The 229,507-nt window shown below is 74.0% G+C and carries 204 protein-coding genes, 1 tRNA gene, 1 other RNA gene, 3 pseudogenes and 1 riboswitch (1 of these 210 cut by a window edge); of the genes and pseudogenes, 107 read left to right on the top strand and 102 right to left on the bottom strand.

Translation table 11 applies throughout. The features are described from left to right. The 6 genes from ABTW87_RS05780 to ABTW87_RS05755 all read left to right on the top strand — a co-directional run. Positions 1-127, top strand: the final stretch of a protein-coding gene (locus ABTW87_RS05780; protein WP_350648861.1) for a glycine betaine ABC transporter substrate-binding protein. Its footprint begins 782 nt before the window's first position; only the last 127 of its 909 coding nucleotides appear in the window; its start codon lies beyond the left edge, outside the window; the stop codon is at positions 125-127. Between the two features lie 120 nt (positions 128-247). Further along, positions 248-742, top strand: a complete 495-nt coding sequence (locus ABTW87_RS05775; RefSeq protein ID WP_350648859.1) for a glutathione peroxidase — start codon at positions 248-250, stop codon at positions 740-742. 368 nt (positions 743-1,110) lie between these two features. Continuing rightward, entirely contained in the window at positions 1,111-1,980 is an 870-nt protein-coding gene (locus tag ABTW87_RS05770; RefSeq protein ID WP_350648857.1) for a DUF4397 domain-containing protein, read from the top strand. Beyond that, on the top strand, positions 1,977-2,660 hold the full coding sequence (locus tag ABTW87_RS05765) for a class F sortase (protein ID WP_350648855.1): 684 nt from the start codon (positions 1,977-1,979) through the stop codon (positions 2,658-2,660). Before ABTW87_RS05770 ends, ABTW87_RS05765 begins: the two co-directional genes overlap by 4 nt. 32 nt (positions 2,661-2,692) lie before the next feature. Beyond that, complete coding sequence (locus ABTW87_RS05760) at positions 2,693-3,742, top strand: exo-beta-N-acetylmuramidase NamZ family protein (RefSeq protein ID WP_350648992.1); 1,050 nt, start codon at positions 2,693-2,695, stop codon at positions 3,740-3,742. Between the two features lie 136 nt (positions 3,743-3,878). After that, entirely contained in the window at positions 3,879-4,529 is a 651-nt protein-coding gene (locus ABTW87_RS05755; protein WP_350648853.1) for a flavoprotein, read from the top strand. Between the two features lie 33 nt (positions 4,530-4,562). On the opposite strand, the gene proC is transcribed toward ABTW87_RS05755, so the two are convergent. The 3 genes from proC to ABTW87_RS05740 all read right to left on the bottom strand — a co-directional run bounded on the left by proC (position 4,563) and on the right by ABTW87_RS05740 (position 7,155). After that, complete coding sequence (gene proC / locus ABTW87_RS05750; RefSeq protein WP_350648851.1) at positions 4,563-5,381, bottom strand: pyrroline-5-carboxylate reductase; 819 nt, start codon at positions 5,379-5,381, stop codon at positions 4,563-4,565. Positions 5,382-5,452: 71 nt separating this feature from the next. Beyond that, positions 5,453-6,481, bottom strand: a complete 1,029-nt coding sequence (locus tag ABTW87_RS05745; RefSeq protein ID WP_350648849.1) for a 6-phosphofructokinase — start codon at positions 6,479-6,481, stop codon at positions 5,453-5,455. Between the two features lie 149 nt (positions 6,482-6,630). Continuing rightward, positions 6,631-7,155, bottom strand: coding sequence for a polyadenylate-specific 3'-exoribonuclease AS (locus ABTW87_RS05740; RefSeq protein WP_350648847.1), 525 nt, complete (start codon positions 7,153-7,155; stop codon positions 6,631-6,633). A gap of 261 nt (positions 7,156-7,416) precedes the next feature. On the opposite strand from ABTW87_RS05740, the gene ABTW87_RS05735 reads away from it, so the two are divergent. Then, positions 7,417-8,109, top strand: a complete 693-nt coding sequence (locus tag ABTW87_RS05735) for a Crp/Fnr family transcriptional regulator (RefSeq protein WP_130327962.1) — start codon at positions 7,417-7,419, stop codon at positions 8,107-8,109. A 12-nt stretch (positions 8,110-8,121) separates the two neighbouring features. Here the strand turns inward: ABTW87_RS05735 and ABTW87_RS05730 are convergent, their stop codons facing one another. The 3 genes from ABTW87_RS05730 to ABTW87_RS05720 all read right to left on the bottom strand — a co-directional run bounded on the left by ABTW87_RS05730 (position 8,122) and on the right by ABTW87_RS05720 (position 16,996). Further along, entirely contained in the window at positions 8,122-8,832 is a 711-nt protein-coding gene (locus tag ABTW87_RS05730) for a lysophospholipid acyltransferase family protein (protein ID WP_350648845.1), read from the bottom strand. A 138-nt stretch (positions 8,833-8,970) separates the two neighbouring features. Continuing rightward, positions 8,971-9,432, bottom strand: a complete 462-nt coding sequence (locus ABTW87_RS05725; protein ID WP_350648843.1) for a hypothetical protein — start codon at positions 9,430-9,432, stop codon at positions 8,971-8,973. Between the two features lie 28 nt (positions 9,433-9,460). Further along, entirely contained in the window at positions 9,461-16,996 is a 7,536-nt protein-coding gene (locus ABTW87_RS05720; protein WP_350648842.1) for a LamG-like jellyroll fold domain-containing protein, read from the bottom strand. Between the two features lie 451 nt (positions 16,997-17,447). On the opposite strand from ABTW87_RS05720, the gene ABTW87_RS05715 reads away from it, so the two are divergent. The 3 genes from ABTW87_RS05715 (at position 17,448) to ABTW87_RS05705 (ending at position 21,435) form a co-directional block, all read left to right on the top strand. Next, complete coding sequence (locus ABTW87_RS05715) at positions 17,448-18,812, top strand: serine hydrolase domain-containing protein (protein ID WP_350648840.1); 1,365 nt, start codon at positions 17,448-17,450, stop codon at positions 18,810-18,812. A gap of 194 nt (positions 18,813-19,006) precedes the next feature. Continuing rightward, positions 19,007-19,819 carry a DUF308 domain-containing protein gene (locus ABTW87_RS05710; RefSeq protein ID WP_350648838.1) on the top strand — a complete coding sequence of 271 codons (813 nt, stop codon included), beginning with the start codon at positions 19,007-19,009 and terminating at the stop codon, positions 19,817-19,819. Positions 19,820-20,016: 197 nt separating this feature from the next. Next, complete coding sequence (locus ABTW87_RS05705; protein ID WP_350648836.1) at positions 20,017-21,435, top strand: alpha,alpha-trehalose-phosphate synthase (UDP-forming); 1,419 nt, start codon at positions 20,017-20,019, stop codon at positions 21,433-21,435. An 8-nt stretch (positions 21,436-21,443) separates the two neighbouring features. Here the strand turns inward: ABTW87_RS05705 and ABTW87_RS05700 are convergent, their stop codons facing one another. The 6 genes from ABTW87_RS05700 to ABTW87_RS05675 form a co-directional block, all read right to left on the bottom strand. After that, positions 21,444-22,259: an alpha/beta hydrolase gene (locus tag ABTW87_RS05700; RefSeq protein ID WP_350648835.1), complete on the bottom strand. Its 816-nt coding sequence runs from the start codon at positions 22,257-22,259 to the stop codon at positions 21,444-21,446. Continuing rightward, positions 22,256-23,662 (bottom strand): flavin-containing monooxygenase, encoded by a 1,407-nt coding sequence (locus tag ABTW87_RS05695; RefSeq protein WP_350648833.1) that lies wholly within the window; start codon positions 23,660-23,662, stop codon positions 22,256-22,258. Before ABTW87_RS05695 ends, ABTW87_RS05700 begins: the two co-directional genes overlap by 4 nt. Positions 23,663-23,753: 91 nt before the next feature. Then, the gene (locus ABTW87_RS05690) at positions 23,754-24,464 is read right to left on the bottom strand and encodes an endonuclease/exonuclease/phosphatase family protein (RefSeq protein ID WP_350648831.1); all 711 of its coding nucleotides are present in this window, start codon (positions 24,462-24,464) and stop codon (positions 23,754-23,756) included. A gap of 1 nt (position 24,465) precedes the next feature. Then, complete coding sequence (locus tag ABTW87_RS05685) at positions 24,466-25,413, bottom strand: ROK family glucokinase (protein WP_350648829.1); 948 nt, start codon at positions 25,411-25,413, stop codon at positions 24,466-24,468. Positions 25,414-25,545: 132 nt separating this feature from the next. Further along, positions 25,546-26,274 (bottom strand): hypothetical protein, encoded by a 729-nt coding sequence (locus ABTW87_RS05680; protein WP_350648827.1) that lies wholly within the window; start codon positions 26,272-26,274, stop codon positions 25,546-25,548. A 28-nt stretch (positions 26,275-26,302) separates the two neighbouring features. Next, on the bottom strand, positions 26,303-26,758 hold the full coding sequence (locus ABTW87_RS05675) for an SRPBCC family protein (RefSeq protein WP_350648825.1): 456 nt from the start codon (positions 26,756-26,758) through the stop codon (positions 26,303-26,305). A gap of 127 nt (positions 26,759-26,885) precedes the next feature. On the opposite strand from ABTW87_RS05675, the gene ABTW87_RS05670 reads away from it, so the two are divergent. The 5 genes from ABTW87_RS05670 (at position 26,886) to ABTW87_RS05650 (ending at position 33,812) form a co-directional block, all read left to right on the top strand. Then, complete coding sequence (locus tag ABTW87_RS05670; protein ID WP_350648824.1) at positions 26,886-28,685, top strand: AMP-dependent synthetase/ligase; 1,800 nt, start codon at positions 26,886-26,888, stop codon at positions 28,683-28,685. Between the two features lie 14 nt (positions 28,686-28,699). Continuing rightward, complete coding sequence (locus ABTW87_RS05665) at positions 28,700-30,391, top strand: sensor histidine kinase (RefSeq protein WP_350648822.1); 1,692 nt, start codon at positions 28,700-28,702, stop codon at positions 30,389-30,391. A 7-nt stretch (positions 30,392-30,398) separates the two neighbouring features. Continuing rightward, the gene (locus ABTW87_RS05660; protein WP_012014490.1) at positions 30,399-31,064 is read left to right on the top strand and encodes a response regulator transcription factor; all 666 of its coding nucleotides are present in this window, start codon (positions 30,399-30,401) and stop codon (positions 31,062-31,064) included. Between the two features lie 152 nt (positions 31,065-31,216). Further along, on the top strand, positions 31,217-32,026 hold the full coding sequence (locus tag ABTW87_RS05655; RefSeq protein ID WP_350648820.1) for an SAM-dependent methyltransferase: 810 nt from the start codon (positions 31,217-31,219) through the stop codon (positions 32,024-32,026). A 133-nt stretch (positions 32,027-32,159) separates the two neighbouring features. Further along, positions 32,160-33,812, top strand: a complete 1,653-nt coding sequence (locus ABTW87_RS05650; RefSeq protein WP_350648990.1) for a putative bifunctional diguanylate cyclase/phosphodiesterase — start codon at positions 32,160-32,162, stop codon at positions 33,810-33,812. A 109-nt stretch (positions 33,813-33,921) separates the two neighbouring features. Here ABTW87_RS05650 and ABTW87_RS05645 read toward each other — a convergent pair whose 3' ends face one another. From ABTW87_RS05645 to ABTW87_RS05630, 4 genes are all read right to left on the bottom strand, one after another. Then, complete coding sequence (locus tag ABTW87_RS05645; protein ID WP_350648988.1) at positions 33,922-35,046, bottom strand: glycosyltransferase family 4 protein; 1,125 nt, start codon at positions 35,044-35,046, stop codon at positions 33,922-33,924. 1 nt (position 35,047) lies between these two features. Beyond that, on the bottom strand, positions 35,048-36,307 hold the full coding sequence (locus ABTW87_RS05640) for a M48 family metallopeptidase (RefSeq protein ID WP_350648818.1): 1,260 nt from the start codon (positions 36,305-36,307) through the stop codon (positions 35,048-35,050). 323 nt (positions 36,308-36,630) lie between these two features. Next, positions 36,631-36,858: a hypothetical protein gene (locus ABTW87_RS05635; protein WP_350648816.1), complete on the bottom strand. Its 228-nt coding sequence runs from the start codon at positions 36,856-36,858 to the stop codon at positions 36,631-36,633. Positions 36,859-37,193: 335 nt separating this feature from the next. Further along, the gene (locus tag ABTW87_RS05630) at positions 37,194-38,705 is read right to left on the bottom strand and encodes an NYN domain-containing protein (RefSeq protein ID WP_350648814.1); all 1,512 of its coding nucleotides are present in this window, start codon (positions 38,703-38,705) and stop codon (positions 37,194-37,196) included. Between the two features lie 129 nt (positions 38,706-38,834). Between ABTW87_RS05630 and ABTW87_RS05625 the strand changes: the two genes are divergently transcribed. The 5 genes from ABTW87_RS05625 (at position 38,835) to ABTW87_RS05605 (ending at position 44,276) form a co-directional block, all read left to right on the top strand. Beyond that, positions 38,835-40,592: a DEDD exonuclease domain-containing protein gene (locus tag ABTW87_RS05625; protein ID WP_350648812.1), complete on the top strand. Its 1,758-nt coding sequence runs from the start codon at positions 38,835-38,837 to the stop codon at positions 40,590-40,592. 118 nt (positions 40,593-40,710) lie between these two features. Further along, positions 40,711-42,498, top strand: coding sequence for a RelA/SpoT family protein (locus tag ABTW87_RS05620; RefSeq protein WP_350648986.1), 1,788 nt, complete (start codon positions 40,711-40,713; stop codon positions 42,496-42,498). 53 nt (positions 42,499-42,551) lie between these two features. Continuing rightward, positions 42,552-43,094, top strand: coding sequence for an NUDIX hydrolase (locus ABTW87_RS05615; protein ID WP_350648810.1), 543 nt, complete (start codon positions 42,552-42,554; stop codon positions 43,092-43,094). Continuing rightward, positions 43,091-43,957 (top strand): nucleotidyltransferase family protein, encoded by an 867-nt coding sequence (locus ABTW87_RS05610; protein ID WP_350648808.1) that lies wholly within the window; start codon positions 43,091-43,093, stop codon positions 43,955-43,957. Before ABTW87_RS05615 ends, ABTW87_RS05610 begins: the two co-directional genes overlap by 4 nt. A 31-nt stretch (positions 43,958-43,988) precedes the next feature. Further along, entirely contained in the window at positions 43,989-44,276 is a 288-nt protein-coding gene (locus ABTW87_RS05605) for an Lrp/AsnC family transcriptional regulator (RefSeq protein ID WP_350648806.1), read from the top strand. 71 nt (positions 44,277-44,347) lie between these two features. On the opposite strand, the gene ABTW87_RS05600 is transcribed toward ABTW87_RS05605, so the two are convergent. The 5 genes from ABTW87_RS05600 to ctaE form a co-directional block, all read right to left on the bottom strand. Next, the gene (locus tag ABTW87_RS05600; RefSeq protein WP_350648805.1) at positions 44,348-45,022 is read right to left on the bottom strand and encodes a DUF4142 domain-containing protein; all 675 of its coding nucleotides are present in this window, start codon (positions 45,020-45,022) and stop codon (positions 44,348-44,350) included. Between the two features lie 132 nt (positions 45,023-45,154). After that, positions 45,155-46,777, bottom strand: coding sequence for a cytochrome bc1 complex cytochrome b subunit (gene qcrB / locus ABTW87_RS05595; protein ID WP_350648803.1), 1,623 nt, complete (start codon positions 46,775-46,777; stop codon positions 45,155-45,157). Then, positions 46,774-47,868, bottom strand: coding sequence for a cytochrome bc1 complex Rieske iron-sulfur subunit (gene qcrA, locus ABTW87_RS05590; RefSeq protein WP_350648801.1), 1,095 nt, complete (start codon positions 47,866-47,868; stop codon positions 46,774-46,776). The genes qcrB and qcrA overlap by 4 nt, the downstream gene beginning before the upstream one ends. Positions 47,869-47,935: 67 nt before the next feature. After that, positions 47,936-48,772: a cytochrome bc1 complex diheme cytochrome c subunit gene (qcrC, locus tag ABTW87_RS05585; RefSeq protein ID WP_350648799.1), complete on the bottom strand. Its 837-nt coding sequence runs from the start codon at positions 48,770-48,772 to the stop codon at positions 47,936-47,938. Between the two features lie 73 nt (positions 48,773-48,845). Then, complete coding sequence (ctaE, locus tag ABTW87_RS05580) at positions 48,846-49,445, bottom strand: aa3-type cytochrome oxidase subunit III (RefSeq protein ID WP_350648798.1); 600 nt, start codon at positions 49,443-49,445, stop codon at positions 48,846-48,848. A gap of 108 nt (positions 49,446-49,553) precedes the next feature. On the opposite strand from ctaE, the gene ABTW87_RS05575 reads away from it, so the two are divergent. From ABTW87_RS05575 to ABTW87_RS05560, 4 genes are all read left to right on the top strand, one after another. Continuing rightward, positions 49,554-50,498, top strand: coding sequence for a cytochrome c oxidase assembly protein (locus tag ABTW87_RS05575; protein ID WP_350648796.1), 945 nt, complete (start codon positions 49,554-49,556; stop codon positions 50,496-50,498). A gap of 94 nt (positions 50,499-50,592) precedes the next feature. Next, positions 50,593-50,988, top strand: a complete 396-nt coding sequence (locus ABTW87_RS05570) for a response regulator (RefSeq protein ID WP_350648794.1) — start codon at positions 50,593-50,595, stop codon at positions 50,986-50,988. Between the two features lie 82 nt (positions 50,989-51,070). Then, complete coding sequence (trpD, locus tag ABTW87_RS05565) at positions 51,071-52,129, top strand: anthranilate phosphoribosyltransferase (RefSeq protein ID WP_350648792.1); 1,059 nt, start codon at positions 51,071-51,073, stop codon at positions 52,127-52,129. A 135-nt stretch (positions 52,130-52,264) separates the two neighbouring features. Further along, positions 52,265-52,471, top strand: coding sequence for a hypothetical protein (locus ABTW87_RS05560; RefSeq protein ID WP_350648790.1), 207 nt, complete (start codon positions 52,265-52,267; stop codon positions 52,469-52,471). A gap of 95 nt (positions 52,472-52,566) precedes the next feature. Here ABTW87_RS05560 and ABTW87_RS05555 read toward each other — a convergent pair whose 3' ends face one another. Next, on the bottom strand, positions 52,567-52,992 hold the full coding sequence (locus tag ABTW87_RS05555) for a cytochrome c oxidase subunit 4 (protein ID WP_350648788.1): 426 nt from the start codon (positions 52,990-52,992) through the stop codon (positions 52,567-52,569). 10 nt (positions 52,993-53,002) lie between these two features. Further along, positions 53,003-53,974, bottom strand: a complete 972-nt coding sequence (gene ctaC, locus ABTW87_RS05550) for an aa3-type cytochrome oxidase subunit II (RefSeq protein ID WP_350648786.1) — start codon at positions 53,972-53,974, stop codon at positions 53,003-53,005. 371 nt (positions 53,975-54,345) lie between these two features. On the opposite strand from ctaC, the gene ABTW87_RS05545 reads away from it, so the two are divergent. Next, positions 54,346-55,497, top strand: coding sequence for a cysteine desulfurase family protein (locus ABTW87_RS05545; protein WP_350648784.1), 1,152 nt, complete (start codon positions 54,346-54,348; stop codon positions 55,495-55,497). Further along, positions 55,494-55,727, top strand: coding sequence for a sulfurtransferase TusA family protein (locus tag ABTW87_RS05540; RefSeq protein WP_350648783.1), 234 nt, complete (start codon positions 55,494-55,496; stop codon positions 55,725-55,727). The genes ABTW87_RS05545 and ABTW87_RS05540 overlap by 4 nt, the downstream gene beginning before the upstream one ends. A gap of 27 nt (positions 55,728-55,754) precedes the next feature. Here the strand turns inward: ABTW87_RS05540 and ABTW87_RS05535 are convergent, their stop codons facing one another. From ABTW87_RS05535 to ABTW87_RS05525, 3 genes are all read right to left on the bottom strand, one after another. Beyond that, positions 55,755-56,732 (bottom strand): carbohydrate kinase family protein, encoded by a 978-nt coding sequence (locus ABTW87_RS05535; RefSeq protein WP_350648782.1) that lies wholly within the window; start codon positions 56,730-56,732, stop codon positions 55,755-55,757. Positions 56,733-56,895: 163 nt separating this feature from the next. Then, a complete protein-coding gene (erpA, locus tag ABTW87_RS05530) occupies positions 56,896-57,264 on the bottom strand; it encodes an iron-sulfur cluster insertion protein ErpA (RefSeq protein WP_350648780.1) in 369 nt (122 codons plus the stop codon). Positions 57,265-57,418: 154 nt separating this feature from the next. Beyond that, positions 57,419-58,555 carry a glycerate kinase family protein gene (locus tag ABTW87_RS05525; protein WP_350648779.1) on the bottom strand — a complete coding sequence of 379 codons (1,137 nt, stop codon included), beginning with the start codon at positions 58,553-58,555 and terminating at the stop codon, positions 57,419-57,421. 68 nt (positions 58,556-58,623) lie between these two features. Between ABTW87_RS05525 and nadA the strand changes: the two genes are divergently transcribed. The 3 genes from nadA to ABTW87_RS05510 all read left to right on the top strand — a co-directional run bounded on the left by nadA (position 58,624) and on the right by ABTW87_RS05510 (position 62,029). Continuing rightward, on the top strand, positions 58,624-59,799 hold the full coding sequence (nadA, locus tag ABTW87_RS05520; RefSeq protein ID WP_350648778.1) for a quinolinate synthase NadA: 1,176 nt from the start codon (positions 58,624-58,626) through the stop codon (positions 59,797-59,799). A 207-nt stretch (positions 59,800-60,006) separates the two neighbouring features. Next, entirely contained in the window at positions 60,007-61,362 is a 1,356-nt protein-coding gene (murA, locus tag ABTW87_RS05515; RefSeq protein ID WP_350648776.1) for a UDP-N-acetylglucosamine 1-carboxyvinyltransferase, read from the top strand. Between the two features lie 73 nt (positions 61,363-61,435). After that, positions 61,436-62,029 carry a DUF3043 domain-containing protein gene (locus ABTW87_RS05510; RefSeq protein ID WP_350648774.1) on the top strand — a complete coding sequence of 198 codons (594 nt, stop codon included), beginning with the start codon at positions 61,436-61,438 and terminating at the stop codon, positions 62,027-62,029. A gap of 56 nt (positions 62,030-62,085) precedes the next feature. On the opposite strand, the gene ABTW87_RS05505 is transcribed toward ABTW87_RS05510, so the two are convergent. Both ABTW87_RS05505 and ABTW87_RS05500 read right to left on the bottom strand, forming a co-directional pair. Then, positions 62,086-62,394 (bottom strand): AzlD domain-containing protein, encoded by a 309-nt coding sequence (locus ABTW87_RS05505; RefSeq protein ID WP_350648772.1) that lies wholly within the window; start codon positions 62,392-62,394, stop codon positions 62,086-62,088. Beyond that, a complete protein-coding gene (locus ABTW87_RS05500) occupies positions 62,388-63,170 on the bottom strand; it encodes an AzlC family ABC transporter permease (RefSeq protein WP_350648770.1) in 783 nt (260 codons plus the stop codon). Before ABTW87_RS05500 ends, ABTW87_RS05505 begins: the two co-directional genes overlap by 7 nt. A 67-nt stretch (positions 63,171-63,237) precedes the next feature. Here ABTW87_RS05500 and ABTW87_RS05495 point away from each other — a divergent pair, with 67 nt between their 5' ends. Beyond that, positions 63,238-63,798 carry a helix-turn-helix domain-containing protein gene (locus ABTW87_RS05495; protein WP_350648768.1) on the top strand — a complete coding sequence of 187 codons (561 nt, stop codon included), beginning with the start codon at positions 63,238-63,240 and terminating at the stop codon, positions 63,796-63,798. Here the strand turns inward: ABTW87_RS05495 and ABTW87_RS05490 are convergent. The 3 genes from ABTW87_RS05490 to ABTW87_RS05480 are packed head-to-tail and all read right to left on the bottom strand — an operon-like array spanning position 63,744 to position 66,416. Beyond that, positions 63,744-64,757 (bottom strand): ABC transporter ATP-binding protein, encoded by a 1,014-nt coding sequence (locus tag ABTW87_RS05490; protein ID WP_350648766.1) that lies wholly within the window; start codon positions 64,755-64,757, stop codon positions 63,744-63,746. The genes ABTW87_RS05495 and ABTW87_RS05490 overlap by 55 nt on opposite strands. Further along, positions 64,754-65,572: an ABC transporter permease gene (locus ABTW87_RS05485; protein ID WP_350648764.1), complete on the bottom strand. Its 819-nt coding sequence runs from the start codon at positions 65,570-65,572 to the stop codon at positions 64,754-64,756. Before ABTW87_RS05485 ends, ABTW87_RS05490 begins: the two co-directional genes overlap by 4 nt. After that, positions 65,565-66,416 (bottom strand): ABC transporter permease, encoded by an 852-nt coding sequence (locus ABTW87_RS05480; protein ID WP_502891529.1) that lies wholly within the window; start codon positions 66,414-66,416, stop codon positions 65,565-65,567. The genes ABTW87_RS05485 and ABTW87_RS05480 overlap by 8 nt, the downstream gene beginning before the upstream one ends. 231 nt (positions 66,417-66,647) lie before the next feature. Here ABTW87_RS05480 and ABTW87_RS05475 point away from each other — a divergent pair, with 231 nt between their 5' ends. Further along, the gene (locus tag ABTW87_RS05475) at positions 66,648-71,372 is read left to right on the top strand and encodes a WG repeat-containing protein (protein ID WP_350648760.1); all 4,725 of its coding nucleotides are present in this window, start codon (positions 66,648-66,650) and stop codon (positions 71,370-71,372) included. Between the two features lie 58 nt (positions 71,373-71,430). Here ABTW87_RS05475 and ABTW87_RS05470 read toward each other — a convergent pair whose 3' ends face one another. Next, on the bottom strand, positions 71,431-71,910 hold the full coding sequence (locus ABTW87_RS05470) for a quercetin 2,3-dioxygenase (RefSeq protein ID WP_350648759.1): 480 nt from the start codon (positions 71,908-71,910) through the stop codon (positions 71,431-71,433). Between the two features lie 105 nt (positions 71,911-72,015). Here ABTW87_RS05470 and ABTW87_RS05465 point away from each other — a divergent pair, with 105 nt between their 5' ends. Together ABTW87_RS05465 and ABTW87_RS05460 are read left to right on the top strand one after the other, a co-directional pair. Continuing rightward, positions 72,016-72,687 (top strand): TetR/AcrR family transcriptional regulator, encoded by a 672-nt coding sequence (locus ABTW87_RS05465; protein WP_350648758.1) that lies wholly within the window; start codon positions 72,016-72,018, stop codon positions 72,685-72,687. 30 nt (positions 72,688-72,717) lie between these two features. Beyond that, a complete protein-coding gene (locus tag ABTW87_RS05460) occupies positions 72,718-73,716 on the top strand; it encodes an aldo/keto reductase family protein (RefSeq protein ID WP_350648756.1) in 999 nt (332 codons plus the stop codon). 60 nt (positions 73,717-73,776) lie between these two features. On the opposite strand, the gene ABTW87_RS05455 is transcribed toward ABTW87_RS05460, so the two are convergent. After that, positions 73,777-74,574, bottom strand: coding sequence for a site-2 protease family protein (locus ABTW87_RS05455; protein WP_350648754.1), 798 nt, complete (start codon positions 74,572-74,574; stop codon positions 73,777-73,779). Continuing rightward, positions 74,574-74,774 carry a hypothetical protein gene (locus tag ABTW87_RS05450; protein ID WP_130328051.1) on the bottom strand — a complete coding sequence of 67 codons (201 nt, stop codon included), beginning with the start codon at positions 74,772-74,774 and terminating at the stop codon, positions 74,574-74,576. Before ABTW87_RS05450 ends, ABTW87_RS05455 begins: the two co-directional genes overlap by 1 nt. A gap of 146 nt (positions 74,775-74,920) precedes the next feature. On the opposite strand from ABTW87_RS05450, the gene ABTW87_RS05445 reads away from it, so the two are divergent. From ABTW87_RS05445 to ABTW87_RS05435, 3 genes are all read left to right on the top strand, one after another. Next, positions 74,921-76,813: a bifunctional adenosylcobinamide kinase/adenosylcobinamide-phosphate guanylyltransferase gene (locus tag ABTW87_RS05445; protein WP_350648752.1), complete on the top strand. Its 1,893-nt coding sequence runs from the start codon at positions 74,921-74,923 to the stop codon at positions 76,811-76,813. Next, entirely contained in the window at positions 76,803-77,576 is a 774-nt protein-coding gene (locus ABTW87_RS05440) for an adenosylcobinamide-GDP ribazoletransferase (RefSeq protein WP_350648750.1), read from the top strand. The genes ABTW87_RS05445 and ABTW87_RS05440 overlap by 11 nt, the downstream gene beginning before the upstream one ends. Before the next feature lie 66 nt (positions 77,577-77,642). Next, on the top strand, positions 77,643-78,938 hold the full coding sequence (locus tag ABTW87_RS05435; RefSeq protein WP_350648749.1) for a DUF2314 domain-containing protein: 1,296 nt from the start codon (positions 77,643-77,645) through the stop codon (positions 78,936-78,938). 9 nt (positions 78,939-78,947) lie between these two features. Here the strand turns inward: ABTW87_RS05435 and gcvT are convergent, their stop codons facing one another. Beyond that, a complete protein-coding gene (gene gcvT, locus ABTW87_RS05430) occupies positions 78,948-80,078 on the bottom strand; it encodes a glycine cleavage system aminomethyltransferase GcvT (protein WP_350648747.1) in 1,131 nt (376 codons plus the stop codon). Between the two features lie 160 nt (positions 80,079-80,238). Between gcvT and ABTW87_RS05425 the strand changes: the two genes are divergently transcribed. Further along, entirely contained in the window at positions 80,239-81,813 is a 1,575-nt protein-coding gene (locus ABTW87_RS05425; protein ID WP_350648745.1) for a leucyl aminopeptidase, read from the top strand. Positions 81,814-81,914: 101 nt separating this feature from the next. Here the strand turns inward: ABTW87_RS05425 and ABTW87_RS05420 are convergent, their stop codons facing one another. After that, on the bottom strand, positions 81,915-82,244 hold the full coding sequence (locus ABTW87_RS05420) for a hypothetical protein (protein WP_350648743.1): 330 nt from the start codon (positions 82,242-82,244) through the stop codon (positions 81,915-81,917). A 179-nt stretch (positions 82,245-82,423) separates the two neighbouring features. Here ABTW87_RS05420 and lpdA point away from each other — a divergent pair, with 179 nt between their 5' ends. Next, positions 82,424-83,812, top strand: coding sequence for a dihydrolipoyl dehydrogenase (gene lpdA, locus ABTW87_RS05415; protein ID WP_350648741.1), 1,389 nt, complete (start codon positions 82,424-82,426; stop codon positions 83,810-83,812). Positions 83,813-83,879: 67 nt separating this feature from the next. Beyond that, on the top strand, positions 83,880-85,721 hold the full coding sequence (sucB, locus tag ABTW87_RS05410; RefSeq protein ID WP_350648740.1) for a 2-oxoglutarate dehydrogenase, E2 component, dihydrolipoamide succinyltransferase: 1,842 nt from the start codon (positions 83,880-83,882) through the stop codon (positions 85,719-85,721). 62 nt (positions 85,722-85,783) lie between these two features. On the opposite strand, the gene ABTW87_RS05405 is transcribed toward sucB, so the two are convergent. Next, positions 85,784-86,731, bottom strand: coding sequence for an SDR family NAD(P)-dependent oxidoreductase (locus ABTW87_RS05405; protein ID WP_350648738.1), 948 nt, complete (start codon positions 86,729-86,731; stop codon positions 85,784-85,786). Positions 86,732-86,939: 208 nt separating this feature from the next. Here ABTW87_RS05405 and ABTW87_RS05400 point away from each other — a divergent pair, with 208 nt between their 5' ends. Continuing rightward, a complete protein-coding gene (locus tag ABTW87_RS05400; protein ID WP_350648736.1) occupies positions 86,940-87,512 on the top strand; it encodes a TetR/AcrR family transcriptional regulator in 573 nt (190 codons plus the stop codon). Between the two features lie 45 nt (positions 87,513-87,557). After that, positions 87,558-88,889: a low temperature requirement protein A gene (locus ABTW87_RS05395; RefSeq protein WP_350648734.1), complete on the top strand. Its 1,332-nt coding sequence runs from the start codon at positions 87,558-87,560 to the stop codon at positions 88,887-88,889. A 117-nt stretch (positions 88,890-89,006) separates the two neighbouring features. Here the strand turns inward: ABTW87_RS05395 and ABTW87_RS05390 are convergent, their stop codons facing one another. Further along, entirely contained in the window at positions 89,007-89,366 is a 360-nt protein-coding gene (locus ABTW87_RS05390; protein WP_350648732.1) for a MerR family transcriptional regulator, read from the bottom strand. Between the two features lie 54 nt (positions 89,367-89,420). Here ABTW87_RS05390 and ABTW87_RS05385 point away from each other — a divergent pair, with 54 nt between their 5' ends. Beyond that, positions 89,421-90,428: an aldo/keto reductase gene (locus ABTW87_RS05385; RefSeq protein ID WP_350648730.1), complete on the top strand. Its 1,008-nt coding sequence runs from the start codon at positions 89,421-89,423 to the stop codon at positions 90,426-90,428. A gap of 46 nt (positions 90,429-90,474) precedes the next feature. Further along, positions 90,475-91,374, top strand: coding sequence for a TIGR01777 family oxidoreductase (locus ABTW87_RS05380; RefSeq protein WP_350648729.1), 900 nt, complete (start codon positions 90,475-90,477; stop codon positions 91,372-91,374). A 59-nt stretch (positions 91,375-91,433) separates the two neighbouring features. Here the strand turns inward: ABTW87_RS05380 and ABTW87_RS05375 are convergent, their stop codons facing one another. Continuing rightward, positions 91,434-92,651: an extracellular catalytic domain type 1 short-chain-length polyhydroxyalkanoate depolymerase gene (locus ABTW87_RS05375; RefSeq protein WP_350648727.1), complete on the bottom strand. Its 1,218-nt coding sequence runs from the start codon at positions 92,649-92,651 to the stop codon at positions 91,434-91,436. Positions 92,652-92,882: 231 nt separating this feature from the next. On the opposite strand from ABTW87_RS05375, the gene ABTW87_RS05370 reads away from it, so the two are divergent. From ABTW87_RS05370 to ABTW87_RS05350, 5 genes are all read left to right on the top strand, one after another. Next, a complete protein-coding gene (locus tag ABTW87_RS05370; RefSeq protein ID WP_350648725.1) occupies positions 92,883-94,718 on the top strand; it encodes a DUF6311 domain-containing protein in 1,836 nt (611 codons plus the stop codon). 80 nt (positions 94,719-94,798) lie between these two features. Beyond that, positions 94,799-95,440 carry a lipoyl(octanoyl) transferase LipB gene (gene lipB / locus ABTW87_RS05365; RefSeq protein ID WP_350648723.1) on the top strand — a complete coding sequence of 214 codons (642 nt, stop codon included), beginning with the start codon at positions 94,799-94,801 and terminating at the stop codon, positions 95,438-95,440. Between the two features lie 27 nt (positions 95,441-95,467). Further along, complete coding sequence (locus ABTW87_RS05360) at positions 95,468-95,860, top strand: VOC family protein (protein WP_350648721.1); 393 nt, start codon at positions 95,468-95,470, stop codon at positions 95,858-95,860. A gap of 79 nt (positions 95,861-95,939) precedes the next feature. Continuing rightward, positions 95,940-96,650 carry an SRPBCC family protein gene (locus tag ABTW87_RS05355; RefSeq protein ID WP_350648720.1) on the top strand — a complete coding sequence of 237 codons (711 nt, stop codon included), beginning with the start codon at positions 95,940-95,942 and terminating at the stop codon, positions 96,648-96,650. After that, a complete protein-coding gene (locus tag ABTW87_RS05350; protein ID WP_350648718.1) occupies positions 96,647-97,321 on the top strand; it encodes a DUF4166 domain-containing protein in 675 nt (224 codons plus the stop codon). Before ABTW87_RS05355 ends, ABTW87_RS05350 begins: the two co-directional genes overlap by 4 nt. A gap of 71 nt (positions 97,322-97,392) precedes the next feature. Here ABTW87_RS05350 and aspS read toward each other — a convergent pair whose 3' ends face one another. Further along, a complete protein-coding gene (aspS, locus tag ABTW87_RS05345; RefSeq protein WP_350648716.1) occupies positions 97,393-98,679 on the bottom strand; it encodes an aspartate--tRNA(Asn) ligase in 1,287 nt (428 codons plus the stop codon). A gap of 401 nt (positions 98,680-99,080) precedes the next feature. On the opposite strand from aspS, the gene lipA reads away from it, so the two are divergent. Both lipA and ABTW87_RS05335 read left to right on the top strand, forming a co-directional pair. Next, positions 99,081-100,121 (top strand): lipoyl synthase, encoded by a 1,041-nt coding sequence (gene lipA, locus ABTW87_RS05340; RefSeq protein ID WP_350648714.1) that lies wholly within the window; start codon positions 99,081-99,083, stop codon positions 100,119-100,121. Between the two features lie 66 nt (positions 100,122-100,187). Beyond that, a complete protein-coding gene (locus ABTW87_RS05335) occupies positions 100,188-101,816 on the top strand; it encodes a hypothetical protein (protein WP_350648712.1) in 1,629 nt (542 codons plus the stop codon). 96 nt (positions 101,817-101,912) lie between these two features. Here ABTW87_RS05335 and ABTW87_RS05330 read toward each other — a convergent pair whose 3' ends face one another. Further along, positions 101,913-104,951 carry a helix-turn-helix transcriptional regulator gene (locus tag ABTW87_RS05330; protein ID WP_350648710.1) on the bottom strand — a complete coding sequence of 1,013 codons (3,039 nt, stop codon included), beginning with the start codon at positions 104,949-104,951 and terminating at the stop codon, positions 101,913-101,915. A gap of 215 nt (positions 104,952-105,166) precedes the next feature. Beyond that, complete coding sequence (locus ABTW87_RS05325; RefSeq protein WP_350648709.1) at positions 105,167-105,337, bottom strand: hypothetical protein; 171 nt, start codon at positions 105,335-105,337, stop codon at positions 105,167-105,169. Positions 105,338-105,532: 195 nt separating this feature from the next. Between ABTW87_RS05325 and ABTW87_RS05320 the strand changes: the two genes are divergently transcribed. Further along, a complete protein-coding gene (locus tag ABTW87_RS05320) occupies positions 105,533-106,222 on the top strand; it encodes a DUF4191 domain-containing protein (RefSeq protein ID WP_350648708.1) in 690 nt (229 codons plus the stop codon). Between the two features lie 77 nt (positions 106,223-106,299). Here ABTW87_RS05320 and ABTW87_RS05315 read toward each other — a convergent pair whose 3' ends face one another. Then, a complete protein-coding gene (locus ABTW87_RS05315; RefSeq protein ID WP_350648984.1) occupies positions 106,300-106,638 on the bottom strand; it encodes an RDD family protein in 339 nt (112 codons plus the stop codon). Positions 106,639-106,965: 327 nt separating this feature from the next. Between ABTW87_RS05315 and glnA (ABTW87_RS05310) the strand changes: the two genes are divergently transcribed. The 3 genes from glnA (ABTW87_RS05310) to ABTW87_RS05300 all read left to right on the top strand — a co-directional run bounded on the left by glnA (ABTW87_RS05310) (position 106,966) and on the right by ABTW87_RS05300 (position 109,817). Then, the gene (gene glnA / locus ABTW87_RS05310) at positions 106,966-108,390 is read left to right on the top strand and encodes a type I glutamate--ammonia ligase (RefSeq protein WP_350648706.1); all 1,425 of its coding nucleotides are present in this window, start codon (positions 106,966-106,968) and stop codon (positions 108,388-108,390) included. A 99-nt stretch (positions 108,391-108,489) separates the two neighbouring features. Next, a complete protein-coding gene (locus ABTW87_RS05305) occupies positions 108,490-108,849 on the top strand; it encodes a PadR family transcriptional regulator (protein WP_350648705.1) in 360 nt (119 codons plus the stop codon). Further along, entirely contained in the window at positions 108,846-109,817 is a 972-nt protein-coding gene (locus tag ABTW87_RS05300; RefSeq protein ID WP_350648703.1) for a hypothetical protein, read from the top strand. The genes ABTW87_RS05305 and ABTW87_RS05300 overlap by 4 nt, the downstream gene beginning before the upstream one ends. A 150-nt stretch (positions 109,818-109,967) precedes the next feature. On the opposite strand, the gene ABTW87_RS05295 is transcribed toward ABTW87_RS05300, so the two are convergent. The 4 genes from ABTW87_RS05295 to mptB (ABTW87_RS05280) all read right to left on the bottom strand — a co-directional run bounded on the left by ABTW87_RS05295 (position 109,968) and on the right by mptB (ABTW87_RS05280) (position 113,763). Next, the gene (locus tag ABTW87_RS05295) at positions 109,968-110,426 is read right to left on the bottom strand and encodes an SRPBCC family protein (RefSeq protein WP_350648701.1); all 459 of its coding nucleotides are present in this window, start codon (positions 110,424-110,426) and stop codon (positions 109,968-109,970) included. A gap of 14 nt (positions 110,427-110,440) precedes the next feature. Further along, on the bottom strand, positions 110,441-110,794 hold the full coding sequence (locus ABTW87_RS05290) for an ArsR/SmtB family transcription factor (RefSeq protein WP_350648699.1): 354 nt from the start codon (positions 110,792-110,794) through the stop codon (positions 110,441-110,443). A 78-nt stretch (positions 110,795-110,872) separates the two neighbouring features. Next, positions 110,873-112,348, bottom strand: coding sequence for a polyprenol phosphomannose-dependent alpha 1,6 mannosyltransferase MptB (gene mptB / locus ABTW87_RS05285; protein WP_350648698.1), 1,476 nt, complete (start codon positions 112,346-112,348; stop codon positions 110,873-110,875). Beyond that, positions 112,345-113,763, bottom strand: coding sequence for a polyprenol phosphomannose-dependent alpha 1,6 mannosyltransferase MptB (mptB, locus tag ABTW87_RS05280; RefSeq protein ID WP_502891528.1), 1,419 nt, complete (start codon positions 113,761-113,763; stop codon positions 112,345-112,347). The genes mptB (ABTW87_RS05285) and mptB (ABTW87_RS05280) overlap by 4 nt, the downstream gene beginning before the upstream one ends. A 45-nt stretch (positions 113,764-113,808) precedes the next feature. Here mptB (ABTW87_RS05280) and ABTW87_RS30195 point away from each other — a divergent pair. Next, positions 113,809-114,441: pseudogene (locus tag ABTW87_RS30195) on the top strand (hypothetical protein); the annotation flags it as partial. Between the two features lie 18 nt (positions 114,442-114,459). Continuing rightward, positions 114,460-115,665: pseudogene (locus ABTW87_RS30190) on the top strand (hypothetical protein); the annotation flags it as partial. 63 nt (positions 115,666-115,728) lie between these two features. On the opposite strand, the gene ABTW87_RS05270 reads toward ABTW87_RS30190, so the two are convergent. Then, positions 115,729-118,791 carry a bifunctional [glutamine synthetase] adenylyltransferase/[glutamine synthetase]-adenylyl-L-tyrosine phosphorylase gene (locus tag ABTW87_RS05270; protein WP_350648694.1) on the bottom strand — a complete coding sequence of 1,021 codons (3,063 nt, stop codon included), beginning with the start codon at positions 118,789-118,791 and terminating at the stop codon, positions 115,729-115,731. Further along, positions 118,788-119,555 (bottom strand): type 1 glutamine amidotransferase, encoded by a 768-nt coding sequence (locus ABTW87_RS05265; RefSeq protein WP_350648693.1) that lies wholly within the window; start codon positions 119,553-119,555, stop codon positions 118,788-118,790. Before ABTW87_RS05265 ends, ABTW87_RS05270 begins: the two co-directional genes overlap by 4 nt. Positions 119,556-119,608: 53 nt before the next feature. On the opposite strand from ABTW87_RS05265, the gene ABTW87_RS05260 reads away from it, so the two are divergent. Then, positions 119,609-120,538, top strand: a complete 930-nt coding sequence (locus ABTW87_RS05260) for a S66 peptidase family protein (protein WP_350648691.1) — start codon at positions 119,609-119,611, stop codon at positions 120,536-120,538. Positions 120,539-120,758: 220 nt separating this feature from the next. Then, entirely contained in the window at positions 120,759-121,211 is a 453-nt protein-coding gene (locus ABTW87_RS05255; protein WP_350648689.1) for a hypothetical protein, read from the top strand. Between the two features lie 191 nt (positions 121,212-121,402). Here the strand turns inward: ABTW87_RS05255 and ABTW87_RS05250 are convergent, their stop codons facing one another. From ABTW87_RS05250 to glnA (ABTW87_RS05240), 3 genes are all read right to left on the bottom strand, one after another. Beyond that, complete coding sequence (locus ABTW87_RS05250) at positions 121,403-124,084, bottom strand: alpha-amylase family glycosyl hydrolase (protein ID WP_350648687.1); 2,682 nt, start codon at positions 124,082-124,084, stop codon at positions 121,403-121,405. 239 nt (positions 124,085-124,323) lie between these two features. Further along, positions 124,324-124,749, bottom strand: coding sequence for a DUF350 domain-containing protein (locus ABTW87_RS05245; protein WP_350648686.1), 426 nt, complete (start codon positions 124,747-124,749; stop codon positions 124,324-124,326). Positions 124,750-124,840: 91 nt separating this feature from the next. After that, a complete protein-coding gene (gene glnA, locus ABTW87_RS05240) occupies positions 124,841-126,190 on the bottom strand; it encodes a type I glutamate--ammonia ligase (protein ID WP_350648684.1) in 1,350 nt (449 codons plus the stop codon). Positions 126,191-126,401: 211 nt separating this feature from the next. Here glnA (ABTW87_RS05240) and ABTW87_RS05235 point away from each other — a divergent pair, with 211 nt between their 5' ends. From ABTW87_RS05235 to ABTW87_RS05215, 5 genes are all read left to right on the top strand, one after another. Next, a complete protein-coding gene (locus tag ABTW87_RS05235; RefSeq protein WP_350648682.1) occupies positions 126,402-128,162 on the top strand; it encodes an NAD+ synthase in 1,761 nt (586 codons plus the stop codon). A gap of 158 nt (positions 128,163-128,320) precedes the next feature. Continuing rightward, positions 128,321-129,166, top strand: coding sequence for a 3-methyl-2-oxobutanoate hydroxymethyltransferase (panB, locus tag ABTW87_RS05230; protein WP_350648681.1), 846 nt, complete (start codon positions 128,321-128,323; stop codon positions 129,164-129,166). Positions 129,167-129,340: 174 nt separating this feature from the next. Next, a complete protein-coding gene (locus tag ABTW87_RS05225; protein WP_350648680.1) occupies positions 129,341-129,853 on the top strand; it encodes a hypothetical protein in 513 nt (170 codons plus the stop codon). A gap of 185 nt (positions 129,854-130,038) precedes the next feature. After that, positions 130,039-131,544 (top strand): HNH endonuclease signature motif containing protein, encoded by a 1,506-nt coding sequence (locus ABTW87_RS05220; RefSeq protein WP_350648679.1) that lies wholly within the window; start codon positions 130,039-130,041, stop codon positions 131,542-131,544. A gap of 330 nt (positions 131,545-131,874) precedes the next feature. Beyond that, on the top strand, positions 131,875-132,549 hold the full coding sequence (locus tag ABTW87_RS05215) for a class I SAM-dependent methyltransferase (protein ID WP_350648678.1): 675 nt from the start codon (positions 131,875-131,877) through the stop codon (positions 132,547-132,549). An 89-nt stretch (positions 132,550-132,638) separates the two neighbouring features. On the opposite strand, the gene npdG is transcribed toward ABTW87_RS05215, so the two are convergent. From npdG to ABTW87_RS05195, 4 genes are all read right to left on the bottom strand, one after another. Next, the gene (gene npdG, locus ABTW87_RS05210; RefSeq protein WP_350648676.1) at positions 132,639-133,337 is read right to left on the bottom strand and encodes an NADPH-dependent F420 reductase; all 699 of its coding nucleotides are present in this window, start codon (positions 133,335-133,337) and stop codon (positions 132,639-132,641) included. 173 nt (positions 133,338-133,510) lie between these two features. Then, on the bottom strand, positions 133,511-134,941 hold the full coding sequence (locus ABTW87_RS05205; protein WP_350648674.1) for an RNB domain-containing ribonuclease: 1,431 nt from the start codon (positions 134,939-134,941) through the stop codon (positions 133,511-133,513). Between the two features lie 75 nt (positions 134,942-135,016). Next, positions 135,017-135,814 carry a histone gene (locus ABTW87_RS05200; protein ID WP_350648673.1) on the bottom strand — a complete coding sequence of 266 codons (798 nt, stop codon included), beginning with the start codon at positions 135,812-135,814 and terminating at the stop codon, positions 135,017-135,019. A gap of 74 nt (positions 135,815-135,888) precedes the next feature. Then, on the bottom strand, positions 135,889-136,092 hold the full coding sequence (locus ABTW87_RS05195) for a hypothetical protein (protein WP_350648672.1): 204 nt from the start codon (positions 136,090-136,092) through the stop codon (positions 135,889-135,891). A gap of 236 nt (positions 136,093-136,328) precedes the next feature. Between ABTW87_RS05195 and ABTW87_RS05190 the strand changes: the two genes are divergently transcribed. Beyond that, positions 136,329-137,117 carry a nucleotidyltransferase domain-containing protein gene (locus ABTW87_RS05190; protein ID WP_350648671.1) on the top strand — a complete coding sequence of 263 codons (789 nt, stop codon included), beginning with the start codon at positions 136,329-136,331 and terminating at the stop codon, positions 137,115-137,117. Between the two features lie 48 nt (positions 137,118-137,165). On the opposite strand, the gene ABTW87_RS05185 is transcribed toward ABTW87_RS05190, so the two are convergent. From ABTW87_RS05185 to rnpB, 8 genes are all read right to left on the bottom strand, one after another. Next, positions 137,166-137,864, bottom strand: a complete 699-nt coding sequence (locus ABTW87_RS05185) for a hypothetical protein (protein WP_350648670.1) — start codon at positions 137,862-137,864, stop codon at positions 137,166-137,168. Beyond that, entirely contained in the window at positions 137,861-138,187 is a 327-nt protein-coding gene (locus ABTW87_RS05180) for a PadR family transcriptional regulator (protein ID WP_502891527.1), read from the bottom strand. Before ABTW87_RS05180 ends, ABTW87_RS05185 begins: the two co-directional genes overlap by 4 nt. Positions 138,188-138,252: 65 nt before the next feature. Further along, positions 138,253-139,119: an AraC family transcriptional regulator gene (locus ABTW87_RS05175; RefSeq protein WP_350648668.1), complete on the bottom strand. Its 867-nt coding sequence runs from the start codon at positions 139,117-139,119 to the stop codon at positions 138,253-138,255. Positions 139,120-139,263: 144 nt separating this feature from the next. Beyond that, complete coding sequence (locus tag ABTW87_RS05170) at positions 139,264-140,493, bottom strand: PP2C family protein-serine/threonine phosphatase (protein ID WP_350648667.1); 1,230 nt, start codon at positions 140,491-140,493, stop codon at positions 139,264-139,266. Between the two features lie 225 nt (positions 140,494-140,718). Then, complete coding sequence (locus ABTW87_RS05165; protein ID WP_350648666.1) at positions 140,719-141,204, bottom strand: GNAT family N-acetyltransferase; 486 nt, start codon at positions 141,202-141,204, stop codon at positions 140,719-140,721. A gap of 64 nt (positions 141,205-141,268) precedes the next feature. After that, the gene (locus tag ABTW87_RS05160; protein WP_350648665.1) at positions 141,269-141,703 is read right to left on the bottom strand and encodes a RidA family protein; all 435 of its coding nucleotides are present in this window, start codon (positions 141,701-141,703) and stop codon (positions 141,269-141,271) included. Beyond that, positions 141,700-142,281: a helix-turn-helix domain-containing protein gene (locus ABTW87_RS05155; RefSeq protein ID WP_350648663.1), complete on the bottom strand. Its 582-nt coding sequence runs from the start codon at positions 142,279-142,281 to the stop codon at positions 141,700-141,702. Before ABTW87_RS05155 ends, ABTW87_RS05160 begins: the two co-directional genes overlap by 4 nt. Positions 142,282-142,343: 62 nt before the next feature. Then, an RNA gene (gene rnpB / locus ABTW87_RS05150) (RNase P RNA component class A) lies at positions 142,344-142,757 on the bottom strand. Positions 142,758-142,969: 212 nt separating this feature from the next. On the opposite strand from rnpB, the gene ABTW87_RS05145 reads away from it, so the two are divergent. Then, the gene (locus tag ABTW87_RS05145) at positions 142,970-143,731 is read left to right on the top strand and encodes a sulfite exporter TauE/SafE family protein (protein ID WP_350648661.1); all 762 of its coding nucleotides are present in this window, start codon (positions 142,970-142,972) and stop codon (positions 143,729-143,731) included. 76 nt (positions 143,732-143,807) lie between these two features. Here ABTW87_RS05145 and mctP read toward each other — a convergent pair whose 3' ends face one another. Next, a complete protein-coding gene (gene mctP / locus ABTW87_RS05140; protein ID WP_350648659.1) occupies positions 143,808-145,457 on the bottom strand; it encodes a monocarboxylate uptake permease MctP in 1,650 nt (549 codons plus the stop codon). Beyond that, complete coding sequence (locus tag ABTW87_RS05135) at positions 145,457-145,699, bottom strand: DUF3311 domain-containing protein (RefSeq protein WP_350648657.1); 243 nt, start codon at positions 145,697-145,699, stop codon at positions 145,457-145,459. The genes mctP and ABTW87_RS05135 overlap by 1 nt, the downstream gene beginning before the upstream one ends. A 183-nt stretch (positions 145,700-145,882) precedes the next feature. On the opposite strand from ABTW87_RS05135, the gene ABTW87_RS05130 reads away from it, so the two are divergent. Further along, positions 145,883-146,740, top strand: a complete 858-nt coding sequence (locus ABTW87_RS05130; RefSeq protein ID WP_350648655.1) for an alpha/beta fold hydrolase — start codon at positions 145,883-145,885, stop codon at positions 146,738-146,740. 1 nt (position 146,741) lies between these two features. Here ABTW87_RS05130 and ABTW87_RS05125 read toward each other — a convergent pair whose 3' ends face one another. The 5 genes and pseudogenes from ABTW87_RS05125 to ABTW87_RS05105 all read right to left on the bottom strand — a co-directional run bounded on the left by ABTW87_RS05125 (position 146,742) and on the right by ABTW87_RS05105 (position 151,593). Then, entirely contained in the window at positions 146,742-147,947 is a 1,206-nt protein-coding gene (locus tag ABTW87_RS05125) for a bifunctional RNase H/acid phosphatase (protein ID WP_350648654.1), read from the bottom strand. Positions 147,948-147,949: 2 nt separating this feature from the next. Next, positions 147,950-148,687, bottom strand: coding sequence for a zinc ribbon domain-containing protein (locus tag ABTW87_RS05120; RefSeq protein WP_350648652.1), 738 nt, complete (start codon positions 148,685-148,687; stop codon positions 147,950-147,952). After that, positions 148,677-149,513: a Nif3-like dinuclear metal center hexameric protein gene (locus ABTW87_RS05115; RefSeq protein ID WP_350648981.1), complete on the bottom strand. Its 837-nt coding sequence runs from the start codon at positions 149,511-149,513 to the stop codon at positions 148,677-148,679. The genes ABTW87_RS05120 and ABTW87_RS05115 overlap by 11 nt, the downstream gene beginning before the upstream one ends. A gap of 258 nt (positions 149,514-149,771) precedes the next feature. After that, positions 149,772-150,347, bottom strand: a pseudogene (locus tag ABTW87_RS05110) (flavoprotein); the annotation flags it as partial. 16 nt (positions 150,348-150,363) lie between these two features. Beyond that, positions 150,364-151,593 (bottom strand): helix-turn-helix domain-containing protein, encoded by a 1,230-nt coding sequence (locus ABTW87_RS05105; protein ID WP_350648651.1) that lies wholly within the window; start codon positions 151,591-151,593, stop codon positions 150,364-150,366. A gap of 237 nt (positions 151,594-151,830) precedes the next feature. On the opposite strand from ABTW87_RS05105, the gene ABTW87_RS05100 reads away from it, so the two are divergent. Beyond that, positions 151,831-152,511, top strand: a complete 681-nt coding sequence (locus ABTW87_RS05100; RefSeq protein WP_350648649.1) for a bifunctional DNA primase/polymerase — start codon at positions 151,831-151,833, stop codon at positions 152,509-152,511. A 235-nt stretch (positions 152,512-152,746) separates the two neighbouring features. Here the strand turns inward: ABTW87_RS05100 and ABTW87_RS05095 are convergent, their stop codons facing one another. Genes ABTW87_RS05095 through ABTW87_RS05075 form a run of 5 tightly spaced genes read right to left on the bottom strand, consistent with a single transcriptional unit; the run spans position 152,747 to position 158,933 of the window. Next, complete coding sequence (locus ABTW87_RS05095; RefSeq protein WP_350648980.1) at positions 152,747-153,466, bottom strand: FAD:protein FMN transferase; 720 nt, start codon at positions 153,464-153,466, stop codon at positions 152,747-152,749. Positions 153,467-153,524: 58 nt separating this feature from the next. Further along, positions 153,525-154,106, bottom strand: a complete 582-nt coding sequence (locus tag ABTW87_RS05090) for an FMN-binding protein (protein WP_350648648.1) — start codon at positions 154,104-154,106, stop codon at positions 153,525-153,527. A gap of 11 nt (positions 154,107-154,117) precedes the next feature. Then, complete coding sequence (locus ABTW87_RS05085; RefSeq protein WP_350648646.1) at positions 154,118-155,539, bottom strand: ferredoxin reductase family protein; 1,422 nt, start codon at positions 155,537-155,539, stop codon at positions 154,118-154,120. Beyond that, positions 155,536-156,903 (bottom strand): DUF1501 domain-containing protein, encoded by a 1,368-nt coding sequence (locus tag ABTW87_RS05080; protein ID WP_350648644.1) that lies wholly within the window; start codon positions 156,901-156,903, stop codon positions 155,536-155,538. The genes ABTW87_RS05085 and ABTW87_RS05080 overlap by 4 nt, the downstream gene beginning before the upstream one ends. Before the next feature lie 20 nt (positions 156,904-156,923). Next, positions 156,924-158,933: a DUF1800 domain-containing protein gene (locus ABTW87_RS05075; protein WP_350648642.1), complete on the bottom strand. Its 2,010-nt coding sequence runs from the start codon at positions 158,931-158,933 to the stop codon at positions 156,924-156,926. Positions 158,934-159,383: 450 nt separating this feature from the next. On the opposite strand from ABTW87_RS05075, the gene ABTW87_RS05070 reads away from it, so the two are divergent. Beyond that, a complete protein-coding gene (locus tag ABTW87_RS05070) occupies positions 159,384-159,641 on the top strand; it encodes a DUF3040 domain-containing protein (protein WP_350648640.1) in 258 nt (85 codons plus the stop codon). A 33-nt stretch (positions 159,642-159,674) separates the two neighbouring features. Here the strand turns inward: ABTW87_RS05070 and ABTW87_RS05065 are convergent, their stop codons facing one another. Continuing rightward, positions 159,675-160,607, bottom strand: coding sequence for an SWIM zinc finger family protein (locus ABTW87_RS05065; RefSeq protein ID WP_350648639.1), 933 nt, complete (start codon positions 160,605-160,607; stop codon positions 159,675-159,677). Then, a complete protein-coding gene (locus tag ABTW87_RS05060; protein ID WP_350648637.1) occupies positions 160,604-163,765 on the bottom strand; it encodes an SNF2-related protein in 3,162 nt (1,053 codons plus the stop codon). The genes ABTW87_RS05065 and ABTW87_RS05060 overlap by 4 nt, the downstream gene beginning before the upstream one ends. Before the next feature lie 90 nt (positions 163,766-163,855). Between ABTW87_RS05060 and ABTW87_RS05055 the strand changes: the two genes are divergently transcribed. Beyond that, the gene (locus tag ABTW87_RS05055) at positions 163,856-164,725 is read left to right on the top strand and encodes a carbohydrate kinase family protein (protein WP_350648635.1); all 870 of its coding nucleotides are present in this window, start codon (positions 163,856-163,858) and stop codon (positions 164,723-164,725) included. Between the two features lie 66 nt (positions 164,726-164,791). Beyond that, positions 164,792-164,998, top strand: coding sequence for a DUF8847 domain-containing protein (locus tag ABTW87_RS05050; protein ID WP_350648633.1), 207 nt, complete (start codon positions 164,792-164,794; stop codon positions 164,996-164,998). 6 nt (positions 164,999-165,004) lie between these two features. Here the strand turns inward: ABTW87_RS05050 and ABTW87_RS05045 are convergent, their stop codons facing one another. Together ABTW87_RS05045 and ABTW87_RS05040 are read right to left on the bottom strand one after the other, a co-directional pair. Continuing rightward, positions 165,005-166,153, bottom strand: a complete 1,149-nt coding sequence (locus ABTW87_RS05045; protein WP_350648632.1) for a polysaccharide pyruvyl transferase family protein — start codon at positions 166,151-166,153, stop codon at positions 165,005-165,007. 73 nt (positions 166,154-166,226) lie between these two features. After that, entirely contained in the window at positions 166,227-166,808 is a 582-nt protein-coding gene (locus ABTW87_RS05040) for a TetR/AcrR family transcriptional regulator (RefSeq protein WP_350648630.1), read from the bottom strand. A 77-nt stretch (positions 166,809-166,885) separates the two neighbouring features. On the opposite strand from ABTW87_RS05040, the gene ABTW87_RS05035 reads away from it, so the two are divergent. Continuing rightward, the gene (locus ABTW87_RS05035) at positions 166,886-167,473 is read left to right on the top strand and encodes a dihydrofolate reductase family protein (RefSeq protein WP_350648628.1); all 588 of its coding nucleotides are present in this window, start codon (positions 166,886-166,888) and stop codon (positions 167,471-167,473) included. 41 nt (positions 167,474-167,514) lie between these two features. Continuing rightward, positions 167,515-168,450: a phosphotransferase gene (locus tag ABTW87_RS05030; RefSeq protein ID WP_350648626.1), complete on the top strand. Its 936-nt coding sequence runs from the start codon at positions 167,515-167,517 to the stop codon at positions 168,448-168,450. Between the two features lie 10 nt (positions 168,451-168,460). Here ABTW87_RS05030 and ABTW87_RS05025 read toward each other — a convergent pair whose 3' ends face one another. The 3 genes from ABTW87_RS05025 to ABTW87_RS05015 all read right to left on the bottom strand — a co-directional run bounded on the left by ABTW87_RS05025 (position 168,461) and on the right by ABTW87_RS05015 (position 171,187). Further along, positions 168,461-169,258: an alpha/beta fold hydrolase gene (locus ABTW87_RS05025; protein ID WP_350648625.1), complete on the bottom strand. Its 798-nt coding sequence runs from the start codon at positions 169,256-169,258 to the stop codon at positions 168,461-168,463. 168 nt (positions 169,259-169,426) lie between these two features. Further along, complete coding sequence (locus ABTW87_RS05020) at positions 169,427-170,080, bottom strand: alpha/beta hydrolase (RefSeq protein ID WP_350648623.1); 654 nt, start codon at positions 170,078-170,080, stop codon at positions 169,427-169,429. A 51-nt stretch (positions 170,081-170,131) separates the two neighbouring features. After that, the gene (locus ABTW87_RS05015; protein ID WP_350648622.1) at positions 170,132-171,187 is read right to left on the bottom strand and encodes a saccharopine dehydrogenase family protein; all 1,056 of its coding nucleotides are present in this window, start codon (positions 171,185-171,187) and stop codon (positions 170,132-170,134) included. A gap of 104 nt (positions 171,188-171,291) precedes the next feature. On the opposite strand from ABTW87_RS05015, the gene ABTW87_RS05010 reads away from it, so the two are divergent. Together ABTW87_RS05010 and ABTW87_RS05005 are read left to right on the top strand one after the other, a co-directional pair. Then, complete coding sequence (locus ABTW87_RS05010) at positions 171,292-172,248, top strand: helix-turn-helix domain-containing protein (protein ID WP_350648621.1); 957 nt, start codon at positions 171,292-171,294, stop codon at positions 172,246-172,248. Between the two features lie 41 nt (positions 172,249-172,289). Beyond that, positions 172,290-172,952: a TOPRIM nucleotidyl transferase/hydrolase domain-containing protein gene (locus ABTW87_RS05005; protein ID WP_350648619.1), complete on the top strand. Its 663-nt coding sequence runs from the start codon at positions 172,290-172,292 to the stop codon at positions 172,950-172,952. A 52-nt stretch (positions 172,953-173,004) separates the two neighbouring features. On the opposite strand, the gene ABTW87_RS05000 is transcribed toward ABTW87_RS05005, so the two are convergent. Continuing rightward, complete coding sequence (locus ABTW87_RS05000) at positions 173,005-173,619, bottom strand: DUF2625 family protein (protein ID WP_350648618.1); 615 nt, start codon at positions 173,617-173,619, stop codon at positions 173,005-173,007. 242 nt (positions 173,620-173,861) lie between these two features. Between ABTW87_RS05000 and ABTW87_RS30185 the strand changes: the two genes are divergently transcribed. The 3 genes from ABTW87_RS30185 (at position 173,862) to ABTW87_RS04990 (ending at position 176,122) form a co-directional block, all read left to right on the top strand. Next, positions 173,862-174,167, top strand: coding sequence for a DUF7710 domain-containing protein (locus ABTW87_RS30185; protein ID WP_502891526.1), 306 nt, complete (start codon positions 173,862-173,864; stop codon positions 174,165-174,167). 72 nt (positions 174,168-174,239) lie between these two features. After that, entirely contained in the window at positions 174,240-174,875 is a 636-nt protein-coding gene (locus ABTW87_RS04995) for a hypothetical protein (protein WP_350648616.1), read from the top strand. A gap of 500 nt (positions 174,876-175,375) precedes the next feature. Then, on the top strand, positions 175,376-176,122 hold the full coding sequence (locus ABTW87_RS04990; RefSeq protein WP_350648614.1) for a hypothetical protein: 747 nt from the start codon (positions 175,376-175,378) through the stop codon (positions 176,120-176,122). A 227-nt stretch (positions 176,123-176,349) separates the two neighbouring features. Here ABTW87_RS04990 and ABTW87_RS04985 read toward each other — a convergent pair. From ABTW87_RS04985 to ABTW87_RS04960, 6 genes are all read right to left on the bottom strand, one after another. Beyond that, a tRNA-Val gene (locus ABTW87_RS04985) sits at positions 176,350-176,424 on the bottom strand. Positions 176,425-176,511: 87 nt separating this feature from the next. Next, positions 176,512-176,979, bottom strand: a complete 468-nt coding sequence (locus tag ABTW87_RS04980; RefSeq protein WP_350648612.1) for a peroxiredoxin — start codon at positions 176,977-176,979, stop codon at positions 176,512-176,514. A gap of 56 nt (positions 176,980-177,035) precedes the next feature. Beyond that, positions 177,036-177,473 (bottom strand): DUF3052 domain-containing protein, encoded by a 438-nt coding sequence (locus ABTW87_RS04975; protein WP_350648610.1) that lies wholly within the window; start codon positions 177,471-177,473, stop codon positions 177,036-177,038. 110 nt (positions 177,474-177,583) lie between these two features. Further along, positions 177,584-180,142: a transketolase C-terminal domain-containing protein gene (locus ABTW87_RS04970; protein ID WP_350648608.1), complete on the bottom strand. Its 2,559-nt coding sequence runs from the start codon at positions 180,140-180,142 to the stop codon at positions 177,584-177,586. A gap of 49 nt (positions 180,143-180,191) precedes the next feature. After that, complete coding sequence (locus tag ABTW87_RS04965; protein WP_350648606.1) at positions 180,192-180,674, bottom strand: MarR family winged helix-turn-helix transcriptional regulator; 483 nt, start codon at positions 180,672-180,674, stop codon at positions 180,192-180,194. Positions 180,675-180,722: 48 nt separating this feature from the next. Next, positions 180,723-182,153 (bottom strand): MFS transporter, encoded by a 1,431-nt coding sequence (locus ABTW87_RS04960; RefSeq protein ID WP_350648604.1) that lies wholly within the window; start codon positions 182,151-182,153, stop codon positions 180,723-180,725. 87 nt (positions 182,154-182,240) lie between these two features. Between ABTW87_RS04960 and ABTW87_RS04955 the strand changes: the two genes are divergently transcribed. Further along, positions 182,241-183,026: an AraC family transcriptional regulator gene (locus ABTW87_RS04955; protein WP_350648602.1), complete on the top strand. Its 786-nt coding sequence runs from the start codon at positions 182,241-182,243 to the stop codon at positions 183,024-183,026. A 65-nt stretch (positions 183,027-183,091) separates the two neighbouring features. Here the strand turns inward: ABTW87_RS04955 and ABTW87_RS04950 are convergent, their stop codons facing one another. Beyond that, positions 183,092-183,496, bottom strand: coding sequence for a YjbQ family protein (locus tag ABTW87_RS04950; protein ID WP_350648601.1), 405 nt, complete (start codon positions 183,494-183,496; stop codon positions 183,092-183,094). 211 nt (positions 183,497-183,707) lie between these two features. Here ABTW87_RS04950 and aceE point away from each other — a divergent pair, with 211 nt between their 5' ends. From aceE to ABTW87_RS04935, 3 genes are all read left to right on the top strand, one after another. Further along, positions 183,708-186,446, top strand: a complete 2,739-nt coding sequence (gene aceE / locus ABTW87_RS04945) for a pyruvate dehydrogenase (acetyl-transferring), homodimeric type (RefSeq protein WP_350648599.1) — start codon at positions 183,708-183,710, stop codon at positions 186,444-186,446. Positions 186,447-186,714: 268 nt separating this feature from the next. Then, positions 186,715-188,004 (top strand): choice-of-anchor B family protein, encoded by a 1,290-nt coding sequence (locus ABTW87_RS04940; RefSeq protein ID WP_350648597.1) that lies wholly within the window; start codon positions 186,715-186,717, stop codon positions 188,002-188,004. Beyond that, positions 188,001-188,921: a DUF8832 domain-containing protein gene (locus ABTW87_RS04935; protein WP_350648595.1), complete on the top strand. Its 921-nt coding sequence runs from the start codon at positions 188,001-188,003 to the stop codon at positions 188,919-188,921. Before ABTW87_RS04940 ends, ABTW87_RS04935 begins: the two co-directional genes overlap by 4 nt. Positions 188,922-189,033: 112 nt before the next feature. Here the strand turns inward: ABTW87_RS04935 and ABTW87_RS04930 are convergent, their stop codons facing one another. Continuing rightward, positions 189,034-189,480: an SRPBCC family protein gene (locus tag ABTW87_RS04930; protein WP_350648593.1), complete on the bottom strand. Its 447-nt coding sequence runs from the start codon at positions 189,478-189,480 to the stop codon at positions 189,034-189,036. Between the two features lie 185 nt (positions 189,481-189,665). Between ABTW87_RS04930 and ABTW87_RS04925 the strand changes: the two genes are divergently transcribed. Genes ABTW87_RS04925 through gltX form a run of 3 tightly spaced genes read left to right on the top strand, consistent with a single transcriptional unit; the run spans position 189,666 to position 193,783 of the window. Further along, entirely contained in the window at positions 189,666-191,000 is a 1,335-nt protein-coding gene (locus ABTW87_RS04925; RefSeq protein WP_350648592.1) for a GH1 family beta-glucosidase, read from the top strand. Between the two features lie 52 nt (positions 191,001-191,052). Then, a complete protein-coding gene (locus ABTW87_RS04920; protein ID WP_350648590.1) occupies positions 191,053-192,324 on the top strand; it encodes an MFS transporter in 1,272 nt (423 codons plus the stop codon). A 49-nt stretch (positions 192,325-192,373) separates the two neighbouring features. Next, positions 192,374-193,783 (top strand): glutamate--tRNA ligase, encoded by a 1,410-nt coding sequence (gene gltX / locus ABTW87_RS04915; protein WP_350648589.1) that lies wholly within the window; start codon positions 192,374-192,376, stop codon positions 193,781-193,783. 41 nt (positions 193,784-193,824) lie between these two features. Here gltX and ABTW87_RS04910 read toward each other — a convergent pair whose 3' ends face one another. Next, a complete protein-coding gene (locus ABTW87_RS04910; protein ID WP_350648588.1) occupies positions 193,825-194,442 on the bottom strand; it encodes a copper resistance CopC family protein in 618 nt (205 codons plus the stop codon). Between the two features lie 228 nt (positions 194,443-194,670). Here ABTW87_RS04910 and ABTW87_RS04905 point away from each other — a divergent pair, with 228 nt between their 5' ends. Next, complete coding sequence (locus ABTW87_RS04905) at positions 194,671-195,321, top strand: hypothetical protein (RefSeq protein ID WP_350648586.1); 651 nt, start codon at positions 194,671-194,673, stop codon at positions 195,319-195,321. Between the two features lie 163 nt (positions 195,322-195,484). Here the strand turns inward: ABTW87_RS04905 and ABTW87_RS04900 are convergent, their stop codons facing one another. Both ABTW87_RS04900 and ABTW87_RS04895 read right to left on the bottom strand, forming a co-directional pair. Beyond that, positions 195,485-195,817, bottom strand: a complete 333-nt coding sequence (locus tag ABTW87_RS04900; RefSeq protein ID WP_350648585.1) for a hypothetical protein — start codon at positions 195,815-195,817, stop codon at positions 195,485-195,487. A gap of 98 nt (positions 195,818-195,915) precedes the next feature. Further along, complete coding sequence (locus ABTW87_RS04895; protein ID WP_350648978.1) at positions 195,916-196,455, bottom strand: hypothetical protein; 540 nt, start codon at positions 196,453-196,455, stop codon at positions 195,916-195,918. Between the two features lie 192 nt (positions 196,456-196,647). Here ABTW87_RS04895 and ABTW87_RS04890 point away from each other — a divergent pair, with 192 nt between their 5' ends. The 8 genes from ABTW87_RS04890 to ABTW87_RS04855 all read left to right on the top strand — a co-directional run bounded on the left by ABTW87_RS04890 (position 196,648) and on the right by ABTW87_RS04855 (position 205,263). Next, complete coding sequence (locus tag ABTW87_RS04890) at positions 196,648-197,853, top strand: sensor histidine kinase (protein WP_350648583.1); 1,206 nt, start codon at positions 196,648-196,650, stop codon at positions 197,851-197,853. Next, positions 197,850-198,524, top strand: a complete 675-nt coding sequence (locus tag ABTW87_RS04885) for a response regulator (protein WP_350648581.1) — start codon at positions 197,850-197,852, stop codon at positions 198,522-198,524. The genes ABTW87_RS04890 and ABTW87_RS04885 overlap by 4 nt, the downstream gene beginning before the upstream one ends. Before the next feature lie 133 nt (positions 198,525-198,657). Further along, positions 198,658-200,040: a PucR family transcriptional regulator gene (locus ABTW87_RS04880; protein WP_502891532.1), complete on the top strand. Its 1,383-nt coding sequence runs from the start codon at positions 198,658-198,660 to the stop codon at positions 200,038-200,040. A gap of 78 nt (positions 200,041-200,118) precedes the next feature. Further along, complete coding sequence (locus ABTW87_RS04875) at positions 200,119-201,288, top strand: acyltransferase domain-containing protein (protein WP_350648577.1); 1,170 nt, start codon at positions 200,119-200,121, stop codon at positions 201,286-201,288. Between the two features lie 40 nt (positions 201,289-201,328). Further along, entirely contained in the window at positions 201,329-202,273 is a 945-nt protein-coding gene (locus ABTW87_RS04870; RefSeq protein ID WP_350648575.1) for a beta-ketoacyl-ACP synthase III, read from the top strand. Between the two features lie 74 nt (positions 202,274-202,347). After that, complete coding sequence (locus ABTW87_RS04865) at positions 202,348-202,587, top strand: acyl carrier protein (RefSeq protein ID WP_007072348.1); 240 nt, start codon at positions 202,348-202,350, stop codon at positions 202,585-202,587. Position 202,588: 1 nt separating this feature from the next. Then, positions 202,589-203,815, top strand: coding sequence for a beta-ketoacyl-ACP synthase II (gene fabF, locus ABTW87_RS04860; RefSeq protein WP_350648570.1), 1,227 nt, complete (start codon positions 202,589-202,591; stop codon positions 203,813-203,815). 23 nt (positions 203,816-203,838) lie between these two features. Beyond that, on the top strand, positions 203,839-205,263 hold the full coding sequence (locus tag ABTW87_RS04855) for an acyl-CoA carboxylase subunit beta (RefSeq protein WP_350648568.1): 1,425 nt from the start codon (positions 203,839-203,841) through the stop codon (positions 205,261-205,263). A gap of 158 nt (positions 205,264-205,421) precedes the next feature. Here the strand turns inward: ABTW87_RS04855 and ABTW87_RS04850 are convergent, their stop codons facing one another. Continuing rightward, positions 205,422-207,152 (bottom strand): glycoside hydrolase family 3 N-terminal domain-containing protein, encoded by a 1,731-nt coding sequence (locus ABTW87_RS04850; protein ID WP_350648566.1) that lies wholly within the window; start codon positions 207,150-207,152, stop codon positions 205,422-205,424. Between the two features lie 98 nt (positions 207,153-207,250). Next, on the bottom strand, positions 207,251-207,742 hold the full coding sequence (locus tag ABTW87_RS04845; protein WP_350648564.1) for a DUF3145 domain-containing protein: 492 nt from the start codon (positions 207,740-207,742) through the stop codon (positions 207,251-207,253). 310 nt (positions 207,743-208,052) lie between these two features. On the opposite strand from ABTW87_RS04845, the gene ABTW87_RS04840 reads away from it, so the two are divergent. Next, positions 208,053-208,382, top strand: a complete 330-nt coding sequence (locus tag ABTW87_RS04840) for a hypothetical protein (protein ID WP_350648563.1) — start codon at positions 208,053-208,055, stop codon at positions 208,380-208,382. A gap of 279 nt (positions 208,383-208,661) precedes the next feature. On the opposite strand, the gene ABTW87_RS04835 is transcribed toward ABTW87_RS04840, so the two are convergent. After that, entirely contained in the window at positions 208,662-209,285 is a 624-nt protein-coding gene (locus tag ABTW87_RS04835; protein ID WP_350648561.1) for a carbonic anhydrase, read from the bottom strand. A 149-nt stretch (positions 209,286-209,434) separates the two neighbouring features. Between ABTW87_RS04835 and ABTW87_RS04830 the strand changes: the two genes are divergently transcribed. The 4 genes from ABTW87_RS04830 (at position 209,435) to ABTW87_RS04815 (ending at position 214,949) form a co-directional block, all read left to right on the top strand. Then, positions 209,435-210,361, top strand: coding sequence for an alpha/beta fold hydrolase (locus tag ABTW87_RS04830; RefSeq protein WP_350648560.1), 927 nt, complete (start codon positions 209,435-209,437; stop codon positions 210,359-210,361). A 117-nt stretch (positions 210,362-210,478) separates the two neighbouring features. Beyond that, positions 210,479-212,596, top strand: a complete 2,118-nt coding sequence (locus tag ABTW87_RS04825; protein ID WP_350648559.1) for a HelD family protein — start codon at positions 210,479-210,481, stop codon at positions 212,594-212,596. A gap of 87 nt (positions 212,597-212,683) precedes the next feature. Then, a complete protein-coding gene (locus ABTW87_RS04820) occupies positions 212,684-213,601 on the top strand; it encodes a cation diffusion facilitator family transporter (protein ID WP_350648558.1) in 918 nt (305 codons plus the stop codon). A gap of 154 nt (positions 213,602-213,755) precedes the next feature. Further along, positions 213,756-213,886: riboswitch (cyclic di-AMP (ydaO/yuaA leader) on the top strand. A 16-nt stretch (positions 213,887-213,902) separates the two neighbouring features. After that, positions 213,903-214,949: a coiled-coil domain-containing protein gene (locus ABTW87_RS04815; RefSeq protein ID WP_350648976.1), complete on the top strand. Its 1,047-nt coding sequence runs from the start codon at positions 213,903-213,905 to the stop codon at positions 214,947-214,949. A gap of 59 nt (positions 214,950-215,008) precedes the next feature. Here ABTW87_RS04815 and ABTW87_RS04810 read toward each other — a convergent pair whose 3' ends face one another. Next, the gene (locus tag ABTW87_RS04810; protein WP_350648556.1) at positions 215,009-215,452 is read right to left on the bottom strand and encodes an SRPBCC family protein; all 444 of its coding nucleotides are present in this window, start codon (positions 215,450-215,452) and stop codon (positions 215,009-215,011) included. Between the two features lie 160 nt (positions 215,453-215,612). On the opposite strand from ABTW87_RS04810, the gene ABTW87_RS04805 reads away from it, so the two are divergent. Beyond that, positions 215,613-216,593 (top strand): 1-phosphofructokinase family hexose kinase, encoded by a 981-nt coding sequence (locus ABTW87_RS04805; RefSeq protein WP_350648554.1) that lies wholly within the window; start codon positions 215,613-215,615, stop codon positions 216,591-216,593. After that, on the top strand, positions 216,590-217,414 hold the full coding sequence (gene surE, locus ABTW87_RS04800) for a 5'/3'-nucleotidase SurE (RefSeq protein ID WP_350648552.1): 825 nt from the start codon (positions 216,590-216,592) through the stop codon (positions 217,412-217,414). The genes ABTW87_RS04805 and surE overlap by 4 nt, the downstream gene beginning before the upstream one ends. 50 nt (positions 217,415-217,464) lie before the next feature. Here the strand turns inward: surE and ABTW87_RS04795 are convergent, their stop codons facing one another. After that, positions 217,465-217,827 carry an STAS domain-containing protein gene (locus ABTW87_RS04795; protein ID WP_350648550.1) on the bottom strand — a complete coding sequence of 121 codons (363 nt, stop codon included), beginning with the start codon at positions 217,825-217,827 and terminating at the stop codon, positions 217,465-217,467. 482 nt (positions 217,828-218,309) lie between these two features. On the opposite strand from ABTW87_RS04795, the gene ABTW87_RS04790 reads away from it, so the two are divergent. Continuing rightward, positions 218,310-218,456, top strand: a complete 147-nt coding sequence (locus tag ABTW87_RS04790; RefSeq protein ID WP_350648548.1) for a hypothetical protein — start codon at positions 218,310-218,312, stop codon at positions 218,454-218,456. Between the two features lie 112 nt (positions 218,457-218,568). Continuing rightward, positions 218,569-218,976, top strand: coding sequence for a hypothetical protein (locus tag ABTW87_RS04785; RefSeq protein ID WP_350648546.1), 408 nt, complete (start codon positions 218,569-218,571; stop codon positions 218,974-218,976). A gap of 160 nt (positions 218,977-219,136) precedes the next feature. Here ABTW87_RS04785 and ABTW87_RS04780 read toward each other — a convergent pair whose 3' ends face one another. Continuing rightward, entirely contained in the window at positions 219,137-221,857 is a 2,721-nt protein-coding gene (locus ABTW87_RS04780) for a cellulose binding domain-containing protein (RefSeq protein ID WP_350648545.1), read from the bottom strand. Positions 221,858-222,125: 268 nt separating this feature from the next. Here ABTW87_RS04780 and ABTW87_RS04775 point away from each other — a divergent pair, with 268 nt between their 5' ends. Next, positions 222,126-222,812: a BON domain-containing protein gene (locus tag ABTW87_RS04775; protein WP_350648543.1), complete on the top strand. Its 687-nt coding sequence runs from the start codon at positions 222,126-222,128 to the stop codon at positions 222,810-222,812. A gap of 147 nt (positions 222,813-222,959) precedes the next feature. Next, positions 222,960-223,508 (top strand): DsbA family protein, encoded by a 549-nt coding sequence (locus tag ABTW87_RS04770; protein WP_350648541.1) that lies wholly within the window; start codon positions 222,960-222,962, stop codon positions 223,506-223,508. A 69-nt stretch (positions 223,509-223,577) separates the two neighbouring features. Here ABTW87_RS04770 and ABTW87_RS04765 read toward each other — a convergent pair whose 3' ends face one another. Next, on the bottom strand, positions 223,578-226,430 hold the full coding sequence (locus ABTW87_RS04765; protein WP_350648540.1) for a winged helix-turn-helix domain-containing protein: 2,853 nt from the start codon (positions 226,428-226,430) through the stop codon (positions 223,578-223,580). Between the two features lie 169 nt (positions 226,431-226,599). Between ABTW87_RS04765 and ABTW87_RS04760 the strand changes: the two genes are divergently transcribed. From ABTW87_RS04760 to ABTW87_RS04750, 3 genes are read left to right on the top strand one after another with little or no spacing between them, the layout of a single operon-like run. Beyond that, positions 226,600-227,025: a hypothetical protein gene (locus tag ABTW87_RS04760; protein ID WP_350648538.1), complete on the top strand. Its 426-nt coding sequence runs from the start codon at positions 226,600-226,602 to the stop codon at positions 227,023-227,025. Beyond that, complete coding sequence (locus tag ABTW87_RS04755; RefSeq protein ID WP_350648536.1) at positions 227,022-228,194, top strand: alcohol dehydrogenase catalytic domain-containing protein; 1,173 nt, start codon at positions 227,022-227,024, stop codon at positions 228,192-228,194. The genes ABTW87_RS04760 and ABTW87_RS04755 overlap by 4 nt, the downstream gene beginning before the upstream one ends. Positions 228,195-228,219: 25 nt before the next feature. Continuing rightward, on the top strand, positions 228,220-229,389 hold the full coding sequence (locus tag ABTW87_RS04750; RefSeq protein ID WP_350648534.1) for a saccharopine dehydrogenase family protein: 1,170 nt from the start codon (positions 228,220-228,222) through the stop codon (positions 229,387-229,389). Positions 229,390-229,507 lie beyond the last annotated feature (118 nt).

Raw genomic sequence — 229,507 nt, 5'->3', positions numbered from 1 at the left:
CGACGAGCAGCTCGGATCGCTCGAGGACCTGATGTTCAACGTCCACAAGGACGACGAGGAGAAGGCCGTCGAGGAGTGGTTGAAGGCGAACCCCGACTTCGCCACGTCGCTGGGTGGCGCGGCCTGATCCGGCGCTGAGTTGTCAGCCGCCGGGGTGGGGCCGGCTCGTCCCCACCCCGGCGGCTGATCCGTCTCCGCCGATACGCACGCCGAGGCCGGCGGCCCCGGCTCGCGTAAGGTCGGACCCATGACCGTCTTCGACACCCCGATCGGCGCCCTCACCGGCGGCTCCGCCGACCTCGCCGGCTACCGTGGCCGGGCCCTGCTGGTGGTCAACGTCGCGTCGCGGTGCGGCCTCACCCCTCAGTACGCGGGACTCCAGGCGCTGCACGACGAGTACGCCGGCCGTGGCCTGGTGGTGCTCGGCGTGCCGTGCAACCAGTTCGCCGGTCAGGAGCCCGGCAGCGCGGCCGAGATCAGCGATTTCTGCCAGGTGAACTACGGGGTGACCTTCCCGCTCACCGAGAAGGTGGACGTGAACGGTCCACACCGGCACCCGCTCTACGCCGCCCTGGTCGACACTCCGGACGCCGACGGCCACACCGGTGACGTGCGGTGGAACTTCGAGAAGTTCCTGGTGTCGCCCGACGGCGCGGTGGCGGCCCGGTTCGCGCCCACCGTGGAGCCCGACTCGCCGGAACTGCGGGCCGCGATCGAGAAGGTCCTGCCGCCGGCGCCCTGACCCGGCGGAACCGCACCGCCCGCCCGGCAGCTCCCGCACCACGCCGCTGCATCGCTGTCAAGCCGCCCCGTCCACGCGACGGGCCGAACCGAGATCTTGGACAGTTACCGTTCGGCGCTGACGGTAACTGTCCAAGATCTGCGTGAGCGGCACACGCGAGCCGCGTCCGGCAGCACGGTCGACCAGTCACCGGAGTCCGCGGGCGTGCGCCGGCTAGATCGTTCCGGAGCCAGGAGCGCCGAATCGTTCCGGAATTAGGAGCGCCGACAGGCAGGTTCGGGACTGTCCCCGAGGGCGTGTCGCACGTTGCGCGAAAGTCCCGTTGACGGGACTCTGGAGGGGCACCCGTCCCGCGTACCGGAGGTGACATGCACCCGCTCCGCACGGCGTCCCGCCGGCTGCTGGTCCCTGCCGGCGCACTCCTGCTCGCCGCCGGATCCGCCGTCGCGGCCGCCGTCGCGGCCGCCACCGCGGTCGCTGGTCCGGCCCACGCGGCCCCGGTCGGCTACGTCCGGCTCGCGCACCTCTCCCCCGACACCCCGGCCGTCGACGTCTACCTCGCCGCACCGGGGCGCGGGGAGCCACAGATCTTCCCGGGTGTCGGCTACGGGGTGGTCTCGGCGTACCTGCCGCTGCCCGCCGGCCGCTACGCCGTGGCGATGCGGGAGGCGGGCGTCCCGGCCGACGAGCCGCCGGTGCTCACCACGGAGGTGGCGGTGAGCGGCGGCGCCGCGTACACGGTCGCCGGGGTGGGCCGGCACGCGGATCTGGGCCTGCGGGTGCTCACCGACGACCTGAGCGCCCCCGCGCCGGGGCACGCCAAGGTACGGGTCGTGCAGGCGTCGGTCCGCGCACCCGTCCTCGACGTCGCCGCCGCCGGCGGCCCACCCGTCGCCACCGGCGTCCGGTTCGCCACCACCACCGACTACCAGCAGGTCGAGCCGGGTCGCCTGCGTCTGCGGCTGAGCAGCACCGGCGGCCAGACCACCGACGCCGAGGTCACGTTGGCCGCGGGGGCGGTCTACTCCCTGCTCGTGCTCGACGCCGAGCGCGGCGGCCTCACCACCGAGCTGCGGCAGGACGCGGCGGGCGGGGCCGTGGTCGTGCCGTCGGGCGGTGTGGACACCGGTGCCGGTGGCCGGGCCGGGCCGCCCGCGTACCCCATGGTCGTCGGCGGGCTCGCGGTGGCCGCGCTGGCCGCGGGCCTGGTGCTGCTGCGGCGCCGCGGTTGCGGGTGACCGGCCGGGCCGGTCCCGCGATCCGGCGCCACCGCAACCGCCGCGCGGCGGGCGCCGCGCTCGTCGCGGTGGCCGCGGCGCTCGGCGTGGCCGCCGGAACCGGGGCCGGGCCGGCCGCCCCCGCGACACCCGCCGCGGCCGAGGTCGGGCCGGCCGCGCCCGCGACGCCGCTTGCGATACGGCGGCCGGACTGCGCCACCCACTGCTCGCCGGCCACCGCCGGGCCCGCGCGGGCGGCCGCCCCGACCCGGGTACGCGTGCCGCGGATCGCGGTCGACGCGCGGCTGGAGACGCTGGGGGTGGACGCGGCGGGCGCCCTGGTCCCGCCGGCCGACTTCGCGGCGGCCGGCTGGTACGCGGGGGGTCCGGCACCCGGCGACCCCGGGCCGGCGGTGATCGCCGGGCACCTGGACTCCCGGGACGGGCCGGCAGTCTTCGCCCGGCTCGCCGAGTTGCGCCCGGGCGACCGGGTGCTGGTGTCGCGCGGCGACCGGGTGGTGCCGTTCCGGGTCAACGGCACGCTGCGGGCGGCGAAGCGCCGATTCCCCACCGCCGCCGTGTACGGCCCGACGCCCGGGCCGGAGCTGCGGCTGGTGACCTGCGGCGGCGACTTCGACCGGCGCACCGGCCACTACCGGGACAACGTCGTGGTCTTCGCCGTCGCCGAGCCGGCCGTGTAGCTAACCTTCCTTGACTCGCCATTTGCCCGTAGCTGAGTTTCATCGCAACCGACGGGCCCGAGCACGGTTTCCGCGGCTCGGCGCAGGCCGGCGGCAGCGAGGGCACCGGCGTCGACGCGCGCACCGGCGTCACCGTCTACGACGCGTACGGCGCGTCGCAGGCAAAGTGGGAGAGCATGTACGCGGCGGCCGCCGTGGACACCGTCGTCTTCGACATCCAGGACGTGGGCGCCCGCTTCTACACCTACATCTGGACGATGTACACCTCGATGCTCGCCGCCGCCCGAGCCGGCAAACGGTACGTGGTGCTGGACCGTCCTAACCCGATCGGCGGGCGGGCGTACGGGCCGATGATGACGCCCGCCTACACCTCCGGAGTGGGGCTCAAGGAGATCGTCCAGCAGCACGGGATGACCGTGGGCGAGCTGGCCCGGTTCTTCAACGCGGAGTTCCTGCCCGCCGAGGCCGGTCGGTCGGTCGACCTGCACGTGGTGAAGTGCCGCCACTGGAAGCGCGACCGGCTCGCCGCCGACACCGACCTGCCCTGGGTGCTGCCCAGCCCGAACATGCCCACACCGGACATCGCGCTGGTCTATCCCGGCACCGGCCTGTTCGAGGGCGTCGCGTCGATCACCGAGGGACGAGGCACCTGCCGGCCGTTCGAGCTGATCGGCGGCCTGGCCGAGGACTTCGACCACCACTGGTGCGACCGGCTCAACGCCCGCGAGCTGCCGGGCGTCGAGTTCCGCGAGGCGTACTTCACGCCGACCTCGGCCGGCCAGAAGCCGGCCCTGCTCAACAAGCTCTGCGCCGGCGTCGAGGTGAAGGTGGTCGACCGGGCGGCGTACGACCCGATCCGGACGGCGGTGGCGATGCTGGTGGAGGCCCGGAAGTACCCGGCCTTCGCCTGGCGGCAGGACTCGTGGGACGCGGCGCGACCGTACTGGGTGGACAAGCTGACCGGCTCGCCGCGACTGCGCACCATGGTGGACGCCGGCGCCGAGGTGGACGACGTGGTCGGCGCGTGGGCCGGTGAACTGGCCGAGTTCGAGCGGCGCCGGGCGCCGTACCTGCTCTACTGACCCCTCGATCAGGCGCGGACGCGAACCGATCCAACCGGATAACTGGATTCCGGCTCGCGTCCGCGTCCGGCTCGCTACTCTCGGCTGCGGGACCCACACGGACAACCGCGGTGCACGTCATGCCGATAGGAGCGCCATGCCCGCCACGTCACGACCCCCCGTCCTCCACCTCGTCGTCTGCGGCGCCGACCAGGTCGCCGACCTCGAACCGTTCGTCACCGCCTGCCAGCAGCTGGGCTGGGCGGTCCACCCGATCGCCGCCCCGGACGCTGTCGACGCGATCGACCCGGACGCCCTCGCCGAGCTCACCGGCCACCCGGTCCACACCGACGACTACGCGCCGGGACCACTGCCGCCGGCCGAGGCGTACGCGGTCGCGCCGGCCGGCTTCGACCTGGTCAACCGGTGGGCGTGCGGCTTCAACGAGAACCTGGCCCTGCGGCTGCTCAACGAGGCGACCTCGATCGGCCTGCCGGTCGTCGTCGTGCCGGTCCCCGAACCGGCGCTCGCCCGGCACCCCGCGTTCCTGGCGAACCTGGAGCGCATGCGGCACTGGGGTGTCGTGGTGACCGGGCCCGTCGAGGGCGACGACCCGGCGCCGTGGCACGCCGCCGTACGGGTCGTCACCGAGTGGACCCGTTTCGCCCGGGTGCCGGCGCTGCCGGCCGCGCCGCCGCTCACGTCGCCGGCGCAGCCACCGGAGTTGCCGACGCAGCCGCTCGGCGTGCCGGTACGGCCGCTCGGCGAGCAGCGCGACGCGGACGAGCTGGCGCTGCAGTCGCGCTGACCGGGGTGTGGTGGATCGACTCCCGGCGGCGGTTCAGTCGGCCTGGGCGGCCAGTTCGCGGGCCCGGTCCCGGGCCGCCTCCAGGGCGGCCAGCAGCGCCGCGCGTACGCCGTGCTTCTCCAGCTCACGGACCGCCGAGATGGTGGTGCCGGCCGGCGAGGTGACCGCCTCACGCAGCTTGACCGGGTGCTCGCCCGAGTCGCGCAGCATCACCGCCGACCCGATCGCGGTCTGCACGATCAGCTCGTGCGCCACCTGCCGGGGCAGGCCGAGCAGGATGCCGGCGTCGACCATCGCCTCGACAAGCAGGTAGAAGTACGCCGGGCCGGAGCCGGACAGCGCGGTCACCGCGTCCTGCTGCGACTCGGGGACCCGCAGCGTCGCCCCGAGGGGCTTGAACATCTCCTCCGCGAGGGCCAGGTGCGCACCGGTGGCGTGCGCCCCGGCGGAGATCGCGGTCATCGCCTCGTCGACAAGCGCCGGGGTGTTGGTCATGACACGCACCACCGGGGTGCCCTCGGGCAGCCGGCGGCTGAAGAAAGTGGTCGGCAGGCCCGCGCAGAGCGAGATGACGAGCTTGTCGGCGGGCACCTTGGGGCCGATCTCGTCCAGCAGCGCCCCGGCGTCCTGCGGCTTGACCGAGATCGCCAGCACCTCGGCCTCGTTCACGGCGGTCAGGTTGTCGACCACCCGTACGCCGTAGCGGGCGGACAGCTCCTCGGCCCGGGCGGGCCGGCGGGCGGTGGCCAGCAGCCGGTCGACCGGCCATCCCGAGCGCAGCAGCCCGGAGAGCATCAGCTCACCGATCTTGCCGGCCCCGATGACCGCGACCGTGTGCACCGAACCCGCCATCGGGCCGTACCCCCTCGCTGTGAGCCGGTGCGCGGCGGACCCGGCGGCCCGCCGCGCACCGGAGAGAACGATCAGCTACCGAAGAAGACCTCGGCCTCGGCGTACCGCTCCAGCGGGACGGTCTTCAGCTCGCGGGTGGCCTCGGCCAGCGGGACCCGGACGATGTCCGTGCTCTGCATCGCGACCATCTTGCCCCAGTCGCCCTCGTGGGCCGCGTCGATCGCCTGCAGGCCGAGCCGGGTGGCGAGCACCCGGTCGAACGCGGTCGGGGTGCCACCGCGCTGGATGTGGCCGAGGACGACGGTGCGGGCCTCCTTGCCGGTCCGGGCCTCCAGCTGCTCGGCCAGCCACTGGCCGATGCCGCCGAGCCGGACGTGGCCGAACGCGTCCAGCTCCTGGTTGTGCAGGACCATCTGGCCCTCGATCGGGTGGGCGCCCTCGGCGACGACGACGATCGGGGCGTACTGGTGCTGGAAGCGCTTCTCGACGTAGCCGGCGACCTGTTCGACGTCGAACTGCCGCTCCGGCAGCAGGATCACGTTGGCGCCGCCGGCCAGGCCCGCGTGCAGGGCGATCCAGCCGGCGTGCCGGCCCATCACCTCGACCACCAGGGTGCGGTGGTGGCTCTCGGCCGTGGTGTGCAGCCGGTCGATGGCCTCCATCGCGATGTTGACCGCGGTGTCGAACCCGAAGGTGTAGTCGGTGGCGCCGAGGTCGTTGTCGATGGTCTTCGGCACGCCGATGACGTTGACGCCCAGCTCGTGCAGCTTGGTCGCCACGCCGAGGGTGTCCTCGCCGCCGATCGCGATGAGCGCGTCGACGCCCTGCGCGGTGAGGTTCTCCTTGATCCGCTCGACGCCGTTCTCGATCTTGAACGGGTTGGTCCGGGAGGAGCCCAGGATGGTGCCGCCGCGCGGCAGGATGCCCCGCACCTCCGCGATGCCCAGGGGCCGGGACAGGCCCTCCAGCGGGCCCTTCCAGCCGTCCCGGAAGCCCACGAACTCGTGCCCGTAGTTGGTGACGCCCTTACGGACCACCGCTCGGATGACCGCGTTGAGACCTGGGCAGTCGCCGCCGCCGGTGAGCACGCCGATACGCATGATCTGCTCATCCTCCTGGAGCAAGTGGGTGAAGCCCGGTAAGCCCCAGGATATGTGTCAGATCAGACCATCGGCGCCGTTGCCGGCCCGGGGCGGGCCGTCAGTGCGCACTGTAGCCCGCTGAGGTGCACGCCGGCACCGCGCCCCGGCTACCGCCCAGTAGCCGGCCGCGGGCCCGCCGGGCCGGTCATGGCCCGCCACCGCGCGAGGTTGTGCCGCGCGTCCACCAGGGCATCGTGCCGGGCCGCGTCGGCGTCCGGCAGCGGCGGGCGGCCGCGGTCGTCCCAGAGCTGGCGCAGTTCCTTGGTGAACCGGGGGATCTCCCGGGGCAGCGCCGGCATCGCCCCCCACAGCTGTGCCAGGGCGACGTGGTCGTACGCGGCGTACCAGGCCCACAGCTCAAGCTGCTCGCCGGGCCGGTCACGTACCGGTTCGAGCAGGAACTCCAGCAGCTCGTCGCGGATCCGCTCGCGGGACCGCCAGGCCCGGTCGGCGGGCGAGGGCAGCTTGTCGAGCACGTTGCGGCGCACCCAGGGCACGGCGCGGGAGTCGTCGAACTCGGTGGAGACGGCGTAGAACTCCCGGCCGTACTCGTCGACGACACCGATCGACACGAGGTCGACCACGCGCCCGTCCTCGATGAACTCGCAGTCGTAGAAGTAGCGGTAGACCATCGCCGCCATCCTCGCGTACCCGGCCGCGCCCCGGGCGGGCGGGTGCCCCTGACCTGGGCGTCGCCGCGTACGCGCAGGTCAGCGCGGGTCTCGAGCGCGCCTCTAACGTCACGCAGATGAATTGAGGGGTGTACAGCAAGCGACCGGACCGTCATGATCTGATGTGTACCGCTACCGGAGGTGTCGGAGCGCCTGGGCGGGGGGCCCGTCAGGTTCACCCGGTGAGCGAGTTGAGGTCCTTGACCGGGGAGGGGTTGGGCCGTGGAGGTGCGCCTGCCGGAGCCAGGTGACGCGCTCACGGGTGTCGAGATGTTCGCCGGTCTCGAGCCCGAGGTGCGGCAGCGGGTGATCGCCGCCGCGGTTCCCCGCACGTACCGGAAGGGCCAGCTGCTCTTCGTGGAGAACGACCCCGGCGAGTCGCTGATCGTGCTGCGCCGCGGCGCGGTGGCCGTCTTCCGCACCGCGCCGACCGGCGAACGCGCCGTGCTGTCGGTGATCCGGCCGCCGGACGTGCTGGGTGAGGTCTCGCTGCTGGACGCCTCCACCCGGTCCGCGTCCGCCGAGGCCATCGAGGACTGTTCGGCGCTCGCGCTGTCCCGGGGCGCGTTCATGGAGCTGGTGCACTCCAACCCGCGCATCCTGGACGCGGTGATGCGCTCGCTCGGCGGCCTGATCCGCCGGCTCACCGAGCAGAACGCCGATCACGTCTTCCTCGACCTGCCCGGTCGGGTGGCCAAGACGCTGGTGCGGCTGGCCGGCGAGAGCCAGGCCCCGATGATCACCATCGAGCTCAACCAGAGCCAGCTCGCCGAGATGGCCGGCGGCTCCCGGCAGAGCGTCAACCAGGCGATCGGCTCGTTCGCCAGCCGGGGCTGGCTGCGCACCGAGGGCCGCCGGATCGTGGTCACCGACGTGGCGTCGCTACGCCGCCGCGCCGGCATGAGCGACCGCTGACCGCGCTCCGCGTCAGGCCGCGACCGGCTCGCGCTGGGCCGGGGCGGGCGGCGGCGGGGTCTTGGCCTTCTGGGCGTAGATGTCGACGTACTCCCGGCCGGACAGCTCCATCAGCTCGTACATGATCTCGTCGGTGACCGCGCGCTCGACGAACCGGTCCCCGGACAGGCCCGCGTAGCGGGAGAAGTCCAGCGCCGGGCCGAAGCGGATCCGGACGCGCTGCACCTTCGGGATGATCTTGCCAGGCGGCTGGATCTCGTCGAGGTTGAGCATCACCACCGGCACGACCGGGGCGCCGCTCTCCAGTGCGAGCCGGGCCACCCCGGTCTTGCCCCGGTACAGCCGCCCGTCCGGGGAGCGGGTGCCCTCCGGATAGATGCCGGCGACTCCGCCGGCCCGCAGCACCTTGAGCTGGGTGTCCAGCGCCGCCCGGGCCGCCCGGCCGCCGGACCGGTCCACCGGGATGGTGCCGGTGCCGACGAAGAACATCTTCGTCAGCCAGCCCTTGATCCCCTTGCCGGTGAAGTACTCCGCCTTGGCGACGAAGGTGACCTTCCGCGGCACGATCAGCGGCGTGAAGATCGAGTCGGAGAAGGAGAGGTGGTTGCTGGCGAGGATCACCGGGCCGGTCGCCGGCACGTGATGCAGGCCCTCCACCTGCGGGCGGAAGATCAGTTTCAGCAGCGGCCCGAGGATGACGTACTTCAGCAGCCAGTACAGCACCGGCGTCCTCTCCCGTGTGTTCCCGCGGCAGCGCCGCCCGGGAGCGCTGCCATCCTCGACGAGCGTACGGAGCATCGACCGTCCGCCACAACGGACGGCGATCAGCTTCCCGTCACACCGGGTCCGGACCGCGGCTCCTCACCACCACAGCGCGCTCGCCGCCGTCAACAGGGCGGCGATCAGGTACTCCGGCGTCTGAGCGAGCATCGCCACCCGCCACAGCCGGCTCTTCCGATCCGACCAGCGCTCCGGCGCGTACCGGACCACCAGCATCTTCGCGAAATGCACGAATGCCATGAACAATGGGAAGAAGATCAGCCAGCCGGCGATCTCGAAGGCAAGGTCGGCCGCACGATCGTCGGCGACCAGGGAGACGAGAACCGCGACCGCCATCGTGACGACGAACACCACCCCGCAGAAGATGAACCAGGCGGACCCCCGCGTCACGTGCCGTAGCCCGAGATCATCCCGGTCATCCCCGGGCAGGCCCGCGAACTCGATCACCTCGGCTCGCCGCTCCTGCGGTGTCTCGCCGTCGGCGTCGAGGAACCTGGCGATGGGACCCGCAAGCCACCTCGTGATCACCATCGCCAGGTCCATTCGCTACCTCCGTCGTCGGTTCGTGCCGCTAGTAGAGCCGCGACCAGCGGGAAGCACGGGAGTTGCGGCACGGGTTGTAACTGCCACACCGGTTGTACGCCCACGAGGCCGTCAGCGCGTACTTGCGATCGATGTTGCCCCAGCGGTTCATCTTGCGGTAGTGCCGCTTGGCGGCGGAGCGCTTGGCGTGCACGCGGTTGAGGTATCTCCGCTTCTCGATCCGGGCGCCCCGGTAACCCTTGTACTTGGGAATCTTCCTGCTCATCCGGCCGGCTTTGTAGGCCGTCATTCCCCAACGGGCCCCGCGAGCGACACCGCCCACGCCGGGAATCGCGGTGAGCAGGTCGGCGCCGGCCGCTCCCCAACGGCCCTTCTTGATGTTCGCTCGGGCCGAACGGAGCGAGTAGGCCACCGCGATGCCGCCGGCGATCAGGTTGACCGGCGGCGGCGTGAAGGCCGCCACGGTAGCGGCCACCAGCCCCGGGTTCTTCTTCACGAAGTTCCACGCACCGCGCGCGGCCCGCTTCACCCGGCCCCAGAACTTCCCGTCCAGGTCGACACAGTTGACCGGGTCGCCGGAACAGTAGTCGTAGGCCGTCGCGTTACCGCCGTCGACCGGGTCGACCTGCAGGAACCGGCCGAGCGACGGGCTGTAGAGCCGGACCCCCATCAGCAGGAGACCACCCAGCGCCTCGCCCGACCGCTGCTTGCCGCCCAGCCAGCCGTACCGGTTGGTCGCCTGTCCCTCGGCCGGCACGCCGAACTCGTCGTAGTCGTACAGCTCCGGCTCGGTGAGTCCCGGGTCGACGGTGGCGGCCACGTCACCGTGCAGGTTGGCCAGCTGCAGCTGGACCTGGCCGTCCGTGGCGGTGGCCACGAGGTCTCCGTCCGGCCCCGACACGTTGCGGGTGAGCACACCCTGCGCGACGTCCTCGACGACCCAGCTCGGCTTGTCCGAGTCGTCGCCGTAGTGGTTGAGCTTGCCGGCGGAGGAGCCCCACACCCCGTCGACGAGCGTCTCCGTGGTGGAGCCGCGGAACCGGTGGAGCGGGTCGAGCGTCCAGGTCCGCCGCGCGTCTCCCCGGGTCTGCTGCCGCACCAGGTCGTTGACGTAGTAGGTGTTCGTGAGTCCGCCGGGCATTCCGGTGGTACGGCCGAAGGCGTCGTACGTGTAACCCGGGTCCGTCAACCGGTCCGCGGTGTCGTGGGTGTGCAGTTCCTCCGTGTCCAGGGTGGACTCGGCACACTCCCCGTCCACGCCGGGCGTGAACGTCGACCGCCGGGTCCGGTTCGTGCGGTCGTCATAGCCGTAGGTCCGGGTCACGCACCCGGCCGTGATGGCGCTGTCGTGCCGGCTCCGGACCAGGCGCCCGAGTCGGTCGTACGAGTAGAGCTTGCTGCCGCCGGTGTAGCTGTGCTGGACCCGCTGGCCGGCCACGTTCTCCACGACCGACTCGGAGTAGACGACCGCCCCGTCGGAGTCCCGGGTGTAGACCCGCTCGACCGGCTCGTGGTTCGCGTTGAGCCGGTCGGTCCGGGTCAGGCCGCCGGGGTAACCGAGCTGCACCAACTGCTCGTCCGGCGAGTACCGCGCGGTGAACGTCCCGGCGACGCTGTCGGAGACGCTTGTCACCAGACCACGGGGCTCCACCGTCCGGTCGTAGGCGAAGGTGACGGAACCGGTCGGGTCGGTGACCTTGACGCGGTTGTCGAAGCGGTCGTACTCGGTGTTCGTCACGCCGCCGTCGGCGTCGGTGTACCGCACCAGTCGGCCGAGCAGGTCCTGCTCGCGAGTGATCGTCGCGGTGCCCGAGGTGGTCACGGCCGGTTCACCGGTGGCCGGGTCGTAGGTGATGGTGACCGCCGGCATCGCGACCCCGTCGTCGCCGGTGATCGAGGTGGTCACCTCCCGGTCGGCGGCATCGTGGGTGGTGACGGTGGTCCGGGTCCGGCCACCGGCCGTCTCGACGACCTCCTCGGCGCTGCCGTAGCGGTTGTATCTGGTCACCCGACGCACCGGTAGCTGCGTCGTCATCCGGGCGGGGTCGTGCCCGGTGACCGCCCCGACGGTCCGGCTGACACACGCCTGACCCGCCCACTCCGGCCGGTTGCCGCAGGCGGCGTCCTGCGGGTTCGCGCCCGCCGTGTAGTAGATGTGCTCCCGCGCCCGGGCGTCCGAGCCGGACGAGCCGATCCCCCAGGACTTGAGTGCCTTACCGGTCGCGTCGTACACGCCCCGTGCGGTCAGGTTGGCGCCACCCGCGTCGGCGACCATGGTGGTGAACTTGCCGATGGTCCAGCCGGAGACACCGCCGTTGTGGGCGTCGTAGGAGAACGTCGTGGTGCGCACGTCGGCGTCCGGGTACCCGATCAGCTGTACGCCCGTGCGCTCCTTGGTGATCAGGTGGTACGCGGCGCCGTCGGGCTTGCCCTCGTCGTACGTGTTGAGTGTGCGGGCCCGCCCGATCACCGTCGCTCCCGCCGGAACGGCTTCCAACGGCCCGCTCCCGTCCGGATCGGGCACCGGATTCTCCAGCACCAGGCTCATCGTCGGGCTGAGCGTCTCCAGCAGGTCGAGGCCGTCCGAGCTGTAGGTGTTGACGGTGGACAGGGCGAGCGCGCGGGTCGCCGTGTCCGAGCCCGCCAGGCCCAGCTCGGCCAGGTGGTCGGCGGCGTCGGGCAGAGTGCCCAGCGCCAGCGCCCGCTCGGTGGCCTCCAGCTGCCGGATCACGTTGCCGAACCGGTCGTACTCCTTGGTGTCGATGTAGCCGCCCGGGGTGGCCGTGTTGACCTCCTTGCCCCCGGCGGAGAGGTAGTGGACGGTGGCGTACCGGTAGCCGTTGGTGCCCGGCAGGCCTGGAGTGGCGCTGCTCCGGCCGGGGTCGTCCTCCGGCCCGAACACGGCCGTGGCGTCGGTGGGCAGGTCGACCTGCCCCCAGGTGGAGATGGCGGCGGAGTCGAGATTGTACGGGCCGCCAGCGGCCTGGGTCAGCGGCACGTTGTAGACGACGGTGGTCGCGGTTTCCCCGTCGAGGGCCGTCTTCGAGCCCTGCTGGAGGGCGGCCCGACGCACCTTGAGCAGCCGGCCGGCGTTCTCGTCGCCGGCCAGGTCGGCAACCTGCGCGTCGGTAAGCGCCCGGCCGTAGATGCGGACGTCGTCGATGCCGCCGTGCCAGATGTTGCTGGCGGCTCCGGCCCACTTGGCCCGGCCGACCACGTACCCGCCGGTGGCGTTCCAGCCGCCCACCGCCGCGGTCGTGGTCTGGAGGACGCCGTCGACGTAGAGCTTCATCCGGCCGCTGGCGGTGTCGTAGACGCCGGTCAGGTGGGTCCACTTGCCGAGTACCGGGGCGGTGTTCGAGGTGGCCCGGATCGGAGTGGCGCTGTCGCTGTCCGAGCTGACCCGGGAGAACGCCCACCGGTCGTCCGCGGCGACGTAGTTGAGGAAGAAGCCGCTGGTCCGCGAGCCGTCCTTGGACACGGCGGTGCGGTTGACGGTCTTGTCGGTCAACCGCACCCAGGCGGAAACGGTGTAGGAAGCGGTGTTGGACAGGGCGGCGCCGGCGACGCTGATCTGCTGGCCGGTGCCGCCGGTGAAGGCGGCGGCCCGGTCGGCCGGGTTGTCCGGGTCGTTGCCCTGGGCCCAGTAGACCCCCGAGGCCATCGTGCCGTTCCGGCCACTGCCCGAGGAGTCGGCGGCGCTGGTGCCGGAGCCGGCGTCCAGGTCCCAGCGCAGGGCGGCGGAGTCGACGTCCGGATTGCCGTAGTCGACGTGCCAGGGCAGCTCACCGGGTGGGGTGACCTTGGTGACCCGGCCGCCGGCGTACTCGTAGCCCGTCTTCAGCGCCGGGCTGATCCGCGGGTCCCACACCTCCCGCAGCTGGCCCAGGTCGTCGTAGGCGTACCGGGCGATGTGGGTGGCCGTCATCGCGGACGTGTCCGGGTCCCAGGCCCACAACTTCACGCCGGAGATCCGGTCCGGGTAGTCACCGAAGACGGTCTGGCTCAACCCGGGGGTGCTCGCCGTGGCGTACTCGTACTCGAGCACCTCGCAGCCACGGGCCGGGGTCGTGGCCGCGCAGTCACCGATGCCCGGCTCGACCGGGTTGATCACCTTCTTCAGGAGCAGGCGGTTGCCGGTGGTGTCGTAGACGTAGCGGGAGGTCGTGCTCGACTCGGCCGTCCACGACGACGTGGCGGCCCAGACGCCACCGTGCTGGGTGAACTCGGTGACCGTGCCATCCGCTTCGGTCAGCCGGTACGCGGTGCTGCCGACCTTGCTCAGCACCAGGCCCTCCGACCCGGGCTCCGGGGTGAAGGTGGTCCCGTCCGGGTTCCTGGCGAAGGTGATCCAGCCGCCACCGATGGTGTTGACCCGGGCCAGCGAAGGCTCGGGCAGCGTGACCGTGGTGTAGTCGACGTCCGCCGCGCCGCCGGTGGCGCCACCGGTCCAGGCCGGACCGAACGGTGCGACGATCTCGGTGACCGAGAGGTTGTCCCAGTAGACCTTGCGACCGGAGCCGCCCTGCATGCCGTTGTACAGCCGGAAGAACGCCTCGGTGGCGCCGGCCGGCACGGTCATGTCGACGGAGAGCTCCTGCCAGCCGTCGGTGTAGCCGGCCATCTGGGAGGCGACCTCGGTGTAGGTGGTGCCGACCTTGTGGAAGCCGACGATGCGCAGGCCGCGCGCGGTGTACGCGGGCACCAGCCCGGTGGCGGCCGGCACGTAGATCCAGCCGGTCATCCGGTAGGTCTTGCCCGGTGCCATGCCCAGGCGCAGTCCACCGTTGTCACCGCCGACCGCGACGTAGGTGTCGTTGCTTGTGGTGGTGACCGGGGTGATCTCCAGCGAGTCGGCGGGCGTGGTCTCGCCCTGGCCCCGGGCGGTGGAGCGCAGCGCGGACGACGTGGACGGCACGGTGAAGCCGGTCAGGTCGGTCGAGACCTGCTGCTGGTTGGGGGTGAGCCGCTGGGCCATCGGCTGGTAGCCGTCGGCCGGGCCGCGGGACGAGGCCGACCGGGCGACCGACATGCCCAGCTCGTCGGCGTCGCTCGCGGAGAGCGCGTAGTCACCGGTCAGGAGGTTGACCGAGCCGGGGCCGACCTCGTCGCCGGCGGCACCGTCACCGTTGGAGTCGACGCTGACCCGCACCCACGGGATGGTGTAGGCGGGGGTGGTCCCGCTCGCCGTGTACAGGTGGGCCCGCACTTCCACCACGCCGCCGATCAGGCCGAGCGTGTCGGTGGCGTTCCAGATCGCGTACCCGCCCAACGACGACAGCGCGACCGGGCTGGCGGCGGTGGCGGTGATCGGCGCGCCGGTGGCGGAGGTCAGGTTCGCCGACGGCACCGGCAGGGTCGCCCCGCCCGGGCCGCGCCGGTACTCGAAGTACGTGCGGGTGTAGCCGGCGACCGGGGTGGTGATGCGCAGCTTGGTGCGCTTGACGATGGTGGCGCCGGGCAGCGGCTCGGCCAGGGCGGCGTTGCCGGCGTCGAAGACGTACAGGTTCGGGTTGGACAGGTTGCCCGCGGAGTCCTTCGCCTGCACGGTCAGCGTGCGGTGACCGTCGCGCGGCGCGAGGGTCACCGACTTGGTGCCGGTCGCGGCGACGGTGGTCGCCGCGCTGTCGTAGTCGAACTTGTAGACGAACGCGGCGAGGTCGGTGGTGTCGCCGGCCGGGGTGAAGGTGAACGTGTCCGGCTGGCTGGCGCCGCCGTGCGGCTGCCCGTCGTTGAGGTAGATCGTGGCCGACACGAACGGCACGCCGGGTTTCTGAGTGTCGACGGTCAGGGGCGTCCACGCCGTCCAGGAGCCGTAGTTCCACGGATCCTTGGCCCGGACCTGCCACTCGTACTGGGTGCCGTTGGCCAGGTCGACCGGCACCTGCCAGGAGGCGGTGGAGCCGTTGGTCCAGGCCGGGCTGCCGGAGCGCAGGCCGGACGAGCTGACCACCGCCTGGGTGGCCTTGTTACGCACCACGAACTCGGCCTGCAGCGTCTGTCCGGCGTTGGCGTCGGCGAGCTTCGCCGACAGCGTCGGCCGCAGCGACGAGGTCCGCGCCCCCGAGCCGCACGACGTGTAACACGGCGCGACGGCCAGCGCGGTCGGCGCTGACGGGGCGCTGTTGTACGTGATGCTCACCAGCGGCGGACGGCCGCCCTCGGCGGAGTCGAACCGCTTCCAGCCGGCCGTGGAGGTCTCCGAGGTGGCCCGCAGCATCACGCTGGCGCTGCTCGCGCTGGTGTCCGCAGCGTGCTGGAGCGCGCCACCGACCTCGATGTAGACGTAGCCGTCACCGCAGGACGAGTTGTAGCCGCGGGTCTCGGTCGAGGTGCCGACCTTCGCCCGGGCGGTGGGCTGGTTCGTCCAGCGCACCGAGGAGTCGACGTAGTCGGTGCGCCACGCCTCCCAGGACGCCGCCGTGCACGACCACGAGTGGTAGTTCCACAACCGAAGCTTCGCCGTGATGATCCGGCTGCCGGCGAACCCGGTGGTGTTGAACCGCAGGTACGACCGCGCGTAGAAGGTGCCGCCGTCGTTGGAGTAGCCCAGCTTCAGGTCCGCCGAACCCGACTGGTCACTGGAGTAGCTGTTCTGCACGAACGCGTCGAACGACGGCGACAACGACGTCGGCGGATCGATGGTCACCGGGAACGTCAGGTCCGGCCGGGCCAGGAAGTTCGCGTCCGGGGTCAGCTCCATGACCGTCCGGTCACCGGTGGTCGTCGTCTTCAGGCCGACCGGGGCGTGGTTGACGTGCTCTCCGGAGAGCGGGGACACCTTCGCGTCCCACATCAGCGGCGTCTGCGCCCGCCCCACCTGGCGGCCACGGGCGTTCTTGAGGACCAGGCCACCCATGCCGTCGCCGGCCACGGTGAGCTTGCCGGTCCGCAGCGGCAGGCTCAGCTTCCGCACCTGCGCCAGGCCCGCGCGGTTCTTGACGACGACGTGCTGCTCGTAGCCGGTGGCGTGGGCGTGGAAGACCAGGTCGACGCCGGGCCGGACGTCGGGGTAGGTGACCGTCCGGCCGTTGAGCACCGGCTCCGGCAGCGGGCCGGGCCAGGCGAGCACGGCGCGCTCGGCGCCGCTGCCGATCGAGGCGACCTCGTGCTCACCGGCGCCCGGCGCGGCCCCGGCGAAGGTCAGCCCGCGCGGATGCGCCTTCGGGACGACGACGCCGTCGGCCCGGCGGTGCAGCGTCAGGTCGACGGGCACCCAGGTGTTGTCCTGGCGTACCCGGACCGGGGCGAGCGCCTGCTCCTCGGTAAGCGTGCCGTCCGGGTTGGCGAAGACCTGGATGGTCTCGGAACGCCGGTTCGCCACCTCCACCCGGTCGCCGCAGAGCCGGGCCGCCACCGCCGCGGACACCTCGTCCGGGCGGTCGGCCGGGCAAGTGGGCTTCTGCTGCGCCGCTGGCTTCGGCGCCGCCACGGCGGGCCGCTCCACCCGCCTCGGCACGTCCGACATGGTCGCCACCAGGACGACCGCCAGCAGCAGCGCGAGCCGTCCGGCCCAGCGCGCGAAGACCCCGCGCGCCAGCGCCACGAACACACCAGTACCCAACGGTTCTTCCATCGAAGCCCCCGTGTCGCAATGGAAAAAGTCCGCGCAGCATAGAAAGGCCGATCGCTGCTGATCAATCCCTTGACAGGCGGGCACCGCGCACATACAAGCAGCGATCATTTCCGGACAGGTTGATCGAAAGGCTTCAGATCTCTCCAGTCACGCCAACCCGACTTGTCCGATCGGCGATCGTCACTCACCGCTGCGTCGGCACCGACTCGGTCGCGGTCGCGTGGCGAAGCGCTGCGGCGCCACCTCGCGTCCACGGCGAAGCGGCCGGACCAACGCCCTCCGGGCGATGACCTTCGGTGATCACGACCCACCAGGGCGGCCCTGGGCATCCCGGCACGCCCCATCGGAGGAATGTGCTGCAGATCACATCACCTGTCGATGCCGCGGGACGGGTCGGGTGGTTGGACTCGATCCAACCGCTGCTGTCATGATGCGGCCCATGTCGATGTCCCGCCGTACCGCGCTCGGCGCCGGTCTCGCCGCCGCCGCCACCCTCGCCGGCTGCCGCGAGGCGGTCCGCTCCGCAAATGCCGGCGCGACCGCCGCGAGCGCGAGCCCGAGCGCCAGCGCGAGTGCGTCGGCCGCGCCGAGCCGGTCGGCGGCGCGCGTCGCGGTCCCGGACGCCACCGGGACGACCGGGCCGGTGGTACGCGAGGGCGCGCTCGCGGGCGGCCGGCTGCGGGTGGCGCTGCACCGCCACCTCGCGCCGACGAGCGTCAACCCGAAGCACCCCGGGTACGCGGGCGCGGTGGCGCTCTGCCAGGTGGGCGGCGCGACCGTGGCGAAGGCGGTGGTGGGCAAGGCGTTGCGGTACGACGCCGGCCCGGTGCTGCTGCCCGAGTCGAAGCAGGTGGGGATGCGGTACGACTCGATCTTCGACCTGGCGTCGATCACCAAGGTCTACACGGCGATCCTGGTACTGCAGCAGGTCGACAAGGGTCGGATCGACCTGTCCGCACCGGTGGTGGACTACCTGCCCGGCTTCACCGGCGCCGGCAAGGACCGGGTCACCGTGGCCATGCTGCTGGCGCACACGAGCGGCCTGCCGGTCGGGGCGAAGGTCGCCGGGCTGCCCGACGACGCGGCCCGCCGGGCGGCGGTCCTGGCCACCCCACTGATCAGCGGCGCGGCGCCGGGCGCGGTGTTCCGCTACTCCAGCGTCGGGCTGATGGTGCTGGCGTTCCTGGTCGAGGAGGTCACCGGCCAGCGGTTCGACCAGGCGCTCAACACCGGGCTGACCGGACCGCTCGGCCTGAAGGACACCGGCTTCAAGCCGAAGACCTGGCTCAGCGCCGCCGACCAGGCGGCCCGGCTGGTGGCCACCGACGCCCGCTCGTCGCGGGGACTGTTGCGCGGCGTGGTGCACGACGACGTCGCCAACCACATGGGCGGGATCGCCGGGCACGCCGGTGTCTTCAGCACCGCGGCCGAGGTGGCCGTGATCGGTCAGTTGCTGCTCGGCGGCGGGGCGTACCGGGGCACCCGGATCCTCTCCGAGGAGATCACCCGGCAGATGCTCAGCAACGTCAACGCCGGGCTTCCCGCGGTCGACCCCGAGCGGCCGAACCGCACCTCGGCGCACGGCCTGGGCGTCGTGCTCGACCAGCCGTGGTTCATGGGGAAGCTGAGCGGGCCGCGCACCTTCGGGCACACCGGCTTCACCGGCACCTCCCTGGTGGTCGACCCCGACCGCCGGATGGTCCTGGTCCTGCTGACCAACCGCGCCCACCCCAACTGGAGCTGGGCGAACCCGGACCCGGTCCGGGTCGAGGTGGCGGACATCGTCGCGCCGATCCGGCCCTGACCGCGCGGTCCGCGCACAAACGGACAATCATCCCCACCCGTCACCAGCACCACGGGCACTGACGGCGCAAGACGCGACACAACGCACTCCCGGAACCGGCCCTCGACGTGTCACGATTCAAGGCACGGCGGGCGCAGTGACGCCGAGGGGGCTCGCGAGGTCGCGCCACGGGCGCGCGATGAGGAGGTTGTCCGGTGTCAGCGGGTGGGGCCCGCCGGGGACGGCGGGACAACGGGCTCGACGCGAGCGAGTACGCGGTCGCCGGCGACGTGGATCCCCGGGTCGGCGAGCATCTGCTCGACGTGCTCGCGGCCGGCGGCATCGCCGCCTACCTGCAACCCTCCGCCGACCTCAACCCGGTCACCCGCACCACGACGGTCCCGTCCCGCCCGGTCGACCGCCTGTACGTGGACCGGTCGCACCTGCGGACCGCCCGGGACTACCTCACCCAGCTCGCCGACGAGGGCGCCGCCGACCGGACGCGCGACGACGAGCCGGACATCGAGGCCGAGTGGGCGCGCATCGTCGCCGGGTTCCACACCACCGCCGGTGGCGGCGACAGTCCGTGGCCCGCCGCCGAGGACGTGGACGACGACCGGCCCGGCCGGGCCGCCACCGACGGCCCGACCGCCACCGACGTTCGACGGCTGCCGTACGCGGCGGACATCTCCGGTGTCACCGTCGGTCGCGGCCGGGAGGACGAGCCGTCGCTGCTCGACGGGTTGGACACCTTCGGCGCGGACCTGCCCGACGACGAGGACGAGGAGCGGTACACGCCGCCACCGCCGCCGCCACTGCCCCGGATCTCCAAGTACGCCGCGGTCGGCACGCTGGCCATCGTGGTCGGCTTCGTGCTGTTCCTGTTTCCGTCGCTGTTCCCGGCCGACCCGGGGATCGTGACCCTGCTCGGCTTCACCGGCATCCTGGCCGGTTTCGTCACGCTGGTCTGGCGGCTGCGCCCCGGCGACCGCGACGAGCACGACCCGGACGACGGCGCGGTCGTCTGACCGGCGGCGTCCGGAGACGCTCGTCGATCGCTACGCCCGCATCCCGGGACGCCCGCTCCCCCGGCCGGTGGCGTAACAGTGGTGTAACTTACGGTCAGTAGGAATACCGCTGTCCGTCATGTCCCCCTCCGCTGACTGCCGGCCGTTCCTTCCCCCTCTCCCCGGCGGTCGCTCCCCGGCAGATCGGAACGCCCGAGATGCGACAGAGCTCCCTGGTGGTGGTCGCCAACCGCCTCCCCATCGACGACAGTGCGGCACCGGACGGCGCCTGCGAGTGGCGCCGCAGCCCAGGCGGCCTGGTGAGCGCCCTGCACCCGCTGCTGCGGCGCACGCCGGCGACCTGGGTGGGCTGGGCCGGCGGCACCGGACCGGCACCGAGGCTGCCCGACATCGACGGCGTGCGCATGCACACCGTGCCGCTCACCGCCGACGACCTGCGCGATCACTACGAGGGCTTCGCCAACGCCACCCTGTGGCCGCTCTACCACGACGCGGTCGAGCAGCCGGAACACCACCGGCGCTGGTGGGAGGCGTACCAGCGGGTCAACCAGCGGTTCGCGGAGGCGACCGCCGAGGTGGCCGAACCCGGAGCGGTGGTGTGGGTGCAGGACTACCACCTGCAGCTCGTGCCGGGCCTGCTCCGGTCCCTGCGCCCGGACCTGCGGATCGGCTTCTTCCTGCACGTGGCGTTCCCGCCGCCCGAGCTGTTCATGCAGTTGCCCCGCCGGGCCGAGCTGCTGCGGGGCATGCTCGGCGCCGACCTGGTCGGCTTCCAGCGGGCCCAGGCCGCGCACAACTTCGCCCAGCTCGCCGTGAAGGTGCTCGGCCTGCCGGCCACCGACCGCCGGATCGCCGTCGACGACCGGGTGGTCCGCATCGGCGCGTTCCCGGTCTCCATCGACACCGCCGAGATGGCCGCCCTGGCCGCCCGGCCGGACGTCGCCGACCGGGCCGGCCGGCTCCGCCGCGACCTCGGCAGCCCCGAGCACGTCATCCTCAGCGTCGACCGGATGGACTACACCAAGGGCATCGAGCAGCGGCTGAAGGCCTACAGCGAGCTGATCGCCGACGGGCACGTGAAGGTGCGCGACACCGTGCTCGTGCAGGTGGCGGTGCCGAGCCGGGAGCGGGTCGGGCAGTACCAGATCCTCCGCGAGCGGGTCGAGCGCGAGGTCGGCCGGATCAACGGCGAGTTCGGCCGGGTCGGTGAGCCCGCCATCCACTATCTGACCCAGCCGTTCGACCGCGCCGAACTGGCGGCGCTGTACCGGGTCGCCGACGTGATGGCGGTGACCCCCCTGCGGGACGGCATGAACCTGGTGGCCAAGGAGTACGTCGCCGCCCGGGTCGACGACACCGGGGCGCTGCTGCTCAGCGAGTTCGCCGGCGCCGCGGCCGAGCTACCCCAGGCGTACCTGGTCAATCCGCACGACCTGGAGGGGCTCAAGCAGGGACTGCTCGCGGCGCTGCGGGCCCGGCCGGACGACATCCGCGAGCGGATGCGGGCCATGCGCGAGCACCTGCGCCAGCACGACATCCACGCCTGGGCCCGTTCCTACCTGTCCGCCCTCGACGAGGACGGCTCGCTGCTCAGCCGGCTCGGCACAGCGGACTGAGCCGCGGCTCAGCGCTGTCCCGGGTCCTTCTCCAGCCAGTCCAGGATCGCGTCCACGGGCTCCTGCCACCGGGCGTCCAGCATCAGGTCGTGTCCCATGCCGGGGAACAGCAGCGGCGCCGAGCCGTACCGCCGGGCGGCCCGGGTGAGCGCCGACGCCGGCACGACGCGGTCGTCCGGGCTGCCCAGCACCAGCACCGGCGGGTCACCCACCGCCGGCTCGGGTTCCCGGCCGAGCAGCAGCTGCCACTGCGCACGCCGGCCGGCCCGCCCCAGCCGCGACAGGTGCCGCCGAACGTCGTCCACCGGCAGCTCACGGCTGAACAGCTGCGCGCGGCTCAACCGGAGCCGGCCGCCCACGAGCGCCGGCAGCGTCCCCAGCGGGTTGCGGCGCAGCGCGACAGCCGCCGTGGCCCAGCCGCCGAACACCGGCGCCACCAGCACGGCGGCGCGGGCCGGATAGCGCGCCAGGGCGTGCGCCACCACAAGCGCCCCGGCACCGTGCCCCACCAGCACCGCCTGGCGCGGCAGGCTCGACGCCACCTGGACCACGTCATGGGCGTACGCGCGCAGCGTCGCGTCCGGCGCCGGCTCGCTGCCGGCGTGACCGCGCAGGCTCAGCGCGTACGCGGGGAAGCCGCGCGCGGCCGCGTGGCCCAACCAGTGCTCCGCGAACGCCCACGCGCCGTGCCCGAAGCCGGGCACGAACAGCAGCGGGGGGCGGCCCTCCTCGACCTGTGGGGCGGCGCCGAGCACCTCCCGCCGGACCGGGCGGACCGGTCGGGCCCACTCCCATCCCCGCATGATCCGCACCTGCTGTGTCACTTCTGCTCCAGGTCGTGGAGGGCGCGCTGCACCGCGCGCAGGTAGTCGGCGTGGCCGACCTCGAACCAGTGCCGGCTGCTGTCCTTGACCGGCCCCGAGTAGCGCTCCCCGGCCCGGGCGGTCACCGTCGCGGCGAAGGCCGCCGCCCGGTCCGGTCGGGTCACCCGCAGCCGCAGCAGCCGGGCGAAGAGCACCGCCTGCCAGTGCGACAACGCGAAGATGCCGGAGTCGGGCTGCACCAGGCCGGCCACGGCCAGGGTCGGACGGTTCGGCACGAACGCGTTGAGCCACAGCACCGGCCGCCCGGTCGCGCCGTCGTCGCCGAGGATCTTCGGGTCGAGGAACTCGAACCGTGGCAGGTAGCCGGTGGCGAACACCACCAGCTCCGGGTCGACGTGCCGCCCGTCGGTCAGCTCGACGGCGGAGCGGTGGAAGCGCGCGACCTCCGGCACCGGGGTGATCCGGCCGTGGCCCACGTAGTACACGAGCTGGCTGTTGGCGATCGGGTGCGTCTCGTACACCCGGTGGTCGGGCTTGGGCAGCCCGAAGCGGGTCAGGTCGCCGACGGTCAGCCGCAGCGTGAGGTGGTAGAGCCACTGCCGCACCCGCCGTGGCACCCGCAGCGCCAGCAGCGCGTCGTTGACCTGGTCGGCGGGGCGGCCGAGCACGTACTTCGGCGCGTACCAGTAGCCCCGGCGGGTGGAGTGCCAGCACCGCGACGCCTGCTGCGCGGCCTCCACGGCGATGTCACAGCCGGTGTTTCCGCCGCCGACGACAAGCACCCGCTTGCCGCGCAGCTGCGCCGGGTCCTTGTACGACGAGGCGTGCATGATCTCGCCCCGGTACTCGGCGAGGCCCTGGTAGCCGGGCAGCTTCGGCGACCAGTTGTGGCCGTTGGCGACGACGACGGCCGCGTACCGGGAGGTGCGTTCCGGACCGTAGCCGCCGGTGCTGCGGGTGGTCACGTCCCAGCGTTCGCCCTCGACCGGCTCGACCCGCACCACCTCGGTGCCGAACCAGATGTGCCGGCGCAGGTCGAAGTGATCGGCGTACCGCTCGAAGTAGGACAGCAGCTGGCCGTGGTGCGGGTAGTCCGGCCAGTGGTCCGGCATCGGGAAGTCGGGGAACTGGGTGAACGGGCGCGACGAGATCAGGTGCGTGCTCGCGTACACCGGGCTGCGGTCGTGCCGCCAGTTCCAGGCGCCGCCGACGCCGGTCTCCCGCTCGTAGCAGTCGACGCCGAAGCCGTGCTCGGTGAGGTTCTTGATCGCGGTCAGACCGCTCGCGCCCGCCCCGATGACGCAGACCGTGTCACCCCGGTCGGAGACCGGGCGGCCGTCGCGGGTCAGGGCGGGGTTGCTCGACTCCGGGTCGGGCCGGCCGTGGTCGGTGGAGGTGGACACCGAGTTCTCCTTTTGTGCGGCACGGGTGCCGGGTCGCGCAGCATCCTGCCCACATCGGATGGCCGATGTCCAGACCCGGGGCGCCGGGCGTTCAGTCGGCGGCGGGCAGCAGCAGGTCGACCAGGACCGGGAAGTGGTCGCTGGCCCGCCGGGTCTGCGGTGTGTCCACCACGTCGTAGTCGACCACGGTGATCCGCGGGTCGACGAACAGGGCGTCGATGCGGCGGCGGGGGCTCGCGCAGGAGAAGGTGAGCCGGTCGGCGCGGTCCATCGCCACCGCCGCGTCGGTGCGGCCGGCCGCGACGGCCGCCCACGCCGGCCCGTCCGGCCCTTCGTTCAGGTCCGCTCCGGCGATGACCGGGGCGGGTGCCCCGGCCAGCCCGCGGGCGAACAGCTCGGCCTGCGCCGGCCGCTCCGCCGGATCGGTGGACAGGTGCGAGCCGGCGACGGTGAACCGGGCACCGCGCTCCACCAGGCAGTCGGCGTACGCGGCGCCGCGCAGGTGCCGGCCCGGCGTGAGCGGAAACCGCTGGCAGCGGGTGGCGGTCACCCGGACGCGCAGGCTGGTCAGCAACAGGTTGCCCAGGGCGGGCAGCCCGCCGGCCGCGACGACGAGGCCGAACGACTCGGCGAGCGCCGCGGACTTCTGCCGCCACCGGAACCGGCGCGGCCCCTCCTGCACGATCACCACGTCCGGCGCCGCCGCGCGGACCACGGCGGCGAGGGCGGCGGTGTCGTCGCGCTGGCTGTGGATGTTGTACGAGACGACGCGCAGTGGCACGCCGTCACCCCGCGCCGGCACCTCAGATCCGGCGGGCGAGGTCGGCGGCGCCGATGACGCCGGCGGTGTTCCCCAGCTCGGCGGGGCGGATCTCGGCCACCGGCAGCCGGCCGCGCTGGGCGAGCGCGTCGGTGAAGGAGCGGCGGGTGGGACCCATCAGCAGGTCACCGGCGTCGACGACACCACCGCCCACGACCAGCACCTGCGGGTCGAGGATCTGCGCCATGTCGGCGAGGCTGGTGCCCAGCCAGCGGCCGACCTGGGCGAACGCCTCGGCGGAGACGGTGTCGCCGCCCTGCGCGGCGGCGGTGACCATGCGGCCGGTGATCGCCTCCGCGTCACCGCCGGCCAGGTCGAGCAGCCCGGTGGCGCGGTGCGGCTCCTGGCGGGCGGCGGCCCGGGCGAACCGCACCAGGGCACTGCCGCTGGCGTACTGCTCGATGCAGCCCAGCCGGCCGCAACCGCACAGGTGGCCGTCGGGCACGGTCATCATGTGGCCCAGCTCGGCGGCGACCCCGTTCGCGCCGCGCAGCAGTCGGCCGCCGAGGACGATGCCGCCGCCGACCCCGGTTCCGATGGTGAACATGACCATCGAGTCGTCGGCGTCCCGGGCCGCGCCGTAGCGGAACTCGGCCCAGGCCGCCACGTTGGCGTCGTTCTCCACGATCACCGGCAGGCCGGTGGCCGCGCTCACGTACTCGCGCAGCGGTTCGTCGCGCCAGGCCAGGTTCGGAGCGAAGAGCACGGTGGAGCGACCCGCGTCGATCCAGCCCGCCGCGCCGATGCCGACCGCCTCGATCGAACGCCCGGCGGCCAGCTCCTGCACCACCTCGATGATGACGTCCCGGGTCTTTCCGACGTCCTCCGCGGGAGTGTCCCGTCGGGTCTGCACGAGCACCGTGCCGGTGTCGTCCACGACGCCGGCGGCCACCTTCGTGCCACCGACGTCCACTCCGATGGTCAGCGTCACCGCTGCCACTCCCCTCTGTCGTGCTGCCCCGGCCCACGGCGCCGCCGCTCCGGTCACCCGCCGCCGCGACCCCGATCGGACCCGTCCCGGCGGCACTCCGCCGGGCGTGTCGGCCCGCTCACGCGTATCCGATCATGGCGCCCGGTCCGGGCGCGACGCCGGTCGCGCCGTCGTCGGCCCCCGGCCGTCCTCGCCGGTGGTGCCGGGCGCCCGGGCGGCGGGCACCACGGCCTGCCCGGCCGACGTCGGTACGCTCTCGTGCCCGGCGGCGTCGGCGGGCGGTGCGGCGGCCGGACGGGACCCGTCCTCCGCACGGGTGGCGGCGGACCAGACGTCCCCGTCGGGCGCCGACGGAGAATCATGCCCGCTCCGGGTGGCCTCGCGCCACACGTGGTCCCCGGCGCCGGAGGCCGGGCCGGCGGACCGCGTCCGGTCGGGGGCCGTCGGGGCGGGCTCCGCCGGCCCGGAGGCGGGCTCCGCGGACTCCGCCGGGTGGGCGACCCGCTCGGCCGGCTCGGCCGGTGCGAACGCGCGCAGCAGGCTGGCGACGCCGGCGGCCAGGTCACCCGCCCCGGTGGCGAGACGCTCGGCGAACTCCGGACTCGGGTCGCGCAGGGCGACGATCGCGCGACAGACCGGACAGACGCAGCATTCGGCCGTACCGGTGGCGATACCGCCCCCGGACGCGCCGGCCGACGCGCCACGGCCGGCGCTGTGACCGAGGACACCCGACACGATCCCACCCAGCGGTCCCCACGGGCCGCCGGCACCGCCGGCCGCGGCCAGCCGCGCGGTGGCCAGCAGCGTGGCGACCAGCAGTTCCGCCTCTTCCCGGGCCGAACCCGGATCCGTTGCCCCCATGGTCGGCTCCTCTACCGCGGCGGCCGCGTCAATGCGCCGCACCGGGTGCTTCTACCCGGCGCTTGAGCTGCTTCAACGCGGTATCCATGATCATTTTCTCGGCCTTGCGACGGAACATGCCCAGCATCCCGACCGACAGCTCGACCTCCAGCGTGTAGGTCACCGTGGTCGTGCCGTCCCCGTTGCCCACCAGGTCGTACGAGCCGCGCTGCGTCCGCTGCATCTTCGAGGGCGCCACCAGGTGCCACTCGATGCGGGTGAGGTCCTCGGCGTACTCGTAGGCCAGCACGTACTCGTCGGCCAGCACGCCCGCGTCGATGGTGAACCGCACCTGACTGGCGTAGCCGTCCTCGTACTCCTCGACGACCTCGACCCGCCGGACCGCCTCGGTCCACTCGGGGTAGCTGGGGAAGTCGCAGATGACCGCCGCCACCCGTTCCGGTGGCGCGCCGATGATGATCGACTGGGTGGAGGAGTCCGCCATGTGGGGAGGCTACCCGGCGGTGTGACGAACCTGCCTGCGCCACCCACCCGGTCGGCCGGGTAGGTTTCGACAGAGCCGACCCGAGGTGGCGGCCGACCCCCGGCCAGTGTGAGCACGAGGAGTGCAGGTGCGCGAGTTCTCCGTCCCGCCGATCGTCACCGTCGGCGACTCGGCAAACCTCACCGACCCGGTCTGGGACAACGCCGACGTCGCCCCGGACGCCGTGCAGTTCGTCCGCTCCGGGCCCGACGGCGCCCGGATCGAGGTGACCTGCCAGCAGTTCCGCGACGAGGTGGTGGCGGTGGCCCGGGGCCTGGTCGCCGCCGGTGTGCAGCCGGGCGCCCGGGTCGCCCTGATGAGCCGTACGCGCTACGAGTGGACGCTGCTCGACTACGCGATCTGGGCCGCCGGCGCGGTCACCGTGCCGATCTACGAGACGTCAAGCGCCGAGCAGGCCGCCTGGATCCTGTCCGACTCGGGGGCGGTCGCCGCGCTTGTGGAGACCAACGCGCACGCCACGCTGGTGGCCGGCGTCCGGGACGGGCTGCCCGAGCTGGCGAACGTGTGGCAGATCGACGTCGGCGCGGTGGACGAGCTGATCTCCGCGGGCGCGTCGGTCGACCCGACCGAGATCGAGCGGCGCCGGGCGGGGGTGCGGTCGGGTGATCTCGCCACGATCATCTACACCAGTGGCACCACCGGACGCCCCAAGGGCTGCATGCTGACCCACCGCAACATGTACGCCGACATCGCCAACGCGGTGCCGGTGCTGCCGAACCTGTTCCGCGAGGGCGCCTCCACCCTGCTGTTCCTGCCGCTCGCGCACGCCTTCGCCCGGCTGATCCAGATCGGCGTCGTGCAGACACGCGCCACGATGGCGCACTGCTCCGACACGAAGAACCTGGTCGCCGAGCTGCAGGCGGTCCGGCCCACGTTCGTGCTCTCGGTCCCCCGGGTCTTCGAGAAGGTCTACAACGCCGCCAAGCAGAAGGCGGAGGCCGCCGGCAAGGGGAAGATCTTCGCCCGCGCCGAGGCCGTCGCCATCGCGTACAGCGAGGCGCTGGAGGCCCCGGGTGGCCCGGGCCTGGCGCTGCGTGCGCAGCACGCGCTCTTCGACCGGCTGGTCTACCGCAAGCTACGGGCGGCGCTCGGCGGCCGGTGCCGCGACGCCATCTCCGGCGGCGCTCCGCTCGGCGCCCGGCTCGGGCACTTCTTCCGGGGCATCGGGGTGACCATCTGCGAGGGGTACGGCCTGACCGAGACCTCCCCCGCCGCGTCGGCCAACCTGCCCGGCGCCACCCGGATCGGCACCGTCGGGCGGCCGCTGCCCGGCGTGGCCATCCGGATCGACGACGACGGCGAGGTCCTCATCGCCGGCGAGTTGGTCTTCGAGGGCTACTGGCGCAACGAGGCGGCCACCGCGGAGGTGCTCACCACCGACGGCTGGTTCCGCACGGGCGACCTGGGTCAGCTCGACAGCGACGGCTTCCTGCGCATCACCGGCCGCAAGAAGGAGATCATCGTGACCGCCGGCGGCAAGAACGTCGCCCCGGCGGTCCTCGAGGACCAGGTCCGGGCGCACCCGCTGGTGAGCCAGTGCGTGGTGGTCGGCGACCGGCAGCCGTTCATCGCCGCGCTTGTCACCGTCGACGAGGAGGCGCTGCCGGCGTGGCTGGAGTCGGCCGGCCTGCCGGCGGGCACCCCGGTCGAGCAGCTCCGCGAGCACGAGGGGCTGCGGGCCGAGGTCCAGACCGCCATCGACCTCGCCAACCAGGCCGTCTCCAAGGCCGAGGCGATCAAGGTCTTCCGGATCCTCCCGCAGGACTTCACCGAGGCGACCGGCGAGCTGACCCCGTCGCTCAAGGTCAAGCGGCAGGTCGTGCACAAGTCGTACGCCGCGGAGATCGCCGAGATCTACCGGAGCTGACTACGATCCGTCACGTGCCCGCCTCGACATCCGGCCTGCCGCGCCCGCATCCCCTCGCCACCGCCGCGCGCGTGGTCATGCTGGCGCTGATCGCGGTCCTCACTCTCTTCGCCACGCACGACGTCGACCAGCTGTGGTGGATCGCGCTGCTGGCCGTGGCGGGGCTGCCGGCGGTGCTGGCCCCGACGCACCCCCGGCTCGGGCCGCTCAGCCGGGGCGCCGAGGTGGTCGTGCTCGGGCTCGCCGCGAGCCAGGTCGCCTCCGTCGCCACGATCGGCGCGACGAACGGTGGGCTGGGCGCCTCCGCGGTGCTGCCGTACCTGGCCGTGCCGGTCACCGTCACCGCGCTGCGCCGGAGGTTCCGGGAGGGCGCGGCGCTGCTCGCCGTCGCCGCGGTCACCCTGCTGGCGGCGGGCGCGCTGACCGAGGTCGACGGCCGGCGGCAGCTCGCCCAGATCGGCTACCTGGCCGTCTGCGCCCAGTGGCTCATCCTCGCCGCCCTCGGGCTGTACGCGGCGAGCACGCTGCACCGGGTGATGCAGGCGCGGGGCGACGGCAAGCCCCAGCCGTACGCGGAGGCCACCCGGCTGCTCACCCAGCTGCGCACGGTGGCCCGGCAGCTGCCCGGCGCCACCCTCGACCCGGGCGGCATCTCCGAGCACCTGCTCGAGGAGTTGCGCACGGTGTCCCGGACGGACCGGGCGGCCGTGCTGTCCGCCAGCGGCGGCGGTCGGCTGGTGGTGCTCGCCCAGTCGGGCGCCGACCGGGTGGACTGGGAGACGACGCTCGACGCCGACTCGGCCATCGCCGACGCGTGGGCCAGCCAGCAGCCGCAGACCGCGGCCCGCTCGCAGGCCCGCTCGCACGGCGGAGGTGACGTCTCCGCGCTGATCGTCCCGCTGGTCGCCGGGGTGCGCACGGTGGGGCTCGTGGTGCTCGAGGCGGACGCCGCGCACGCGTACCCGCCCGAGGTCGTGTCCCGGGTGACCGCGCTGACCTCGCCGGCGGCGCTGCGGCTGGAGGCGGCCCTGCTCTTCGACGAGGTGCGGTCGCTGGCCACCAACGAGGAGCGGCAGCGGCTGGCCCGGGAGATCCACGACGGGGTGGCCCAGGAGCTGGTCATGGTCGGCTACGGCATCGACAACGCCCTGGCCACCGTGCACGACGACGCCGAGGAGACCGCTGAGTCGCTGCGGCAGCTGCGCCAGGAGGTCACCCGGGTGATCACGGAGCTGCGGCTCAGCCTGTTCGAGCTGCGCAGCGAGGTGGACCGGCACGGCGGGCTGGCTGCGGCGATCGCCGAGTACGCACGCACCGTCGGCGCCTCCGGCGGGCTGCGGGTGCACCTGTCGCTGGACGAGTCGACCGCCCGGCTCCCCGCCGCCACAGAGGCCGAGCTGCTGCGCATCGCCCAGGAGGCGGTGACCAACGCGCGCAAGCACGCCGGCGCCTCGAATCTCTGGGTCACCTGCGAGGTGGACCCCCCGTACGCGCAGATCGAAGTGTCGGATGACGGTCACGGCATCGGTGACCAGCGCACCGACGGACACTACGGTCTTGCGATCATGGCCGAGAGGGCGGAACGTATCCGGGGCCGATTGGAGATCAGGCCGCGGCAGCCGAGCGGCACGACCGTGGCGGTGGTGCTCGGTTCGTCGCCCCGGCGCGATAACGTGCGTGGCAGCGCAGCAGCAGAAGGGGAGTAACCCGAGGATGACCACACCGACACCGGCTACCCGCACCAAGGTCCTCCTTGTCGACGATCACGACCTGATCCGCAAGGGTCTCCGGCACGCCTTCGAGCGCGACCGGCAGTTCGAGGTCGTCGGCGAGGCCGCCACGGCGGCCGAGGGCGTCCGCCAGGCCGGCGCGCTCCAGCCGGACGTTGTGATCATGGATCTGCGGCTCCCCGACGGCAGCGGGCTGGAGGCCACGCGCGCGCTGCGCAAGTCCAGCGCCACGATGGGCATCGTGGTGCTGACCATGTACGCGGGCGACGACCAGCTCTTCGGCGCCCTGGAGGCCGGTGCCAGCGCCTTCGTCCCGAAGACCGCCCCGGCCGACGAGGTGGTCGCGGCCGCGCGGCACGCCGCCTCCTCGCCCAGCGCGTTCACCGCCGCCGACCTCGCTGAGGCGATGAAGCGCCGGCTGGCCCCGTCCGGCCCGCAGCTCTCCCCGCGCGAGGGCCAGGTGCTGCGGCTGCTCGCCGACGGGATGAGCGTCGCCGGCATCGCCAAGCAGCTCTTCGTCAGCGAGTCCACCGCGAAGACGCACATCTCGAAGCTCTACGAGAAGCTGGGTGCGGCCAACCGGGCCCAGGCGCTGATGACCGCGTTGCGGCTCGGCCTGCTCGAAGCGCCGGACGCCCCGAAGTTCTGACCCGCCGCACCGACCCGCGTCCGCCGCAACGGCGGGCGCGGATCTTTTTCATCGACCGCTGTATTCGACCGGCGCGGCGGCGCGCTATGGTCTCCCCCGGGCGGAATGCGGTCCGCGGGCGGTGCGGGCCGTGCGCGGCGAAGAGGTGAGGCATGCGACGGCCGGACTGGGCACCCGAGGACATCGACATCGAACGCCCAAGCGTCGCCCGGATGTACGACTACTACCTCGGCGGCTCCCACAACTTCGCGGTCGACCGGGCGGCGGCGCAGGCCATGGTCGCGGCCGTCCCCGAGGCGCCGCTGATGGCCCAGGCGAACCGCGCCTTCCTGCGTCGGGTGGTGCAGTTCCTCGTCGACGCCGGCGTCCGGCAGTTCCTCGACATCGGCTCCGGCATCCCCACCGTCGGCAACGTCCACGAGATCGCGCGCCGGGCCGCGCCCGAGGCCCGGGTGGTCTACGTCGACGTCGACCCGGTGGCGGTCGCGCACAGCCGGGAACTCCTCGCCGGCGAGGACGGGACGACAGTGGTCCAGGAGGATCTGCGCCACCCCGAGCGGATTCTCGACCACCCCGACGTACGCCGGCTGCTCGACCTGGACCAGCCGGTCGCCGTCCTGGTCGTCGCCGTTCTGCACTTCATCTCCGACGACGACCGTCCCGCCGAGCTGCTGCGGACGCTGCGCGACGCCCTCGTCCCCGGCAGCTGGCTGGTGCTGTCGCAGGCCAGCGCCGACGGGCGCGGTGACGAGGAGCGGGCCGAGGCCGAAGCGGTCTACCGGCGCACCGACAATCCGCTGTGGATCCGCAGCCGGGCCGAGCTGACCCGGCTCTTCGACGGCTTCGAGCTGGTCGAGCCGGGCGTCGTGTGGGTGCCGCAGTGGCACCCGGAGTCGCCGGACAGCGCGGAGGACGCCGAGCGCTCGGGGTTCCTCGGCGGGGTGGGACGGCTCGGTGGCTGATCCGCCGACGGCTCGACCCGCCACCCCGACCCGGGCCGGCCCGACGACCGGCTCCGGGGCCGCGACCGGCTCCGGGGCGGCGACCTTCGCCCGGGCGTGGGCGAAGGCCGTCACCGGGACGAGCTACCTGCCGATGGCCCAGGCACAGCTGGAAGGGCTGCTGGGCCGCCTCGCCGGGCAGCTGGCGGCGGCCCTGCTCGCCGAGCCGTTCGACCTGCGGACCGGCCAGCGGGTGGGCGCCGAGCTGGTGGCCGCGCACATCGCCTCCGCCGAGGCGCTGGGGCGTACCGTCGAGGTCGTCCAGCTGCGGCTGGTGCGCGACCTGGGGCTGGTCGCCGAGGACGTGGAGGACCGGCTGGCGCGGCTGCTCGCCGCGGTCGCCACCGGCTACGCGCGGGCGCTGCGCGACCGCACGCTCGACGAGCAGGAGTCGATCCGGCGGGCCGCGATGACCGCGCGGGTGGAGGCCGAGCGGGCGCTGCGGGTCAGCGAGGCCCACTTCCGCCACCAGGCCACCCACGACCCGCTCACCGACCTGCCGAACCGCACGCTGTTCACCGAACGCCTCGCCGCCGCCGTCGAGGTGCCGGGACGGGGCACCGAACGGATCGGGCTCTGTTTCCTCGACCTGGACCGCTTCAAGCGGGTCAACGACTCGTACGGGCACCGGGTCGGCGACGCCGTGCTCACCACGGTCGCCGAACGGCTGCGGGCCGCCCTCGACGGTCACCTGGTCGCCCGGCTCGGCGGCGACGCGTTCGTCGTACTGGTCGAGCGCACCGGCGGCACCCGGGACGTGATCGCGGTGGCCGAGGCGGCCCTGGCCGCCCTGCACGAACCGGCCGTGGTGGCGGGGCACGAGGTGACCGTGCGGACCAGCATCGGGATCGTGGAACGGCAGATCGTCGGCACCTCGCCCAACGAGCTGATGCGGGCCGCCGACAGCACCCTGCACTGGGCCAAGGCGGCCGGCGGCGGCCGCTGGGAGCTGTACGACGCCGAGCGTGACCACCGGGAGCTGGCCCGCCAGGAGCTGTCCGCGGCGATCCCGGTCGCCCTGGACCGCGGCGAGTTCTTCCTCGACTACCAGCCGCTGACCTCGCTGCACGACGGCCGGCTCCTCGGCGTGGAGGCGCTGGTGCGCTGGCGCCATCCGGAGCTGGGCGTGCTGCGCCCGGACCGCTTCATCGGTCTGGCGGAGGAGACCGGGCTGATCGTGCCCCTCGGCGGCTGGGTGCTCGCCGAGGCGTGCCGCACGGCGGGCGGCTGGTCCGGCGGCGGCGGGGCGCCGTTCGTGAGCGTGAACCTGGCCGTGCGGCAGGTGCACCGGCCGGTGCTGGTCCAGGAGGTCCGCGACCTGCTGCGCCACACCGGCCTGCCCCCGGAGCGCCTCCAGCTGGAGATCACCGAGAGCGCCATGATGAGCACCGCTGAGGAGCCCGTGCAGACGCTGCGGGCGCTCGCCGACCTCGGCGTCCGGATCGCCATCGACGACTTCGGCACCGGCTACAGCAACCTCGCGTACCTGCGGGCGCTTCCGGTGACCGAGCTGAAGGTGGCCGGGGAGTTCGTGGCCGGGTTGCGGACGCCGGAGGCCCGGGCGGACGAGCGGATCCTCGCGTCGCTTGTCTCGCTGGCGCACGCGCTGGACCTGACGGTCACCGCCGAGGGCGTCGAGACGGCCGGGCAGGCCGACCGGCTGCGGGCGATCGGCTGCGACGCCGGCCAGGGCTGGCACTTCGGCCGCCCCGAACCCGCCGACCGCATCCTGGCCCGCCTGGCTTGACCCCCACCCTCCGCGTCGATCATGGAGTGGTGGTGGGCGGTATGAGCCGGTCTGTCCCACTCTGTTCCCACCACAAGTCCATGATCAACCGGAGGTGGGGGTCAGTGGGTCAGGCGTGGAGGAGGGTGGTCATGCGGGCGGCCTGGGTCTCCCAGCGCCACTCTCGTTCGACCCAGGCGCGACCGGCGGCGCCGAACTGGCGGGCCAGGTCCCGGTCGGCGAGCAGCGTCGCCACCCGGTCGGCGAGCTGGGCCACGTCCCGCCCGCGCACCACGTAACCGGTCTCGCCGTCGCGGACGGCGTCCGGCGCGCCGCCGGAGTCCCCGGCCACCACGGGCAGCCCGGTCGCCGAGGCCTCCAGGTAGACGATGCCCAGCCCCTCCACGTCCAGCCCCCGGTTGCGGGTGCGGCAGGGCATGGCGTAGACGTCGCCGGCCGCGTAGTGGGCGGGCAGCTCGGCCGCCGGCACCGTCCCGGTGAACACCACGTCGCGTTCGACCCCGGCGTGCCGGGCCAGCTTCTCCAGCGCCGCCCGGTACGGACCGCCGCCGACGACAAGCAACGCCGCGTCCGGGACCCGGCGACGGATCTCCGGCAGCGCCCGGATCAGCATGTCCTGCCCCTTCCGGGGCACCAGCCGGGACACGCAGACCACCACGGGGCGGTCGGTCAACCCGAGCCGTACCCGCACCGGCTCGCCGTCGACGGAGGGGTGGTAGGCGTCCACGTCGACACCGGGGGCGAGGCGACGTAGCTCGGTCAGGCCGTGCAGCGCCCGGTCCAGCCGGACCCGCGTGTACTCCCCCAGGTACGTCGTCACGTCGACGCCGCGGCCGATGCGGCGCAGGGCGGCGCGGGCGCCGGGCAGGGCCGCCCAGCCGACCTCGTGCCCGTGGGTCTGTGCCACCATCCGACGGATCCCGGCCCGTCGGCGCAGGCCCGCGGCGAGGAGCCCGAGCGGCGCCGCCGCGCCGAACCACACGGTGTCGCAGTCGTACGCCCGGGCCAGCCGGGCCGCCCGCCGGGCGACCAGCGGGGTGGGCAGGAGCACCCGGGTGCGTTCCCGGACCACCTCGAAGGGTTGGTCGGCGTCGAACTTCGCCGCGCCCCGCCAGCTGGAGGCGTAGACCACCACCGAACCCGGGGGCTGGCGAACGGCGAGGTTGTGCACGAAGGACTGGATGCCGCCGGGGCGGGGCGGAAAGTCGTTCGTCACCAGCAGGGTGCGGCCCACGTCAGCCACCGGCCTTCCGGGCGTGGGCGCGGGCGGCCGCGATCCGCTCCACCGTCGACGGATGGCTGGCGGAGTAGAGGTATTCCAGGCGGGGCGGATCGGGGTCGGCGAGGTTGATGCCCGCCAACCGGCGCTGCATCGCCTCGAACGCGACCGGATCGCCGGTGAGCGCCAGGGCGTGCGCGTCGGCGCGCGCCTCGACCCGCCGGGACATCAGGGCCTGCGCCGGTGCGGACACCAGACCGGCCACTGTTACCAGCGCCACCAGCAGCGGGAACGCGCGCGGCTGGGCGACCGAGTCGACGCCGGCCAGGCGCAGCAGCGGGCCCGAGGAGCCCAGCAGGTAGAGCGCGACGACCGCGGCGGCCGCGCCCAGCGCGCCGGTGAGGGTGCCGACCGCCACGTCCCGTTCCTTGGCGTGGCCCAGCTCGTGTGCCACCACCGCGGTCACCTCGGCCGGACTGGCCTCGCGCAGCAGGGTGTCGTAGACGACGATCCGTCGGGTCGGACCGAGACCGGAGACGTAGGCGTTGACCGCGCGGGTGCGACGGGACGCGTCGGCCACCAGCACGTCGCGCACCGGTACCCCGTCGCGGGCGGCGAGGTCCATCAGCTCGGTGCGCTGCGGGCCCGGCGGCATCGGGGTGAAGCGGTTGAACACGGGCTCCACCAGCACCGGGAGCACGAACGACAGCAGCACCACCAGGCCGGCGGCCCCGGCTGCGCCGAAGGCCCACCACCAGCGCGGCGCCAAGCGGATCACCGAGTAGAAGCCGAGCAGCGCGACCGCGCCGATGACGGCACTGACGGCGTACGACTTGAGCAGGTCGACCGTCCAGCCGCCCCAGCCGTTGGTGGCCAGCCCGTACCGGGTCAGGACGGCGTGCCGCCACGCGGCGAAGGGCAGCGTGACCAGATCGGCGACGAGCACCACGGCGAGCCCGCCGAGCACCGCCTCGGCGATCCAGTGCCCGCCGAGGGGGCGCCCGGCCAGCTCGACCAGGCGGCTGCCCAGCGGGGTGAGGCCGAGCGCGAGCGCCACCAGCAGGCCGACGCCGATCGCGGCCCAGCCGCCGGGCCGCAGGGCCGCCCGGAACTCCCGGCCCCGGGCCACCTGGTCGGCGGGCAGGTCCCGCAGGGCGGCCAGCTGGTCGGCGCGCGGGGCCGGCGGGCGCTGCCACGGGATCAGCACCGCGGCGGCGACGCCCAGCGCCACCACAAGCCCCACAAGCGTCAGCAGTGCCCAGGCGCGGGGGCTCACCGCAGCGCCTCCCGGCCGGGGACGCCGGCGATCGCGATGGGCCTGCCGTCACCGCGCCGCACCCGCGTCATGCCGCTCCTCCCGTCGTGACCGCCCATCGTAGTGCGCCGGCCCGCCGCGACGGCGGCGGTCCCCACGGCTCCGGCCCTGCGGCGTCGGCGCTCCTGGCTCCGGCACCGCACCCCCTGCGGCTCCACGCCCGGCGCCACCTCGACGGACGCGCGGACGGCGTCGGGTGCGCCCGGCCCAAGCCCCGCGCCGGCCAGGCTCCGCCCCGGCGCCGGCCCGCTCGGCCTCCGCCCGGTGGCGGGCCGAGGATCCACTCAGGCGACCCGCCGACGGCGGGCCCGGGCACGCGCGGGAGCACCGTGAGTGGGGACACTGGACGGCTCGGGCAGCACCTCCACGTCGAAGCCGGCCCGGGCGAACACCTCCACCGCCCGGGCCTCGGCGGCGCCGAGAGCGGGCGACCCCTCGTCGAACAGGGCGGTCACCAGGCAGCCGGAGCAGCCGGCGCCCTGGACGCCGCACCGGTCGCAGTCGATGAGCATCGTCGTCTCCCTGTCAGGGCTGGCGGCGGGCGGGGGGCGCGTCGCCACCCGGCCACCGTCGGTCACATCGACGCTAACGGCGGGGTACGACATGAACCGGACAAGCGGCGGCCATCCGGAGACCAGGGAAGGAAACGACCCTGTGGGGGCGCCCGAGCGGGCTGAAGCTCGAGGCACCTCGACCGGCGAGGGCCGCCGGCAACTTCGGGGAAGATGCTGCCTCCCGTGCGAACGAGACAGCATCTTCCCCGAAGTTGCTCACGGCAGGTCCGTTCCGGGGGCGGCCACGCGGTCCGGAGTGCTCCGGGCCGGCGACGGGAGCCGAGCCGGCGCGGTCAGGAGCGGGCGAGGCGCCGCAGCAGCGAGTCGGCGCCGAGCGGGTAGGCACCGTGCCGGCGTACCCCGTCGGCGACCTCGCGGTCCGACGAGACCACCACCACCGGGCGGCCCGACGGCTCGGCCCGCACGAGGCGGCGGATCAGCTCGTCGGCGGTCTCCCCCTTTCTGGAGAAGAGCACCCGTACGCCACGCGGGGTCGGCGGCAGTCCGTGCATCCGTTCCGCGCCGTCGAACACCACCGTGACCTCGTCGCCGGTCTGCGCGGCGATCCCGCCCAGCCCGGTGATCAGGCGCTTGCGCTGCTGCTCCAGCGACATCTCGCCGAACCCGCGCTTGGTGACGTTGTAGCCGTCCACCACGAGGTGCGCCCGGGGCAGGGCGAGCAGCTGATCCAGCCGGGCCGGGTCGTCGGTGTCCCGGGCGCGGGCCGCGGTGCCGGCCGCGGTGGTGCCGGACTGGTCGGCGAAGGCATCGGCGACGAAGTCGGCCGGCAGCTTGTCCACCGGGTCCAGCGCCAACTCGCGCCGCAGACCCACGGCGGCCTGGCCGATCGTCTCCAGCAACAGCCACAGCCGGGCGTCGTCCACCGACCGGGCCTCCTTGGCGCTGGCCCGCGCCACACCGGCCGCCGCCTCGGCCTCGGCCAGCCGGGCCCGGGCCCGACGCAGCTCCGCGTCGGCGTCGGCCGCCGCCCGGGCGGCCCGGCCGCGTTCGGTGGCGAGCATCTCGGTCGCCTTGCGTTCCCGGGCCTGCGTCTCGCGCAGCGAGCGCGCGAGCTGCCGCGACTCCTCGCGGAGCTGTCCCAGCTCCTCGCGGACGCGGGCCAGTTCGTCGCGCAGCTTCTCCGCCTCCACCCGGGCCACCGCCCGGTCGTGCTCGGCGCGGGTGGCCCGCTGTTCGGCCTCGCGGACCAGTTCGGCGACCACCGCGCTGTCCGCCTCGGCGCGGACCGCCGCGCCACTGGCGTCGATCAGCTCCCGCCAGCCCTGCGGCCGCGCGAGGTACGCCAGGGCCGCCACCTCCACCGGATCGGCGGCGGCGGGTGCGGTGCCCTCGACCACCGCGGCGCCCAGGTCGCCCGCGTCGCTGAGCACCCGGGCGGCGACGCGCTGGCGGAACAGCGGGTCAGCGGTCAGTTGGGCGGCGATCGCCGGTGCGCCCAGGCGGGCGCGGCGGTTGGGGGCGAACTTGGCCACCCGCCGCAGCGGGACCGGCACCTCTTCGGCGGGAAGGCCGGGCAGCACGGCGGCGGCGAGCGCCACGATCCGCTGGCGGACCGGCTCGGGCAGGACGGGCTCCGGCTCCGGTCCGCCGCCCTCGGCGGCCTCGCCGGCGGGCACGCCGGACGCGGCCGCACCACCGCCGGCGGGGTCGGCGGCCGGCAGGGTCACGCCGGCCGCGACCGGGTCGTCGAGGGTGCCCCCCGTACCCTCGCCGCCCGTGCCCGGCGCAGCGGCGACCGGTTCCTCCCCGGGGAGGTGGTCGTCGTACGGATCGGCGAGGGGCATGTGGCAAGTCTCCCACCGCGACCGGGCCTACCGCCCAGCGAGTGAGCTGATCTCTCATCTTAGGTGGCGGGAGGGGCCGGCGGCACCGCTGGGGCGGAAGTGTCGGACGGGACGGTTAGCGTGCCGCCGATGGCACAACAGGAGTACGTCCAGGAGTCGCTGGCCGGTCTCGACCCGGCGGTCGGCGGCGTCGACCCGGAGCTGCCGCTCTACGCCACCACGTTCGTGGTGGTCGACCTGGAGACCACCGGCGGGGCACCGGACGGCGGCGGCATCACCGAGATCGGCGCGGTGAAGGTGCGCGGCGGCGAGGAGCTGGGGGTGCTCGCCACCCTGGTCAATCCGGGTGTGCCGATCCCGCCCTTCATCACCGTGCTCACCGGCATCACGCAGGCGATGCTGCTGCCCGCCCCGCCGATCGAGCAGGTCCTGCCGAGCTTCCTGGAGTTCCTCTCCGCCGACGCGGTCCTGGTGGCCCACAACGCCCCGTACGACGTCGGGTTCCTCAAGGCGGCGTGCGCCGCGCACGGCTACCGCTGGCCGAGCCCCCGGGTGCTGGACACCGCCGCCCTGGCGCGGCGGGTGCTCACCCGGGACGAGGTGCCCAACCGCAAGCTCGGCACCCTCGCGGCGTACTTCCGCACCGCCACCCAGCCCACCCACCGCGCGCTCGACGACGCCAAGGCGACCGTCGACGTGCTGCACGGCTTGATCGCCCGCCTCGGCGGCCACCGGGTGCACACGATCGGCGAGGCGATCGAGTTCGCCCGGGCGGTCACCCCGACGCAGCGCCGCAAACGGCACCTGGCCGAAGGGCTGCCCAAGGTTCCGGGGGTGTACATCTTCCGCGGCGCCGACGACCGTCCGCTCTACGTCGGCACCTCGGTCGACATCGCCACCCGGGTGCGCAGCTACTTCACCGCCGCCGAGAAGCGGGCCCGCATCTCGGAGATGCTGGCGGCGGCCGAGCGGGTGGAGGCGGTCGAGTGCGCCCACTCGCTGGAGGCGGAGGTGCGGGAGCTGCGGCTGATCGGCGCGCACGCCCCGCCGTACAACCGGCGGTCCAAGTTCCCCGAGCGGGTCGTCTGGCTGAAGCTGACCGACGAGCCGTACCCACGGCTGTCGGTGGTCCGCGGCCTGGCCCCGGGCGACGAGGCCTACCTCGGGCCGTTCACCTCCCGTCGGGCCGCGGAGCTGGCCGCGGCGGCCTTCCACGACGCGGTGCCGCTGCGGCAGTGCACCCACCGGCTGTCGGTGCGGACGGTCACGCCGGCCTGCGCGCTGGCCGAGCTGGGTCGCTGCCCGGCGCCCTGCGAGCACCGGATCACCCCCGACGAGTACGCGGCCCGCGCGGTCACGCCGTTCCGTGCCGCCACCGCCAGCGACCCGCAGGTGGTGGTGGACGCGCTGCTCGCCCGGATCGAGGTGCTCGCCGACGCGCGTCGCTACGAGGAGGCCGCGGTGGTGCGCTCCCGGCTGGCCGCCGTGCTGCGCGCGGCGTCACGCATGCAGCGGCTCGCCGCGCTGACCGGCATCGCCGAGCTGGCCGCCGCCCGGCCCGCCGCGGGCGGCGGATGGGAGTTGGCGCTGGTGCGGCACGGGCGGCTCGCCGGTGCCGGGGTGTCACCGCCCGGTGTCCATCCGCGACCGACGATCGCCGCGATCCGGGCCACCGCGGAGACCGTCGTGCCCGGCCACGGTCCGGTCCCGGCGGCCTCGGCGGAGGAGACCGAACGCATCCTGTCCTGGTTGGAGCGTCCGGAGACCCGGCTGGTGGAGATGTCCTCCGGCTGGGCGTCCCCGGTGGCCGGTGCGGGCCGCTTCCGGGCCCTGTTGACGAAGGCCGAGAGCGCCGCGTCCCACCAACTCTCGACCGAACGCTCATGACCAAGTGACCGATCGGACTACGTCGACTCGCTTACGCTGTTAAGGAAGTGCAGTCCTGCCCGTTTCGTGGGCCTGCTCCCGGTTGCCGCCGCGGGGCCGGGGTGAGGAGGTGTCCCTCGTGGACGTCGACGCCGGACACGGCGCCGCCCTCGGGGGCGCGCTTCCGACCCAGCCGGGTGACCTGCCGCTGACCCGCCGTCTGCGTTCGCTGCTGGCCTGGCCCACCGCCGACACCGACCCGGTCAGCCACCTGGTCCGCACGCACCGGTCCATCCACTCCGGCACCGAGCCGTCGGTGCTGCGCCGGGCGTACACGATCGCCGAGACGATGCACCGCGGGCAGTTCCGCAAGAGCGGCGAGCCCTACATCACCCATCCCCTCGCGGTCGCCCAGATCTGCGCCGACCTCGGCATGGACACCATCACCCTGGTCGCGGCGCTGCTGCACGACACCGTGGAGGACACCCGCTACACCCTCCAGGCGCTCGCCGACGACTTCGGGCCGGAGGTGGCCCACCTGGTCGACGGGGTGACGAAGTTCGACAAGGCGTTCTACGGGCAGGTCGCCGAGGCCGAGACCGTCCGCAAGATGATCATCGCGGCCGGCAAGGACGTCCGGGTCCTGATCATCAAGCTGGCGGACCGTCTGCACAACATGCGCACCCTCGGGGTCCGCTCGGCCGCGTCCCGGGAGCGCATCGCACGCAAGACCCAGGAGGTGCTCGTCCCGCTCTGCGACCGGCTGGGCATCCAGACCCTCAAGCGTGAGCTGGACGACGTCGTGCTGCTGCATCTCGAACCGGAGGAGCACGGCCGCATCGCCCGGCACGTGCACGACCGGCCGGGCTGGGACGCGTACCTGGCGGAGGTGGTCGCGCGGGCGAAGACCGCGCTGCGCCGCAGCCGGGTGACCGCCGAGGTGACACCCCGGCCGCGGCACCTCTACTCGATCTGGAAGGACACCGTGGCCGGTGGCCACCCCACCCCGTACGACCTGCCCCGCATCGCGGTCATCGTGGACGGTCCCGCCACCGACTGCTACGCCGCGCTGGGCGCGATCCACGGCACGTGGCGCCCGGTGCCCGGCCGCTTCAAGGACTACATCGCCTCCCCGAAGAACAACCTGTACCGGTCCCTGCACACAAGCGTCTGCGGCCCGAAGGACCGCACGGTCGAGGTGCTGATCCGCACCGAGGAGATGCACCGCTCCGCCGAGTACGGCATCGCCGCCAGCTACCGCTTCCCGCGCGCCGGGGCGGGCGCCGCCGTACGCGCCGAGCAGCTGGACTGGCTGCGCCGGGTGCTGGACTGGGAGCAGGAGACCGCCGACCCGGCCCAGTTCCTGGAGTCGCTGCGCTGCGATCTCGCCGAGGCGCAGATCCAGGTCTTCGCCGACGGGCGCCAGGTCGTGCTGCCCGCCGGCGCGACACCGGTGGACCTCGCGTACGAGCTGGGCACCGAGCGCGGCGACCACTGCCTGGCCGCCCGCATCAACGGCCGGCTCGCCCCGCTCTCCTCCTGTCTTGAGGACGGCGACGTGGTGGAGATCTTCACCGAGACCGACGACGTCGCCAACGGCCTCGACACCGCCCCGCGCGGCCCGCGCAAGGAGTGGCTGGGCTTCGTCAAGTCGCCGCACGCGCAGATGCAGATCACCCGCTGGTTCGCCGATCACACCGAGCCCGGCATCTCCATCACCGACAAGGTCCGACTCGGCCGGGCCACCATCGGGCTGGCGCTGCGCAAGCACGACCGCGGGCTCGCCAGTGACCTCCCCCTGCTGCGGCTCTCCGAGGAACTCGGCTACCCCGACCTGGAGACGATGCTGGTCGCGGTCTTCGATCGGGTCATCGAGCCGGACACCGTGGTCCAGCAGCTCATCGACCTGGTCGACCACCGGCAGTGACCGGTCCGGCCCCGGGCCGTCCGAACTTTCCTCGCTCCAACTAGCCTGGACGAATGATCCCCCGTTCGCGCGTCACCGGACGTGCCGTCGCGTACCAGGTCTTCTACCGGCTACCGCTGCCGGTGCGGCGTCGCCTGGTCCGGCTGGCCGTGCCGAAGTACATCGTCGGCGCGGTCACCCTGGTCCGGGACGCCGAGGCCGACGGGGCGGGCCGGCTGCTGCTGCTGCGCCAGCCGCCCGGCAACGGCTGGACGCTGCCGGCGGGGCTGCTGCAGAAGCGGGAGGCACCGGTGGTCGGCGCGGCCCGCGAGCTGTACGAGGAGACCGGGATCCGGCTGTCCCCCCGGGAGCTGCGCCCGGCGGTGCCGAACGCGATCGTCCATGACAAGGGCTGGGTGGACGTGGTGTTCACCGTCGACGTGCCGGCCTCGACCACCGCCCTGAAGGTCGACGGCGCGGAGGTCTTCGAGGCCGCCTGGCACCCGCTGGACGACCTGCCGCGGCTGACCTGGCCCACGGCACGCCTGCTGGGCTACTACGACATCGGGCCGCTGGCGGGCACGTTCCCGCCGCCGGTGCCCGACGTCCGCCCGTGACCCGCAAGAGCGTCTGCGCGGTGATCCTCGCCGCCGGCGAGGGCACCCGGCTGCGTCCGCTCACCGAACGGGTGCCCAAGGCGCTCTGCCCCGTCGGGAACGTCCCGCTGCTGGACCGGGCGCTGGCCCGCCTCGCCGGTCTCGGCCTGACCGGGCCCGACCGGGTCGCGGTCAACGCCAGCTACCTTGCCGGGCAGGTGGTGGGCCACGTCGGCGACCGCGCGCACCTGTCGGTGGAGCCCGACGGCCCGCTCGGCACCGCCGGCGGGGTGGCGAAGCTGCGGGACTGGATCGGCGGGCGGGGCGTGCTGGTGGGCAACGCCGACGCGTACCTCAGCGACCCGGACCGCCCACCCGGGCCGGACATCGCCGCGCTGCTGCGCGACTGGGACGGTGAGACCGTACGCCTGCTCGGCCAGCCGGCCGCGGACCCGGCCGCACCCGGCACGTTCGACGGTCACGACTTCACCGGGTTCTCCCTGCTGCCGTGGCGGCGGGTCGGTGACCTGCCGGTCGAGTTCGGCGACCTCGTCCGTGCCGTGTGGCGGCCCGCGGAGGCGGCCGGCGAGCTGACGGTCGTGCCCTACCCGGGCACGTTCTACGACACCGGCACGCCGGCCGACTACCTCGCCGCCAACCTGCATGCCGCCGGCGGCGGCACCCTGGTCGACCCGACCGCCTCGGTGACCGGCCGGTGCCGGCAGGCGGTCGTCGGGGCCGGCGCGGTGGTGCGCGGCGCGGTCACCCGCGCCGTGGTCTGGCCCGGCGCGACCGTCCGCGCCGGTGAGCACCTGCGGGAGGCGATCCGCGCGGGCGACGATCTCACGGTCGGAGTCGAGCGGCCAGCCGGCCGACTAGCATGAGCCACGACGCCGACGAACGGAGAAACGTCCCGTGATCACCGCGATCGTGCTGATCGACTGCGCCACCGACTCCATCCCCGAGGTGGCCGAGGCCCTGGCCGCCCTTCCCGGCGTCAGCGAGGTCTTCTCGGTGGCCGGGCACGTCGACCTCATCGCCATGGTCCGGGTCCGGGAGTTCGAGCAGATCGCCAAGGTGATCGCCGGGAGCATCTCGAAGGTCCCGGGCGTGCTCAACACGGAGTCCCACATCGCGTTCCGCGCGTACTCGCAGCACGACCTGGAGGAGGCCTTCGCGATCGGCCTCGCCAACGCCGACTGACCATCGTGCCCGGCGCACGTGACGGCCGGCCCACCCGGAGGTGGACCGGCCGCCGTGTCACCTGTCCGGCGTCAGCTCACGCCCGGAGCCGGCGTCTCGGTGGTGGTGCCACCGCCCGGAGCCGGCGACTCGGTGGTGCCGCCCGGAGCCGGGGTGGTGCCACCCGGAGCCGGAGTGGTGCCACCCGGGCCCGGTGTGGCGGTGCCGCTGGCCTGCGGAACCGGGATGCCGAGCTGGTTGGCCAGTTCCACCAGGGCGTCGTAGTGCGCCTGCAGGATCGGCAGCGCGGTCTGCGCCAGCTGCACCACCTCCGGCGCCGAGCCCTGCGAGATCTCCGTCTGGGTGGCCTGGATGGCCTGGACGTGACCGGTCAGCTCGTTGGTCACCCAGAGCCGGTCGAACTCCTCGCCGCTGGCGTTGTTCAGCTGGTCGAGGATGTCCTGCTGGTCCGCCGTCGGCTCGCTCGGCAGGTCGACGCCGAGCTGGTTGGCGACCTCCTGGACCGACTGGTCGACCTGCGTGTGGTCGGTCTTGAACCGTTCACCCAGGTCCTTCACCCCCTGGGCCTGGCCCTTCTGCTGGGCCAGCTCACCAGCGGTGATCTCGAACAGGTTGACCTGGTGAATCGCCTCCAGGTACTGCCGGTCCTGCTGTGACGGCTGCACCGCGGCCTGAGCGGCCGCGGCGGGTGCGATACCCACCAGCACCAGCGCGGCCAGCAGGCCAAGGCGTTTGATTCCCAACATGCTTCCCCCCCTTGAGACGTTGGACCGCACGGATACCCGACTGGCCGGGGTTATTCCTCCGTCGTCACCCGTCCGGGAACGCCCGTGGCGCCCGCCGGATGTTCCGGCGGGCGCCACGCGAGGGTGCGGGGGTCAGCGGCGCTCGCCGCTGCCGATCTCCTCCCGGTCACCGCGGGCCTCGACCGGCGGGTGGCCCGGCGACACCGGCGCCTCGGCCGGCTTCTCGATCGGGTAGAAGAAGCCCCGGATCGCCGGCCCGAGGGCACCGAGCCGGTTCATCTTCTTCGGGACGACCCAGCCGGCGTACTCCAGCTCGCCGTGCCCGTCGTGGTCGCCCGCGCTGAGCGGCTGGTGGACCTCGACGAACCGGCCGTCCGGCAGCCGCCGGATGATGCCGGTCTCGACACCGTGGGCCAGAACCTCCCGGTCGTGCTGCTGGAGGCCCAGGCAGATCCGGTAGGTGACGTAGTACGCGAGCGGCGGAAGGATCAGCAGACCGACCCGGCCGGCCCAGGTCATCGCGTTGAGGCTGATCTGGAACTTGTCGGCGATGACGTCGTTCGCCCCGGAGAGGGTCAGCACCAGGAAGAAGGCCACCGCCATGGCGCCCAGCCCGGTGCGGGCCGGGACGTCGCGCGGCCGCTGGAGCAGGTTGTGGCTCCGGTAGTCCTTGAGACGCCGGGCCTCGAGGAACGGGTAGAGCGTTGACAACGCGACAAGGATGCCGGGCAGGACGACCGTCGGCCAGAACAGCGGCGGGATCACGTACCCGTCGCCGATCGGAATGTTGATCTCCCAGGCGGGCATCAGCCGGGTGGATCCGTCGAGGAACATGACGTACCAGTCCGGCTGGCTGGCGGCCGAGACCACCCACGCCTCGTACGGGCCGAACAGCCAGATCGGGTTGATCTGGAACAATCCGCCCATCAGTGCGATCACGCCGAAGACGACCATGAAGAAGCCGCCCTGCTTCAGCGCGTACCGCGGGAACATCCGCTCGCCGACCACGTTGCCGTTGGTCCGGCCGGGGCCGGGCCACTGGGTGTGCTTCTGCTTGAACACCAGGCCGAGGTGAACGCTGATCAGGGCCACCAGCAGGCCCGGGATCAGCAGCACGTGGGCGATGTAGAAGCGGCTGATGATGATCGTGCCGGGGAACTCACCACTGAAGATCGACGAGGTGAGCCAGGAGCCGATCACCGGGATCGACAGCATGATCGCCGAGGCGATCCGCAGGCCGGTGCCGGAGAGGCCGTCGTCCGGCAGCGAGTAGCCGGTGAAGCCGGCGAGGAAGCCCACCCAGAACAGCAGCGAGCCGATGATCCAGTTGGTCTCACGCGGCTTGCGGAACGCGCCGGTGAAGAAGACCCGCAGCATGTGCACCACGATGGCGGCCATGAACAGCAGGGCCGACCAGTGGTGCATCTGCCGCATGACCAGACCACCGCGGACATCGAACGAGATGTCCAGGCTGGAGGCGTACGCGGCCGACATCGGCGTGCCCCGCAGCGGGGCGTAGCTGCCGCTGTAGACCACCTCGGTCATCGCCGGCTCGTAGAAGAAGGTCAGGAAGACGCCGGTCAGCAGCAGGACGATGAACGAGAAGAGCGCGATCTCGCCGAGCAGGAAGGACCAGTGGTCCGGGAAGACCTTGTTCAGCAGCCGACGCAGCGGGGTGGCCACCTGGAACCGGTCGTCCACCCCCCGGGCGATGTTGCCCGGGACGGCTGCCCTGTCAAACTTGCGCCGCTTCACGGCCGCTCCCAGAAGTCGGGCCCGACGGTCTCGGTGTAGTCGGACTTGGCGACGAAGTAGCCCTCGGCGTCGACCTCGATCGGCAGCTGCGGCAACCGCCGGCTGGCCGGGCCGAAGATGGGCTTCGCGTTGTCGGTGATGAGGAACTGGGACTGGTGGCACGGGCAGAGCAGCCGGTTGGTCTGCTGCTCGTACAGGCTGGCGGGGCAGCCGGCGTGCGTGCAGATCTTCGAGTAGGCCGCGTAGTTGCCCCACATGTAGTCGCCGTGGCCCTCGCGCTCGTTGTTGCGGCGCGACTCCTGCGCGTCCTCGTCACGCAGGTGGATCAGCAGCGTCGGGGAGTCCGCGTGCCGGTTGCTCACCCCGTGGTCGATACCGGGGAACACGGTGATCTGGCCGCCGGCGCTGACGTCAGCGGGTCGCACCGGCCGGCCGTCCTCGCGGACCAGCCGAACCTTGGTGCCGTTCTCGGCCGGCGCGAAGCCGGTCCGGAACATCTGGTTGTTCTTGTGCGGGTCGGAGATCAGCCCGCCCACCAGCGGCGCCGCGGCCACCGCGCCGACCGGCGCGAGACCGGCCAGCAGCGAGATGCCGAGCAGCGGGCGGCGCTTCACACCCAGCTCGTCGGCCATGTAGAGCATCGTCTGGCCGGTGATGGCACGGTCGTCCTCGTTGACCACGCCCTCGTGCCGGTCCTGGATCGACACCTCCTTCGGCAGCAGCTTCTTGCCCCAGGTGAGGATGCCGAAGCCGATGCCGAGCAGGGCGATGCCCAGGGTCACGCCGAGCAGCGGCGTGTACCACTTGTCGCCGCCGCGGCCCGGAGCGTACTCCCACGGCCACCAGATGTAGACCGCCAGGAAGGCGGTGGCGGCGAGGCCGGTGAGCAGGAAGAACGATGCGACCGTACGGGTCATCCGCCGCTCGGCCTTGCTGCCCGGGACGAACTGCGGCTCGTAGTGGACGATCTCGATGTCGTCCCGGCGCGCGCCCTCCCGGACGATGTCGAAGCGGCTCAGCTCGGGGTCGGTCAGGTCCGGTGCCTGGCGGCTGGCCGGGATCCTCGGGTGCCCGGTGTGGGTGGTGCTCATGCCGTCACCTCGCTACGGACGGTGCCGACACGCGACACCAACGCAATGTTACTCAGCAGTCGCCCGGTCACGACTTGCCCGCGATCCACAGGCTGGCGAAGACCAGCGCGACGATGCCGACCAGGAAGATCGCCAGGCCCTCGGTCGAGGGGCCGTAGCGGCCGAGATTGAAGCCGCCCGGGTCCTGGTCGTGGTTCAGGGTCTCCTGGATGTAGGCGATGATGTCCGCCTTCTGCTCCGGCGTGATCTGGTTGTCGCCGAAGACCGGCATGTTCTGCGGGCCGCTCAGCATGGCGGCGTAGATCTGCCGGTCGGTCGCCGGGCTCAGACTCGGCGCGTACTTGCCCGAGGAGAGGGCGCCGCCGCCACCGCCGAAGGCGTGGCACTGCGAGCAGTTGATCCGGAACAGCTCGCCACCGGCGGCGATGTTCCCGTCCTCGTGGAGGTTCTCGCCCTCCGGCACCACCGGGCCGCCACCGAGCTCCTGGATGTACTGGGCGAGCTGGCGGGTCTCCTCCTCGGTGAAGACCTCCGGCTTGCGCTGCGCCTGGGCCTCCTGGCGGGCCATCGGCATGCGGCCGCTGCTCACCTGGAACTCGACGGAGGCGGCGCCGACGCCGATCAGGCTCGGGCCGCGCCCCTCGACACCCTGCGCGTTGCGACCGTGGCAGGTAACACAGCTCACGTCGAACAGCGCCTTGCCCTCGGCTGCGGCGCCGGACAGCGGCGGGGTGTCCTGCGCCTGCACGCCGGGGGCGAAGACGGTGTAGGCACCGCCGGCCAGCATCAGCGCGGCCAGCAGCCGGACCGCGGCACCCAGCCGGCGGCGGCCCCTGCTGCGCGCTGCGGGCCGCCCGCGCAGCCGCGCGAGCAGACCGCGTCGGCGGTCGTTGTCAGAAGTCATGACCTGTGTCCTTAACCGGTTGGACCTTGCCTGGGGGAGACGGAGCAGCGGCGCGGTTCGTGACGCGCCAAGATCACTGGAGCCAGTAGATCATGGCGTACAGCGCGATCCACACCACGTCGACGAAGTGCCAGTAGTACGACACCACGATCGCCGAGGTCGCCTGCGCCGGCGTGAACCGGCCCATGGTGGTGCGGATCATGAAGATGATGAAGGCGATCAGACCGCCGGTCACGTGCAGGCCGTGGAAGCCGGTGGTCAGGTAGAACATCGACCCGTAACCGTCGCCGTTGATCTTGATGCCCTCGTGCACCAGTTCCCGGTACTCGTTCACCTGGCCGAGCACGAAGATCAGGCCCATCACGAAGGTGATCGTGAACCAGCGCCGCAGCGCGTGCACGTCGCCCCGCTCGGCCGCGAACACGCCGATCTGGCAGGTCACCGAGGAGAGCACCAGGATCACCGTGAACGTCGTCGCGTACGGGATGTTCAGGTGCGGGGTGTGCTCCGCCCACTGCTCCGGCGCCGCGGCGCGGATGGAGAAGTACATCGCGAACAGCGCCGCGAAGAACATGAGTTCACTGGAGAGCCACACGATCGTCCCGACGCTGACCATGTTGGGTCGGGTCAGGGAGTGGATCCGGCTCTTGTCAATCGCTGGGGCCGCAGTCACGGGGTCATTATTGCCCTTGACCGGGGCCCACGATCACGGGGGTGCCAAACCGGTGCTGAGGGCAGCCCGATCGGGGAGGTCCGGTTCGCCTGACCTAGGCTGAAAAGCGTGCTGCACGCCGATCCGATCTTCACCGCGACCTCGGTCGCCGCACCGTCGGTGACCGCGGCCACCCCGCCGCCGTTCACCATCACCTCGGTGTTCACCGAGACGCGGCTGGACAGCTGGCTCGCCGTCGGCCTGGTCCTCGCCGCCGGGATCTACCTCTACGGGGTGCACCGCCTCCGGGCCCGCGGCGACCACTGGCCGGTCGCCCGCACGGTCTTCTTCCTCGGCCCGGGCCTCGGTGGCATCGCGGCGGTGACGGTCAGCGGGCTGCACGCGTACGACACCGCGCTGCTGTCGGTGCACATGGTCCAGCACATGGTGCTGTCCATGGTCTCGCCGATCTTCCTGGCGCTCGGCGCGCCGATGACGCTGGCCCTGCGTACCCTGCCGGCGCGCCCGCGCAAGCGGCTGCTGGCGATCGTGCACAGCCCGGTCGCCCGGATCTACACCTTCCCGCTCGTCGCGTTCGCGATCTTCGTGGTCAACCCGTTCGCGCTCTACTTCACCGACCTGTACCGCTACACCCTCGAGCACGCGTGGGCGCACGAGCTGGTGCACGCGCACTTCATCCTGACCGGCTGCGTGTTCTTCTGGCCGCTGCTCGGCCTCGACCCGCTGCCCGGCCGCTGGCCGTACCCGGGCCGGGCCCTGCTGATGCTGCTCTCCGTGCCGTTCCACACCGTGCTCGGGCTCACGATCATGCAGTCGACCACCCTCTTCGGCGGCGACTGGTACCCCTCGCTGAACCTCACCTGGGCCGACCCGTGGGAGGACCAGGTGGTCGCCGGCGGCATCCTGTGGGCGGGCGGCGAGTTCGTCAGCGTCACCATGCTGGCCGTGCTGGTCGTGCAGTGGATGCGGCAGGCCGAGCGGGAGGCCCGCCGGATCGACCGCGAGCTGGACCGCCAGGAGGCCCGCCAGCGCGCCGCGGAGACCACGGCCTGAGCCGCCCCGGCCGGGCGCCCACCGCCGCGCGTAGCGTTTCTCACACCTACCGGTACGATCAGCGGGCAGCTACGAGGTGGGAGCCAGACCAGCCATGACCGATCGTCTTTGCACCGTCCTGCTCTACAGTGACGACCCGCAGGTCCGCGACCGGATGCGGCTCGCCGTCGGCACCCGGCCCGCGCCCGGGCTGCAGATCGAGTTCGTCGAGGCGTCGACCTACGACGAGTGCGTCCGGCTGGTCGACGACTACGAGATCGACCTCCTGCTGCTCGACGGCGAGGCCAGCCCGGGCGGCGGCATCGGCATCGCCCGCCAGATCAAGGACGAGCGGGACGACGCTCCCCCGACCTGTCTGGTGATCGCCCGCGCCGCCGACCGATGGCTCGCCGCGTACGCCGAGGTCGACGCGACGCTGGTGCACCCGCTCGACCCGGTGACCACCGGCACGACGGTGGCCGAGCTGCTGCGGACGCACGCCCCCGCCTGACGTCCCCCGCTCCGGCACCGCCTCGGCGCCGGATCCACCGGCGCCGGTTCCCCATCCACTGGACCCGCTCGGGAGGCCCACTATGGGCGATCGGACCTGGCCGCACCTGCTCGCCACGCTGCTACGGGGCGAGGAACTCTCCACCGCCGACACGTCCTGGGCCATGGGCGAGATCATGTCCGGCTCGGCGGCCCCGGCGCAGATCGCGGCGTTCGCCGTCGCCCTGCGCGCCAAGGGTGAGACGCCGGCCGAGGTGTCCGGCCTGGTGGAGGCGATGCTGCGGCACGCCGTCCCGGTCGAGCTGCCCGACGAGCTGCGGGCGAGCGCCGTGGACGTGGTGGGCACCGGTGGTGACCTCGCGCACACCGTGAACATCTCCACCATGGCCTCGGTGGTGGTGGCCGGCGCCGGCGTACGCGTCGTGAAGCACGGCAACCGTGCCGCCTCCTCCTCCTGCGGCACGGCCGACGTGCTGGAGTACCTCGGGCTGCCGCTCGATCTCGGACCGGAGGGGGTGGCCAGCTGCGTCGCCGAGGCCGGCATCGGCTTCTGCTTCGCCGCCCGGTTCCACCCCGGCATGCGCCACGCGGGGCCGGTCCGCCGCGAGCTGGGGGTGCCGACCGCGTTCAACTTCCTCGGTCCGCTCACCAACCCGGCCCGGCCCCGGGCCGGCGCCGTCGGCTGCTTCGACGCCCGGATGGCGCCGGTGATGGCTGCCGTCTTCGCCGCCCGCGGCGACTCGGTGCTCGTCGTGCGCGGCGAGGACGGGCTGGACGAGTTCACCACCGCCGCCCCGACCCGGGTCTGGGTGGCGCAGGGCGGCACCGTGCGGGAGGCGGTGCTGGACGCCGCCGACCTCGGCGTGCCCCGGGCCACCCTCGCCGACCTGCGGGGCGGCGACGCCGCGTACAACGCCGACGTGGTGCGCCGCCTGCTCGCCGGCGAGACCGGGCCGGTGCGCGACGCCGTGCTGGTCAACGCGGCCGCCGCGCTGGCCACCCAGGGCCCGCTCGACGGGGATCTCACCGGGCCGCTGCGCGCCGGTCTGGACCGGGCCGCCGAGTCGATCGACTCCGGCGCCGCCGCCCGCACCCTGGACCGCTGGATCGAGGTCGCGCGCTCCGCCCGACCCGCCGACTGATCGGCGCGGCCCGGCCCGCAGCCGGGCGGTGGCGGGTGGCGTACCCGGAGAGTGTCGGACGGGCGTGGAAAACTACATCCGAGTAGTTCTCCGCCCCGTCGGCACCCGACGGAGCCGCAGCGAGAGGAGCCGCCCGTGTCGACCCGCGACCTGCACTGCGACGTCTGTCAGGGCGTGCAGCCGTTCGAGGCCCCGGCCTGCGTCGACGGGCACGGCGCCGACTGCCCCGAGCTGATCTGCACCGGTTGTGGCGCGGCCGTGCTCATCGCCACCTTCGCCTTCCACGCCCCGCGGCTGGCCGCCCGCCGTCCCCGGCGGCCCGTCCACCGCCGGGCCGCCTGAGCCGAGCCGCCCGCCACGGACCCGGGCACCGGCCGGTACGTCGAAGCCCGCCTCCCGGTCGGGAGGCGGGCTTCGGCGTCGGTACGGGTTCCGGGTCAGTGCTCGGCGGTACGCCGGGTGCCGCTGTAGTACTCGAACAGCAGGCCGCAGGCGCTGAGGATGACCGCCACCGCGCCCACGCCCAGCAGCCAGAACTGCCAGAACACCAGGCCGAGGCCGGCGACCGTGGCCGACAGCGCGACGCCGAACGGCCAGTAGCTGCCCGGGCTGAAGAAGCCGATCTCACCCGCGCCGTCGGCGATCTCGGCGTCCGGCCGGTCCTCCGGCCGCAGGTCGATCCGGCGCGACACGAACCAGAAGAAGCCACCGCACATCGCGCAGAGCAGGAAGCTCAGCAGCAGGGCCACCGTGCCGACCCACTCGACCCGGCCGCCGTCGGCGAAGGTCCACGCGCCGTAGAGCACCGTGGCGAAGAGCAGGAACCCGGCGATGGCGAGGAAGATGCGCCACTCGGTCTTCATGCGTGCCCCCTCAGTTGCCCGTGCCGGCGGACGCGTTGTCCGGGTTGAAGTTCGCGTCGGTGCGCCGCGTCTCGAACGGTTGGGTGGTCGTCGCGAACGGGTCCTCGCCGATCGCGGTCAGCGCCTCCTGCGTCGAGCGGCCCTCGCGCTTGGCGGCCAGGAACCGGTCGTACTTCTCCGGCGTCACGACCCGCAGCTCGAAGTTCATGAAGGCGTGGTAGCTGCCGCACAGCTCGGCGCAGCGGCCCACGTACGCGCCCTCGGACTCGAACTTGGAGATCTGGAAGACGTTGCGCACATTGCCCGGGAAGACGTCCCGCTTGAACAGCATCTCCGGCACCCAGAACGAGTGGATGACGTCCCGGCTGGTCTCCTCGAAGCGGATGGACCGGTCGGTGGGCAGCACGAGGATCGGGATGACCTCGCTGGTGCCGAGCACCGAGGCGACCGTGTTGGCCTCCGGGCCCTGCCCGTCGCGGTAGTTGAACTGCCAGTTCCACTTGAAGGCGACGACCTCGACGGTGACGTCGGGGTTCTTCGTCGTCCGCACCACGTCGGTCTGCACGATCGCCGTGTAGTAGAAGAGCACGGAGACGATCAGGATCGGCGCGATGGTGTAGAGGAACTCCATCGGGAGGTTGTAGCGCGTCTGCACCGGCAGCTCGTTGCCCCGCTTCCGGTAGCGCACCACGCACCAGAAGATCAGGCCCCACACGAACACGCCGACCGCGAGCGCGGCGATGCACGACGCGATCCACAGGTCGTACATCCGGTGCGCCTCGGGCGTGATGCCGCCCTGCGGCCAGCCGAACCCGCCGAACGCGGCGCCGACGTCGCAGCCCGTGAGCAGGAGCAGCAGCGCCGCTCCGCCGAGACCGAGCCCGGCGACCCGACCGGCACCCCGCCCCCGGCGCCCACCGGCTCCCGGGGAAGCGCTGCGCCGCACGGCCGACGGCCGTACCTCCGAACTCCTTGCGACCACCTGGTCCTGCCTCCCTAGCGCGCCGCGGTGTTTGTCCTGCACCGCCCCGCCCGGTGGCGGAGCGACAGCACCGGCGGCAAAGGCGTCACCGACGGTCGCAGATTACTCGACCATGACGGGCTGGGCCGTGTTGGGGTAGCTGTCCGCCCCCATCGGGGAGATCGCGGCGCGCCGACGCGATAGCGTGGGCCACCGTGAGCGCGAGGAGTGAGCCGGGGTTGCGAGCCCCGCAGTCGCGAACAGAGGCGGCACCGTGAGCGCGAGGAGTGAGCCGGGGTTGCGAGCCCCGCAGTCGCGAACAAAGGCGGCACCGTGAGCGCGAGGAGTGAGCCGGGGTTGCGAGCCCCGCAGTCGCGAACAGAGGTAGCACCGTGAGCGCTTCCCCGGTCTACCTGGACGCGGCGTCCGCGGCGCCGCTGCATCCGGTCGCCCGGCAGGCGCTGCTGGCCGCGCTTGACGACGGCTGGGCCGATCCGGCGCGGCTGTACACGCAGGCCCGCCGGGCCCGCCAGCTCCTGGACGCCGCGCGGGAGGCCGCCGCGGCGACGCTCGGCGTCCGGGCGGACGAGCTCTCGTTCACGCCCAGCGGTACGACGGCCGCGCACTCGGCCGTGCTCGGCGGGCTCGCCGGGCGGCGCCGGGTCGGTACCGGCCTGGTGCACTCCGCGATCGAGCACTCGGCGGTGCTGCACGCGGCCGAGAAGCACGGGGCCGCCGGTGGTTCGGCGACGTCCGTCCCGGTGGACCGGCTCGGCCGGGTCGACCTCGACGCCTGGTCGGCGGCGGTGGGCGCGCCCGGGGTGGCGCTCGCCGCGCTGATCGCCGCCAGCCACGAGGTCGGCACCGTGCAGCCGGTCGCCGAGGCGGCCGCCGCCTGCGCCCGGGCCGGCGTGCCGCTGTACGTCGACGCGGCCCAGGTGGTGGGCCGCGCCCCGCTGCCGGCGGGCTGGTCGGTGCTGAGCGCGAGCGCACACAAGTGGGGCGGGCCGCCCGGGGTCGGGCTGCTGGTGGTGCGCAAGGGCACCCGCTGGGAGTCGCCCTGGCCGGCGGACGACCGGGAGTCGGGGCGTACTCCCGGGGTGGTGAACCTGCCCGCGGTGGTGGCGGCGGCGGCGAGCCTGCGGGCGGCGGCGGCCGACGCGGCCGCGGAGGCGGCCCGGCTCGCGCCGCTGGTGGAGCGGATCCGGGCCCGGGTGGCGGCGGAGGTGCCGGACGTCGAGGTGGTCGGTGACCCGGATCACCGGCTCCCGCACCTGGTGACCTTCTCCTGCCTGTACGTGGACGGCGAGGCGTTGCTGCACGCGCTGGACCGGCGGGGCTTCGCCGTCTCGTCCGGCTCCTCGTGCACGTCCTCGACGCTTCGCCCGTCGCACGTGCTGGAGGCGATGGGGGTGCTGTCGCACGGCAACGTCCGGGTCTCGCTGCACCGGGAGACGACCGGGGCGGACGTGGAGCGGTTCCTGGCCGAGTTGCCGGGGATCGTGGCGGGGCTGCGCGCCGAGGCGGGGGTGGTGGGGCTTTGACGCTGCCGCGGGAGGTGCTCGACTGCCGGGGGCAGCGCTGCCCGCTGCCGGTGATCGCGGTGGCCCGGCGGCTGCCCGAGCTGCCGGTCGGCACGGTGGTGCGGGTGCTCGCCGACGACCCCGCGGCGGCCGTGGACATCCCGGCCTGGTGCCGCATGCGCGGCCACGAGTTCCTGGGCCGCCTCGACGGCGAGGACGGCCCCGCTTACGACATCCGCCGCCACCACTGACCACCCCACCCGCGCGGGGTTGGGAAGTTAGGGCAGCAGGTGCGGGCGGATGTCGTCTGCGGCGGTGTCGCCGTAGGACTCGGCGAGGCGCTTGACGAACAGGTCGCGGCGGACCTGGTACTCCTGCGTGCCGACGGTCTCCAGCACGAGCGTCGCGAGCAGCGAGCCGACCTGGGCGGCCCGCTCCAGCCCGAGACCCCAGGAGAGCGCGGTGAAGAAGCCGGCGCGGAAGCCGTCACCGACGCCGGTGGGGTCGACCGCGCGGATCTCCCGGGCGATCGGCACGTGGATCGGGTCGATGTCCCGCCCGGCGATCTCCACGCCCTGCTTGCCAAGCGTGGTGACCCGCACCTTGACCATGTCCAGCAGCTGCGCGTCGCTGAGACCGGCCTTGCTCTGCAGCAGCGACTTCTCGTAGTCGTTTGTCATCAGGTAGTCGGCGCCGTCGATCAGGGCGACGACGTCCTCGCCGGGCATCCGGGCGAGCTGCTGGGAGGGATCGGCGGCGAAGGCGTACCCCCGCTCCCGGCACTCGGCGGAGTGCCGCAGCATCGCCTCGGGGTCGTTGGCGCCGACCAGCACCAGGTCCAGGCCGTCCACCCGGTTGGCGACCGGCTCCAGTTCGATGTTGCGGGCCTCGCTCATCGCGCCGGCGTAGAAGGACGCGATCTGGCACATGTCGGTGTCGGTGGTGCAGACGAAGCGGGCGGTGTGCGCCACCTCGCTGATGTGCACCGAGTCGCAGTCGACGCCGTGCCGCTCCAGCCACGACCGGTAGTCGGCGAAGTCGGCGCCGACCGCGCCGACGAGGACCGGCCGCAGGCCGAGCTGGCCCATGCCGAAGGCGATGTTGGCGGCCACCCCGCCGCGACGCAGCACGAGGTCGTCCACCAGGAACGAGAGCGACACCTTATGCAGCTGGTCGGCGATGAGCTGCTCGGCGAACCGGCCGGGGAAGCTCATCAGGTGGTCGGTCGCGATCGAACCGGTCACGGCGATCTTCATGTCAACCCTCGGGTCGGGAGGCGGGGCGCCGGTCAGCCTACCGGTCCGGTCACCGAGGGGTGACCGCCCGGTCGGACGGCGGCCGCCCGCCGGACATCCGCCGGACACGACGACGGGGCCGCTCCCTCGTCGAGGAGGGAGGCGGCCCCGCGGTCGGGGAGGCTCAGCTGAACGAGTCGCCGCAGGCGCAGGAGTTGCCCGCGTTCGGGTTGTCGATCGTGAAGCCCTGGGCGTCGATCCGGTCGGCGAAGTCGATGGTGGCGCCGGCCAGGTAGGGGGCGCTCATCCGGTCGACCACGACCTCGACGCCGTCGTAGTCGGTGACGATGTCGCCGTCGAGCGACCGCTCGTCGAAGAAGAGCTGGTACCGCAGGCCGGAGCAGCCGCCCGGCTGCACCGCGATGCGGAGCCGCAGGTCGTCACGGCCCTCCTGCTCGATCAGAGCCTTGACCTTCTGCGCCGCGACGTCGGTGAGGATGACGGTCGTGGGGGCCTGGGCCTCGGTCGACTCGGTCTGCGCTGGCGTGGTCACGTGGAATTCTCCCTGCACGCGTACGGTGTGGTCGTCCTGGCCAACGTCACCTGTCGGTCAGCGATTCCCACTGTGGTCCGGTATTTGATTGTAGGCCTCCCGGCACCGGGTCACCCAGGTGACGCGGCCCGCACCGTCCCGGCGACCCCACCCGTCACCTGCTCCACTGCCGGGCCAGCCGGGCCGCCAGCGCCCTCAGCCCCTCGGCCGGGCGGCCCATCGCTGCCTCCACGCCGCCGCGCTCCTCCCCGCCGAAGTGCTCGACCAGGCTGTACGCCTCGGTGACGCCCGCCGCGGCGGCCTCCCGGCGGCCCGTGCTCACCCGTCCCGCCAGCACCACGCACGGCACTCCCCGGTCCCGGGCGGCGCCGGCCACCCCGGCGACCACCTTGCCGCGCAGCGACTGGTGGTCGAACGAGCCCTCGCCGGTGATCACCAGGTCGGCGGCGTCCAGCGCGGTGTCCAGGCCGATGGCCCCGGTGACCAGGCCGATGCCCGACTCGCACCGGCCGCCGAGGGCCAGGATCGCCGCGCCGAGCCCGCCGGCCGCCCCGCCGCCGGGCAGCGCGCCCAGGCCGGGCGGGCAGCCCGGCAGGTCCCGCTCGCAGACGGCGGCGAAGCGCTCCAGCGCGGCGTCGAGCAGCAGCACGTCGGCCCGGTCGGCGCCCTTCTGCGGGCCGAAGACGTTGCTCGCGCCGTGCAGCCCGAGCAGCGGGTTGTCCACGTCCGTCGCGGCCACCAGGCGGGCGTCGCGCAGCCGGGGCGCGCCGTCCAGCGCCGCGACGGCGGCCAGCGCCGCTCCCCCGTACGGCAGGGCCGCACCGGTCTCGTCCAGCGGTGTCACGCCGAGCGCCGTGAGCAGCCCGGCGCCGCCGTCGTTCGTGGCCGAGCCGCCGAGTCCGATCACCACCTCGCGGGCGCCGTGCTCGACGGCGGCGGTGACCAGCAGCCCCAGGCCGTACGAGGTGGTGTGCTTCGGGTCGCGTTCGGCCGGGGCCAGCAGGTGCAGTCCGCACGCCTGGGCGCTCTCCACGTACGCGGTGCCGTCGGGGGTGACCAGGATCTCACCGGGCGCCGGCCGGCCCAGCGGGTCGACGGTGGGCACCGGTACCCGGCGGGCGGCCACCCCGTCGGCGAGCACGTCCAGGAATCCTGGGCCGCCGTCGGCGAGGGGCCGGACGATCAGGTCGTCACCGCCGGCGACCTCCCGCCAGCCGTCGGCCACGGCGGCGGCCACGTCGGGGGCCGACAGCGTGCCGGCGAACTTGTCGGGACACAGCAGCACGCGCATGCCGAGCAGTGTGGCAGCACACACCGGCGGAGGCGGCGGCGCGCCCGCGCTGTGGGACCATGGGGTACGTGACGTCGACCTGGGTAGAGCCTTCCAACACCGCGACCGCGCTGCTGCTGCTCGGCCGGGGCAGCGACCCCGCCACCGAACGCGGCGTCGAGTGTCCGGGTGACCTGCCGGCGCCGAGCGACCCGGATCTGGTCGCCCGCGCGGCGGCGGCGAAGGCGAAGCTGGGCAGCAAGGTGTTCGTGCTGGGGCACCACTACCAGCGCGACGAGGTGATCCAGTTCGCCGACGTGACGGGCGACTCGTTCAAGCTGGCCCGGGAGGCCGCGGCGCGGCCCGAGGCGGAGTACATCGTCTTCTGCGGTGTGCACTTCATGGCCGAGAGCGCCGACATCCTCACCTCCGACGCCCAGAAGGTGATCCTGCCCGACCTGGCCGCCGGCTGCTCGATGGCGGACATGGCGGTGCTGTCGCAGGTCGAGACCGCCTGGGACGTGCTGACCGAGCTCGGCCTCGCCGGTCGCACCGTCCCGGTGACGTACATGAACTCCTCGGCGGACATCAAGGGTTTCGTCGGGCGCAACGGCGGCGTGGTCTGCACCTCGTCCAACGCCAGGCGGGCGCTGGACTGGGCGTACCAGCAGGGTGAGAAGGTGCTCTTCCTGCCCGACCAGCACCTGGGCCGCAACACGGCGGTGCTGGAGATGGGCTTCTCGCTGGACGACTGCGTCCTCTACGACCCGCACAAGCCGAACGGCGGGCTCACCGCCGAGCAGCTGCGTGACGCGAAGATGATCCTCTGGCGGGGGCACTGCTCGGTGCACGGCCGCTTCACCCTGGAGAGCGTCAACGACGTGCGGCAGCGGGTGCCGGGCGTGAACGTGCTCGTGCACCCGGAGTGCCGGCACGAGGTGGTGCGGGCCGCCGACTTCGTGGGGTCGACGGAGTACATCATCAGGACCATCGAGGCCGCTCCGGCCGGCTCGGCGTGGGCGGTCGGCACCGAGCTGAACCTGGTCCGCCGGCTCGCGCTGGCCAACCCGGACAAGCAGGTCATGTTCCTCGACAAGGCGGTCTGCTACTGCTCGACGATGAACCGTATCGACCTGCCGCACCTGGTGTGGGCGCTGGAGGAACTGGTCGCCGGGCGGGTGGTCAACCAGATCACGGTCGACGCGGACACCGCGCACCACGCGCGGGTGGCCCTGGACCAGATGCTCGCGCTTCCGGGCATCTGATCACTGTCGGTAGCGACATTGGTACGGGAAAGTGCCGGATCACCGATAAATGCCCCGTAGGGCGAAGTGACCGGGTCCATTCTCGTCACAGAGGGCTATGCTGCCGGGGCGACGACACCGGGGCCCCGGTTAGCGCCGCCACCTTCGCGGGTAGCAGGACACCCGCCCACCATCGACACGGCACCACCCGACGCGCTGGAGGTTGCGTTGACCGACGACGTCCTGGTCGTACACGGAGGCACTCCGCTGGAAGGGCGGATCCGCGTGCGCGGCGCGAAGAACCTGGTCTCCAAGGCGATGGTCGCCGCGCTGCTGGGTGACAGTCCGAGCCGGCTGTACGACGTGCCGAAGATCCGTGACGTCGAGGTCGTCCGCGGGCTGCTGGGCCTGCACGGCGTCAAGGTCACCGACGGCGACGAGGACGGCGAGCTGATCTTCGACCCGGCGAACGTGGAGAGCGCGAGCACCGACCAGATCAACGTGCACGCCGGCTCCAGCCGGATCCCGATCCTCTTCTGCGGGCCGCTGCTGCACCGGCTGGGCCACGCCTTCATCCCCGACCTCGGCGGCTGCCACATCGGTCCGCGCCCGATCGACTTCCACCTCCAGGCGCTGCGGGAGTTCGGCGCCACCGTCGACAAGCGGCCGGAGGGCCTGCACCTGTCGGCGCCGAACGGCCTGCACGGCACCAAGTTCGCCCTGCCGTACCCGAGCGTCGGCGCCACCGAGCAGGTGCTGCTGACCGCGGTGATGGCCGAGGGTGTCACCGAGCTGCGCAACGCGGCCGTCGAGCCGGAGATCATCGACCTGATCTGCGTCCTGCAGAAGATGGGCGCGATCATCAAGGTGCACACCGACCGGGTGATCGAGATCCAGGGCGTGCCGAAGCTGCACGGCTACTCGCACCGCCCGATCCCGGACCGGATCGAGGCGGCGAGCTGGGCGGCCGCCGCCCTGGCGACCCGCGGTCACGTCGAGGTGCTCGGCGCGGAGCAGGCCGACATGATGACCTTCCTCAACATCTTCCGGTCGGTCGGCGGCGAGTACGAGGTCACCGACGCCCGCCCGCCGCGCCTCGGCGACCCGGGCCAGGAGGGCGGCATCCGTTTCTGGCACCCGGGCGGGGAGCTGAAGTCGGTCGCGCTGGAGACCGACGTGCACCCCGGGTTCATGACCGACTGGCAGCAGCCGCTGGTCGTGGCGCTGACCCAGGCGCGGGGCCTGTCGATCGTCCACGAGACGGTGTACGAGCAGCGGCTCGGCTACACCGAGGCGCTCAACTCGATGGGCGCGAACATCCAGGTCTACCGGGACTGCCTCGGCGGCACGCCGTGCCGCTTCGGCCGGCGGAACTTCAAGCACTCGGCGGTCATCGCCGGGCCGAGCAAGCTGCACGCCGCCGACCTGGTCATCCCCGACCTGCGCGCCGGGTTCAGCCACCTGATCGCGGCGCTGGCCGCCGAGGGCACCTCCCGCGTGTACGGCGTCGACCTGATCAACCGCGGCTACGAGGACTTCGAGGCCAAGCTCGCCGACCTCGGCGCACACGTCGAGCGGCCGTAACGTCCACCACTGACGCTGGGGTCCGGCGCACCGCGATGTGCACCGGGCGCCGGCGCTTGGCTACCCTTGCCGCGTGTCGCTGTTTCGCCGCAAGTCCACCGACCTCGTCGACGAGGCCACCACCTCCGTGACCCCGGAGGAGGAGCCCGCCGCCCGCTCCCGCGGCTACACCCCCGCGAAGGGGCGCGAGACACCCAAGCGGCCCGCCGCCGGGCGGCGCCCTCCGACGGCGACCAAGCCGTTGACCAAGGAGGAGCAGCGGGAGCACCGGCGCAAGCTGCGCGCGGAGGCTGCCGCGGACTTCCGGCGTGAGGGCGGCCCCCGCGACCGCGGGCCGGAGCGGCTGCTCGCCCGCAACGTGGTCGACTCCCGGCGTACGGTCGGCACCTGGTTCTTCGGCGGTGCGCTGGTGGTGCTGATCGGCTCGAACCAGGCAATGCCCCCGGCGATCCAGCTGGCCTCGAACCTGCTCTGGGGCGTGCTCGCCCTGGCCGTGATCGTCGACTCGATCCTCATCGCACGGAAGATCAAGAAGCTGGTCCGCGAGCGGTTCCCGAACACCGGCCAGCGGATGGGCTCGCTCTACCTGTACGCGATCATGCGGTCGCTGACCTTCCGCCGGATGCGGGCGCCCGAGCCGCGCGTCAACATCGGCGACCCGATCTGACCGCTCGACGACGACGGCCCCTCCCGCTGCGGGAGGGGCCGTCGTCGTCGAGGGGTTCACTCCACGCCGAGCAGCCGCAGCAGCGCGGTGGTGCCGGCGGCGGCGAGCACCACCAGCACGAACGGCGCCCGACGCCAGGCCAGCAGCACTCCGACCAGCACGCCCAAGGGGCGGGCCCAGCCGGCGAAGCGGCCGGCCTCGGTCAGCGCGGCGGTCGCCGCCAGGGCGGCGAGCAGGGCCGCCGCGCCGACCGGCAGCAGCAGCCGGGACCACTCGGGCAGGTCGAGCCGGTCGCGCAGCAGCACACCGGCGACCCGGAAGCCGTACGTTCCGGCGGCCAGCGCCAGGATCACGGCGATTAGCACGACTCCCCCTTCCCGCGTACCGGCCGCCCCGCGGTGGTGACGGCCTCGGCCGCTTCGTCGTGCGGCCCGCCGGTGTCCGGGGCCGGCCGACCGGCCGCGGCCGCCCGGCGTGCGTTCCGCAGTGCGAGGACCGCCGGACCGGCCAGGGCGAGCAGCACCGGCAGGCCGGCGGGCAGCAGCGGGGTGGCGAGCACCGCGAGCACCGCGCCGGCCAGCGCCACCCGGCGGGTGTCCCGGTCCCGCAGGGTCGGCATCAGCAGGGCGATCAGGCCGGCCGGGAAGGCCGCGTCCAGCCCGAGCGCGGCCGGGTCGCCGGCCACCCCGCCGGCCAGCACCCCGAGGACGGTGCCGAGGTTCCAGGCGAGGAAGAGCAGGACACCGGCCAGCCAGAACGCGCGTCGCCGGGCGGCGCCGGCCGGCCGCGCCAGCGCGAAGGCGGTGGCCTCGTCGGTCATCAGGTGACTGCCGAGCAGCCGGCGCCAGACCGGGCGCCCGATGCTGTCGGCGAGGGTCAGCCCGAACGGCAGGTGCCGCGCGTTGAGCAGGAGCCCGGCGAGGACGGCGGCCAGCGGGCTGCCGGCGGCCACCAGCCCGACCGCCATGAACTGCGCGCCGCCGGCGTAGACCAGCACGGACATGGTGACGGCCGCCCACGCCGGGACGCCCGCGGCCACGGCGACCGCCCCGAACGAGGCGCCGACCGCGACCATCGCCGCTCCGATCGCGGCGACGTCGCGGACGATTGCACCGTCCGGTGTTCGCTGTATCGTACGCATGGTTCTCAATGATGAACGCGACCCGATGCGGTCGTCAAACCGAACGAGTGGACCGATGGAGCGAACAATGTCCGCGGAGCCGGCTCCCCCGCTCGCCACCATCGCCGCCGCGCTGCGGCGCGAGCGGGAACGGGTCAACATCTCGCTTACCGAGCTGGCCCGTCGGGCCGGCATCGCGAAGTCGACGCTGTCCCAGCTCGAGTCCGGCGTCGGCAACCCGAGCGTGGAGACGCTCTGGGCCCTCGGGGTGGCGCTCGACGTCCCGTTCAGCCGGTTGGTCGAGCCGCCCGACCCGGCCGTCCGGGTCGTCCGGGCCGGCGAGGGTCCACGCATCCGCTCCGAGCACGCCGAGTTCACCGCGACGCTGCTCAGTTCCGGGCCCGCCCACGCCCGCCGGGACATCTACCTGATGGAGCTGGAGCCAGGCACCGTCCGCACCGCCGAGGCGCACACCGCCCGCAGCGTCGAGCACGTCGTGGTCGGCGCCGGGCGGCTGCGGATCGGGCCGGAGCCGGAGCTGGTGGAGCTGGGCCCCGGCGACTACGCCGCCTTCCCCGGCGACGTGCCGCACCGCTACGAGGCCCTGGCCCCGGGCACCTTCGCCGTGCTGGTCATGGAGCACCCCTGAGGGTCACCGCGGTACAGGCGCGCGACCACGTCCTCGATGCCGGGCTCGACGATCGAGACGTCGCGTAACGCGCCGAGACCGGCGAGGGCGGCGACCACCTCGGCGACGCCCGCCGACTCCAGCGCGTACACCAGGCGGTGCCCGTCGGCCTCGACCCGCTCCAGTGGCGCGCCGGGCAGCACCGGCGGCCGGGCCGGCGCGGTGTCCAGGTCGGCGACGAGCAGCCGGCGCGACCCGTACCGGCGGTGCAGCGCGGCGATCGACCCGTCGTGCACCACCCGGCCGCGGTCGACCACGACCAGCCGCGCGCAGAGCCGCTCGATGTCGGCGAGGTCGTGGGTGGTCAGCACCAGGGTGGTGTCGCCGGCCCGGCCCAGCTCACCCAGGAAACCCCGGACCGCCTGCTTGCTGACCACGTCCAGGCCGATCGTCGGCTCGTCGAGGAAGAGCACCTCCGGCCCGTGCAGCAACGCGGCGGTCAGCTCCCCGCGCATCCGCTGCCCAAGCGACAGCTGCCGCACCGGCACGTCCAGGAACCCGTCCAGGTCGAGCAGGCTCCGGCAGCGCCGCAGCCGGGCCGCTTGGACGTCGGCGGGCACCCGGTAGACGTGCCGGAGCAGCGCGAACGAGTCCCGCAGCGGCAGGTCCCACCAGAGCTGTGAACGCTGCCCGAAGACCACCCCGATGCGCAGCGCGAGGCGGGTCCGGTCCGGCACCGGGCGCAGCCCGCACACCCGGGCCGTCCCGCCCGACGGCGTGAGCACGCCGGTGAGCATCTTCAACGTGGTCGACTTGCCGGCGCCGTTCGGCCCGATGTAGCCGAGCATCTCGCCACGGGCCACCCGCAGGTCGATGCCGTCGACGGCGGTGACCCGCCGCTTCTCCCGACGCAGGCGGCCGGCGCGGACCCGCACCGTGAACTCCTTGCGCAGCCCGTCGGCCACGATGACATCGCTCATGACCCCGTACTCCGGTAGTGGCGGACCCCGGTGCGCCAGGCCAGCGCGGCCAGCGCCGCCGCGACCAGCGCGACCGCCGGCGCGGCCCAGCCGGCCACGGCCGGCAGGCCCAGCGGGTCGGCCCGGCCCAGCAGCGCCAGCGCCGGGTGGTAGCTGACGAAGGCGAGACCCAGACCGTACGCGAACAGCGCGCGGAACCACCCGCCGTAGACGGTGACCGGGTACGAGGTGAAGTCCCGCCCGCCGTAGGTGACCGAGTTGGCCAGCTCGCCCGAGTCCACCCAGAAGAACGAGACGGTGGCGGTGGCGACGAAGACCGAGCCGAAGAAGACCACCCCGGCCAGCGGGGCCACGACCGCCAGCACCGCCCGCGCCGGGGTCCAGTCGATCCCGGCGGAGGCCAGCGCGACGGCGAGCACGGCCACACCGAACACCGCCCGGGACACCTTGCGCAGCGGCAGGTCCATCAGCAGGAGCTGGGGCAGGGCGCCGAGCGGGCGGACCAGCACCGCGTCGAGCAGCCCGGTACGCACGTACCGCGGCAGCCGTTCGATGTTGCCGACCAGCAGGTCCGCGGTGGCGAACGCGGCGGAGGAGAGCCCGACGATCACCAGCGTCTCGGCGAGGGTGAAGCCACCCAGCTCCCGGGTCACCCCGAAGATGACCAGGACGGTGACCACGTCGAAGACGGTGGAGCCCACGTTGCCCAGCAGGTCGACGACGAACGACGTCCGGTACGCGGCCTGCGCGCGGGCCTGGGCGCCCAGCAGCGCCCGGTACGCCGTGAGCGCGCCGCCGGACCGTGGCTCAGCCACCCTGCACCACCAACCGGTGCTCCGCGCGCCGCTGCACCCACCGGGCGGCGAGCAGGATCAGCGCGGTCCAGCCGGCCTGCAACCCGACCAGACCGGCCTGCACGCCGGTCGGGTCCCGCTCGACCAGCACGTCGAGCGGGGTCTGCAGCAGGCTCGGGAACGGGGTGCCCAGCCACAGCGCGAGCTGCAGCCACTCCGGGAGGAAGCGCAGCGGGAAGTAGAGGCCGGCGAGCACGCCCGCCCCGACCGTCCAGAGGATCATCGGGCCCCGGACGTCGTGCAGCCAGTACGCGGTCGCGTTGACCAGGAACCGGCAGCCGAAGCAGAGCACCACGGCCAGGGTCACGGAGATCGCGAACAGCGGGACGGTGGCCCACCGAGCCGGCAGGTGGACCTCGAAGAAGAGCGGCCCGATCAGCACCGGCGGCAGCATCCGGACCAGCGCGGCGTGCCCGGCCCGACCGAGGTCGGTGGCGAGGTACGCGGTGACCGGATGCACCGGCCGGAGCAGGTCGGCGGCGATCTCGCCGGAGCGGATCCGGTCGGCCAGGTCCGTCCAGCCCCAGAGCAGGATCACGGCGAGCAGGCCCTGGCTGGCCCAGACGAACGTGGCGAGCTGACCCCGGTCGTACCCGGCCACCGTGCCGGCCGCCCCGACGGCCGCGAGCAGCACGTAGCAGCGCAGGAAGCCGAAGACGACGTTGGTGGCCAGCCCGGCGACCGAGGCCTGACGGTAGGTGGCGTAACGTCGAAAGCCCGATCCGGTTATAGCCTTAAATGTCCGGAACCATAGGATAACGTTTGATGCCCGGGACGGTGCCACAGTGGCGGTGACCGAGCCCACGCCGCTACCCTCCTTCCGCAGCTACGCCATGCCGGGACGGGGGACTCTACCGGTGGGTGGGGCACCCAGCGCGACAATTTGCAACGAGGTGACAATCGCCGTGAGCGAGCGGACGCGAGCCGGCCACCGGGGCGCGGCCGTGAGCGAGCGGACGCTCCTCGGGCGGTCCGCCGTGCCCGCTCCTGCGGGGCGCGGCCGCACCGTCGCGCGAGCCGGCGACAGGTCGCGCAGATGAGTCGCGGCTACGGCGACCGGTGGCACGACCCCGCCGAGCCGTCCTGGGTGGTCGAGCCGACGAACGAGTGGCACCCCCAGTTCCCCGGCCAGCGCTACCCCGGCGACATCGGCATCGAGCATCCCCCACCGCCCGCCCCGCGCGGCCGGGCCGCGGTGGTCGGCCGGGCCGAGGTGCCCCCGCTCGCGCCGACCCGCCCCGACGGCACGTACCTGGGCCGGTCCTGGAACGACGAGCCGGACGGCCGCCGCGCACCCCACGACGACCGGCACCCCGGCGACGACATGTACCGGCGCCCGGCCGACGAGACGCACCACCGGCCCGGCGACGAGATGTACCGCCGCCCGGCCGACGAGACGTACCACCGGGCCGGGGACGAGATGTACCGCCGCTCGCCGGGCGACCCGGCGCGGGCGGACGACCGGGGCCGCCGGCCGGAGTCGCGCAACGCCCGCAGTGGCGCCGAGCCCGGCCGGGGCGTCGACCACACCGGCCGCGGACGCTACGACGAGCCGGGCCGGTACGACGACCGCTACGCCCGGCGTGAGCCGGGCGGACGCGACCGGCCGGTCTCCCCCGCCGGCCACCTGGACGCGGGCTGGCTGCCGGAGCCGGACGAGGACCGGTCCCGGGGGCCGGACCGCGACGCCGGCCGTCCGGGCGGGGCGGAGCCGCGCCGGACCCGCTACCCCTGGGGACACTCGGGCGCGGGCGAACGGGGACGGCCCGCCGAGGAGTATCCGGACCGCCGCGACGGCGGGCCTCGGGACCACTCCACCACCGGCCCGCGGGAGCGCGGTCCCGGTCCGCGGGACCGGGCCGTGGACGCCCGCGGCGCCCGCCCGGCCGACCGGGGCGTCGACGGTACGCGTGACCGCGCCGTGGACGGCCGGTGGAACCGGCCCGCCGACGGACCGGGGTACCGGCACGCCGACCGTGGGTCGCAGCCGGACCGGACACACGACGACCAGCCCTGGCACGACGGCAACCGTCCGGCCGAGCCGTGGGCGGCACACGGCACGCACGCCGAGCCGTACCCGCAGCACCGCCCGGGTCGCCCCGGGGCGTACGACGGCCCCGATCGTCACCGCGAGGCCACACCCGGCCCGGACCGCCGGCCCGACCGCTACGGCCCCGAGCAGCCGCACCGGCGGCCCGAGGCGGGCCTGCCCTGGCCACCGCCCGGTCCCCTCCGCCCGGGCCCCGAGCGCGAGGCCGCCCGGCGCGGCGAGCCACCCCACGGGCCGCACGCCAGGCCGGTTGACCGCCGGCACCCCGAGGGCCCGCCCGAGGTGCGACCGGCCGCCGGGCCCCGCCCCGCCGGCGCGCCCGTCTCCGTTCCACCGTCGCAGCCGCACGACCGACCGGTCGCCGGCGCGCCCGGACGTCCGGTCTCCCCCGCCCACCCGTCCGGCGCCCCGGAGCACCGGGCCCCGGGCCACACGCCCGGCCACGACACCCGGCCGGCGCCGGTCGCCGGTGACGCGGGCCGGCACCCGGTCTCCCCGGCACCCGGCCGGCCGGTGTCGCCGGCTCCGAACCAGCTCGACCACGCCGCGCCTCACCCGTACGGACCGGACCGGCCCGTCTCCCCCGCACCCGAACGCGGCCACGCCCGACCCGTCTCCCCCGCACCCCACCCGCAGGGACCGGCCGCACCACACGGACCGGACCGGCCCGTCTCCCCCGCACCCGAACGCGGCCACGCCCGACCGGTCTCCCCGGCATCCGGCCCGTACCGGCCGGTGGACCCGCCGGCCGTCCGGCCGGTCTCCCCGGCGGCACACCACGACGGGCACGTCACCGACCGGCCCACCGCGCCGGCCCCCGGCCCGCGCCCGGTCCCCGAGCAGCCCGGCGCCGCGGACTCCGCCACCATGTCCCGGTCGACGCCGGCCATCACCCCGTGGAACCCGCGGCGCTACGTCCCACCGCCGCCCTCGGACCAGCCCGCCGCCGAGCCGCCGCCCACTCAGCGGCGCAACGGCCCGGCCGCCTGGTTCGCGCCGGCCGCACCGTCGCCCGACCCGGAGCCGAGCTCCTCGCCGGCGGTACCCGAGCCGGTTCCCGCCGATCCGGCCGCGCCGCCAGAGCCGGCCGAGGCGACCCCAGCGCCGCCGTCCGTCCCGGCGCAGGCCGCTCCGGCGCCGACACCGGACCACGCACCGGTCGCTCCAGCGCCGATGCCCGACCCGGCGCCGGTATCCGACCCGGCTCCGGCGGAGTCGGCCGGGCTCGACTCCCGACCGGCCGTGCCGGTGTCCGCACCACCCGCCCCGCCCCCGGCCCCACCGGCGGAGGTCGCGCCGGCGGGCCCGGAGGCGGACGTGGCGGCTCCGTCCGCCCCGGTGTCCGCCCCACCGGCCCCGGACCCACGTCCGCCGGTCGAACCGGCGTACGCGCCACCGGCCCTGCCGGTCGAACCGGCGTACGCGCCACCGGCCCTGCCGACCCAGGTGTCCGCGCCGCCGGCCGGACCGGCCCCGGTCGCCGCGCCGCCGGCCGGCCCGCCGCAGGCCGGTGACCGCGTCGCCGCGCCGTCCACGCCCCCGCCGGTACCGCGCCCGGAGCCGGACGCCACGACCCCCGACCGACCGGATCACCTGCCGCACGCCGACGACCCCGCCGCCGCACCGCCGGCCCGTCCGGAACCCGACGTGCCGCCGCCGGCCGAACCGCCGCCGCCGGCAACCACGCCGGCCGAAACGGCAGCGGGGTCGCATCCGGACGCCCCGGCCGCCACCCTGCCGACGCCCGCCGGTCCCCGCGCGAAGCAGTCCGCCGCACCGGCGCCACCCACGCCGGAGCCGGCACGTGCGGAAGCGGCGACACGGGCCGAACGGGCCACCGCACCCGCCCAGCCCCTCGCCACCACCACGCCGCCAGCCGCGACCGACCCGGCCGACCCGCCACAGCCGGCCTCGTCGGCCCACCTGGCCGACTGGGCACGCTCGGCCGAGCAGACACATCCGGCCGCGGCGACCCACCTGGCCGACCTGGCACACTCGGCCGACCTCACGCATCCGGCCGAACCAGTCGATCCGGCCCGCCCGCCCGATCCGGCCACCGCACCTGCGGCCGGTTCGGCGCCCGCCGATCCCGACGTCGCGTCCACCGACCCGGTGTCCGCGCGGACGGCCGCGGTCGCCGCTGCCCCGGCCGCCGACGCGGCACCGGCAAACGCGACCGGATCGGCGTCGCCGGCCCGGGTCGAACCGGTGCCGACGTTCGACCCGGCCCAGCCGGTTCCGCCGGTCACCACGAGCGCCACCGGCCCCACGGGATCCTCGCCGGAACCAGCGGCCGCGGCGGCCGGAGAGCCACCGGACGCCGGCCGGTCCGGGGCGACGACGGCCGCGCCGGACGAGGTGACGGACCCGGCACCGGACAGCGCGGCGGATGCCGCACCCGCCCAGGTGACCCTGGAGGGCGATCCCGAGCAGGCCCTCGCGACCTACCGTTGGCAGCTCGACCCGGCGACGCTGCGCGAGATCATCACCGATCCCGACGCGTTCCGGACGGTCCGCCGCCGCCTCACCGAGAAGCTCGGCACGGCGGTGGACAACCGGTCCCGCGCGCGTCTGCTCAGCCTGCGGGCGGTGGTGTCGCGGATCGCCGGGGACCTGGACGACGCGCTTGCCGACGGCCGCCTCGCCCTCACGTACGCGGAGGCGACCGGCGAGCTGCGACGGACCGCCCTGGCCCAGGCCCGGCTGGCGCACGTGCTGCGGTGGCGGGGCGAGTACGACGAGGCCGACCGGCTCTTCGCCGAGGCGAACTCGTCGGAGCTGCCCGACCGGCTGCGGGCGGCGCTGCACGAGCACGCGGGGCGGTGCTGTTTCGACCAGGGCCGGCTGATGGAGGCCTGTGCGCACTTCGAGCGTGCGCTGGACCTGCGCGGGTCCGCCGACCCGGAGCTGCTGGCCCGGGTACGGATGAGCCTGGACGCGGTGACCGAACGGGCCGCGGTGACGGGCTTCGGGCCGTACCCCCGGAAGCGGGAGGAACTGCTGGAGCCGGACCGGCCCCCGGTGCCGGCGCGCGACGGAGATCTCTGGGGGTACGCCGACCCGGACGGCGACCTGGTGATCGCGGCGGAGTACGCGGAGGCGCAGCCGTTCCGGGAGGGCGTGGCCTGGGTCCGCCGGCCGGGTGACGACCGCTGGTCGCTGGTCGACCTGACCGGGGCCACCGTGCTGGCGGCGTCCTGGCTGGCGGTCCGCCCGTTCTCCGACGGACTGGCCTGGGTGTCACGCGGCGAGCCCGGCGGCTGGCGCGCGATCGACCAGGGCGGCGAGGTGGTCGTTCCGCCGGGCTTCGCGGAGGTACGCCCGTTCCGGCGCGGGGTCGCCGCGGTCCGCCGGGAGGGTTGGGGCGCGGTGGACCGGGTCGGCCGGATGGTGGTTCCGGCCCGCTACCACGGGTTCGCCACGATGCTCGCCGACGGCCGACACGTCGACGGTTTCTCCGACGAGGGGCTGGCGGTGGTGGACGCCGCCGGCCGGTACGGGGTGGTGGACCGGACCGGGCGGCTGGTCGTGCCGCCGGCGCACGCGGCGGTGGTGGTGCACCCGGTGGCGTTCCTGGTGGCGACGGGCGCCGGGCGGTGGGGTGCGCTGGACCGCCGGGGCGAACCGCTCATCGACCCGACGCACCCGGACCGGGACGGCGTGGTCGCCGAGATCGAGCGGCTGCTCACCGACACCGTGCCGGTGATCTGACCGTCCCATGCCGGGGTCCCGGCAGCTCACGTGCGGTGTCGCCGGTGCCGGCGGTGGGTCAGCGGCCGGGTGGCGGCCCGAGCAGTTCGATGCCGTGCCGGATGGCGGCGTGGCCGAGCGCCGCCGGGTCGATCGGGCCGGCGTCGGGCAGGCGGCGTTCCGGCGCCGGCGTCCCGGCCTCGGCGGCGAATCGTTCGAAGCCGGCGGGAGTGGTGATCTGCAACGCGCGCAGGGGCTCGTCGTCGCCGACCACGAACGTGTGCGGAACGCCGACCGGCAGCAGGACGAAGTCGCCGGGGCCGGCCTGAAGGACCGTGTCGGCGCAGTGGAACAGCGCGGTGCCGGAGAGCACGTAGAACATCTCGTCCTCCACCAGGTGCCGGTGCAGGGGCGGGGCGAAGCCCGGCGGGTTGACGAACTCGGCGACGGTGAGCCGCCCACCGGTCTGCGCGCCGGCCGCCTTGACGGTGGCCAGGTTGCCGAGGAACCAGAACGCCTCTCCCTCGTCGGCACGGAGCACGTAGGGGTGGACGGGCATGTCGCCTCCCGTGGTCGGTCATCGTGATGACGCGGGCCGGTGAATATCTGGCAAGATATTCGATAGCACAGCGTCTAGTGAATACGTTGTTAGTATGACGACGTCATGAGTGAAGTCAAGGACGGGAAGCCGACCCGGCCGTACCGGTCCCGGGTACGGGAGGAGAGCGCGCGACGCACCCGGCAGGCGGTGGTCGCCGCCGCCACCGACCTCTTCGTCGCCCGGGGCTACGCGGCCACCTCGTTGGCCGACGTCGCCGTCGAGGCCGGCGTGGCCCGCCCCACCGTGTCCGCCGCGTTCGGCTCCAAGGCGGCCCTGCTGCGCCAGGTCCTCGACGAGGCGCTCGCCGGCGACGACGAACCGGTGCCGGTGGCCGAGCGACAATGGTTCCGGCCGGTGTGGGACGGACGCACCGGGGCCGAGGTGCTCGACGGGTACGCGGGCGTCTGCACCCTGATCGGGGCTCGCGCGGCCCGGGTGTTCGAGACGGTGCGGCGCGCCGCAGACGGCACGCCCGAGGTCGCCGAGGTCTGGCGGACCCTGCTGCGCAACCGGCGCGCCGGCGCCCGCATGGTGGTCGAGCGGCTGCGCACGTTCGACGAACCGCTGCGGCACGGGTCGGACCCGGAGCGCGCCGTCGACGAGCTGTGGTTCTACAACGATCCGGCGCACTACGGGGCGCTGGTGCTCGACCGCGGCTGGTCCGAGGACGCCTTCCGGACCTGGCTCGGGCGCTGCCTGCGGCACGCCCTGCTGGTCGACCCGGCGCCGGACTGAGCCGCCGCCGTCCGGGCTAGGGTCGGGGGCATGGAATTCCGACACCTGGGCCGCTCCGGCCTGATGGTCAGCGAGATCTCGTACGGCAACTGGATCACCCACGGCTCGCAGGTCGAGGAGGAGGCGGCGTTCGCCTGCGTCCAGGCCGCCCTGGACGCCGGCGTCACCACCTTCGACACCGCCGACGTGTACGCGGGCACCCGCGCGGAGGACGTCCTCGGCCGGGCCCTGCAGGGCGAGCGGCGCGAGGGGATCGAGCTGTTCACGAAGGTGTACTGGCCGACCGGGCCGGGCCGCAACGACCGCGGCCTGTCCCGCAAGCACATCATGGAGTCGATCAACGGCTCGCTGCGCCGGCTGCGCACCGACTACGTCGACCTCTACCAGGCCCACCGGTACGACTACAGCACTCCGCTGGAGGAGACGATGGAGGCGTTCGCCGACGTCGTCCACTCCGGCAAGGCCCTCTACATCGGCGTCTCCGAGTGGAAGGCGTCACAGATCCGGGAAGCCCACGGTCTCGCCCGCGAGCTGCGGATCCCGCTGGTCTCCAACCAGCCGCAGTACTCGATGCTCTGGCGGGTCATCGAGGCCGAGGTCGTCCCGACCAGCGAGGAGCTGGGCGTCGGGCAGATCGTCTGGTCGCCGCTGGCGCAGGGCGTGCTGTCCGGCAAGTACCTGCCGGGGCAGCCGCCACCGGCCGGCTCCCGCGCCACCGACGAGAAGTCGGGCGCGGGCTTCATCGCCAAGTTCATGACCGACGACGTGCTGACCCGGGTGCAGCGGCTCAAGCCGCTCGCCGAGCAGGCCGGCCTCAGCATGGCCCAGCTCGCGATCGCCTGGGTCCTGCAGAACCCGAACGTCTCCTCGGCGATCATCGGCGCGTCCCGGCCGGAGCAGGTGCACGACAACGTCAAGGCGGCCGGCGTGAAGCTCGACGCCGACCTGCTCAAGGCGATCGACGAGATCGTCGACCCGGTGACCGAGCGGGACCCGGCCCGCACCGAGTCCCCCGCCCAGCGTCCGTGACGCGCGCCGCCGCGGCCGGCACCACGCCGGCCGGGGCGGCGTCCGGCGAGGCGGGGCCGCTCAGCCCTGCCAGAAGCGGATCAGGTCCAGGCCGAGGGAGTACAGGCCCGGAGGCAGGCCGAGGGCGTCGCCGATCGCGAAGACCGCCCCGAAGAACCAGCCGGCGATGCGGGGGCTCCACAGCAGGGCGAAGAGCAGGATGAAGCCGTACGGCGCGAAGAGGTCGTACATCCGGCGGTACGGCGGGCTGAGCCACGGCTGGATCATGTTGCCGCCGTCCAGACCGGGCACCGGAAGCAGGTTGAGCAGGCTCGCGGTGAGCTGGAGGAAGGCGAGCAGCGCCACCGCGGCCCAGAACTCGATCGGCCCGCCGCCGGGCGCCAGCAGCCGGACCGCGGCGACCAGCAGCAGCGTGAACACGACGTTGGTGGCCGGCCCGGCGAGGCTGACCAGGGTGTGTCGCAGCCGGCCCGGGATGGCGTGCCGGTCCACCCACACCGCGCCGCCGGGCAGGCCGATGCCGCCGAGCAGCACCACCAGCACCGGCAGCGCGATGGACAGCAGCGGGTGACTGTACTTGAGCGGATTCAGCGTGAGATAGCCCTGGTGGGCGACGCTGCGGTCACCGGCGCGGAACGCGACGATCGCGTGCGCGTACTCGTGCAGGCAGAGCGAGACGAGCCACCCGGAGACGACGAAGAGGAACACGTCGAACCGGACGTTGCCGATCCCGCGCCAGGTCAGCACCCCGCTGGTCACGAAGAGCGCCACCAGGCCGAGGAACACCGGGCTGGGGCGGAACGCCGCCCGGGGTACGCCGAGCAGCAGCGGCCCGCTCCCCGAACGGTCCCCGGCCATCACTCCGCCGGTGGCAGCAGGCTCATCCGGTACTCCACGCGGTCGTCCTCGACGAGCGCGACCGAGGTGACGCCGGACGCCGCGAGCTCCCGCCAGGTCTGGCCGATCCACGACTCGGCATCCGCCTGGCTGCCGAACTGCTCCGCCGGCCCCTGCGCCGGCTCGCCGTTCGCGCCCTCGTACCGCCAGCTCCACGCCATGTGCGCGTCTCCCCTCGCCGCTGATCCCCCGCCAGACTAGTCGGCGGCGCGGACAACGGCTGCGCGTCGGTTGCGCGCTTGATCGTCCCAGGCGCCGGACGCGGGGCGGAGGGCGGCGGGGCGCCGGGCGGCCTTAAGGTACGGGCATGTCCGTTGACGGGTGGAACACGGTCCTGGTGCTCGGGGGTATCCGGTCCGGCAAGTCCGAGTTCGCCGAGTCCCTGGTCGCCGACGCGCCGGCGGTCCGGTACCTGGCCACCGCGACCGACACCGGGGCCGACGACGAGGAGTGGGCGGCCCGCCTGGCGGCGCACCGGGCCCGCCGCCCGGAGTCGTGGAGCACGGAGGAGACCGCCGGGGACCCCCGCCGGCTGGCCGACGTCATCACCGCCGCCGAGCCGCACGAGACGTTGCTCGTCGACGACCTGGGCGGCTGGGTGACGGTCCTGCTCGACCCGGCCCACCAGCCCGCCGACGACACCGCCACCATCGCCGAGCTGGCCGACGCGGTCCGCTCCTGCCCGGCCCGGCTGGTGGTGGTCAGCCCCGAGGTCGGGCTCTCCCTGGTGCCCACCACCCCGCTCGGGCGGGCCTTCGCCGACGCGCTCGGCGCCACGAACCGCGCGGTCGCCGACGCCGCCGACGCCGTGGTCCTGGTGGTCGCGGGTCAGCCGACCTGGCTCAAGCCCACCCCGACCGCCCGGCCCGGCATCGTGCCCGCGCAGGGCGGGCCGGCCGGCACCGCGCCCGCCGCGGAGCCGCAGGCGCTGCCGGAGGTGCTCACCCCGACCGTGCCGCCCACCACGGCCGTTCCGGACGACGACGGCCGCACCCCCTGGTCGGCACCGACGATGGCCCTGCCGATGGTGGCGACCGGCCTGGTCATCCAGCCCGGCATGGAACTGCCCATGCCCGACGAGTACGCGGGCCCGCAGGCCGTCGACCGGCTGGCCACCCTGGACCTGCCCGGGGCCGGCTTCGGCGTGCTCGACCGTGTGGTCGGGTTCGCCGGCGGCACCCAGGGCACGCCGACGCCCGCGCCGTGGGACACGGTCCGGGTACTGCTCGTGCACGGCGACCACCGGGGCGGCGCCGCCGCCGGCACCGTCCCCGGTGACTCCGCCCGCCGGGCCCGCGCCGCCCGGGCCGGCCGGGGCGCGCTGGCCCGGCTCGCCGCCGAGGCCGGGGCCAGCCTGCAGGTGGTCGACGCGCCGGCCGCCCGTCCGATCGAGGTCGAGCCGGCGCTGACCCCCGACGAGGTCGAGTCGGCGCTGCGTCACGGCTGGCGGCTCGCCGAGCAGGCCGCCGACGCCGGCGTACGCCTGCTCGTGCTCGGCGCCTGCGGTGCCGGCACCGACGCGGCCGCCGCGGCGGTGCTCGCCGCCACCGCCGGCGCGGAGCCGCCCGCCGTGCTCGGCCGGGTGCTCAACGACTCGGGTGAGTACGACGACGCCGCCTGGATGGTCCGCTGCGCGGCCGTCCGGGACGCCCTGCACCGCAGCCGCCACTCGCCGCGGGGCGCCAAGGACATCCTGGCCGAGCTGGGCGGCGGGGACGTCGCGGTGGCGACCGGCGTGCTGCTCGGCGCGACCGCGCGGCGGCTGCCGGTGCTGCTGGACGGTCCGGTCGGAGTGGCCGCCGGCCTGGTCAGCCGGGACCTGGCCGGGCAGGCCCGGCACTGGTGCCTGCTCGCCGACCACGGACGGCACCCGGCCGTGATGCTTGCCGCCGACGTGCTCGGCCTGACCCCGCTGCTCGACCTCCGGCTGGACCTGGGCGAGGGCGCGAACGCGCTGGTGGCGCTGCCGTTGCTGCGCTCGGTGCTGGGGCTGGCGGCGGCGCTTCCGACGCACCCGGCCCTGGGCGGCCCGGACGAGCCGACCGACGAGCCGGACTTCCGCGAGCCGGACCCGGCGGGCCCCGGCCCGACCACCACCGACGAGCCGGACTTCCGCGAGCCGGAGCCGGCCGGTCCGGGCCCGACCACCACCGATCCCGAGCCCGCCCCGCTGGACCCGTCCGGCCGGCGTGCCGGCTGACGCGCGGTTCACCGCCGGAGCCCGGCTGGCGCTGACCACGTTCACCACGCTGCCGGTGCGCGCCGGCCGGATCGACCGTCCGGTGGCGGGCACCGCGATGGCCCTCGCGCCGGCGGTCGGGGCGCTGCTCGGGGCCGTCCTCGCCGGGGTGCTGCTGCTCCTCGGCGCGCTCGCGCCGCCGCTTGTGGCGGCCGGCGTCACCGTCGCCGCCGGGGCGCTGCTGACCCGTGGGCTGCACCTCGACGGGCTGGCCGACACCGTGGACGCGCTCGGGTCGTACCGGCGGGGGCCCGCCGCGCTGGAGATCATGAAGAAGCCGGACGTCGGCCCGTTCGGGGTGGTCGCGCTGGTGGTCGTCCTGCTGGTGCAGGCGGCGGCGCTCGCGGAGCTGGCCGGGCGGTCGGCGCCGGCGGTGCTCGCGGCGGTGGTGACCGCGACCGCCGCCGGCCGGCTCGGGGTCACCGTGGCGTGTCGGCGCGGCGTGCCGGCGGCCCGGCCGGAAGGGCTGGGCGCGCTGGTCGCCGGCACCGTCGGGCCGCTCGCGCTGGCCGCCGCGACGGCCGCCGTCGCGCTGACGGCGGTCGCGGCCGTGCCGGGGCGCCCGTGGCAGGGGCCCCTCGCCGTCGCCGCCGCGCTCGCCGTGGCGGCGGGGCTGCAGCGCCACGTGGTACGCCGGCTCGGCGGCGTGACCGGCGACGTGCTGGGCGCGACCGTGGAAGTGGTCACCACGCTGGTCTACCTGGGACTGGTGTTGTCCGGCTGAGGTGCGCCCGGCCCGGCGGGTAGCGTTCGGTGCGACAGCACCGGCACGGCCATCCCGGGGGAACCCATGCTCATCACGGACGACTTCCTGCCCGTACCGGTCCCGGAGTCGTTGAGCGCGACCTACCTGGTGCCGCTGGCCGGGCTGCCGACGGTGGGCACGAAGACGGCGGTGCAGCGGCTCGCCGGGCGGCTGGCCGAGCCGGTGCACGGGCTCGCCCGGCACATGCTGGACAGCCCGTTGATGAGCGTGGACACCCGGCCGATCCACGAGTTCCCGGAGCTGCCGCCGGACCTGCTCACCGCGTTCGGCGCGACCGAGGCGCAGCTGGCCCGGCTGGCGGCGGCGACCCATCTGGTGGTGGTGCAGGCCGAGTACCGGCCGGGGTGGCCGCCGGCGCACGAGTGGGCGGCCCGGGCGGTGGCGGCGGCGGTCGCCGACACGGTCGGCGGTGACGTGGTGGACGTCTTCGGGCTCCAGTTCCTCGACCCGGCGACCGCGCTGCGCTCGCTGCCGGACGCCGAGGGCCGGATCCGGCTTGTCGACTGGGTGCTCGTGCCCTACTCGTCCGACGCCGACGGGCTCTGGTTCACCACGAAGGGGCTGCGCCGCTTCGGGCTGCTGGAGCTGCAGACGCAGGGCGTGCCGGACCACCTGACCCGGGCCTGGGGCGCGGTGATGACCGGCGCGGCGCGCCGGCTGCTGCGCGACTGGACCGACGGGCTGGCCGGCGAGGAGGTGCCCGCGTTCGTGCAGCTGCCGGTGCTGGCCACGGTCACCGGGCACGACATCGCGGTGGCGTACGGCAATCCCGAGCAGCACGGCGCGACCGCCCCCGTGCTGCTGCGGCTGGAGCTGGACCCGGCGACCGACCCGGAGGCCGACTCGTTCCTCAGCCTGCGCCCACCGGCCGGGTACCCCGGGACCGACGGGCGCTACTACGCCGCCGCCTGCGCGACGCTGTTCAGCGGCATCCAGCCGGACGTGCGGTACGCCCGCTCCGGCGACGCGATGAGCCAGGCGGTCGCCACCGCCCGCGCCTCGCTCGGCGACATCCGCGCCCGGTTCCTCGCCGGCCAGCTGCCGCCGGAGACGCAGCTCGTGGTGAAGTACGGGCTGCCGGGCGACGACGGTCCCGAGTACGTCTGGGCCAGCGTCACGAAGTGGGACACCCCGGAGCGGATCGAGGCGGCAAGCGCCAGCGACGCGAACACCGACCCGACCGTCCGGATCGGTTCCCCGGTCGTCGTGGAGGCGACCGACGTCGTCGACTGGGCGGTGCTGGACGGCACCGGCGTCATCGAGGGCGGCTGGACCCAGGCCGTCCTGGACGCCGGCGAACGCCCCACCCCACCCGTCTGACCCGGTTCCCTACTTCACCGAGGGCTGGACGAACGGTGGGCGGGTCAGGCGCATCGGGGCGCGGCGGCCGCGGATGTCGACCTCGACCTCGGTGTCGTCCGGCAGCGCCGGGGCGGTGTCGATGAGGGCCAGGGCGATGCCCTGCTTGCGCGTCGGGCTGAAGGTGCCGCTGGTGATGGTCCCGACCCGCTCGTCCCCGGCGTACACGGCCATGCCGGGGCGCGGAATCGCCCGGTCGACCGCCTCCAGGCCGCGCAACGTGCGCCGGGGGCCGGCGGCCTTCTCCGCGAGCAGCGCGTCGCGCCCCCAGAACGCCGGCTTGTCCCAGCCGACCGCCCAGCCCGAACGCGCCTGCACCGGGGTGATGTCCAGGGACAGGTCCTGCCCGTGCAGCGGGTACCCCATCTCGGTGCGCAGCGTGTCCCGGGCGGCCAGGCCGCACGCCCGCAGCTCGTACGCCGTACCGGCGGCGAAGAGCGCGTCCCACACCGCGACCGCGTCCCCGGCCGGCACCACCAGCTCGTACCCCAGTTCGCCGGTGTAGCCGGTGCGGCACACGGTCAGCCCGGCCCCGGCGACCGCGCCGCCCGAGAAGCTCATGTACCCGTGCTCGGTGGGCAGACCCAGCTCGCCCAGCAGTTCCGCCGAGCGGGGACCCTGCACGGCGAGGACGGCGTACGCCTCGTGCTCGTCGGTGATCGTGACCGACGGCGGCGCGGCGGCGCGCAGGCGACGCACCACCTCGGCGGTGTTCGCGGCGTTCGGGATGAGGAAGACGTGGTCGTCGGCGTGCAGGTAGGCGATGATGTCGTCCACCACGCCGCCGGTGGCGTCGTCGCAGCAGAGCGTGTACTGCGCCCGGCCGGGACCGATCCGGCCCAGATCGTTGCTCAGGCAGGCGTTGACGAAGTCCGCCGCGCCGGGGCCGGTCACCCGGACCTTGCCCAGGTGGGACACGTCGAAGACGCCGACCGAGGCGCGGACCGCCGCGTGTTCCTTCAGCACCCCGCCCCCGGCGTACTCCAGGGGCATCTCCCACCCGCCGAACGGGGCGAACTTGGCGCCGGCGGCGGTGTGCCGGTCGTGCAGCGGGGAACGGCGCAGCCGGGTCTCGGCGGGGCCGGAGGTCACGTCGGTCATGGGTGGGAACTTACCGGGGGCGGAGGGGCTGGTTAGCATCGGCGGGACCGCCGGTGCCGTCGGCGGGACAACGCTCACCTTCGGCGGGTACGGTCCGCCGGAGACCTTCATCGCCGGTACGCGACGGTGCGACCGGCCCGGCCCGCCCGGAGTAGCTTCAGTGACATCGCCCAGCACCAACCTCAGCCTCGTCGACACCGACCCCGCCGAGCTCGCCGTCGACGCGATCGTCATCGGCCTGCACAGCCAGACCGGTGACCAGGCGGGCGCCGGCGGCCCCGCCGCCGCCGCCCTGCTGCTGGCCAGCGGCGCCGAGAGCATCGCCGCCGCCTTCGACGGAAAGCTGACCGAGACGCTGGCGCTGCTCGGCGCGACCGGTGGCCCCGGCGAGGTGGTCAAGCTCGCCACGCTCGGCACCGTCACCGCACCGGTGATCGCCGCGGTCGGGCTCGGACCGGAGCCCGCCGGCGCCGCCCCCGCACCCGAGACGCTGCGCCGGGCGGCCGGCGCGGCCGTGCGGGCGCTGGCCGGGGCGTCCCGGGTCGCGCTGGCGTTGCCGCTGCCCGACGACGCCGACGCGCCGGTGGCGCTGCGGGCGGTCGCCGAGGGCGCCCTGCTCGGCGGGTACCGGTTCGCCGGCTACAAGACCCGCCCGCAGCCGGGCCGGCGGCAGCCGGTCGCCGAGGTGCTGGTGGCGGTGCCGGACGCGGGCGACGCGGCCGCCGCCGCCGAGGTGGCCCGGGCGCGGGCGGTGACCGACGCCGTGCGGCGCACCCGCGACTGGGTGAACACCGCGCCGAACGAACTGCGCCCGCCGGCCTTCGCCGATGCCGTGGCCACCGCCGCCCGCGAGGCCGGCCTCGACGTGGAGGTGCTCGACGAGACCGCTCTGCGCGAGGGCGGGTACGGCGGCATCGTCGCGGTCGGCCAGGGCTCGGAGGCCCCGCCGCGGCTGGTGCGGATCAGCTACACCCCGGCCGGCGGCGGCACCGGCAAGCGGGTCGCGCTCGTCGGCAAGGGCATCACCTTCGACACCGGCGGCATCTCGATCAAGCCGGCGCAGGGCATGTGGGAGATGAAGTCCGACATGGCCGGCGCCGCCGCGGTCGCCGCCGCCATGCTGGCGGTCGCCACGCTCAAGCCGGACGTGGCCGTGACCGCGTACGTGCCGATGGCGGAGAACATGCCGTCCGGCACGTCGTACCGGCCCGGTGACGTGATCACCATGTTCGACGGCAAGCGTGTGGAGGTGCTCAACACCGACGCCGAGGGGCGGATGATCCTCGCCGACGCGATCGCCCGCGCCTGCGCCGACGGCTGCGACTACCTCTTCGAGACCTCCACCCTGACCGGCGGCCAGGTCGTCGCGCTCGGCAAGCGGGTGGCCGGCGTGATGGGCTCCGCGGAGCTGTGCGAGCGGGTACGTGAGGCCGGCGACGCGGTCGGCGAGCCGGCCTGGCCGATGCCGCTGCCGGACGACGTGCGCAAGGGCATGGACTCCGACGTGGCCGACATCTCCCAGGTCAACGCCGGGATGGACCGGGCGGGTCACATGCTCCAGGGCGGGGTGTTCCTGCGCGAGTTCGTCACCGACGACGTCGCCTGGGCGCACATCGACATCGCCGGCCCCAGCTACCACTCCGGCGAGGCGACCGGCTACTGGACCAAGGGCGGCACCGGCGTACCGGTCCGCACCCTGCTGCACCTGATCGAGGACGTCGCCACCAACGGCTGACGTGAAAGGAAGGGCCCCTTGTTAACGCTTCGCGTTGTACAAGGGGCCCTTCTTAACACCTGGCCGCCGGCGCGGCCCCGGGGACCCGGTCAGCCGTACGGTCAGAACAGCTCGGGGCGGCGCTTGCGGCGCTCGTTGTAGTCGCGCATCCGCTGCGGGTAGCCCATCAGGCGCACGTCGTACACCGGGATGCCCACCCGGTACGCGAAGCGCCGCGCCCCGTCCGGGCCGTCGATCCGGCGCCGGGTCCACTCGCCGTCGTCGGCGATCAGCATGACGGTGGTCTCGGTGACGGTCGTCCGGGGCTCGATGTACGCCTCGACGCCCCGCCGGGTGCGGACGAAGTTCTCGAGGTGGTCCAGATCGCCACGGTCGGCCGCGCGGTCCAGGCTGACCGGACGCGCCTTCTTCCGTCGTCGGAACAGTCCCACCGGTCGTCTCCCCCAAAACCGCGTCATCGAAACCCGTGCCAAGGGTACGTGTCCCGGACGTGTCGTTGGGCACCTCATTACGCGCGCTGCGCGCAGTGGTGACAAGATGACCGAGGTGGGGTGTGTCCGCATTACCCTGCCGTGACCCCCGATGCAGCGACGCGACCTGGGAGTTGGACGTGAGCGAGCCGAACGAGACCTTCGACATCGTCATCCTCGGAGGTGGCAGCGGCGGCTACGCGGCGGCGCTGCGCGCCGCCCAGCTGGATCTCTCCGTCGCGCTTATCGAGAAGGGCAAGCTCGGCGGCACCTGCCTGCACAACGGCTGTATCCCGACCAAGGCGCTGCTGCACGCCGCCGAGATCGCCGACCAGACCCGCGAGTCGGAGCAGTTCGGCGTGAAGGCCGAGCTGGTCGGCATCGACATGGCGGCGGTCAACTCGTACAAGGACGGGGTCGTCGCGCGGCTGTACAAGGGCCTGCAGGGCCTGGTCGGCGGCGCGAAGAACATCACCTTCGTGGCCGGCGCCGGCAAGCTGGTCGCGCCGAACACGGTCGAGGTCGACGGCAAGCGCTACACCGGCCGCAACGTGGTCCTGGCCTCCGGCTCGTACGCGAAGAGCCTGCCCGGCCTGGAGATCGACGGCGAGCGGATCATCACCAGCGACCACGCCCTGACCCTGGACCGGGTCCCGGCGTCGGTGATCGTGCTCGGCGGTGGCGTGATCGGCGTCGAGTTCGCGAGCGTCTGGAAGTCGTTCGGGGTGGACGTCACGATCGTCGAGGCGCTGCCGCGCCTGGTCGCCGCCGAGGACGAGGAGTCGTCGAAGGCGCTGGAGCGGGCGTTCCGCAAGCGGAAGATCAACTTCAAGGTCGGCAAGCCGTTCGAGAAGGTCGAGAAGACCGGCAACGGCGTCAAGGTGACGATCCAGGGCGGCGACACCGTCGAGGCGGAGCTGCTGCTGGTCGCGGTCGGTCGCGGCCCCAACACCGCCAACCTCGGGTACGAGGACCAGGGCGTGAAGATGGACCGGGGCTACGTGCTGACCGACGAGCGGCTGCGCACCAACGTCCCGAACGTCTACGCCGTCGGCGACATCGTGCCCGGCCTCCAGCTCGCGCACCGCGGCTTCCAGCAGGGCATCTTCGTCGCCGAGGAGATCGCCGGGCTGAACCCGGCGGTCATCGACGAGGCCGGCATCCCCCGGGTCACCTACTCGGACCCGGAGCTGGCGTCGGTCGGCCTGACCGAGACGAAGGCCAAGGAGCAGTACGGCGCCGACAAGGTCAAGTCCTACAACTACAACCTGGGCGGCAACGGCAAGAGCCAGATCCTCAAGACCACCGGGTTCGTGAAGCTGGTGCGGGTCGAGGACGGGCCGGTCGTCGGCGTGCACATGGTGGGCGCCCGGGTCGGCGAGCTGATCGGCGAGGCCCAGCTCATCTACAACTGGGAGGCGTACCCGGCCGAGGTGGCGCAGCTCGTGCACGCCCACCCGACGCAGAACGAGGCCCTGGGCGAGGCGCACCTGGCCCTGGCCGGCAAGCCGCTGCACGCGCACGCCTGACACGACAACCGCGGCGTCCGGCGACGGGCGACGATCCCACCAGGGGAACCGAAGGAGTCTGGAGAACATGCCGGTATCGGTCACCATGCCCCGGCTCGGCGAAAGCGTCACCGAGGGCACCGTCACGCGCTGGCTCAAGCAGGAGGGCGACACCGTCGAGGTCGACGAGCCGCTGCTCGAGGTGTCGACCGACAAGGTGGACACCGAGATCCCGTCCCCCGCGGCCGGCGTGCTGACCCGGATCGTGGTCGGCGAGGACGAGACCGCCGAGGTCGGCAGCGAGCTGGCCGTGATCGACGGTGAGGGCGGGGCCGCCGGCGGTGGCGAGGCCGCGCCGCAGCAGGAGGCCGCGCCGGAGCCCGAGCCGACCGCCGCCGCGGAGGGCACCGGCCCGGAGCCGGAGCAGCCGGCCCAGGAGCAGCCGGCCCAGGAGCAGCCGGCGGCCGAGGCCGCCCCGGCGCCGTCGGGTGAGGGCACCCCGGTCAAGATGCCGGCGCTGGGCGAGAGCGTCACCGAGGGTACGGTCACCCGCTGGCTCAAGCAGGTCGGCGACACCGTCGAGGTCGACGAGCCGCTGCTGGAGGTGTCGACCGACAAGGTGGACACCGAGATCCCCTCGCCGGTGGCCGGAACGGTCCTGGAGATCACCGTCGCCGAGGACGAGACGGCGGAGGTCGGCGCGACGCTGGCGATCGTCGGCGCGGCCGGCGCCGCCCCGGCCGAGGCGAAGCCGGAGCCGAAGCCCGAGCCGCAGGCCGAGGCCCCGAAGCCGGAGCCGAAGGCCGAGGCCCCGAAGCCGGAGCCGCAGCCCGAGCCGCAGGTCAGCGAGCCGACCCCGGGCATGTCCTACAACGAGCCGGCCGCCGAGGCCGAGGTCGCCGCCGAGCCGGCCAAGGCCGAGCAGGCCGCCACCCCGCCGTCCCCCGCGCCGCAGCAGCGGCCGTCGGTGCCGGGCGGCGAGGAGGCCGCCGGGTACGTCACCCCGCTGGTCCGCAAGCTGGCCGGTGAGCACGGCGTGGACCTGTCCACGGTCAACGGCACCGGGGTCGGTGGCCGGATCCGCAAGCAGGACGTGCTGGCGGCGGCCGAGCAGGCCCGCGCGGCCAAGGCCGCCCCGGCACCGGCCGCGCAGCCCGCTGCCGCGGCGGCACCGGCGCAGCCGGCCGCCAAGCCGACGCCGAGCGCCAAGCGTGGCACCACCGAGAAGCTGCCCCGGATCCGCGCGGCCATCGCCAAGCGGATGCACGAGTCGCTGCACGAGATGGCGCAGCTCACCACGGTGATCGAGGTCGACGTCACCAAGATCGCCAAGCTGCGGGCGCGGGCGAAGGAGTCGTTCCAGCAACGGCACGGCGTGAAGCTGTCCTTCCTGCCGTTCTTCGCCCTCGCCGCCGTCGAGGCCCTCCAGACGTACCCGATCGTCAACGCCCGGATGGACCTGGCGGGCGGGACGATCACCTACCCGGACGCGGAGCACCTCGGCATCGCCGTGGACACCGAGCGCGGCCTGCTGGTGCCGGTCATCCACAACGCCGGGGACCTCAACCTGGGCGGCATCGCCAAGCGGGTCGCCGACCTGGCCGAGCGCACCCGGACCAACAAGATCAGCCCGGACGAGATCGCCGGCGCGACCTTCACGCTGACCAACACCGGCAGCCGCGGCGCGCTGTTCGACACCCCGATCATCCCGTCGCCGCAGTCGGCGATGCTCGGCACGGGTGCGGTGGTCAAGCGCCCGGTCGTGGTCAACGACCCGGAGCTGGGCGAGGTCGTCGCGGTCCGGTCGATGGTCTACCTGGCCCTGTCGTACGATCACCGGCTGATCGACGGCGCCGACGCCGCCCGCTTCCTGGTCGCGGTGAAGGAGCGGCTGGAGGCCGGCAACTTCGAGGCCGAGCTGGGCCTGTAACACCCGGTCCGACGACGGAGGGCTCCCCGGTGATCCGGGGAGCCCTCCGTCGTACCGCCGGGTCAGCCGCGCAGCGTCTCCTCGGAGACCGCCCAGAGCCGCTCGGCGGCCTCGGGATCGCGCGCGTAGGGCGCGTACCCGGCGCGGGTGCCGGGCTGGTTCGGGCCGGCCTCCTGGCAGTCCTCGAAGTAGCGCCCGCCCACGCCCTCCAGCAGCGGTGACGTGGCCACCAGGACCGACGTGGCGGCGCCCTGCTCGACGGTCTTCCACGCGACGGCAGTCGCGCCGCCGCTCGCCGCGCGCATCCGGGCCAGCTCCTCGTCGGTGACGTACCGCTGGAGGTTGGTGCGGATCGCCCCGGGCATCAGCGCGTTGCTGAGGATGCCGTCGCCGGCCCAGCGCCGGGTGGCCTCGACGGCGAAGAGCACGTTCGCGGTCTTCGACTGCCCGTACGCGGCCCACGGCTCGTACGGCCGCTGCCGGAAGTGGATGTCCTCGAAGACGACCGGGGACCGCAGGTGCGCGGCCGAGCTGACCGAGACGATCCGGGCTCCCCCGGCCGTCGCGAGGGCCCGGTGCAGCCCGGCGACCAGCGCGAAGTGGCCCAGGTGGTTGGTGGCGAACTGCAGCTCCCAGCCCTGCGGGGTGCGCATCTCGGGCGCGGCCATGATGCCCGCGTTGTTCACCAGGATGTGCAGCGGACCGTCCCAGGTCCGGACGAAGGCGGCGACGGACTCCGGGTCGGCCAGGTCGAGCGGGGCGACCAGCAAGCGGTCGTTGCCGGTCGTCGAGGCGATCTCCTCGGCGGCGCGCCGCCCCTGGTCGGGGTTGCGGACGGCGAGGGTCACGTCGGCGCCGGCGGACGCTAGCGCGCGGGCGGTCTCCACCCCGATGCCGGATCCGCCGCCGGTGACGACGGCCCGGCGGCCGGTGAGGTCGATGCCCTGGATCACCTCGAGGGCGGTGGACTCCGCGCCGAACGGGGTGCGGACAGGCGTGCTGGTGGTCATGATCCGTCCCTGGGTCGCAGGTGTGCGCCGGGTCTCGGCCCGGCCGCTACCATCAGAAGCGGAGGGTCCTCCGCTACGATCCGACTCTAAACGGAGGATCCTCCGTTTGCCAACCCGTCGTGCGATCGGGGCCGGCCGGAGCCGCCGCCGCGTCCCCGCGTACCGTCGGCGGCGGGCCACCGGGCCCCGCCGAGCGCCAGGAGGAGCCGTGCCCGACCCTCGACCGCTGCGCGCCGACGCGCGCCGCAACCGCGAGCGGCTGCTGGAGGCGGCGGTCCGGGCGTTCTCGCAGGCCGGCGCCGACGTGACACTGGACGCGATCGCCAAGGACGCCGGGGTCGGCATCGGCACCCTCTACCGGCACTTCCCCACCCGGGAGACGCTCGTCGAGGCGGCTTACCGCAACGAGCTGGCGAAGCTCTGCGACGCCGCCGGGGACCTGCTGGAGCGGCTGCCACCGGACGAGGCGACCCGGGCGTGGATGGACCGGTTCATCGAGTACCTGTCGACCAAGCGCGGCATGGCCGACGCCCTGCGGCTGGTCATCGCCGCCGGCACCAACCCGTACGCGCAGAGCCGAGACCTCCTGATCGCCGCCCTGACCCGGCTGCTCTCGGCGGGCGCGGCGGCCGGCACCGTACGCGCCGACGTCGACCCGGCCGACGTGCTCGCCGGCCTGAGCGGTGTCTCCCTCGCCGCGGGCGGTCCCGACCAGCGTGACCAGGCCCGGCGACTGCTGGACCTGCTGATGGACGGTCTGCGTTACCGGCCCACCGGCTGAGCCGATTCCCGCCCGCGCGATCCCGGCCGCTGGGACAGTGGTCGGGTGGGCGGGAAGGGCTTACGGGGGCGGCTCGGCCCCGCGATGGCGATAGCCCCCGGTGCCCGGGTGGACAAGTTCGAGGTCTTCTTCGACCTGGTCTTCGTCTTCTCCTTCTTCATCATCACCCGGGCCACCGCCGCCCACATCACCGGCCGGACGCTGCTGCACGCCCTGCTCGTGCTCGCCGTGCTCTGGTGGGCCTGGGTCATCCACAGCGTCGTCGCCACCCGGGTGCGGCTCGGCGTGGGCTTCGTGCCGGTGCTGATGGTCGTCGGGATGGCCGCGCTGTTCTGCTTCGCGCTGGCCCTCCCGCAGGCGTTCGGCGACCCGAGGGAGGGCGCCGCCGGGCCGGCGGTCGTCGCGCTCAGCTACATCGTCATCCGGGCCGTGCACTTCCTGCTCTTCTGGCACGTCACCCACGACAGCCCGGACGAGCGGCGGCAGCTGTACCGCTTCGCACCGGAGGTGGTGTTCAGCACCGCGCTGCTGATCGCGGCGGCCATGGTGCCGTCGGTGATCAACGATCCGGGCGCGGCCACGATGGCCCGGGACGGCCTGTGGCTGACCGTGGTGCTCCTCCAGTACACGACCGGCATCCTGGTCGGCACCTGGGGCTGGGGCGTCACGTCGGCCGAGCACTGGACGGAGCGCTACGACCTCATCCTGATCATCGCCCTGGGCGAGTCGGTCATCTCCGTCGGCGTGGGCAGCAACCTGCTGGGCCAGCCGCCGACCTGGCCCGCCGTCGCGGCGGCCGTGCTCGGCATCGTGTTCACCGCCGCCCTCTGGTGGGCGCACTACGACATGATCGGCCCGGCCGCGCGGATCGCCCTGCACGCGGCGAAGGACGGCCCACGGGTGGCGATGGCCCGCGACGCGTACGCGTACCTCTACCTGCCGATGATCGCCGGCATCATCCTGTTCGCGCTCGGCGCCGAGGAGATCGTGCACGAGATCGCCGACCCGAAGATCCCGATCACGGATCCGGCGCACGGTCCCGCCGTGCCGCTGCTCTTCGGCGGGGTGATCTGCTACCTGGCGTCGAACATGCTGTTCCAGCTCCGCACGCTGCACACCCTGTCGTGGACCCGGGTCGGCGCGGTACTGGCGCTGGCCGCGAGCATCCCGGTCGCCGCGCACCTGCCCGGCCTGGCCGCCCTCACCCTGCTGACCGCCATCTGCGTCGGTCTCGTCGCCACCGAGGTGGTGGTCTACGCCGAGGCCCGGGACGCCCTGAACGAAGCCGTGCTGGCCGAGCGCACCACCCACGAGGCGCACGAGGCCGCCTGGCGGTCCCGCTGGCACGAACCCGGCCCCGGCGAACCGTCGACGTGACCCGGGGTCGCCGACCGGACCGCCGCAGCGGCCCGAGCCTCCTGAACGGATGATGCTCAGCCGGTCTGAACCGGCCCCGGAGACCGGCTGACCATCATCCGTTCCCGCAGGGCTCGTTCAGTGCGAGCCGGGCAGCCCCTCGTAGTACCGGATCTTCGCGCGGAGGTGGTCGTACTGGCGCTGGAGCAGGCGCATCTGCTCCTCGACCCGCTCGGCGTGGCGCTCCAGCAGGGCCTGCCGTTCGCCGGCGGTGTGCGCACCCTCGCGGGCCAGCTCGGCGTACCGGCACATCTCCGCGATCGGCATCCCGGTGTCGCGGAGACAGCGGAACAGCTCCAGCCAGCCCAGGTCGTCGTCGGTGAAGATCCGCCGGCCGCCGGCGGTGCGACCGACGCTGAGCAGGCCGATCTTCTCGTAGTACCGGAGGGTGTCGAGGCTGAAGCCGCTGCGCCGGGCCGCCTCGGAGGGTGCGTACATGTTCCGCACCGTACCGCTTGACCTGGAGTGCGCTCCAGGTTGAAAGCTGTCCACATGACGATGACACGGACACTGGGCCGCAGCGGTATCGAGGTGGGCGCGATCGGCATGGGCTGCTGGGCGATCGGCGGGCCACTGTGGGGCGACGGCGGGCAGCCGTTCGGTTGGGGCGAGGTCGACGACGACGAGTCGGTGCGCACCGTCCACGCCGCGCTCGACCTCGGCGCCACGCTCTTCGACACGGCCAGCAACTACGGCGCCGGGCACAGCGAACGGATCCTCGGGCGGGCGCTGGCCGGCCGCCGCGACCGGGCGGTGATCGCCACCAAGTTCGGCAACCGCTCCGACGAGGCGACCCGCCGGTGGACCGGCACCGACCACAGCCCGGGCTACGCGGTGGCGAGCCTCGAGGAGTCGCTGCGCCGGCTCGGCACCGACCACGTCGACCTGTACCAGCTGCACATCAACCAACTGCCGGTGCCCGCCGCGCTCGACCTGGTCGACACCCTGGAAGGCCTGGTCACCCAGGGCAAGATCCGGGCGTACGGCTGGAGCACCGACGACCCGGAGTCGGCGGCGGCGTTCGCGGCGGCCGGCCCGCACTGCGTGGCCATCCAGCACGACCAGTCGGTGCTGGCCGACAACGCCGCGATGCTCGCGGTCTGCGAGCGCCTCGACCTGGCCAGCGTCAACCGTGGACCCCTGGCGATGGGTCTGCTCACCGGCTCGACCCGGGCGGTCGGTGCCGACGACGTACGCGGGCGGGCGCCGGAGTGGCTGGCCTGGTTCACCGACGGCCGGCCCACCCCGCAGTGGGCGGAGCGGGTGGCGCAGATCCGGGCGGCGCTCACCGCCGACGGCCGCACCCTGGCCCAGGGCGCGCTGGGCTGGCTGCTGGCCCGCAGCCCGCGGACCGTCCCGATCCCGGGCTGCCGGTCGGTGGCGCAGGCCGCGGAGAACATCGGCACGCTTGCCGTCGGTCCGCTTCCCGCGGACGCGTACGCCCAGGTGGAACGCCTCCTCGCCGACCTGCGACCGGCACCGGCCGAATTCGGGGTGTGACCCGCTCAACGCATCCGGATCGACATGCGTACCCGAAGATATGAGTATGCGGATCCTCATGGCCGGCGCGTCCGGCTTCCTCGGCACCCGGCTGGCCGACCTGCTCACCGCCGACGGGCACGAGGTGACCAGGCTGGTCCGGCGGCCACCGCGCGGCGCCGACGAGCGGCAGTGGAACCCGTCCGCCGCGCAGCTCGACCCGGCGGTCGTGGCGCAGGCCGACGCGGTGGTGAACCTGGCCGGTGCCGGGGTGGGCGACCGCCGGTGGACCGACGAGTACCGGCGGGTCATCCGGTCCAGCCGGGTGGACACCACCACCACGCTGGCGATCACGATCGCCGGGCTGCCCGCCGCCGACCGGCCCCGGGCGCTGCTGAACTCCTCTGCCGTGGGCTGGTACGGGGACACCGGCGACCGTGCCGTGGAGGAGGACGCACCGGCCGGCGAGGGCTTCCTCGCCGACGTCTGCCGGGTGTGGGAGGCCGCGACGCGACCCGCCGAGGACGCCGGCGTACGCGTGGTACGCATGCGGATCGGCCTGCCGCTGCACCGCGACGGCGGGATGCTCAAGCCCCAACTGCTGCCGATGCGGCTCGGCATCTCCGGGCCGCTCGGCGGCGGACGGCAGTGGTGGCCGTGGATCTCGATGGTGGACTGGCTGGCCGCCACCCGCTTCCTGCTCGACTCCGACGAGATCGCCGGCCCGGTCAACCTGGTCGGTCCGGCGCCGGTGACGAACAAGGAGTTCACCCGGGAGCTGGCCCGGCAACTAAGCCGGCCGGCGATCATGCCGATCCCGGCGCTGGCGCTCAAGGTGGTCCTGGGTGGCTTCTCGGTCGAGGCGCTGAGCAGCAGCCGGGTCCTGCCCGGGGTGCTGACGAAGGCCGGCTTCGCGTACCGGCACCCGGACCTGCCCAGCGCCCTGCACGCCGCGCTCACGGAGTAAGGAAGGGCCCCTTCTTAACGCCTCGCGTTGTAGAAGGGGCCCTTCTTAACAGGTGCCGCTCAGCAGCCGATCACCCAGTAGTTCGGGCCGGTCTGCTTCAGCGTGGTGCTGTAGAAGGTGTTGTAGAGGCCCATCCGCTGGTTGGAGCCGTTCGCGTAGGCGTACCCGCCGGAGTGGTAGGCGCGGCCGGCGGTGACGTGCGCGTAGTTGCTCGCGGTGACGCACGTCGGGCTGGTCGTCGGCGTCGGGCTGGGCGTGGGCGACGCGGTCGGGCTGGCCGTGGGGGTCGGCGTGGGGCCGCCGCCGTTCAGGCCGAAGAAGACCGCGTCCCGGTACGTCGAGCAGATGGTGTCCAGGAAGTACGCGCCCGCGGTGCCGCACTGGTCCGACCCGGAGCCCGGGTCCACCGGTGTGCCGTGGCCCATGCCCGAGACGCGGTAGACGCGTACCCGGTCGGCGCCGTAGACCTCGAGACTCGTGCCGGCGGGCAGCGAGGACGTGCTGGTCGGGGTCTGGCTCACGCCGAGGACGTTGGTCCACTGGTCCCGCGACTCGGTGGCGTTGGCCACCGCCACCGTGTAGTCGCTGGTGCCGTGCCAGACGGCCACCTTGGGGCGCGGTCCCGAGTAGCCGGAGTACGCGTTGCGCACCAGGTCGCCCCACTGCGCCGGCGTCTTGTCGACACCCGGGCTCATGCAGGAGAACGCGTTGATCATGCTGGTGGCGCAGCGGTACGGGATGCCGGCGATGACGGACCCGCCGGCGAAGACGTCCGGGTACGCGGCCAGCATGACGGCGCTCATCGCACCGCCGGCCGACAGCCCGCTCACGTACACCCGGTTGGCCGCGACGCCGTAGCTGGCCTTGGCGTGGTCGACCATCTGCTTGATGGACAGCGCCTCGCCCTGGCCCCGCGCGGTGTCGCCGGTCTCGAACCAGTTGAAGCAGGCGTTGGAGTTGTTGCCGGACTTCTGCTCCGGCACGATCAGGGCGAACTTCCACTGGTCGGCGTACTTCCGCCAGCCGGAGTTGGTGAAGTAGCCGCTGGCGTTCTGGGTGCAGCCGTGCAGCAGCACCACGGCCGGCGCGCCGGCCGGCAGGTTGTCCGGGCGGTACGCGTACATGGCGAGGTTGCCGGGGTTGGATCCGAAGCCGGTCACCTGCTGGAGGCTGGCGGCCTGGGCGGGGGTGGCGGCGACGACGGCCGCGGCGGCGGCCAGGACCAGCCCGGCGGCGACGCCGGCCAGCCGAGCGACGAGGGACGGGTTGCGGCGCACGGGAGCCTCCTGACGGGGAATGTGAACTGGGTCACCCGCGAATTGCCGCGACGTTACGTCGGAGTGTCCAACCGGTGACATGGGCCGGCGTCACACATTCATCGTCGTGGACGTGTGTGCCGGGCCGGGAGTTGTTAACAGGGGGCCCTTCTACAACGCCAGGCGTTAATAGGGGGCCCTTCCTTGCAGGTCTGACCGGCGTGTCCGGGTCGGGTTGGTAACGTCCGCTGCGTGCCGACCTCCCCGTCCGTGGCGTCCGCGCCGTCCCGCGTCCGCCGTGACCGCCGGGCCGATCTGGTCATGGCGCTCCTCGCGCTCGCCCTGGCTGTCTGGGTGACCAGCGGGCTGTGGCGGGACCCGAACGGCCGCACGATCACGGTCAACTCCAGCGACCAGGCGCTGTTCGAGTGGCTGCTGGCGTTCGGCGGGCACGCCCTCACCCACGGGCAGAACCCGCTCTTCACCTACCTGATCAACGTCCCGGACGGCGTGAACCTCGCGGTCAACACCTCGATCACGGTGTACGCGGCCGTCTTCGCGCCGCTGACGTACCTGATCGGTCCGCCGGCCACGTTCCTGGTCATCCTCACCCTCAACCTCGCCGCCACGGCGTTCGCCTGGTACTGGCTGCTCAACCGCCAGTTCGGCCGCGGCCCGCTCGCCGCCGGGCTGGGCGGGTTGTTCATCGGGTTCTCCCCCGGCCTGGTCTCGCACGCCAACGCCCACCTGAACTGGACCGCCGGCTGGCTGGTGCCGCTGCTGATCTGGCGCACGTTCGCGCTGCGCCGCCCCGGGCACCGGGTCCGCGACGGCGTCATCCTCGGCGTGCTGGTCGCGGTGGCCTTCTCCATCGCGGCGGAGGCGCTCTTCTTCACCGCGCTGGCCGTCGGTCTCTTCGTCGCCGTCTGGGTGCTGCATCCGGCCAGCCGCGCCGAGGCACGCGCGGCGCTGCCGGGCTTCCTCGGTGGGCTCGCGGTGACCGCGCTTGTCGCCGGCGTGCTGCTGGCGTACCCGTTGTGGCTGCACTTCGCCGGTCCGCAGCGCTTCCACGGCACCGGATTCGACGCGGTGATCCACTCCGAGGACGTCGTCTCGTACGTCGCGTACCCCCGGCGGTCCCTCGCCGGTGAGGCCGGGCTGCGGACCAGCCTCGCCCCGAACCCCACCGAGGAGAACTCGTTCTTCGGGCTGCCGCTGCTGCTGCTCGCCGTGGCCGTGTTCGTGCTGCTGTGGCGGCGCGCCGCGGCCCCGGGTGCTGCGCCGGGCGGGGTACCCCGCCGGGCCACCCTGTGGGCGCTCGGCACGGTGGCGGTGGTCTTCACGCTGCTGTCCTTCGGGCCGGAGGCGAAGGTCGACGGCCGCCGGTTCGACCTGCCGATGCCCTTCGACCTGCTGGGCCACCTGCCGGTGGTGAACGCCGCCCTGCCGGCCCGGCTGGCGCTGGTCGTGGCGCCGGTGATCGGCGTGCTGCTCGCGTACGCGGTGGACACGCTGCGGGCCGACCCGCCCCGGTCCCGGCCGGCCCGGATCGCGTGGGTGGCCGCGTTCGCGGTGGCCCTGGTGCCGCTGGTGCCGACCCCGCTGCTGACGACGGAGCGGGAGCCGATCCCGCGGTTCTTCACCTCCGGCACCTGGCGGGAGTACGTGTCGCCGGGCGGGGTCCTCACGCCGGTGCCGCTGGCCCTCGACGTGTACCCGGACGGGCAGCGCTGGCAGGCGTACGCCCTCGCTCACCGGCAGGGTGAGTTCGCGATCCCGTCCGGGTTCTTCCTCGGACCCGGCGGGCCGGACGGCCGGGGCCGGATCGGCCCGCCGCCACGGCCGTTGAGCGCGTTGATGGACCAGGCCGCGCGGTACGGCGCGGTGCCGATCGTCACCGAGGGGACCACGAAGGACGTGCAGGCCGACCTGCGGCACTGGCGGATCGAGACGGTGGTCCTCCCGGACCGGGTGCACGGCGCGAAGTGGGACGTCGACGAGGAGGCGGTCCGCGCCACCGCCACCGCGCTGTTCGGCGAACCGGAACGCGTCGAGGACGTCTGGGTCTGGCGGATCCCGCAGGAGTGACCGGCGCACTGCCCGCCGCGCCCGCGGTGAACCGGCTCACGCACGGGGGTGACCGGCGGGTACGGGACTAGGCTTGGTCCGTGACCACGACGACCTCCGGCCTCACGGCCGTCCGCGCCGGCGTCCTCGAGTACCAGGCCGCCTGGGAGGAGCAGCGCCGGCTGCACGAGTCGGTGGTGGCCGGCGAGCGCGGCGACACGGTGCTGCTGCTGGAGCACCCGAGCGTCTACACCGCCGGCAAGCGCACCGAGCCGTGGGACCGGCCGATGGACGGCACACCGGTCGTCGACGTCGACCGCGGCGGCAAGATCACCTGGCACGGTCCGGGGCAGCTCGTCGGCTACCCGATCCTGCGCCTGCCCGACCCGGTCGACGTGGTCGCGTACGTGCGGCGCGTCGAGCAGATGCTTATCGACGTGTGCGCGGAGTTCGGTCTGACCGCCGGCCGGGTCGAGGGGCGCAGCGGCGTCTGGGTGCCGGAGGACGACCGGGGTCCGGCCCGCAAGGTGGCCGCCATCGGCATCCGGGTCGCCCGCGGCGTCACCCTGCACGGCTTCTCGATCAACTGCGACTGCGACCTGGCGTACTTCGACCGGATCGTGCCCTGCGGCATCCGCGACGCCGGGGTCACCTCGCTCACCGCCGAGCTGGGCCGTCCGGTGACCGTCGCCGACGTGCTGCCGGTGGTCGAGCGGCAGCTGCGTACCGTCGTCGGGGTCTGAGCCCGGCCGGCGCCTACGCTCGGGCGGATGCGCCTCGATCTGGTCACCGTGGTCGTCGCCGAGTACGACCCGGCCATCGCTTTCTTCACCGACGTGCTCGGCTTCGAGCTCGCCGAGGACTCCCCCTCGCTGACCACCGACGGCCGCCCGAAGCGCTGGGTGGTGGTCCGCCCGCCGGGTGGCGGCACCGGCCTGCTGCTGGCCCGCGCCGACGGCGAGCGGCAGGCGGCCGTGGTCGGCGAGCAGGTGGCCGGCCGGGTCGGCTTCTTCCTGCGGGTGGACGACTTCGACGCCACGTACCGGCGGTTGGTGGCCGCCGGGGTGGAGTTCGTGCGGCCGCCGCGCGCCGAGCCGTACGGCAGCGTGGCGGTCTTCCTCGACGTGGCGGGCAACCGCTGGGACCTGCTCGGAGCCGGGTAGCCCCGGACGGCCACTTGAGCAAACGCTCAAACTTCCCTACGCTCCTTCCTTGAGCAACTGCTCAAGAAGGCGGGGCGGCATGCGAGCGATCTACGTCGAGACGGTCATCGACGCGCCCGTCGACGCGGTCTGGCGGGTCACCCAGGACCCGGCCGAGCACCGGCGCTGGGACGTCCGCTTCGGCCGGATCGACCCGCTGCCCGGAGGGCCGCCGGCGCGGTTCCGGTACGCCACCACCGTGCTTCCCGGAATGACCGTCGCCGGCTGGGGTGTCCACGCCGGCGAGCGGGACCGGCCCGACGGCAGCCGCACGTCGGCGCTGCGTTTCGGCTCGGACGACCGGCGGTCGCTGATCGCCACCGGTTCCGGCTACTGGCGCTACCTGCCCGGCCCGGCCGGCGTACGGTTCCTGACCGGCTACGACTACACACCCCGCTGGGGGACGCTGGGCCGGGCGGCCGACCGCGGCTTCCGTCCCGTGTTCGGGTGGGCCACCGCCTGGTCGTTCGACCGGCTGCGGATCTGGCTCGCGCACGGCGTACCGCCGGAACGGTCCCGGCGCAACGCCACCCGGGAGGCGGTGGCGCGGCTGCTCGGGCCGGCGGCAACCGGCGCCCTCGCCGGGTGGCTCGGCGCGACCGCCGCCACGGTCGCCCTGACCGTCGCCGTCGCGTCCGCGCTGGCGCTGGCGCTACCGCCGCACCCGCACACCCCGGCGGCCCGCCGCTGCCGCCGCCGACCACCGGACCGCCTCGCCACCCGCCCGCCCGAGTTGTTGGAGAAGCTGTGAACGCCGTCTTCCGCACCGCACTGGGCACCGAGTTCGACCGGCTCCACCCCGAACTCCAACGCCGCTTCAACGTCGACGGCGACACCCACCTGGGCTGCGTCGGCACCGGCGTGATGGACCGGGTCTGGCGCGGCGCCGCCTTCACCGTGCCGTTCCTGCACCTCGGCACGCTGCGCCACATCCTGTTCCCGGAGACCGGCTGCGGTGTCCCGTTCACCATCGAGAACTACGCCTACACCGACTCCTTCGGCCGGCCGACGTTGACCTTCGTCCGTACCTTCCAGGTCGCGCCGGACCGCCGCCGCCGCTTCGACGCCACGATGGTCTGGAGCGAACGGCGCGGGGTCCTGGTCGACTACCTCGGTACGCACCAGCACCTGGCGGTCGACCTCCACGTCGGGGTGGACGCCGCCGGCGCGCTCACCATCCGCAGCGGCGCCTACCGCTTCCGCAGTGGCCTGCGCTGCCCGGCCGCGCTGACCGGCGAGGCCCGCCTGCGGGAGTGGTACGACGAGCGGGACGGCCGGTTCGGGATCGAGGTGGCCGTGACGAACCGACGGTTCGGACCCCTCTTCGGCTACACCGGCAGCTTCGCGGTCCGCTACCTGCGGCCCGGCCGGGCACCGGTCCCCGCCGCCGTACGGCCACTGCGGGAGAACCCCCGCGAGTGAGCGCGGTCCGGCGGGGGGCGTTAACAAGGGGCCCCTCCTCTACCGCAGGCGTTAAGAAGGGGCCCCTCCTTTCACGGGGTGAGGCGATGCAGGTCGCGCGGGAAGGCGGTCACCTCCCGGACGTTCGCCGCGCCGGTCAGCCGCGCCACGAACCGCTCCAGCCCGATCGCGAAGCCGCCGTGCGGCGGCATCCCGTGCCGGAACGCGTCGACGTAGGCCGCGTACGGCTCGACCGGCTCGCCACGCGCCGCGAGCGCCGCCAGGTAGTCGGCGTGCCGGTGCAGCCGCTGCCCGCCGGTGACCAGCTCCATGCCGCGGAACAGCAGGTCGAACCCGTTGGAGTACGCCGGCCGCTCCGGGTCGGGGTGGGTGTAGAAGGGGCGCTTCGCCATCGGGTACCCGGTCACGAAGACGAACTCCGACCCGTGCTCCCGGCGCGCCCACTCCCCGAGCGCCCGCTCGTGGGCCGGGGCGAGGTCCGGCTCGCCGTCCGGCCCCCCGGCGATCACCAGCGCCTCGGTGAAGTGGACCGCCGGGATCTCGGCGGGCACCTCCGGCGCGGTCACGCCGAGGGTGGCCAGCGCGGCGCCGGCCCGGTCGGTGACCGCGCCGAGCATCCCGGCCAGGGTGTCCCGCAACACCGCCATGACGTCCCGGTGGTCGGCGACGAAGCCCAGCTCGGCGTCGAGCGAGGTGTACTGCGCCAGGTGCCGTACGGTGTCGTGCGGCTCGGCGCGGAACACCGGGCCGACCTCGTACACCCGCTCGAAGACGCCCACCATGAGCTGCTTGTAGAACTGCGGCGACTGGGCCAGGTACGCGGGCCGACCGAACCAGTCCAGCGCGAAGACGTTCGCCCCGCTCTCGGTGGCGGAGGCGACCACCTTCGGCGTGTGGATCTCCACGAAGCTGCGGTCGTCGAGCGCGGCCCGGAAACCGGCCACCGCCGCCGCGGAGATCCGCAGCGCCGCCGAGCGGCTCGGGTGGCGCAGCGCGGTCGGCGCGTTGTCGAGCTGGGTGGGCAGGGTGGCGGTCAGCGCCGGCCGGTACAGGTCGAACGGGGGCGGGACGGCGGGTGGGCCGAGCGGGCGTACCGCCGGGCGGGTCAGCTCGACCCCGGCGGGCGCGGTGCCGTTCGCGACCACCGTGCCGGTGACCTCGACGACCGTCTCCTCGGTGAGTCGCGCCAGTTCGGCGCGGACGCCCGGGTCGGTGACGACCACCTGGGTCAGCCCGGCGGTGTCCCGGACGATCAGGAAGGCCACCGACTTGAGCAGCCGGCGGCGGTGGACCCAGCCGGCGATCCGCACGGTCGCGCCGACGTGGGCGGTGAGCTGGGAGGACAGGATGCGTTGCACGGCGGTTACCTCCTTGGTCAATCGCAACGCGATCCCCGGGAGGCGTGGGCGAGCGGGATCCTCGCGGTGCCACCACACCTTCACCCCCGCCGGAACGGGGGCCTCGTTCGTCGCCTTTTCACCGGGGCCAGCCGGGCGGGCTCTACTGGGTGTTAAGAGGGGACCCTTCCACTACCGGAGGCGTTGACAAGGGGCCCTTCCTTACCGTTCTTCCCGCAGCTCGGGAGGGTCTTCGCGGCCCGGCGCCAGACCGCCTCGCAGCAAACGGCGGCTCTCTTCAACTGGCGGCCCGGGGCGCTACTCGGCTCCGTCACAGCTCTGCGGCGCACGCTAGCAGCCGCCCGCCGCAGGTGTGACGGTGTTTTTTGCGCCGTGATGTCCGGCGTCACAACAATCGGGGCGTGACGGCCGTCGCCCGACGTGCATCGACCGCCGCCGACGGGCGTAGGCTCGGTTTTGTGACGATCGAGCACTCCGCGCCGACGACCGGCCAGGCAGCGCGCACCGCGACGCCCGCACCCGAGGGGCGGCGTCTCCTGCGGATCGAGGCGCGCAACGCCGAGACGCCGATCGAGCGCAAGCCGCCGTGGATCAAGGTCAAGGCCAAGATGGGCCCGGAGTACACCCAGCTGCGCGGGCTCGTCTCGCGCGAGGGGCTGCACACCGTCTGCCAGGAGGCCGGCTGTCCCAACATCTACGAGTGCTGGGAGGACCGGGAGGCCACCTTCCTCATCGGCGGCGACCAGTGCACCCGCCGCTGCGACTTCTGCCAGATCGACACCGGCAAGCCGGCCGAGTTCGACGCCGACGAGCCGCGCCGGGTCGCCGAGTCGGTGGTCTCGATGGGCCTGCGCTACGCCACCATCACCGGCGTCGCCCGCGACGACCTGCCCGACGGCGGCGCCTGGCTCTACGCCGAGACCGTCCGGCAGATCCACGCCCTCCAGCCGGGCTGCGGCGTCGAGCTGCTGATCCCCGACTTCAACGCGGTGCCCGACCAACTCGCCGAGGTGTTCTGGTCGCGGCCGGAGGTGCTCGCGCACAACGTCGAGACGGTGCCGCGGATCTTCAAGCGGATCCGGCCGGCGTTCCGCTACGAGCGCTCCCTGGACGTGATCCGCCAGGCCCGCGCCGCCGGCCTGGTCACCAAGAGCAACCTCATCCTCGGCCTGGGCGAGGAGCGCGCCGAGGTCTCCCAGGCCCTGCGTGACCTGCACGAGGCCGGCTGCGAGCTGATCACCGTCACGCAGTACCTGCGCCCCTCGCCCCGGCACCACCCGGTGGAGCGCTGGGTCAAGCCGGAGGAGTTCGTCGAGCTGCGCGAGGAGGCCGAGGAGATCGGCTTCTCGGGGGTGATGAGCGGGCCGCTGGTGCGCTCGTCGTACCGCGCCGGCCGGCTCTACCAGCAGGCCCTCGAAGCCCGCACGGTCGCCGTCGGCTGACGACACCCGGCCGCCGCGTGGCGCACCGCGCCGCGCGGGCCGCCGGCCGGGTGCCATGATCGGCCCATGACCGTCCGGGTACGCGAGGGGCACCGCGCCGCGCTGCGCGCGCTGCCGGCCGCCCGGTGGCCCCGGCCGCCCGACGCGCTGGCCCTCGCGGTGCTCGCCGCCGGTGTGGCGTACCGCCTCGGCCTGCTGCTGCACGACACGCCCCCCACGAACAGCGACGAGGCGACGATAGGGCTGGCCGCGCTGCACATCGCGCAGGGGCGGGAGTTCCCGGTCTGGTTCTACGGCCAGGCGTACATGGGCACGCTGGAGGCGTACCTGGCCGCGCCGCTCGTCGCGCTCGCCGGCCCGTCGACCCTGGCGCTGCGCCTGCCCACCCTCGCCCTGTACGCGGTCTTCGCGCTGCTGGCCTGGCGGCTGGCGGTGCGGCTCACCGGGGACCGGTGGTACGCGCTGCTGGTCGCCGCGCTGCTCGCGTCCGGCTCGGACCGGATCGTGAAGAACCAGCTCATCGCCGGGGGCGGGTACCCGGAGATGAACGCCGCCGGGGTGGCCCTCGCCGTGCTCGCGTACGACCTGGCGGCGGGCCGGCCGGACCGGCGGCTGCCCCGCTGGGCGGTGTGGGGGTTCCTCGCCGGGCTGCTGATCTGGGTGGATCCGCTGGTCCTGCCGTACGTGGTGGCCGCCGGGGCGGTGCTGCTGGCGTTCCGGTGGCGGGAGCTGCGCGGCCCGGCCGGGGCGCTGCTCGGTCTCGGCGCGCTCGTCGGCGCCGCCCCGCTGCTGCTCGACAGCGTGGCGTCGGGTCGCAGCCCGCTGTCGGCCGTGCTCGCCGCCGGTGGGGCCGGGCAGCCGGCCGGCTGGGGTGAGCGGCTGCACGGTGCGCTGGTGCTCGGCCCGGCGCTGGGCATGGGCTTCTGCTCGCCGAGCCGGTGCGCCGGCTGGCAGCTCTGGTGGTCGGCCGCCCTGCCGCTGCTCCTGCTCGCCGCCGCGGTGGTGGCGTGGCGCCGGCTGCGCGGGGCCGGGCAGCCGGGCCGGTCTGCGTCCGCCGGGCACGCCCGAGGATCCGGCGATCCCGCCCGGGTCGGGGCGGCGCTCGCGCTGGCCCTGGTCGGGGCGGCCGCCGCGACGCTGGCCGTGTACGCGCTCAGCAGCGCCGCCGGGCGTACCCCGGTCGAGAGTGCGCGGTACCTGTCCTGCCTGCTGATCTCCGTACCCGTGCTGCTGTGGCCGGTGTGGGACGCGGCCCGGCGGCGGCCGGCGGACCGGGTGGGCCACGGGCGCCGGGGCGTCGCCGTCGCCGTCCTCGCCGCGACGCTCGGCTCCGCGGCGTTCGCCACCGCCGGTGCGGTCGCCGCCGCGCCCGCGCACCGGGCGGAGGCGGCCCGGCACGCCGACCTGGTGGCGGCCCTACGTGAGCGGGGCGTGCGGCACGTGTACGGCGGCTACTGGACCTGCAACCGGCTCACCTTCGCCAGCGGCGAGGACATCGTCTGCGCCGTCGTCGACGACGACCTGAGCCCCGGCCACGACCGCTACGCCCCGTACCGCCGGACGGTGGACGCGGCGCCCGACGCCGCCTGGCTCGCCCCCGAGGGCTCCCCCCTCGCGGCCCGCCTGGACGCCCAGCGGACCGGATTCGCCCTGCACACCGTGCCCGGCTGGCGCCTCTACCTACCGCCCTCCTGACCCTCGCCGACGATCATGGAGTTCTGGTGCCTGACAAAACGGCACCGAGCGGGCCGAACGCCCACCACGACTCCATGATCGATGGCAGCTGGCGGGCTAGCGGGTGGTCGGGTCCGTGAGCAGGCCCAGGCGGTGGGCCAGGGCGGCGGCCTCGACCCGGTTGCGCACGTCCAGCTTGGCGATGATGCGGGAGACGTGGACGCTCGCCGTCTTCGGCGAGATGAACAGCTCCTCGGCGATCCGGCTGTTGCTGTGCCCCTCCGCGACCAGCCGCAGCACCTCCCGCTCGCGCTCGGTGAGCAGGTCGGCGCCCGGGCGACCCCGGGTCGCGCCGCGTAGCCCCACCCGGCGGGCCAGGGTCGCGGCCTGCTCGGCGAGCGGCGCGGCGCCGAGCCGGTCGGCGAGCGCGGCGGTCTCGGCCACCGCCGTCGCCACCTCGTCCCGTTCCCCGGCCGCGGCGGCCGCCTCGGCCAGCGCCAGCAGCGCCCGGCCCAGCGGGTACGGCTGGCCGTCGACGCGCCAGGCCGCGACCGCGGCCCGCCACCGCGTGAGCGCCTCGACGGAACCGTCGGCGCGCCGTGCGGCGGGCACGACGGGCGCGGCGAGCAGGGTGCCCGCGCCGACCGGCCGGCCGTCGACCGGCCACGCCGCCGGAACCGGGTCGCTGGTCGCCGTGCCGTCGACGGCCGGCAGCGACTCCGACCGGGTCGCCGCGACCGGCAGGGACACCGACAGGGTCGCCGCGACCTGGGCCGCGTGGGCGTCCTCCGCCGGGAAGCGGGCCGGCACCGTGGCGGCCAGCGCGGCGGTGCGGGCGGCCAGGTCGTCGTCGCCGAGGTTCCGGGCGACGCGAGCGAGGGCGGTGAGCACCGGCCAGCCGTACCGGGGGTGCGCGGCGAGGCTGGTGTCGTCCAGCACCGCCTCGGCGGCCCGCCGCGCCTCGGCCCGGTCGTCGGCGGCGAGGGCGCTCTCCAACCGCAGTTCGAGCAGCGGCAGCCGCTGGTGCGGGTGCAGGTACGCCTTGCTGAGGAAGCCGAGCGCCCGGCCGACCGTCTCCTCGGCGGCCGGATGGTCCTGGGCCAGTCGCAGCGCGGCGCACAGCTGCAGCCAGTGCGAGCCGGTCACGCCCGGCGGGTCGATCCGCGCGGCGTCGGCGAGCACCTCCTCGGTCTCCGCCCAGCGGCCCAGCGCCAGCAGCGCCTCGGCGCGGTTGGACAGCAGGTACGCCCCGGTCGAACGGCTTATCCCGAACCGGCGCGCCTCGGTCACGCCGTCGGCGGCGGCCCGGGCCGACTCCTCGTACCGGCCCAGCTCGTACAGCACGTCGGAGATGTTCACCAGGGCGGCGACCAGTTCCGGCGCCGCCCCGGCGGCCCGGGCGAGCGCCTCGGCGCGGCGCAGCTCGGCCAGCCCCAGGTCGGGTGCGCCCTCGCCGCGGCGCAGCGCCGCAAGCTGCATCGGCAGCTGCGCGGGGTCCATTCCGGCGGCCCGGGCCGCCGCCAGCACCTCGGCGGCCAGCCGGGTGCCCTCGACCCGGTCCACCCGGGCCAGGTGCGAGGCCACGTCGGCGAGCAGCCGCAGCCGCTCCGGGCCCTCCGGCACCCCGGACGCCAGCCGGTACGCCTCGCGTAGTTCGGCGCCGCCGTCGCTCTTGCCGAGCATGGCGAACATCCGGCCGCGCCGGTCGAGCAGCCGCGCGGCGCGCAGCGGCTCGGCCGCCTCGTCCACCTCGGACAGCGCGGCCCGGCTCAGGGTGAGCACCCGGTGGTAGTCGCCGGCGGCGGCCGCCGCCGCGACGGTCTCCTCCAGCAGCGCGAGATGGTCCATGCCGAGCCGGTCGCCCGCGTCGGGGACCAGCTCCCACAGCTCGAGGGCCCGCTCCAGCAGCCGACTCTGCTCCGCGTACGCGTAACGGTCGGCCGCCGCGCAGGCGGCCGTGCGGGAGGCCACCAGGGCGCGCGGGTGGTCGTGCGCGGCGTACCAGTGATGGGCGATCTCGACGGGCGCGCGGCCCGCGGCGACCAGGTGGGGCTGCGCCTCGATCGCGGCGGCCCACCGGGCGTGCAGCCGGGCGTGCTCGCCGGGGAGCAGCTCGTCGTGGACCGCCTCGCGGACCAGCGCGTGCCGGAACTCGTAGTCGCCGTCCGGGTCGGCCACCACGAGCTGGGCGGCGACGGCGGCGCGCAGCGCGTCCTCCAACTCGATGTCGGGCAGCCCGGCGACCTCGGCGAGGAGCTGGTGTGCGAACCGGGTGCCACCGGCCGCCGCGATGCGCAGCACCCGCTGGGCCGGCTCGGGCAGCCGGTCCACCCGGGCGAGCAGCAGGTCGCGCAGCGTCTCCGGCAGGGTGGCGCAGCCGATCGGGCCGCCGGCCGCGGCCAGTTCCTCGATGAACAGCGGGTTGCCCTGCGTCCGGTCGTGGATGTCGTCGACGGCGCGGGCGGCCGGCTCGGTGCCCAGCAGCCCGGCCAGGACGGCTCCGGTGCCGGCCCGGTCCAGCCGGCTCAGCTCGAGCCGCTCGACTCCCCGGGCCCGGTCCAGCTCGGCGAGGAACGGCCGCAGCGGGTGGCCGCGGTGCAGCTCGTCGGTGCGGTAGGTGCAGACCAGCAGCAGGCGGTCGGCGCGGGCCGCGCGGACCAGGAAGCCGATCAGGTCCCGGGTGGAACGGTCGGCCCAGTGCAGGTCCTCGATGACCAGCACCAGCGGGGTGTCCGCGGCGAGCCGCCCGAACAGGTCGGCGACCAGGTCGAACAGGTATCCGCGAGGAGCGTCGGAGACGGGCGGCACGGCGCCGAGCGGCCCCCGGGCCAGTTCCGGCAGGAGGCGGGCGAACTCACCCTCGTACCCGTCGAAGACGCCCGGGCCGTCACTGCGCAGCACCGCGCGCAGCGCCGCGGCGATCGGCGCGAAGGGCAGGCCGGCCTCGCCCAGCTCGAGGCACTGCCCCACCAGCAGCCGGGCCTCGCCGACCCCGCGCCCGAACTCCTCCAGCAGCCGGGTCTTGCCGATCCCGGCCTCGCCGCCGACCAGGACGGTGGTCGGCTCGCCGGCGCGGGCCCGCGCGGACGCGCCCCGCAGGACGGCGAGCTCGGTCTGGCGGCCGACGAGGGCGGTGCGGGCGGTGCGTGCGGTCACGGCACCGAGCATGCCACGCCCGCCGCCACCGCCGTCCCCGCCGGGGTCCGGCTTCCCCGGTGGTACGGCGGGTGGCGCGGCGGCGTCGACTCGCGTGTGCCCGGGTGGCGCGGCGGCGCCGCCCGGTGGGACGGGGTAGGGGCCGGCGGGTGCCTCGGCCGGGGTGCCGGCCGGCGCGTCTGTCGGCGTGCCGGCCGGCACGGCCGGCGCGGTGCTCACCGGCGGCTGTCGCCGGGCCGGCCGGACCGGTGCCGGCGACTCAGCCAGCCGCGGGCGGAGCGGTGCGGCAGGCTCCGGGCCAGCCGGTCGGCGGCGGCGTCGGCGCGCAACTCGGCCAGGTGCGTACGGTGAACGGAGAGCAGGAACTCCGCGTCGTTGACGAACATCTCGGACTCCTCGTGGTCGGTCTCGCTTGCCGACTCTGACTCTCCGCGCGAAGGTGGCCCGGAAGCATTGGTGCGGTGCCTGATCTTCGCCGTACCACCCTCCTTACCTCGGCACGGTGCGACCGGGGTGGCGGCGTAAGGTACTCAGCCGCCCGCGGATCACCGCGCGTCCCGCCGACCACTAGACTTGCTCCCATGGCAAAGCCCCAGGAGAAGGTGTCGTTCGGCCAGCGGCTGAAGCAGATCGGGATGGTGTTCCGGTTCACCGCCAAGCAGGACAAGTGGTTCGCGCCCTTGGCCTTCGCCGCGGTGGTCATTCCGCTCGCACTCACCGTGGTCGCGTTCCTCGCCTGGGGCTGGTTCTGGATCCCGCTGGGCATCCTGTTCGCGCTGCTGTGCCTGCTGATCGTGCTCAACCTGCGGTCCAACCGCGCGATGATGAACGCCGCCGAGGGCCAGCCGGGCGCGGCGGCGCAGATCATGGAGAGCATGCGAGGCGACTGGCGGGTCACCCCGGCGGTCAGCTCGACCACGCAGATGGACATGGTGCACCTGGTCATCGGCCGGCCCGGCGTGATCCTGCTGGCCGAGGGCAACCCGTCCCGGGTGCGCGGGCTGCTCGGCCAGGAGAAGCGACGGCTGGCCAAGGTGATCGGCTCGGCCCCGCTGTACGACTACGTGATCGGCCAGGAGGAGGGCGAGCTGCCGATCCGCAAGCTGCGGATGACGCTGATGCGGCTGCCGCGCAACCTCAGCGGCAAGGACGTGAACGCGCTGGACAAGCGCATGAAGGCCCTCACCGCCCGCCCGCAGTTGCCCAAGGGCGCGATCCCGAAGAACATGCGTCCCCCGAAGGGCGCCTTCCGCCAGAGCCGCGGCCGCTGACCCACCCCCGCACCGCCTGCTCGACCCCACCCCCACCCCGCGCCCGTCCGGAGGCGGGGTGGGGGCAGGGTCAGGGGTCAGGGGCGGGGGGTGGGGATGATCACCGAGCCGGCGGCGCGGTCGTGCAGGCCGCGGCGGTTGCCGTCCATGATCAGAGCGGGCACCACCAGGGCGAGCAGGGCGCCGCGCAGCAGTCCCCGGAGCACGCCGATGCGTCCCCCGTCGGCCCAGGACACGCAGCGGATGCTCGTGAGGTACATGCCCGGGGTCTGCGCGAACAGGCCGAGGAAGAGGGCGTACTCGAGGATCAGGACCAGCACCGGCGCCCAACCGTCGGTGACCGGGTCGGCGAAGCCCCGGGCGACCAGCAGGCAGAGCACCCAGTCGATCACCAGCGCTCCGAAGCGCCGGCCCAGGCTGGCCGGGGTGAAGGCGGGATCCGCGGCGGGCGGTCGGGGTTGCTGTTCGGGCGTGGTCACAGCGGTCAGGGTAGCCACGCGACCCGGGTGGCTCCCGGGCGGACCACACTCACACCCAGCGCAAAAAGGGACCAAGACCCTCAAGTTTCACTACACTGGCACAGCCGGTCGCCTCCCACCGGCCGGCCGAGCCCCGCCGAGCCGCGCGGGTGACGCTCCGCGAGGGACGTAACACGGCAGAAACACTGGAGACACGGCCGGGCAACGGCGCGGCCATAGCGTCGCCAGCAGCCTAGCCACCCAGTGGACGTGCCAGGAGGACGAGTGTTCGCCAATCCCGAGGAACTCCTGCGTTACCTCAAGAACGAGGACGTGAAGTTCGTCGACGTACGTTTCTGTGACCTGCCCGGCGTGATGCAGCACTTCAACCTGCCGGTCGAGTCGGTCGACGACGACCTCTTCACCGACGGCCTCGCCTTCGACGGGTCGTCCATCCGCGGCTTCCAGGCCATCCACGAGTCGGACATGCTCCTGCTCCCGGACGTCGCCACCGCCTTCATCGACCCCTTCCGCGCGCAGAAGACCCTCGCGCTCAACTTCTTCATCCACGACCCGTTCACCCGCGAGGCGTACTCCCGGGACCCGCGGAACGTGGCGAAGAAGGCCGAGGCGTACCTGGCGGCGAGCGGCATCGCCGACACCGCGTACTTCGGGCCGGAGGCCGAGTTCTACATCTTCGACTCGATCCGCCACGAGACCTCGGCGAACCAGTCGTACTACTACATCGACTCGGTCGAGGGCTGGTGGAACACCGGCCGCGACGAGGAGGGCGGCAACCGCGGCTACAAGACCGCGTACAAGGGTGGCTACTTCCCGGTGCCGCCGGTCGACCACTACGCCGACCTGCGCGACAAGATCGTCCGCCGGCTGATCGACACCGGCTTCACCGTGGAGCGCTCGCACCACGAGGTCGGCACCGCCGGCCAGGCCGAGATCAACTACAAGTTCTCGACCCTGCTGCACGCCGGCGACCAGCTTCAGCTCTTCAAGTACATCGTGAAGAACGAGGCCTGGGCGAACGGCAAGACCGCCACCTTCATGCCGAAGCCGCTCTTCGGTGACAACGGCTCGGGCATGCACACCCACCAGAGCCTGTGGCTGAACGGCGAGCCGCTGTTCTACGACGAGACCGGGTACGCGGGCCTGTCCGACACCGCCCGCTGGTACATCGGCGGCCTGCTGCACCACGCCCCGTCGCTGCTCGCCTTCACCAACCCGACGGTCAACTCGTACCGCCGCTTGGTGCCGGGCTTCGAGGCGCCGGTCAACCTGGTCTACTCGCAGCGCAACCGCTCCGCCTGCACCCGCATCCCGGTCACCGGCAGCAACCCGAAGGCCAAGCGGGTTGAGTTCCGCGTGCCGGACCCGTCGGCGAACGTCTACCTCGCCTTCTCCGCCATGCTGATGGCCGGTCTCGACGGCATCAAGAACAAGATCGAGCCGCCGGCGCCGATCGACAAGGACCTGTACGACCTGCCGCCGGAGGAGTGGGGCGACGTCAAGCAGGTGCCGGGCTCGCTGCCGGCGGTGCTCGACTCGCTCGAGGCCGACCACGAGTACCTGCTCGACGGCGGCGTGTTCACGCCCGACCTGATCTCCACCTGGATCGACTGGAAGCGGAGCAACGAGGTCGACCCGGTGCGCCTGCGCCCGACCCCGCACGAGTTCGCCATGTACTTCGACTGCTGACCGACAGCCAGCACCGGCCGGGCCGGCTCCGCGATCGCGGGGCCGGCCCGGCCGCGTGTCAGGGCCCGCGATACCTTCGCGTCCGATATATTGCGGGTCGTGGACACACCGCTGCGCGAACCCACCTTCCTCATCCTCACCGCGCTCGCGCGCGAGCCGATGCACGGATACGCGATCATCGGCGAGGTCGCGGCACTCTCCGACGGGCGGCTCTCGTTGCGCCCCGGCACCCTCTACGGCGCCCTCGACCGGCTCACCGACGCCGGTCTGGTGGAACCCGACCGGGAGGAGATCGTGGACGGGCGGCTGCGCCGCTACTACCGACTCTCCCCCGCCGGCGACGCCACACTCGCCGCCGAGACGGAACGGCTGCGCCGCAATGTCGAGGCGGCCACGGCACGGCTCCGGTCGCGCGCGATGCGGGCACCGGCCCCGCGTACCGCAGGAGGGTTGGCATGAGCGGGCTGGAACGGCGCTACCGGCGGCTGCTGCGCGCGTACCCGGCCGACTACCGCCGCGACCGCGGCGACGAGATCGTCGGGACGTACCTCGACCTGGCCGGCCCGGACAAGCGCTGGCCCTCACCCGCGGACGCCGCGGACCTCGTGCGCGGCGGCCTCCGCCAGCGCATGCGCGCCGCCGGCGCCGTCGACCTGGCCCCGGGGGTACGCCTCGCCGCCCTGCTCGCCCTGACCACCGCCGCGTTCCTGGCCGGGCTCTGGATGAGCGGTGAGCTGACACCGCCGCCGGCGGCCTGGGGGGTTCCGCGCTTCGGGCCGTTCGCGTCGGCGGGGGTGCTCGCCTGGGTCGCGTGGGTGGCGGCCGCCCTGCTCGCGCTCGTCGCACCGGGCCGGCCCACCCGCGCCGCGGTCGCCGTCGCCGTGCTGGCGACCGCGGCGGTGCCGGTCGTCAGCAGCGTCGCCGGCCTGCCCCGGCCACCCCTGATCGCGCTGGTGCCGCAGGTGGCGCTGGGCCTGCTGGCGCTAGCGGCGGACGCCCGCCCGGCGCTGCCGGCTCGGGCCCTGCCCGCGGTTGCGGCGGTCGTCGGCGCCGGCACGGCCGCCACCCAGGAGTCCCACTGGGCCTGGTACCGGTGGACCGCGGAGCTGGTCCTGCCGGCGGCCGGCGGGACGCTGCTCGGCGTCGCCGCACTGCTCGCCGCCGGTCTGGCCATGCGACGGGACCGGAGCGGGTTCTGGGCCCTCGCCGCCCTGCTCACCCCGGTCGGCCTGCTCAACGTGCACATCCTGGCCGGCATGGTGGACGGCCTCGGCGGCGCGCCCCGGCCGACCTACCCGACCATGGTCGGTACCGCCGTCGTCGTCGGTCTGCTCGGGCCGCTGCTGCTGCCACTCGCGGTGGCGGTACGCCGCCGGTCGGCGTCGCCTCCCGCTGGTTCCTGCCCCACCTGTGGCGCGCGGCGCTGACCGGCCTCCCGCCGGCGCCACGTGCGCGCTTGTCGCCGCCACACCCTGCCGTTCGACCACCGAGGCCGGCTCGCCGCACCCGTCGCGCGGGCCCGGCGGCCGGCCCCGGCCTGTGCACACCACCCGCCGCTGGCCGGGGCACGCCGGCCGTCAGCGGGCGAGCAGGGCGTCCAGCTTGGTGAAGGAACTGCCCCAGCCCTGTTCGGCCTGCCCCGCCATCTCGACCGGGAAGGGGCCCTGCCGCAGGACGAGCCGCGTCTTCCCGCCCGGCTCGTCGTGGAACTCCAGGCGCAGCGTCAACCGGGTGCCGTCCGGGAGGCCGGGGATTCCCTTGACCTCCTCGTAGCCGACCAGCAGCTCGTTCTCGACGATCTCGGCGAAGGCGCCGTCGCCGGGCGAGGTCATGCTCGGGTCCTCGTCGTTGACCATGGTGAAGCGCTGGTGTCCGCCGATCCGCACGTCGAAGTCGACCGTGTCGCGTGGCACCGACCAGCCCACCGGGCCGAACCAGGCGGCGAACTGGTCGGGGTCGGTGAACGCCCGCCAGACCAGTTCCCGGGGCGCGTCGAACACGCGGGTCATGACGAGTTCCTTGGTGGTGTCGGTCATCGTGCTGTCCTCTCCTACTGCGGATCGTCAGTCGTCTGTCGCTTCTGCGCCTGGATGCGGCGCAGGTGGGCGTCGAGCCGGTCGAAGTTGGCGTCCCAGAACTGCCGGTAGCGCTCCATCCACGCCGTGGCCTCCCGCAACGGCTCCGGATTGAGGCTGCTGGAGCGCCACTGGGCGGTGCGGCTGCGGCTGATCAGGCCCGCCTGTTCGAGCACCTTCAGGTGCCGGGAGATCGCCGGAAGGCTGATGTCGAACGGCTCGGCGAGCTCCGAGACGGTGGCGTCCCCGTCGGCGAGCCGAGCGAGGATCGCCCGGCGGGTGGGGTCCGCCAGCGCCGAGAAGATGACGCTGAGCCGGTCGGTTGCCACTTACTTAACCACCTCGTTAATTAACTGATGCGTTAAATGTAGGGCGTGGCGTGGCGCCGGTCAAGCCTTCGGGGCAAGTCAGTCGAGGCGGGCGTGGCGCAGCCGGGGCAGCCCCCACGCCAGCACACCGACGACCAGCACGGTCATCGCCACCGCGCCCGGGGCCTTCACCAACCGCGCCACGTTGGTGCCGTCCGGCAGGGCGAGGAAGGCCGCTACCGCGCAGGGCACCACGAACCAGGCGGTCCGGGCCGCCGCCACCGCGAGCACCGCCAACGGCCAGGTCGCGTACCAGGGGTGGAAGACCGGGGCCAGCGCGACGGTGGCGGCCAGCGCCAGCCCGGCGCCGAACAGGGTCACCCGGGGGCGGGCCGCACCCAGCCGGGCCACGCGCTGCCGGACGTCGTTCAACCCGCGCAGCGCGGACCACGCCCGCCACCACAGCAGGACCAGGAGCGCCACCAGCAGCGCCAGGGCGACGACCCGTGCCACCGGCACCGCCGCGGGCCGCCGGCCCGCCAGCTCACCGGCGTAGTCGACCACCATGCCGATCGCCGTCGGGGGCGAGGTCCACTGCTCCGAGTCGCCGCTGCGGTTCAGCCCGCTCAGCCAGCCCAGACCGAGCCCGGACAGCGCCGAGGCCGCGCCGAGGGCGGCGACCACACCGGCGGTCAGCCAGCCGCCGTCGCGCAGCAGCGACCGTACGGTGTAGCGGCCGAGCACGGCGGCGAGGGCCGCGAACGGCAGCACCACCACCGCGGTCGCCTTCACGCCCACCGCCAGCCCCAGCAGCGCACCGGCGAACAGCAACGGCCGCGGCCGGCCCGGGAACCGCACAAGCACCAGCAGGCCGAGCAGCAGCAGCCCGAGCATCACCGCGTCGTTGTGCGCCCCGGCCACCAGGTGCACGCCGACCAGCGGGCCGGCCAGCGCCAGCCACACCGCGCGGCGGGCCGGCACCCCCGCCGCCCGGGCCAGGCCGAGCAGGCAGAGCGCGGCGAGCAGCACGCCGGCCACGGCGACCAGGCGCAGCACCACGACCGTGCCGACCAGCCCGCCGCCGAGCGTCACCGCCAACGCCGCGAGCAGGACGAAGACCGGCCCGTACGGCGCGGGCGTGTCCCGCCAGATCGGGGCGACCGCGTCCACCCACGGGCAGCCGGCGGCCGCCACCCCGGTCGCGTACGGGTCGACGCCGTGCGCGTACGCCCAGCCCTGGCAGGCGTACGAGTAGACGTCCCGGCTGCCCAGCGGGGGCGCGACCAGCAGCGGCAGGGCCCACAGCCCGGCCGTCCGGTACGCCCAACCGGTCGACGGCGCGCCGGAGCGCAGCGCCCACCAGGCGCCGACCAGCAGGCCGGTGCCGGCCAGCCAGAGCCCGACGGTCAGTGCGCCGTCGTCCGAGTTCCACACCCGTTCGGTCGTCGCACCGGGCAGCGCTCCCCCGACGTACCCGGCGACGGCCAGCAACCCGGCACCGGCCAGCCCGGCGTACCGTGCGACCAGCGCCCGGGTGGTCCCCGGCGGGCCCGGCGGAACGCCGGGTTCGGTCACCGGCGTACCCCTCCCGGCTCGGCGGCGGCCGGCCGGCGGGCCGCCCGAGCCGACCGTACCAAGCGGACCGCCACCACGATCACGAACAGCGTCATCAGCGGCGCCCCCGCGGTCTTGGTGTACCGGGGCAGGCCGGTGCCGTCCGGCAGCACCAGGAACGAGGCCACCAGCGCGACCACGGCCGCCCAGTCCGCCCGCCGGATGGTGGCCGCCAGCACGGCCAGCGGCCACATCCAGTACCAGGGATGGAACAGCGGCGCCAGCGCGACGGTCGCGGCCAGCGCGAGGCCCGCGTACCTCAGCGGTTCCCCGGTCCGGGCCCGCCACCACAGCCACGGCAGCAGCAGGGCGAGCACCGCCACGCCGATCGCCCGGGTGACCGGCAGCGCGTCGATGTGCCAGCCGAACGGCAGCGCGAGATACCCGAGGGTCTGCCCGACCGCCGTCGGCGGCGAGGTCCAGGCGATCACCAGGCCGCCCTGCTCCAGCCCGGCGATCCAGCCGAAGTCCAGGCCGGCGGCCAGCGTCACGCCGACCACGGCACCGACCGCACCGCCGACCACCGGCCCGCCGTCGCGCAGCAGCCCGCGCACGGAGTACGCCCCGGCGAGCGCGGCCAGCGCCGCGAACGGCACCGCCACCAGCGCCGTCACCTTGACCGCGCCGGCCAGACCGAGCAGCAGCCCGCCGGCCAGCAGCGGACCGGGACGCCCGGGCCGGGACGCCACCACGGCCAGACCGGCCACCAGCAGCCCGACCATCAGCGCGTCGTTGTGAGCGCCGGAGACCAGGTGCACCCCGACCAGCGGCGAGCCGAGCGCCAGCCACAGCGCCCGCCCGGCCGGCACCCCGCAGCGGCGGGCCAGCACCGGCAAACCGGCCGCGGTGAGGGCGACGCCGGCGACGGCGAGCAGCCGGAACAGCACGATGCTGCCGACCAGCGAGTCGGTGAGCGCCACCACCGCACCGGACAGCACGACGAACAGCGGCCCGTACGGCGCCGGGGTGTCCCGCCAGATCGGCGAGATGGTGTCCAGCCAGGGGCACGGCAGGGCGGACACCCCCTGCTCGTACGGGCTGAAGCCGGCCGCGTAGGAGGCGCCCTGGCAGGCGTACGCGTAGACGTCGCGGCTGCCCAGCGGCGGCGCGACCAGCAGCGGAACCAGCCAGAGCCCGACGGTGACCAGCGCCCACCGCGCGGACGGCACCCGGTCGCGAAGCGTCCACCACGCCCAGGCGAGCAGCCCGAGGCCGACGGTCCACACCGCGATCAGCAGCGGCCCGTTCGGGCCCTGCCACACGGCGACCGGGGTGACCCGGTGCGGCGAGGAGGGCAGGGCGCCACCGAGGAAGGCGGCGACGGCGAGCATGATCGAGCCGGCCACGCCGGTCCAGCGCGCGAGGTGGAGAGGCACGGAAGGACATGCTGCCAGTACGGTGGTCGCGGTACGGAGGTGGGCATGCGGGGCAGACGGGTGGTGGTGCTGGCCGCCGCGTCGGCCGTGCTGCTCGGTGTGACGTACCTGACACTGCCGCCGATGGGTTCGGACCTCGCCGCGCAGGTGGCCCGGGCCGACTTCTTCGCCGCGTACGGTGTCACCCCGGTCGACCTGCGCTGGTACGCCGGCGTGCACCAGTTCGGCTACAGCCTGCTCTCCCAGCCGGTGATGGCGCTGCTCGGCGTCCGGGTGACCGGCGTGCTGGCACTGGTCGCCTCGGCGGCCGCGCTCGCCGCCCTGCTGGTACGCACCGGCGTGCCCCGGCCGCTGCTCGGCTCCCTCGTCGGCGTGGTCACGCTCGCCGGCAACCTGGTCGCCGGGCGGGTCACCTACGGGCTCGGGGTGGCGTTCGGCCTCGCCGCGCTGCTCGCGCTCACGCTGCCGGCGGGTGCCGGCACGGTGTCCCACCGTCGGGCCGGCACGGTGCCTGACCGTCGGGCCGGCACGGTGCCTGACCGTCGGGCCGGCACGGTGCCTGACCGTCGGGCCGGCACGGTGCCTGACCGTCGGGCCGGCACGCCGGGGGCAGCGACCGGTCCGGGGGCGGCGACCGGTCCGGGGGCGGCGACGGGCCCTCGGGCGGCGTCCGGGTGGCGGGCCGGCGCGCCCCGGCCCGGGTGGCGGCGGCTCGGGCTGGCCGCCCTGGCGGCGCTGCTGGCCGCCGCGACCAGCCCGGTCGCCGGTCTCTTCGTCGGGTTGGCCGGCACCGCGCTGCTGCTCTCCCGCCGGTACGCCGACGGTCTCGCGCTCGGGGTGGCCGCCGCGCTGCCGCTCGGGGCGACCACGCTGCTCTTCGGCGACGGCGGCTGGATGAACATCAGCCGCACCGACACCGTCCGCGCGGTGGTGACCAGCCTGCTGGTGGCCGCGCTTGTGGCGTACCGGCCGGTGCGGGTGGGCGCGCTGCTGTCCGCGGCCGGGGTGGTCGCCGCCGCGCTGCTGCACACGCCGGTCGGCCTGAACGCGACCCGCCTGGCGGCGATGTTCGCACTCCCCCTGCTCGCCGCGTGTGTAAGGAAGGGCCCCCTATTAACGCCTCCGGTAGAGGAAGGGCCCCCTGTTAACACCCGTCGGGCGGGGTGGGCGTCCGTCGACCCGAGGCGGGCGCGGTGGGCGTCCCGCCGCGTGACCGCCGCGCTCGCGCTGGCCGGCCTGCTCGCCGCCGTGTGCTGGTGGCAACCGCCGGTCGCCCCCGCCGACCTGCGCAGCGCCGCCGACCCCGCCGCCCGGCCGGCCTACTTCGCCCCGCTGCGGGAGTTCCTCGCCGGGCAGCGGCTCACCGGGCGGGTGGAGGTGCCGCCGACCCGCACCTACCGGGAGGCGGCCGCGCTCGGTGAGGTGCCGCTGGCCCGGGGCTGGCTGCGGCAGGCCGACATCGAGCGCAACCCGCTGTTCTTCACCACCGTCCCCGGGGCCGCCGGCACCGGCGTGCCGCTGACCGAGGCGACGTACCGCGCCTGGCTCGCCGACAACGCGGTGCAGTTCGTCGCCGTACCCGACGCGCCGCTGTCCTGGGTGGGCCGGGCCGAGGCCGAGCTGGTGCGGGGCGGCCTGCCGTACCTCCGCGAGGTGTGGTCCGGCCCGCACTGGCGGGTGTGGGCGGTGGCCGACCCGACGCCGCTGGTCGGTGCCCCGGGTGTGCTGGTGGGCATCGACGGCGCGGCGGTCACCTTCCGCACCGCCGGCCCGGCCACGGTGCCGGTCCGGGTCCGGTACAGCCGCTGGCTGACCGCCTCACGCGGCGCGACCGTCCGGGCCGACGGCGCGTGGACGACCGTCACCGTCCCGGCCGCCGGCATCTGGACGCTTACCAGCTGACCCACCGGCGGGTGTTAACAAGGGACCCTTCCTCTACCGCAGGCGTTAAGAAGGGGCCCTTCCTTACATCTCGAGGACGCGTTGCATGGCGGTCCGGGAGCGGCGGCCGGTGCGCAGGTACTCGTCGAGGAACTCGCCAGGGTCGTCGCGCCCGAGCAGCCGCGCCGCGCCGGCCAGCTCCACCCCGTGCCGGGGCAGCTGGTCACCGGACCGGCCCCGCACCAGCATCAGCGCGTTGCGTACCTGCGCGGCGAGCGTCCAGCCGGCCGCCATCGCCTCGGCGTCCGCCGGGTCGACCAGGCCCGCGTCCCGGGCGGCCGCGAGGGCGTCGAGGGTACGCGTGCCGCGTAGCTCGGGGCGCCGCCCGGCGTGCCGGAGCTGGAGCAGCTGCACCGCCCACTCGACGTCGGCGAGGCCACCCCGGCCCAGCTTGGTGTGGGTGGCCGGGTCGGCGCCCCGGGGCATCCGCTCGGTCTCCACCCGGGCCTTGATCCGGCGGATCTCGACGACCTGCTCGCGGGTCAGGCCCTCCACCGGGTAACGCACCGGGTCGATCATCGCCACGAACTCGGCGCCCAGGTCGTCGTCGCCGCAGACGAACCGGGCACGCAGCAGCGCCTGCGCCTCCCACACCTTGGACCAGCGCGCGTAGTACTGGGCGTACGCGGCGAGGCTGCGCACCAGGGGGCCCTGTCGGCCCTCGGGCCGCAGGTCGGCGTCGACCCCGAGCGGCGGGTCCGGTGCGGGCATGCCGAGCAGTCGGCGCAGCTCCTCGGCGATGGCGTGGGCGGCGGCGCTGGCCGCGCTCTCGCTCACGCCGGCCGGCGGGTCGTAGACGAACAGGACGTCGGCGTCGGAGAGGTAGTTGGACTCGTACCCGCCGAGCCGACCCATGCCGATCAGGGCGAAGCGCAGTCCCGGCATCGTCGGCTGGGCCGCACGGGCGGCCCGCAGGGCGGCGGCCAGGGTGGCGTCGGTGACGTCCGCCAGCGCGGTGCCGACGGCGGTCACGTCGGCCAGGCCGGGCGCGGCCCGGCCCTCGGCGCGGGGCGGCGACGGTGCCAGCGAGCCGGCCCGGCTGAGCACGTCGGCGCAGGCGAGGCGGACCAGTTCCCGCCGGCGCAGCGCGCGGATCGCGCGGGTCGCCTCCACCGGGTCGTCGGTGTGTCGGGCCGCGACCGCCGCGAACCCCTCGCAGAGTACGTCCCGGGGGCGCGGGGTCAGCTCGCTCTCCTCGGCGAGCAGGCGCAGCGCCTCCGGCTCGCGGGCGAGCAGGTCGGCCGCGTACCGCGAGGAGGAGAGCACCCGTGCGAGCCGGCGGGCCACCGGGCCGGAGTCCCGCAGCAGCCGCAGGTACCACGGCGTGCTGCCGAGCTTGTCGGAGACCTGGCGGTAGTTGAGCAGGCCGCGGTCGGGTTCCGGCGCGTCGGCGAACTCGCTGAGCAGCACCGGCAGCAGGGTGCGCTGGATGGCGGCGGTGCGGCTCACCCCGCCGGTGAGGGCCTGGAGGTGCCGCAGCGCTCCGGCCGGGTCGGCGAAGCCGAGGATCTCCAGCCGGTTGCGGGCCGCCTCCGGGGTGAGCCGCAGCCCGTCGGCGGGCACCCGGGCGACGGACTCCAGCAGCGGCCGGTAGAGCAGCTTGGCGTGCAGCCGGCGTACGTCGGTGGCGTGGGCGATCCACTCGGCCCGGAACTCCTCGACGGCGCTGCGGCCGGGTGTGGCGGCGTAGCCCAGCGCGGCGGCCAGCCAGCGCAGCGCGGCCGGATCGGTGGGCACGGTGTGCGTGCGGCGCAGGCCCTGCAGCTGCAGCCGGTGCTCGACGGCCCGCAGGAACCGGTAGCCGCGCAGCAGCGCCTCACCGTCGGCCCGCCCGACGTACCCGCCGGCGACAAGCGCGCGCAGCGCCGGGATGGTGCCCGGCGCGCGCAGCGTCTCGTCGCCGCGGCCGTGCACGAGTTGCAGCAGCTGCACCGCGAACTCGATGTCGCGCAGCCCACCCGGGCCGCGTTTGATCTCGCGTTCCAGCTCCTTCGGCGGGACGTGATCGATGATCTTGCGGCGCATCGCGCGCACGTCCTCGACCGCCTCCGGCCGCTCGGCGGCCCGCCAGAGCAGCGGCGCCAACTGGTCGATCCACTCCCGGCCGAGCGCCAGGTCACCCGCCGCCGGCCGGGCCTTCAGCAGCGCCTGGAACTCCCAGGTACGGGCCCACCGCCGGTAGTAGGCGAGGTGACTGGCGAGGGTGCGGACCAGCGGGCCCCGGTTGCCCTCGGGGCGCAGCGCGGCGTCCACCGGCCAGGCGACCAGCCCGCAGATGTGGATCAGCCGGGTGGCGACGGTCGTCGCGACGGGGAGGTCGTCGTCCTCCGCGGCGACGAAGATGACGTCGACGTCGGAGACGTAGTTCAGCTCGCCACCGCCGCACTTGCCCATCGCCACCACGGCCAGCCGCGGCGGGGCCGTGCCCTCCGGGAGCTCACCAAGCGCGATGCCGTACGCGGCGGCCAGCGTCGCGTCGGCCAGTGCGGAGAGCGCGGCCATCGTCTGTTCCAGGCCGCGGCCGCCGGTCAGGTCGGCGGCCGCGATCCGCAGCAACGCCAGGCGGTACGCCGAGCGCAGCTGCGCCACCGGCTGCCCCGCACCGGTCAGCTGGAGCTGCCCGTCGGCGGACGGCGCCAGCCCGTCCGGGGCGGTCCGCAGGGCCGCCCACTGGTCCGGGTTGGCGACCAGGTGGTCACCGAGGGCCGAGGAGGCGCCGAGCACGGCGACCAGGCGCCGGCGCAGCCCCGGGTCGTCGTGCAGCGCGGCGAGCAGCGCCGACCCCACGCCGATGCCGGTCGCCGCGCCGCCCGGCCCGCCCGCCGCACCGGTCGCGACGCCGGCGCCGGCCGTCCGCCGCTCGGCTTCCACGAGCCGGTGCAGCTGGCGCAGCGCCAGGTCCGGGTCGGCGGCCCGGGACAGCGCGGCGAGCAGCTCGGCCGCCGGCTCGTCGGTGGGCTCCTGGGTGTCCGGTCGCCACAGGCCCAGCCCGTCGGGGCCGAGCAGGTCGGCGGCGCGGGCCCCGCCGTCACCGGTGCCGAAGCCGTACCGGGCCAGCCGCCCCGCGGCCCTGGTCGGCCGGCTCATCCCTGCCCGAGCAGGGGAAGGCTGCGGCGGGCACCCTCGTCGAGCTCGCCGAGGGCCAGGGCGGCGAAGCGCGCCGCGAAGGGCTGCCAGACCTCCTCGACGTCGACCATCGCCGCGTCGCACGCGGCGACCACCACCTCCGGGTCGTAACCCAGATCGGCCAGGAGCGTCGAGTCGCCGGCCCAGTCGGCGATCATCGCGGTGTCGCACTCGATGTGGAACTGCAGGCCCCACGCGCGGTCGCCGAGGCGGAACGCCTGGTGCGGGTAGCGGGTGGAGGCCGCCAGGAGGGTCGCGCCGGCGGGCAGCTCGGTGATCTCGTCGGAGTGCCACTGGAGCACGTCCGGGATCAGCGGGACGTACCGGAAGAGGGGGTCCTGTCCGGCGGCGTCGCGGCGGCCCACCACTGCGGGGCCGACCTCGGGACCGGACGGGCTGCGCTCGACCGTGCCGGCGTGCGCGGTGGCGAGCAGTTGCGCGCCGAGGCAGATCCCCAGCGTCGGCACCCGGTGCCGGACGGCCTTGCGCAGCAGCGCCTCCACCTGCGGGAACCACGGCGCGCCGGGCGAGCCGTCGGGCCGCGGGTACGCCTGCTGCTCGCCGCCCAGCACGACGAGCGCCGCCCACCCGTCCAGGTCGGCGGGCAGTTCGTCCCCGGCGTGCGGGCGGACGACCCACAGCTTCAGACCGGCCTCGGTCAACCACTCCCCCAGCCGCCGCACGTCGTCGGTCGGGTCGTTCTCGATCACCAGTGCGGTTGCCACGACGTCGAGGCTATCCGGTACGCCCGCCGGGAAGCTGGTTAGGCTCGGCCCCTGTGATCACCGACGAGGTCCTCCGTCCCCCGGCGCTGCGCCCGGGTGACACCGTCATGCTGGTCTCGCCGTCCGGGCCCACCCGGCCGGAGCGGGTCGCCCGGGGCGTCGAGCTGCTCACCGGCTGGGGCCTGCGGCCGGTGCCAGCCCCGAACGCGTACGCCCGCCACGGCTACCTGGCCGGCGCCGACGAGCTGCGGGCGGCGGACCTGAACACCGCCTTCGCCGACCCGGAGGTCCGGGGGATCATCTGCACCCGCGGCGGCTACGGCGCCCAGCGGGTGGTCGACGCCATCGACATGGCCGCCGTACGCCGGGACCCGAAGGTGGTGGCCGGCTTCTCCGACATCACCGCCCTGCAGTTCGCGCTGTGGCGGGGCGCCCGGCTGGCCGGTGTGCACGGGCCCGGGGCGGCCTGGCGGGACGAGCGGACGACGCTGGAATCGGCGCAGTCCCTGCACGCGGCTCTGACGACCACCGAGCGGGTGACCGTGGCGGCCCGCGAGGGCGAGGAGACCTACGCCGTCCGGGCGCCGGGCCGGGCCACCGGCCGGCTGCTCGGCGGCAATCTGTGCCTGATCGTGGCGTCGCTCGGCACCGCGGACATGCCGGACCTGACCGGGGCCGTGCTGCTCGTCGAGGAGGTGCAGGAGCCGCCGTACAAGGTCGACCGGATGCTGACCCAGCTCCGCCGGGCCGGCGTGCTGGAGGGCGTGGCCGGGGTGGCGGTCGGGCAGTTCACCGAGTGCGCCGACGGGTGGGCCGTGGACGTCGCGGACGTCCTGCGCGAGCGGCTCGGCGACCTTGGCGTACCGGTCCTCGGCGGCCTGCCGATCGGCCACGGCGCCGGCCAGCTCACCGTCCCGGTCGGCACCGAGGCGGTGCTCGACGCCGACACCGGCACCCTGACGGTCGCCCCAGCGGTCCGCTGACCGCCCCGCCCCCTCCCCTCCCCCCTCCATCGCACCCCGGCAACTTCGGGGAAGTTGCTGCCTCACGGCCGCGTATGACAGCAACTTCCCCACAGTTGCGCGCATCTTGGCGGCGCGGGGCTCGGATTGCCAGCTCGCTCATAGGGTCGGCACGGGTTTCCTCCAGCCGTCGCGGTCACTGTCGGTGATGTCATCGCACCACGACGACTTGGAGGACGACATGTCTCGCACGATTCGCAGGAAGCACCTGCTCGCCGGTCTCGCCGCAGCGGGTGTGCTCGGTGTCGGGGTCACCGTGCCGGCCGTCGCGCTGGCTGCCGACAACACCTCGCCGAGCGCCAGCGCCGGCGAGAGCACCGACCGGGAGCAGCGGCGGGCCGACCGGCAGGCGGAGTTCGCCGAGGCGCTCGCGACGGAGCTGGGCGTCGAGGCGGACAAGGTGACCGCCGCGCTGGAGAAGCTGCGCGAGCAGCGGAAGGCCGACCGGCCCGAGCGGCCGGACGCCGCCGACCGGCAGGCCGCGCTGAAGGAGCGCCTGGACCGGGCGGTCGAGGACGGCAGGCTCACCCGGGAGCAGGCCGACGCGATCCTCGCCGCGGCCGAGGCGGGCGTCCTGGGCGGGCCGGGTGGTCGCGGCGGCCACGGGGGCTTCGGCGGCCACGGCGGCAAGTGACCGGCTGACCCCTCGGCCGGTGCATGCGCGGGCGGGCCGTGACCGGCTTCACCCGAGCCGGTGCATGCGCGGGCGGGCCGTGACCGGCTTCACCCGAGCCGGTGCAAGCTCGGCGGGCGGCACGCCGGGGCGGGCCGGTGCCCCGGCCACGCCGCCCGCCCCGGCGACGCGGCCGGGGCGGGCGGCACGGCTCACCTCAGGTACGGCCCGTCGACGCCGATCTTCCCGGGTGCCGGGTTGCCGGGCAGGTCCAGCACGTAGGCGCGCAGGTTGCCCCGGCCGCTTACCGACGCGGTGAGCCTGCCGTCGGTGACCACCCGGCGGTCACCGGTGACGGCGTCGGTGTACGTGCCGTTCGGTACGCCGCTGAACGTCGCGGTGCCGGAGACGGTGACCAGCGCGAAGCTGTCCACGCCGCCGCCGGTGTACCGGCGCTTGTACGCCAGTTGGTTGCCGCTGATCCCCTCGGTCGAGTACTGCCCCTTCTGCAGGGCGGGGATCGCCCGGCGGATCAGGTTGAGCCGCTGCACGTGCTTGACCAGCGGCTTGTCCAGGGTCTGCGCGACCGGCCCGGTGGCGTCGGCGACCACGCCGAAGTCGGCGGCGGTGACGCTGCCGGCCAGGTGGCCGCCGTAGTAGGCGCGGCCGGTGGTGGCGAGCGGGCAGGTGGGCCCGCAGTCGATCCGCTTCCCCTTCTGGAACTCGATCTCGGAGCCGTAGTAGAGCGTCGGGATGCCGCGGAAGGTCCACATCAGACTCATGTTCTCCGCCCACGCGTCGGTGCCCTCCGCGTACCGGACCGAGGACTTGTTCGGCCCGTAGTCGTGGCTGTCGACGTAGACGACGTTGTACGTGGCGTCGTTGTAGCTGTCGTCGGAGTCCCTCCCGTTGTGGAAGGCGTTGTGCGCGTCACCGAAGTTCATGTGCATCCGCATGTCGATGACGTTCATGCCGGAGAACCGCGAGTGGTCGGGCGTGTGGTAGTCGTTGCCGCGCAGGAAGGCGTTGTCGCTGGTCGGCTGGTTTCCGGTGCCGAGCAGTTGCTCGTACTCGTACTGTTCGATGGCGGCACGGACGTCGTCGGGGCTGTACTCGCGCCGCTCCTTCCAGGTGAAGAACTGCGCCGAGTGGTTGACCGAGCCCCGGTTCCACTTGTCGTTGACGAACGCGGCCACCTCGCCGAAGACGTAGAAGTCCGCGCCCTTGGCGCCGTGCCGGGCCACCGCGTGCTCCCGGATCGCCGGCAGGAACCGACGGTTCCAGGTGACCCGGGGAATGTGCACCGCGGTGTCGACGCGGAAGCCGTCGACACCCATGTCGATGTACCGGTTGTACGCGTCGATCAGGTACCGCTGCACGGCGGCGTTCTCGGTGTTGAAGTCGGCCAGGTCCTCGTGCAGCCAGCAGCTGCGCGAGTCCTCACCCTCCCAGTTCCCGATCCAGCACTGGTGGTACAGCTCGGCGGGGAACAGGCCGCTGGTCGGGGTCGGCCACTGGCAGTGGTAGATCCGGTGGCCCTCCTGGCTGTACGCGCCGGTGTGGGTGCCCCAGTGCGGGCACCGGTTGCCGGCCGGCTCGGTCGACGACCACAGGTCGCCGCTGTACGGCCGCCCCTTGGCGAGCGCGTTCTGCGCCGGGGTCAGCGCCGGGTCGTTCCCGTCGTGCTCGGCCATCGGGTCGTACTCCCGGCCCGCCTGCGGCTGGTCGTAGTACCACCGCCACTGCTCGTCGCGGACGCCGTACACCGTCGGGGTGAACAGGCCCTTGGCGCCCCAGCGCGAGCTGTGGTTGTAGACCACGTCCTGGAAGATCTTGATGCCCTTGGCGTGCGCGGCGTTGATCAGGTCCTGGTAGCTCGCGCCGGGGCTCTCCAGGCGCGGGTCGACCCGGTGGAAGTCCCAGCCGTGGTAGCCGTGGAAGTCGTAGTCGGACCGGTTGAGCACCACCGGGGTGATCCAGAGGGCGGAGAAGCCGAGCGCCTTGACGTAGTCCAGCTTGTCGATAAGCCCTTGGAAGTCGCCCCGGAACATCGGGTCGTCGTTCGCGGCGTTGCCGGAGCGGACGTGCTGGCTGCCGCCCCGGTTGTTGCCGCTGTCGCCGTCGGCGAACCGGGCGGTCATGACGAAGTAGATGGTGTCCTCGCGCGGGTCCCCGCCGAGCGGGCTGCCGCCGGGCGGCGCGGGCGGCGTGTCCCCGGTGGTCGCCGTCGCGGGCGCGCTCGCCGCCGACCGGTTGCCGGCCGCGTCGAGGGCGCGCACGGTCCAGGAGTACGCGGTACGCGGCTGCAGGGCGCTCTCGACGTACCGGGTTCCGGTGGTGGGCACGGTGACGGTGCCCGAGGCGCCGCCGGTGCGGGCGACCTCGTAGCCGGTCACCGCCCGGTCGTCGGTCGAGGCGGCCCAGGTCAGGGTGACCCGCAGCCCGTCCACGGTGGCGGTGAGTCCGCCCGGCACGCTTGGCGCGCTGGCGTCCGGCGGGCCGCACGGGTCGGCGGCGTCCGGGGTGACCACGCCGTCGACGACGGTGACGACGCCGGCGCCGAGCCGGTAGTCGGCGCCGTTGTTGTTGTCCCAGACGCCGGAGCCGTTGGTGAAGACGACCTTGAGTCCGGTGGCGGCGCCGAGGTCGATGGTCTTCCGCCGCCAGCCGGTGCAGGCTGTGTCCATCGGGACGCCGGGCACGGGGGTCCACGCGGAGCCGTCGACCCCGTAGTGGATGTTCACCGAGCTTCCCCAGGCAGCCGGTGGCCGGTAGTGGACGGTGATTGTGTTCGCGGCGTTCGCCGCCGTGAGCGGCAGCAGGCCGACGGCCAAGCCGGCGACGAGCGTGAGCGCTGCCCACCGGCGACGGGTGATGGTGACGGTCCGCCTCATGGTGGCTCTCCTGACACCCGCGCCCGGTCGAAACCGGACGCAAGGTAACTGAAGGCGCCGCAAGAACTTGCAACGCGGATGCCAGGAAGTTACCAGCTTCGATTTCCGGAAACCAGGGGTTCACACTCGCCGATGCCCGGGCAGCACAGATGACGGTTCCTGGAAGCGCTTGCACGTCCGGAAACCGGTTACGGACGGCGCGTACTCCGGCTCCTGCTCCTGGTCGACCCGTGGACCGGTCAGGCGATGCAGGCGCAGACGATCAGGGCGGCGCCGAAGTGCGTGGCCGCGCTGACCCGGGCCGCCGGGTGCGGCTCCTCGGAGCAGATGATCTCGCCCAGCTTGCCGGGGGTGAGCAGGTCGAGCACGAGGAACGCCAGCGCCATGATGCCGAGCCCGATCAGGCCGAAGAGCACCGTCGACGCCAGCCCCTTCGCGAAGTCGCTGTAGCTGGTGAGGATCGCGGTGAACACGATCGCGGCGATGCCGAGCTGGTTGGCGGTCAGCAGCAGCGCCGCGTTGCCGTTGCGCCGCTCCCAGATCAGCTCCCGCAGCCGGCCCGGGGTGAGCAGGTCCACCAGGCCGAACCCCGCCGCCAGCAGGCCGACCCCGACGACTCCGAACACGACGCTCTGCCAGGCACCGCTGAGCAGATCCTCAAGCACCGAACCGCCTCCCGACCTCCGGCGCCCGGCAGGGGTGCGGGCGCGGTGATCGAGACGATAGCCGTACCGCGCCGGTCCGGCGATCCCCCGATCAGAGCGACAGGTAGCGCTGCCGCTCGTACGGGGTGACCTCGCGGCGGTACTGCTCCCACTCAGCCCGCTTGTTGCGCAGGAAGAAGTCGAAGACGTGCTCACCGAGCACCTCGGCGACCAGTTCGGAGCCGGCCATCACGTCGATCGCCTCGGAGAGGTTCTCCGGCAGCGGCTCGTACCCCATCGCGCGCCGCTCGGCGCTGGTCAGCGACCAGACGTCGTCCTCGGCGCCCGGCGGCAGCTCGTACCCCTCCTCGATGCCCTTAAGCCCGGCACCGAGCATCACCGCGAACGCCAGGTACGGGTTGGCGGCCGAGTCCAGCGAGCGGACCTCCACCCGGGCCGAGTTCGGCTTGCCGTACGCGGGGACGCGGACCAGCGCGGACCGGTTGAGGTGCCCCCAGCAGACGTACGCCGGGCTCTCGGTGACCCGGTCCGGCAGGGCCTGCGGGAACAACCGCTTGTACGAGTTGACCCACTGGTTGGTGACCGCCGTGTACTCCCGGGCGTGCGCCAGCAGGCCGGCGATGAACGCACGGGCCACCTTGGACAGCTTCATCGGGTCGCCGGCGTCGTGGAACGCGTTGCGCTCCCCCTCGAACAGCGACAGGTGGGTGTGCATCCCGCTGCCCGGCTGGTCGGTGAACGGCTTCGGCATGAAGGTGGCCTGCACCCCGGTGGAGAGCGCCACCTCCTTCACCACGTGCCGGAACGTCATGATGTTGTCGGCGGTGGTGAGCGCGTCCGCGTACCGCAGGTCGATCTCCTGCTGGCCGGGGGCCACCTCGTGGTGGCTGTACTCCACCGAGATGCCGATCCGCTCCAGCGCCAGCACGGCCTGGCGGCGGAAGTCCCGGGCGACCGCGTGGGTGGTGTGCTCGAAGTAGCCGCCGGTGTCGACCGGGACCGGCACCGAGCCGTCCATCGGACCGTTCTCCAGCAGGAAGAACTCGATCTCGGGGTGGGTGTAGAAGGTGAAGCCCTTCTCGGCGGCCTTCGACAGCGCCCGGCGCAGCACGTGCCGCGGGTCGGCCCAGGACGGGCTGCCGTCGGGCAGCAGGATGTCGCAGAACATCCGGGCGCTCTCGCCGCTCACCCCGCCCTCGAACGGGAAGACCTGGAAGGTCGTCGGGTCGGGCATCGCCACCATGTCGGACTCGAAGACCCGGGCGAAGCCCTCGATCGCCGAGCCGTCGAACCCGATGCCCTCCTCGAAGGCGGCCTCCAGCTCGGCCGGGGCCACCGACACGCTCTTGAGCGTGCCCAGCACGTCGGTGAACCACAGCCGGACGAACCGGATGTCCCGCTCTTCCAGCGTACGGAGGACGAACTCCTGCTGACGGTCCACTTCCACCCCTCGCGACACTGTTGTCCGCCTTCGGCCGGGGCCGACCCGGCCTGACCGCTCAGTCTCCACCGGCCCCGTTACGCCGACGTTACGCGACCGGCCGGCGCGCGTCCCGCCCTGTCCCACCCCGGCTCGACACCCCCGCTCGGGGTGGCCGCCGTCTCCCGCCGGCCCGCGTGTCGGCCCACGCCCACTGGGGCAAGATGAGGACATGCCCACCCTGCGTCTCGCCCTCTGCCAGGTCAACCCGACCGTCGGCGACCTCGCCGGCAACGCCGAGATCATCCGCTCCTGGACCCGCCACGCCGCCGACGCCGGCGCCCAGCTGGTCGCGTTCCCGGAGATGGCGCTGACCGGCTACCCGGTCGAGGACCTGGTCTTCCGCCGGTCCTTCGTGGCCGCGTCGAAGGCGGCGCTGGAGCGGCTCGCGGCCGACCTCGCCGCGGACGGCCTCGGGGACCTGCCGGTGCTGGTCGGCTATCTGGACGCCGACGGCCCGCCGCAGGTCAGCGGCGACGCCGAACCGGGCCGCGGTGCGCGCAACGCGGCGGCCCTGCTGCACGCCGGGACGGTCGCCGCCACCTACTTCAAGCACCACCTGCCGAACTACGGCGTCTTCGACGAGGACCGCTACTTCGTGCCGGGCGACATGCTGACCGTGGCGCGGATCGGCGAGGTGGACGTGGCGCTGACGATCTGCGAGGACCTGTGGCAGGCCGGGGGGCCGTTCGCCGCCGCCCGCCAGGCCGGCGTCGGCCTGGTGCTGAACATCAACGGTTCGCCGTACGAGCTGAACAAGGACGACATCCGGCTGCCGCTGGTCCGCCGCCGGGCCGCCGAGGCCGGGGCCACCATCGCGTACGTCAACATGATCGGCGGTCAGGACGAGCTGGTCTTCGAGGGCGACTCGATGATCGTGGCGGCGGACGGGACGCTGCTCACCCGGGCGCCGCAGTTCGTCGAGCACCTGCTGGTGCACGACGTGGAGCTGCCCGAGGCGACGTCCGGACCCACCGACGACGTCGAGCTGGCCGACGGGTTGCGCGTGGTCCGCCGTACCGTCGGACCGGTGCCGGCGGCCCCCGCGGGCCCGGCGGCGACCGGCGGCGTCATCGAGCCGGTGGCCGACGAGGCCGAGGTGTGGCAGGCGCTGGTGCTGGGCCTGCGCGACTATGTGAACAAGAACCGTTTCCCCTCGGTGGTGCTCGGCCTCTCCGGCGGCATCGACTCGGCGGTCGTCGCGGCGCTCGCGGTCGACGCGCTCGGCCCCGACCGGGTGGTCGGCGTCTCGATGCCCAGCCAGCACTCCTCCGAGCACTCCCGGGAGGACGCGGCGGAGCTGGCCAAGCGCACCGGTTTGGACTACCGGGTGGAGCCGATCCAGCCGATGGTCGACACGTTCCTGGCGAACATGTCGCTCTCCGGCGTCTCGGTGGAGAACCTGCAGGCCCGGGTCCGCGGCGTGATCCTGATGGCCCTGTCGAACCAGGAGGGCCACCTGGTGCTGACCACCGGCAACAAGAGCGAGCTGGCGGTCGGCTACTCCACCCTGTACGGCGACTCGGTCGGCGGCTTCAACCCCGTCAAGGACGTCTGGAAGACCCTGATCTGGCGGCTGGCCAAGTGGCGCAACACCGACGCGGCCCGCCGGGGCGAGACCGCGCCCATCCCGGAGAACTCGATCGGCAAGCCGCCGTCGGCCGAGCTCAGCCCCGGCCAGCTGGACAGTGACACGCTTCCCGACTACGACGTGCTCGACCCGATCCTCATCGGGTACGTCGACGGTGACCTCGGGCGCGACGGGCTCGTCGAGTCTGGCCACGACCCGGCGATCGTCGACCGGGTGCTGCGGATGGTGGATACCGCCGAGTACAAGCGCCGGCAGTCCGCTCCCGGTCCGAAGATCTCGATGAAGGCGTTCGGTCGGGACCGCCGGCTGCCGATCACCAACCGCTGGCGGGAGGACGGCTGAGGTGTCTCCCGGAGCCGGCGGCTGCCGTCACGGTCGCCGGCGCTCGCGGGGCGGGGAGTGAAATCTTCCACTGACCTCTGCCGCCGCCCGTCGCCGCGGTGCGACGATCGCGGCGGAACCCGGGGACCGCGTACGCGGCCTCGAGGAAGGAGACAACCATGGTGGAGTCCACCCCGTCCGACGTGACCGCCCTCTACGGCGGACCGGCGACCCGACGGGTCCGCACCCGCGACCTCATCGCCGCCAAGGAGCGCGGCGAGCGGTGGCCGATGCTCACGTCGTACGACCAGTACACGGCGGCGATCTTCGACGCCGCCGGCGTCCCGGTGCTGCTGGTCGGCGACTCGGCCGCGAACAACGTCTTCGGTTACGAGACGACCCTGCCGGTCACCGCCGAGGAGTTGCTGCCGCTGGTCCGGGCCGTCGTCCGGGCCACCCGGCACACACTGGTCGTCGGCGACCTGCCGTTCGGCTCGTACGAGGAGGGGCCGGCGCAGGCCCTGCGCACCGCCGTCCGGTTCATGAAGGAGGGCGGCTGCCACGCGGTGAAGCTGGAGGGCGGCCGTCGGTGCGCCGACCAGATCGCCGCGATCGTCGGGGCCGGCATCCCGGTGATGGCGCACATCGGGTTCACCCCGCAGAGCGAGCACACCCTGGGCGGCTACCGCGTCCAGGGCCGCGGCGACACCGCCGACGAGGTCATCGCCGACGCCCGCGCCGTGGCCGAGGCCGGTGCCTTCGCCGTGGTGCTGGAGATGGTGCCCGGCGAGGTGGCCAAGCGGATCACCGCCGAGCTGAGCATCCCGACGGTCGGCATCGGCGCCGGCCCGGACACCGACGCCCAGGTGCTGGTCTGGCAGGACATGGCCGGCCTGCGCACCGGCAAGGCACCCCGCTTCGTCAAGCGGTACACCGACCTGGCCGGCGCGCTGGGCGAGGCGACCCGCCGCTTCGCCGACGAGGTCCGCGACGGCGAGTTCCCCGGCCCCGAACACACCTTCTGAGTACGCCGGCGGCGGCCCGCCTCTCCGCGGGCCGCCGTCTGACCCGCTCGGCGGGTCGGTTCGCAGGCCGGCTTCGCAGGCCAGGTTCGTTCACGGGCCGGCTTCATGGGCCGGGTTCACGGGCCGGCAGGTCGGCGAACCGGCGGGACCCGCGGCGGCGTAAGGTACCCGCCCGTGCATCGACTGCGAATCACCCCGATCGCGCTGGCCTGCTTGTCGGTCCTGGCTCTCACCGGGTGCGGCGGTACGGACGCCGAGACGCCCGCTGCGCCCGCGGCGTCCGCCACCATGGCGTCCCCCACCGCGCCGTCCGCCACGAGCTCCCCCTCGGCCAGCCCCGCGGCAACCGCCGCCGCCGTCAGCGACAAGAAGCTCTGCGAGGCGGCGAAGAAGGCCAGTGCCGACATGAAGGCGGCCCTCGTGGACGCGTTGTCGTCCGGGCAGGAACCGTCGCCGGCCCTGTTCCGGGAGATCCTGACCGGGTTGGAGAATGAGGTGAAGGCCGTGGCCGCCACCGGCGACGCAGGCAGCAGCGTGACCGCCGCCCTGACATCGTTCGGCGCAGAGGCCGGCAAGGCCGCTGCCGCAGCGGATCCGGGAACGGCCGCCGACAATCCGGCCTTCGGAAAGGCCGGTGCAAGGCTCACGGCAGCCTGCCGAAAGGCCGGAGTCAACGCCACCTTCTGACGTGCCAGGTGTGCCGGCCGGCCGGCACACCGACGGACCCACCGCCATCGACACGGTGCCCACGGTGCGCCACGGCCACCAACCTCGACCCGGCAGCCGGAGGCGACAGTTCCGAACGACACCGTGCCTGGTGGCCGGCGCCCGCCGCGAACGAAGTTGTCGTACACCTGTTCTAGAGTGATGGCATGTTGGAGGAGCTGGCGCGGGCGGACGTCGCCACCCGGCCGTGCGTGGAGACGGCCGTGTGGGCGATGTCCGAGCGGCAGCTTGTCGACTCCCTGGACGCGGTGCACCGGCTGGAGCAACGGCTCGTCGCGATGAAATTGGCCCTGGTGCGGGAGCTGGACGGGCGGAGCATCGCGGTGGCTCAGGGTGCGACGTCGACCGCGGTGTGGCTGCGCGACCGGCTGCGGCTCACCGTGCCCGCAGCCCGCCGCCTGGTCGCTCTCGCCGCCGCGGTCGACGCCGAGCCGGTCGCGCTGCGGCACGCACTCGCCGACGGGCGGGTCGACGTCGAACAGGCTCGGGTCATCGCCGAGAGCACGGCCACCGTCCGCACCGAAGCCGACCCGGACGCGGCCGACCGTGCCCTGGACCTGCTCGTGCAGTGGGCCGAGCAGTTCGACCCGCAGGCGTTGCGCCGGCTGGGCACGCGCATCCTCGATCACGTCGCCCCCGAGGTGGCGGAGGCCGCCGCCGAGCGTGCCCTTCGAGCCGACGAGACCAGGGCGGCTCGAGACCGCCACCTCACCCTCTCCACCAGGCCCGACGGCCGTCTCCGCCTCACCGGCGTCCTCGACACCGAAACCGCCGCTCTGCTCCGCGCCGCGATCGACCCACTGACGAAGCCGTCCGGCCTCGACGACAGCCGGGATCCCGGGCAACGCCGCCACGACGCCCTCGCCGACGTCTGCCGCCTCACCCTCCGCACCGGCGAGCTTCCCGAGCACGGCGGTGACCCCGCTCAGATCGTCGTCACCACCGCCTTCGACGCCCTCAACTCCCGCCTGGGATTCGGCGCTCTCGACACCGGTTTCACCCTGAGCCCCGCGACGGTCCGTCGGTTGGCCTGCGACTCGGCGGTGCTGCCCGCCGTCCTCGGCGGCGCTGGGCAGGTTCTGGATCTCGGCCGGCGACGTCGACTCATCGGCGGCCCACTGCGTCGCGCGCTCGTCCTGCGGGACCGGGGCTGCGCGTTTCCCGGTTGCGACCGCCCGCCCCGGTGGTGCGAGGGCCACCACCTCCGCCACTGGTCCGAGGGCGGTGCCACCAGCCTGACCAACGCCGTCCTGCTCTGCGGCCACCACCACCGCCAGGTGCATCACCACGACTGGCAGGTCCGACTCGCCGCCGAGGGGCTGCCCGAGTTCCTCCCGCCAGCCTGGCTCGACCCCGACCAACGCCCCCGCCGCAACCACTGCCACCGACGCGCCTACGAGCGGACGAAGACCACCACTGTCACCGCCGCGACCGGCATCGCCACGACCGGCACCGGAGGCATCGCCGCCACCAGCACGCCCGAGCCGGCGGACACAGGCAGCGCCGCCACCACGGCCGCCACCGTCCGAACCACGGCCGGAGGCACCGCCACGGCCGGAGGTACCGCCACGGCGGCACGAATCCTGACCAGGGCCACGCGGTCCGGGGCAGGACCTCCGAATCGAGGGCCCGGCACCTCCCGACCACCGTGACCGAGCGAGCCGCCGAACCGGAACGAGCCGGGGACGTTCCGCGCGTGATCGTGCCGATCCACGCCCGTTGACGAGCGGCGGTGGGCCCCGGCCGGGCTGTGCATCGACCGGCGCACACGCCTGCGCCTCGCTGGTCCGCGCACCCCCCGGCGGCTCGCCGCGACATACGGCCCCCCAAACTGGACCACGTACCGGAGGTAGCCGACAAGCCCGGGGCGGCGGCACGGAACGGCGGCAGGTCCCACGAGCGGCGGCACGCCTCAAGACCGGCGGCACGCCTGAAGGCCGACGGGCCCCGTACGGACGGGCGGGTCGGTAGTCTGCACCACCATGTCGGACGCCAGTTTCCTCGATTCCACCCGCGACTCGTACGACGCGATGGCCGTGGAGTACGCCGAGGCGTTCGACACCGAGCTGGATCACCGGCCGCTGGACCGGGCGATGCTGGCGGCGTTCGCCGAACTGGTCCGCGCCAACGGTCGCGGCCCGGTCGCCGATGTGGGTTGCGGTCCGGGCCGGGTCACCGGCCTGCTCCACGAGCTGGGGCTGGAGGCGTTCGGTGTGGACCTCTCGCCCGCCATGGTCGCCCTGGCCCGCCGTGCCCGTCCGCACCTGCGGTTCGAGGTGGGTTCGATGCTCGCGCTGGACCTGCCCGACGCGTCGCTCGGCGGACTGCTCGCCTGCTACTCGCTCATCCACGTCCCGTGGGACCGGCGGCCCGCGGTCTTCGCCGAGTTCCACCGGGTGCTCGCCCCCGGCGGGCAGCTGATGCTCGTCTTCCAGGTCGGCGACGAACGGCGGCACCGGGACGAGGCTTTCGGAAAAGCGATCAACCTCGACTGGTACCGGCAACAACCGGACCAGGTGGCTGGCCTGCTACGCGACGCGGGCTTCGAGATGTGGGTGACCGTGGTGAAGGAGGCCGAGGGCACGGAGCCGACCCCGCAGGCCATCCTGATCGCGCGCCGTCCCGCCGCCGGCTTGCCGCAGGGCGCCGGGGCGTGAACCGGCACGCCGCAACACTGCCGGGGGCGTGAACCGGTGCGCGGCGCAGCCGGGACGCGGTGCGCGATCGGGGCGGGGAACTCGTACTGTCAGAGGTCGGTGACGCGGATGCCGGCGTGGGCCTTGTAGCGCTTGTTGATGGCGATGAGGTTCGCGGTCAGCGCCTCGACCTGGTGGGCGTTGCGGAGCCGGCCCGCGTAGATGCCGCGCATTCCCGGGATGCGGGCGGCGAGGGCACCGACGATGTCGACGAGTTCCCGTTCCTCGGTGCAGATGAGCACGTCGAGTTCGATCCGCTCGACCTCGGGGTCGGCCAGCAGCGGGGCACTGACGTGGTTGAACGCGGCGCACACCCGGGAGTCCGGCAGCAGGGCGGCGGCCTGCTGGACGGCGCTGCCCTCCTCGACGGTCAGGGCGTACGGGCCCTGCTTGTCGAAGCCGAGGGGGTTCACACAGTCGACAACGATCTTGCCGGCGAGCGGCTCGGCGAGCGCCCCGACGGTGGCGGCGTGGCCGTCCCACGGGACCGCGATGACGACGACGTCGCTGCGCCGGGCGACCTCCTCGTTGCCGGCGCCGCTGACGACGGCGCCGGCGGGCACCCCCGGCAGGGCCGCGATCTCCTCGGCGGACTGGGCTGCCCGTTCGGCCGAGCGGGACCCGATCAGCACGGTCTGGCCGGCGCGGGCGAACCGGTAGGCGAGGCCCCGCCCCTGGTCGCCGGTGCCGCCGATGATGCCGACGGTGAGCCCGGACACGTCGGGCAGGTTGCTCGCGTCGTAAGCCATGCGCACATCCTCGCAAACACGGCCGGCCGTCAGCAGCGGCCGGCGCTGTGACAATCCCCGCTGCCCGGCGGCCGGGCCGCTGTCCGGGGCGACGGCACCGGCGCGACGCCGAGGCGCCCTCGCCGGCGGGGACCGCCGTCGCCGAACGACGGCGGCGCCGACGCACCCGGTGGTCAGGCGCGTTCGAACGCCACCGTCCGGGTCGCCGGGTCGGCCGTGACCAGACGCACCCGCACCCGCTCGCCGAGCGGCAGGTCCCCGACGCAGCGGGCGCGCACCGGCGGGTCGTCCAGGGCCACCGTCCCGCCCTGCGGCCGGGGACGGGAGCGCCCGTTCGGCGGCGCGTCGACGTCCAGCACCGCCGCGTCGAAGGTCTCGCCGACGCGGTGCTCGAGCAGCACCGCCTCGGCGAGTTCGATGGCACCGCGGGTGGCGGCGGAGGCGGTGCGGTCGGTCGCCGCCATCACCTCCGGCAGCCGGGGCAGCGCCGCCCGCGCCCAGTCGGGCACGTCACGGCCGTCGTGCAGCGCCAGGCAGACCTCGGTGGCGTACCGGTCGGCCAGGCGTCGCAGCGGCGCCGTGACATGGGCGTACGCGGCCGCGACGCCGCCGTGCTCCGGCCGGTCCGGAAGGGTGCCGGCGAAGGCGGTGTACGCGGCGCCGCGCATCAGCTCGGCCGCCTGGTCGACGAAGGCGGCGGCCCGGGGCCGCGTCGGGTCCAGCCCGGCGATCACCTCACCAGGGCCGGCCCCGTCCGGCCAGGGCACGCCGAGCGGGGCGGCCGCGGCGCGCAGCCGCTCCACCGCCTCCGGTTTGGGAGCGGGCATCGTCCGCAGCAGGCCGACCCGCCCGGCGAGCATGATGTCCGCGGCCGCCATGCCGGTCAGCAGCGAGATCTGCGCGTTGTGCTCCTCCAGCGGCACCGGCCCGCGCAGGACCAGCCGCCAGCCGTCGCCGTCGGGCTCCAGGTCCTGCTCGGGCAGCGGCAGGTTGATCGCACCCCGGCGCAGGCCGCGCGCGGTGAGCAGGGCGCCGAGTTCGGGCAGCAGGGCGATCGGCTCGGGCAGCCGCCCGGCGTCGGCGGCCGCCTGCGCGCCGGTGTAGTCGAGCTGGGTACGGCTGCGTACCAGGGCCCGCTCCAGCCGGACCGCGGTGGTCACGCCGTCACCGTCCAGGTCGATCGTCCACACGACGGCCGCCCGGTCGGCGTCGGGCAGCAGGCTGGCGGCGCCCTCGCTGAGCGACGCCGGGTGCAGCGGCACCGTGCCGTCGGGCAGGTACACGGTCTGCCCCCGACGCCACGTCTCCTCCTCCAGCGCCCCGCCCGGACGGACGTGGGCGGCGACGTCCGCGATCGCGTACGTCACCCGGAAACCGCGACCGGGACGGCGCGCGAGGTGCATCGCCTGGTCGAGGTCCCGCGAGCCGGCGGGGTCGATCGTGACGAACGGGATGTCGGTGCGGTCGACCGCCGGCCGCGGCGGATCGGCGGCCGCGAGGTCCGCCTCGCGCTGCGCCGCGACCGGGAACCCGTCGGGGAGTTCCAGTTCGCGGCGCAGCGCTTGGAAGTCGATGCGGGGCGCGAGGACGCGTCGGATCACCACGGCGTCCATCCTGACAGCGCACCCGACGATCCGCTTCCCGGCACGGGGTGCCCGGCGAGCCGGGTCCAGCCCGGGTCAGCCGGCCGCCTCGCGGGCGACGGCCCGCGTACCCCGGGTGGTGGTGGCCCGGGCCGCGGCCGTGCGCGCGGGCGCCTTGCGGGCGGTGACCTTGCGGGTGGTGGTCTTCGCCGCGGTCGTCTTGCGCGCCGGTGCCTTCTTCGCGGCCGTGGTGGTCTTCCGGGCGGTGGCCTTCTTCGCGGGCGCCTTCTTCGCCGCGGTGGTACGCGTGGTCGCGGTCGGGCGGGTCGTGGTCGCCTTCTTCGCGGGCGCCTTCTTGGCGGTGGCCTTCGCCGCGGTCTTCTTGGCGGTGGTGGCGGTCTTCTTCGCGGCCGAGGTGACCTTCCGGGCGGCGGTCGACGTCTTCGCCGGGGCCTTCCGCGCCGTGGTGGTGGCCTTCGTCGCCGCCTTGCGGGCCGGCGTCCGCGCGGACGTCGTCTTCTTCGCGGCGGTCTTCTTCGCCCCCGCCGTGGTCTTCTTCGCCGCCGCCGTCGTCTTCTTCGCTGTCGCGGTCGTCCTGGCGGGCGCCTTCTTCGCCGCCGCGGTCGTCTTCTTGGCCGTGGCACCGGCCTTCTTCGCGGGGGCCTTCTTGGCGGGGGCCTTCTTGGCGGCCTTCGCGGTGGTGGTCTTCGCGGTGGTGGTCTTCTTCGCCGGGGCCCGGCCGGCACCACCGGCCGCCTTCTTCGCCGGCGCCTTCTTCGCCGCGGTCGACGACGTACGCGCCGTCCGCGTCGCCCCCGCGGTGCGCTCCGCCGCGGCGGTCCTCTTCGCGGTGGTACGACGGGCCGGGCGGGTGGCCTGCTGTGCTTCGGCCATCTCGGTTCCCTCCTTGGGGCGTGCGTCCGCCCTCGCGGAGCACGTTGCGCCTCGGCGCGGGCCTCCCGCGCCGCCTATCTGCCCTCCCCGGCCCAGCGGGCGTCCTCGGCGTCCCACGCTTCGTTGCGCTCCCGCACCTGCTGCAGCGCGTTCTCCGCGTCGGCGGCTGAGGCGTACGGCCCGAGAACGTGCCGGGCGGGGCACACGTCCGCATCGGTCTCGACCCGGTGGTGTCGGGTGCACCAGTAGTAGTGGCCCCCGGTTCCGCTGTCGCTCATGGGATCACTGTGCCCCGCGATCCACCCGGCCGCCACCGGAACACCGCAAGTCGCCGATGATCTCCACAGTAGACGTGATCCTGGCCGTAGGGGGCACGAACAGCGAAAACAACCACCGGACGGCCGTCGGGGCACCCGCCCGCCCGGGCGGATCGGCTGACCGGGACGCTGGCCTGGTGAGGTCGGCTAGGGTCGCCCGGTGGCCGTTCCCCCCGAACAGACCAGCCCGGCGTGACGTGGACAGCGATCTCAGCCGGTACCTGACCGAACTCGTCCGCGCCGCCGGTGCGGTCCCCGGTGTCGAGCTGGTCGGGGCGTACGCGGGTGGCTCCGTCGGGCTCGACGCGTACCAGGCGGGCCGCAGCGACGTCGACGTCGCCCTGGTCAGCGCCGGCGTGCTCGGCTACGAAGCCAAGCGGGCGCTGGTGGCACGGCTGCGGCACGAGGCGTTGCCGTGCCCGGCGCGCGGGCTCGAGCTGGTGGTCTACCGGCGGGACGTCGCCCGGTCCGGCGTCCCCGATCCCGGCTTCGAGGTCGAGTTGAACACCGGGGCCCGGATGGCGTTCCGGGCGACCTACGACCCGGCGGACCGGCCGGTCGCCGACGGCCACTTCTGGTACGGGTTGGACCGCAGCATTCTGCACCAGCACGGACGCGCGCTGCTCGGGCCGCCGGCCGGCGAGGCCTTCGCCGACCTCTCCCCCGCCGACCTGCGCCGGCTGCTGGTCGAGGCGCTCTCCTGGTGGCTGGCCCGGCCGGTCCCGCCGGGTGACGTGCCGGCGCCGGGCACGGAGGACGCGGTGCTGGGGGCGGCCCGGGCGCTTGTGCGGTTCCGGCACGGCGTGTGGCTGTCGAAGGGGGACGCCGGGCGGCGGCTCGCCACGGACGGAGGCGACCGGGACGACCGGTGGGTCGTGGACCTGCTGGAGCGGTCCGTCGCCGCCCGGGCCGGCGGCGCACCTCCGCACGGACCGGAGGCACGGGCCTTCCAGCGCCGGGTGCTTGCCGAGATCTCGGCCGGTTGACCGCCTGTCGGGCCGTCGACCGGCCGCCGATGGGTCATACCGGTGTCGTCAGCCCGACGCGACGGCGAGGGCGGGGGCGGCCGTGGGGCGCGCGCGGGTGGCCCGGATGGTCCACACCACCGCGTACGGCGTGACGGCCAGGTAGAAGTGTGGCAGCGGCACCAGGACGTCGGTGATCCGGAAGATCTCGGCACCGGTCGGGCGGGGCAGGCCCAGCGCCGAGTCGGTCCACGCGACAAGCAACCACAGCGGCGCCGAGACCGGGTCGACGGTGTCACCCTGCGGCACGCCGTCGACCACCGTTTCCGGACCGGTGGGTACGGCGGACGGCAGCCGGCCCGCGAGCCGGTGGGCCACCACCGCGAGCCCCGCCGCACCGCTTCCGACGAGCACGGTGAGAAGCGGCAGTTGAAGGTCGTACGCCCAGGCGACGTGCCAGGAGAGCTGGTGCACCACGATGGACGTCAGGACCAGCGCGACGGCGACGACCGCCACACCGGCCGTCGGGGCCAGCAGCAGCGGAACGGCGCGCGACACCCAGCGGCCCAGTGGTGTCCGGTCACCGGCCTCGACGCCGCTGCGTCGGGCGGCCAGGCTCGCGGCGAAGCGGAGCATCCGGACGTGCTGCCGCCCGGCCGCCAGGGTGTGCAGTTCGGCCGCCCACTCCCGGCGCAGCTCGTTGCGCAGCTCAGCCGGCCAGCGGCGGGCGGCGACGGCGAGCAGCAGTCGGGCGACCCGACGGCTCACCACGCCGGTGCCCCACTCGGCTCGATACCCCCACGGCCCCGGTCGGGCTCCGGCGCGATCGACCGGAGCTCCGCGAGGGCCTGGCGTGCCGCGACCACCCCCTCGGCGGTGAGGCGGTAGTAGCGCCGCGCGGGCCGGCCGACCGCCGCGGGATCCACCGGCTCCCATTCGGCGGCCAGCCAGCCCGCCGCGCGCAGTCGGTGCAGGACCGGGTAGAGCGTGCCGCTGGGCAGCTCGGTCATCGCCATCAGATCGAGGCCGTAGCGCTCGGTCTCCGGCTCGGTCAGCAGCGCCGCGAGCACCCGCGCCACTTGAATGGTCATCCGCACGGACGGGACTATATCGGAACTCTACATAGGGGTGGGGGCGGTGCCGTCCTGCGCGGTGGTCAGGCCGGGACCCGCTCCACCGGAATCCACAGCTCCGCGTCCACCGTCGCGCCGTCCGCGGAGATCCGGCTGCGGGAGATCTGCGGCCCAGGGCGGCTCCGGTACGGGTTGGCCGGGAACCACTGGGTGAAGACGTCCCGCCACAGGTACTGCACCGCCTGCGGGAACCGCCCGGAGACGGTGAAGACCGCCCAGGTGCCGGCCGGCACCGCCATCGCGTCCAGGTCCTCCGGTACGTCCGAGCCGGTCACCACGCCGTGCCAGTAGTCCAGCTCGGTGCCCTCCTCGTAGCCCTCGGCGACCTTGTCGCTGACGTTGACGACGCCGCGGGGCTCCTGGTCGGACAGCGACTCGATGCGCGCCACCGTCGCCTTGTCGATGCCCTTGACGAACTCGACGATCGCCGGGTTCATCCCCTCGTGCACGAGCGGCACCCGGGCCCGCCGGCCCACCAGGTGAAAGTCGTCCTTCTCGACGATCCGGTACTCCATGCTGCTGCTCCCTTCGACGGTGAGACGGAAGGACATCCGGGGCTGGGCGCGCAGGGTCGCCCCCGTACGCCGGGCCTCGCCGGGGCCCACGCCGTGCATCGCCTGGAACGCCCGCGCGAACGCCTCGGTGGAGCCGTAGCCGTGGCGGACCGCGACGTCGAGCAGTGTGCGCTCCCCGGCGAGCACCTCCGCCGCGGCGACGGTCAGCCGCCGGCGCCGGACGTACTCGGACAGGCCGATCCCCGCCAGCGCGGAGAACATCCGCCGGAGGTGGTACTCCGAGGTCGCGGCGATCCGCGCCAGCTCGGTCACGTCGACCGGCCGGTCGAGATGCCGTTCGATGTGGTCCATGACCTGGTTGAGCCGCTCCAGCATCCGGGCCTCCTTCCCTTGCGCGGACAACGCTAGGCCCGCGCGGGCGCCCCCGACCCGACAAGCCGTGCCCGATCCGGTCGGGTGGCGCGCCCGCTCACCGGCCCGCCGGGCCGTCTCCGCCGCGACGCCGCCGGTCTCGGTCGGTCAGTCCGGGTCGGTCGCGACGGGCGACCGGCGGATCGCCAGCAGGGCGACGTCGTCGACCGGGTCCTCGACGTCCAGCGTCGCCATGACGGTCGCGGCGACGGTGTCGACCGGAGCGGCCGTCACGGCCGCCATCAGTCGCGCGAGACCGGCGTCGAAGAGCTCACCACGGCGTTCGACGAGCCCGTCGGTGTAGGCGACGAGAACCGCGCCGGGCGGGAAGTCGACCGTGGTGGTGTGCCGCGCGGGTTGCCCGCGACCGGTGCCGAGCGGCGGATCGATGTGCAGGGAGAGCACGGTGCTCGGCCGGCCCGGCACGGCCAGCACCGGTCGTGGGTGCCCGGCCAGGGAGACCCGCGCCGTGGTGCCGTCCGGGGAGATCATCGCGTACAGCGCGGTGGTGAGGTTGCCCGCCTCGAAGTGGACCACCTTGCGGTCCAGGAGGGTCAGCGCCTCCGCCGGGTCGTCGCAGATGAGGGCGTACGCGCGCAGCGCGCTGCGGACCCGCCCCATGATCACCGCGGACTGCAGCCCGTGCCCGGACACGTCGCCGACGACCACGCCCAGCCAGCCGGAGGGAAGGGTGAAGACGTCGTACCAGTCGCCGCCCACGCCGGACGCGTGGCCCGGGACGTACCGGCCGGTCAGCTCCAGCCCCGGCACCTGGGGCAGCTCGGTGGGGATCAGGCTGCGCTGCAGCGCCAGCGCGGCCGAGCGGTCCAGGGTGTTGGCGCGGGCGCGGCTGGCCAGGCTCACCCGGTCGGCGACCAGCTCCAGCAGGCGGACGTCGTCGTCGTTGAACCGACGCGGCGTGAGACTGCCGACGTGCAGGACGCCGACCAGGTCCCCGGCCGCCACGATGGGTACGCCCAGCAGGGAGCGGACCCCGGTCTGGAGCAGGATCGGGTTGACCACGTTCTCCGAGGTGACGTTCTGGAGGATCACCGGCTCTCGGGCGAGTGCGATCCGCCCGGCGAAGCCACGACCGACGGAGACGCGGAAGCCCTGGCGGACCTCCTCCTCAAGCCCTCTTGCCGCGGTGGCCACGAGCTGCTGGGCGGGCGTGTCGAGCAGCAGGATGGCCGCGGTGTCGACCTGCAGCAGGTCGCGCACCCGGTCGAGAAGCTCGTCGAAGAGGTCCGCGACATCGAGCCGGGACAGCGTGGCATCGGTCACCGCCTCGATGCGGCGTAACCGCTGCTCGTCTCTCAGTACCTCGGCACGGACCACAGCCGGATCTTAGTTGCGTCCGAGCAAGTTTCCGCACCCGCGGCGGCCGGGAAGATGCGACCTGACCAGGGACGAAGCCGGATTCCGGAACCGCAGGGCGCGTGTACCGGTGGGCGTCCGGGCGCCGGCGGGCGCCGCTGGGCGTCCCGGCGTCCGGGCGTCCCGGCGTCCCGGCGTCCGGGCCGATACGGAAGCAGCGGGGACGGGAGGTCGCGGCGCTGGGCGCTACGGCTGGGGCAGGCTCTTCCGCATCTGCTGCGTGACCACCCGGTAGCCCGAGCTGGAGTAGAGGGCGATGGCGGTGGCGTTGCCGCCGAAGACGTTCAACTCGAGCTGCTCGGCCCCGTGCCGCTTGGCGACGGACTCGCCGGCACGCAGGAGGGCGCGCCCGTAGCCCAGGCCCCGGAACTCCCGGTCCACTTCGATGTCGTACAGGAACGCGCAACCGGGGACGCCACGCGGGTGCAAGAGGCCGATCCACAACCGCCCGATCGGGGTCCGGTCCTCCCGGAGGCCGCGCAGCAGCAGCATCTCCGGGGTGGCGAGCCCGTCCGGCAACCGGGCGGTGTTGCCCTGCCGTGCGAGGTCGTACGCCTCGTCCGCCGACCAGACGCCGGCGGCGACCTGCTCGTCGGCGAACTGGCGGGCGAGCACCCGCTGCCAGTCGTCGAACTCGGCCTGAGTCATGGTGCGGGTAATCACGTCGACCACCGAGCGATGCTCGCACCGGCCGGGCACGGCCGGCAAGGCGGTATCACCGGGAAGCCGCTCGTCCCTACGCCGCGTCCGCGGCGGAGTCGTCGCCACCTGCCGGACGGTCGTCGACGGCGATCGCCTCGATCTCCAGCAGCCACTCCTCGGCGTAGATGTCGGTGATGATGATGGTCAGCGCCGGCGTGTGCGCACCAAGGATCTCGGCGCGGATGCGTCCGTTCGCCTCGCGGTACTTCCGGTCGGCGAGATAGATCGTCACCTTGGCCAGGTTCCGTACGCCCATCCCGGCCTCGGCCAGCACCGCGAGCACGTTGCGCCACGTGAGCCGGCACTGGCTCTCGAAGTCCTCCGGAATCCTCCCCTCCTGCGCCCAGGGCACCTGACCGCTGACGAACAGCGTGCGCCGGGCGCCGCTGACCAGGACGCCGTGCGTGTAGGTGCCGGTCGCCGCCGGCAGGATCGCCGGGTTGAGCGGCTGGATCGCCAAAGGGCTCACCTGTCCTCCAGTGCCGAGCCGTGATGGTCCGTCGCGACGTGCATGGCGGTGTAGTAGACGCACTCGGCGTCTCCGGGGTTGGCGAAGGCGTGGACGCAGTCGCCCGCGTAGTAGAGGGCGTCGCCCGCGCCGAGAGTGTGTGCGACGCCGTCGAGGGTCACGGTGAGCCGCCCCGCCTCGACCGCGACGTACTCCCGAGAGCCGGGCGCGTGCGGCGCGAACGCTCCGACGACCACCCCGGCCGGGACGGCGGTACGGATGAACTCGAACTCGACGCCGGGCAGGTTGGGCGAGAGGATGCGCCGCTGCCAGCCGGTGGCGTCGGTGATCACCGGCTGGTCGCCTCGCCGCAGAGCGATCACCCGCTCGGGCTGGTCCTCGCCGAGCAGCCGGGAGACGGTGACGCCGAGCGCGGTGGCGAGCCGGGCCAGCACCAGCACGGTGGGCATCTTCGCGCCGCGCTCGATGTCGGAGATCATGCTCCGACTGACGCCGCTGGTCGCGGCCAGCTCGTCGAGGTTGAATCCCCGTCGCTGTCGCTGGCCGCGCATCCGTACGCCGAGCCCGTCGAGATCCATTCGACGACTATAGCGGACGTTGATCCGCTATAGCGGAACGAGGAGTCGCGTCTGGTGGGCGACGGACGAGTCGACCTGTACGCCGGATTCTGTGCCCGGCGCGGGCCCGAAGGCCGCGCCGGCGGCGGTCATCCATCTCGGCCTGCCGTCACCGACAGGCTCCAGCGGCCTACCCGCAGACATCGGGCGGGCCGCCCTCGAGCGTCTGCGCGGCTCCCCGTCCTCGCGGATGGCGAACCTCTCTTGGCCTTGCTCCGGGTGGGGTTTACCGAGCCACCCCGGTCACCCGGGGTGCTGGTGGGCTCTTACCCCACCGTTTCACCCTTACCGTCCCCGATGGGGCCGGCGGTCTGTTTTCTGTGGCACTGTCCCGCGGGTCACCCCGGGTTGCCGTTAGCAACCACCCTGCCCTGTGGAGTCCGGACGTTCCTCGGCGGCGGGCCGGAGCCCGCCGCCGCGACCGCCCGGTCGACTCGTCCGTCGCGCCCTCATCCTAACGACGCGGCGACGGCGTCCATTTCCGCCCCGGAGCGCCGCACGGGCCTTCGCGCGCGGCGCTGCGGCAATCAGATGATGGTGAGCCGGGCTGCCGGCGCGTCCACGACCTGCTGGACATCATCGGTACCGGGCTCACCGCGGCCCGGGCCCCCGCTCGGCCGCGCGTCGTAGCGTACTAGCCTGCGGGATCATGGAAATCGCCGACGCCGCGCTGCTCGTCACCGCCGGGCTCGCGGCGGGCACGGTGAACGCCGTCGCCGGCGGGGGCTCCCTCATCACGTTCCCGGCGATGATCGCCGTCGGGCTGCCGCCGATCCCGGCCAACGTGAGCAATTCGGTGGCGGTCTTCCCGGGGTACGTGGCGAGCGTCGCGGGCAGTCGCCAGGACCTGCCGTCCCGGCGCACGCTGGCCGCCCTGGCGCCCACCACCGTCCTCGGCACGGTGGCCGGGGCGGCGCTGCTGCTGGCCACACCGGCGCGGGCGTTCGAGCTGGTCGTACCGTTCCTGGTGCTCGGCGCCACGGCGGTGCTGGCCTTTCAGGATCCGCTGCGCCGGCTGGTCGGCCACCCGCGCGACCTGCCGCCGCGCCGCCGTGCCGTCTCGCTGCAGGCAATGGTCGCGCTCGGCGCGGTGTACGGCGGCTACTTCGGCGCGGCGCTCGGGGTGATGCTGGTGGCGGGCCTGGCGCTGGTGCTGGACGCGACGCTGGCCCGGGTCAGCGCGATCAAGAACCTGCTGTCGGCGGTGGTCGGGCTCACCACGCTTGTGGTGTTCGCCCTGTTCGGGCCGGTGAACTGGGCGGCGGTCGCGCTTGTCGCGCCGGCCACGCTGGTCGGCGGGTACGCGGGCGCGCGGCTGGTCCGCCGGCTGCCGTCGCTGGTGCTCAAGACGGTCATCGTCACGTTCGGCACGGTGATCGGCCTGTACCTGCTCTGGCGCGCCGTGGGCTGACCGGGCCCCGTCGGCAGCTGTTAAGAAGGGGCCCCTTTACAACGCGAGGCGTTAACAAGGGGCCCCTCCTTTCAGCTCAGGCGACCGGTTCGGGGGCTGCGTCGGCGTTTCGAGCCGGGCCCGGGGTGACCCGCGGGTCGCCCTCGTCGGCGAAGTAGTCGTCCGGCGTGGTGCTGTCGCCCTCGTCGCGGACCTTCGCCGCCCGCAGCACCAGTGTCAGCAGCGCCGCCACCGCGAGGTTGACCAGGACGGCAACGATCCCGACGTAGATCGTCTTCGGGGTGTCGAAGCCGAACTTCTCAAGCGGGAACGCCGACCCGGCGAAGTGCGCCCGGGTCGGGCTGGACACCTGGTAGAGCATCCACATGCCGAGCCCCATGCCGGCCGCCCAGCCGGCGATCAGCGCGCCCCGGTGGAACCAGCGGGTGTAGAGGCCGAGCGCCACCGCCGGCAGCGTCTGAAGGATGATCACGCCCCCGATCAGCTGGAGGTCGATGGAGAACTGCGGGTCGAGGAAGACGATGCAGGCCACCGCGCCGATCTTCACGACCAGTGAGGTGATCTTGGAGACGTTCGCCTCCTGCGCCGGGGTGGCGTCCCGCCGCAGGTACTCCTTGTAGATGTTGCGGGTGAACAGGTTCGCCGCGGCGATCGACATGATCGCCGCGGGCACCAGCGCGCCGATGCCGATGGCCGCGTACGCGACGCCGGTGAACCAGCTCGGGAACTGCTGGTCGAAGAGCAACGGCACGATTGTGTTGTTGTCCACCGAGCCCTCCGTCGCCCCCGGCAGCGGTTGCACGTCCGCCGCGATCGCCATGAACCCGAGCAGTGCGATCAACCCGAGCAGCAGGCTGTACGCGGGCAGCGCCGACATGTTGCGCTTGATGACGTCCCGGTTCCGGCTGGCGAGCACGCCGGTGATGCTGTGCGGGTAGAGGAAGAGCGCCAGCGCCGACCCGAACGCCAGGGTGACGTACTGCAGCTGGTTGTTGGCGTTCAGCAGGACTCCGTCGCCCGGATTCGGTGAGGCGTCGAACTTCGCGTCCGCGGCGTCGAAGATCTCGCCCCAGCCACCCAGCTTGTACGGCAGGTACAGCACCGCCACCAGGATCACCACGTAGATCAGGGTGTCCTTCACGAAGGCGATCAGCGCCGGCGCGCGCAGCCCCGACTGGTACGTGTACGCGGCCAGGATGGCGAACGCCACGATGATCGGCAAATGCCGGGCCAGGGCGCTCTCCCCGGTCACCCCCATCGCCTTCAGCACGGCCTCGATGCCGACCAGTTGCAGCGCGATGTACGGCATCGTCGCGACGATGCCGGTGATCGCGACGAGCAGCGCGAGGACCGGCGAGTTGAACCGGCTGCGGACGAAGTCGGCCGGGGTGACGAAGCCGTGCCGGTGCGAGACCGACCAGAGCCGGCACAGCACCAGGAAGACCAGCGGGTAGATCACGATGGTGTACGGCACGGCGAAGAAGCCCATCGCCCCCGCGCCGAACACCAGCGCCGGCACCGCCACGAAGGTGTACGCGGTGTAGAGGTCACCGCCGATCAGGAACCAGGTGATCCAGCCGCCGAAGTTGCGCCCGCCCAGCCCCCACTCGTCGAGGTGGGCCATGTCCCGCGGGGCGCGCCAGCGCGACGCCACGAAGCCCATGATGCTCACCAGCAGGAACAGCGCGGTGAAGATGATGATCTCGGTGAGGTGGTCCTGCCACATCAGCGGTCACCCCGCTTCTTCGTCATCTGGTAGACCAGCGTGGTGGTCGCGACGCCGAGCAGGATGTAGACGAGCTGAAGCCAGTAGAAGCGGGGGAACCCGAGGATCCGCGGCGAGTCGGCGTTGAAGAGGGCCGGGATCAGCGGCACGAGGATCGGGACGAACAGGAGCCAGTTCCACGGGCTCTTGTCCTTCGCCCGGGTCGTCGCGGCGGCCCGCGTCTCCGGGTCGGGTGCGGCCATCGGCACACCTCCGGTCGGTGGTGGTTGGGATGTGACGGCCGGAGGCTACGGCTGCGTGAGTGCTGTCACGTTCAGTCGGCGGACCCCGCTGCGCCGAACGGCTGATGCGCTGCGCCGAACGGCTGATGCGCTGCGCCGAATGGTGGGCCACCGGTTGCCGACTGGATCTGGCACGATGCACCGATGCCGACCTTCGCCTCCTACGACGGCACCATGCTCGCCTATCACCGGCGGGGCGACGGCCCGCCGCTGGTCTGCCTGGCGGGTGGGCCCGCGCAGCCGTCGCGTTACCTGGGCGACCTCGGCGGCCTGACCGCCGGCCGGGCCCTGTTGCTGCTGGACAGCCGGGGCAGCGGCGACTCGGCGGTGCCCGCCGACGAGGCGAGCTACCGCTGTGACCGGATCGTCGACGACGTCGAGGCGTTCCGCGTCCACCTGGGGCTGGACCGGATGGACCTGCTCGCGCACTCGGCCGGCGCGAGTGTCGCCCTGCTGTACGCCACCCGCTTCGCGCACCGGCTCCGCCGGCTGGTGCTGGTCACGCCCAGCCTGCGCCTGCTGCTGGCCGCGCCGGTCGGGATGGCCGAGGCGCACGCCCGCCGCGCGCACGAGCCCTGGCACGCCGACGCGACGGCGGCGATGGACGCGTGCGGCGAGGCGCTGCGGCGCGGCGCGGGCGACGCGGAGATCGCGCCGCTGCGGCTGGCCGCCGCACCCTTCCTGTACGGCACGTGGACCGAGCGGGCGCGGGCGCACGCCGCCGCCCAGGAGGACGGCCGGTCGGTCGCGGCCGCCGCCGGCTTCTACGCCGGCGTGGACGTCGACCGCGACGCCCTGAGCGCGGCACTGGCCGGGGTGACCACACCCACCCTGATCGTGGCCGGCGCGCTCGACGCCGCACCGAGCCCCGAAGCGGTCGGCCTGCTGGCCGGGATGCTGCCGAACGCCGAGCTGGTGACGCTGCCGGCCAGCAGCCACAACCCCTACGTCGACGAACCGGAGGCCTTCGCGGCGGCCGTGCAGCGGTTCCTCGCCGGCTGACTCACGCCGACGGCAGGTGGGCCGTGTCGTTCACCGAGCGGACCGCCACGCCACCGTCGGGCCACAGGTCCACCACGGAGATCCCGGCCGCGTCCAGGAACAGCCGGTGCAGCAGGGCGTCGCCGGCACCGAGCGCGTCGCGCAGAATCAGCTTGATCGGCGAGACGTGCGAGACCACCACCACCGTCTCCCCCCGGTACGCCTCCCGCAGCCGCTCGACCGCCCGGCGGCAGCGCGCGGCCACCTCGGCGAACGACTCGCCCTCCGGCGGCGCGACCTTCGTGGAGGCGAGCCAGGCGTCCATCTCCCCCGCCCAGCGCTCCCGCACCTCGGCGAAGGTCCGGCCCTCCCAGGCCCCGAAGTCGCACTCGATCAGGTCGTCGTCGACACGTACCGGACTCCGTCCCAGTGCCCCGGCGATCGCCTCGGCGGTCCGCGTACACCGGGTCAGCGGTGAGCTGACCACGGCGGCGGCGGACGGCGCCAGCGCGGCCACCCGGGTGGCCGTCGACTTGACCTGGGCCTGACCGCGGTCGGACAGCGGGACGTCGCCGCGACCGGAGTAGCGGCGCTGCTCGGTGTACTCGGTCTCGCCGTGCCGGACGAGGATCAGCCGGGTCGCGGTGAAGCTGGGCCGCGGCTCCCAGGAGGCGGGTGCGGTGGCCGGGTCGGTGCCGGTGGTCCGGGCGGTGGCCGCGCGGGCCGCCGCCTCCCGCGCGGCCGCCCGGGCCGGCGAGTCGGGAGCGGCCACCTGCCGTGGCGGCTCGGCCGCTCGGGCCGGCCGCGCCGGGACCCCCGCGGCGGCGTCCATCGCCGCGTTGGCAAGCGCGTCGGCGTGCTTGTTGCGGTCCCGGGGGATCCAGTTGAACCGGACGGCGGCGAACCGGCCGACAAGCGCGGCGGCCTGCGCGGCGAGCGGGCGCAGGCCGGGGTGCTTGATCTGCCAGCGGCCGCACATCTGCTCCACCACGAGCTTGGAGTCCATCCGGGCCTCGACCTCGCTGGCGCCGAGCTCGGCGGCGGCCTCCAGGCCGGCGATCAGGCCCCGGTACTCGGCGACGTTGTTGGTCGCGGTGCCGATCGCCTCGGAGCGTTCCGCCAGCACCGCGCCCGTCTCCTGGTCGCGGACCACCGCGCCGTACCCGGCCGGGCCGGGGTTGCCCCGGGATCCGCCGTCGGCCTCGACGACGACCACGCGCGGCGCCACGGCTACAGACCGGACTCGTTGGTGCGGACCATGATCCGGCGGCACTCCTCGCAGCGGACCACGTCGTCCGGGTCGGCCTTGCGGATCCGGGACAGATCGGCGCCGGACAGCTCGATCCGGCAGCCGCCGCACCGCCCGGCGGTGAGCAGCGCCGCGCCCAGCCCGGTGTCCGCACGGATCCGGTCGTAGAGCGACACCAGGTCGCCGGGGAGGTCGGCGGCGAGCGGCTGACGCGCGCCCCGCTTGAACTCCTCCTCCTTGGCGATCTCGGCGAGACTGTCGTCGCGACGCTGCTCGACGGCGGCCCGCCGCTCCCGGGCCTCGGCGATCCGCTTCTCGACGCCGTCCAGGACGCCCTGCGCGGTCTCCCGCTGCTCCATCAGCTCCAGCTCGGCGTCCTCCAGGTCGCCCTGGCGGCGATTGAGCGAGGCCAGCTCGTGCTGGAGCGCCTCCAGCTCCCGCGCCGGGCCGGTGCCGGCCGCCAGCCGGTCCTCGTCCTTGCTCTTGCGGGCGCGGACCTGGTCGATGTCCTTCTCCAGCCGGGCGATGTCCCGGTCCAGGTCGTCGACCGCCACCTGGGCGCGTACGCGCTCGTCCTCCAGCGCGGACAGCTCCCGGGCGAGAGCCTCCAACTCGGCCCGCTCGGGCAGCGCCCGACGGCGGTGGGCGAGCTGGGCCAGGGCGGTGTCGATCGCCGCCAGGTCGAGCAGGCGGCGCTGGACGTTCGGGTCAGCCTTCACGGTCGGGCTCCTTGTCGTCCGCCGCGGGCGGGGCGGCGTGTACGGTCCACGGGTCGGTGTCCAGATCGGACACGAGCGTCTCGACCCCCGTCGTCTCCCGCAGGACGGCGGCCAGGTCGTCCAGCCAGGGTCGTTCGGTCGCCCAGTGTGCGGCGTCGAGCAGGGCGGGACCCTCGGCGGCGAGGTGTTCGCCGGCGGGGTGGTGCCGCAGGTCGGCGGTGAGGAACGCGTCCACCCCGGCGACGGTCGCGTCGCCGAGGAAGCTGTCCCCCGAGCCGCCGCTCACCGCGAGCGTACGCACCACGCGGTGCGGGTCGCCGGCCGCGCGTACGCCCCAGGCGGTGGCGGGCAGCACGGCGGCGGCGTGCCGGGTCAGCTCGGCGAGGGTCATCGGCGCGGGCAGCTCGCCGATGCGGCCGACGCCCCGGCCGGCGCCGTGCGCGGCCGAGCCGGGAGCGGGCCGGTGCAGCGGGCGCAGGTCGGTCAGCCCGAAGCGGGCGGCCAGCGCGTCGGAGACGCCCGGGTCGGCCACGTCGGCGTTTGTGTGCGCCACGTACAGCGCGACATCGGCCTTGATCAGCCGGTGGATGATCCGCCCCTTGTACGTGGTCGGGGCGACCGACGACACGCCGCGCAGGAGCAGCGGATGGTGCGCCACGATGAGGTCGGCGCCGGCGTCGATCGCCTCGGCGACCGTCTCGGGCACCACGTCCACGACGCAGAGCACCCGGCGGACCGGCGCGCAGGGCTCGCCGAGCACCAGCCCGACCCGGTCCCACTCCTCCGCCCACGCCGGCGGGTAACGCCGCTCCAGCTCGGCCACCACGTCGGCGACCGTCGGCGGGAGTGCGGGTGTGCTCACGGCGGGCCAGCTTACCCGGCGCGGGTGGCGCCGGGGCGGGTCGCCACCCGGACGGGTTGGCTTCGCCCGCTAGCGGCTGTCGGGCAGCCGCGTGGCGAGCGAGGCGGAGTCGAGGCGGCGATCCGGTCGGGCGGGTACCGGCGACGGCTCCGGCCCGGACCTCGACGCCACCGGCCGGCCGGGTTCGCCGTCGCCGCCGCGGGGCTTTGCGACCGCCTCCCGGGCGACGGGGGTCGCCGGTGCCCGGTCCCGCAGCGCGGCGACCGCCACCTCCCACGGAAAGGTGTGCAGGTGACGCTCGCCGGAGCCCGGCGGGTGCAGCGGAACGACGTGGTCGCCGAACAGCACGGTGACGCCCCACTCGGCGAGCCGGGCGAGGGCCGCCCGGAACGCGGGGTGAGCGGCCATCGCCGCGTTGGTGTACGGCACCGCGACCAGCGGCACCCCGAGGCCCTGCGCCTCGACGAGCAGCCCGAGCGCCAGGGTGTCGGCGATCCCGGCCGCCCACTTGTTGACCGTGTTCACCGTCGCCGGGCAGACGATCATCCGGTCGGCCGGCGGCAGCACGTCCGGGTCGCCCGGGTTCTTGTAGTGGATGCGTACCGGGTGCCCGGTCTGCCGGGCCAGCGCCGGCCGGTCGATGAACTTCGCGCCGTCGGGCGTGGTGACGACGCAGACCTCCCACCCGTCCTGCTGGGCCAGCTCGACGAGCCGGCCGACGTGCCGCGCCAGCGGTGAACCGCAGGCGATGACGTAGAGCACCTCGCGGCGCTCACCGGTGCGGTGCGGTCCGGCCATCAGACCGGCTCCGCGCTCATACCCCTACTCCCATGTGCTCAGCCAACTCCGCGATCGGAGAAGGCGGCGCACCACGTGTGCGACGCAGGACGTCGGACATCACCTCGTGGGCGATCGGCCGGCAACGGATCTCCGACGGGGCGAGGCGGTCGCCGCGCAGCAGCAGGTCGCCGGCGTTCGCCACGTCGCCCATCTGGGCGTAGCCCCGGGCGATGTCGAGCAGGTGATGGGCCCGGCGCTCGGGCAGCAGAGCGCTGAAGGCCGGCTCGACGATGCGCTGCTGATGGATCTCCACCGCCCGGCCGCCGTCGCCCAGCTCGACGGCCGCCGCGGCGCGGTGCAGCTCAACGTTCGTCGGCCCGAAGGACGTCCAGTAGCGGTTCTGGTCGCCGCCGAGCAGGTTGGCGGCCTCCTCGGCGCCGCTCAGCAGGTCGTCCACTGTGGCGGAGTCGCCGATCCGGGAGGCGGCCATCGCGCCCTGCAGCAGCAGCATGCCGTAGACCGACAGGCGGTCGGGGGTCGCGTCGTTCCCGCCACCGGGGGCGAGCCGGTTCGCGATCGTGACGTTCAGCTCCAGGGCCGGGCGGGGCCGGCCCATCGCCACGAGCGCGTTGCACACCCGGGTGGTGGCGATGCCGGCCAGCAGCGGGTCGTCGGCCCGCTGGGCGACCGCCATCGACCGGTCGGCGGCCAGCCAGGCCAGATCGCACTCCCCCAGTTTGCGCAGGACGGAGGAGGCGATCTGGTAGACCTGCCCGAGCAGGTGGGCCGCCTCCCGGGCGTCGTCGCCGCCGAAGCCCGCGTCGGCCGCCTGCGCGTCGCGCAGCAGTTTGGGCAGGGCGCGGGTGAGCATGCCGTACCGGCCGTACTGGTAGGTCAGCCAGGCGTGCGTGACGGCCTTGCGCATGTCCGGCAGCGGCGGCGGGTACGGCGCCGCGTCGAAGTACGCGCTCATCGAGTCGTACCGCTCGAGGGCCGCCCGGATCTCCTGCACCTCGACCTGGTCGATGCAGTTCATCGCGTCGCTGCGCCGCTCCGGGTCCTTGCCGAGCAGGAGCTGCACGTCGACCTGGAGGACGTCGGCGATCTCGTAGACCACGGAGAACTTGTCGAGACGCCGTACCCCCCGCTCGACCTTGTCCACCCAGCTCTTCGACTTGCCCAACCGATCCGCGAAGACCTGCTGCGACATCTTGCGTCGCCCCCGCCAGTAGGCCACCCGCCGCCCTATGGGTAACTCGTCCATGGTCCCCATCCCTCCCCTTGCGTCCACTCCGGCCGGTCGGCCGGGGGTCCCTCCGCGGGCGCGGCGCTGCTGTTCAGGTTTTCGCTGGTCGCACAGCGTGTGCGTCAGCCGTACGGCCGATCCTCGTAGTTTTCGTGCAAGTTGCATCAGCCGTTCGTCAACTCAACGATCGCGGGTTACGGCAGTGACGGTGCTCTACCTAGGACATCGACGCAGCCCAGGGTCCGGCGAGGGGAGATGGCACACATGTGGGGGAATGTCGGACCGCGCGTCGCTCAGCTGTCGCACCTGGAACGGGTACGGCTGCGCCGGGTGGCCGTACGCTACGCGCTGCACGGCTGGGAGGTGACCCCCGGCGCCTGCCTGGCCCGCAGCCGCTTCGTCTGCGGGCGGGCCGGCTGCCCCACCGTCGGCTGCCACCCGGCTCTGGAGGACTGGGAGCGCGCCGCGAGCGCCGACCCGGCCCGGGTGGCCACGTGGTGGCACGCCCGCCCGCACGGCGTGCTGCTGCCCACCGGCCGGGCGTTCGACGTGCTGGAGGTGCCCACCCACATCGGACGGCAGGTGCTCGCCGCGGTCCGGAACCACCCGGCGGGACTGGCCGTGCGCGGACCGGTCCTGGCCACCCCCACCGGACGGTGGATGTTCCTGGTCCGGCCCGGCGACCCGCTGCGACCCGAACTCGACCACTGCTTCCACGTGGTACGCCACGGCCCGGGCTCGTGGATCCCGGCGCCGCCCACCCGGCTGCCCGAGGGCACCGTCCGCTGGGTGGTCGCGCCCGAGCAGGCGCGCTGGCAGCTACCCGACTCGTACCTGCTGCAGAACACCCTGATCGGCGAGTTACGGGCCAGCGGGGTGACGCTCGTCGCGGACCTGCTCCCCGGGCACCTGCCACTGCCCCGCCGGGGCCGCTGACCAGCCGGGCAGCGACGTCGGGCCGGTCCCGGTCGTTGAACACCCGACGGCGCGGAGGCGCCACGATCGGGGGTTGTCCCATGTCCACCGACGACACCACGCGCGAGCCGTGCGGCGCCGAGCCGCCCCGCCACCACCCTCGGCACCGCTGGGCGGGCACCCGACCGGCGGGCTCCCGGCCCGGCCGCCCCCGCCCGACCGGTTCCCGCCCCGCCGGCACCCACCGCCCGACCCGCTAGGCGAGGGGCAGGTTCGTCGAGTGCAGGAGGCGGGCGTCGTCGGTGACGACGGCGTGCGGGTGGTCCGGCAGTCGGTCGAGCCAGGACCGGCCGGCGGCGCCCATCGCGACCGCGGCGGTGGCGTACGCGTCGGCCACGCCGAGGTCGGTGCCGACCACGGTGACCGAGCGCAGTCCCCGGGCCGGCGCGCCGCGACGCGGGTCGAACACGTGGTGGCCCCGTTCGTACACCCCGGACGTGGCCACCGCGAGGTCGGTGCCGGCGAGCACCAGGCAGGTGGCCATCGGGTTCCACGGGTGCCGGACGCCGATCCGCCACGGCCGTCCGGAGGCCGCGCGGCCCCGGACCCGCACGTCGCCGCCCGCGTTCAGGCAGTGGTTGGCCGCACCGGCGGCGAGCAGCCGGTCCGAGGCGACCTGCGCGGCCCAGCCCTTGACGTACCCGGACGGGTCGAACCCGCCGGTGGCGTACGCGTCGAAGAATCCGTCGGTGGCGGCCCACAGGTCGGCGCAGCGCTCCAGCACCAGCCGCAGGTCCGCCGACGCCTCCGACAGCAGCAGCTCGCCGCGACCGAAGCGGCACACCTCGCTGTCGTCCCGGTAGGTACTGAACCGCGCGTCCACCTCCCGCAGCCAGCGGAACGTCTCGTCGGCCAGCCGGTCCAGCTCGTCCCGGGGCAGGTCGTCGGCGAGGTCGAGGCTGATCGCCGTACCCATGACCTGCTCGACGCGGCGCAGGCCGGGTCGGGTCGCCGCGGGTGACGTCGGCACGGGCCTAGCTCGCCCGGTCGAGCGCGGCCTGCAACGACTGCCGGTACGCGGTGCTGGTCGCGGTCGCCCCGGACACCGTGTCCAGGTCCGCGCCCTGCAGCTCCACCACCAGCCCCGAGGTGCCGCTGTACGTGTCGTCGACCTGGCGGCTGCGCTGGTCGGACTGGGCGGTGTCCTCCGGCAGTTCGAGCGCGACCGCGTCGACTATGCGCGAGCCGGACAATGTGATCTGGACCTGCACGTTGCCGTACTCGTTCTCCACCACCGGGCCGGTCACGGTCCGCGTGGTCGGCTGGGCCGGCTTGCTGCTCGTCTTGCGGGCCGACGGCGTCCGGGCGCCGGAGGTCGGGCTCGGGCGGGTCGCCGGCGCCCGGGCGGCGCTGCGGCTCGGCTTCGGCGCGGCGGCGGACGCGGACGGCGCCGCGGACGTCTCCGCACCGGCGGGCGCGGCGCCGCCCGGTACCGCCGGCTGCGCCTCGGCGGGCAGGTCCTGGGCGACCTGGCTGGCGCCCGGCGCGCTCTTGAGCACCACCAGCGCGGTGGTGCTGGCCGCCAGGCCGGTGATCGCGAGCAGGGCGCGACGCATCAGATGCCTTCCTACAGCTCGAAGGTGGCGAGGTGGACCTGCCGGCGGGGAACGCCGGCCCGGCGCAGCGCGGCCAGCGACTGCGCGACCAGGCCGGGTGGCCCGCACAGGTAGACGTCCCGGCCGGCGAGATCGGGGACCAGCCGGCGCAGCCCGTCCGGGCTGAGCACCTCGCGCGGGCCGGGGTCGTGCCGGGAGCCGATCACGTACCAGATCCGCACGTCCCGGGCCTGGGCCAGCCAGTCCAGCTCGCGGTGCAGCAGCACGTCGGCGGGTGTGCGCGCCCGGTAGATGAGCGCGGAACCGGGCGGCAGCTCCTCCAGCATGGCCCGGATCGGGGTGATGCCGCTGCCGCCGGCGATCAGCAGCGCCCGGTCCCGGACGCGGTGGGCCGCGGTGAAGGTGCCCGACGGTCCCTCGGCCCAGACCCGGGTGCCCGGATCGAGGTCGCGCAGGTCCCGGGTGTGCGCGCCGACCACCTTGACGGTGAGCCGCAGCCAGCGGTCGTTGGCGGCGGCCGAGACGGAGAACGGGTGGGACTGCCACCAGCAGCCCCGGGTGAGGAAGCGCCAGCGGAAGAACTGCCCGCCGAGCAGGTCGAGTTCGCCCAGCCGCTCGCCGGTCAGGTAGATCGAGATGGTGTCCGGGCTCTCCGCCACCACGTCGGCCACCCGGAGGCGGTGCCGCAGGTTGAACGCCAACGGCGCGACCACCCGGCCCCAGAGCAGCGCGGCGACGACGAGCACGTACATCGCGATCCACAGGGTGCGGACCGGGCCGGGCCGGAAGAGCTGGGCGCCGTTGCTGAACTGGTGACCGAAGCCGAGCAGCAGCGCGAGGTAGCTGGCGAGGTGCAGGAAGTGCCACAGCTCGTACGGCAGCACCCGCCGGATCGCCCGGACGCTGGTGAAGCCGATCAGCACCAGGAGCCCGGCGGCGGCGAACGCCGACACCATGTCCTCGTAGTCGCGCAGCAGCACGCCCGCCTCGGTCAGGACGGGGTTGCCCTCCAGATCGGCGTAGCCGACCAGGATCAGCGCGGCGTGCGCGAGCACGGCCACCAGCAACGTGGCGCCCACGTCCCGGTGCCACCGGGCGAGCTGCTCGCCGCCGATCCAGCGTTCCAGCACCGGTAGCCGGCTCATCATCAGCACCTGCACCAGCAGCAGGTAGCCGGCGACCAGACCGGTGATCCGGCCGGCGGCGGTCACGGTCGCGGCGGTGGTCTTCAGAGAACCCGCGGGGGTGTCCAGCCACCAGGGCAGCACACTGGCGAGCAGGCCCAGCGCGAGCAGCGCCACCAGCAGCCGCCGGCCGCCGGGCCCGCGCCGCGGCGGCACCGGCGGGTGTCCGCCGGCAGCCGGCCGGCCGCCGGCACGCGACGGTGTCGTCGCGGTCCGGCGGCCGGTGGCGTGGGTACGGGGGTACGTCACGTGTACAACTTCATCGGGGCGTACTTCATCCGCGGGAAGATCTTCGCCACCTCCGCGTTGGTGAGCCCGAACCGCCCCTGCGCCACGGACCCGTAGACGTTGAACATGTTGTTGTACTCGGGTACGTCGCCGGAGTCGAGCTGGTTCAACCCGTTCCAGGTGCCGAGCAGGGAGCCGGCGAGCTTGCGGCCGGACAGGACGGTGATGACCCCGCCGTGCCCGTGGTCGGTGCCGCCGCCGTTGGAGGCGACGCGTCGGCCGAACTCGCTGGACACCATGATCGTCACGTCGTCGGCCTGGTCCCCCAGGTCGGTGAAGAACGCGGCCATCGCCGAGGCGAGTTCGTTCAGCCGCCGGTGCAGCTGGCCACCGTCCCGGGTGCCCTGGTTCTCGTGGGTGTCGTACCCGCCCATGCCGACGGTCGCGACCCGGACGTTGGCCCCGCCCTTGATCAGCTGGGCGAGCTGCTGGAAGGCCCGCCCGACGCCGCGGTACTCGACGCCCTCCGCCGGCTGGTACGGCTTCGCGGCGAGCCGCTGCGCCGTGGCCAGCGCGCCGAGGCCGTCCTGGACCGCCTCCTCGACCGGGTGGTTGATCCCGGTGAACAAGCCGCGGATCGCCTTCTCGGTGGCCGCCCGGTACTTCTCCTCGCCGTTGAGCCGCAGCGAGCCGACGCTGTTCAGCGACAGCGCGCCGTTGGTGCCGACCAGTGACCGCGGCAGGGTGCTGCCGATGCCGACGCTGCGGAAGGCAGTGCCTTTGCCGAGCGCGTCGACCAGGCTGTCCAGCCAGCCCCGGCCACCGGTCTCGCCGGGCAGCCCGCCGAGGTTGCAGGCGTCCGCGGCCTGGAAGTGGCTGCGGGACAGCCGCTCGTCGGAGACGCCCGGGATGAAGCCGAGGTTGCCCGAGCGCAGCCACGGCTCCAGCGGCTTGAAGGCGCTGGTCAGCTTGAAGCCCCGGCCGACGGCCAGGGAATCGTCGGCGAGCAGCAGGTCGGGGCGGGCCTTGGCGAGCACCGGGTCGTCGGCCGGCGCGACCAGGCTCAGCCCGTCCAGCCCGCCGTAGAGGAAGACGTGGATCAGCGTGCCGGTCTTGGTCGCCGCGAAGGACGCCGACGTGGTGACGAACTGGGCAGTGGCCAGGGCGGTGGCGGTGGCTGCGGCGCCGGCGACGAAGGTCCGCCGGGTGACGCCACGGCCGTCCTGCTGGGCCTCCTCCAGCTCCTCCAGGCGGCGGTAGCGGTCCCGCTCGGCGGCGTTCTCGGCCGCGACGACGTCGGCCTCCGCCCGCAGCAGTGCCTCGGCCGGGTTGTCGGCCAGCCGCCGCACGTCGGGGCATTCGGGGTGCAGAGGGTACGAGTACACAGTCTTCTCCATCGGAGGCCTCACCGGAGGTGGTGCTGGGGGGAAGCGAGGATCGCCCGCGCGACGGCGGCGGCGGCCCCGTTGAACGTCGCGTCCACCCGGGCACCGGCCGACACGCCGGCGATGCCGAGGATCAACGCCTTCTCCTTGGCGCTCAGCTTCTGGCCCACCAGCCGTACGGCGAGCGCGTCCACGTACGCGCCGGCGGTGGCCGGCGGCCGGGCGACCAGCTTCTCCGGCTTGGTGAACGTGAAGACGGTACGACGGGCGGCCAGCAGCTCACCGGCCTCGTTCCAGCCGTTGACCATCGTGCCGGCCGAGGTCCACGCCACGTAGACGTCCGGGTAGCCGTCCGGCGTGGGCTGGCCCATCGGGTACTGACCCAGCTCGCGCATCTTGTCGTGGATCTGCCGCAGGCCGCGCCCGAACGGGGTGCGCCGGTTGTCGCCGTTGTCGTGGCCCGGCGCCGCGTCCGGCGAGACGCCGAGCGCGCGGTACGTCGCCACCAGGTACTCCATCGGGCGGCGGACCTTCTGCCCCACGGCGGCCCAGAACTCCGAGGAGCTGAACAGCGTCATCAGCAGCGGCTTGACCAGTCCCTTGTTGGCGAGGTAGGTCTTCGCCAACCGGTCCACGAGGGACTTCGGCGGGGTGTCCGAGACGAACCGGGTGGCGAGACTCTGCGCCACGTACTTGGCCGTCGACGGGTGCAGCGCGATGTACGTCAGGTACGCGTCGATCGCCGCCTCGGCCTTCTTCGGGTCGTTCGAGTTGTTGGCGTGCGTGAAGCCGAGGATCTTCACCCTGCCGACGTAGTGCCGCTGCGCGCGGAAGACGTACTTGCCGTCCTGGACGCCCCGGCCGGTCTGCAGCAGCGCCGCCTGCCGCACGTCCTTCTCGGTGTAGCCGCCGTCGACGCCGACCGAGTACAGCTCCAGGTTCTCCCGGGCCAGGTTCTCGTTGACCGCGTCGGCGCGGGACTCGTTCTGGTTGAGGTAGAGCAGCAGCGCCGGGTGCTTGTTCGCGGCCAGCAGCATCTCCGGGTAACTGCCGAGGGCGTGCTTGCGGACCACGTCGCGGTCGAACGAGTTGCGGTACACCTCGCCGCCGTCGAAGTCGGCCGCCACGTGCAGGAAGTCGTTCCAGAAGTCGACCATCACCTCGTACAGCTGACGGTCCGACCAGATCTGCCGGGCGATGGTGGCGTCCACCATCTCCCGCTCCGGCTGGGCGCCCCGCTCGTTGAGCTGGTCGCGCTGTTCGCGGAGCTGCTCGGTGCTGAGCTTCAGGGTGGGCAGTTCGGCGAGCCTCAGCTCGGCCTTCGTCGGCGCGATCTTGTCCGGGTCGAGCTGCCGGCGCAGCCAGGCGTCGATGCCCTGCTCCTTGATGTCGGCGAGCACCTTCGGGGTGGCCCCGAAGGTGGCCCGCCGGGCCAGGTGCAGGACCGGCTCCTTGGCGAGGACCGTCTTGACGGTCACCTTGGTCTCCGCCGCGGCGGCGGCCGGGCCGGAGAAGACCCGGCCGCCGGCCGGGTTGTTCTTCTTCAGCGCCTCACCGGCGCGGGAGCCCATGTAGCTCTCGTTCTGCTCGGTGTAGGTGCGGACGGTGCTCGGCTGCTGCCCGCTGGGCCGCGCGGCGGTGCCGTCGGTCACCTCGGTTCCGGTGGCGTCACCGGCCACCACGTCGTCGCCGAAGAGACCCCGGACCTGGGGCGACATCGCCAGCGCGCCGCCGGCGAACACGGCGGCGGTGCCGCCGAACGCGGCGAGCGCCTTGCGGCGGCCCAACTTCGGGCCCGGCTCGTCGCCGTCGTCGTCCAGGTTGGGCAGTCGTCCACCGGCCGGGGCCGGGGCGGTCGTGCCGAACCCGGCCGGGCCGACCCACTGCGGGCCCTGCGGAGCCGGCGACTGGGGGGCGTCGTAGGCGTACGGGGTGGGCCGGTACTGCTCGTGGTACGCGTCGGGGTGGGGTCGCCCGTCCCATCCGCGGTCGTCCCACGGTCGATGTGGTGGCACATTCTGGTTGGCCATGTACCAATCCGTTCCTGCTACGCCGCGACGTCCGTGACCGGGCGGGATACGGGTGCGGCGGCTGATGCGTGCGGGGGTTGGTACGGGAAGGTAACCAAGGGGTGAGAGGCCTTCAAGCAGGCCCGGGGACGCCCCGAACGGCACTTAAGGCAGTCCTCAGCGCACGCGCCGCGCCGGCCGCACCGCGCCGCTCCGGACAGACGGCCCCGAGCAGGGCGGACGTGCCGGGACCCGGCACGCACGTAACGTTTCCGGACCACGCGACGCTTATCGCACCGTTCAACGCCACAGGCAAACTTAAGGATCGGATAAGCCGGTCCTCAAGGCGCCGGTACGCCCCGGACGGCGCCGTGCCAGGTGTCGGAAGGCAAAGTGGCAGCAGCAGGAGAGCGTGAGTCGCCGCCCCAGCGGGTATGCCGCCGAACCGCTGAACACGTGAGGGGAAGGCACATGCTCAGCAAAGAGGATCAGCGCAGGTTCGAGCAGATCACCCGTAATCTCCGGGAAAGCGACCCGGCGTTCTTCGCTCGGCTCGACAACCGGGCGCGGGGTCGTCGCGGCCGCTGGCTGATGCTGTTGACGATCCTGCTGTGGGCGGCGCTTCCGGCCACGACCGTGCTCGCCGGGCGGCTGGCCGGTGCGATCTGCGCGGTTGTCCTGGTGGCCAACGCCGCGGTCATGTGGCGGTTCCGTCGCCGTTGGCTGTGAGCCGGGCCCGCGGATCCTTCCGCCGGCGGCCGGTCAGGGGTTGTCGGCGTTCCGGTCGCCGAGCCGCCGGTACGCCCGGCGCAGCCGTTCCACAAGTCCCGGGCCGCCGATGGCCGGGGCGGGCGCGCCCAGTTGCCGCAGCACCAGGTCCGTTCCGGTCGCCAGCGTGGGCGGTCGGTCGGGCAACGGCACGGGCGGAGACCAGAACCGGTCCACGGCGTCCGCCAGGGGGGCCGGTGGCAGGCCGGTGACCGCCCGCGCGGCTCCCGCCGCTGGAGCCTCCACAGTGGTACGCGCGCCGTCCGGGACGGACCGCGCGGCCGACGCGGGGGCAGCGGTGCCGCGCAGCTCGCGCAGCCGGTCGAGCAGCTCGTCGCGGCTGCGGCCCCGCCAGTGCAGCAGGGCGAACGGGTCGGCGTCGAACGCCTCGGCGAGCAGGTAGAAGGTCGCCGCGAGATGCTTGCACGGCACGGCGACGTCGGGGCAGCTGCACCGCTGGCCCAGCTCGGCGACGCCGGCCGGGAACAGCGGGGCACCGGTGGCGGCGAACAGCTCCTCCAGCTCGGCGGGCAGGTCCCCGGCGAGCAGGCGGGCGCTGAAGAACGCCTGCGCGGCCAGCTCCTCCTCGACCCGGGTCCAGAGCGCCGACGGGAAGGCCGGCAGCGTGATCCGCACGTCGTACGGCCGGGACCGGGAACCCTGCACGGCGGCGGTCACCTCGCCCGGCGCCACGTCCAGGCGGAGCACCTGCCCGGCCCGCGCGTACGAACGCCCCCGGGTGAGCCGGGTGCCGAGCGCGAAGGACTCCAGCACCTCCAGGAAGCGCCGGGACCACCAGGACCGGCCGATGGCGCCGCGGGTGCTGCGGGCCCGCAGCCCGCCCTCCACCCGCCGCGGTGGGCCGTAGTCGGCGAACCGCCCGGCGTCGCGGCGTGGCGCGTCACTTCCGGTGGTACGCGGGCTCACTCGACCACCGCCCCCGCCTCCAGCCGGAACAGGTCGCGCAGCTGCGCCGTGGACAGCTCGGTGACCCACTGCTCGCCGGTTCCGACGACCGTCGACGCGAGCCGGCGCTTGTCGGCGATCAGCGCCGCCACCTTCTCCTCCACCGTGCCGGCGCAGACGAACTTGCGGACCTGCACGCGCCGCCGCTGGCCGATCCGGAACGCCCGGTCGGTGGCCTGGTCCTCCACCGCCGGGTTCCACCAGCGGTCGACGTGCACGACGTGGTTGGCGGCGGTCAGGGTGAGCCCGGTGCCACCCGCCTTGAGCGAGAGCAGGAACAGCGCCGGGCCGTCCGGTGCCTGGAACCGGGTGACCATCGCGTCCCGGTCGGCCTTGCCGACGCCGCCGTGCAGGAACAGGGCCTCCCGGCCGAACCGCGCCGACAGGTGGCCGCGCAGCATGCCGCCGAACTCGGCGTACTGGGTGAAGAGCAGGGCCTTCTCACCCGCCGCGAGGACCTCCTCGAGGATCTCCTCCAGCCGGGCCAGCTTGCCGGAGCGCCCGTCCAGCGCGGAGCCGTCCCGCAGCAGGTGCGCCGGGTGGTTGCAGACCTGCTTGAGCCGGGTCATGGCGGCCAGCACGAGCCCGCGCCGCTCGATGCCGTCGCTCGACTCGATCCGGGCCAGCATGTCGTCGACCACCGCCCGGTAGAGCGCGGCCTGCTCGGCGGTGAGGTTGCAGACCACCTCCATCTCCAGCTTCTCCGGCAGGTCCGAGATGATCGACGAGTCGGTCTTGAGCCGGCGCAGCACGAACGGGCCGGTGATCCGGCGCAGCCGCTCGGCCGCCTCCGCGTCGCCGTGCCGCTCGATCGGCTCGGCGTACCGCTTCTTGAACGTCGCGGCCGGGCCGAGCAGGCCCGGGTTGGCGAACTGCATGATCGACCACAGGTCGGCGAGCCGGTTCTCCACCGGAGTGCCGGTCACCGCGATCCGGTGCCGGGCGGGCAGCGCGCGGACCGCCTCGGCCTGGCGCGTCGAGGCGTTCTTGATGGCCTGCGCCTCGTCCACCACCACCCGGTGCCAGTCGATTCCGGCCAGGTCCACCGCGTCGCGCGCGGCCACCGTGTACGTGGTGAGGACCAGGTCGGCCGCGTGCACGGCCTCGGTGAACGCCTCCCCCCGCGCCCGCTCCGCGCCGTGGTGCACGTGGACCCGCAGACCGGGGGTGAACCTCGCGGCCTCCCGCTGCCAGTTGCCGACCAGCGACATCGGACAGACCAGCAGCGTCGGGCCGGCTTCCGGCGGGTCGGCCGCGAGCAGGGCGAGCAGCTGCACCGTCTTGCCGAGACCCATGTCGTCGGCGAGCACCCCGCCCAGCCCCAGCGACTGGAGGAACGCCAGCCAGGCCAGTCCCCGCCGCTGGTACGGGCGCAGGGCGCCGTGGAACGACGGTGGGGCGTCCAGCGGGGTGAGCCGCCGCTCGACCGCACCGGCGAGCAGGTCGCCGAGGGCGCCGTCGGCGCTCACCTCGAGTACGGGCAGCGCGTCCGCCGCGGTGTCGGACAGGCCGAGTCGCAGCAGGTCGCCGACGGTCAGCTCGCCGGCCGAGCGGAGCAACCGCAGGCCGGCGGCGAGGCGCTTCGGGTCCAGCTCCACCCAGCGGCCGCGCATGCGGACCAGCGGCGACTTCAGCGCGGCGAGCGAGGCCAGCTCGTCGGCGGTCAGCGGCTGGTCGCCGAGGGACACCTCCCAGCGGTAGTCGACAAGGGAGTCGAGCCCGACCCCGCCGCCGGCCCCGGCCACGGTGCCCGGCGCGGTCCGGCTCCGGGCCTGCAGGCGGGCGCCGAGCCGCGCCGAGGGACGCCGCCACCAGGACGGCAGCAGCACCGCGAACCCGGCCGCGTGCAGCACCGGCGCGCCCTCCCGGAGGAACCGGTGCGCGCCCTCGGCGTCCAGGTCCAGCGACTCCGGCGCGGCCGTACGCAGGGCCACGTCCAGCTCCGGCCAGAGCCGGCTGGCCCGCCCCAGCTCGGCCAGCAGCGTCTCCTGCGGTGCGTCCAGCCCGGCCACCGTCGTCGGCTCGTGCCAGATCCGCCCGGCGTCGACGTGCAGGCCCGGTTGGTCGGCCGGCTGGAGGCCGAACTCGACCCGCCACCGCCCGTCCGTCGTGGCGTCGAACGGCACGACGGTGACCGGCTCGGTGATCTCGTCCAGGAGGGGCTCGACCAGACGGAAGCTGGCCCGGATCGCCCCGCCGGCCGCGTCGCGCTGCCAGGCGTCCAGCTCGCACCGGAGGGTCTCCAGGGCCGCCGGGTCGGCGGTGAAGTCGCGGCGCGGTCCGGTGAGGGCCGCCAGCCACGCCGGCACCGCACCCGCCGGGCGTACGCCCCGGGCGAGGGCGGTGTCGGCGAGCATGGCGCGCACGGCGGCGTCGGCGAGCGCGTCCAGCGCGTCGGTGACCAGGTCACCCGGCTCCGGCGGCGCACCGTCCCGCGGCTCACCGACCCACGCGGTGCCCGGGCCGGCCGTGCCCGCCCTGACGGCATCGGGCGGTTCCGGCGGGCCGGCGGCATCGGGCGGATCGAGCCGGACCTCGACCGCGGCCCGGGCGGCGGGGGGCAGGGCCAGCGCGAGGGAACGCGCCCACGCGGCATCCGTTCCGGTGAGCAGGGGTCGCCAGACGGCCCGGGCGTCGACCGCCCGCCCGGCCGGGGCCAGGACGCCGGGCAGGACCCGGCCACGGGCGGCCAGGTCGACGGCGAAGTCGGCCAGCTCGGCCAGGTGCCGCAGGGTGGCGCCGGGAACGGCGGCTGCCTCGGCGAGCCGGCGCAACAGCGGCAGGGCGGCGTCCGGTGCGTACCCCAGGACGGGGACGCGCCAGCCGGCCAGGGTAACCGGACCGCGGACCGGGTCGACCGGCTCGGTGCGGACCAGTTCCGGCGAGTCCAGCGGCGAGCCGCCCCGGGTGGGCAGGGTGAGCAGGGCCGTGCCGGGCGCGGTCGGTTCGGCGAGCTCGGCCAGGGCGGCGGCGAGCGCCGCGTGGTCGGCGGCGAACGGGTGGGGGCGCTCCCGGGGCGCCCGTCCGGGCCGGCGTGGGGCCCGGGGCGGGAGCGCGGTGTCCTCGGCCCAGACGGCGAGACCGGTGCCGGGACGCCACGACCCGTGGATGACCAGCACGCGCTCCCCCTCGTCGAAGCCCCGGCCCAGGATAGGCCCGCCCGGACCGGGCCGGGCGGCGGGCGGTGGCCACCGGCTATCGTCGCCGCCGTGGACGACCTGCTCGTGATCGGCGGCCTCGGGGTGGACGTGCGGGTCCGCGTCCCGGCGCTCCCGCTGCCCGACGTCGACTCGGTGACCGTCGACCCGATCGACCTGCGGATCGGCAACACCGGCGCGGGGGTGGCGCTGGCCGCGCACGCGCTCGGCCTCCGGGTGACCGTGGTGGACGTGCTCGGCGCCGACCCGGCCGGGGACGTGGTCCGGGCCGCGCTGGCCCGGAGCGGGGTGCGGGCGGTGCTGGCCGACGCGCCGGCCGGCACCCGCCGGTCGGTGAACCTGGTCGACCCGGCGGGGCGACGCAGCTCGCTCTACGATCCCCGGCCCTGGCGGGGTCCCACGCCGTTCCCGGACCTGCCCACGCTCGTCCGGGGCGCGGCGCACGTCCACGTGTCGATCATGGACTGGGCCCGTGATCTGCTGCCCGCCATCCGGGCGGCGTGCGGCGCGGGCGTCACGCTCTCCACGGATCTGCACGACTGGGACGGCGCGAACCCGTACCACCGGCCCTTCGCCGACGCCGCCGACCTGGTCTTCGTCAGCGGGGTGCGGCTCGGCGACCGGGCGGGCGCGCTGGCCGCCGGTCTCGCGCCGCGCACGGTCGTGGTCACCCGGGGCGGGGACGGCGCCGACGTGCACCCGTCCGGCGGCGCGCCGGTCCGGGTGCCCGCGGCGGAGCCGCCCGCGCCGGTCGTCGACACCAACGGCGCCGGCGACGCCTTCGCGGCGGGCCTCGTCGCCGCCCGCCTGCGCGGCGCGACCCTGGCCGACGCGGCGGCGTACGCGGCCCGGGTGGCGGCGGCCGCCTGCACCCGGGACGGCATGGAGTACCCGCCCGGGCTGCTTCCGCCGCCCGCCTGAGCCCACCCCGGGCGGCGCGCCGACGCTTCCGCTGCGGGGGTGCCCCACGAAGGGCAGGATGGGCGCATGGCATCAACCGTGGAGATCCCCCTCGTCGGTGGCGCGGCCGACGGGCAGACCGTCACCGTCGAGCTGGACCCGAACGGCCGCCCCCCGCTGACGCACCACCACCTCGGCGAGGGTGGGCTCGCCGAGGCGGAGATCTACGAGCTGGAGACGGTGGGGGCCGAGGCCGGGCGGTGGCGCTACTGCTGGCGGGGCCCGGCGGTCTGACCGGGCTCACGCCCCGACGCGGATCATCGACTGGGCCCGCAGGCTCTCCAGCACCGCCCGGGTGACCTGGGAGGTGCCCCGGGCCTCCTCGCACACGTCGGCCACCCGCCGTGCGGTGGCCTCGGCGCGCTGCTCCCGCTCGTCCCAGAGCCGGTCGACCTCGGCCAGCAACGGGCCCTCGACCTCCCGCTCCACGCCGCGCAGCGCCGGCACGCCGAGCCGCTGGGCCAGGTCGAAGACCTTGCCGGCGTACGGCAGGGGCAGGAACGGGGTGCCCACCATCGCGGCGAAGATCAGAAAGTGCAGCCGCATGCCGACCGCCAGGTCGAAGTGCCGCATCAGGCCGAGCACCTGCTGGGGCGAGTAGGTGCCGTGCAGAATCCGCCCCCGCTCGGCGGCGATCATGTGGGACAGCACGCCGTGCGAGTGCCGGATGTCGTCCCGCTCCATCGGAACGAACAGGACGTACGCGTCGATCCGGTGCACGAGGAAGTCGCCGATCTGGGCCAGCAGCCGGTGGTAGCCGTCGACGTCGAGCCGTTCGGCGGCCCGCCCCGGCTCGCGGACGCTCATGCCGACCAGCCGCTTGCCGGCCGGCACCCCCTCCTCGCGCAGCAGGTGCGCGGGAAAGTCCTCCGGTTCGAGCAGGAACGCCGGGTCGGCGGTGACCGTGATCGGGTTGAGCAGGCCCGCCTCCTCCAGGAGCATCCGGGACTCCTGGTCGCGCACCGTCACCTGGGTCGCGCCGGCGAGGGTCTCGCGCACCATCCCGGTGTCCACCGTCTCGCTGAGCGGGCCGACCCCCACCGCGTACGTGAGCAGCGGCAGGCCGCGCTCCTGGGCCACCCGGACCACTCGCAGGTAACGGCGTGCCTCCCGGTCGTAGAGGATCCCGCCGCCGCCGAGGATGAGCAGGTCGAGTTGCGCGAGCACCAGGGACGAGTCGCTGCGGCTCACCCCCTCCCAGGGCACCGCCTCGACCTCGGGGTGCGCCACGCGGGTGTGTTCCGGGTTCCGCGAGAAGACGATGATCCGGGCGTTCGGCTCCTGCTCGCGCAGATCGGCCAGGAGGCCGGTGAGGATCGCCTCGTCACCGAGGTTGCGACCGCCGTACGAGCCGAGCACACCGATGGTCAAACCGGCGCCACGCGTCATCCGTCGCTCCTCCCCAGGTGCGTCCCGGGCGGGTTTCCCGGTACGCCGGGGAACAGTCCTCCTCCGGCACCGGTCAGCGCGCGGGTGCCGGCGGAACCAGTCGGGTGACGAAGGCCGCGACCACCTCGTCCGGGTCGAAACCGGCGTCGATCCCGGTGGTGAGCAGGTCCAGTAGCAGCCCGTCGACGGCGTAGTGCAGCAGGGCGATCTCGAACGCCCCGCCGGGAAGCCCGGAGGCGGCGTGGAAGGCCAGGTCGTCGCGGTAGCCCCGGCGCAGCGTGTCGCCGAGGATCCGGGCCAGGTCGGGGCGGCGGACCGCCTCCAGGCGCAGCTCGATCAGGGCCCGGGTCAGGTCCGGCTGCCGGGTGGTGCGTTCGACGATGTAGCGCAGGTAGTCGGTGAGCAGCTCCACTGACGGCTTCCGGGCGCCCAACTCCGCGAGGACCGCCTCGTCCGGGGCGAACCGCTGCATGATCCGTTCGCCGAGGGCGCCGAGCAGGGCGTCGCGGGAGCGGAAGTAGTTGGACGCGGTGCCGACGGGGACGCCCGCCTCCGCGTCGACCGCGCGGTGGGTGAGCCCCCGCGCGCCGGTCGCCGCCAGCACCCGCAACCCGGCGTCCGCCAGCGCCGCCCGCCGTGCCTCGTTCCTCGCCACGGCCAACACTCTAGCCAAACCACGACAGGTGCTGTAGTTTCCGTTGACCACAACAGCAGTAGTGATTGAGGAGATCCTTGCGCAAGCTCGTGTACTACGTGGCCAGCACCATCGACGGCTTCATCGCCGCCCCGGACGGCTCGCCGGACTTCTTCGGGCTCGAACCCGACGTGGCCGAGCACATCGCGACGCACTGGCCGCAGACGCTCCCCACCTTCACCCACCCGCAGTTCGGCATCGACCGTCCCGAGGGCCGCTTCGACGCCCTCGTGATGGGCCGGGCCACCTACGACCCGGCCCTGAAGATCGGCGTCACCAGCCCGTACGCGCACCTCAAGCAGTACGTCTTCACCCGGACGCTGCCGCCAGCGCCCGACCCGGAGGTGCAGATCGTCTCCGGTGATCCGGTCGAGTTCGTCCGGGCGCTCAAGCGCGAGCCCGGTCGCGACATCTGGCTCTGCGGCGGCGGCGACCTCGCCGGCCAGCTCCTGCCCGAGGTCGACGAGCTGATCGTCAAGCTCAACCCGGTCGTGATCGGCAGCGGCGTACCGCTCGCCGCCCGCGACTTCGACCCCCGGCGGTTCACGCTGGCGGAGACCCGGCCCCTGGCCAGCGGAGTGGTCATCCTGCACTACACGCGCCCGGCCACCGACGAGGCCGGCTAATCCGATTGCCGGCCGGCCCGGGCGTCCACCACGGTGGACCGGTGAACGCGCGCACCACGACCCGGATCGGCTGGGCCGACCTGCCCGAGCACGTCCGGTCCGCCGTGGAGGACATCCTCGGCGACCGGGTGGTCGAGGCGGTTTCGCAGCCCGGCGGGTACTCGCCGGGCACCGCCGACCGGGTCCGCACCGCCGGCGGTGCGCGGGCGTTCGTCAAGGCGGTCAGCCCGGCGCAGAACGCCGACAGCGTGCGCCTGCACCGCACGGAGGCGCGCAACACGGCCGCCCTCCCGCCGTACGCCCCGACGCCGCGGCTGCTCGGCCTGCACGACGACGGCGAGTGGGTGGCTATGGTGCTGACCGACGTGGACGGACGGCACCCGGCCACACCGTGGCGCGGCGCGGAGCTGACCCGCGTACTGGCGACGCTCGCCGAGCTGGCCGCCGCTCTCACCCCGAACCCGGTGCCCCACGTGCCGAACGCCGCCGAGCACCTGGCGTACGACCTCGCGGGCTGGCAGCGGATCGCCGCCGACCCGCCGCCGGACCTCGACCCGTGGGCGGCGGCCCACCTCACCGACCTCGTCGACGCGGCCGGGCGGGCTCTCGCCGCGCTCGACGGCGACACCCTCTGCCACGTCGACATCCGCGCCGACAACCTGCTCGTCGACCCGGCCGGCACCGTCACCGTCGTCGACTGGCCGTGGGCCTGCCGGGGGCCGGCCTGGTTGGACACCGCCCTGCTACTGGTGAATGTCCGGCTGCACGGCGGGCACGACACCGACGCCCTGCTGCGCCGGCTGCCGGTCACCGCCGACGTCGACCGCGACACGCTCACCGGCTTCTACGCCGGTCTCGCCGGCTTCTTCCTCGACGGCGCCCGGCGGCCACCCCCGCCCGGCATCCCCACCGTCCGCGCGTTCCAGCGCGCCCAGGGCGAGGCGCTGCTGCCCTGGGTGGCGAGCCGCCTCGGTTGACCTCCGGCGGTCAGCCCGGCGGGTGCGTGGGGTGGGTGAGGAACGGCAGGACCGCCGCCGGCAACGCCGGGGACGCCAGGATGTCGTGGTGGGTGAGGCCGGGCAGCACCGCCAGCCGCGCGGCCGGCCGGTCGCTCCCGTCCCACCCGGCGTCCCGGTGCCCGCCACCGAGCAGCCCGAAGAACTCCACCATGTGCCTCGTGGTCACCGAATCCGCGTCGGCGAACACCAGCAGCGTGGGCACGGTGAGGGCGGCCACCTCCGCCGACCAGTCGTACTCACGCCGCAGCAGCTCACCGGACTTCGCCCACAGCCGGGGCCAGTCCCCGGGCCGGGGCGCGACGCGGGCGTAACGCTGGTGCGTCGGCGTGCCCCGCATCCGCTCGCCGGCCGCCTCGTCGTGGCCGGACATCGCGGCGAGCACCTCCGGGTACCAGCCCTGCCGGCGGCACGGCGCGGAGACCACCACCAGCCGGCCCACCAGCCCGGGATGCTGGATCGCGGCACGCAGCGCCACCCCGCCGCCGAGCGAGTAACCGAGCACGTCCACCTCGGCCAGGTCGAGATGGGCGGCCAACGCGGCGACGTCGTCGGCCAGCGACTCGTACCGCAGTGGACGGTCGACGTCCGGTGTGCGGCCGTGGCCCTGCAGGTCCACCGCGACCACCTGGCGGCGCGCGGCCAGGGCCGGCCGGAGCGGGCCGAACATCTCCGTCGACCCGAAACCGCCGTGCAGCAGCACCAGCGGCCGGCCGCCGCCGTGCCGCTCGTACCAGACCTGCCGCCCGTCGATCTCGGCGTAACTCACGCCCCGCTCCCCCTCCTCACGCCGCCGCCCGGCGGGCAGCGGCGCAACCGGCGACCCCGCCCCGCGCGACCGCGCCGCGCCCCCTCCGCCCGCAGCCGGGGAGTCAGCCTTTCGGGTACGCGCACCGCCATGCCGCGAGTATGCGGGCCGCAGGTGACATCGGGCGGCTCACCGGGCCGGCGCGGTGGCCGTCACCTGGGCCAGGAACCGGCCGACGGCAGCAGCCAGGTCAGGACGGCGCAGATCCAGGGCGCCGTGCTCGCCGTCGGTCACCGTCACGTGCACCCGGTGCCCGGCACCGATCAGCGCGGTGGCGAGATCCAGGGACTGCGTGGCCGGGACCGCCGCGTCGTCGAGCCCGTGGACGAGCAGCACGGGTGTGCCGTTGCCGACGTGGGTGGTGACGGTGCAGTCGAGGGTGGCCGGGTCGCCCGGCGCCGGCCGGTGCCCGAGCAGCTGGTGCCACGGGTTCCCCTCGCTGCGGCCGCGCGGCCAGTCCGCGGCGAGCGGGTCGACCGGCGGTTCCAGGGCGACCACCCCGGTCACGTCGCCGGGAGCGTCCACCCCGCGGAGCCCCACGTGCAGCGCGAGATGGGCACCGGCGGAATCACCGGCGATCAGGAGCGGCCGGCCGGGTGCCCGGGCGGCCCGCGCCGCGGCCCGTACGTCGTCGAGCTGCGCCGGCCAGGTCGCCTCGCCGCTCAGCCGGTAGCGGGCGTGCACCACCCGCAGTCCCAGATCGGCGAAGAGCGACACGTCGGTGATGTCCCGCGAATGCCACCCGCCCCCGTGCACCCACAGCAGCACCGCACCGTCCAACATGGTGGAGATCCTACTGCCGAGCCGCCGCCGCGAGGTGGGCGCGGATGGAGGTCAGGCCGACTGCGGTACGCGGGACTCCTGGCACGGGCCGAGCGAGATGTGGGCGGACAGGGCCCGCAGGAAATCGGGCGCGTCGAAGATCTCACCGGCGGAGGCGACGCCGCTCGTCCTCGTCCGACCGTCGAGAACGCGCTGGACCGCCTCGACCGCCAGCGGCGCGCTGATCGCGTAGATGTCCTGGCCGCGAGCGACCACACGGCGTTGCGCGCCGCCGGAACGCACGACGACGTCGACCAGGAACGTCTGGTCGGACCGACCGCGCGCGTCCACCGCGACCGGTGCGGGCGCGTCCGGCGTGGCCAGGTCCCGGGCCGCGTCGGCCGTCATGTACGTGCGCACCTCGGGGATGGGCAGGTGGCTGGGAACGGTGACGACGTCGGCCATGGTGAACTCGCCGAGGACGGCCCGCCGGCCGATCGGGGCGGGGAAGTCCCACTCCAGGGTCGGCAGGTCGCCCCCGCAGTACTCCAGCCGGCCGCCGGTGTAGCGCACACGTCGACCGTCGCGCCGTTGCCGTGAGACGGTGCCGGAGGCGAGGGTCCCGGCCGTGGGGTGCCAACTGCTCAGCCCGTACGCGACGTGCGCCTCGTCAGCCGCCGCCCAGTCGCCCATCGCCGTCGTCACCAGCAGGTCACCGAGACCGCCGAAGAACGCCATCGCCGGGACCACCGCGGTGCCCGCCGCCCGCGCGCGGTCGCTGTACCGCGTGAACGTGTCGACGTTGGCCTCGATCTCGGCCGCCACGTCCACGTACGGGATCCCGGCGCGCAGGGCGGCCTCGATCACGGGGGCGGCGGTCGAGGCGAACGGCCCGGCGCAGTTGACGACCGTGGCCGCGCCCGCCAACGCCCGGTCGAGGGCGGCCGGGTCGTCGACCGACGCCACCCGGTGTTCGAGCCCAGGATGCGACGCGGCAAGCGCCTCGAGCTTGCCCGCGTCACGGCCGAGGAGCAGCGGGACGAACCCACGATCGCGTAACTCCGTGACCACGAACCGCCCGGTGTGCCCGTACGCGCCGAACACCGCCACGGTCTGTCCCGAACTCATCCCCGGTTCCTCCTGCGTCTCGAAAAGATCGACTGAGGAGATCCTCTCGACAGCGGCCGGTCCGGGCCAGTGTCTGGAACGCCATGCCCCGTAGAGTTTCGGACATGGCCACTGTCGCGATCGCCGCAACCGACGGGATGCTGCACCTCGAGTTCGCCCTGGCCTGCGAGGTCTTCGTCCGCGATCCGACCGGTCTGGCCGATCCGTGGTACGACGTCGTGGTCTGCGGTTCGCGCCCGGTCCGGGTCGGCCGGTTCGGCGTGCAGCCCGACGACGGGCTGGACCGGCTCGCCCGCGCCGACACCGTCCTCATCCCGGCCGTGGAAGACGTCGACGCCGACGTGCCAGCCGACCTGCTCGACGCCGTCCGCGCGGCCCACCAGGCGGGCGCCCGACTGGTCTCGCTCTGCACCGGTGCGTTCGTGCTGGCGGCAGCCGGAGTGCTGGACGGGCTGCGCGCGACCACGCACTGGGCACACACCGACGCGCTGGCCGCCCGCTATCCACGGGTACGGGTCGACCCGGACGTGCTCTACGTCGACAACGGCAACGTGCTCGCCTCCGCCGGCAAGGCGGCCGCGATCGACCTGTGCCTGCACCTGATCCGACGTGACCACGGGTCGGCGGTCGCCAACGCCGTCGCCCGCCGCCTGGTCGTGCCTCCGCACCGCGCCGGAGGCCAGGCCCAGTTCGTCACCACCCCGGTGCCCGCCCGGGACGACCATCCTCTCGGCGACCTGCTCCCCTGGGCGATGGAGCGGCTGGACCGCCCGCTGACCGTGGAGGACCTGGCCCGCCGGGCGAACATGAGCTCACGCAACCTGGCCCGCCAGTTCAAGGCGGCAACCGGCGGCACCCCGCTGCACTGGCTGGCGACGCAGCGGATCCGGCGAGCCCAGGAGTTGCTGGAGAACACCGACGACAGCATCGACGCCATCGCGCGGGCCGCCGGCATGGGAACCGCCACCACGCTGCGCCGGCACTTCAACCGCACCGTGGGGGTGCCGCCGGACGCCTACCGGCGTACCTTCCGCAGCGCGGCTCGCCCGGTCGGTGGTTAATCCCTGGCCGGTCGACGGGCGCGTCGCCGATGATTGCGGCCATGGCCACGATCCCGCGAGCCGACGGGCCGACCGCCGGGGCGGTCGACGGCCGGCTGGGGGGCAACGCGGCCTCGCTCCGGGCGACCGCCCAGGCCCTGGCGAAGGTCGAGTCCGCCGCGGCCGTGGTGCTCGTCGAGGGCATCAGCGACCAGATCGCACTGGAGACGGCGGCAGCCTGCCAGGGCCGGGACCTCGAGGTGGAACGGGTCGTGATCGTCCCGATCGGCGGGGCGCACGCGGTCGGCCGCTTCGTGACGACGTTGGCTCCCACGCGCCCCACCGTGCGCCTCGCCGGCCTGTGCGACCTGCGTGAAGAGACGATCTTCCGGCGGGGACTGGACCTGACCCGGCTCGGCCGTACGCGCACGGACATCGAGCACGTCGGGTGCTTCGTCTGCGTCAACGACCTGGAGGAGCAGCTGATCCGCGCCCTGGGAACCGCTCGGGTCGAGGCGCTCTTCGACGCGCAGGGTGACCTCCGAGCGTTCCGCTCGTTCCAGAGCCAGCCGGCCTGGCGCGGCCGTGAGCCGGAGGCACAGATGTGGCGGTTCCTGCGCAGCAGCTCGCGCCGTAACCTGCGCTACGCGCGCCGGCTCGTCGAGGCGGCGGTTGCCCGGGACGCCCTGCCGCAACCGCTCGACGCGCTGCTCGCCGCCGTCTGAGCCGGTGTGGAGGGACCGGCACCCGGTCGGCCACCCAGTCGGGTGGGCGTCGCTAACGCTCTTCGCTGGACCCTAGTTGGCGTGCGGTGTCTTGGTAGTACGCCATGAGCTGCGGCAGTGGAACCGCCTTCCGGGACACGGCGGAAAGATCCTTCCCCTCCTCCGACCACGGTGGCGGCCATGCGCTGAGTCCCTGGTCGGCGGCCAGTGCGTCGACTTCCGCTTCCCACCCGGACCATCGCAGGGTGTCGTAGAACTGGGTCAGCGAACCAGCAAGGACCGCATACAGCCAGTCGGCGTACCCCTGATCGAGGTCCGGCCACTCGAGATCGTCCGGACCAAAGTAATGGACCGTCGGCTTCCCGCCAGGCTGTGCCGGCACCCACACGTACTGGCCGCCCATGACGTCGTGACCGACGACGACCCAGGGGCCCGCCGGGTCCGACTCGCTTGCCACATCAGGAAGCCCGTGGTGGCCGCTACCGAGGACGCGCAACCAACCATGGTCCACCAGCAGCCCTCCCGTGTTGGCGACGACCGCACCGAGCCACGAACGAGTCGTGATCCCCAGCGCCGCCAGGCAGGCTTCCGCACGAACAGGATCGACAGGCAGCACCTCAACCGGGTACGGGGCCGCGGACACCTCAGTCCATGCCGACTGCTCCACGGCCGTAGCTTGCCCGAACACAACATGATCGTCCAGCCGGACGTGTCGTAGGTTCTAGGCGAGCTGTCCGGCGGGGTCCGCCCGCGTCTGCGACCTCGGTGCGACCGTCATGCCCGGCCGCTGCGGGCTGTTCTCGTCCCGCCCAATTGCTGTCGCCGTTGCTGTCGACAGCAACCCCGCTGTGATCCGGTCGGCCGGTACCGGGCCGCACACCGACTGACTCTGCCCGGCATACTCTGGCCGTGCAGACACCTGCCAGCCCTGACCCGCGCGGCGCAGCGATTTCCACGGTGTGGGTCTTTCACGGCTCGAATGCGCGATTCGCGTCCGGCGTGTTTGAGTCTCAGGCTGACGGACTCGCATGGGCAGCCCGGCATCGGCTGTCGGGCACTCTGAGCGAGTACCCCGTAGGCGTCGGCTGCTACGACCAGGCCGTGGCGGCCGGTCGATTCCGACCAAGCAAGCCGCACCATGGAGCCCCTGACCATGTTGCTGCGTTCTCATCTAACCTCAGGCACCGGCATTTGACCGATGGCGTGCCGGACTAGCGAGGGACACGGTTTGGGGTGGCTGGGGCCTCGGCAATGAACCACGATGGGCGGGTAATCGAGCAGCGACCGATGAACCTCGTCGGTCGGCGCGTGACGGCCATCGTGCTCACCGGCCTGGCCGTCGTTGCGGTGTCAGCCGTGCTCGTGGCCCGGCACAATCCTTGGCACTACGTACACCTGATGCCGTTCGGTCGGTCGTCAGTCGTGGCGCTCGTGCTGTTCGCCGCACCGGTGCTGCTCGGCGTTGCGGCATGGCTCGTGCTGCGGCCGGCGCTGGCGCGGCTGTTGGCCGTGGTTGCGACCGTCTTGGCGTTGGTCGCGCCCTGTAGTGGCCTCAAATTTCTCCCAGGGCCGTCGGTCTACGGCCTTGACGGCACGGAGCCGTATGGGAATACCGAGGTTGTAGCCGTCTCCCCAGGTGGCTCATTCGAGGTGGTCCTGCTGCGCTACCGCCAGTGGATGGCTGGTTTCGACATCTTGCGGATCCGGTCACGGGCCGGGCTGTGGAGCCGGGAAGCCGACCAGGACCTCGCATGCTTCGAAACGTCGTTCGATGGGCTTCCTCCCGAGGACACCTTCGATACCGCTCGGTTCTTGAGCGACCACGAGATCGAGGTCCGCACCGAGGCAGGCCAGCCCTGGACGACCGGGTTTGACCCGCACAACCTCCTGGCCGTCTCCACCCTGTCCCACGGCTGCCAGTAGGCGCCGATCTAGCCACACCTTGTCACGCACGTCCCGAGACTGATCTGTCACGGAGGTCCTGAGACCCGACACGCCGACAGCCGGCCGGCGGCGTCGTGTCCCGCCTGATGCTTGACAGTCGCGTCCGACCTGATGCTTTACAGGGTCAGCCCGGCAAGGTGCTGGGACCGCTAACGGTCGGTGACCAAGCGCCCTCGTCGGGCCCAGGGTCGCGCCTCGCCCACCACGGCGCTTTCTCCAGGGCAGAGAAACCATGACACCTCGTCAAGGAACTCCTCCCAGTCACTCACGGCCCCGATGATGGCACGGGCTCCTACGTCAATCGGAAACGAGCCGAGCGCCGGCTCACCGGCTTGAGAGGCAGAAAGTTGAACGACATGCCGGCAGCCGGCCATCGTGTCACGGGAGATGCTTGACTCTCGCGTCCCACGAGATGCTTGACAAGATCCGGGGAAATCGAGGGATCAAGGGCGTAGACGAGATCGACTACGCTCCCTGGCATGTTGGCCGCGATCTTCGCCGTCACGGTCCGCTATCGGCGGCCGATCCTCGCCATTGCGCTTGTCCTGGCCGTGTTCCTGGCCGTGGGCCGCCGGCTGTCACCCTCGCTGGATCTGATCCTCGGCCACGCCGCCTTCCTCGTTGGTGTGCTGGCGTGTTTGCTGGCCGCGCTCGCCTGGCGCCGATCGCGGCCAGCGGCCTTGTTGGTCAAGCCCGAGGTTCGTGCATTTGCCACCGAACCGAGCGCCTCCCAGATATTCATGGCCGCCGGGCTAACGTTCGTGGCCTCGCTGTCGCTGGGCACTGTCCACCTGGCTGGCGAGGGCCTGTTCATGGTGTTGCCGATCCTGCTCCTCGTCGCCGTCGGTGTCCACCTTGCCGCCGGCTGGCGCGGCGTTGCCGTCGAGCTGCGACCGGAAGGTGTTCATCAACGTGACTTCACCGGCTCCCTGACTGTGCCGTGGGAGGCCCTGGCACCCGGCCGCCCTTCCCGACCCGCAGTCAAAGCCGCGACCCTGGCCCTGACCTACGCACAACCGGCCCTGGTACGCCGCCACGGCATCCTCCCCCTGGGCCGGCGGCTGCGCATCGACAACGTCCACCCGTGGTTCATCGCCGACACGATCCGGTACTACGTCGACCACCCGCAGCACCGAGCGGCGATCGGAGAACCAGGCGAATACCAACGGCTCCGGCATGCGTTGACGTCTCCGCCCACTGGGCCCGTCTCTGGGCACGCTTCCTAGGCCCGCTGTCAACCAGGTGCTGGGACGGATTCGTCAAGCATGTGATGGGACTAGGCAGCGGCAGCCGACCGGTCGAACGTGCGTTCGACTAGATCGGGCGGGCCTGCCGGGCATCCGGTTCCACGATCTGCGGCACACCTGCCTGACGCTGTTGCTCAGCCTCGGGACCCCGCCCCGCCCGCTCCGGGAAGTTGCTCGGCGCGGGCGGATTTTGCCTGTTCAGGTGGTGGTGGGCGCGGCAGGTTTCGAACCTGCGACCCCTCGCTTGTAAGGCGAGTGCTCTCCCGCTGAGCTACGCGCCCGGACGCCCGTACGGCGGGCCGGAGGTTGGCAAGCTTACCCTGCCGGTCACGGGCCACGTCGTACGGCCGGGCCTGAGCGACCGGGTGTCAGGCGGTGGCCGCCTCGGCGAGCGCCTTGCGCCAGCCCTGCTGGTCGCGCGGCTCCCCCGGCATGTTCATCTCGGCGAAGCGGACCACGCCCGCCTTGTCGATGACGAAGGTGCCGCGGTTGGCGATGCCGGCGACGTCGTTGAAGACCCCGTACGCCTGGGCGACCGCGCCGTGCGGCCAGAAGTCGGCAAGCATCGGGAACTGGAAGCCTTCCCGGTCGGCCCAGATCTTGTGCGCGTACACCGAGTCGACGCTGACCGTGAGCACCTGGACGTCGTCGTTGACGTACTCGTTGAGGTTGTCGCGCACCTCGCACAGCTCACCCTGGCAGATGCCGGTGAAGGCGAGCGGGTAGAAGACCAGCAGCACGGTGCGGCGGCCGCGGAAGGCGGAGAGTCGGACCTCCTGGTTGTTCTGGTCCTTGAGCACGAAGTCCGGCGCCTCGGCGCCAACCTCGATGGGCATGGTGAGACTCCTTCAGGGTCGGGTCGACGTCACGAGAGCGTGCCACACACCCCGAGTTACTTCTTGCCCTTCGACCCGCGGCGCAGCACGAGCCGGGCACCGCTCCAGTCGCGGCCGGCGTTGATGGTGGAGGTCTGCTGGAGGCCGGCGGTCGGCGCGGACTCGGCGATCTCGCTGGGCTCGACGTGCCCGTCGCGTCCGGCCTTGGGCGTGAGCAGCCACACGACGCCGTTGTCCGCGAGCGGGCCGAGGGCGTCGACGAGCAGCTCGAAGAGGTCACCGTCGCCGTCCCGGTACCACACCAGCACCGCGTCGACCACTTCGTCGGTGTCCTCGTCGACAAGCTCCCCACAGCGGTCGGTCAGGGCGTCGCGGAGATCCTGGTCGACGTCCTCGTCGTACCCCATCTCCATGACGACCATCCCCGGCTCGATCCCGAACCGGTCCGCCAGGCTGCGTACCCCGTCGGCGGCCTGACCAGCGGTCGCGCTCACTGTCGCGTGCCTCCTCATCTCATCCCTGCTCGCGGCGTCGGGCGACGCCGTGGGCCAAGTCCACACACTTGCGGCTCGCCGCGCAAGTGGCGCACCGGGTGGAACGGAATTTACCGTGCCAGGAGCGTGCGGGCACCCTGGGTAATGGCATCCTCGGAGACCAGAACCGCACGGGCAGCCGGACCTAATGGTACAAACGAGTCAACTGCCGCGACCCGCCGCGCCGCACCGACATATCCGGCATCCACCAGGGCCGCGATGACCCCCTCACCGACTCCGCCGGAGCGCCGCGTCTCGTCCACGACCAGCACCCGGCCGGTCGCCGTGGCCTCCCGGATCAGGTCGGCGACGGGCAGCGGCGCCAGCCAGCGCAGGTCCACCACACGCGTCCCGACGCCCTCGGCGGCGAGCGTCTCGGCGGCACGCAGCGACAGCCGCACCCCGTTACCGAAAGTGATGATCGTGATGTCCTCGGCGGAGCCGACGCCGTAGACGCGCGCCCGGCCGACCGGCACGTGCGTACCGGTCCACTCGCCCGGCCCCGCGTACTCGGCGAGCCACTCCCCGTCGCCATCGGTGTGCAGGTCACGGGTGTGATAGAGCGCGATCGGCTCCAGGAACACGCAGACGGTGCCGTCGACCGCCGCGCTGGCCAGGCAGGTCCGCAACAGGGGCGCGGCGTCGTCCGGCCGCGCCGGCACCGCGATCACCAGGCCGGGGATGTCCCGGAGTACGGCCACCGAGTTGTCGTTGTGGAAGTGCCCGCCGAACCCCTCCTGGTACGCCAGCCCGGCGATCCGCACGACCATCGGATTCCGGTAGGCCCCGCGGGAGAAGAACTGCATGGTGGCCGCCTCGCCACGCAACTGGTCCTCGGCGTTGTGCAGGTACGCGAGGTACTGAATCTCCGGAACCGGCAGCATCCCGGCCAGCCCGGCACCGAGCCCGAGCCCGAGGATCGAGGTCTCGTCGAGCAGGGTGTCGAACACCCGGGCCACGCCGAACCGCTCGCGCAGCCCTTTCGTCACCCCGTACACCCCGCCCTTGACACCGACGTCCTCGCCGAACACGGCCATGTGCGGGTGGGTGAGCAGGCCGTCGGCGAGGGCGGCGTTGATGCTCTGGGCGAGGGTGAGCGGCCCGGCCAGTTCGGGAGGCTTCCCGCCGAAGACCTCGGCGCGGGCGGCCGCGCCCGGACCCGCCGCCCGTGCCGCGGCGTCGGCCACCGCCCGGGCGACCCGGGCCGGCCGACGCGGTGCCAGCGGGACGACCACCTCGGCCGGGTCGGCCAGCTTCGGCTCGTCCAGCACCTCCTCGGCGAGCCGGCGGACCTGCCAGCCGATCCGGTCGTACCGGGCGAGCAGCTCCGCGCCGGTGGCGAGGCCCGCACCGACCAGCAGCCGCGCCGCGGCCAGCAGGGGATCCCGCTCCAGGTCCGTGGCGATCTCGGCGCCGCTCCGGTACGCCGTCTCGGCGTCCGCGCCGGCGTGCCCCATCAGCCGGACCGTCGACAGGTGCAGCACGGCGGGACGCCGGTGCCGGCGCACCCAGGCCGCCGCCTCGGCCGCCGTCGCGTACGCGTCGACCAGGTCACCGCCGTCGGCGGCGAAGTACCGGATCCCCGGCTTCGACCGCAGCGTTGCCGCCACCCAGCCCGCGGGCGAACGAACGCTGATGCCCAGGCCGTTGTCCTCGCAGACGAACAGGACGGGCAGGCGCAGGCCGGTGTGGTCGTACCAGCCTGCGGTGTTGAGCGCGGCGGTGGCGCTGGCGTGGTTGACCGACGCGTCGCCGAAGGAGCAGACGACGATCGAGTCCGGCGGCCAGGGCGGGGCCGGGGTGGCGTCGCCGGCCGACACCCCGGCCCGCCGGCCCGTACCGTCGAGCCGGCGCAACCGCTGCACGGCCAGCCCCAGGCCGACCGCGCGGGGCAGGTGCGAGGCGATGGTGGAGGTGGTGGGAACGACGGCGAGGTCGGCACGGCCGAAGACCTTGTGCCGCCCACCGGCGATCGGTTCCCGCGCCGAGGCGACCATGCCGCGCAGCACGTCGCGGGCCGCGTCGGCGTACCCGGGGGCGAGGGGCCGCCCCGCGACGACAACGGCGTCCGGCTCGTCGTCGGCCGCGTGCGGTGCGGCGGCCTCCGTGCCGGGACGTTGCGGGAGAGCGTCCTCCCCGACCTCCGCGCGGTCGTCCAGGGCGGCGTGGTCCCCGTCGTCGGCGCCGGCCGGTCCGGACTCGTCGTCGCCGGGAGCGGTGCCGGCACCCGGCCGGTCGGTCGGCCCGTGCGGCGTCTCCTCGACGCCGGACAGCCCGCCCCCGCGCGCCGCCTGCGCCGAGCGGACGCAGTAGAAGGCGCCGGAGCGGTAGTGCAGCAGGGCGGGGTCGGTCGGCCGCAGCGCGGCGGCCACGGCCGCGTTGCCCTCGTGGCCGGCCGAGCCGATCGTGTAGAACCCCTCGCCGAAGCCACGCAGCCACCGGCCGGCCAGGTCGAGCTGGCGGCTGACGACCTGGGCGTCGAACAGCTCCAGCGCCTGGGCACCGCTCAGCGGCGCGTCGTCCGCGACCGGCCGGGAGGGGTCCCGACGGTGTTCGGGAGCGGTCAACGCCCCCAGGGCCGCGCGGAGCCGTTCGTCAAGATCCTGCGGGGTGGTCACGACGGACAGCATTACCGACCAGCGCCCGGGTCGCCCACCGGGACACGATCGACGCGACGGGTCACTCGGCCCCGCAGGCCTCCGGGCAGCCGCCGTCGGAGACCTTGAAGACCAGGTCACGCAGGACGGCGAGCTCGTCGTCGGTGAGGCCGGCGAGGAGGCGGGAGTCGGACATCACCTGGTGGACGCGGGACCGGACGTGCCGCCCGGCCTCGGTCACCACAAGGGTCTTCTGCCGTCGGTCGGCCGGATCGACCCGCCGCTCGACCAGGCCCGCCTGCTCCAGCTTGTCCACCAGGGCGGTGACGTTGGACCGGTCGCAGCGCAGCTGCTCGGCGAGGTCGCGGGCCGGCAGCGGACGGTCCGGGTCGAGTTCGTGCAGCGCCCGGGCCGCCGCCGGGGTGAGCCCCAGCTCGGCGATGTCCAGATCCTGGTAGTGGCGGATGGCCGAGGCGATGTGCATGATCCTGCGCACCGCGTCTCCGGCCAGCCGGGAGCGGCCGGCCGTCTCGGGGCCGGTCGGCGGGACGGTGCTCTGCGCCATGGCTCATATCCTACTCCCGCTCAACAGTTGCCTCTATGCAACCATTTATCAGCTCACGCTCTCCCGGCTGGGAAGATCAGTGGCCCCGGTCGCGGCGGAGCGGGCGCCGGCGACGGCCGGCCCGCGCAGCGCCGCCCGCCCGGACGCGAACGCCGCGGCGGCGCCGGCGACCAGCAGCAGCGCGGTCGCGGGCGGCGCGGCGGCCGGCAGGGCGAGGTGCAGCCCGCCGAGGACCGCCACGCCGAGCACCGCGGCGAGCAGCGTTCCGGTGGACACGAGAGCCGAGAGCGCGCCGGCCGCGGTCGCCGGAACCGTTGCCGCGAGCCGGCTGACCAGCGGGCTGAAGCCGGCCGCGTGGCCCGCCCCGCCGGCCAGGAGCAGCGCGCTCGCGGCGACCCAGGGCCAGCCGTCGCGGGACAGCACGGCCACGGCCGGCACGACCGCGGCGAGCACCAGCGGACCGGCGACCGGCAGGACGTCGCGCAGCCGCCCCGGCAGCCGCGGCGCGATGAGGCCGAGAAGGGCGAAGCCGGTCGCGTACGGGACGAACGCCAGGCCCGCCGCGAGGGCGGTGAAGCCGAGCCGCTCCTGCACCGACAGCGTGAGGTTGAACAGGAAGCCCGCGTAGCAGCCCATCACGGCTGCGGCGGCGAGCAGGCCGCCGGCCACCCCGGGCAGCCGGAGAACGGCGACGTCCAGCAGCGGCGCCCCACCACCCGCGGCCAGGCGCTCCTCGTACCGGATGAAGAGCCCGAGTCCGGCGGCCCCGGCGGCGGCGGGCGGCAGCACGGCCCACACCGGCCAGCCCAGGTCGCGGCCGAGCACGAGCGGCAGCACGAGAGCGAGCATCGCGGCGGAGAGCAGCAGCACCCCGGCCGGGTCGAGCGCCTCCCGGCCGGCGGGCGGCCGCGTGCCGCCGAGCACCCGCCGGCCGACCAGCAGCAGCACCACGCCGACCGGCACATTGACCAGGAAGGCCGCCCGCCAGGTCAGCCCGCCGAGGTCGAGCGTCACCAGCAGGCCACCGAGGATCTGGCCGGCCGCGACGCCGAGCGCCAGGATCATCGAGTACGCCCCGATCGCGCGGGCCCGGGCGGCGCCGTCGAACCGGGCCTGCACCAGGGTCAGCACCTGCGGCACCATGAACGCCCCGGCCGCACCCTGCAGGACGCGGGCCAGCACCAGCGCGACCGGCCCCGGGGCCAGCCCGCAGGCCAGCGAGGCGGCGGTGAACCCGGCGAGCCCGACCAGGAAGACGCGACCGGGGCCGTACCGGGTGCCCAGGCGGGCACCGGTCACCACCAGCACCGCGAAGGCGAGCGTGTAGGAGGCGAGCACCAACTGGGTCAGGGCCGGCGGCCCGGCCAGGTCCGCCCGGATCGCCGGCGCCGCCACCGCGGCGATCGAGGTGTCCATCGAGGCCATCGCCTGGCCGGTCAGCAGGACGGCGAGCAGCGGAAGGCGCTGGTACGCGGTCATGCCGGCAGGCTGCCGGAGCCGGCCCGGCCAGTCTTGTCGATCCTTGCGCCCGCCCGCTCGCCGCCCGGTTCCGGCTAGGTTTGCCGCATGCGCACGGCGACTCTGCTGGCCCGCCACCCGGACTTCGAGGTCCGGGCCGTCCGCTGCCGCGACGACCACACGGGCTGGTCGGCGGCGGAGCCCGCCGCCGCATACGGGATGGTGCTGACCCGCCGGGGCGGCTTCCGGCTCCGGGGGCGCGGCGGCGAGGAGTTCGTCGACCCGGCGCTCGGCTACCTGACCCTGCCGGGTGAGGAGCAGCGGTTCGCGCACCCGGCCGGCGGCGACGACTGCACGTCCCTGTGGCTGTCGGCGCGCCTGTGGCGGGACCTGTTCGGCGAGCGGCCGCCCCCACCGGTGGTGCACGTCGACGCCCGTACCGACCTCGCCCACCGGCTGCTGCTGCGCGCGACGGCCGGCTCGGACGCGCACTTCGCCGCCGCCGAACGCCTGGTGCGGCTGGTCGGCGGTGCGGCCACCCCTGCGCTTGACGCGCCGGCCCGGGACCGGGCGCTGGTGGCGACCGCCCGGGCGGCGGTGCGGGCCGGCGCGCCGGAGGCGGCCGGGCTGCTACCGCTGGCGCGTGCGCTCGGAGTGTCGCCGTACCGGTTGAGCCGGTCGTTCCAGGCGCTGGTCGGGGTGCCGCTGACCCGCTACCGCAACCGCCTGCGGGTGGGGCGCGCACTGGACCTGCTCGGCGAGGGGGCGGCACCGGCGGCGGTGGCGGCCGAACTCGGCTTCGCCGACCAGGCCCACCTCACCCGCACCGTCCGGGCCCACCTGGGCCACACCCCCGGGCACCTGCGCCACCTCCTGGCCGCCGACGGGAGGTAAGGAAGGGCCCCCTGTTAACGCCTGGCGTTGTACCGGGGCCCCCTCTTAACAACCCGCCCCGGGGTTCAGCCGGGCAGGAACGAGAAGCGGACCTGGCGGGTCGGGTTGTCGCCGTTCGGGTCGACCAGGCACACCGACTGCCAGGTCCCGAGGGCGAGCCGCCCGCCGACCACCGGCAGGGTCGCGTACGGGGGCAGGAGGGCCGGCAGCACGTGGTCCCGACCGTGGCCGGGCGAGCCGTGCCGGTGCCGCCACCGGTTGTCGGCGGGCAGCAGGTCATCGAGCGCGGTGAGCAGGTCGTCGTCCGAGCCGGAGCCGGTCTCGATGATCGCCAGCCCGGCGGTCGCGTGCGGCACGAAGACGTGCAACAGACCGTCGCCCGCCCCGGCGACGAACCGCTCCGCCTCGGCGGTGATGTCCCGGACGGTCGGGCGGCTGCCGGTCTGGACCGTGATCATCTCGGTACGCATACGCCGCATTCTTCCGCAGCCGGCCGGTCGGCACCCCCGTCACCGCCGCCGTCCGGCCCAGCGCGGCCCGACCGGACCGCCGATTGCGCAAAGTTACTGGTGGGTACCTGTGTCGAGCGTCGCGTCTCCCGGCGGTGGACGTGACGACAGGTGCCACGAGGGGGCAGGATGGCGCTAGAGACCTGTCCCACACACAACCGAGGGAACGCCTGTGGCTACGGAACGCAAGCGCCCGGTGATCACCGCCGGTCTGCCGAGCCAGCTTCCGGACATCGACCCTGAAGAGACCGGCGAATGGGTCGAGTCGCTCGACGGTGTCATCGACGAGCGCGGGACCAAGCGCGCCCGCTACGTCATGCTGCGCCTGCTGGAGCGGGCCCGCGAGCGTCAGGTCGGGGTGCCGTCCCTGACCACCACGGACTACATCAACACCATCCCGCCGGAGCGCGAGCCGTGGTTCCCCGGTGACGAGCACGTCGAGCGGCGGATCCGGGCGTACGTCCGGTGGAACGCGGCGATGCTGGTGCACCGGGCCCAGCGCCCGGAGATCGGCGTCGGCGGCCACATCTCCACCTTCGCCAGCTCCGCCTCGCTCTACGAGGTCGGCTTCAACCACTTCTTCCGTGGCAAGGACCACCCGGGCGGCGGCGACCACATCTTCTACCAGGGGCACGCCTCCCCCGGCATGTACGCGCGGGCGTTCCTCGAGGGCCGGCTCACCGAGCACCAGCTCGACGGGTTCCGGCAGGAGCTGTCGCACCCGGGCGGCGGGCTGCCGTCGTACCCGCACCCGCGGCTGATGCCGGACTTCTGGGAGTTCCCCACCGTCTCGATGGGTCTCGGCGGCCTGAACGCGATCTACCAGGCGCGGTTCAACCGCTACCTGCACCACCGCGGCATCAAGGACACCTCGGACCAGCACGTGTGGGCGTTCCTGGGCGACGGCGAGATGGACGAGCCGGAGACGCTGGGCGCGATCGGCGTGGCCGCCCGCGAGGAGCTCGACAACCTCACCTTCGTCATCAACTGCAACCTGCAACGCCTGGACGGACCGGTCCGCGGCAACGGCAAGGTCATGCAGGAGCTGGAGGCGTTCTTCCGGGGTGCCGGCTGGAACGTGATCAAGGTGGTCTGGGGCCGCGAGTGGGACCCGCTGCTCGCCGCGGACACCGACGGCGCGCTTGTCAACCTGATGAACACCACGCCGGACGGTGACTACCAGACCTACAAGGCGGAGTCCGGGGCGTACGTCCGGGAGCACTTCTTCGGCCGCGACGCGCGCACCCGGAAGATGGTCGAGCACCTGACCGACGACGAGATCTGGAACCTCAAGCGCGGTGGGCACGACTACCGGAAGCTCTACGCGGCGTACAAGGCGGCGATGGAGCACACCGGCCAGCCGACGGTGATCCTCGCCAAGACCATCAAGGGCTGGACGCTGGGCTCGCACTTCGAGGGCCGCAACGCCACCCACCAGATGAAGAAGCTGACGCTTGAGGATTTGAAGACCTTCCGCGACCGGCTCTACCTGGACATCCCGGACAAGGCGCTGGAGGAGAACCCCTACCTGCCGCCGTACTACAACCCGGGTGAGAAGTCCGACGAGATCCAGTACCTGCACGAGCGCCGCCGGCAGCTCGGCGGCTACCTGCCGTCCCGGCGGGCCGGCACCAAGCGGCTCACCATCCCCGGCCCGGAGCGCTTCGCGGACGTCAAGCGCGGGTCCGGCAAGCAGAAGGTCGCCACGACGATGGCCTTCGTACGCCTGCTCAAGGACGTGATGAAGGACAAGGAGTTCGGCAGGCGCTGGGTGCCGATCATCCCCGACGAGGCGCGCACCTTCGGCATGGACTCGCTGTTCCCGACGCAGAAGATCTACTCGCCGCACGGGCAGCGCTACACGTCGGTCGACCGGGAGCTGTTCCTGTCGTACAAGGAGGCGACCGGCGGGCAGATCCTGCACGAGGGCATCAACGAGGCCGGCTCGGTCGCCTCGTTCACCGCCGCGGGCTCGTCGTACGCCACGCACGACGAGCCGATGATCCCGATGTACATCTTCTACTCGATGTTCGGGTTCCAGCGCACCGGCGACGGGCTCTGGGCGGCGGCCGACCAGATGGCCCGCGGCTTCCTGCTCGGCGCCACCGCCGGCCGGACCACGCTCAACGGCGAGGGCCTCCAGCACGAGGACGGCCACTCGCTGCTGCTCGCCGCCACCAACCCGGCGGTCGTCGCGTACGACCCGGCGTTCGCGTTCGAGATCGCGCACATCATGGAGAGCGGCCTGCACCGCATGTACGGCGAGGCGCAGGAGAACGTCTTCTACTACCTGACCGTCTACAACGAGCCGATCCTGCAGCCGGCGGAGCCGGCGGATCTGGACGTCGAGGGCGTGGTGAAGGGCATCTACAGGTACGCCCCGGCGCCCCAGGTGGACGGCCCGAAGGCGCAGCTGCTCGCCTCCGGCACCGGGATGCAGTGGGCGATCAAGGCGCAGGAGCTGCTCGCCCAGGACTGGGGCGTGGCCGCCGACGTCTGGTCGGTGACCTCGTGGACGGAGCTGCGCCGCGACGCGATCGAGACCGAGGAGCACAACCTGCTCCACCCGGGCGGCGAGCAGCGGGTGCCGTACGTCGCCCGGAAGCTGGCCGACGCCGACGGCCCGAAGGTGGCGGTCAGCGACTGGATGCGGGCGGTGCCGGACCTGATCTCCCGCTGGGTGCCCGGTGACTGGACCTCGCTCGGCACCGACGGGTTCGGCATGTCCGACACCCGGCACGCGCTGCGCCGCCACTTCCACGTCGACGCCGAGTCGATCGTGGTCGCGACGCTGCGGCAGCTCGCCCTCCGTGGCGCGGTTCCGGCAAACGTCCCGGCCGAGGCGGCCAAGAAGTACGCGATCGAGGACGTCACGGCCGCGCCGGTCGGCGAGACCGGCGGCGACAGCTAGGCGTACCCGAGGAAGGCCCGGCGCGGATGTCGCGCCGGGCCTTCGTCGTGTCCGGGCACCCGGCGGTATGACGTAGCCGGTATCGGCCCCACGCCTTGTCGCACACGCGGACTGCATTCACAATTCTCGATACATAACGACGCCCTCAGGGCCCCGGCGCACGTGCGGGGCCCATGCCGGAACCGGTGGATGCTCCGTCGCGCCGGTCCACCACCCCCGGGACGGTGCGGGTGTCGACGCGACCCTGGCGCGACGGTAGGGAGTCGCCATGCGAATCGTCCGCGTCGCAACGGCCCTGGCGGTCGGCGCCCTCGCGGTGTCGCTGCTCGGGTCCGGGGCGCCCTCGGTGGCCCACTCGCCCGACACGCCCGCGGGGCGGGCGTCGGCGCAGGAGTTCATGGCCCAGCGGGAACCCACCCAGAAGCTCGCCGCCGCCGCTGCGGCGACCTGCACGAACGGCCAGGCGGCCGGGTACCCGTGCCGCAACGTCGACCTGCTGTCCTTCCTGCCGATGGCGAACCTGGGCGGCAGTCAGGCCAACGACATCTGGGGCTGGACCGACAGCACCACCGGCAAGGAGTACGCCCTGGTCGGGCGGCGCAACGGCACGTCCTTCGTGGACGTGTCCAACCCGACCGCGCCGGTCTACCTGGGCAACCTGCCGGCCTACCAGAACCGCACCGCGATCTGGCGCGACATCAAGGTCTACCGGAACCACGCGTACGTGGTGGCCGACGTCTCCGGGCACGGCATGCAGGTGTTCGACCTGACCCGGCTGCGCGGCGTCACGTCGCCCCAGACGTGGTCGGCGGACGTGCACTACAGCCGGTTCGGCAACTCCCACAACATCGCGATCAACGAAGAGACCGGGTACGCGTACGCGGTCGGTTCGAACACCTGCAGCGGCGGCCTGCACATGATCGACATCCGGACGCCGAAGTCACCGGCGTACGCGGGCTGTGTCAGCAACGACGGCTACACCCACGACACCCAGTGCGTGGTGTACCGCGGTCCGGACGCCGCGTACCAGGGCCGCGAGATCTGCGTCAGCTCCAACGAGGACACGGTGACCGTCGTCGACGTGACAAGCAAGTCGGCTCCCCGGCAACTGGCCCGCATCGGGTACAGCGGGCGGGCGTACACCCACCAGGGCTGGTTCACCGAGGACCAGCGCTACTTCCTGCTCGACGACGAGCTGGACGAGTCCCGGCGCGGGGTGACCACCCAGACGTACGTGTGGGACCTGGCGGACCTGGACGCGCCCCGGCACATCGGCACCTACAGCGCCCCCTCCGGGGTCCGCGCCACCGACCACAACCAGTACGTGAAGGGCCGCTACAGCTACCAGGCGAACTACCGGGCCGGCCTGCGGATCCTGGACCTGACGAACGTCGCCGGCGGGCGGGCCACCGAGGCGGGGTACTTCGACGTCTACCCGTCGAGCAACAGCGCCTCGATGAACGGCGCGTGGAGCACCTACCCGTACTTCCCGAGCGGGATCGTCGTGGTCAGCGGCATCGAGCAGGGGCTGTTCGTGCTCCAGCCCCGGTTGCCGTGACCACGACGGGAGACCGGGTGGCGCCGGCGACCTCGGTCGCCGGCGCCGCGGAGCCGGCCGATCCGCTCGGCCCGGGCCGCGGCACCGGGCGGGCCGGCCGGTACGCGGCCGCCGCGCTGGTGCTCGGCCTGGTCCTGCTGATCGGGGTCGCGGCCGGTCGGGCCGGCCGGCCCGACCCGGCACCGGTCCGGGCGGCGGCGCCCGCCGCGCACACCGGTCACGGCCCGGGCGGGCTGGAGGTGTCGCGGGACGGCTGGCGCCTCGCCCTGGAGACCGCGTCGCTGGTCGCCGGCCGCCCGGGCGAGCTGGCCTTCCGGATCGTCGGCCCGGACGGCGCGACGCTCACCGACTTCGAGGTGGTCCACGAGCGGCGGATGCATCTGATCCTGGTCGGCCGGGACCTCGCGGGTTACCAGCACGTCCACCCGGAGATGGCCCCCGACGGCACGTGGCGGACCCGGGTCGTCCCGACCGCCGCAGGTCCGCTGCGGGTCATCGCCGACTTCCGGCCGCGGGGCACGCCGACGCAGGTCGTCCTCGGCGTGGACGTCCCGGTTCCGGGGCGGTACGCGCCGCGTCCGCTGGACCCTCCGGAGGAGACCATCCTGGTCGACGGCTACACGGTCACCCTCGACGGCGGGCTGCGCGCCGGCGAGTCGAACCAGGTCCTGGTGTGGCTGGGCCGCGACGGGAAGCCGGTGAACGACCTGCAACGGCACCTGGGCGCGTACGGGCACCTGGTGGCACTGCGCCAGGGCGACCTGGCGTACCTGCACGTCCACCCGGCCGCGGCGAGCCGACCCAGCTCGGTGGTGGCGTTCGGCGTCACCGTGCCCGCGGCCGGCACGTACCGGCTCTTCTTCGAGTTCCGGCACCTCGACCGGGTGCACGTCGCCGCGTTCACCGTGACCGTGTGAACCCGGGCCGGCGAGCCGGCCGCGGCACGGCCGACGAGGCGGCGGTGGCCCAGGGCCCCTGGCGGGGACGCCGGGCCACCGCCGGAGCGGGTGACGCCAGGACGCGGCCCGGTCAGCCGACGGCGGCCAGGTCGGTCAGCCGGGCGAGCGAGTCCTCCAGGTCGGCGCCGACCCGACGCAGGCCGAGCCGGAGCAGGGCGGCCTTGGCCGGGCCGGCCGGCCAGCGTACGACGATGAGCCGCACGATCGTCCCGCCCTCCTCCTCGTCGGCGGTGAGCTGGACGTAGATCTCGGTGCGCGCCTCCGCCCGGGCACCGGCGCCCTTCGCGCGCTCCCGCCAGCCGATCAGGGTCGGCTCCTGGTAGGCGATCACCTCGGCCTCATGCGCCGCGCCGCGCCCCGCCTGGACCAGCTGCCGCCGGCCGAAGCCCTCCCCCGAGAGCACCTCGGCCGCGCGGACCCCCGCCAGCCAGGCCGGTAGCTGTTCGGCCCGCTGCACGACGTCCCAGACAGCTTCGATCGGCGCCATTACGTGCGCACTGCGTTCCACGAGGATCATTTCCGTCTTCCTCCAGTGAGGACATCCCACGATATCGGCACTCTATGCGCAAATTCGGACGTACTTGGACGGGTTCGGAAAAGACACGCCGAAAAGCATTGCGCCGACGGCATTCCCGGCCTATGGCGCTCCGCCCGGCGGCCCCCTAGAGTCGCGAACACGTTTCGCGTACGACGGGAGGGTGTATGCCGACCGCTCCGCTGCCGCAGTTCCCCGCCGGGTTCCGGTTCGGGGTCTCCACGTCCGCGTACCAGATCGAGGGCGCGGTCGACGCGGACGGGCGCGGGCCGTCCATCTGGGACACCTTCGCCCACTCCCCCGGCCGGATCGTCGACGGCAGCACCGGCGACGTCGCCTGCGACCACTACCACCGGTACGCCGAGGACGTCGCGCTGATGGCGGGACTGGGCGTGAACGCCTACCGCTTCTCGATCGCCTGGCCGCGGGTGCGACCTGCGGGCGACGGTCCCGTCAACGCCGCCGGACTGGACTTCTACGACCGCCTCGTCGACGACCTGCTGGCCCACGGCATCGACCCGGTGGCGACCCTGTTCCACTGGGACCTGCCGCAGCCGCTCGAGGACGCCGGCGGCTGGCTGAACCGGGACACCGCGCACCGCTTCGCCGAGTACGCCGACGCCACCGCCGCCCGGCTCGGCGACCGGGTGCGGCTCTGGATCACGCTCAACGAGCCGTTCGTCCACATGAGCCTCGGGCACGGCATGGGCGTCCACGCGCCCGGGCGGATGCTGCTGTTCGACGCGTTCCCGGTCGCGCACCACCAACTGCTCGCGCACGGCTTGGCGGTGGCGGCGCTGCGGGACCGCACCGGCAGCCCGGTCGCCATCGCCAACAACTACACGCCGGTGCGGGTGCTCGGCGACACCGACGCGGACACCGTGGCCGGCGCCGCGTACGAGGCGCTGCACAACCGGCTGTTCACCGACCCACTGCTCGGTCGCGGCTACCCGACCGAGAACGGCTTCGACGCGAGCATCGTCCGCGACGGCGACCTCGCGGCCATCGCGGCGCCGATCGACGTGCTCGGCGTCAACTACTACAACCCCACCGGCATCCGCGCCCCCGAGGAGGGATCGCCGCTGCCGTTCGAGATCGTGCCGCTGCCCGGCTACCCGCGGACCGCCTTCGACTGGCCGGTCGCCCCCGACGGCCTACGCGAACTTCTCGGCTGGCTGCACCGCCGCTACGGCGCCGACCTGCCGCCGGTGCAGATCACCGAGAGCGGCTGCGCGTACGACGACGAGCCGGACGCCGACGGGCGGGTGCCCGACCCGGAGCGGATCGCGTACCTCGACGGGCACCTGCGGGCGGTCCGCGCGGCGATCGACGACGGGGTGGACGTGACCGGGTACTTCGTCTGGTCGCTGCTGGACAACTGGGAGTGGGCCGAGGGCTTCACCAAACGCTTCGGGCTGGTCCACGTCGACTACGCCACCGGGACGCGGACGCCGAAGTCGTCGTACGCCTGGTTCCGCGACGTGATCGCCGCCTCGCGGTGAGCGCGAGGAGTGAGCTTGCGAGCCCCGCAGTCGCGAACGGAGAACTAGCAGCGTGACCACCGTCGACCCGACGCCGACCTCGCTGCCGGCGGCGCTGGCCGAACCGACCGTGCCGGTCCGGCGGGGCTGGATCGCGCTGCTCGCCGCCGCCAACCTCGGCGTCTGGATGGCCTTCTTCACCCCGATCCAGGTGCTGCTGCCGCAGCAGGTGGAACGGATCGCGCCGGCCGACAAGGAGACCATGCTGGCCGTGGTCACCGGCCTCGGCGCGCTGGCCGCGGTGCTCGCCAACCCGCTCGCCGGCGCGCTGTCCGACCGGACGGCCCCGCGCCTGGCCGGCCGCGCGTTCGGCCGCCGGCACGTGTGGACCGCGGGCGGAGCGGTGCTCGGCGCGCTCGCCCTGGTGCTGCTGGCGCAGCAGCGCACGGTGCTCGGCGTGGCCGTCGGCTGGGTGGCCGCCCAGGTCTGCTTCAACGCGATGCTGGCCAGCCTGACCGCGGCGGTGCCCGACCGGGTGCCGGTGGCGCAGCGCGGCGGCGTGTCCGGCTGGGTCGGCATCCCGCAGGCGCTGGGCCTGGTGCTCGGCGTGGTCCTGGTGACCGCCGTGGTCACCGGGAACGCCGCCGGCTACGCGGCGGTCGCGCTCGCCGTACTGGTCCTGGCGCTACCGTTCGCCCTGCTCACCACCGACGACCCGCTGCCGCCCGCGCACCGCCCGCCGCTGCGCGGGCTGTTCGCGTCGATGTGGGTGTCGCCCCGCCGCCACCCCGACTTCGGCTGGGCCTGGATCACCCGGTTCCTGGTCCAACTGGGCAACGCCCTCGGCACTCTCTACCTGCTGTACTTCCTCACCGACCAGGTACGCCTGGCCGACCCCGAGGGCGGGCTGCTGGTGCTGATCCTGCTCTACACCACCGGCCTGGCGGCGACCGCGGTGGTGGCCGGACGGCTCTCCGACCGCTCCGGACGCCGCAAGGTCTTCGTGATCGCGTCCGGCGGCGTCATGGCGGTGGCGGCGCTGCTGCTGGCCGTCGCACCGGTCTGGCCGGTGGCGGTGGGCGCCGCGCTGCTGCTCGGCGCCGGTTACGGGGTCTACCTGTCGGTGGACGCGGCACTCATCACGCAGGTGCTCCCCCGGGCCACCGACCGGGCCAAGGACCTCGGCGTGATCAACATCGCGAACTCCGCGCCCCAGGTCCTCGGCCCGGCGATCTCCGCGCCGATCGTGGTCCACCTGGGCGGCTACCCCGCGTTGTACGCGGTCACCGCGGCCGTGACGGTGCTGGGCAGCGTCCTGGTGCTGAAGATCCGCTCGGTGCCCTGAGGCGTACCCCTGGCCGAATTCGATGGAGCGCCGCCGTAGGCTGGAGGACGTGACGGTACGTGTACGCTTCGCCCCCTCCCCGACCGGAATGTTCCACGTCGGCGGCGCCCGCTCGGCCCTGCAGAACTGGATCTTCGCCAAGCAGCAGGGCGGGGTGTTCGTGCTGCGCATCGAGGACACCGACGCGGCACGCAACAAGCCCGAATGGACCGAGGGCATCCTGTCCGCGCTGGAGTGGATCGGCATCGCGCGGGGCAGCTACGAGGGGCCGTACTTCCAGTCCTCGTACGCCGGCGAGCACCGCGCCGCCGCCACCCGCCTGTACGACGGCGGCCGCGCGTACTACTGCGACTGCACCCGGGAGGCGGTGCAGGCCCGGACCGGCTCGCAGCACTCCGGGTACGACGGCTTCTGCCGGGACCGCAACCTGGGCCCCGGCGAGGGCCGCGCCCTGCGCTTCCGCACCCCGGACGAGGGCGCGACGGTGGTCGTCGACCTGATCCGCGGTGAGCCGACCTTCGAGAACAAGCTCATCGAGGACTTCGTCATCGCCCGCGGCGACGGCTCTGCCGTCTTCCTGCTCGCCAACGTCGTCGACGACATGACCATGGGGATCACCCACGTCATCCGCGCCGAGGAGCACCTGCCCAACACCCCCAAGCAGCAGCTGCTCTGGGACGCGCTGGGCGTCAAGCCCCCGGTCTGGGCGCACGTGCCGGTGGTGGTGAACGAGAAGCGGCAGAAGCTGTCCAAGCGCCGCGACAAGGTGGCCCTGGAGGCGTACCGGGACGAGGGCTACCTGGCCGAGGCCATGCGCAACTACCTGATGCTGCTCGGCTGGGCCCCCTCCGGCGACCGCGAGATCGTGCCCTGGTCGGTGATCGAGGAGGAGTTCCGGCTGGAGGAGGTCAACCCCTCCCCGGCGTTCTTCGACGAGAAGAAGCTGCGCGCGTTCAACGGCGAGTACATCCGGGCGTTGCCGCTCGACGAGTTCGTCGCGGCGTGCCGGCCGTGGCTGACCGGGACGAGCACGATCGCGCCGCCGCCGTGGCAGCCGGACGAGTTCGACGCGGAGGCGTTCGCCGCGGTGGCGCCGCTGGCGCAGACCCGCATCGCGGTGCTCAGCGAGATCGTGCCGAACGTCGACTTCCTGTTCCTCGACTCGCCGCTGATCGAGGAGGCGGCCTGGGCGAAGGCGATGAAGGAGGGCTCCGGCGAGCTGCTCGACGCGGCGGTGGCCGCCTTCCAGGCGCTGCCGACGTGGGACGCGGAGTCGACGAAGGCGGCGCTGGAGGCCGTCGGCGCGGAGCGCGGGCTCAAGCTGGGCAAGGCCCAGGCGCCGGTACGGGTCGCGGTGACCGGCCGCACCGTCGGTCTACCGCTCTTCGAGTCGCTCGAGGTCCTGGGCCGCGACCGCACCCTGACCCGCCTGCGCGCCGCCCGCCTCCGCCTCCCCTGACCCGCAACCCCGCCCTGCCCGGAGGCGGGACGGGGTGGGGGTCAGCGGGTGCGGCGGCGGCGTAGGAAGGCGGCGGTCGCGCCGGTGACGGCCAGGGCAGCGGCGGCGAGCGCCAGCCAGAGCCACGTCCGCGTGGTGCCCCCGTCGTCCTCGCGGGCGGTCGCCGCGGGTGAGCCGCTGGGCGTCGGGGTCGCCGGGACCGGCGGCGAGGCGACGGCCGACGGGGTGGCGGGGGTCGGCGTGGCCGACGGGTCGGCGGGGGTGCCGGTGGTGAGGGTGAACCGCACCTCGCCGGAGACCGGGTGGCCGTCACCGGACCGGACCTGGTAGCCGACGATGTAGAGACCGGCCCGCCCGGGGCGGAACGGCACCGTCACCCGGCTGCCGGAGAAGCTCGCCGCGCCGCCGGCCGCCGCCACGTTGTCCGGACCGGTGACGGTGACCTTCGTCGTGGCCGGATCGAGCCGGGACAGGAAGCGCAGCTCGATACGCTGCGGCGCCGCGGCGACGCGAGCCCCGTCGCGCGGATCGCTGCCGGTCAACTGGTTGTGCGCGGCCGCCGGAGCGGGCGGCGCGAGCAGCGACGCACCGACCGCCAGCAGCGACACACCGACCACACCTGGCCAGGCGCGTACCGCACGTGCGACCCTGCCCCCCATGAGTCCCTCCTCGAAGGTACGATCCGCCCGCTGATCAACGGCTGCCGGTGAGTTAGTCGGTCGAGGATCGCAGATAGTTCCAAATACAGTTCCATGAGCTGCAACCGATCGCCGTTCCACGGAGTCTCTGAGGAAGGGCCTCCGGCCCGCGGGTCCGGCTACCTCCGTCGACCCGGCAGCGCGTAACCTGCAGCGAAGCCATCCATCGAACGGGGCGAGGAGGCGGCGATGGTCCGAACGGTACGGCGGGTGCTGGCCGCAGTGGCCGCCGCTCTCGCGGCGGGTGCGCTGTCCCTCGGTCTGGTGTCGCCCGCGAAGGCGGCGCCGAAACCACCCCCCGCCGGTGTGGACATCACCGGTGAGGGTCTGGACGAGCCGCTGCGCCTGCGCGCGAACGTCCACCCCGCCGAGGTGGTGGCCATCATCGACCAGGTGAACTTCCTCGGCCGGACCGCCCAGACCACCGGGCCGCGCAAGACCGACCTCGGTCCGAAGTACACGGTCGTCGTGCTCTCCGGCGAGACGCCCAAGCAGAGGTACGACCTGTACCCGAAGGCGATCGGCGGCCCGCGCGTCTACCGGCCGGCCAAGCAGCCGGACTCCCGGAAGACCACGGCCGGTTGGTTCTTCGGCCGGCTCAGCATGTCGGAGACCCTGCGCACCGTCGGCGTGCCGCTGGAACGGCAGCTCGACACGGTGAGCGGTGGCGTCGGCGGCGGTCAGCGGGTGATCCCGGAGGACGCCATCAACCCCGCCCGCGACATCGACGAGGCGCTGGCAGAACTGCAGCGGTTGTTGCTGCTCAACGTGGCCGTCGTGGTCACGATCACGTCCGGTCTGGCCGGGATCGCGCTGCTGATCCGCCGCCGGACCCGCTGACGCCGCTCGATCACCGGGCCGCGGCCGTCGGGTCGTGGCGGCGGCCCGGGCCCGGCGCCACGCGTCCGCGACTCCGATCAGGCGCGACGTCCGTGCCAGGTGGACGGTCAGCCGGTCGCGTCGAGCACGGTCACCGCGCCGCGTTTCCGGCCGCCCGGGCGGGTCAGCACCAGCGGCGTGGCGGTCGCTCCCGCCGGCCGGCCCGCGGTCGGGGCCGGACCGGGCCGTGCCGGTGCGCGCCGGCCCATCCCGGCAGGTCGCTGAGGCAGCCGTCGGTCGGGGTCGCGGCCGGCGGGACCGGCTCGGCGGACCGCTGCCGCGGCACGGTGACGTCGTCGTCGGCGCGCTCGGGCAGCCACCCGGTCGGCGCCTCACCCGGGTGCGCCGGCACACCCCCGGCAAGCCGCCGGTGGTGCTTGGTCACCGGCGGCTCGTGATGGCCCGGCCGGCAGGGCTCACCCTGGGCGCAGCCGTGGTCGGCCTCCCCGTGCGCCATCCCGGTCTCCTCACACTCGCCGTCGCCCGCCGCGCTCTCCCGGCGTGCCCTGTCACCGTACTGGCCGGCACCGACGGGCTGTGCAGCGCGTACCCAGGTCAGGCCCGCGCGCGGCGCGGGAAGATCGTCTCCCAGACCGGGAAGGCGACCAGCCAGATGACCATGGCGAGGCTGAGCCGACCGATCCAGACCGTCAGCTCCCGGGTGCGGTCGGCGTCGCCGACCCAGACGATCGCCGCGGCGAGCAGCCCGCAGGCGATCGCCCAGCCGAGCAGCCCCCGGAACCACTGCCCCCACTCGTAGCGGGCACGGGCCCAGCCGTGCCGCGGCGGCTTCACCGGTGGTGGGCCCCCGGCGAAGCGGTGCGCGAAGCGCTGATCGGCCCAGCGAACCATGGAGTGGCCGAACGCCACCGAGAAGCCCAGGTAGGCGGCGGCCAGGCCGTGCGCGACCTCCGCCGTGGCCCCGCGCCGCAGATCCACCGTGGTCGCCACCAGCAGCACCAGGTCCACCAGGGGCACGCACACCAGCAGCCCCGCACCGAGCCGCGGCCGGCGCAGCGGATAACGCGCCACCAGCCCGGCGACGAGCACCACCCAGAACGCGACCTCGCAGGCGACGATCAGGCCGATCAGCATGTGTTCCTCCCCGTGTCCGTCGTCTCCAGCGTCACCGGTGCGGGGCCGGGTCACCTCGACGCCGCAGACGATCCGCGGGTCCATCCTTCGACGGACCCGCGGGCCGGCGTACACCCTTCGACGGATGGTGGACGGGGTGACCTCCGCCCCCGGTCGGAGCCGGGGCGGACGCGGCTGTGGTGGGATCGGGCCATGCGACCGCCACCCTGGCTCGGCCCCGGCACGCTCGGCCGGGATCTGGCGCTGGCCGGTGCGTCCCTGGCCGGCGGCCTGGTCCTGTACGGGCTCGGCAACCAACCGCAGCTGTCCGGCGACCCGATGGGGCCCGACCCCGCGTTCCTGCCGCCGCTGGTCGCGGTCTGTGTGGCGGTCGGCCTGCGGCGGGTGGCGACCCGGGCCAGCCTGGCGCTGGGCACCGTGGCGCTGGCCGTCGACTTCGCGCTGGGCGTGTCGCTGGCCACCCTGCTCGTCTACACCCAGGTCCTCTACGACGCCTGCGTGTTCGGGTCGGCCCGGACGTGGCGGCGGCTGCTGCGGATCACGGTGGCGTTGAGCGTGCTCGGCGCGGTGGGCGGTGTGCTCTGGCTGGGGCGCTGGCAGGGGGTCGGCGTGGCGGCGCCGATCGTGCTGGCCGGGGTGCTGCCGGTGGTCACCGGGATCAGCGTCCGGCAGTACCGCGACCAGGCCGCCGCCGAGCGGGCCCGGGCCGAGCAGACCGCCCGGTTGGCCGAACTGGACCGGCGGCAGGCGGTGAGCGCCGAGCGGGCCCGGATGGCGCGGGAGCTGCACGACGTGATCGCCAACCACCTCAGCGCGGTGGCCATCCATGCCACCGCCGCGCTCTCCGTCCCCGGCCTGGACCGGTCCCAGGTGGAGTCGGCGCTGCGGGTGATCCGGGAGAACAGCGTGCAGGGCCTGGCCGAGATGCGGCAGATGATCGGGCTGCTGCGCGGGCCGGCCGACGGCGGCACCGGCGAGGACGCGACGGAGGAGGCGACCCGCGCCCGGCTCAGCGAGGTGGCCGCCGTGGTGGACCGGGCCCGGACCGCCGGGCTGCGGGTCGACGTGCGATGGCAGGGCGAGCCGCGCCCGCTGCCCGTCGAGGTGGACCTCGCCGCGTACCGCATCGTGCAGGAGTCGCTGACCAACGCGCTCAAGCACGGCGCAGGCGAGGCACAGCTGACTCTGGCGTACGAGCCGGCGGCGGTCGTGATCGGCGTGGCCAACCCGCTGCGCGACGGCCTGGCGGCGACGGCCGGCGCGGGCGCGGGCCTGATCGGGATGCGGGAACGGGTGGCGCTGCTGGCGGGCCGGTTCACCGCCGGGCCCCGGGACGGGCGCTGGCACGTCCGCGCCGAACTGCCGACCGGTGTGCTGGCCGGGGAGCAAGTGACGTGACCGATCCGGTGCGGGTGCTGCTCGCCGACGACCAGCCCGCCGTACGGGCCGGCCTGGCGCTGATCCTGGCCGGAGCGCCGGACATCGAGGTGGTCGGCGAGGCGGACGACGGCGCCGAGGCGGTCCGCCGGTGCCGAGAACTGCGCCCGGACGTCGCCGTTCTCGACGTACGGATGCCCCGGCTGGACGGCATCTCCGCCACCCGGGAGATCGTCGACAACCGACTCGCCGACGTCCTGGTGCTCACGACGTTCGACCTGGACGAGTACGTGTTCGGAGCGCTGCGGGCCGGGGCCGCCGGCTTCCTGTTGAAGGACACCGACGCGGACGGACTCGTCACGGCGGTCCGGACGGTGGCTCGGGGCGAGGGCTTCATCGCGCCGGCGGTGACCCGGCGGCTGATCACGGCCTTCGCCGCCACGGCACCGGCCGCGTCGGCGGCCACCCGGGCGGCGGTGGCCGCCCTGACTCCCCGCGAACGTGACGTTCTCGCCTGCCTGGGCCTCGGGCTGTCGAACCAGCAGGTGGCCGACCGGCTGGCGATGGCGGAGAGCACCACCAAGACCCACGTCAGCCGGATCCTCGCCAAGCTCGAACTGCGCAGCCGGGTGCAGGCGGCCATCCTGGCCCAGGAGCTGGGCCTGCCGGTACCCCCACCGGCCGGCACCTGATCCGCTCGCTGACGGCGGCAGCGCGGGGTCCCGGTGGCCCGGACACCGCCATGCCGCGGGCAGCGCGCGGTCCCGGCGGCCCGGACCCCGCATGCCGGGGGCAGCGCGCGGTCCCGGCCGCCTCGACACCGCCATGCCGCGGGCAGCGCGCGGTCCCGGCCACCCCGACCCCGCCACGCCGCGCGCAGCGCGGGGCACCAGTGGGGTCGCCGCCGCCGGGCCCGTGTCGCCGGCCCAGGTTAGGGCGTGTCAGGCTGGTGCGGTGAGCGAGCCGGAGACCGAGCTGACGGCCACGCTGCGCCGGATCGAGCGGGCTGCGGGGGCGCTGGCCACCGCCAGCGTGGCGCGGATGGACGAGACCCTGCCCTGGTTCCGTTCGCTCCCGGCCGACCAGCGCTCCTGGGTCACCCTCGTGGCGCAGGCCGGCGTGCGGTCGCTCGTGCAGTGGCTGCGCTCGGGTGGCGGCACCGCGGACAGCACCCAGGAGGTCTCCGACGAGGTGTTCGCGGCCGCGCCGCAGGCCCTGGCCCGCTCGATCAGCCTGCAGCAGACCGTGGCTCTGATCAAGGTGACGATCGACGTGGTCGAGGAGCAGGTCCCGCACCTGGCCGCGCCGGGCGAGGAGCCGCGGCTGCGCGAGGCGGTGCTGCGGTTCTCCCGGGAGATCGCGTTCGCTGCCGCCCGGGTGTACGCCCGGGCCGCCGAGTCCCGCGGATCCTGGGACGCCCGGCTCCAGGCGCTGCTGGTGGACGCGCTGCTGCGGGGCGACTCGCCGGACGTGCTGGCCAGCCGGGCGGCGGCGCTGGGCTGGGCGGACGCCCCGCCGGTGGCGGTGGCGGTGGGCCGCTCGCCCGGCGGCGAGGTGCCCGCCGTGCTGCACACGGTCTACCGGCAGGCCCGCCGGATCGGCGCGGAGGTGATCGGCGGGGTACACGGCGACCGGCTGGTCATCGTGCTCGGCGGCGCCGCCGATCCGGTGGCCGCCGCCGGCAAGTTGCTCGACGCGTTCGGCGACGGCCCGGTCGTGGTCGGCCCGGCCGTGCCGAGCCTGGACGAGGCCACCGAGTCGGCCCGCGCCGCTCTCGCCGGGTTCCGCGCCGCGCCGGCCTGGCCGGCCGCGCCACGGCCGGTGCCCGCCGCCGACCTGCTGCCGGAGCGGGCACTCGCCGGGGACGCCGAGGCCCGCCGCCGGCTGCGGCACGACGTGTACGCGACGCTGGTGCGCTCCGGCGGGGAACTGCTGGAGACCCTGGACGCCTTCTTCGCGGCCGGCGGCACGCTGGAGAGCGCCGCCCGGGCGCTGTTCGTGCACCCGAACACGGTGCGTTACCGGCTGCGGCGGGTCGCCGAGGTCACCGGGTTCTCGCCGCTCGCGCCCCGTGACGCGTACGCGCTCCAGGTGGCGCTCACGGTCGGCCGGCTCGACCCGGTGGTCACACTGGTCCCGAGCCAGACAATGACCCCAGGCGTGAGGAAAACATCACAGACGGGTGATGACCACCGCCGATCTTTGTAGGATCCCTCCAAAGCTTCTAGTGCGGTTTGGTCGAGGGCGGCACAGCGCTACCCGCGCGTATCCGGGAGAGTCATAGACGTGCTCGCCGTACTCTCGCCCGGCCAGGGTTCACAGAAACCCGGCTTCCTGACTCCCTGGCTCGACCTGCCCGGCACCGAGGCACGGCTGCGCTGGTGGTCCGCGCTCGCCGGGGTCGACCTGGTGCACCTCGGGACGGCCGCCGACGCCGACGAGATCAAGGACACCGCCCGCACCCAACCGCTGCTGGTCGCGGCGGCGCTGCTCGCCGCCGAGCACCTGCCGATGTACGACGTCGCCCTCACCGCCGGCCACAGCGTCGGCGAACTCGGCGCGGCGTCGCTCGCCGGCGTGCTGGCACCGGAGGCCGCCGTCACCCTGGCCGGCGTACGCGGTCGCGAGATGGCCGCCGCCTGCGCGCTCGAGCCGACCGGGATGGCCGCCGTGCTGGGCGGCGACCCGGACGAGGTGCTCGCCGCCATCGACAAGCACGGGCTGCACCCGGCCAACCGCAACGGCGCCGGCCAGGTCGTCGCCGCCGGCGCCCTCGGCGGGCTGGACCGGCTCGCCGCCGAGCCGCCGGCCCGCACCCGCATCGTCCGGCTGCAGGTGGCCGGCGCCTTCCACACGCCGTACATGGCACCGGCCGAGGCGGCGCTGGCCGCCGTGGCGGCCGGCATCACCCCCGCCGACCCGGCCCGCATCCTCCTGTCCAACCTGGACGGGGCGGCCGTGAACCACGGCCGGGAGATGGTGCAGCGGCTGGTCCGCCAGGTCACCGCCCCGGTCCGCTGGGACCTGTGCATGCGTACGCTGGCCGACCTCGGCGTGACCGGCGTCATCGAGCTTCCCCCGGCCGGTACCCTCGCCGGCCTGGTCAAACGGGAGCTGCGAGGCACGGGGACCCCGGAGATCGTCACCCTCAACACTCCCGACGACCTGCCCGCCGCGCGGGACCTGATCGCCCGGCACAGCGGCCTCGGCGGCCACGAGCCGGTCATCCAGTTCCGGGTCGTGGTCTCCCCCGCGGCCGGCACCTTCACCCCCGCCGGGGACCTGGCCGAGGGCGCCGACCTGCGCGCCGGCCAGGTCATCGGCCACGTCACCACCCGACAGGGCCCGGTGGAGGTCACCGCCCACGACAGCGGCCTGCTCACCGAATGGCTCGCCCACCACGACGACCCGGTCGCCCCGGGACAACCGCTGGCCCGCATCGGCGGCCACGCATGACGCCGCGGCACGCGCGGCCACGCAGGGAAGGACAGCCTCGATGACGGGCAGCCGGATCGTCGCGCTCGGCCACTACCAGCCGTCCCGGGTGGTGACCAACGACGAGATCGCGCAGCTGGTGGAGACCAGCGACGAGTGGATCCGCGACCGGGTCGGCATCGTCACCCGGCGGATCGCGGACAGCGAGACGGTGGCCGACATGGCCGCGGCCGCCGCCGGCAAGGCGCTGGCCAACTCCGGCCTGACCGCCGCCGACATCGATCTGGTCGTGGTCGCCACCTGCACCTCGGTCGACCGCAGCCCGAACGTCGCCTGCCGGGTCGCCGCCAAGCTCGGCATCGCCGCGCCCGGCGCGTACGACATCAACACCGCGTGCTCAGGTTTCGCGTACGCCCTGGGAACCGTCGACCACGCCATCCGGGCCGGCGCGGCGCGCAACGCGATCGTCATCGGCGCGGAGAAGCTCTCCGACTTCACCGACTGGACGGACCGCTCGACCTGCATCATCTTCGGCGACGGCGCCGGTGCCGCGGTGGTCACCGCCACCGCGACCGACGAGCCGGCCGGCGTCGGCCCGGTGGTGTGGGGCTCAGTCCCGGAACGGGGCGAGGCGGTCCGGATCGAGGGCTGGCGCGCGTACATCCAGCAGGAGGGGCAGGCGGTCTTCCGCTGGGCCACCACCTCGCTGGCGCCCCTCGCGCTGCAGGCGTGCGAGCGGGCCGGGGTCGACCCGTCGGAGCTGGCCGCGTTCGTGCCGCACCAGGCCAACGCCCGCATCATCGACGGCATCGCCAAGCGCCTGGGCATCCCGGACGCGATCATCGCCAAGGACATCGTCGAGTCCGGCAACACCTCGGCGGCCAGCGTGCCGCTGGCCCTGTCGAAGCTTGTCGAGCGGCGCGAGGTGCCCTCCGGCGCCCCGGTGCTGCTGTTCGGCTTCGGTGGCGGCCTGACCTACGCCGGTCAGGTCGTCCGCTGCCCCTGAAGACCCGGCGCGGTCCCACCGCGCCGCCTTCGCCGCCCGGCGAAGAAACCCCCCATCGAGAGGAACCAACCGCAATGACCCGTGACGAGATCACCGCCGGCCTCGCCGAGATCCTCGAAGAGGTTGCCGGGGTGAACCCGGACGACGTGGCCGAGGGGAAGTCCTTCACCGACGACCTGGACGTCGACTCGCTGTCGATGGTGGAGGTCGTGGTGGCCGCCGAGGAGAAGTTCGGCGTCAAGATCCCGGACAACGAGGTGCAGAACCTGAAGACCGTCGGGGACGCCGTCAGCTACATCGAGGCGCAGTCCTGACATGACACGCACCGACGTCGTCGTCACCGGGCTCGGCGCGACCACCCCGCTGGGCGGGGACGTCGCGTCGACCTGGGACGCCATGCTCAGCGGACGCTCCGGGGTGGGTGCGCTCACCCAGGAGTGGGCCGAACAGCTGCCGGTCCGGATCGCCGCCCAACTCGCGGTCGATCCGGCCGGCCTGCTGGACCGGGTGAAGCTGCGCCGGCTCGACCGCTCCGAGGCGATCGCGATCATCGCCGCGCAGCAGGCCTGGGCGGACTCCGGCCTGGCCGACTCCGGGCTCGACCCGGACCGGCTCGGTGTCAGCGTCGGCTCGGGCATCGGCGGCGCGCTGACCCTGCTCGCCCAGGACGACGTCCTCGAGGCGTCCGGTCCGCGCCGGGTCTCCCCGCACACCATCCCGATGCTGATGCCGAACGGCCCGGCCGCCTGGGTCGGCCTGGAACTGGGCGCCCGCGCGGGCGTCCACTCGGTGGCCAGCGCCTGCGCGACCGGCGCGGAGGCGATCGCACTCGGCCTGGACATGATCCGCGCCGGCCGTGCCGACGTGGTGGTGGCCGGCGGCACCGAGGCGGTCATCCACGGCCTGCCGATCGCCGGCTTCTCCTCGATGCGGGCGATGTCCACCCGCAACGACGAGCCCGAGCGGGCCTCCCGCCCGTGGGACAAGGGCCGCGACGGCTTCGTGCTCGGCGAGGGCGCGGGCGTGCTCGTGCTGGAGCGCGCCGACCACGCCGCCGCCCGGGGCGCGCGGGTGTACGCGCGGCTCGCCGGCGCCGGCATCACCTCCGACGGCTACGACATCGTCCAGCCGCACCCGGACGGTGCCGGGGCGGTGCGTGCCATCGCGAAGGCGATCGCCGACGCGGACGTCGCCAAGCGCGACATCGCGCACGTCAACGCGCACGCCACGTCGACCCCGGTCGGCGACATGGCCGAGATCAAGGCACTGCACCAGGCGCTGGGTGACCACCCGGTACTGACCGCGACGAAGTCGATGTCCGGGCACCTGCTCGGCGCGGCCGGCGCGCTGGAGTCGATCGCCACGATCCTGGCGATCCGCGACGGCGTCGTGCCGCCCACCATCAACCTGGACGACCCGGACGACGGTCTCGACCTGGACGTGGCCGCCAACAAGGCGCGCCACCTGGAGATCCCCGCCGCGCTGAACAACTCCTTCGGCTTCGGCGGCCACAACGTGGCTCTCGTCTTCACGCGGGCCTGAGACCACAAGCCTTGGAGGCTCACGTGACCACCACTGTTGCCGGCCCTGACACGGCCACGGTCGACCACCGGGATCCGGAGCTACGGCTCCGGGCCCTGTTCGACGCGGGCACGCTGCGCCTGCTGGCGCCCCGCGACACCTCCGGCGTCCTCTGGGCCCGGGGCGAGATCGAGGGCACGCCGGCGATCGCGTACGCCACCGACGCCACGAAGATGGGCGGCGCGATGGGCACCGACGGATGCCGGCACATCGTCGACGCGATCGACACCGCCGTCCGGGAGCGGGTGCCCGTGCTCGGGCTCTGGCACTCCGGAGGCGCCCGGCTCGCCGAGGGCGTGGTCGCGCTCGACGCGGTCGGCCAGGTCTTCGCCGCCATGGTCCGCGCCTCCGGGCGGGTGCCGCAGATCTCCGTCGTGCTCGGCCCCGCCGCCGGCGGCGCGGCGTACGGCCCGGCGCTCACCGACATCGTGGTGATGAGCGGCAGCGGCCGGATCTTCGTCACCGGCCCCGAGGTGGTCCGCAGCGTCACCGGCGAGCAGGTCGACATGGAGCGGCTCGGCGGTCCCGAGCCGCACGGCCGGCGCTCCGGCGTCGTGCACGTGACCTGCAAGGACGACGAGGAGGCGCTCGCCGAGTCGCGGCGGCTCGCCGCGCTGCTCGGTCACCAGGGCCGGCTCTCGCCGGACGACGTGCCCACCAACGGCGGCGACGGGCACGACCTGGCCGCGAAGATGCCGGCCGAGACCAACCGGGCGTACGACGTCAAGCCCGTCGTCAAGGCGCTGCTCGACGCACCGGGCGTGGAGCTGCACGCCAAGTGGGCGCCGAACATCGTCACCACGCTCGGCCGGTTCGCCGGCCGGACGGTCGGCGTGATCGCCAACAACCCGCTGCGGCTCGGCGGCTGCCTCGACGCGTCCAGCGCCGAGAAGGCCGCCCGCTTCGTGCGGATGTGCGACTCCCTGGGCGTGCCGCTGATCGTGCTGGTCGACGTTCCCGGCTACCTGCCCGGCCTGGGCCAGGAGTGGGACGGCGTGGTCCGGCGCGGGGCGAAGCTGCTGCACGCCTTCGCGGAGGCGGTGGTGCCGCGGGTGACGCTGGTGACCCGCAAGGCGTACGGCGGCGCGTACATCGCGATGAACTCCCGGTCGCTCGGCGCGACCGCGGTCTTCGCCTGGCCGAACGCGGAGGTCGCGGTGATGGGCGCCAGCGCGGCGGTGAACATCCTGCACCGCAAGAAGCTGGCCGCCGCGCCTCCGGAGGAGCGCGAGGCGCTGCGCGCCCAGCTGATCGAGGAGCAGATCCGGGTCGCCGGTGGAGTGAACCGGGCGCTGGAGATCGGTGTCGTCGACGACGTCATCAAGCCGGCCGAGACCCGGCGGCGGATCGCGGAGGCCCTGGCGGCCGCCCCGGCCGCCCGCGGCGCCCACGGCAACATCCCGCTGTAAGCGGGTAAGGAAGGGCCCCTTCTTAACGCCTCGCGCGGTGGAAGGGGCCCTTCTTAACAGCTTCCGGCGCGCAGCGCCGGGCGACGGCCGACGGGATCGCGGCTCTCACCGATCGCCGGGTGGAGCGGTACCGGCAGCTGATCTGCGGCTGCCGCCGATCAGGAGCAGGTGGTGGCGGGCAGGCCGCGCACCGGCACCGGGGAGCGGCCAACCGGTCGGGACCTGCCTGCCAGCACCTCGGCCAGGGCGGTCATCGACACGCGGCTCGACGAGTAGGTCGCCAGCAGCGCCGGAGAGGCCGCCTTCGCCAGCACGTACGGCGTGTCCATGGCGACCGTCACCGCGGCGTCGGCGCGCAGGTCCTCGACGCCGTCGCCGTACCCGACCAGGTGGACCACCGCGCCGCCGCGCGATACCACGCGCACCCCGGCGGCGGTCAGCGCCTCGGCCAGCGCGGCCCGGGTGCGGTCGCGGCCGGCGGAGGCGGTCACCGTCACCGGCCCGCGCACCGGCGGGCCGCACGGGCCGCGCAGCACGGTCACCGAGGCGGCGGCGAGCGCCGCCGCCGCCTCGCGGTGCGCAGGGGCGCCGAGCGCGGACAGGTCGGGGACCGACCGGTCGGCAAGCGTGAACTTCATCGTCAGCACCCGGGTCGCCGCGTCGACCAGCCGGGCCCGGGGCAGGGAGCCGTCCCGCAGGGCGGCCAGCAGCCCGTCGTACGCCTTGCCGACGTGCGGCGGCATGAGGATCAGGTCGTTGCCGGCCGTCAGCGCGCGGACCGCCGCCTCCCCCGGTGGCCAGCGCTTCGCCGGCTCCATGTTCATTCCGTCGGTGATCACCACGCCTCGGAAACCGAGCTGGCCCCGGAGCACGCCGGTGAGGAGCTTGTGCGAGAAGGTGGCCGGGGTGCCCGGATCCACCGCCCGCACGTCGAGGTGGCCGGACATCACCGCGAGGGCGCCGGCGTCCACACCGGCCCGGAACGGCGTCCATGCCCCGGCCTCCAGGGCCGCGCGCGACTGGGGCAGCACCGGCAGGGCCTTGTGCGAGTCGGTGGCGCTGTGGCCGTGCCCGGGGAAGTGTTTGAGGGTGGCCGCCACCCCGGCGGCTTGCAGACCCCGGACCGCGCCGCCCACCTGCGCCGCCGCCACCTTCGGGTCGGCGCCGTAGGACCGGGAGCCGATGACCGTGCTGGGGGTGACGAGCACGTCGGCGACCGGCGCGAAGTCGACGTTGATCCCCATCGCGGCCAGCTCCGTACCGGCGGCCCGCCAGGCGGCCTCGGTCAGCTCGGGCCGGCCGGCGGCCCCGGCGGCGAGCGCGCTCGGCAGCAGGGTGACACCGTCGGTGATCCGGGTGACCACCCCGTGCTCCTGGTCGGTCCCGATCAGGAGCGGCGCGCTGCCGGCGGGCAGCCGGGCGGCCGCGTCACGCAGGCCGGTGGTCAGCGCGCGGACCTGCTTGGGGTTGTCGACGTTGGTGGTGGCCTGGTTGCTCCCGGTCGGGTCGTCGGCGCTGAAGCCGACCAGGATGAGCCCGCCGAGACGGTACTTGGCGATCATCTCGGCGGGGGTGTCGACGCCGGCGAGGGCCCGGTTGCCGGCGGCGGAGCCGGGCGAGACCCGGGTCGCCGCGTCGCCGTACGCGTACGGCATGAGCACCTGGCCGACCAGGTCCTCGTCGGCGAGCGAGCCGACCAGGGCGGCGGCGCGGCTCGCCGGGTCGCCGGCGGGCACCGGGACGGGCGTCGACGGCACCGCCGACCGGCCGCTCGCGGCGGGTGTCGGGCGCGCCCGCTCCGGCTCGCCGGCGCAGCCGGCCACGAGCAGCGCGGTCAGTGCGGCGACCGCGACGCCGCCACGTCGCGAAGGTATCGACACGCGAGCCATCCCACCAGTTCGACGCCAATCGGGGCAACCCGACCCTACGCGTGCCGACCGGACGATGCCGTCGCGTGGCCTGCCTCGGGGACCAGCCGGTGCGGGGCTCAGCCGACGCGGGTGAGCAGGGTCACCGGCGCCCCGTCGCCGGCGTACCGGTACGGCTCCAGCTCGGCGTCCCAGGCGGTGCCGAGCGCCTTGTCCAGGGCGTGCGCCAGGGCCTCCGGCGCCCGCGCGCCCGCCATGATGCTGCGCAGCCGGTCCTCGCCGAGCTGGATGTCTCCGGCCGCGCCGACCGTGGCGCGGAACAGCCCTCGGCCCGGGACGTACATGAAGCGCTCCCCGTCGGCGCCCGGGCTGGGCTCCTCGGTGACCTCGAAACGGATCATGGGCCACTGCCGGAGGGCAGCAGCCAGCTCGGCGCCCGTCCCCGGGCTACCGGTCCACCCGCACTCGGCCCGGCGGGCGCCGGGGTCGACGGGTTGAGCAGTCCACTGCAGGTTGACCGGCGCGGAGAGGACGCGCGCGATCGCCCACTCGACGTGCGAGCACACGGCGAGCGGGGTCGAGTGGACGTATACGACGCCACGCGTTGGCACGGTGACCTCCCGGAGAGCGAGGTGCGTCTTCCCCTACGACCTCGACCAGCCGGGTGGCTTCTGGGACACATCATGACTGGTGTGACGGATGGTGCGCCAGAGAATCGGAAAATTCGCCGGTGGAATAGCCGGTCGGGTGAGCGTCGTTGACCCCCACGACGCGGTGACCAGCCAGGCATCGTGGTCGTGTACAGTTCCATCGGCGGCCTGTGCCGCGAACGTCTTCCGCGGGTCCACCCAACGGGTGCGAGCCGCATCCAGCCCCCGGACGTCTACCGCGTCCTCCCGTACGTCTGCAAGGAGTACCTCCGTGGCGAGCAACACCTCTAAGACCGCGCGCGCGTCCGTCCGGGCCGGCCAGGCTGGCCAGGGTGGCGCCCTCAGCGTGCTGGGCGAGTTCAAGTACGTGATCCCGCTCAACGGCGGCAAGCACGCCTACGTGCGGAACCTGACCAACGGCAAGACCGCGCACCTGCGTACCGACTCCGAGGCCTTCGTCGAGGAGATCCGCACGCTGGCCGCCGCCGGCCACGCCGCCAAGATCCGGGCCGAGCTGGCCACCCTCAACGCCGCCCACCCGGGCGACGGCTGGGACGCCACCGAGAAGCGCCTGGTCGAGGCCGGCGTCTTCGAGGGCTGAGCCCAAGGACCGCAGTACCGAAACCGCCCGTCGGGACCCGTCCCGGCGGGCGGTTTCGCGTCCGCGCCGCCGTGCGCGCGGCAAGCGCCGCCGGGTGGGCGGCAAGTACCGCCGTGCGCGCGGCAAGCGCCGCCGGGTGGGCGGCAAGTACCGCCGTGCGCGCGGCAAGCGCCGCCGGGTGGGCGGCAAGCGCCGCCGTGCGCGCGGAGTCGCATCCGGCGGCGCGTGTTAAGAAGGGGCCCTTCCTCTACCGGAGGCGTTAATAAGGGGCCCTTCCTTTCACAGCAGGCGCACCTCGCCGGTGGACAGGTCGTACAGGGCGCCGACCACGTTCACGCGGCCGGTCGCGACCGGCCCGGCGAGCGGGTCGTCGGCGCGCAGCGCCGCCACCGTCCGCCGCACGTGCCGCCGGACGGCCAGCGTGCCGACCCGCGGATCGTGCAGGCCGACCTCGGTGACGGCGGGCGCGATCTGGTCGACCAGGTGCGCGAGCGCGCCGTCGGGCCGCCGGCCGGCGCGCAGCGCGTCGACCGCCGCCGCGACCGCCCCGCACCGCTCGTGGCCCAGCACCACCACCAGCGGTACGCCGAGCTGCCCCACCACGTACTCGATGGAGCCGAGGACCGCCCGGTCCAGGACGTGCCCGCCGGTGCGGATCACGCAGATCGAGCCGAAGGTCTGGTCGAAGATCGCCTCCAGCGGCACCCGGGAGTCGATGCAGCCGAGCAGGACGGCGTACGGCTGCTGGTCGCCGGAGGCCGTCGCGGCGGCGGCGGTGACGTCGTGGCCGTGGATCGGCTGCCCGCTGACGAAGCGCCGGTTGCCGGCGAGCAGCTCGGCCAGCGCCGCGCGGGGCGTACCACCGGCGGCGCGCCCGCCCGGCCGGTCCGGGGGTGGTGCCATGTCCGCCAGCCTGACGGGTATCCGCGGGACCGTGGGCCGGGTTGCGAATCTTCTCACCGGTGCGGTTGGCGTGGTGTCATGACGGGTAGCCGGTGTTACCACCGGGTATCGCCGGTGTGACGAACTCGCGCGGCCCGGGGGAGGTGGCGATGCCGGAGGCACACGAGGTCCGCCTGCCTGACGGCGTCCGCCTGCACGTCGAGGTGCACGGGCCGGCCGATGCCGAGGTGACCGCGGTACTGCTGCACGGGTGGACGCTTGACGGCCGCGCCTGGCACCGGCAGCTCGCCGAGCTGCGCGACCGCTTCGCCGGGGCGGTTCGGGTGGTGACCTACGACGCTCGCGGCCACGGCCGGTCCAGTTGCATGGCGCTGCCCACGGCCACCCTGGCTCAGCTCGGCGACGACCTCGCCGCGGTGCTCGACGCGGTCGCGCCGACCGGCCGGGCCGTGCTCGCCGGGCACTCCATGGGCGGTATGACGATCATGGAGTACGCCCACCGCCACCCCGCGCACTTCGCCGCCCGCGTCGCCGGTCTGGTCTTCGTCTCCACCACCGCCGAGGGGCACACGCACACGGTCTACGGCCTGTCGCCCCGGATCGCCCGGTTGATCCGGCTCGCCGAGACCACCGGCGCCGGGGTCCTGGCCCGGTGCGGGTCGTGGCGTCCGCCGCGGGCACTGCTGCGCGCTTTGAAACCCAGCATCCGCTGGATGCTCTTCGGCGACCACTGCGACCCGGGCGACATCCGCCTGGTCACCTCCGCGGTGGCCCGGGCGTCGTTGCGGTCGATCGGCGGTTTCCGGGCCTCGATCGGGGCGCAGCACCGGCTGGAGACGCTGGCCGAGCTGGCGCACCTGCCGGCCGCCGCGCTGGTCGGCGACCGGGACCGGCTGACCCCGCCGCCCTGCGCGGAATCGATCGCGGCCGCGCTGCCGGCGACCGAGCTCACCGTCTGCCCGGGCGCGGGACACATGCTCATGATGGAGCGCCCCGACGAGGTGAACGACGCCCTGGTGGGCGTGCTGCGCCGGGTCCTCGACCGCCCCGCCACGACCGCGAAGGTCACCGGGTAGCGCCCGCGCGCACCTCGAGCGTGCCGGGTGACGCCGGGGCGTACCCTCGTGCGGTTGGCCGGGGTACGGCCGCGCGTACCGCGCCACCCTCGCCGCCGACGTCAGGAGGAGCGAGCGTTGACCGACCAGACCGCGCTGGAGCAGGAGATCGCCGTCGAGCAGCGGCACCTCGACCGGGTGTACGCGCGTCTGGCCGAGCTGCGCCGGTCGGCGGTCCACGCGGAGAAGGAGGGCTACCGACTGGCCCGGGTCGGCAACTTCGGCGCCCTGGTCGAGCGGGACGCGATGGTGTTCCACGCGGCGCAGCGCCGGCACCTGTTCGACGCCGAGCACGAGGGGCTGGTCTTCGGCCGGCTCGACCTGCGCGACGGGCAGGTGCTGCACGTCGGGCGCCTCGGTATCCGGGACGAGAACGCGGCCACCCTGGTGGTGGACTGGCGCGCCCCGGCCGCCGCCGCCTTCTACCGGGCCACCCCGGCGCAGCCGCTGGGTGTGATCCGCCGGCGCATGATCCAGTCGAGCGGGGAGCGGGTCACCCGGATCGAGGACGACCTGCTCGACCCGGCCGCCGCCCCGCCCGACCTGACGGTGGTCGGCGACGGCGCCCTGCTGGCCACCCTGTCGAAGGCGACCGGGCGCGGCATGCGGGACATCGTCGCCACCATCCAGCGGGAGCAGGACGAGGCGATCCGGTCGCCCGGCTCGGGCGTCACGATCGTCTCCGGCGGACCGGGGACCGGCAAGACGGCGGTCGCCCTGCACCGGGCGGCGTACCTGCTCTACTCCGACCGCAGCCGGTACGCCGGCGGCGGCATCCTGGTGGTCGGGCCGTCGGCGGTCTTCGTCGACTACATCGCGTCGGTGTTGCCGTCGCTTGGCGAGGACACCGCCGCGCTGGCCTCGCTGGGCGGCCTCTTCCCGGGGTTGCGTGCGACCCGCACCGACCCGCCGGAGGTCGCGGCGGTGAAGGGCTCGCTGCGGATGCGGCGGGTGCTGGAGCGGGCCGCCCGGGACGCGGCGCCGGATGCTCCCGGGGAGCTGCGGCTGTTGTACCGGGGTGGGCTGCTGCGCGTCGACCGCCGGGAGCTGGACGCCATCCGGGAACGGGCGCTGCCGCGCGGCGCGCGACGCAACGAGGTGCGCCGGGCCGGCTTCGACGGGGTCTTCGCCGCGCTGTGGGCGCAGGCCCGGCGGCTGGGGATCGCCCGTTTGCCCGAGCAGCGCGCGTTCGAGGACGAGATCGCCGACCGGCCGGAGTTCCGCGAGTTCCTGAAGGCGTGGTGGCCGCGGCTGCACCCGCGCCACGTGCTCGGCTGGCTCGCCCGGCCCGACCGGCTGCGCCGGTACGCCGCGGGCGTGCTCGGCGGCCGTGAGATCCGGCTGCTCCTCGACGCGTACCGGACCTTGGACTCCGAAGGGCTGACCGTCGCCGACATCGCCCTGCTCGACGAGCTGGACACCCTGCTGGGCAAGCCGCTGAAGCCGGCGCGGCCGAAGCGGGATCCGTTCCAGCTCGCCGGCGGCGTACGCGAGCTGAGCACGCTCGCCGACCGGCAGCGCGCCGCCCGGGAGGCGGCCCGGCAGCGCCCGGAGGACTACCGGGAGTACGCCCACGTGGTGGTCGACGAGTCGCAGGACGTGTCGCCGATGCAGTGGCGCATGATCGGCCGGCGTGGCCGGCTGGCCTCGTGGACAGTGGTGGGCGACCCGGCGCAGACGGCGTGGACCGGTGACCCGGACGAGCTGGCCCGGGCCCGTGACCAGGCACTCGGCCGGCGGCGGAGGCACCACTTCACGCTCACCACCAACTACCGCAACTCGGCGGAGATCTTCGCGGTGGCGGCGGCCGAGATCCGGCGGGTCGACCCGGACCTTCCGTTGCCCACCGCCGTCCGCTCGACCGGCGTCGACCCGGTGCAGCTGGTCGTGCCGCCGGAGGAGTTGGAGACCGCCGTGGTGGAGGCGGTCGGCACGTTGCTCACCGAGGTGGAGGGGACGGTCGGGGTGATCACGCCGGTGCCGCGCCGGGGCGCGGTCGCCGGTTGGCTGGGTGGGCTCGGCGCGCCGCGGCTGCAGGTCGTGACCAGCCTGGAGGCCAAGGGCATGGAGTACGACGGCGTCGTCCTGGTGGCACCGGGTGAGATCCGGGCCGACCCGGGGTCGGGCGTGCGGACCCTGTACGTCGCGCTGTCCCGTGCCACCCAGCGGCTCACCACCATCGACCCCGTCGGCTGAGCGTCGACACCGCGACCGACAGTTGCATACATAGCGATGTGAGCATAGGTTAGGCACGGATCGGGACGGGCGACGGAAGGTGTCCGCGTGGGCGCAGGTCATGACCACCACCACGGGTCGGTCACCAACGCCGCGCAGCGGCACCGCGGGCGCCTCTGGGCGGCCTTCGGCCTGCTCGCCACCCTGATGGTGGTCGAGGCGGTGGCCGCCTTCCGCACCGGATCGCTCGCGCTGCTCAGCGACGCCGGACACATGTTCACCGACGTGCTCGGCATCGGCATGGCCCTGGCCGCGCTCACCGCCACCCGCCGGCGCAGCGGCGACCCGCAGCGCACCTTCGGGCTCTACCGGCTGGAGGTGCTCGCCGCCCTCGCCAACGCCCTGCTGCTCTCCGGCGTGGCGGTCTACGTGCTGGTCGAGGCCGTACGCCGGTTCGGCGACCCGCCGCAGGTGCGCACCGGCCCGATGCTGGCGGTGGCCACCCTCGGCCTGCTCGCGAACCTGATCGCCTTCGCCCTGCTCCGGCCCGGGGCGAAGGAGAGCATCAACCTCCAGGGCGCCTACCTCGAGGTGCTCGGCGACCTGCTGGGCAGCCTCGGCGTGATCGCCGCGGCCCTGATCATCACGGCCACCGACTGGTGGTGGGTCGACCCGCTGGTCGCGGTCGCCATCGGCCTGTTCATCCTGCCCCGCACCTGGCGCCTCGGGCGGGCGGCGCTGCGCATCCTGGTGCAGGCCGCGCCGGAGCACCTCCAGGTCACCGCCGTGCACGACCGACTGGTCGCCGTGCCCGGCGTCGCGGAGGTGCACGACCTGCACGTCTGGACACTCACCTCCGGGATGGAGGTGGCCTCCGCCCACCTCACGATCGCGCCCGGCGCCGACGTCGCCGCGGTCCTCGCCGCCGCGCGGACCCTGCTCCGCGACGAGTTCCGGATCGAGCACGCCACGTTGCAGATAGAGCCCGGGGCGGCCGCCGGTACCTGCGGGGCCGTTGAGTGGTGATCGGCACACCCCTCCTCGTGCGGATCGATCCTCTCCCTTTTGTCTGATTAGGCGGTGACCACACGGACACCGTCAGTAACATCCGCTGCACCTGCCACCTGAGCACCGGTAGGCTCTGATCCGGCCTCCGCCAGGCGGCACCCACCGGTGCCGGCGGCGGTCGCCGCCTAATCGCCCGCCAGGGCGAACCGGGGAACCAGGTACGTGGGGTGCATCCGCGCCAGCGGTAGGGATCTTCCGTCCCGAACCCGTCAGCTAACCCGGTCGGCGGCTGACGGAAGGACACGTGTATATGCCAGCAGTGGCACCCGTACGACGACCTGCCGCCCGGGTGGCGGCACTGATCATCGCGGCGCTCGCGCTCGGGCTCGGCGTCGCGCCGGTGGCCCCCGCGACGGCCGCTCCGCCGGCCCGCCAGGCCGCCGCCCCCGGGGACGACCCCGAGGGCGGCACCCCCGCCCTCCGCGCGCAGCTCGAAGCGGCCAGCAAGGGATACCTCGACGCCAAGCGGGCCCTGGAAACCTCGGTGAAGCGGCAGCAGCAGCTCGCCGACCAGCTCAAGACCACCGAGACGCAGCTCGCCGAGCGCACCAGCCGGGTCGGTCAGATCGCCGGCCTCGCGTACCGCACCGGCCGCCTCGGCACTGCGTCGGCGCTGCTCAACAGTTCGTCCCCGGAGGGCTTGATGGACCGGGCCGCTGCCCTGGACGCGGTGGCCGCCAACGAGGACCAGGCGCTGCGCGAGCTGCTGGACACCCGCGACCAGGTCAATCAGGCCAAGCTCGCGGTGGAGGCGGAGATCGGGGAGCAGCGCAAGCAGCAGGCGGTGATGGCCAAGCGCAAGCAGCAGGCCGAGCGGGCGCTCACCGTGGCCAACGAGCGGGCCAGCTCCGCCCCCGCGAGCCGCAGCTCCACCCGGGCGGCACCCGCGCCGCGGAACTCGGACGGCTCCTGGCCCTCCGAGTCGTGCAGCGTCAACGACCCGACCCCGGCCAACGGCTGCATCACCCCGCGCACACTGCACGCCCTCAACCAGGCCAAGGCGGCCGGCTTCACCCGGTACGTGTCGTGCTTCCGCTCCGGCGGCTCGGGCGAGCACCCGAAGGGCCGGGCCTGCGATTTCGCCGCCCAGAAGAGCGGCTTCGGCGGAGACGCGACCGGCGGCGACCGGACGTACGGCAACAACCTGGCGGCGTTCTTCGTGAACAACGCCGACCGCCTCGCCGTGCTCTACGTGATCTGGTACCGGCAGATCTGGCTGCCCAGCAGCGGCTGGAAGTCGTACAGCGGCGCGGGCGGGGACCCGTCCAGCGACCACACCAACCACGTGCACCTGTCGGTCTACTGACGAGGGCGTGCGGGCCGGGCAGCCGTCGGGCGACCGACAGCTGCCCGGCCCGCAGGCCGTCAGGCGCTCTCCAGCGCCGCGCCGAGCCGGCTGGCCAGAGCCAGGTGCGCCGCGCGGGCCTGCTCGAACGCGTACCGGAACAGCGGCGCCGGCGCGACGAGCGTGATCTCCACGTCGATGCGGACGCCCTCCGGCTCCGGTGCCAGCCGGGTCCGGTTGCGTACCGTCGTCGCCGGCCACTGCCGGGCCACGGTGACCACCTCGTCCTCCGTCGCGACGAGCACGTCGGCGCGGTAGGTGACCGGTAGCCGCAGCCGACCCAGCGGGACGCGGTCGGTGATCGCGTAACTGGCGCGGGCGCCGCGCCGGGACGCGACCCGTCGCACCCGGACGATGAACGGATGGAACTCGCCGTGCCGGAGCGGATCGGCAAGCAGGTTCGCGGCGGCCGCCGGGGTGGACCGCGCCTGGACGGTGTAGCTGAAGGAATCCCGCCTGAGCACGCCGTCTCCCACCGTCGTCGGTCGTCCGATCGTCACCCACCCCGGCCGTGCTGGCAACGCCCGATCGGTGACCGCGCGGACACCCGGCGGCCACCCGCCGACGCGACTACGGTCAGCGGATGGGGTACGACGACACGGGGACGACGATCGGGAGGCGCGCATGGCGGAACACGTGATGGTCTTCGCGCCGACACCGCGGCTCACGGTGACCATCGACCAGCCCAGCGACGCGCCGGAGTTGCACCTGCACCCGGGCGGGCAGGGCGTCTGGCAGGCCCGCATGATCATGTCGCTCGGGGTCGACGTGGTGCTCTGCACGGCGCTGGGTGGCGAGGTCGGCCAGGTGCTGGAGCCGTTGCTGGTCAGCGAGGGCGTCGACCTCAAGGTGGTGGTCCGCGACTCCGGCGGCAGCGGCGGGTACGTGCACGACCGGCGCGAGGGCTCCCGCCGCGAGATCGCGGACGTGCCCGGCCAGCCGCTCGGCCGGCACGAGCTGGACGAGCTGTACAACCTGGCGCTCGGGGAAGGGCTGCGCGCCCCGGTCAGCGTACTGAGCGGGCCGAACGAACCATCCCTGGTCCCGGCCGAGCTGTACCGGCGCTTCGCGGCCGACCTCGGCGCCAACGGCGGCAGGGTGGTGGTCGACCTCTCCGGCGACCACCTCACCGCCGTGCTTGACAGCGGTGTCTTCTTCCTCAAGGTCAGCCACGAGGAGCTGATGGCCGACGGCCGCGCCGCCGGCGACGACGAGGACCAGCTCGCCCGCGCGATGTACGACCTGCACGCCGGCGGGGCGGAGAACGTGGTGGTGAGCCGCGCCGACAAACCGGCCCTCGCCCTGGTCGACGGCGAGGTGTTCGAGGTGGAGATGCCCCGCCTCCAGGCCGCCGACCCGCGCGGTGCGGGCGACTCGATGACCGCCGGGGTGGCCGCCGTGGTGGCCCGGGGCGGGGACATCCGGACGGCCGTCCGCACCGGGGCCGCCGCCGGCGCGCTGAACGTGACCCGGCACGGTCTCGGCACCGGCCGGCTCGACTCGATCACCGGCCTGGTCGACCGGGTACGCCTGGTGCCGGCCGGAAGCCGGCCGCAGGAACGCACCACCCCGGACGAGCTGGCGGACCGGGCGGCCGAGCGATGACGCTGCGCGTACTGATCACCAACGACGACGGGATCGCCGCGCCGGGCATCGCGGCGCTGGCCCGGGCGGCGGTCGACCAGGGCCTGGACGTCGTCGTCGCCGCGCCGCTGGAGGAGGCGAGCGGCACCAGCGCCGCCATGACGGCGGTGGAGCGGCAGGGGCACGTCGTGGTGCAGGATCACCCGCTGCCGGGGCTCGACGGGGTGCCGGCGTTCGGGGTGGGTGGCTCGCCCGGTTTCATCGCGTTGATCGCGGTGCACGGGGCGTTCGGGCCGCCGCCGTCGGTCCTGCTGTCCGGCATCAACCGCGGCGCGAACGCCGGCCGCGCCGTACTCCACTCCGGGACCGTCGGCGCTGCCTTCACCGCTGCCTCGAACGGCTGCCGGGCGATGGCCGTGTCGCTGGACGTGCTCTCGGCCGGGGAGGCCACCGCGGTCAGCGGCGGTGCCGCGGTGTCCGTCGCCGCCCGGGTCCGCGACGCCGAACGTCACTGGTCCACCGCCGCGCGGGTGGCGATGGACCTGCTGCCGCGGGTCACCGCCGGGCCGGTGGGCAGTGTGCTCAACGTCAACGCCCCGGACGTGCCACTCGCCCGCCTGCGCGGGCTGCGCCGCGGCCGGCTCGCGAGCTTCGGCCAGGTGCAGATGACGGTGGCCGAGTCGGGGCACGGCTTCGTACGGACCGCACTGGAGGAGCCGGGCGAGGCCGCCCAGGCAGGCACCGACGTGGCCCTGCTGGCCGAGGGGTACGCGTCGGTGACGGCGGTCCGGGCGGTCACGGAGGTGAGCGACATCGACCTCAGCGGCCTGGACGGCGAGTGACCGAGCGGCGGCGGGGGCGAACCGGGCGTGAGGCCGGCGCAGGGGCGCGGTCAGGCGCCCGGGAGGACCTCCGGGGCCGCGGCGCCGGCGTAGTAGGGCTCGGGTGCCCCGAAGAGACCGAGCAGACCGGTCACCCAGAGCTGCCGGTGCACGAACCGGCTCGGCTCGGTGACCACGAGCTTGACGCCGCTCACCTCAGCGGTCTGGAAGCCGGCCACCATGGCGCTGATGCCGACGGAGTCGATGAAGGTCACCAGCCGCATGTTGAGCTCGATGCGGGTCGGACGGCCCTTGGCCAGGACCTCGGCGATCGCCTCGCGCACCTCGTACGCGGTGTCGACGTCGATCTCGCCACGCGGCGCGATCTCGACGACACCCCTGGGCAGGACCGACTTCACGATCGACAGGCTCACGCGAGCACCTCCACTCGCCCGTCCGACGGGCGCCTCATCAGTACGCGGGCCGCGACCGAGAGTATTCCTCTTACGGCCTCGGTCGCCACCCCTCGGGATGAGCAATTCCTGTGGTCCGGGGCCCCAAGTCCCCTATGTCTGGACATTTCGCCTTCTATTTACCCAACGTTCGGCGGCCAATGACGGTCGCCGGCCCCAGGGTAGCCGCCCCCGGCGACAGCCGCCGATAACGCGACCTCCCGGCGCGCCCACGGGGCCCCGGGGTCGGGGCCCGGCCGATGCCCGCGCAGTTTCGGGGAAGTTGCTGCCTCCGGCGCCGTCCAGGCGACAACATCTCCGAAACTGCTGCCTCCGGCAGTGCTTCCCCCGGCCACCGTGACCGTGGCGGGCGGGATGGCGGCCCGGGCGCGTACGCCGGACGCGGGTTGTCCAGCGCGCCTAGCATCGGCGGACAGGACGTACCGTGACGGAGAGGATGATCGATGATCAGGAGACTTGCCGCGCTGGCCGGGGTCAGCGCGCTGCTCGCCCTCGTACTGGCCTGCGGTTTCGGCGGCGGTGGGGACGACGACGATGACGATGACGACGACTTCGCCCGGGGCGGCGTGTCGGTGGTCGTCCTCGACTGACCCGGTTTGCCGCGCCATTGGCCGGGGCATAGCCGAACCACGCGTACCGCGACACGCCGGAGTGACGCCGCCGTCCGAAGTGGCCGGCTTCGGCACCCCAGGGAGGTAGACGATGTTCGGAACCAACTTGCTGGACCGCCGCGGCAGGACCGAGCGGATCGCGGACCAGGCGTGGCAGCACCTGGTCTCGACCATCAGCTCTGCCGGGGAGAGCGTGCGGGACACGGCCCGTTCCGCCCGCCGGGGCGGCACCGGGCTCGCCGACGATGCCGGCGACCTGGTCGGTACCGCGGCCGAGGAGGCCCGGCGCCGCGCCACTCTCGCCTTCGACGCCCTGGCCGGGCGGCGGCCGGCGCTGCCATGGGCCCTGCTGATCGGCGCCGCACTGGCCGGTGCCGCGATCGGCTGGGCGGCTGGCACCGCTGCCCGCGCCGTCGGCAGCCGCGCCGACCGGTCGGTTGACGACATCGAGTTCGTCGACGTGGACCGCCCGAACTCCCCCGCCAACCCGACGACCTGACCAACTCTCATGAGGACCCCGGACGACACGTCGCCCGGGGCCCTCGCCACGCCCCCTCCCCCCTCCCGCCCTCCGCGATCTTGCACTTTCGGCCCTCGTTTCGCGGCTCCTGTCCGCTATGCCGGGGCACAAAGTGCAAGATCGCGGCGGGGGTGGGGGGCTAGCGGGGGGTGCAGGTTAAGGGGGTTGGGGGGGTGTTCGGGGTTGTCACGGTTGCGGTGAAGCCCACGGTCGTCGTCGCGCCCGGGGCGAGGGTGCCGTTCCAGCCGGCGTCACGTACCGAGACCGTCGATCCGGTCTGGGTGTGGGTGCCGCCCCAGAGCTGGGTGATGCGCTGGTCGTTCGGGAAGGTCCAGCCGACGGTCCAGCCGCTTATCGACGAGGTACCGGCGTTGCGGACCACCACCTCGCCCTGGAAGCCGCCCGGCCACGAGTTGACGACCCGGTACGCGGCCGAGCAGCCGCCCGGCGCGGGCGTCGTCGGACTCGGACTCGTCGGCATCGGCGTCGGACTCGGACTCGTCGGCGTCGGCGTCGGACTCGGGCTCGTCGGCGTGGGGCTCGGGCTGGTCGGGGTCGGCGAGGGGTCGCCGCCGAGCCGGTCGGCGACCTGGATGCCGCGCCCGTTCGTGCCGAGGTACACCCGGCCGTAGACCCGGGGGTCACCGGTGAGCGCCTCGCCCGCGTTGCCGTACTGGTGCCGGTCGTCGTTGATCCGGACCCAGTTCGCGCCGGCGTCGTCGGAGCGGAAGACGCCGTGCTGGCCGTCGACCGTACCGATGAGGTAGACCGCCGGGTTCGTACGGCCCGGCGCCGCCTTGCCGAAGCCCACGTTGATCGACGTCGAGACGCCCGCCAGCTTCGCGAAGCCGGCCCCGGAGTCGGTGGAGCGCCACAGCCCGCCTTCGCCGGCCAGCCACACCTCGCCCTCCCGGCCGGGCAGCGCCTTGAACCGCACGTTCCCCGTGCCGGGCAGGCCGGTCGCCGCGGACGCGGTGAAGCTGGCTCCACCGTCCGTGCTGACGTAGAACCGGCCGCCGGCGAAGCCGTAGAACTTGCGGGGGTTGACGCGGTCGGACTCGACGACCGCGTTGGCCGGGATGCCGGTCGAGGCCGACCAGGAGGTGCCGAAGCCGACGGTGTGGACGACCTGCTGCCCGGTATCGCCGGGTGCCCAGACGAAGCGGCTGCCGTCGGCCGCCGCGGCGACCGTTCCGCCGTTGTTGACGCCGCCGGGCTCGGAGCCCTGGAACCAGTTCGCCCCGCCGTCGGTGGAGAACGCGACGTGGCTGTCGTTCGGCCGGTCGGCGTCGGTGAAGTTGCCGGCGCGTACCAGCACCGAGGGGTTGGCCTCGGCGTAGTCCAGGCTGGTGGTGCTGGTGAAGACCGGCTGCGTGAACATCGTCGTCGGCACGGCGTCCAGGTTGGTGTGCCGGAAGCCACCGATGTCACCGAGCGCGCTTACCAGCGGCGCGCCGGAGGGCGGGCTGACCAGGTCGAGGACGGCGGTCTCCTCCAGCCCCTTGACCATCGGCCGGATGGTGACGGTGCCGCCGGTGTCCCACCGGGTCAGGTCGGTGCTGCCGTAGATCGTGGCGCCGGTGCCGTACAGGAAGCGGTTCGAGTCGTGCGGGTCGATCTCCACCGACTCGTTCATCCAGCCCAGCTTCGGTGACTCCTCCGGCGGTGTCGGGTTCGCGCCGAAGGTCAACCAGGGTACGGAGCTGATGTCCATCGTGTACTTCTTGGCGCGGTTGGGGTAGCCGGCCCAGTCCCAGATCCGGCTCCAGGTGGCGCCGCCGTCGGTGCTGCGCCAGAAGATGGCGTCCGGCCACCAGGAGATCTGGGTGGCGACCATCAGGGTGTTCGGGTTCTGTCGGTCGATGGTCAGGCCGCTGTAGCCGAAGTAGGCGTCGGCGCTGCTCGACGGGATCGGGCTGATCTGCGTCCAGGCGCCGGTCGACCGGGTGAACTTCCAGACGTCGCCCTTGCCGCCGTCGTACGGGCCGCCGGTGTCGCTGGTGGCGATGTAGAGGTGCCCGCCGGTGTGGTCTACCACGCCCTTGTGCGCGATGTAGCCGGTCGGCTGGCCGGGGATCCGCTCCCAGGTCACGCCGCCGTTCGTGCTCCGGTAGACCGGGTTCTCCTTGTCCGCGACGCCGACGTAGACGGTCTGCGTGACGTTCCCCGGCGTGCCGGTGGCCTTGTCGAACGCCACCCAGGTCAGGCCCTGGTTCTGGCTCTGGTAGCCGCTGCTGTCGTCCGGGTCGGCGACGTAGTTGCCGGCGTTGGGGAAGCTCGTCACCTTCGCCCAGGTGGCGCCGTGGTCGGTGCTGCGCCACAGCCCGTTGCCGCCCTCGGCCGCGTAGTACACGACGCTGTTCCGGTTGGGGTCGACCGCCAGCCGCTCCCCCATGCCCCGGCCGGGCATGTTGCCGCCGTTCTTGAACGGCAACTCGTACGCCGCCCAGGTGGCGCCCTTGTCGGTCGAGCGCAGGATCGCGCCGTTGTTCGGGTCCCAGCTGTTGGTGTACATGCCGACCGCCGCGTACACGCGGTTGGTCTGCACCGGGTCGGTCGCGACGCTGACCACGCCGTTCCAGCCCCACCGGTCGGCGCCGACCCAGTCCAGCAGCGGCGTCCAGGACTGGGTGGACTGCTCCCAGCGGTACAGCCCGCCGATGTCGGTGCGGGCGTAGACGAGGTTCCGCTCGGTGGGGTTGAAGACGATGCCGGGGACGAACCCACCCCCGTCGATCCGGACGTTCTTCCAGGCGTACGCCTCGGCGGGTGGTGCTCCGGCGGCGGTGAACGGCACCGCCACCACGGCCACGGCGGCGGCCAGCGCGGCCACGACCGTGCCGGCGAGACCCTTGCGCATTCTGCGGTTCCTTCCCGGGAGGGTGCCCCCGGCGGTGACCCGCGTTCCGGGGACGGACGGACTGGCTGGCCGGAGCTGCCCTGGCTCCGGTGCTCGGCGAACGTGGCTCCCGCACCCGAGGAACGCGCTTACCTTAACCGATCACGGACATCCATGGAAGCGCTCCCAGACCTCGCCCCACCCGGTCCACGTGAGGTGGCCTCACCCTCCCCGCGGACAGGATCGTTCCGGACGGGCGCGCGCCTGCCACCGAGGAAGGGAGTCAGCGATGACCGTCGCGACTGTCAGCCGTACCGACCAGGACATCCAGGCCGCCGTGCTGGACGAGCTGACCTTCGAGCCGCGGGTGCGGCCGCACGAGATCGGCGTGACCGTCGCCGAGGGCGTGGTCACCCTGACCGGCCGGGTGGACAGCTACGGCCGCAAGTGGGCCGCCGAGCGGGCCGCGCACCGGGTGCCCCGGGTACGCGCCGTCGCCAACGATCTCACCGTGCGGGTCGGCCCCGGCGCCGAGCGCCCCGACCCGGACCTCGCCGCAGCGGTCGAGCACGCCCTGCAGTGGGACGCGTTCGTGCCGGTGGAACGGATCGACGTCAGCGTGTCCAACGGCTGGGTCACGCTGCACGGCGGGGTGGAGTGGGAGTACCAGCGCCGGGCCGCGGAACACGCGGTCACCCGGCTGGCCGGGGTACGCGGGGTGAGCAACGGCCTGTCCGTCCGCCCGGCGATCCGGGCCGACGGGCACCGGCTCGCCGAGCGGATCATCGACGCGCTCGCCCGCAACCGCGCCACCGAGGCGGAACGGATCACCGTACGGGTGCACGGCGACACCGTGGTGCTCAGCGGGCTCGTCCACTCCATGCCCGAGCGGGCCGAGGTCGAGCGGGTCGCCTGGTCCGCACCGGGGGTACGGGAGGTGCAGAACCACGTGGCCGTCGCGCCCGTGCTGCGCTGAGCGCGCGCCCGACCGGGCACCGGCGGGCCGAACCACCCCGGCGGGGTGAGCCGCCCTCACCCCGCCGGCTGGGAGCGTGGGAGTCATGACTGATCCGTTCGGACCGACCCCGCCGGCACGGCACCGTCGGGTGCGGGTGGTGCCGCGATGACCACACCCCTGCAGGTCACCGCCCGCCTGCGCACCCCGGTCACCGGTGCCGACCACGTCCGGGGGCCGGCGGACGCGCCGGTGACGATCGTCGAGTACGGGGACTTCCAGTGCCGGTTCTGCGGCGCCGCGTACGCCAACATCGCGGAGCTGCTCCGCCAGCGGGCCGAGACGGTCCGGCTGGTCTACCGGCACTTCCCGATCGCCAACGTGCACCCGTACGCGGAGAGCGCCGCCGAAGCGACCGAGGCGGCGGCCGTCCGAGGGCGGTTCTGGGACCTGCACGACTGGCTCTACGAGCACCAGGACCAGCTCGACCCGGTGCACCTGTCGCTCGGTGTCGAGCAGCTCGGCCTGCCCGCCGACGAGGTCGGCGCCGAGGTGGGCCGGCAGGCCCACGGCGACCGGGTGCGCCGCGACTTCGTCGGTGGGATCCGCAGCGGCGTGGACGCCACACCGACCCTGTTCGTCAACGACGTCCGCCACGACGGCGGGTACGACCTCGCCGACCTCCTCGCCGCGGTCGACGCCGCCGCACCCCCGTGACCGGGCCCGCCCCGGTTACCGGGCCCGCCCCGGCGGGCCGCCCGCCGAAAGAGCCGCGTGGCGGTCCGCTCAGATCAGCCGCAGCTCCCGGGCCCGACGGACCGCCTCGCGCCGCCGCGTGGCGTCCAGCTTGCGGTAGATGTTTCGCACGTGGGTCTTCACCGTGTTGACCGACAGCGACAACTCCGCCGCGATCTCGACGTTGGACAGGATGCTCTGCAGGTACCGCAGGATGGTCAGCTCCCGCTCGGTGAGCGGCTCGTCCAGCGCGGCCGGAGCCGCTTCGGCGGTCGCCCGCTCCACCGGCTCGTCAGCCCCGCGCACCAGGTCACTCACCGTCGGCCAGTGCGCCGTGCCCGTCTCCAGGTGCGCCGCGAGCAGGTCCCGAACCCCGGGTTCGGCCCGCGTGAACGGCCGCCGGAAGCCCTCCCGGCCGGCCAGGTCCAGGGCCTGTTCCAGCGTCCGGCGGGCCCGCCGCTCGTCCCCCGCCCGCCCGGCGAGCACCGCGGCCAGCACGGCGGCCTCGAGGCGTACGGGCAGGGGCCAGTCCGCCGCCTCCGGCGCCTGCCAGTCGGGCAGGGCCGCCTCGGCCGCCCGCCCGTCGCCGGCCCGCAACTCGATCCGGACGCGGCCGACCGCCAGCTCGGGTTCGGCGCCGCCGAGCAGGTCCCGGGCACTGTCCAGGTCGCCCCGCGCCCCGCGCAGGTCCGCCTCGGCGGCCCGCAGCCAGCGGTCCAGTTCCCCCGGCCGGCCACCCAACCGCTCCCGGGCCGCGACCAGCAGCCGGTGCCCCGGCGCCAGATCCCCGGCGTCGCGCAGCAGGTACGCGCGGCACAGCGCCAGAACCGCGCCGGCGTCCGGCTCCCCGCCCGCCGGCTCCGCCAGGGCCAGGTTCGCCTCGGCCTCCTCGGGCTGGTCCCGGTGCAGCGCCACCACGCCCAGCGCGAGGTACGCGTACCCGCAGTCGGTCCGGCACGCCCACCCCTGGCAGGGCGGCAGGGCCAACGCCTCCCGGGCCAGCGCCTCGGCCGCGCGCAGCTCGCCCCGCACGGCGTACAGCAGCGCCAACCGGCTGGCGCCGGCGAGCTCGATCCGTGTCCGCCCGCCCGTGCGGGCCGCCGCGAGCGCCGTGCCCAGGTACCGCTCCGCGCCCCGCAGCTCGCCCGCGCCGAGATCGGCCAGGCCGAGCGCCGTACCCGCGACCGCCCGCACGTCGGCGTCCTCGGCGGCCCCGCCGCGCGGCTCGACGGCGGGCGCGGGCGCGGCCAGCAGCCGGTCGACCAGGCCGCTCGCCACCTCCGGCGCCGCCGGTCCGGCGACCGGGCGGGTGGCGAGCAGGCGGGCGGCGGCGGCGCGTACCCCCGGGGTGTCGCCGGACCGGCCGGCCACCGCCAGCTCGACCGCGCAGACCAGCCGGGCGAAGCGGTCCCGGCGCGGCGCGGGCAGCGACCGAGCCGCCTCGGCGGCGGACCGCAGGAACCCCACGGCGGCCGGGACGTCCCCGGCGTACGCGCGGTCGGCCGCGCAGGCCAGCGCCAGCTCGGGGTCCCGCGCCACGGCCTCGGCGGGCGGCGGCGCGGGCACCGGCGCGGCGCCGGGTTCCCCGTCGTACGGGACCAGCTCCGGCCAGGTCGCCATGAACAGCTCGGCGGCCCGGGCCCAGTCGGCGGCGGCGAGGGCGTGCCGCAGCCCGTCGGCGGGCCGCCCGTTGTCGGCGTACCAGCCGGCGGCCCGCCGGTGCAGGTCCCGCACATCCTCGGCGGGCAGCCGGTTCAGTTCCGCCCGCAGCAGGTCGGTGAGCAGCGGATGGCAGCGGAACCAGGGCGGCCGGCCGTCGTCGCGGCGCAGCAGCCCGCCGTCGCCGGACAGGTTCGTCAGCGCCACCTCCGCGTCGGACCGCCCGGTCAGCGCGTCGGCGAGGCCGGCGCAGAACGCGTCCGCAACGGCGGTGCGGCGCAGCACCTCCCGGTCGTCCTGGTCCAGGGCGGCGAGGACCTCCTCGCGCAGGTAGCCGGCCACGTCCGGCTGTTCTCCGCCGAACTGCTCGACCCAGCGGGCCGGGTCGGGCTGCCCCTTCAGGGCCAGCGCGGCGAACCGGAGCGCCGCCGGCCAGCCGCCGGTACGCTCCCGCAGCCGGCGGACCGCCTCCGCGGGTAGGGCCACCGCGTGCGCGGTGAGCAGGTCGGCGATCTCGTCGCCGGTGAACGCCAGGTCATCCGGTCCGATCTCGGTCAGCTCGCCGGCGAGCCGCCACCGGTGCACGGCCAGCGGCACCCCGGCCCGGGCGCCGGCCACCAGGCGCAGCCGCCGCTCAGCGTGCCGGAGCAGGAACTCCAGCCCGGCGACCGCCGCCGGATCACCGATCCGGTGCAGGTCGTCCACGACCAGCAGCACCGGCCGTTCCCGCGCGGCGAGCGCCGCGGCCAGCAGCTCCAGCTGGTCGGGGCGGGGTGGCCCCTCGGGCGGCGCCGGCCCGTCGCCGGACTCGCCGACCGCGGCCCGCAGCGCCGCCGCCAGGTACGCCCACAGGCGTTCCCCGTCGTCGCCGGCCTCCACCGACACCCAGCCCAGGTCCGGCCGCTCGCCGGGCGCGGGGCCGGCCGCGCCGAAGTCCCCCGGCGGGGCGGTCACCGGCGGCGCGTTCCGGCCCCCGTCGGCGGCGCCGGTCACCGGGCCGCCCCGCACCGGCTGCCCGCCGGCCGTCCCGGCCGCCCGGTACCAGGACGCGAGCAGGGTCGTCTTGCCCCAGCCGGCCGGCGCGGCGACAAGCGTCACCGGCGCGACGGTCCCCTCGTCCAGCGCGCGCAGCAGCCGGGGCCGGAGCACCACCGGTTCGGGCAGCGTTCCCGGGCTCAGCCGGGACGCCAGCAGCGGCGTACCCGGTCCCGTGGCCACCACGGTCCCCCGTCGGTCCTCCGGCACCCGGCCCCCACCCCCATCGGACGCGTCCCCCCAGGCCCTGCGGCCGGCGGTTACCCGGCCGGCGGCGGTTCACCCCTTCCGGGGGAGCCCGCTTCACCCCGTCCCGGCCGACCCTTGTGACACGCGTGCGCGCGGCGGCTGCCGCGCGCACCCGGACGGGGAGGCACGGGTGGGACGGAGCGCGACGCTCGCCGGGACGGCCGCCGGCGCGCTGGCGGGGCTGGTCGGCGCCCGCGTGCTGCTCGGCGCGCGGCGGCGCCGGGACGCGGGCGGCCCGGGACCCGGCGGATGGCAGGTGGTCACCGTCGACCGGGCGCCGGGCGAGGTGCTGCCCGGCGGCCGGTGGCCGGAGCCCCTGCGCCGCCTCGGCGGCGCGATCCAGGTCGAGGTGTGGCCGGCGCCCGGCTGCCGGGGCACCGAACTGGCCGCCCGGCTCCGCCCCGGCACGCCCCTGCCGGGGCTCGCCGCGCACCTGGTCGGTGACGACCCGGCACGGGTGGTGCGGGTCGCCCTGCGGCAGGCCAAGCAGCTCGCCGAGACCGGCGAGGTGCTGCGCGCCGACCGGACGGCGCTGGACCGGGGGCCGGCGGGATGAGGGCACTGTGCTGGACGGGCACCGACCAGGTGGCGGTACGGCAGGTGCCCGACCCGGAGCTGCGCAACGGCCACGACGCGATCGTCCGCGTACGGCAGAGCGCCACCTGCGGGGGTGACCTGCCGCTGCTGGCCGGCCGGACGCCGTACGTGTCGGTGGGCGACGTGCTGGGCCACGAGTTCCTCGGCGAGGTGGTCGAGGTGGGGCCCGAGGTCCGCCGGCACCGGGTCGGCGACCGGGTGGTGGTGAGCGCGACGGTGGCCTGCGGCGCCTGCTGGCACTGCCGCGCCGGGTCGCCGTCGTGCTGCGACAACGGCAACCCGGCGCCGGACGTCGACGAGGAGGCGTACGGGCAGCCCGTTCCCGGCGGTTTCGGCCGCCCCCGGGCGGCCGGTGGCTTTCCCGGCGGCCACGCCGAGTACGTCCGCGTGCCGTACGCCGACGTCGGCGCCTTCGGCGTACCCGACGAGGTGAGCGACGACCGGGCGCTCTTCGCCTCCGACGCGGCGCCCGCCGGCTGGCTGGCCGCGGACCTCGGCGGCGTACGCGATGGCGACGTCGTGGCGGTCTGGGGCGCCGGCGCGGTCGGCCAGCTCACCGCCCGGGCGGCCAGGCTGCTCGGCGCGGCCCGGGTGATCGTCGTCGACCCGAACGACGACCGGCTGCGGATGGCGGAACGGCACGCGGGTGCGGAGACCGTCGACCCGGGCCGCGCCGACGTCCCCGCCGAGCTGCGCGAACGGACCGGAGGGCGCGGCCCGGACGTGTGCGTGGAGGCGGTCGGGCCGGCCTGGGACGGTGGGATCCGCTCCCTCGCGGAGCGGTTCACCGGTGCGGCGGAGCGCCCGCCGGCGGTCCGCGAGGCGGTGCACGCCTGCCGCAAGGGCGGCACGGTGGTCGTGCTCGGCGAGTTCACCGGGCACGTGGACGCCTTCCCGCTGGGTTCGGTCGCCGCCAAGGGGCTGAGCGTGCGGGGCGCGCGGCCGCACGGGGCGCGGTACGTGCCGATGCTGCTGGAGCGGATGGCCCGCGACGAACTGCGTACCGAGCACCTGGCCACCCACCGGCTGCCACTGGAGCAGGGCGCCTTGGGGTACGCGCTGTTCCGGGACCGGCGCGACGGCTGCGTGCGGACCGTGTTCAGCCCCGACCCGCCCCCTGCCGGGTGAGGGCCGCGGGTGGCAGACTCGGCGGATGCCTGAGGAGCGGACGTACGACCTCGTTCTGTTCGGCGCCACCGGTTTCACCGGCGCCCTGACCGCCGAGTACCTGGCCCGGCACGCGCCGGCCGGGCTGCGCTGGGCACTGGCCGGGCGCAACCCCGGCAAGCTCGCCGCCGTACGCGACCGGCTCGCCGCGATCGACCCGTCGCTTGCCGAACTGCCCCTGCTCGCCGCCGACGTCACCGACGCCGCGTCGCTGCGGGCGGTGGCCGACAGCGCCCGGGTGGTCGCCACCACCGTCGGCCCGTACATCCACCACGGCGAGCCGCTCGGCGCGGCGTGCGCGGCGGCCGGCACCGACTACCTGGACATCACCGGCGAACCCGAGTTCGTCGACCTGATGTACGTGCGGCACCACGCCGAGGCGGTCCGCACCGGGGCGCGCCTGGTGCACACCTGCGGCTTCGATTCGATCCCGTACGACCTCGGGGTCTGGTTCACCCTCAAGCACCTGCCGGCGGACGTGCCGATCACCGTCGACGGCTTCGTGCGGGCGGGCGGGCGGTTCTCCGCCGGCACGTACCACTCGGCGCTGACCGCGTTCTCCCGCAGCGGCGAGATGAGCCGGGCCGCGAAGGCGCGGCGTGCGGTCGAGCCGCGGCCGGCGGGCCGGCGGGTGCGGGCCGTGCCCGGGCGGGTCGCCCGCTCGCCCGAGCTGGGCATGTGGACCGTGCCGCTGCCGACCATCGACCCGCAGGTGGTGCGCCGCTCGGCCGCCGCCCGGCCGGAGTACGGGCCGGACTTCCGCTACCGCCACTTCGCCGCCGTGCGGCGCCTGCCGACCGTGCTGCTCGGCGCGGCCGGGCTGGGCGCGGTGTTCGGCCTGGTGAAGCTGCCGCCGACGCGGCGCTGGCTGCTCGGGCGGCTCGCCTCCGGGCAGGGGCCGAGCCCGGAGCAGCGGGCCCGGTCCTGGTTCCGGGTGCAGTTCCTCGCCGAGGGCGGCGGGCGGCGGGTACGCACCGAGGTGGCCGGCGGCGACCCCGGCTACGACGAGACGGCCAAGATGCTCGCCGAGTCGGCGCTCTGCCTGGCCCTGGACGACCTGCCGGCGACCTCCGGCCAGGTCACCCCGGTGACCGCCATGGGGGACGCCCTGCTGCACCGCCTCGAGAACGCCGGAATCACCTTCCGCGTCCTGTGAAAGGAAGGGCCCCTTGTTAACGCCTTGGGTTCTAGGGATCGTTGCAACACCTGACTGTTTCAGGGGTTGTGATGGTCTTCGAGGTCCGCAGTGATCGAGGGCCGCAGGGTCGTAAGAA

Origin of the sequence: Micromonospora sp. NPDC126480, assembly GCF_040302465.1 — a bacterium.
GTDB lineage: Bacteria > Actinomycetota > Actinomycetes > Mycobacteriales > Micromonosporaceae > Micromonospora.
This window is presented reverse-complemented; position numbering and strand designations above follow the sequence as displayed.

Coding starts and splice junctions, on each gene's coding strand:
- ABTW87_RS05075 (WP_350648642.1), bottom strand. CDS start 158,933: ATGGCCAACCAGAATGTGCCACCACATCGACCGTGGGACGACCGCGGA.
- ABTW87_RS05500 (WP_350648770.1), bottom strand. CDS start 63,170: ATGCGTACGATACAGCGAACACCGGACGGTGCAATCGTCCGCGACGTC.
- ABTW87_RS04895 (WP_350648978.1), bottom strand. CDS start 196,455: ATGCTGATCGGCCTGATCGTCGCCTGCGAGGTCGCGTTCTGGGTGGTG.
- ABTW87_RS05390 (WP_350648732.1), bottom strand. CDS start 89,366: ATGTACGCACCCTCCGAGGCGGCCCGGCGCAGCGGCTTCAGCCTCGAC.
- ABTW87_RS05020 (WP_350648623.1), bottom strand. CDS start 170,080: ATGTTGGACGGTGCGGTGCTGCTGTGGGTGCACGGGGGCGGGTGGCAT.
- ABTW87_RS05680 (WP_350648827.1), bottom strand. CDS start 26,274: ATGGGGGCAACGGATCCGGGTTCGGCCCGGGAAGAGGCGGAACTGCTG.
- ABTW87_RS05635 (WP_350648816.1), bottom strand. CDS start 36,858: ATGCTCATCGACTGCGACCGGTGCGGCGTCCAGGGCGCCGGCTGCTCC.
- ABTW87_RS05250 (WP_350648687.1), bottom strand. CDS start 124,084: ATGAGGCGGACCGTCACCATCACCCGTCGCCGGTGGGCAGCGCTCACG.
- ABTW87_RS05155 (WP_350648663.1), bottom strand. CDS start 142,281: ATGGATCTCGACGGGCTCGGCGTACGGATGCGCGGCCAGCGACAGCGA.
- ABTW87_RS05100 (WP_350648649.1), top strand. CDS start 151,831: ATGGCACACATGTGGGGGAATGTCGGACCGCGCGTCGCTCAGCTGTCG.
- ABTW87_RS05770 (WP_350648857.1), top strand. CDS start 1,111: ATGCACCCGCTCCGCACGGCGTCCCGCCGGCTGCTGGTCCCTGCCGGC.
- ABTW87_RS04960 (WP_350648604.1), bottom strand. CDS start 182,153: ATGACCGCGTACCAGCGCCTTCCGCTGCTCGCCGTCCTGCTGACCGGC.
- ABTW87_RS05460 (WP_350648756.1), top strand. CDS start 72,718: ATGGAATTCCGACACCTGGGCCGCTCCGGCCTGATGGTCAGCGAGATC.
- ABTW87_RS04950 (WP_350648601.1), bottom strand. CDS start 183,496: ATGCGTACCGAGATGATCACGGTCCAGACCGGCAGCCGCCCGACCGTC.
- ABTW87_RS05455 (WP_350648754.1), bottom strand. CDS start 74,574: ATGGCCGGGGACCGTTCGGGGAGCGGGCCGCTGCTGCTCGGCGTACCC.
- ABTW87_RS05755 (WP_350648853.1), top strand. CDS start 3,879: ATGCCCGCCACGTCACGACCCCCCGTCCTCCACCTCGTCGTCTGCGGC.
- ABTW87_RS05495 (WP_350648768.1), top strand. CDS start 63,238: ATGTCCGCGGAGCCGGCTCCCCCGCTCGCCACCATCGCCGCCGCGCTG.
- ABTW87_RS05015 (WP_350648622.1), bottom strand. CDS start 171,187: ATGAGTTCGGGACAGACCGTGGCGGTGTTCGGCGCGTACGGGCACACC.
- ABTW87_RS05320 (WP_350648708.1), top strand. CDS start 105,533: ATGGCAAAGCCCCAGGAGAAGGTGTCGTTCGGCCAGCGGCTGAAGCAG.
- ABTW87_RS05355 (WP_350648720.1), top strand. CDS start 95,940: ATGCGAGCGATCTACGTCGAGACGGTCATCGACGCGCCCGTCGACGCG.
- ABTW87_RS05130 (WP_350648655.1), top strand. CDS start 145,883: ATGCCGACCTTCGCCTCCTACGACGGCACCATGCTCGCCTATCACCGG.
- ABTW87_RS05105 (WP_350648651.1), bottom strand. CDS start 151,593: ATGGACGAGTTACCCATAGGGCGGCGGGTGGCCTACTGGCGGGGGCGA.
- ABTW87_RS05405 (WP_350648738.1), bottom strand. CDS start 86,731: ATGACCACCAGCACGCCTGTCCGCACCCCGTTCGGCGCGGAGTCCACC.
- ABTW87_RS05535 (WP_350648782.1), bottom strand. CDS start 56,732: ATGAAGATCGCCGTGACCGGTTCGATCGCGACCGACCACCTGATGAGC.
- ABTW87_RS04995 (WP_350648616.1), top strand. CDS start 174,240: ATGAACCTCGTCGGTCGGCGCGTGACGGCCATCGTGCTCACCGGCCTG.
- ABTW87_RS05335 (WP_350648712.1), top strand. CDS start 100,188: ATGACCGTCCGGGTACGCGAGGGGCACCGCGCCGCGCTGCGCGCGCTG.
- ABTW87_RS05655 (WP_350648820.1), top strand. CDS start 31,217: ATGCGACGGCCGGACTGGGCACCCGAGGACATCGACATCGAACGCCCA.
- ABTW87_RS04785 (WP_350648546.1), top strand. CDS start 218,569: ATGTTCGGAACCAACTTGCTGGACCGCCGCGGCAGGACCGAGCGGATC.
- ABTW87_RS04770 (WP_350648541.1), top strand. CDS start 222,960: ATGACCACACCCCTGCAGGTCACCGCCCGCCTGCGCACCCCGGTCACC.
- proC (WP_350648851.1), bottom strand. CDS start 5,381: ATGGCGGGTTCGGTGCACACGGTCGCGGTCATCGGGGCCGGCAAGATC.
- trpD (WP_350648792.1), top strand. CDS start 51,071: ATGGGCGATCGGACCTGGCCGCACCTGCTCGCCACGCTGCTACGGGGC.
- ABTW87_RS05525 (WP_350648779.1), bottom strand. CDS start 58,555: ATGCGCGTGCTGCTGTGTCCCGACAAGTTCGCCGGCACGCTGTCGGCC.
- ABTW87_RS05360 (WP_350648721.1), top strand. CDS start 95,468: ATGCGCCTCGATCTGGTCACCGTGGTCGTCGCCGAGTACGACCCGGCC.
- ABTW87_RS05715 (WP_350648840.1), top strand. CDS start 17,448: ATGTCGATGTCCCGCCGTACCGCGCTCGGCGCCGGTCTCGCCGCCGCC.
- ABTW87_RS05445 (WP_350648752.1), top strand. CDS start 74,921: ATGTCCGTTGACGGGTGGAACACGGTCCTGGTGCTCGGGGGTATCCGG.
- ABTW87_RS04955 (WP_350648602.1), top strand. CDS start 182,241: ATGCGCACGGCGACTCTGCTGGCCCGCCACCCGGACTTCGAGGTCCGG.
- ABTW87_RS04775 (WP_350648543.1), top strand. CDS start 222,126: ATGACCGTCGCGACTGTCAGCCGTACCGACCAGGACATCCAGGCCGCC.
- sucB (WP_350648740.1), top strand. CDS start 83,880: ATGCCGGTATCGGTCACCATGCCCCGGCTCGGCGAAAGCGTCACCGAG.
- ABTW87_RS05095 (WP_350648980.1), bottom strand. CDS start 153,466: ATGGGTACGGCGATCAGCCTCGACCTCGCCGACGACCTGCCCCGGGAC.
- ABTW87_RS05220 (WP_350648679.1), top strand. CDS start 130,039: ATGTTGGAGGAGCTGGCGCGGGCGGACGTCGCCACCCGGCCGTGCGTG.
- surE (WP_350648552.1), top strand. CDS start 216,590: ATGACGCTGCGCGTACTGATCACCAACGACGACGGGATCGCCGCGCCG.
- ABTW87_RS04930 (WP_350648593.1), bottom strand. CDS start 189,480: ATGATCCTCGTGGAACGCAGTGCGCACGTAATGGCGCCGATCGAAGCT.
- ABTW87_RS04805 (WP_350648554.1), top strand. CDS start 215,613: ATGGCGGAACACGTGATGGTCTTCGCGCCGACACCGCGGCTCACGGTG.
- fabF (WP_350648570.1), top strand. CDS start 202,589: ATGACACGCACCGACGTCGTCGTCACCGGGCTCGGCGCGACCACCCCG.
- ABTW87_RS04835 (WP_350648561.1), bottom strand. CDS start 209,285: ATGGCACCACCCCCGGACCGGCCGGGCGGGCGCGCCGCCGGTGGTACG.
- npdG (WP_350648676.1), bottom strand. CDS start 133,337: ATGGCTTACGACGCGAGCAACCTGCCCGACGTGTCCGGGCTCACCGTC.
- ABTW87_RS05555 (WP_350648788.1), bottom strand. CDS start 52,992: ATGAAGACCGAGTGGCGCATCTTCCTCGCCATCGCCGGGTTCCTGCTC.
- ABTW87_RS05215 (WP_350648678.1), top strand. CDS start 131,875: ATGTCGGACGCCAGTTTCCTCGATTCCACCCGCGACTCGTACGACGCG.
- ABTW87_RS04925 (WP_350648592.1), top strand. CDS start 189,666: ATGCCGACCGCTCCGCTGCCGCAGTTCCCCGCCGGGTTCCGGTTCGGG.
- ABTW87_RS05325 (WP_350648709.1), bottom strand. CDS start 105,337: ATGTTCGTCAACGACGCGGAGTTCCTGCTCTCCGTTCACCGTACGCAC.
- ABTW87_RS04880 (WP_502891532.1), top strand. CDS start 198,658: ATGCCGCGGGCAGCGCGCGGTCCCGGCCACCCCGACCCCGCCACGCCG.
- ABTW87_RS04790 (WP_350648548.1), top strand. CDS start 218,310: ATGATCAGGAGACTTGCCGCGCTGGCCGGGGTCAGCGCGCTGCTCGCC.
- ABTW87_RS05200 (WP_350648673.1), bottom strand. CDS start 135,814: ATGGCCGAAGCACAGCAGGCCACCCGCCCGGCCCGTCGTACCACCGCG.
- ABTW87_RS04910 (WP_350648588.1), bottom strand. CDS start 194,442: ATGGGGGGCAGGGTCGCACGTGCGGTACGCGCCTGGCCAGGTGTGGTC.
- ABTW87_RS05070 (WP_350648640.1), top strand. CDS start 159,384: ATGCTCAGCAAAGAGGATCAGCGCAGGTTCGAGCAGATCACCCGTAAT.
- ABTW87_RS05005 (WP_350648619.1), top strand. CDS start 172,290: ATGGCCACGATCCCGCGAGCCGACGGGCCGACCGCCGGGGCGGTCGAC.
- ABTW87_RS04750 (WP_350648534.1), top strand. CDS start 228,220: ATGCCTGAGGAGCGGACGTACGACCTCGTTCTGTTCGGCGCCACCGGT.
- ABTW87_RS05300 (WP_350648703.1), top strand. CDS start 108,846: ATGAGCGGGCTGGAACGGCGCTACCGGCGGCTGCTGCGCGCGTACCCG.
- qcrA (WP_350648801.1), bottom strand. CDS start 47,868: ATGAGCACCACCCACACCGGGCACCCGAGGATCCCGGCCAGCCGCCAG.
- ABTW87_RS04900 (WP_350648585.1), bottom strand. CDS start 195,817: ATGGCGCACGGGGAGGCCGACCACGGCTGCGCCCAGGGTGAGCCCTGC.
- ABTW87_RS05090 (WP_350648648.1), bottom strand. CDS start 154,106: ATGCGTCGCGCCCTGCTCGCGATCACCGGCCTGGCGGCCAGCACCACC.
- ABTW87_RS05435 (WP_350648749.1), top strand. CDS start 77,643: ATGCTCATCACGGACGACTTCCTGCCCGTACCGGTCCCGGAGTCGTTG.
- ABTW87_RS05650 (WP_350648990.1), top strand. CDS start 32,160: ATGGCCCAGGCACAGCTGGAAGGGCTGCTGGGCCGCCTCGCCGGGCAG.
- ABTW87_RS05050 (WP_350648633.1), top strand. CDS start 164,792: ATGGCATCAACCGTGGAGATCCCCCTCGTCGGTGGCGCGGCCGACGGG.
- ABTW87_RS04755 (WP_350648536.1), top strand. CDS start 227,022: ATGAGGGCACTGTGCTGGACGGGCACCGACCAGGTGGCGGTACGGCAG.
- ABTW87_RS05705 (WP_350648836.1), top strand. CDS start 20,017: ATGCGACAGAGCTCCCTGGTGGTGGTCGCCAACCGCCTCCCCATCGAC.
- ABTW87_RS05380 (WP_350648729.1), top strand. CDS start 90,475: ATGCGGATCCTCATGGCCGGCGCGTCCGGCTTCCTCGGCACCCGGCTG.
- ABTW87_RS05010 (WP_350648621.1), top strand. CDS start 171,292: ATGGCCACTGTCGCGATCGCCGCAACCGACGGGATGCTGCACCTCGAG.
- ABTW87_RS04850 (WP_350648566.1), bottom strand. CDS start 207,152: ATGGCTCGCGTGTCGATACCTTCGCGACGTGGCGGCGTCGCGGTCGCC.
- ABTW87_RS05570 (WP_350648794.1), top strand. CDS start 50,593: ATGACCGATCGTCTTTGCACCGTCCTGCTCTACAGTGACGACCCGCAG.
- ABTW87_RS05630 (WP_350648814.1), bottom strand. CDS start 38,705: ATGCCCCTCGCCGATCCGTACGACGACCACCTCCCCGGGGAGGAACCG.
- ABTW87_RS05740 (WP_350648847.1), bottom strand. CDS start 7,155: ATGGTCTACCGCTACTTCTACGACTGCGAGTTCATCGAGGACGGGCGC.
- ABTW87_RS05195 (WP_350648672.1), bottom strand. CDS start 136,092: ATGAGCGACAGCGGAACCGGGGGCCACTACTACTGGTGCACCCGACAC.
- ABTW87_RS05475 (WP_350648760.1), top strand. CDS start 66,648: ATGAGTCGCGGCTACGGCGACCGGTGGCACGACCCCGCCGAGCCGTCC.
- ABTW87_RS04965 (WP_350648606.1), bottom strand. CDS start 180,674: ATGGCGCAGAGCACCGTCCCGCCGACCGGCCCCGAGACGGCCGGCCGC.
- ABTW87_RS05615 (WP_350648810.1), top strand. CDS start 42,552: ATGATCCCCCGTTCGCGCGTCACCGGACGTGCCGTCGCGTACCAGGTC.
- ABTW87_RS04940 (WP_350648597.1), top strand. CDS start 186,715: ATGCGAATCGTCCGCGTCGCAACGGCCCTGGCGGTCGGCGCCCTCGCG.
- ABTW87_RS04780 (WP_350648545.1), bottom strand. CDS start 221,857: ATGCGCAAGGGTCTCGCCGGCACGGTCGTGGCCGCGCTGGCCGCCGCC.
- ABTW87_RS05675 (WP_350648825.1), bottom strand. CDS start 26,758: ATGGCGGACTCCTCCACCCAGTCGATCATCATCGGCGCGCCACCGGAA.
- ABTW87_RS05470 (WP_350648759.1), bottom strand. CDS start 71,910: ATGCCCGTCCACCCCTACGTGCTCCGTGCCGACGAGGGAGAGGCGTTC.
- ABTW87_RS05045 (WP_350648632.1), bottom strand. CDS start 166,153: ATGACGCGTGGCGCCGGTTTGACCATCGGTGTGCTCGGCTCGTACGGC.
- ABTW87_RS05385 (WP_350648730.1), top strand. CDS start 89,421: ATGACGATGACACGGACACTGGGCCGCAGCGGTATCGAGGTGGGCGCG.
- ABTW87_RS05180 (WP_502891527.1), bottom strand. CDS start 138,187: ATGACCATTCAAGTGGCGCGGGTGCTCGCGGCGCTGCTGACCGAGCCG.
- ABTW87_RS05135 (WP_350648657.1), bottom strand. CDS start 145,699: ATGGCCGCACCCGACCCGGAGACGCGGGCCGCCGCGACGACCCGGGCG.
- ABTW87_RS05745 (WP_350648849.1), bottom strand. CDS start 6,481: ATGCGTATCGGCGTGCTCACCGGCGGCGGCGACTGCCCAGGTCTCAAC.
- ABTW87_RS05450 (WP_130328051.1), bottom strand. CDS start 74,774: ATGGCGTGGAGCTGGCGGTACGAGGGCGCGAACGGCGAGCCGGCGCAG.
- mctP (WP_350648659.1), bottom strand. CDS start 145,457: ATGTGGCAGGACCACCTCACCGAGATCATCATCTTCACCGCGCTGTTC.
- ABTW87_RS05175 (WP_350648668.1), bottom strand. CDS start 139,119: ATGCTGGAGCGGCTCAACCAGGTCATGGACCACATCGAACGGCATCTC.
- ABTW87_RS04905 (WP_350648586.1), top strand. CDS start 194,671: ATGGTCCGAACGGTACGGCGGGTGCTGGCCGCAGTGGCCGCCGCTCTC.
- ABTW87_RS05295 (WP_350648701.1), bottom strand. CDS start 110,426: ATGACCGACACCACCAAGGAACTCGTCATGACCCGCGTGTTCGACGCG.
- ABTW87_RS04870 (WP_350648575.1), top strand. CDS start 201,329: ATGACGGGCAGCCGGATCGTCGCGCTCGGCCACTACCAGCCGTCCCGG.
- ABTW87_RS05465 (WP_350648758.1), top strand. CDS start 72,016: ATGAGTGAAGTCAAGGACGGGAAGCCGACCCGGCCGTACCGGTCCCGG.
- ABTW87_RS05145 (WP_350648661.1), top strand. CDS start 142,970: ATGGAAATCGCCGACGCCGCGCTGCTCGTCACCGCCGGGCTCGCGGCG.
- ABTW87_RS04970 (WP_350648608.1), bottom strand. CDS start 180,142: ATGCTGTCCGTCGTGACCACCCCGCAGGATCTTGACGAACGGCTCCGC.
- ABTW87_RS05725 (WP_350648843.1), bottom strand. CDS start 9,432: ATGGACCTGGCGATGGTGATCACGAGGTGGCTTGCGGGTCCCATCGCC.
- qcrC (WP_350648799.1), bottom strand. CDS start 48,772: ATGACTTCTGACAACGACCGCCGACGCGGTCTGCTCGCGCGGCTGCGC.
- ABTW87_RS05775 (WP_350648859.1), top strand. CDS start 248: ATGACCGTCTTCGACACCCCGATCGGCGCCCTCACCGGCGGCTCCGCC.
- gcvT (WP_350648747.1), bottom strand. CDS start 80,078: ATGACCGACGTGACCTCCGGCCCCGCCGAGACCCGGCTGCGCCGTTCC.
- ABTW87_RS05235 (WP_350648682.1), top strand. CDS start 126,402: ATGCCCACCCTGCGTCTCGCCCTCTGCCAGGTCAACCCGACCGTCGGC.
- ABTW87_RS05600 (WP_350648805.1), bottom strand. CDS start 45,022: ATGTTGGGAATCAAACGCCTTGGCCTGCTGGCCGCGCTGGTGCTGGTG.
- panB (WP_350648681.1), top strand. CDS start 128,321: ATGGTGGAGTCCACCCCGTCCGACGTGACCGCCCTCTACGGCGGACCG.
- ABTW87_RS04980 (WP_350648612.1), bottom strand. CDS start 176,979: ATGCCCATCGAGGTTGGCGCCGAGGCGCCGGACTTCGTGCTCAAGGAC.
- ABTW87_RS04890 (WP_350648583.1), top strand. CDS start 196,648: ATGCGACCGCCACCCTGGCTCGGCCCCGGCACGCTCGGCCGGGATCTG.
- ABTW87_RS05270 (WP_350648694.1), bottom strand. CDS start 118,791: ATGAGCCGGCCGACCAGGGCCGCGGGGCGGCTGGCCCGGTACGGCTTC.
- ABTW87_RS05660 (WP_012014490.1), top strand. CDS start 30,399: ATGACCACACCGACACCGGCTACCCGCACCAAGGTCCTCCTTGTCGAC.
- ABTW87_RS05490 (WP_350648766.1), bottom strand. CDS start 64,757: ATGAGCGATGTCATCGTGGCCGACGGGCTGCGCAAGGAGTTCACGGTG.
- ABTW87_RS05625 (WP_350648812.1), top strand. CDS start 38,835: ATGGCACAACAGGAGTACGTCCAGGAGTCGCTGGCCGGTCTCGACCCG.
- ABTW87_RS05255 (WP_350648689.1), top strand. CDS start 120,759: ATGTCTCGCACGATTCGCAGGAAGCACCTGCTCGCCGGTCTCGCCGCA.
- ABTW87_RS04990 (WP_350648614.1), top strand. CDS start 175,376: ATGTTGGCCGCGATCTTCGCCGTCACGGTCCGCTATCGGCGGCCGATC.
- ABTW87_RS04830 (WP_350648560.1), top strand. CDS start 209,435: ATGCCGGAGGCACACGAGGTCCGCCTGCCTGACGGCGTCCGCCTGCAC.
- ABTW87_RS04865 (WP_007072348.1), top strand. CDS start 202,348: ATGACCCGTGACGAGATCACCGCCGGCCTCGCCGAGATCCTCGAAGAG.